We start from the raw sequence: 230686 nt of genomic DNA on the forward strand, positions 1-230686 counted from the left end.
ATCTTAATAAACTACAAGATATAGTAAAAAACAGGTTTCTAACTTGCCTCGATATCACTGCATCTGGCACTGTATCCGGTTAACACGCTGCCACCGTTATGTACCTCAAAAGCCTCACCCTCCACGGTTTCAAGTCCTTTGCGGACAAGACGCACTTTGAGTTTCACAAGGGGGTGACGGGAATCGTCGGGCCGAACGGGTGTGGCAAGTCAAATGTAGTGGATGCGATCCGCTGGGTGCTGGGGGAGACTTCGGCGAAGGCGCTGCGCGGGGAGGAGATGGCGGATGTTATTTTCAATGGCACGGACAAACGCAAACCGGTGGGTCTGGCTGAGGTGGTACTGACCATGGCTGACTGCGAGCAGACGCTCGGCGTGGAATACAATGAGGTGGCGATTTGCCGCCGGGTATTCCGCGATGGTCGCAGCGAATACCGGCTCAACAACACCGTCTGCCGGCTCAAGGACATCAATGACTTGTTCTCCGGTACCGGCATTGGCCGCCAGGCCTACTCCATCATGGCCCAGGGCCAGATTGACATGCTGCTCAGCTCCAAACCGGAAGACCGGCGCATGGTCTTCGAAGAGGCAGCGGGCATCACCAAGTTCAAAGGCCAGAAGAAAGAGGCGCTGCGCAAGCTGGAATATACTGAGGCCAACCTGCTGCGCGTGGCAGACGTCATTGCGGAGGTGAAGCGGCAGATGGGCACCCTCCAGAGACAGGCGGCGAAGGCCCGCCGATATCAAACCCTGCTGGATGATGTGCGGATGTTTGACACTCACCTCGCCCACCGTCATTACAGCGAATACAGCGCGGAGAAGGCGGAGTCCGAAAATCATGTGCGGATGATGACAGAGCAGCTTGAGCAGTTGCAGGTCCGGCTTCAGACCACCGAAGTGGAAGCCGCCGAAACCCGCGAGGCCTACCACTCGGTGGAATCCCAGATCAACCAGCTCCGCCAGCAGGCGCAGGAGCTGCGCAGCCAGGTGCAGAGCGCCGAGGGCCGCATCGGGTTTAACAATGAGCGTAACGAAGAGCTCACCGGCCGCATACGCCAGAATGAGGAGCACATCCAGCAGGGCCAGCAGCACCTTGAGCAGCAGCGCATGGAGATGATCAGCGCCGATGAGCAGCTCATCAGCATCCGCGAAAACATTGAGACCCGGCAGATGGCCCTGAACGAGCATCTGTCCGTTCATAACGCCATCATGCCTGACCGCAGCCGGCTGGACACCGACCGCCGCTCCGTGCGTGAAGCCATCCGGCAGTTCGAAGGGCAGATCGCCGCCGCCGATGCCCGCGCCCAGTCCCTGACCAATCAGATCGCCGCTGACCGCCAGCGTCATGAAACCCTGTCCCACGACAGACAGGTATCCGCTGAGGCCAAGGAGACCAGCCAGATCGAATTCGACAATCTTCAAAAGGAGATCCAGGACCTCGAAGAAACCCGCAACGAACTGGATGAAAAGGCCAAGCACTGCGCCCGTGAGATCATTGAAAAACGCGCCCAGCGCGATTCCCTCAACGAAGAGCTGACCGAGCTTCAGCGCGCCGTCACCCAGCGCCGGTCCCGTATCGAGATCATTGAGCAGCTTTTGCAAAAGGGCGAAGGCCTGGCCGAAGGCACCCAGCAGGTGCTCAAGGGCCTGGACAATCCCGAAGTCTATTCCGTCGGCGTTCGCGGTCTGCTTGCCTCAGCCATTGAAGTGGAGCCGCAGTTCATCGCCGCCATCGAGGCCGCTTTACGCGACCACTTGCAGGCTGTTCTGCTGACTGATAGCGAGCTTGCCTCCCAGATCCTGGACCGCCTGTCTAACAAACAGTTGGGCAAAGCCGCTCTGCTTCCTCACGATTTCGCCACCATGCGTGCGGTGCCTGACCGCCAGCTTGTACCGGAAGGCGGCATCGCCTGGGCCATTGACAAAGTGAAGGCCCGCCAGGGCGTGCAGGAGCTGACCGACCGCCTGCTGAACAACGTCCTCATCGTGGATGACCTGCACACCGCGCTGCGCCTCAAGAAGCAGCTTCGCGATGTCGCCATTGCGACGCTCCAAGGCGAGTTCATCGCCGCGGATGGCGTCATCCATGGCGGTGCCACCAAAGAGGAAGCCGCCTCCATGCTCCGCCGCGAGGCCGAGGTGCGCACCCTCAAGGAGGAGCTGGAAGGTTATGAATACCAGGTCATGGAAAAAGAGGATGCCGTGGCACAGCTACGCGCCCAGGTGGAAGACATGCAGAGGGAGGAACTGACCCTGCGCGAGCAGAGCCAGCGTGCCCGCGAAGGCTTCTCCACGCTCACCGGCAAGCTCTCCGTGGTCCAGCGCTCACTTCAGCAGGCCACCACCAAACTGGAGAGTGTGGAGTGGGACCAGAACCAGATCACCAGCCGCATCCAGGCTGCCGAGGCTCAGATCGCCTGGCAGAAAGAGGAGTCCTCTGTGGCCCAGGAGCAGCTCGAAGGCGCCCGCATTCATGAGGGCGAACTCGAGATCGAGATGGAGGCCTTCCTGCGTCGTGAACTCGAATCCAGCGAGCGCCTTAACGAACTCCGCACCGCGCTCGCCCTGGAGCAGAGCGCCCTTCAGTCCATCGAGCGCCAAAAGGCCCCCATGGCCACCCGCCTTCATGAACTGGAAGCAGCGATCCAGCGTTTCGATCTCGAGATCAACACCTGGCGCAGCCGCATTGAGCAGAGCATCGCCGAGAACGCCCGCTTCGCTGAGCAAGTCGAGTCCCAGCGCGGTGCCATTGAGGCCATTGACGAGCACCTTCAGAACAAGACCGAAGAACGCGCCTCCGCCTTTGAGCGGGTGACTGAACTGGAGAACCAGCTCGTGCAACTCCGCCAGCAGACCAACGGCCTGAACGATTCCCGCAACCGCATCGAGGTGCAGCTCACCCGTGTGGACCTGCGATTGGAGAACCTCATCAACCAGGTCCAGGAACGATACGCCTTCCACATCTCCGCCTTTGAGCCAGATTACCACGCGCTGATGTACAGCATCAGCGAGCAGAAGAAATCCCGTGGCCGGGGAGGCGACAAGCGCAAGAATACCCTGGCCATCAGCGAAGCTGAATCTGCCGAACCCGAGGCCGAATCAGAATCTGCGGCCTACACGGAATCCAGCGAGGAAGCCGATAGCGAACCCACGCCTATACCCGTCGTGGATGCGGATGAGGTGGACCTGGATGCCATTGAGATTCCCGGAGAGGAAGGCCACCCTGATTGGGACTTCGTCAGCGAAGTCGTTGGCGAGCTGCGCCAGAAGCTGGAGAGCATCGGCGCGGTCAATCTGGATGCCATCCAGGAATTTGAAGAACTGGAGGAGCGCCACAACTTCCTCGATACCCAGCATAACGATCTGGTGAACTCCAAGGAGGAGCTGTTGCAGGTCATCGCCAAGATCAACGAGACCACCAAGATCATGTTCTCGGAGACCTTTGAGCTTGTGCGCGGCTTCTTCCATAACAACTTCCGCGAACTCTTCGGCCCCACCGCCAAGGCCGACCTCATGCTCACGGATGACACGGATCCGCTTGAGTCCGGCATTGAGATCATCGCCAAACCGCCGGGCAAGAAGCTGCAGACCATCTCCCTGCTTTCAGGCGGAGAGCGCAGCATGACAGCGGTCGCTTTGCTCTTCTCCATCTATCAGGTGAAACCTAGCCCCTTCTGCGTGCTGGACGAGCTGGATGCGCCTTTGGATGAATCCAATATTTCCCGCTTCCTGAAGATGCTGGACAATTTCATTGATAACTCCCAGTTCATCATCGTCACGCATAACAAGCGCACCATGAGCCGGGCAGATGTCATCTATGGCGTGTCCATGCAGGAGTTTGGCGTCAGCAAGCCCATCGGCGTGCGGATGACCACGGAGGATACCAAGCCATCCAAGCAGGAAGAGCTGCGCCTGGAGGCCGAGGTGGAAGCTGAAGAGGCCCATCATGAACCTGCTACAGAAGCGCCGCCGGAGCCTGTAGAAGAACCCGTGCTCGCCTGCTGACACCTCGTTACCACAGCCTCCTTACTGCTTGTAAATGACTACCACACTGGTGCTCGGGCCGGAGGGGGCGGAGTCATGGCCGAAGCCGATGGTTTGCAGGCTGGCGGCTTCCACGCCGTTTTCAATCAGGTACTGCCGCACGGCCTGGGCACGTCTTTCGGAAAGGCTGCGTGCATAATCCCCAGGCAGTTCCGGCGGAGTATAACCAGCGATGAGATAACGTAGCTTCGTCTCCTTCCAGTCAGCGGCCAGGCCTTGCAGGGTTTTCTTCTGCCCGCCATTCAGGGCAAAGCTGGTGCCGGGGAATTCCAGGGCCGGACAGGCAGGCTTCAACGGGGCGGCCATTGGGCTGGTGAAGCCTTCTTTGGGCCCCAGGGCAAAAACGATGTCGGCCTCCTGCTCCTGAAGCAGGGCCGGAGGAGTGGTGCAACTGCACAGGCCGAGGGCGAACGCAGAGTATAAAAGAAAAAATCTCATCGCATCCAGCGGGGTTCGGAAATGGTGCCGTATTGGGTGAGTACAGCCCGGCGCTGGGATGTGCGCAGGTCATGCACATACAGGGTGCCATGCTGTGAGTAGCATAGATAGCGCCCGTTCGGGCTCCAGGAGGGATGCTGGGCGCCATCGGCCTGGATCACCTGCGCCGCGCCTTGCGGATAGTCGCGTATCACCACAGAAGTTTCTTTACCTGTCCGCGCGGTGAAGGCCACCTTGCGGCCATCGGGGGAGAATTCAGGGTCGGTGCAAAAGCTATAGCCGGACCGCCACAGGAAGAGCCGCGCCTCGGTTTTCTCTTTTTCAGGCACTTCGGCGACGTATAACCTCGGTCCCTTGCCGCGGTCATCGGCAAAGATGACCTGCTTGCCATCCGGATGCCAGGACGGACCGCTGGGTGCCCCCACCGTGTCGCTAATGCAGCCAGCCGTGTTCGTACTCAGGTCCGTCACAAAGATCTCCGGATTGCCCAGGAAACTCATCACCAGGGCTAGCTTTTGTCCATCAGGGGAAAAAGCCGCGCCAAAGCTGGTGCCTGGCGTATCCGTCACGGTGCGCTCCCAGCCGAGGCCCAGATCCAGGATCAGCACGATGGGAAAGCCGGCACGGTAGGTGGTATAGGCCACCGCCGCCCCGTCCGGCGAAAGCGTGGGCGAGACCGCCCCCAGAGGATGCCGGGTGATCTGCTGGATCTCCTTGCCGTTCACATCGCACATGTAGATCTGCCGCGTGCCAGAACGGTCGCTCACAAACACCAGCCGGCTGGCGGACAGGCCCGGCCGGCCCGTGGCAGCCAGGATGACATCGTCTGAAAAGACCTGCAGGTTTTCATCCAGGCCGGGGGCCGCATAAGTGCGCTCAAAAAGGACCTTGCCGTCCGCCCGCGTCAGCCTGCCCGTCACCCGGCCGCCAACGGAGCTGCCGGTAACAATGAAATCCGCCGCCTCATCCGTCAGCAAAAATTCACGTGAGGTGGTCAGTTCCTTCGCCAGCGCCAATTTGGCACTGCCACCCGTCCCACCTGTAAAGTCTCCCACGCGGAGCGTCCGGGAGGGCAGTTTAACAGGCTCCTGCTTCTTCACCCCTGGCCCTTTCAGCCAGGACGGCAGGGTGACGGCCTCCGCCACTGGCTGGAAAAGCAGTAACAGAGTGATAAGGAAGATGCGCTGGCCGGTCATTACTCGATGTGGAAGTTTACCTCCACAGTGTAGCGGTCTTTCGGAAAACTTGAAGGGAGAGACTGCGAAATCTTTTTCAGCGATGCTCCCGCCTGGGTGACCGTCTCATCCAGGACCGCAGATCCGGAGGTTTTGACCATCTTCGTTTCGGCAATTCCTCCATCGCGGCTGATGACGATCCTCAGCTTCGCGTCACGTTGCAGGACCGGTACATCGCTCAGAGACGGAGCATTCCACGTCTCCATCAGGGCCTCCTCCAGCGCCTTTAGCACGGGGTCCATGTCCGCACCTCCCGCCGCCTTTTTTTCCACCTCCTCCAGCTTCTCCTGCTTGAGCATGTCCATCATGGTCACGGGAGGCCGGGTGGATTTCACCAGGGGCACTTCTTTGCCTTCCACATCCAGCACCGGGGAAAGTGTGATGATCTTGCTGGTGGGGCGCACCACCGCAGACTGCGGGGCCGGGGCGGGCTGCACGGGATTATCGGCCAACGTGCCCGGAGACTTCTTTGCCTCGCCCACAACCTTTGGCTTTGCTTCTGGCGGTGGCTTTGAGACATCAGCCGTGTTAGCCGCATCGACAGGTGCATTTTCGGGCAGAGCGGGCGCAACCACACCTTCGCGTTTGTAATCTGCCGGGGCAAACCAATAGCGGCCTTCCATGTCGTCCGTATCGCCCTTCTGGCCGGGAAGCGCAGGCTTCCACAGCGGCAGCAGGCCCCAGATCACACCGCCTGCCAGGAAATGGAGCAATGCCACCCCGATAAAGGCGGCCGCCATCGGCTCCAGTGGGGTTTTAGGGGAGGCGGATCGCATGTGAGGAGTCAAGGCTTGGAACTTTCCACCACCTCGACAGCCGTGTGCCGGACTCCCGCGCGGTTCATCTCTTCCATCAATCTGGCCAACGAACCGGCGGCAAAGTTGGACGGCATTTTTACCAGCACGCCGCTGTCCGGCCGGGTAGCGAGCTGCTTCTTGATCTCCGGCATCAGTTGCTCCCCCGTCACCGTTTTCCCTTCTAGTACGATCTTTTGATCCCGCTGGATCACCAGGAGGATGCGTTCCTTCGGTACTGAATCCCTTTTCGGCAGTTCCTCAGGCAGGACCAGCGGCACGGTCTCCACCACCTTCTCCCGGCGCAGGAAAGGAACCGCGACAATGAAAACCAGCAGCAACACCAGCACCAGGTCCAGCAGGGCTGTGATGTTCACCTGGTTCACATAAACCGGCAGATGACGCTGGGAAGCACGCTTCATGCGGTGGTCAGTTTGCTTCCGGGTGCCAGGGACTGGGTGGGCGGGTTGCTGAAGCCGGGCATCGTCGGAGCACCCATCTCGCCCAGGCTCGGCAGGCTTTCATCCGGGCTGCGATGATCCACAAACTGTCGGTCCAGGACGCCGCTCAGTTCATTGGCAAAATTGTCCAGCCGCACAATCAGCCCCCGGATTTTGGACACCAGGTAGTTGTAGGCGATCAGGCTGGGCAGCGTCACAAACAGCGCCAGCAGAGTCGTCAGCAGGGCCGAGCAGACGCCCGGGGCCAGGGCCGCCATACCAGCCTCCCCTTCCGTCTGCGCCAGGAGGGCAAAGACGTCCAGCATCCCCCACACAGTGCCTAGCAGTCCCAGGAAAGGCGCCGCCGCCAGTATTGTGGCCAGGATGCCCAGCTTCCCCTCCGCCTTTGTCGCCGCCGTCACCACCGCCCGCTCCATGGCATTCTGGACCGCGCCCATCTGGGAGGACGTGATGCGCCCCGCCCCCTGCAGCCGGCTGTTAAAGCTGCGCCCAGGCTCTTCCTCCCCCACCAGGTAAAAGGCCAGCTCCCGGCACGCCTCATGATACACATGATACATGGGCGACACCGCCTCCCGCTCCCGGGTCAGGTAAAGGGCCAGCGGATGCGCGCTCTCGCGGAACTTGCCCATGAAGACATTGTTCGCCGCCCGCGCCCGCCCGAGCAGGTGCCACTTCACCATCAGGACCGTCCAGCTGATGATGGACAGGCCCGCCAGCAGTCCCGCAATGACGAGGCTGGGCAGAGAGAGATTTTCCAGCCCGAACTGAAGGCCGGACACCGCAGCGAGTGGAGTCAAATGCATCGGAAACAAAGTTGCATAGTTAAACGATCTTGAATGTCTGCCGTCAACACAAGATTCAACCCTCGTTCCGCGTGCCGGGCGGCTGCCAGTGAATGATAAGGTGAAGGAATCTTCCACCACTTGCACTCCCCTGCCCTTCACGGCATAGCTCACTTGTGCGCCTGGACGTCATCACTCTGTTTCCTGAACTCATCACTGTTCCGATGGGCACAAGCATCATGGGTCGGGCCCAGGAGAAGGGGGCGGTGGAGGTACATGTGCATGATCTGCGGGAGCATGGGCTGGGCCGGCACAAACAGGTGGATGATACGCCGTATGGCGGGGGGCAAGGGATGCTGCTGAGGCCGGAGCCGCTGTTCGCGGCGCTGGAGAAGGTGCATACGGAGAAGGCGCGGGTGATTTTGATGTCGCCTGCGGGGAGGCGTTTTGACCAGGCGGCGGCGCAGCGGCTGGCTGGGGAGGAGCATCTGATTTTCCTGTCCGGACACTATGAGGGCATGGACCAGCGGGTGGTGGACCACTGGGTGGATGAGGAGCTGAGCCTGGGTGACTATGTGCTGACGAACGGGGCCATCGCGGCGGTGGTGGTGATGGACGCGATTGTGCGGCTGCTGCCGGGGGTGCTGGGGGATGACCTGAGCGCGGTGGAGGAGTCCTTTGGCGCAAGCGGGCTGCTGGAAGCACCGCACTACACGAAGCCGGCGGAGTTTGAGGGACTGCGGGTGCCGGATATTTTACTCAGCGGGAACCATGGGAGGATCGCGGAGTGGCGGCGAGAGCAGGCGCTGGAGAGGACGCGGAGGATGCGGCCGGATTTGTTGGGGGAGGCGGGGGAAGGAGGGTAAAAAGATTATTTTTGGTGAGCGAGGACCGGAGACGGGTGTACTGGAGCGCGGGCGTCCCGCCTGCTGTTTTCTGCGTCTCGCGGAAAACCGTGATTGGAGTGGCGAGGAGGCGATGGATGAGCGCAGGAGGAAGGATGCCTGGGGGCGGACGCAAGGAGTGAGGGCATCCTGCCCTCAATATGAGGCCAGGATGGCCTCACTCCTTGGCCGGGCGTCACAGGACGAGGGGAATCGCTTAGCTTGTCGGGGATCTAGGGACGGTCTTCTGCGGGACGCAGAAGACGGCAGGCGGGACGCCCGCGCTCCATGTTACAGGGTGGCTTTTTTGACTTTGTTGAAGGTGCTGCCGAGGAAGCGTTTGGCGAGAGCTTCGGCCTGCTCGGCGAGGTCGGTGAGGTAGATGTCGAGAGTGGGTTTTTCGCCGGGGAGGCGGAGGAGGTTTTGTGCCTCAAGCAGGGTTTTCACGTGGGCGGCGCAGGTGCTGGCGCTGTCCACGAGGCGCAGTTGGTCGCCGAGCATTTTTTTCAACAGGGGGACGAGGAGAGGATAGTGGGTGCAGCCGAGGACGAGGGTGTCCACGCCTTTGTCCAGGAGGGGAGTCAAATACTCGTGGAGGACGGACTCAAGGGCGGGATGGTCAGTCCAGCCTTCTTCGACGAAGGGGACGAGGAGGGGGGTTGGGATGGCGTGGATCTGAAGGCCGGGCTTGCGCATGGCGAGTGCGTACTGATACGCACTGCTGCGGATGGTGCCGGCGGTGCCGATGATGCCGACGCGCTCGCAGTTTGGATCTGACAGGGTGGCCTCGACGCCGGGCTCCAAGACGCCGATGACAGGAACGCGGAAGGTGGACTGCAGGAGCGGCAGGGCGTGGGCGGTGGCGGTGTTGCAGGCGACGATGACGGCCTTGACCCCATGGCCGACGAGGAACTGGGTGTCCTCCACAGAAAAGCGGCGGATGGTGTCGGGGGATTTGGAGCCATAAGGCACACGGGCGGTATCGCCGAGGTAGATGATGGACTCATCCGGCAGGAGCTCCCGCAGGGCGCGGACGACGGTGAGGCCACCGACGCCGGAATCAAAGACACCGAGGGGGGCGGAGGAATCAGGAGCGGTCATGGAGGTGGGCAGGCACGATGAGATAGTACAGATTCACACGATTTGGCGCATGAACAGGATTGATTTCGGATTAGCATGGCCTCTGGTCAAACGCCTTTAAGAAGCTGCCCCCATGCTTACCCCCCTCGATCTCAAGCTGCTGCGCGATGTGAATCGCATGAAAGGGCAGATTGTGGCGGTGTCCCTGGTGATGGCCTGCGGGCTGGCGATGATGATCATGACGCGGAGCCTGATCCTGACGCTGGAGAGCACGCGGGATGCGTATTACCAGAGCTACCGGATGTCCGATGTTTTTGGGTCGCTAAAACGGGCGCCGATGTCCATGAAGGACCGGCTGGCGGAGATCCCGGGGGTGACGGCGATCGAGGCACGGGTGGTGTTGGATGCGGTGCTGGATCTTCCGGGGGTGCTGGAGCCCTGCACCGCACACATTGTGTCCCTGCCTGAGGACCGGGATCCGCTTTTGAACCAGATCTTTCTGCGCAAGGGCCGCTTCCCCCGGCAGGATGCGCGTGGGGAGGCGGTGGTGAGCGAGGCGTTTGCGCTGGCGAACAAGCTGAGCCTGGGGGACAGCGTTTATGCAATCATCAACGGCCGGCGGGACCGGATTACAGTGACGGGGATCGGGCTGTCGCCAGAATTTGTGTTTGAGGCGCGGGCCGGTGAGACGCTGCCGGATAACAAAAGGTTTGGCGTGTTTTGGATGAACTACCGGTCCATCGCGGTGGCGTACAACATGGACGGGGCGTTTAATGACTTTGTCATTGATCTAGCCCCAGGAGTTGAGGCGGGGACAGTGATCGCGGATGCGGACCGGCTGCTGATGAGCTATGGGGCGGTGGGGGCCTATACACGGCGGGACCACGGCAGCGCGGCGCGGCTGGAGGATGAGCTGCGGGTGCTAAATGCGCTGTCTTACGCGTATCCGGTGGTGTTTCTGAGTGTGGCGGCCTTCATGGTGAATGCGGTGCTGGCGCGGCTGGTGCGGCTGCAGCGGGAGCAGATCGCGCAGCTGAAGGCCCTGGGGTATTCGTCCTGGCAGGTGGGACGGCATTACCTGGGATTTGCCATGGTGATCGTGGTCATCGGGTCCATCCTGGGAGGAATAGCAGGACGGTATATGGGCAGTGGGCTGCTGGGAATGTACGAGATGTTTTTCCGCTTCCCGGAGCTGCGTTTTAAAATGGATTACAGTGCGCTTGGCGTCGCCCTGGCAGTGAGTGCGGGTGCCTCCTTCCTGGGGGTGCTCAGCGTGGTGTGGATGGCGGTGAAGCTGCCGCCTGCTGAGGCGATGCGGCCGGAGCCGCCGGCGGATTTTAAACCGAGTGTCATGGAACGGATCGGCCTAACCAAAGGTACGGGACCGGCCTTTCGCATGGCGCTGCGAAACATCGAGCGGCGGCCGTGGCAGTCGGCTTTTACTGTGCTGGGGCTGTCTTTGGCCACAGGGCTGATGGTTTTGCCGGGGAGCATGGAGGACAGCATTGATTACATGCTGACCTACCAATGGAACGATGTGCAGCGGCAGGACGTCATCAGCTTTCTCATCGAGCCGGGCAGCGCGCGAGCCCTGCATGATCTGGAGCATCTGCCGGGCGTCATCCGGGCGGAGCCGCTGCGGGTGGTGCAGGCGCGGCTGCGCTACGGCCACCACTCGCGCAAGCTGTCCATCACGGGGCTGCCGAAGGGATCCGATTTGAACCGGCTGCTGGATGCTGAAGGGCATGTGCTGGAACTGCCGGATGAGGGCATCGTGATGTCGGCGAAGCTGGCGGAAATTCTCGGGGCTAAAGTGGGCGATGAGATCGAGGTGGTGGTGCTGGAGGGCCGACGCCCGATTCTCCGAGTGCCGATCAGCGGCCTGAGGGAAGACTTTGCGGGGGTGGCTGCCTATATGGACAAGCAGGCGCTGCACCGTCTGATGCAAGAGGGGGATTCCATCAGCGGAGCGTATATGACCGTGGACCAGACGCGCTGGACGGAATTCATGACTCAGGTCAAAGAGACACCGTTTATCGCCGCCACGCTGGTGAAAAAAGAGCAGCTCGCTGCCTTCCGCAGCACCACGGGGGAGAGCATTGGCATCCTGCGCAAGTTATACCTCACGCTCGCCGTCATTGTGGCGTTTGGGGTGGTGTATAATAGTGCTCGCATTGCCCTGTCAGAGCGCGGGCGTGACCTGGCGACCCTCCGCGTGGTCGGTTTTACGCAGCGAGAAGTGGGCAGCGTGCTCCTGGGGGAACTGACAATCCTGGTGCTGACTGCACTGCCCATCGGGCTGCTCTTCGGCCGAGGCCTGGCCACATTCATCATTGCGGCGGTCAGTACGGAGACGATCCGCATGCCGCTGCTCATCAGCTACAAGACGTACAGCATCGCCCTGCTTGTCGTCCTCTTTGCCGCGGGGTCATGCTTCTGGGTGGTGGGCCGCATGGTGACGAAGCTGGACATGGTGGGGGTGCTGAAGGCACGTGAGTGATTGGGTAAAAGGATTTTGGTAGAAAGAGTTATTTTTTGGGTTCTGAAAATCTTTTACCCGCCATTTTTTACCTTTGTCTCAGACTCCGCTTTGAGGGCCGGAGCCGGGGCCTTGACGGTGTCCGGCTTTGACCACAGCGGCGATGAGGACCCCCACCCCGAGGATCATCATTCCAATGCCCACTGGAGCCAGCACCAGGGTCACGAAGAGCACCGCGCCGATCAATAAAAGTAATATGCCGGCCACCATCCATGACCAGTTAAGGGTGCCTGAGGTCGAATTTTCAGAAGGAAGTTTCATAGCGATCAATAGGTTTATAAAGACTTCGTTTCCATCCTTCGATGTGGATGGATTGAACGCACTTCGGGTCCCGGCCTCGTGATGTGGAACATGCTTTGCCTCCACCCGCCAAGCTCACCAAAGCCACTTTGACCCTCCAGACTCATCATAAATAAAGCTGGTTACATCCCCTTGCCTACTGCTTAAACTTTGCCTGAACTGGTGACTCATGCCTGCCATGAACCGCCGACGTTTGTTGATGAATGCCCTCTCGTGGTCACCTGCGTTGTTAGCGGGATGTGCCCTGCCGAGGCTGAGTGAGGTGAACCGGACGGGGCTCGTGTTTGCGCCAGCGGGAGGCGGAACGCCACTGTTATCGGGCGGGGCTAGGAAGACGCTGGCGATGCGGGAGTATCAGCAGACGTTTTTGGTATCCGGGGCGTCTTTTCGCTGTGCGCCGAAACCGGCGTTTGGGCTGGTCTGGACGGAGCGGCATGAGCGTGTGTATGCCAGCAACAAGAAGGATCCACGCATTGGCTATGCGGTGAAGAATCTGGCCACCGGCAGCTATCTGGCGGAGCACCAGGCGGACATCATCATGAACGGCTGCTCCATGCCGAAACCTGCACTTTCCGCCGTATTGCTGGAGGCCCGTGGAGGACGTCTGACGCGGGAGGAATTTCAGCATATTGTCAATGTTTGCGACTTGAGCATCAATGCTTCCTGGTTTGCCATCCTGGCGCGGCTTTCGGATGCGAATGAGCAGGCTTTTGAGGCCAAATACAATCTGCCGGATGTGCCCCTGCGGGCCAACGGGCAGTCGCCGCGCTACTATGCGGAGTTTTTTGAGCGCTGTGTGAACTACCGGCTGGACCACGGCTGCGAGCTGCTGCTGGAGGCCATGCGGCGCAACCAGTACGGGATCGGCCACAAGCACCTGCCGGCGGAGATCACGTATCTGGGCGGCAAGACGGGCAACTATGGCGACTACCAGCATGAGGGGCTGTTTTTTTACTACCGCAACACGCCCTATGCCATCGTTCTCTATACCGGCGGCCGTTTCGCCCTGGATGGTCATTACGGGCGCATTGGGGCAATGTTTGGCGGTCTGTTCCGGGAGCATATTGCGTAGATCCCCACCGCAGCATCCTTCTTCCGGCCTCATTTCCTGCTTCCCTCGGTGTCGCTCTTATGATTGCCTGGGGCATGTTTCGCCTAATGGCCCTGCTGGCTTTCCTTTCTCCCTGCATCGCGCAAGCTGAAGACCTGCTTGGACAAGCCCCGCATCAGTATCGGGTGGTGCCTGGCTGGGCGGCGAAAGCGCTAATTGCCGCCCCCATCAAAAATGGGCACGGACTGGCCCTGGATGCTCAAGGACGCCTGTTTGTGCTGACGGACAATCCGCAGAACAACATCCTCATTTTAGATCCCGAAACGGGTGCCCTTATTAACCAATGGACGGCCCGGATGCCGGGTGCGCATGGCCTGGCCCTCGTCAAGGAGGGCGATGCGGAGGTCCTTTTCATCACGGATACTGTCCTGCACGAGGTGCGCAAACTCAGCCTGGATGGCAAGGAACTGGCTCGTTTTCCTTGGCCTGAAAAGAGCGGCCTTTATGCCAAGGAAAGCGAATACCGCCCCTCCAAAACGCTGCATCATCCCAACGGCGACTTCTGGGTGCTGGACGGCTACGGCAAGGACTATGTACATCATTACGACCAGGAAGGCAGCCTGCTGAAATCCTGGGGCGGAAACCTGGGCGAGGGGGAGAACCAACTTCTGCATTGGGGTCCCCATGGCGGCACACTGGACTTGCGGGACGCGGCCCAGCCGCTCTTCCTCATTGCGATGAGCGACCGGCTGGAGATTAAACGTTTCACCCTGAATGGCCAGTTTGTGGACAAGATCCCCTTCCCTGGCGGCAATCCCCGCGATGTGGTCCTGTGGGGTGATCTGGCGCTTATCCCGCATCTGGGCGACCAGTGGCCGCAGGACAAGGACTCCCCTGGATTCATCAGCATCGTGGACCGCCAGTTTCGTGTCCTTTCCAACATCGGCGCTCCGCCCGCCCTTTACGAACAGGGCGTTCTCCAGCCGATGAAGAGTGATGGCCGCACCTTCATCCATCCCCATGCCGTAGCCGTGGATGCGGTGGGAAATGTCTTCGTCGCCCAGTTCGCGTCCAAGGCCGCTCCGCTGGTGAAACTCGAACCTGTCACGCGATGACGGCCCAAACTTGGCCCCAGTCTTGCTAATTCCTCTTTTCAGCCAACCAAACCAGGCCCCAACCCTCATGCTTTTCGACAACTACCAGCCGGAGAACTTCTTCGATGAGATGTTCACTGCCGACGGCACCATCCGTCCGCATTATCGCAGCGTCGCCGCCGCTTTTAACGATGTGGACGCCAACGAGTTCCGTAACAAACAGACCGCCGTGGAGGCGTCCTTCATGCGAGGCGGTGTGACGTTCACCGTTTATAGCGATTCCCAGGGCACCGAGCGCATCTTCCCCTTTGACTGCGTGCCCCGTGTCATCTCGGCGGAGGAATGGGAGATCGTCGAAAAAGGCCTCATCCAGCGCCTCACCGCGCTGAATCTCTTCCTGCATGACATCTACCATGATCAAAAAATCATCAAGGACCGCGTCATCCCACCCCAGTATGTCCTGAGCGCCAAGCACTTCCGCCGCGAGTTCATGCACTTCGAGGTGCCGAAGGACATCTACGTCCACATCTGCGGCAGTGACCTCATCCGCGACCGTAACGGCCAGTATATGGTCCTTGAGGATAACCTCCGCTGCCCTTCCGGCGCCAGTTACATGCTGGAAAATCGCGCCGCCCTTAAGCGTACCTTCCCGGAGCTCTTCAAGGCCAGCGGAGTCCACTCCGTCTCCAATTATCCAGCGGAACTGCTAAAGGTGATGCAATACTGCGCCCCGGCCAATTTCAGGGCCAATGACGCGCCAAACTGCGTACTCCTCACCCCTGGTGTTTTTAACAGCGCCTACTTTGAGCACGCCTTCCTGGCCCGCCAGATGGGCATCCCCATTGTCGAAGGCCGCGACCTCGTGGTCCGTGATTTCAAAGTGTACATGCGCACCACCGCTGGTCTTGTGAAGGTGGATGTCATCTACCGCCGCATTGACGATGACTTCCTGGACCCCTCCGTTTTCCGGGCAGACTCTTTGTTAGGCGTACCTGGCCTGGTCAATGCCTACCGCGCTGGCAATGTCAGCCTGGCCAACAGCATCGGCACCGGCGTGGCGGATGACAAGGTGGTTTATTACTTTGTCCCGCACATGATCAAATACTACCTCGGTGAGGACCCCATCCTGCCGAACGTGGACACCTTCCTGGCCTCGGAACCTGCCGACTGCTCACACATCCTGGCCAACCTGGACAAACTCGTCGTCAAATCTGCAAACGAGGCCGGCGGTTACGGCATGCTCATGGGTCCCTGGGCCTCCAAGGCTGAGATCGAGGAATTCCGCAAATTGATCGAGGACAATCCGCGCAACTTCATCGCCCAGGACCCCATCTCCCTCAGCCGCCACCCCACCTGGACAGAGGAGTATGGTTTTGAAGGCCGCCACATTGATCTTCGTCCCTACATCCTCTACGGCGAAAAAATCGTTGTTACCCCCGGTGGCCTCACCCGTGTGGCCCTCAAGAAAGGCTCCCTTGTCGTCAACAGCTCCCAGGGCGGCGGCTCCAAGGACACCTGGGTACTGCGCGATTCCGTCCCGGAATGAGTTTGAAGAAATCCGCCTACAGTATCCCCCTGATTTAAATTTCCCCATCTCGCCCCCGGCCAACCAACCACCCAGGCCCAACCATTTTCCTTCGCATGTCCAAGTCTCCCCCGACCCAAGAAGAAGTCGCCCGGCACAAGCAGACCAACGTCATGCTGTCCCGCGTTGCCGGCAGCCTTTATTGGATGAGCCGCTACCTTGAGCGCGCCGAAAACCTCGCCCGTCTCATGGACGTCAACCTGCAGATCCTGCTGGATTTCGGCCAGGTCTCCGAAGACATCCTCAAGGAGCACTGGCTGCCCATCCTCCGCTCCACCGGGGATGAAGACCTGTTTTTTGAACTCTATGAAGTCGCCGACAGCGAGAGCGTGATGGAGTTCCTGACGTTCCGGCTGGAGAATCCGAATTCCCTGCTCTCCTGCATTTCCAACGCCCGTGAAAACGGCCGCCAGGTGCGCGACCAGATCTCCAGTGAGATGTGGGAGGTCCTCAACGACGCCTATCATTATCTCAAGGCCACGGACAAAGAAAACCTCTGGGACGGTGGGGCCAGCGCCTTCTTTGACCAGATCAAATGCTACTCCCATTTGTTCCAGGGCATCACGGTTTCCACCTTTTCCCGCAATGAGGGTTTTGAGTTCATCCAGTTCGGCAAATACCTGGAGCGTGCTGACAAGATGACGCGCCTGCTGGACATGAAGTACCACATCCTGCTGCCCAAAGTCACAGATGTGGGCGGTGCTGTGGATGCCGCCCAGTGGCAGGCCGTTCTCCGCTCCGCCAGTGCGGTGGAGCCCTACCGCCGCTTTTACGTCGCGGACATCCTCTTCGCCAAAGTCATCGAGTTCCTCATCTTCGAGGACACCTTCCCACGCTCCCTAATGTTCTGCCTGGAGCAGATGGATGACTTCGCCCACCTCATCGCGGACACCCCGGCGGGTGAATACCGCAGCGATGGCGAACGCCGTTTCGGCAAGTTCCTCAACAACCTCCACTTCACCACCGCCAAGGACATCATCAATCGCGGCCTCCACGAATTCCTCACCGAGGTCCAGATCGAGATCAGTGCCTTTGGCGGTCACCTCTATGACACCTTCATGTACCACCCGCCGGTGGACATGCAGGCGGAGATCCGCTTCCACCAGCAGCAGGAGCAGCAGCAGCAGCACCGCCGGTAAAAAAACGGCACCTCCTCACCAGGGCTTACGTCCGGGATTGCATACGCTTCCTTGACGCAAGCCCCTCTTTGCTTACCGAAACACCCTTCCCGTCACTCACTTTCCCTGCCAGCCCCCGCCCATCCACCTCCCTGCGCCCCGCCAGCTCCTGCTCCGCCCCACCGCCTGATGGATTTCCCCCCTCCACAAATCTCCTCCTCCACCGGCATGCGCCTCCGCGTACGCCACCTCACGCGTTTCCATTACGATGGTCCCGTGCTGGACAGCTTCAATGACGCCCGCCTCTGCCCCGTTTCAGATCCCCTTCAGCGCTGTGCCGCCTTTGACCTCCGGCTGAATCCTGACGTCCCTGTCCACACCCACCACGACTTTTACCTGAACCGTGTGGACCACTTCGAGCTCCATCAGCCTCACGAGACCCTGGAGGTCGAGTCCACCTCCGTCGTCGAGACCCGCCTCGATGCGCGCGGCCTCCCACCCACCGGACTCACCCTGGATTCCCTCCACGCCCCCGGCGTCAACGAGAACTACTTCGACTTCGTCGCCGAATCCAAATTCATCTCCCAAAACGTCACCATCTGGCGCGAGGCCGTGGACGTCATCGGCCAGAACGTCAGCGACCTCTGGGCAGATTCCCTCCGCCTCGGCCAGCATGTCCACTCCATGTTCGCCTATGATCCGGACTGGACCCACGTCCACACCAACGCGGCAGAGGCCATTAAAGACCGTCGAGGAGTCTGCCAGGACTATGCCCATGTCATGATTGCCCTCTGCCGCAGTCAGGGCATCCCCGCCCGCTACGTCAGCGGCTATTTTTTCAATGGCAAGACCGGCACCGAAAACGAAGCCTCCCACGCCTGGATGGAAGTCTTTCTCCCCGGTTACGGCTGGAAAGCCTGGGACCCCACCCACGGCCGGGAAGCCGATACCCGCTACATCAAGCTGGCCATCGGCCGCGATTACGACGACGCCAAACCCGTCTCCGGCCGCTTCCGCGGCAAAGGCCGCCAGCACATGGAAGTGCATGTGCAGATCCGGCAGACGGAGTGACCTGGAGCGCAATGACCCGGCGGTGTGTGGTCTCCCCCATTCGCCATTCATCATTTTCCCATTCTCCATTACCTCCCGTCCATTCCCTTCCCCCCGACCGAATCCAGGTAACCCTTTACCCGTTACCCCCATGGATTCCATCAACGCCAACCAGCCCGAAGACAACCACCAGGACCTCACCGCCACCGACGCGGTCGAAAAAATCAAATCGCTCGTCAAAAAGGCCAGCACCTGCTTCTTCTGCACCCTTGTCTCCTCCAGCAGCCCCATCCACGCCCGGCCCATGGCCGTCCAGCAGGTGGACGACGCCGGCAACCTCTGGTTCCTCAGCGCCGACGACAGCCACAAAAACCAGGAGCTCGCCACCGATCATTCCGTCGCCCTCTTCTTCCAGGGTTCCGCCCATTCCGATTTCCTCCAGCTCAATGGCACCGCCAGTATCTCCAGAGATCGCGCCAAAATTGAGGAACTCTGGGAGCCCATCATCAAAACCTGGTTCACCGGCGGCATTGACGATCCCCGCATCACCGTCATCAAAGTCACCCCCAACGACGGTTACTATTGGGACACCAAACATGGCAACGCCGTCGCCGGCATCAAAATGGCCATCGGTGCCATGCTCGGCAAAACCATGGACGACTCCATTGAAGGGCGGTTGAAAGTTTAATTAGGATGTCCTCTATCCGGACTGTTTTGCCTGCAAGAGTATTCGTTGCCGCATGCAGGCTCATTCCACATTCCAAATCCAAAGAGCGGCCAAACACTCCAGCGCCACCGGGATCCTCTTCTTCGCCACCGCCATCGTCGGGACGGTGGCATTGAGGGCAAAGGGGAAATTCCGTCCGTCTTTTTCCACCCAGCCCACCCACCAGCCGACTTGCTGGCCTGTGCTCCCGGACCAGCCCGTCTTGGCATAGATCGTTGCCCCTCCTTGGCTTTCATAGAGGGTAATCTCCTTCACGGACTCCAGTGTCCTTTTCTTGAGCGGGATCTCTCCGCCCGTCAGACGGCGCAGGAAATCCACCTGTTGCAACGCTGAAATCGCCATCGGTCCCTCCAGCCAGTATCGCCTGCCCACATCATCGCCCGTCTGCTGGTTTCCATAGTCAAACAGGCGCAGACACTCCTGCATCCGGTCCATGCCCACGCGCCGGGCCACCTGATGAAAAATGGCGACATTGGACAGCTTCATGGCCTCTTTCAGGTTCATGTCGCGCTCCCAGTCCTTCAGCCATTCCTTCGTCCCCCCATACGGGATGACCTCGTCCACATCCTTCACCGTTCCCGTATCCAGCCCCATCAGCGCCATGGGGATCTTGAAGGTGGAAGCTGGCAGGAATCCCCTTGCCGCGCGGGCCGGGTTATAGACATGAAGAATGCTGGTGACCGGATTCAAAACCACAAAACACCCCTCCAGACCATGTTTTTCAAAGACTGCTCCCAGCTCTTTTTCCTCTGTCTGCTTCTGAGCTACCACCTGCCCCGCAAGAAAGAGAAGGCTAAACACATGAAAAAGGAAATGGCTCATCCAATCAGCTTATCCCATGTCCATGCCCAGGCAAAGCCGCACCTTTCTTCGTTAGGCGGAAATTAGGGCGCGCAAATCTCCAAGGGGGATTTTCAGATCATAAAAATCCTCCATTGGAATACAATCCAGGTACGTGTCTCGTATCCTTACCATGCCCCAACCTGTCTTGCGTTTTCTCCTGAGCTTCTTTTTGATCGCCACCGTCGCGGCACCGCTGCGGGTCGAGGCCCAGTTTGATCTGACCCCGAACTCAGCGGAGGCCCCTGCCGCCATAGTGACCGCCACCCTGGTGCCTGAAGTCCTCAGCGCAGCACCGGGCGAGTCCTTCCGCATCGCGGTGAAGCTGGTTCATGCGGAGGAATGGCATACTTATGGCAAGGTGCTCCCCGCAGATGTCATCGGCAAACCGACCTCACTGAACTGGACGCTACCGGAGGGCTGGACCCTTGAGGAACTGCCCTGGCCGGAAACGCATGAAGTACCCTCCACCGATGGCAAGACGAGCCAGGGATACGACGGCACCGTTTATCTGCCCGCCCGTGTGACGCCTAACGGCAAGGTGGGCGACAGTGTGCAGATCTCCGTCAAGGTGGATGCCCTGGCCTGCGACCCGAAGAACTGCATGCCCGTCAAACCGGAGGCCAGCCTGACTTTCAGCCTGACGGAAAAAACAGTGCCGGATCCGGCCATGCTGGTGGTCTTTGGTGAGCGTGAAGGTGAGGCCAGCAGCGCTGACTCCGCCAGCAACACCGCCAATCCGGATCAAAAAAGCTTCGGCGGATTCCTTCTCTTTGCCTTCATCGGCGGGCTCATCCTCAACATCATGCCCTGCGTCTTTCCGGTGCTGGGCATCAAAATCATGAGCGTGGTGCAGCAGTCAGGAAAAGACAAACGCATGGTCCTGCTCCACGGTCTGGCCTATACCCTGGGTGTGCTCATTTGCTTTTGGGCGCTGGGGGCGCTGGTCATTTCGTTGGGAAAGGCCTGGGGCTTCCAGTTGCAATCCCCCGGCTTTGTTTATGGGCTGTGTGCCTTCTTCCTCATCTTTGGGCTCAACATGGCGGGGGTGTTTGAGATCGGCGCATCGGCGGTCGGGGTGGGCGCCAATTTGCAGTCGAAGCATGGCCTTAGCGGTTCCTTTTTCTCCGGCCTGCTGGCGACCATCGTTGCCACGCCCTGTTCGGCTCCGTTTCTTGGTAGCGCCCTCGGTTATACCGTCACCCTGCCTGCCTTCCAGGCCATGCTGATGTTCAGCATGATCGGCCTGGGTCTGGCCAGCCCGTTCCTGGTGCTGTCCATGATGCCAAAGCTGGTCTCAGCCCTGCCGCGTCCAGGCGCGTGGATGGAAAGTTTTAAACAAGGCATGTCCTTCCTGCTCTTCGGCACCGTCGCCTTCCTGGCCTGGGTGCTCACGGGCATGGTGCAGGGCCAGCCGATGCTCTTCACACTGTTCGGCCTGGTCATCATCGCCCTTGGTTGCTGGATTTACGGCCGCTGGTCCCTGCCCCATAAGCCGGCGCGAACCCGCGCTGTTGCAGTGATCCTCACACTTCTGTCCATTGGCGGAGGACTGGCTTTTGGCTGGCCGCAGATCGAGAAAAAATGGGAGACCTGGTCTCCTGAACTGGTGGCGGAACTGCGTGCGGAAGGCAAGCCTGTGTATATTGATTACACCGCCCAGTGGTGCTTCACCTGCCAGGTGAACAAGCGTGTCTATCAGGATGAAGGTCTCATGAAGCTCATCGCGGACAAGAAGGTGGTGCTGCTGAAAGCTGACTGGACCAATGAAGATCCGCGTATCACCAAAGCCCTTTCCGCATTGGGCAAGGCCGCCGTGCCAGTGAATGTCCTCTATGCCCCCGGCAAAGATGAACCCGTCATCCTGCCGGAACTGCTGACGGTGGACAATGTCTCCGCAGCCATCAAAGACCTTTAAAGACCAGGGCAACTGTGGCAAAGGACTCCATGAATGACGGAGATGAAATCGTGAAGGAAACAGGATTGACCAGTTTCCATCTTGACCAACACGGTTTATCTCCTGCATTCTCCGTTACCTTCTGTCACTCCGCTCTGGAATGAACCTGCGCGAACAACTTCGAAACATCCTCCCGGACATCCTGCCAGATGATCCGGAAGAGGCCATTAAAGGCACTGAGCTTATCCGCCTGGTGCGCTTGCGGTTAGGCGATGACTACAGCGATGCCACACTGCGGTATCACTTTTCCATCCTCAGCTATGACTCCACCTCCCCCATCGCCAAGGTGGACCAGGGCCAGGGCTATTATCAGCGCCTGAGCAAACCGGCCTACTCCAACGGCACGGGCCGCTTTCTCTTTGGCGGAGAGGCTGAGGGAGATGCCATGCAGTCCCGCTTCCTGCGGCTGCTGACCATTTATGAGCGCCTGTGCCTGCTGCGCTCCCATTACCCCTTCCGCCTCAATGGCCGTACGGTTGCGCCTTTGGATGAACGCGGATTGTGGGACATCCCGGACCTCATCACCGCTGAGTGGGACCTGGAAACCGGGGCGGATGAAATCACCCGCTTTGATTCCAGCATGCTGGACCTGCGCCGCCATCTGGGCGGGCCGGAGGTCGGCCTGACCGGCGTGCAGCTCAAAACCGGGCTGACGCTGGACAATTACACGGGCGAGTTTTTCCAGGCCCTCAGCGCCACCCGCTGGGCCTTGCAGAGCGAGCTGGTCATTGCCGAGCCTCTGAATGATGAAGCCCTGGTGGATGCCCTTCGCAGTCTGGGCAACCAGTTTGGCGTGGGTATTAGCAGTCTGGGCATCAGTACCGCCCAGCTTGATGACCTGCCCAGCGCCACCGACCTGCGGAGCATGAGCGCAGCGGAGTTTGAAGTGGTTCAGGGAAAGCTGCGCATCCAGAAGATCACCGTACCGGCTCCGCGCCAGCGCATTGACTGGACGGCCCTGTCCGCCCTGCGCAAGAAACATGAGTCCGTCTCTGAACTGGTGCGATGGCTGAGCGAGTGCTTGGTCAACCGGCAGCCGGAGTGGAAATGATGGGTGAGAAAGTGGCCCGCTCAGTCCCTTGAGCGGAAAGCCGCATCGAAGCCCCGACACCGGCCAAACATCCCAGCAGCCAGCAAAGCACTTTGAGTTATTCCGCCCCGGAGACCCAGCGTTCCCGCACTGAAGACAGTGCAGACCACTTTATTCCAGACCCTGGGTATCGTTAAGCTTGGCTCCTGTCAGGATGATGCGGGTTTGCAGGGAATTGGTCAGGTCGGCGGCGATGAGGTCGGCATCGGTGAAATCCGCGTGGCTGAGATTGCAGCCGACCATTCGGGCTCCTGAGAGGTCCGCGCCGGTGAGATTGGCACCGGAAAGGTTGGCTCCGCTGAGTGTGACGCCGCCGAGATCGGCACCGCGCAGATCGGCCCCGGAAAGGTCCGCGCCTTCAAAGGTGGCTCCGCTGAAGTCTGCACCGGAGAAGTCGGTGCCGACCAGATCCGCGCCATCAAAAACAGTGCCGACGAACTGTCCGCGCGAAAGGTTCAGACCTGCCAGATCGGCGCCACTGAGATCCAGTCCGGTCTCATCCACCTGGCTGCCTTCGGTGCCGCCGGACTGGAGCCAGAGTTGATGGGCTTCGACTTCTTGAGGTGTGATGGAGGCCATGATCAGATTGGGAGCGGGAATGAAGGACGAATGCAACCGACATTTATGCCAGGATGCTTTTCACAATGTCGCCATGAACATCCGTGAGCCGGAAGTCACGGCCCTGATAACGGAAGGTCAGGCGCTCGTGATCCAGGCCGAGCAGATGCAGGAGAGTGGCATTCAAATCATGAATGTGGACGCCATTTTCGATGACGTTGAAACCCATCTCATCCGTGCGGCCATGGGTGACGCCGCCTTTGACACCACCGCCGGCCATCCACATGGTGTAGGCGTCCTTGTGGTGGTCGCGCCCGCCGCTGATGGCCTGGCCGTTGCCATTGGTACCCTGGCGCAGAGGGGTGCGGCCGAACTCGCCGCCCCAGACAACCAGCGTTTCATCCAGCAGGCCGCGCTGCTTGAGGTCGCGCACGAGGGCGGCCATGCCCTGGTCCACATCCTTGGTCTTGGCGCGCAGGCGTTTGTCCAGACCGCCATGATGGTCCCAGTCGGAATCGTAAAGCTGCACCATGCGCACGCCGCGCTCAACAAGGCGGCGGGCTAACAAACAGTTGTTGGCAAAGGAGGCCTTGCCGGGCTGCGCGCCATACATGTCCAGAGTGGCCTGGGATTCCTGAGAAATGTCCATGAGCTCCGGCACGCTGGCCTGCATGCGGTAGGCCATTTCATACTGGCTGATGCGGGTGGAGATCTCCGGATCCCCGACGATGCCGAGCTGGTGCTCATTCAGCGCACGCACCGCATCCAGCACCTGGCGGCGGTCCTTGCGGTCATGGCCTTCGGGATTGTTCAGGAACAGCACAGGCTCCCCGGTGCCACGGAACTGTACGCCCTGATAGACACTGGGCAGGAAGCCGGTGCTCCACAATGTGGTGCCTGCGCCGCCGGGAGGGCCGGACAGCAGGACGACGTAAGAGGGCATGTCACGGTTGTCGCTGCCCAGACCATACGTCACCCAGGCCCCCATGCTGGGACGGCCGCCCTGGCCGAATCCGGTGTGCAGAAACATCTGCGCCGGGGCGTGGTTGATCTCATTGGTATGCATGCCTTTGAGAAGGCAGATTTCATCCGCCACCGTGGCGAGATGCGGAAGCAACTCGGACAGTTCCTGACCGCTCTGGCCATGTTTGTTAAACTTATAGGGACTGCCTGCCAGGGTCATCTCTCCACCGATGAAGGCGAAACGTTTTCCCTTCAGCAGCTCCTCCGGGCACTTCTGGCCATCATGCTTCTGCAGCACAGGTTTGTAGTCAAAGAGGTCCAGTTGTGAAGGTGCGCCGATCATGTGCAGGTAAATGACCTGCTTGGCCTTGGGGGCAAAGTGGGGACCCGGCTGGTGGCCTATGAGGCTGGCCTGCCCGGCCGCAGGCAAATCCCGCGCCAGGAGGGAGCCCAATGCCGCAGAGCCAAGGGCCATGCCTGACTGGTTGAAGAACTGGCGGCGGGAGACGTTGAGAAAGTCTGGCGTCATGATGCCCTTATAACGCCGACACCGGCACTGGCTTGCAGTGGAAAACAGCCAGGGCCATGTCAGATCCTGCGGTCACTTTTTCACCGGGCGCGCGATGGCGATGCCAAGCGCGACGGTGGGTTCACGGTCATCAGCCATGGGCCAATCCGAAATCTCCCCCCCTTCACCAATCAGATTGGTGCCAACGGAATAAAGCAGTCCTCTCGCAGGGTCGTATTGCAGTTGCTCGCCGGAAAACGGATCCTGGGGGATGGAACTTAGATATTTTGGGCTCAGGTCGTTAAGCCGTGCGGGCAGAGTCCGTCGATCCGCCACATATCTACGGATGGCAAAAAGACACCGGACCAGTCCATGCCGGGCCTGCGCCAGACTGTGATCTTGAGGAAGGTTAAGATGAGGTTCAATGCGGTCGCGGAAGTATTCCTCCCCGTTGGAGTTGGGGTGGTAGAAACGTGAGGAGGCGAAACGTGCCCGTGTGGCGGGCGCGGGAGTGACCGAAAGCCGCGTATAAGGAGGGCGGGTGATCTCATCCCGCAGATCACGGAAAGCGGAGGCGAAGAGGCTGAGGGTCTCGTTGGTCTTGAAAAAGAGGCGGGCTGGGCGCTGGTGCAGGCGGCCACCCGGCATGGTATCCAGAAGCTCGCCGCTGGCGGAGCCGAGCAGACGCTTTTTTTCGTTCAGGTAATAAGCGGCACAAGCCTGGCGCATGAGGTTATCATCAGGCCTGCATTGGATAAATTCCTGCTGAAAACGGCCCAGGGTGATGCTGTCGAGACGGGTGGATTTAAGCAGTTCCGCCAGGATCTGAACGGAGGCGGTCTGGAGCTCCAATGCCCGCTGCAGGTAGCCTCGCCAGGCCCAGATTTCCTGAAGCCGACGGCTCATTTCAGCCAGGTCAATGGCTGCTACAAAGGCAGGTTCTTCATCCCCCCGGCGTGCCAGATAGGCCGCCTGGGCCTGCAAAAGGGTGGTCGCGTGCCCCCATGAGGGGTGGGTACTGGCATCCGTCAGATACCAGCTGGAGTGATGCGGATGCCAGTCGTAATCCTCAAGCAGATCGCGCAAGTTATCCAAAGCGGTACCATTGAGACGGATGAATGCGGCAAGCGAAGGCGTATCCCAGGTCCAGGCAGGCTGACTGCTCAGAGCTGTATTTTCCACCGGAATGATGGAATCCAGGAAAGTGCGCAGCTTGACCGGAGCCTGGGTGGTGGGTGTCTGGTCCACCGCAGCCACAGGGCGAAGATCTTCATCTGATTCCCGCTGTGTATCGTGCAGATAAATCCATGCCAGCAGGGTGAACCCCAACGTCCCCAGGCTGAGAGAAACGAGGCTGCCCCAGGAAATATGGTTGGAGCGACGGGGAATTCTCGGCAGCGGACGCGGAGACTTGGTTTCTGAGGCAGGTTGGGTGACGGATGCTTTTTTGGACGGAGAGGGTGGTGGTTCCGGACGCTCAGCGATAAGTGGTTTTTCAGGAACAGGCGGGGTGCTGGCCGGATGGACGATGGCCGAAGGACGCAGATTTACCGCCTCCTTGGCCGCTAAAGAAGACGGGACAGGAGCAGCGGCAGCGGGAGCCACCGGAGTGGTTTTGATTTCCGCTTCATCCTGCTCAAAATGCAGGAGCACACCGTGGGGGGTGACTTCAGGAATGAAACTTGACGGGGCTGGAGCAGCAGGCTCTTCGGGAGGCGTTTTGCCAGCAAGCTCTGTTTTACCGGCTGAAACTGCAGCAGGCGGGGTCCATTCATTTTCAAAACTCCAGGGTGAGTTCCAATCATCGTCAGGAATATGCCAGGACATGGCCCCCAGAACAGCGCGGGCGTTGGAATGTCGGCGTTCCGTTTTCATGCGGCGGCGGTTAATTTCAACTTTCAGGCGGACTCAGTTCCAGGCCAAAGAAATCCCAAAAGACCTGTCGGTAAACGGTGCGTTTAAACTTGGGCACCCAGTTCATCTGAAACTCCTGCGGCCTGATCCAGCGCCAATGGCTGAATTCCTGATGGGTGGCGGCCAGGTTCACATCACGGTCCTCTCCAAGAAAACGGCAGCGAAAGTAGCTCTGCTCCTGGCCCCCGTAGATGCCGTATTTGAGCCGCCCTTTCGCAAAGGCATAGCGGTATCCGTCACGTCGCTCCAGCAACTGGACTTTGTCGCGTGTCACTCCGATCTCTTCCGCCATCTCCCGGTACATGGCGGTTTCCGCATCTTCACCATCGTCTATGCCGCCCTGGGGAAACTGCCACGCGCCAGGAATGTTGATGCGCTCAGCCACGAAAATCTCATCCTTCGCATTGGTGAGGATGATGCCGACGTTTGGACGGTACAGAATGGGGATGGTGATGGGCAAGGCGGAGCTTTCGGACATGCGATATGGATTGAAGGTTACGCCACCATCATGCGGCTGTCACCTGCGGGATGGTCCGGTCTGAGCATCCAGCCGATGACGCCAGGCACCCGCCGGACGGACACTGGATGGATCATCAGCCAGCGTCGTCAAAACCTGGGCGATGCTTGCCACAAAACCAGGCAGATGCAATCCAGGCCGGATCTCCGCAAGCGGCTGCAATACAAACCGGCGAAGGTGCAGGCGGGGGTGCGGCACGGTGAGGACAGGATCCGCACTCTGATAATCGCCTGCATAAAGAAGGTCCAGATCCAGTGTCCGGGGAGCATTGCGCTCCCGCTCCTGCGGTCGCCCGGCCAAAAATTCCACAGCCACAAGATGATCATGCATTTCCTGAGGCGTCAGGGCGGCCTCAAGCTCGATAACCGTGTTCAAAAATGCCTGGCTGCCCGGAGCACAGTCCACAGGCTCCGTCTCATACAGAGAAGCTGCGGCAGCCAGCCGCGCCGCCGGAATGCGCATAAGCAGGGCATCCACGGCGTTTTCCAGATGCACCCGGCGGTCGCCCAGGTTGGACCCAAGAGCGATGCCAAAAGCAAGGGGGGCAGGCATCTGAGGGAGGAGTCCAGTTACTTGAGGCCCAATACATCCTGCATATCATACAGGCCGGCAGGTTTACCGGCCAGCCAGCGGGCGGCACGGACGGCACCGCCAGCGAAGGTATCCCGGCTGCTGGCCTTGTGCGTCAGCTCCACCCGCTCGCCCACATTGGCAAAAACAACAGTGTGGTCGCCAACGACATCACCACCCCGGAGAGCGTGAACGCCAATCTCCTTCGGAGTCCGCGCCCCCACATCCCCAAACCGGCCATGCCGGCAGTCCTGATCGTATTCAAGACCCCGAACATCCGCGAGGATCTCCACAAGAGTGCGGGCCGTACCGCTTGGCGCGTCCTTTTTCATGCGATGATGCATCTCAATGACTTCCAGGTCAAAATCAGGCCCCAGCAGCTCCGCAGCCTTGCGGGTCAGCCAGAAAAGCGTATTCACGCCAACACTGAAGTTAGAGGCAAAGACAATCGGCAGCGTCTTTGCTGCCTCTTTGATCCGGGCCAGTTCTTCACTGGTGTGGCCCGTGGTGCCGATGACAAGGCTTTTTTGAAGGCTCAGGGATTCGGCAACCAGTTCATCAGTGAAGTGATGGGAGGAAAAATCAATGGTGCAGTCACACAGCGCCAGGGCCTCCGCCAGGGAATCCCCCACGTCAATGCCAGCTCCCACCGTCACACCCTGGGCCTCCGCTGCACTGATGACAGCCTGGCCCATCCGGCCTTTGCAGCCCGTCACAAGAAGTTTGAAATCGCTCATAAGAGCCGTGGAGATAGCCAGTTCTCAGTTCAATGCAACTGGCAGTGCAAATGCGGCCAAAACAGCCTTGGCAACCGCCGAATTCACATTATAAGAACTCCGTGACATTTACCGAGCTGAAGAACCTGATTGCTGAGTCCAATGAAGATGGCATTGATAGCTAGTAAAGGCTTGAATTCGCAATCTCCGGGTTTTCGTCACACATTATCTCCAAATTGCTGGCATGTCAGTTGCAGGAAGCAGGCGCGATGAGTATGTACTTCATTTGAACCATGAGCCGACTCGATCCGACTCGTTTATGCAATCCACCCTGAAAGAATATCCTGATGTGCCGGAAAACTTGCTTAGCAAAGCAACCTTGATCCGCGAGGTTGAGGATGCATTTCTTAGACTTTTCACTGAGGGTAAAATCCATGGCACAGTGCATACATGTGTGGGGCAAGAATTCAGTGCGCTTGCCTTCGCTGGTCAGCTTAAAGACGGAGATGTGGTATTTTCAAACCATCGTGGTCATGGACATTTCCTGGCTTTTACAGATGATGTGGAAGGATTGATCGCGGAATTGATGGGAAAGAGAAGTGGTGTGTGTTCAGGAATTGGTTCCAGCCAGCATCTTTGCGCCAAAGGCTTTTTTACAAATGGAATTCAAGGGGGAATTGTTCCATGCGCGGCGGGACATGCATTTGCGCAACAATTGCAAGGATACACGAACCGGGTTGGCGTGGTGTATATTGGCGATGGCACACTGGGTGAAGGAGTCGTTTACGAAACATTCAATCTCATTTCCCTGCTCAATATTCCGCTGCTGGTTGTCTGTGAAGACAATGGTGTCGCTCAAAGTACTCCACGCACACGTTCTCTGGCTGGCAGCATCACTGAAAGAGCTGCGGCTTTTGGAATTCAAGTTTGGAGCGGTTCTACACAAATTCCTTCGGATCTATACGCCATCGCATCAGAAGCCATCGAGCATGTAAGATCCCGGCAAAAGCCAGGCTTTTTTCATGTCATTACAGAGCGTTTGAATTCGCACTCAAAAGGTGACGATGAACGCTCTTCAATGCTGGTGGCAAAAATTCGTGATGAAGACTACCTTAACCGTCAGGCTACTAAAAACCCTCCTCTGATAAAGCAGCTGAGGCTAGAAGCACAAAATCGGATCAATGCAGCGGTCGAACGGGCGGAAAACCATTCGGCCCTCCGAATTGAAGAGTACCTGGCTTTTTCAAAGCCCGGACACTGTAACTATACCTGGGAAGCGATGAATTTTCCTTCGGACGATGTCCGTATGGTGACCTATATGCAGGATGCCTGGAATGCAGTCATGTCTGAATTTCCGAAGGTAGTGATGATTGGTGAAGATATTCTTTCCCCATATGGAGGTGCGTTCAAGGTCACCAAAGGGCTTTCTGACAAATATCCAGACAGGATCATCAGCACACCGATAAGTGAAGCCGCAATTACGGGTCTAGCCAATGGACTTGCATTAGCGGGAATGATTCCTGTCGTTGAAATTATGTTTGGAGACTTCATCACGCTGTCTCTAGACCAGCTCATCAACCATGCTGCCAAATTTCGGCACATGTATTCAGGAAATGCCACCTGCCCTCTGATTTTGCGCACTCCCATGGGAGGGGGACGAGGATATGGCCCTACCCATTCCCAATCATTGGAAAAACTGGTCGCTGGCATTGATACGGTCATTACAGTGGCTCCAAATGTCCTTCAGTCGCCAGAAAAACTAATACGCAGCGCGGTGGAATCAGACAATCCCGTGGTCATCATTGAAAACAAACTGGACTATGGCCGCCGAATAGTTCGTCCAAATCTCCCGGGTTATGACGCGGAAACCAATGATGCGCCGTTTCCATCCATCCGACTGACACCCCATGGAACCCGTGCAGAATTGACCATTGCAACTTATGGCGGGATGGTGACGACAGCCATCGAAACGACAAGACTGCTGTTTGCCGAGCATGAGATACTTGCAGACATCATCATTCTGACCCAAATAGGTCCTATCGATGTGCAACCGATCATCACTTCGATTGAGGTCACTGGCAAACTTGTCACCATTGAAGAAGGCTCTCCAACCTGCGGTGTAGGAGCGGAGATTATTGCTCAGACCCTTGACAAGGTGCCTCACACCAAAACTCTGCGCCAAGGAGCGCTGCCAGTTCCCATCCCGTCACCCCCAGCCCTGGAAGCGCAAGTGCTTCCCAGCGTCCAAGAACTTGTGCTTCAAATTGCCTCTTTTTTCCATGCCTGATTTTACCCCAGTTCCAGTACCTCAGGAGATCGCCAATGACGACACGGTGCGCATTGTCACACTGCCCGTTGCTGAAGGAACGCACATCAAAGCCGGGGACCGCCTTGCCGAGATTGAAACCTCCAAATCAAGCATGGAAATTACATCACCCGTTGACGGATGGGTGGAACTCAAATGCAAATGTGGCGAAGATGTCCCTGTAGGAGAAGCGATAGCCCGTGTCCATGAAAGCCAAAGCGCTTACTTATCTGCGGTTAAACCTACAGTGAAGAGCACTGCTCCGGCTGCATCGGAGGCTCACACAACTGTTTTTTCATTGGCCGCTCAGCTTGAGACAGAGAAAAACGGGCTTGATCCGGCAAAGTTTAAGTACCTTGCATTTGTCAGGAAGCAAGACATAGAAGCAGCCATCTCAAATGCTCAGACTGATGAGCAGACGCCAACCGGGTCACAGGAGATCGTTGAACTGAATCCCCCTTTGCAGCAAACTTTTGGTGATGAAATGACATTCCTGGAGCTTCTGAGAGCGGATGCCTACAGAATTAATGGCCGGGATGATTTTGGAGAACTCTTCCGGCAGTGGAGAACTAATCCGGCCTTCCAATATTTAATATGGTTTAGAATGGCACAAGCAGCCAGGAAAAGTCCTCTCCTGAAATTCTTCGTCTATCCAGTCGCTGTCTGGCGCATGGTGCAATGTCATTATCAATCTGGAATACGCATTCCACTAAGCGTCAAAGCGGGACCTGGACTTTTGATTGGCCATTGGGGCGGGATCTGGATCAATCCAAACTGCACATTTGGCTCCAATTGCAGTTTAAATAATGACATAAACATGGGAGAAGCAGGAGGATCCGGACTCCGGGGAGTTCCTCAACTCGGTGACAATGTCTATATAGGACCGGGCGCTCGACTCGCCGGAGCCATAACGTTATACCAGGAATCTTCAGTGATGGCCAATACTGTAGTCACTTCAGATCTGCCCCCTGGAGCCATTGCGCTGGGAGTTCCTCATAAAATCACCGGCCATCAAAAAATTAACCGCTTTGTCTCGAACCGCTGGAATTCAAACATATCCAAAATGGAGTGAACAATGGCGCTTCACCATCTTGGTAGTGAACCTCTTTAGCGATCATGAAACCTAAAGTCACATTTGAAGTTTTTCATCTCCTGGTTAAGAAAACCTACCGGATCACAGGCCTTGGTTCCCCAAATGGAGGGCCTAAGGTTTGTTGCACTGACTGCGGTTTTTCTTGGTTATTCCGACTTTTCCGTGTGATCGGTAATGTGCAATAATGGTTAGCCCAAGAGTTCTTCCGGTGCAAAACCATGAAGAATGGCTATAAAGATGTATTGACACTAATGCATGGGAGAAACTGCTGGGAATCAAAGCACCGTGGAGCGTGGCGGAAATGGCGGTGGATGTCGAGAATAAGGAAGTCATCGTTCGGGTCAGATGCGACCGCACGGCCTGGTTCAATGAGCAGCACCAGCTGCATGTGCATGGATGGGAAAAACGTTGCTGGCGGCACCTGGACCTGTGGCAATACCGCACCATCATTGAAGCGGAAGTACCGCGTCTGCGCGACCCGGCCACCGGAGCCACAGAAACCGCGCAGTGCCCTGGGCCGAGGGGCTGAGCCGCTGGCCCCTTCAGTTTGAAGCCTGGGCCATCGATGTGCTGCAGCACACGCGCAGCATCAGCGACGGAAGCCTACCGCTGAGGCTGGGCTGGGACGCGTGCGACCGGATCATGAAACGGGGCGTGGAACGAGGTCTGCAAAGGCTTGTAACTGTGCAAGTGAGGCTGGTGGGCATTGATGAGAAAAGCTTTGGCAAAATCCATGACTACATCGCCATGATGAACGATCTACAAGAAGCGCGGGTGCTTGAAGTTGTTGAAGGAGCCGGGGCAAAGGAAATAGAAGCCTTCTGGGAAACGCTGCCTGATGAGCTGCGGGAAAGGTGGCGGCCGTGGCCATGGACCGGGGCAAAGCCATGATCTCAGGCACCCGCAAAGCCGTCCCGCAGGCAGCCATCGTGCATGACCGCTTCCACATCAGTGCCGAACAGAACAAAGCGGTGGACGAGGTGCGCAGAGCCGATAACAAAAAGCTCATGAGCGAGGGGGACCAGAGGCTCAAAGGCACCAAATACCAGTGGTTGAGCAGGCTGGAGAGGCTGGGGGAGAATGCCTTGAAAAGCTCTGCGAGCCTGGTGCAGATCAACCTCAAAACCAGCCGTGCCTGGGAGCTGAAGACGATTTTTGAGGGGTTCTGGGGGCAGCCTGACAAAGAGAGCGGGAGCGCCTTTTTCAAGAAGTGGAAGAACCGAGCGGTCAGATCGCGGCTGCCGCATTTTTGGCAAGCTGGCCAGGAGCCTGAAGTCAAGTTTGGAGGAACTGCTTAACTACTTGGACTGGCGCATCAGCAATGCGATGAGTGAAGGATTCAACAGCCTGATCCAGCAGCTCAAGGCTGCCGCAAGAGGCTTCCGAAGTCTTGCTAGCTACCGAGCACGCATCCTGTTTTTTGCGGCAAACTTGATCTCAAACCCACTTAGTGACCACACGCTAATCTCGGAAGAACCAAAAAAATGATTCGAGAAGCCGAGATGAGCGTGAATTGATAAATTCAGCTTACTGGAGTGGGGGGGGCTTCCTTCTTGACGCTTGCGGGGGTGTAATAGTAGCTGGCGTAGTTGTAGTATGTGTACTCCTTCAGGCTGGTGGAGGCGCGGTTGAGGATGACGCCGCCGACATTAACCTGGCGCTCATAAAGGGAATCCAGAGCTTTGCTGCTGAGACGGGCGATGGTGGAGGACATGCGGACGACGAAGAGGACGGTATCCAGCTTAGGGGCAAAGCTTCCAGTGTCATCTGCAACAAGCACAGGGGCGCTGTCGAAGACGACATAATCGTATTCGGCACCCATTTCATGAAGGACTTCCTCGGCCTTTTTGGACAGGAGCATCTCAGAGGTCTGATCGTAAACTTCTCCACGAGGAAGAAGGTGCAGGTTGCGGGTGCCGGTCTCCTGAACGGCATCACGCCAGTGCAGGCTGCCACGCAGGACCTCGGTCAGACCAGGAGTGTTGGGAAGATTGAAAAGCTCGCTCACACCGCCACGGCGGAGATCGCAGTCTGCCAGCAGGACGCGGGATCCGCCAAGCGCAAGAGTGATGGCCAGATTGGAAGTAACGGTGGTTTTTCCCTCGTTAGGCACAGCACTGGTGACGAGGATGGTTTTGGGCGGTTTGCCATTCCAGTTTTTGAAGAGGATGGAGGACCGTATATTGCGGAAAGCTTCGGCGTAGAGGTGGCGATCGTCGTTGGGCTGGAGAAGCTGCACGTCGCCACGCTGGCGCTGGTCTGGCACCTGGCCGAGAACAGATTCATTGGGGAAGAGGGCCTGAAACTCGCTGAATGAATTCATGCGGTCATCCAGGTGATCGAAGATGAGCAGGATGAGAACACCCGCTCCGAGCCCCAGAATAAACCCGATGGTGAGAGGCTGAATCCATTCCGGATCTGCTTTCAGGGCAAGTGAAGCATGCTCCTGGATGGCGACGTAATCCGTCTGGATATTCTGCAACTGCTGAAATTCCTGTACGCGCTCAAACATACGGTCATGGGCCAGCTTGGTGGCCTTGAACTCTTCCTCAAGGCGTTCATGCTCAGCGAGTTTGGATCCGAGTTCGAGAGCTTCTTTTTCCTGGGCGATGAGCTGCTGGTCGAGACCGCGGATGCGGCGCTCAAGATCGGCTTGCTGGCCGCGAAGCTCTTTGATGATTTCCTCCTGAAAGTTAGCAAGCAGAGCTTTTTCGAACTCGATCTGCTCATCCACTTCAACGACCGAAGGATGCTGTGCCTTAAAGGATTTCAGAAGTTTGAGGCGCTCATTCTCGAGCCGGATAATGCCTTTGCGAGTCTCAAGATAGTCACGCTCAACGGAACTGAGCCCCACATTCTGGGCTGTCTCAACTTTTGGGGCGCTAGCGTCAGCCCCTAAATCTGAGGGTGTGCTGCCCAGGGCTGGCCCCTGCATGCCTCGCTCGCGGTTGATCATGGCGTTATCCACATCTGCGAGCGCGAGATTGATGTCATTGAGATTGGTTTCCAGCGCCTGTTTCTGGATTTTGAGATTGATCAGGAAGGCTGCGGATTCGTTACGTCCGTTGGTAAGAGTAACCACGTTATTGGCCTTGCGGAAGGCTTCCAGCCGCGCCCCTCGCTCTTCGAGTTCTTTGCTTTTGCGAACCACAGTTTCGGTAAAAGTGATGAGGGCGCGCTCAAGCCCCTGCTCGCGGATGGCCTGCCTGGAGTTAACAAACTCCTCCAGAAGAGCTTCAAGAAAAAGCTGGGTATATTTCTGCTCGGCTCCGATGGCGAACACGTTAAAGATGGCAGAACCCCGAGTCTGGTTGACTTTGATTTCAACCTCAGAATCCTTCATTTCGGGATAGAGCCCCTGGACACGGCTGAGAGCGCGTTTCTTGAGGTCGGCACTTTCCAGGGTCTCAATGATGGTCCCATAAAAGTCCTGCATCGTCTCCTGCCAGTTGAGATCACCTTGGGCAACCATCCGTCCACCGGCAACAAGCTTTGCCAGGGAGGTATAATTCACCGGCTGATTCATAATGTTCAGCGCGGCAATGCAGACACCGATGCTGGCAGTCAGCAACAGGAACCACCAGCGGCGGGCGAGGAGAATTTTATATCGCTGAACCTTGGCCGAAGTCTCATGAATCCGGTGGAGATTGTTGGACGGGTTCTGGCCAGGAAGGGCCAGGGTGGGGTCCATGGGGAAAGGGGGCGGATTATTCACGGCAAAAGGCGGGATTGGAACGCGGCTAAGTTCAAGAGGGCTGTCAGGATGCCATGTTTCAGCGCGTCGCGCACTGGAAAAATCAACTGACAGACTGCTTCAGAGACCTCCACACCCGCACCTGCTCAAAAATTCACTTTTTTCTCGTCCACGATCAGCACATCGTTGTTACGGATGTAAACATCATATTCGAGATTTCCCTGACGCATGATGCTGTCTAGATTGACAAGAATGGTCTTGTTTCCCTGGGGAGTTTTGCGAACGAGCTTGACTTTTTGAGGATTGGCAAACTGGGCAAAACCGCCCGCACGCAGGATGGCCTGGCTGATGGTGATGTCCTCATCCTGGGGAAGTTCGTATTTGCCCTGGCGAAGCACCTGGCCGTAAACCGTAAAGAAATCAATATCGCGGCTGTCAATACGGATCCGTGCATTCGGATCGTCCTGACGTTTGAGGTCAATGGCCACCACAACAGTCGCCGAATTATAATAATTTTGCTCAAGACGGCGTTTAACCTCAAACGCAAGCTGCCTGCAGGTACGTCCCGAGGCTTTGACAAGGCCTATGTGGGGAGCATTAACCTCCCCTGTGGCACCGACTCTCATCTGCTGGGGAGCCCCCCGGTCTTCAACAACACGCATGCTGATCAGGTCGCCAGATTCGATGATCTGGGTATCATCCAGAACGTCCATGGAATTCAGGACTGCCGCAGAGCGGGCAACATCACCTGTCGGAACCGGAGCTGGGGCGGCCGTACGACGCTCATCGTATTCACGGTATCCAGGGTCTTGAGCTAATGAAATCGCAACTGAGGAAAACAACAGGATAGCACAATTGCGGAAGGCAGACATAGTCGGAAAAGTGAACAATATAGGGAACGGTTGCCAATGCCTGATTGGACTTAGAAATTGTAGTTGAAACCGAGGATGAAACGATTCTGCTCAAAGTCCTGGCTGTCTGAGATATCAAGCCCCGTTCGCACATCGGTCAGGAAGAAACGATAACCCAGAACCATGTTAGCTTTGGCTGAAAGGGCATACGTGACATCAAAATTGAGTGCATGTTGGTCAAAGTTCCCCGCTGTGGCAAAATCACCTGCTGCGTCAGTATCGGTGCGGCCAAAATGGTAACCCGCTCCGAGGGTCACTTTGGAGTTGAGACGATGAGAGACGTAAAAGTCCAAGCCATACTGACTCAGATCCTGGGCATAGGCACCGCCAGATCCGTCCGCCTGCTCATAATAGCCGCTGACCGAAATGCGGCTGCCTTTCCAGGCGATGATGGAAAGACCATAGTTGACGTAATCGGAGGTAATGTAGTTGGAAGTGACGTTGAGTGAGGACTCGTGGCCGAAGGAAAGAGACTGGCTGACGCGGGAATTCAGCTGGTTGCTGATAGTGACACCGTAGTAAAAGTCGCTGAGGTCAGAATTGTCTTCGTTGGTCAGAGGAATGTCAGTGGCATACCCACCCCCGGTAGGACGGCGGAAGAATTGCCGGGCAGGGTTGCCTGTGGTACGGATGTCCTTGAAATCGAAGTTCTGGTAACCTGCAGCCAGACGGATGTACGTTTTGTCGCCAACAGGGAGGACGAAGAATGCACCGAGATTGCTGAGTGTGCCGTCATTGTTAAATCCGCCTGCGTATTGAAGACTGGTGATGCCTCCTTCAAGCCCCGCCACCCAGGTGCCGCTGGGGCTGAAGGTCAGAGATCCATGGATGGAATCTGTGGTGCGACCGAAATTGGAGGTGTTGTTAGCAGGGTCGGCACCTTGATTGTTGTCTGTGCCGAGAGGGTCTGCATAGGAATGCATGTAGTTCATGGACAGGGTCCACGCGGAATTGATGCGCCAGTTGGCAGCCACACCTGTGTCGTTTTGCAGAACGCCGAAGACCTGATTACGGGTCAGGGCAAAGTCATTTTGAGCCGCAGGCCGCACTGAAGTGCGGTTGTAAACGGTGATGAATACGGGACCGGCTTTGATGTCAAAAGCCAGGGTGCTACCAGGAAGAACGTTGAGGACGAACCCATTGTTGCCGTAAGGGGCGAGGTCCGGATTGTTGAAGTAATGGTCAAACCCGATGGCGGTGGTGAGGGAGAGACGGTTGTTCTGAGTGATCTGGTAGTTGGCATCAATGTTCAGCAATGTGGTGCTGATGACATCGTCCTGGGGATTCGTTCCAGAGCGGTTGATGTTGTCATTGTATTCGAAGCCCTGGTAGAGGCCAAATCCAATGTTGATGGGACCTACACGCACGTTGCGGCGGCCATTCAAAAAAGGATCGGAGATGTAGGTGGGAGCGAAGAAGCCTGTCGGCGAGGCGTATTGGCCGGCGTAGTTCGTGTAATCACCAACGGTTCGGGCGGCGAAGGCACTGCTGCCGCTGCGAACGGAGGGACGGCTTACTTCACGGGCAGATTCATAGTCGGTCGTGCGCTGGCCCATGGCGGTATCCGTGCTGCGATACATACCGCTATCATAGTCATAGGTGACATCACCATCGCGGGTGCCAGTGCTGGATGTCGCTGCACTTTCAGCTTTCTGACGGCTGCGCAGGTCATCAAAGAACAATCCAGTCTGAGTGGGAGATGCGCCATACTGGGCCTGCACGGATGAGATTCCGATCAATTGCACCACGCCTAAGGCAATGGCAATCAACGTAGAACGGTATGGGATTGGGGGGCGTGCAGACATACGTAAAGGGAGCATGGCGGAGATTGGGGGATAAATTCCGATTCGCTAAAAAGTGATAAAAGCAACTGTGATGCCGCTTGTCTATCCTAAAAACAGTCTTTTAACTCCGGGCAACGTGCAAAATGTCACTTTTCTACCATTTCATGCTGATTTTCAGCCTGTTTTGGCCTTTTAAAGGATTTTATCGTTAATGACAATCGGCTGAGATTCAAGGAGCTAGAGAAGACTCCATAGCGGTCATATCAAGCCATTTTTGGCGGTTGAGAGCAGACCGCGGATCTCCAAAATCGAGTTCGAGCTGGATGTCTCCCTGACGGCTTGAAAGCAAATCCCGACGGCGTACGTAGGGGGTGCCGTCAGCATGGATGACGTGCTTGAGATGACGAAAGAGACGGGACATTTTGGTCTGGCGTTGTTGATTCATGGCAAGTGAAGGTGGAGCGGTCATTTAGTTCAAGTGAACAGCTTTTGCAACACTCATTTGAACAGCAGTCACATTTGTTCCAAATTTTGTCTTCTTCGTTGACGATTTCAGCCCGTAAGACTCTGTCTTGCCATGCCAAATGTAAAAAACCGTCTCACCATTCCCGAATACGCGATGGCCCTGGCCCATGTGGCGAGCCTGCGATCCGAAGATCCGTACCGGAAGGTGGGGGCAGTGGCGATTGATTTTGACAACCGGGTGATCGGCACGGCCTACAACGGACTGGCACCTGGGTACATCGCGGAACCGGACTTTTGGAGTGACCGGGATGACCGGCGCAAGTACATGCTGCATGCCGAGGTGAATCTGTGCAGCCTTTTCACCCGTGGGAATGTGAAGCTGGTGGCGTGCACGACGAAACCATGCACGAGCTGCATGCAGATGCTGTGCGCTTATGGCATCAAGGAGGTCTATTATCGAGATGACTATCCGGAATCAGAAGCGGATGCGATTGCGAAGAGATACAGCATCCAGCTCGTGCAGATCACGGATTACCCGCAGATTGTGTCGCCCTTTGATCCGCCGGCGGTCTAATTCACAAAAACGGGCTCAAAAAGCCAGGGTGCCGCTGGCAGAGACCCATTTGCCTTTGGTGACGATGCGGTCCCACCGGACGCCCAGCGTGGTGGCGACGGCAAGGCAGGGCTCGGCCTGGGATTTCAGGATGCCGGAAACCATGAGAGTGCCGCCGGGACGGATGGCACGGCAGATTTGGGGAAACCCTGCCTCCAGGATGTCATAGAAGATATTGGCAATGACGATGTCGTACTGCTCCCGGGCTTTCCATTTGAGAATGTCCGTTTCGGTAAACTTGATGTCGGGGGTGCCGTTGCGGACGGCGTTTTCCTGAGAGACCTCGACGGCTTTGGGATCAAAATCGCAGCCCCAGACCTTGGAGGCGCCCAGCTTGGCGGCGGCTATGGCAAGAATGCCGCTGCCGCAGCCGAGATCGGCCATTTTCCATGGGCGGTCCTGATGGGGTGCGGCGGCATCCACCAGCATGCGCAGGACGGTGGCCGTGGTGGCGTGATGACCGGTGCCGAAGGCCATGTCGGCTGGAATGGCGATGATTTGCCTGCCTGGATGCAGGGCTTGGGCTTTTTTGAGGTCCGCTGCATTGCGGGCGCTGCAGACGACGAGCTTGCCGCGCACCTGGATGGGGGGAAGCGGCTCAGATGAAAGGGCTGCCCAGTTGCGGCTTTTGACCTCCCGGACGCTGCCGCCAAACATTTTGTGGATGGCGGTGACGGTGCTGCGTTTTTCGGCATAGGCTTCCACGCGGATGGTGGTGCGGCCGGGGACGGCAGTGATGACGAGGCTGAGGTCAGGATTTCCAGCGAAGCGTTCCTCCCAGGCATCGCTCCATTTTTCAGACGACAGCTTGGACCAGACAAACATGAAAATGAGGGAAATTGGCTGAGGGTGCCTTCCAGTTCTTTGTTGTTAGAACTGGAGCGGGTGACGCGATTCGAACGCGCGACATCTTCCTTGGCAAGGAAGTGCTCTACCACTGAGCTACACCCGCTTTTTGGTGGGCCGTGATTCTGGATCAGGATCAGAAAGCTGCAAGCGCAAAGTTGAAGTTTTTGCGCTTTTTTTACCGATCCGAATCCAAAATCAGGCAAACCGCGAAGTCAGGTGAATATTCTCACTGGCACGCAGCCTGAGAGCCGCCATCATGAAACGACATGCCCCCCCGTAAAGAAGTCACCCTCTCGCTGCTCGCGTTCATTATCCTGGTCATCCTGGCGACCGGACTGGCTGCCTCGTACCGTTTTCCGAGTTTGGAACTGCGGCCCATGCATACGGATGAGGCGATCCTGGGGATGAAGCTGGGGGAGTATTGGAACACCGGGCATTTTGAATATGACCCGAAGGATTTTCATGGACCGGCCCTGCACCAGACGAGCATTCTGTGGGGAAGCCTGGCCGGCTGGGATGCCCCGGAGACGTGGACAGAAGCCAACCTGCGTGTAGTGGCGGCTTTGTGCGGTCTGGGTCTGCTTTTGACGACGCTGCTGTTTGTGGATGCCCTGGGGAAGTACGGGTCGGCGCTGGCGATGCTGCTGACGGCAGTCTCGCCCATGATGGTTTTCTACAGCCGGTATTTCATTATGGAGATGCAACTGGTGCTGCTGATCTCCCTGACTCTGGGTTGCTTCTGGCGTTATTCACAGGGTGGGACGCGACTTTGGTTGGTGCTTGGCGGCTGCGCCCTGGGCTTTCAACATGCGACGAAGGAAACCTTTATCCTGAATGTGGGAGCTGCCGTGGTGGGATGGGTGGTGGCGCGATCTTTGATCGGGGACTTTGAACCCCGGCGGGGGAACAGTTTCAAAGTGGGGCCTTCCCGCACGCTGGGCCGGGCCGCACGTCCGTGGCTTTGGGTGCTGATCCCGGCGGCGGTGATTTCGGTGGCATCGTTTTCCAATGGATTCCGTGACTGGGGAGCGGTGGCAGACAGCTTTCTGACGTATTTGAATTATCTGGAGCGCAGCGGGGGCAGCGGTCATGAGAAGCCTTGGCATTATTACCTGACGCTGCTGGTATGGAGGAAGGATACTCTGGTCTGGACAGAGGCGCTGATCGTGGGTCTGGCGCTGGTGGGGATGGCCTTTTCTCTGTTGGGGGATTTCCAGAAGAACCCTGGGAGGCAGGCCTTTCTGGTCTTCCTCTCCGTCTATACCCTGGTGCTGCTGGCCGGGTATTCGGTGCTGAGCTATAAGACACCCTGGTCTATCCTGAGCGCCCAGCACGCGCTGACTTTGCTGGCAGGAGCGGGCGCCCACGCCCTCTGGGCGCATGTGATGCCGGGAAAAGTGATGCGCTGGGGATTCAACCTGCTGCTGACGGCGGGCATCTGGCACCTGTGTGACCAGTCCATCCGGCTGACAGGCACGCATAGCAATCCGCAGTTCGACTACTCGGCAGATGCGCGCAATCCATACGTCTATTCGCACACACAAAAGAGCCTGCTGAAGATGATCAAGGAGGTGAACGATTATGTGGGGGACAAGGCGGAGGAAATGAAAATCCAGGTGATCACCCCGGATTCCGGCTGGCCGATGCCTTGGTACTGGCGGACTTGGAAGAATGTGGGCTATCAGGAAACGGTGCCCGCCTCGCTGGATGCGGACGTGATCGTGGCCGATGCTGAATTTTACGATTTGGTGAAGGCCAAACTACCGCCGGATGCTTACACGGAAAATTATCCCTATGGGCTGCGGCCGGGGATCATTCTGACCCTGTTTTTGAAAAAACCGGAAGTGGAGCCCCCTGCCCCGGCGCCCCCATCTGCGCAGGAAGAGGAGGCTCGTTTTCAAGGGCCGCCGCCACCTCCGCCGGAGGGGACACTGTCCGCCCCGCCCATATTCTCCCCTGCCCTGCCAGCGCTCCCTGGCAGCACGCTGGTGCCTATTCCCCAGCCATGACGGAATACCACCGGTTCAGCCATGAGGCGATGGCCACTTCCTTTGAGGTGATCATTGCGCAGGACGACGTGGATGCCACGTATGCCTCCCAGGCGGCGGTGGCGGTGTTTAGCGAGATTGACCGGCTGGAGGATGAGCTGAGCCGCTTCCGTCCAACGAGTGAGATCGCCCGGCTGAACCGTCTGCGGGCAGGTGAAAGCCTGGCGGTGACGCTGGCCGCCTGGGACTGCCTGAGCCTGGCGAAAAGTGTGCATGCCGAAACGGGCGGGGCTTTTGACATCACCATCGGACCGCTGATGCACCTGTGGCGGACCCCTGACGGCCAACTGCTGGAGCCTGAAGAAGCGCGGCTGGCCCTGGCGAGGCAGAGCGTGGGCAGCGAGCTTTTCGAACTGGAGGAAGACGGCTGCCGGGTGCGCGTGCTGGCGGACCACATGGTCTTTGACCTGGGGGCGGTGGGCAAGGGCTATGCGCTGGACCAGGCGGTACAGGTGCTGCAGGACTGGAGCATCACCAGGGCTTTTTTAAATGCCGGGGACAGCACGCTGCTGGCGCTGGACGGCCCCTCCGGTGAAGAAGCCTGGCCGGTAACGCTGGCGGAGGGGAGCCAGGAAAAATGGCTGACCCAGCAGGCACTGAGCGGCAGCGGATTCATGGTGCAAGGAGCGCACCTGATGAATCCGCGCACGCTGAGACCGTTGCCATTGCAGGACAAACGCAGCTACGCCATCGCCCCGACGGCGGCGCTGTCAGATGCGCTTTCTACGGCATTCATGATCATGAGCGCGGAGGAGATCGCGGAATTATGCGCCAAGTATCCGGGAGTGGAGTGGCTGGAGATTTAACCTGAACTCCGCGATGGATCCGGGTCATCGGGGAGCATACGGGCGGCACCTGCAGGGTTGTGACGCAGCAACGGTCATTTTGCGGCAGTGACGCCGGGGATGGGGACGGGGAAGAGTTCGTTCTCAGCGACTTCTTTTTTCAACAGAGCCACGGCTTGCTGGATGACTTCGGGATGGGCGGCGGAGATGTCGTTTTCCTCGGCGATGTCCTTGGAGAGATCATAGAGCTCCCACTTGCCGGGGGTTTTGGTTTTCTGATTTTGCAGCACGGCTTTCAGGTCGCCCATGCGAACGGCGACCTGGCCGCCGTATTCCGGGAAGACCCAGAGCATGGGGGCGGTGCGCTCCTGCTTTTTGCCACTGGTGAGGGCGGGCCAGAGGCTTTGACCGTCGAGACCTGAAGGAGCTTCAAGGCTGGCGGCATCGCAGAGGGTTTTGAACCAGTCGGCAAAGAAGCCGGGGGTTTCATTGACAGCATTGGCAGGGATGCGACCTGGCAGGCGGGCGATCATGGGGATGCGAATGCCACCTTCATAGACGCTGCCTTTGTAGCCACGCAGGCCAGCAGTACTGTTGAAGAACTTGCCGTCCACACCGCCGACATGGAAATGAGTGGTGGGTGAGCGCGGATGCGTGGTGCCGTTGTCACTGGTGAAAACGACGAGGGTGTTGTCCACGACGCCGGCTTTTTCCAGGGCTGCCAGCACGCGCCCGACATAACCGTCGAGGTCGGAGATCATCGCTGCATAACCGGCGCGCGGACGCGGATGGGGGACGTATCCGTTCTGGCCACGGTAGGGTTCGTCATCCCATTCCTCGGGGAATTTTTCCACAGACTCGCGCGGCGGATGCATGGAGACATGCGGCTCGATGAAGGCGAGGTAGAGGAAGAAGGGCTTGGCGGCATTGCCTTCGATGAACTTTTCTGCCTCGGCGATCATGAGTTTGGGCGCGTAAGTTTCGCCGATCCAGTCGTCCATCTTTACTTCGCCTTGGGGCTGCTTGGCATGGCCGGGAACAGGCTTTTCATTGATAATGATCTTCTCCGTGTTGCGCCAAAGGTGCGGGGGATAAAAGCTGTGGGCGACGCCCTGGCAGTTGTAGCCGAAGAAAAGATCGAAACCCTTTTTGTTAGGCTCGCCCGTGCTGCCGACTGGGCCCAGGCCCCACTTGCCCATCGCCCCGGTGGCGTAGCCGGCCTTTTGGAATACCTGGGCGACGGTCACGGCCTGTTCCGAGATGGGATACTGGCCTTCATCGAATTCCGGGAAATATTTCTGCACCTTCAGGTTGCCGCGAATTTCTGCATGCCCGGCGTGCTTGCCGGTCATCAGCATGCAGCGTGCGGGGGCGCAGACCGGGGCGCCCGTGTAGTGCTGGGTGAAGCGTGAGCCTTCCTTGGCCAGGCGGTCCAGATGCGGGGTGGGGATCTTTTTCTGGCCGTAGCTGCCAAGCTCCCCCCAGCCGAGGTCATCGGCGAGGATGAAGACCACATTCAGCGGTTTTTCGGCAGCCGTCAGGCCGGCAGTGGCGAGGCCTAAAAAGCCCACGATCAGGAAAAGGGAACGCAGCGGTTTCATCCTTTTCTGAACGTGGGGCCGGAGCCAAATCACACGTAAAGTTTACCGTAGGACTCCTTGATTTTGGCCAGCCATTCATCCTGATCCATGGACCAGTAGAGGTTGGAAAAAATCTCGACCTCGCGATGCCCCTGGAAGCCGGTGGCATCCACCCAGTCGGAGATCTGGCGGATGGGGATGCAGCCTTCCCCCATGAGGCCACGGTCATTCAGCAGATCGGCGGTGGGAGTTTTCCAATCACAGATATGAAAGGCAAAGAGGCGCTTTTGGGCGGCGGTCAACTCAATCTGATGCTTCAACTCCGGGTCCCACCAGATGTGATAGACATCGGCGGCGATGCCCACCAGTTCCGGGGAGCCGAGGGCATCGCAGATGTCATTGGCCTGGCGCATGGTGTTCACGGCGCTGCGGTCATCCGCATACATAGGGTGCAGCGGCTCGATGCCCAGCTTCACGCCCGCCGCTTCGGCATCCGGCAGGACGGCGGCGATGCCATCGGTGATTTGTTTTCTCGATTCTTCCAGCGGTTGGCCGGGGACGGCTCCACACACCAGGACGATGAGCGGGGCTTCCAGCTCATGCGCCTGCTCAATGCAGCGGCGGTTGTCATCAATGGCTTTCTGGCGGGCCTCAGCCGTGGAACCGGGAAAAAATCCGCCCCGGCAGAGACTGACCACATCCAGGCCGGATTCACGGGCATGCCGCCCGACGGCGGCAGCATCGCGGCCTTCCAGATTGTATCTCCAGAAGGTGATGCCCTGAACGTCAGCCGCAGAGTACTTTTGGATGCATTCTTCCGTGCTCCAGTGCTTGGTGGTGATGGTGTGGACGCAGAGGCGGTGCATAGCCACGATAAAGCCTGGGAAGGGACGTTTTGTCCAGTAAATGGTTGGCGATCCGCGTCCAGCCCTTACAGGGTTAGGTAGCGCCCTCAGAGCCTGACCTGTCAACCGTTGGCATTGGTATGCTGAAAGGCCTCAATGGCCTGTCTGGCTTCCATTTGAATTGGGGGAGGCAGATTAAATACGATACAGGTTCCACCATCGGTGCAGACCTGTAGATGGCCGCGGCGGATGCTGCGAACTTCAGACCATAAAATGTGGGTGACCAAATGACCGTCACGGAAAAGTGAAATCCCGTCTGATGCAACCACGTAGCGGCGACCGAATATTCGTGCAATCCCATAAAGCCACAAGATCGCAAGCATAATGGCCGAAGAAGCAATTGAAACGGCAAGCGCCTCCTGCCAGCCTCTTCCGCCAATAAGTGCAGCCAGAAAGAAGGAAGCAAACGCAAAGGCGGTCACACGGAGGAAACAAACCTTCACGCTGGCGGTATCGGTGCGAAACTCGCAGATAAATGTCGGAGGTGCGCTCATAAGGCGACACAACTTTCCAAAGCACAGACTTTGTGATTAGCGGGCTGCCCACACCTTGGCATTTTTCCCAGCGCGGACGAAATCAGGACTGTGGGGAACCTGTATCTGTGCCGGCAATCTTGGTGCGCATGTCGGTATCGGCGGAGATGTTTTTGTAACGGGCGAAGTCCATGATGCCGAGGTTGCCGTTGCGGAAGGCTTCGGCCATGGCCATGGGGATCTGAGCTTCGGCCTCGACGACGCGGGCGCGCATTTCCTGGGTGCGGGCGGACATTTCCTGCTCCACCGCGACGGCGGCGGCACGGCGGACTTCGGCATTGGCCTGGGCGATCTTTTTGTCCGTCTCGGCCTGCTCGGCCTGGAGCTTGGCACCGACGTTTTCGCCCACGTCAATGTCGGCGATGTCAATGGAGAGGATCTCGAAGGCGGTGCCTGCATCCACGCCTTTGGTGAGGACCAGCTTGGAGATGCTGTCGGGATTTTCGAGCACGGATTTATAGGAAGGGGCGGAGCCGATGCTGCTGACGATGCCTTCACCCACACGGGCGACGACGGTTTCTTCCGTGGCACCGCCAATAAAGCGGTCCAGGTTGGTGCGGACAGTCACACGGGCACGGACTCGGAGGGAGATGCCGTCTTTGGCCACGGCATCAATCTTGCCGCCACGGCCCATGTCGTTGCTGGGGCAGTCAATCACCTTGGGGTTGATGCTGGTGCGCACGGCTTCCAGCACGGTTTTGGTGGTGCCTTTGCAAGCGAGGTCAATGGCACAGGCACGTTTGAAATCCAGAGGGATGCCGGCCTTGTCCGCCGCGATGAGAGAGAGTACGACGTGGGTCACCTCGCCACCGGAGAGGTAGTGGGCTTCAAGCTGGTCCGTGCTGATGTTGAGCCCGGCCTTGGCGGCGGTGATGCGGGTATCCACAATCAGCGCATTGGGAATGCCGCGCAGATACATGGCCAGGAGATTGACAATGCTGACCGGCGCATTGGAGATGCGGGCACGCAGCCAGAGGTTGAAAAACTTGGCGACGATCAAAAACAGGATGATTGCGACGATAATTGCGCCGCCGACGAGGAGGAGTTGGAAGTTGGGCATAGTGTTGGGTTAGGTTACGAGGGATTTGGAATGAGTCGAACAACAAGATTGCCAGGTTCGCTGCCAGTAATCCGGACACGGGCTCCTTGGGGAGCAAAGCCGTCTTCGCAGCGCACTTCGCGCCGGTTGCCATTGAAGTCCACCCGTCCAAGAGGGCGCAGTTCAGTCAGTGTGGTGCCTTCGGTCCCATTGGCCAGCAGCATCGGTTGATCAGGGGATGGGATGGTCTCCTGCAAAGTGAAAGAATTGTGCCAGAACTTGATGGCAAAAAAGCGCAGCCACACCAGTTGCAGCACCACGGTGCCCACGACAATGCCGCAGGCCAGCGCACTGCGACCCCAGGCCGGCCAGTGGGAAAAATCGTCGGACCACAAAACCAGAATGACTCCGGTAAGAACGCAGAGGGCACCAATCGAACCGGCGATCATGCCGGGCACGAAAGTCTCCAAAATCATCAGGAGAATTCCCAGGATCACGATGATGGCGACGGTGATGACCATGTGTAAAATCATCATGGCGGTTATCCATGGCAGCGTCAAGGTACACTGGTGGTGGAAGCCCGAACACAGTTTTAAAACTTCATCCTTGTTTTGATGAAGAGCCGGGAACACTCAATCCCACACGATGAGGCTGCGGGCAACCTCGCCGCGCTCCAGGGATTCGTAGGCTTCATTGATCTGCTCCAGGGGATAGGTGCGGGTGAGCAGTTCATCCAGCATCAGATGGCCGGACTGATGCAGGCCGATGAGGTGAGTGAGGTCCACGCGAGGGCGGGCGCTGCCGTAGAGGGTGCCTTTGAGGGTCTTTTCCGCATAGACGAGCTGGTTCACGTTGATGCCAGCGCGGGCATCCGCCCGGCAGATGCCTGAGACCACGCAGGTGCCGCCTTTTTTCACGCTGTCGAAGGCCTGTTCGATGGGCTTTGGCAGACCGATGGCTTCAAAGGCATAGTCCACGCCTTTTCCACCCGTCAGGTCCTTGACCGCTTGCACGGGATCGCCCTGGGAGGAGTTTATGAAATGGGTGGCTCCCATCTGGCAGGCCCAAGTTTCTTTAGAAGCAACGGAATCCACGGCGATGATCTGCGCCGCGCTGACCATGCGGGCACCCTGGATGATGTTGAGGCCGATGCCACCGCAGCCAAAAACGGCGACGGTGGCACCGGGCCGCACCTGGGCGGCATACGTGACGGCCCCCACGCCGGTGATGACGCCGCAGCCAATGAGGGCGGCCTTCCAGAGGGGAAAGTCCGGGTCAATTTTAACCACCGCCGCCTCCGGCATGGTGGACAGGCTGCTGAAGGTGGAGACACCGGCGTAATGGCGGATGCTGTCGCCACGGGCATTGCGAAAACGGGTCTGCCCGTCAGGCATGGTGCCGGTGAAGCGCATGGCGGTGCCCATGTCACAGAGGGCGGGTTTGCCATTCATACAGTATTCACAGCGGCCGCAGGAAGCCCGCCAGATGGGGATGACATGGTCGCCTTCCTGCACACTCGTCACGCCTGGACCTACGGCCTCCACGACGCCTGCGCCCTCATGCCCGAGGATGATGGGGCAGGGCATGGGGAGGTCGCCTTTGATGACATGCAGATCACTGTGGCAGACGCCAGCGGCTTTCATCCGCACCATCACCTCCCCGGCCTGGGGCGGGAGCACGGTGACCTCCTCAATAACCATGGGGCGGTTGGATTCATAAAGGACGGCGGCTAGGGCGGTGGACATGAGGCCACTACGCTAGCGCAGATGATCGTCTGACATCCAGCGGCAAGTCAGGTGAAAGCAAATTTGGGCTTCAGCGTTCAACCTTCTTCTCATGATCTTGCGAACCCTTCTTGCCCTCAGCCTTTCTTTCTCTGCCTGTCTTCAGGCAGCCAAGCCGGTGACCCACATTTATAAAAAGGTGGCGGATCGTGAATTGAAGCTCACGATTGTGAATCCGCCGGACTGGAAGGCCACGGACAAGGGCCCGGCGATGGTCTTTTTTCATGGCGGAAGCTGGACGGGCGGACTGCCCAAGCAGTTTACTGAACACAGTGACTATCTTTCCACGCGCGGGCTGGTCTGCATCCAGGTGCAATATCGCCTGCTGAAAGGTCTGCCGCCGGAGACGCCGCCGACGATCTGTGTGCAGGATGCGAAATCGGCCATGCGCTGGGTGCGCAGCCATGCAGCGGAGCTGGGGATTGATCCGCAGCGCATCGGCGCAGGAGGCGGTTCCGCAGGCGGTCATCTGGCAGCCTTTGTCGGCATGGTGGACGGGCTGGACGATCCCCAGGATGACCTGTCTGTCTCCGCCAAGGCCAATGCGCTGGCGCTTTTTAATCCGGTTTTTGACAACGGGCCAGAGAATGGCTGGGGCACAGCCCGGGTGAAGGACCGTTATCCAGAATTCTCCCCTGCGCACAACATTACTTCCGATGATCCGCCTGCCATCATCTTTCTGGGCACGAAGGACAACCTGATCCCGGTGAGCGTGGTGGAGCGCTTCCAGGCCAACATGAAAAAGGCCGGCGTGCGGTGCGAGGTGCGCCTGTATGAGGGGCAGCCCCATGGCTTTTTCAATGCGGGCAAGAAAACTCAAAAATACTTCCACCAAACCCTGCTGGCCACGGACGAGTTCCTCACATCCCTGGGATGGCTGAAGGGCGAGCCGACGCTGAAGGTGGAAAAGTGAGGATTTGAACCCTCAGTATCCTCATCTGAACAAGCCTCTTGCCTCTGGCGTGTGCATGGCTACCATCTTGGGAACCTCTCCCAGGTTGGGGGCGGCCTGATTTTCTGCACCCCTCTCATTTTTGTGAACCTCGCGCTCGTTTCCGGCTGTTGTTTGTGGCTCGGCGGGCTGGCGTTGCTGGCACCGGCGATGGCCGCGCCTGGAGCCGAAGCTGATTCGAGGCGCGTCCTGGATCTCAGCCGGCTGACTTTTCAGCGGAGCATTCTCGAAAAGAGCCTTGAGCCGCTGAAAAAGCACCTTTCCGAGCTGATGCTCCTGGAGAAAAGCCGGGCCCAGGCACGTGACTATGCGGGCGCGATCGAGGCACGCGACTTGCGCAAGCGCCTGGAGACGGAACTGGAACGGCTGGACAAGGAACTCCTGCTTTTACAGACCCGGGAAATGTCCATTCAGGCCAGTATGCTGCCTGACCGGATCCGCCTGCCATTGGACAAGGCAGAGCTGAAGGACGTAAGGCGTGAGGGAGGAACGCTGACGGGGTGGTCCAAACCCGGTGCACAAGCGGTGTGGAAACTGGACAAGCTGCCCCCTGGTGGCTACGAGGTAATCCTGCGCTACCGGTGCAGTCCGCTGGAAGGCGGCTCGCTGGCGGTGCAGGAGTCCCGTTTTAGCCTGATGGCGGATGTGGAAACCACCCTGAAGGGGCCCCAGGACAAAAACCTGGGGACACTCAAGATCACAGACGGTACCGGTCCGCTGAAGATCACGGCGCGGACGGTCTTGAAGGACAATCTGATGCACTTGTTATCCGTAGAACTGATACCTGCCAGCAAATGATGAACAGGGTCCTTTCCAGATTCCATTTTCTCCTCCGCCCCGTAACAGCGGCTCTTGGGCTTGTGGTGACGGGCGGCCTTTTGGCCCAGACTCCGGATCCGGCACCGCTCGCGGTGGCACGGGCAGGTTTTCTGCGGCTGATCATGGCGGACTCACAGACGCTGACGGAGCAATACGAAAGGGCACTGGCCAAGATCGAGCAGGAGCTTGCTGAAGCCTCCGACTATGAAGAGGCGAGGCTGGTGCAGCAGCGCCGCACGGAGCTCAAGGCGCTCTACCTCACCAGTGATACGGCCATGGCCCAAAGCCTGCCATCTCCACTCCTGCCTGCTCAGGCGCGGTTCATCGGGTCCACAGAGGCGAGGGGAGACCTTATCTCCGGCTGGCGTACCAACAACAGCGGCGTGGAATGGTCGAACTTGCGGTTATCCCCGGGCAAATATTATCTGGAGCTGGAGGCCAATCTGGTGGAGCTGCCGTCACTCCCCGGCACGCTGGTCCCCGGACGCTCAAGGCCGCAGGACAGCGCCGTGTTTGATTTTTATGAAGTGACCCTCCTGCCGGGCGCGGCAGAAAACCGGCGCTCCTTCGAGGTGAAGCTAAGCCAGGATGAAACCACGTTTGGACAGCTCAAGATCGGCCCGGTCAACTTTACCCGCAGTCCCGTGACCCTGCGCCTGATGGCCTCAAGCGGTTATCCAGGCAACCTGCTGCGGCTGCGCAACCTGCGGCTGGTACCAGTCACGGAGGAAGTGCCCACCATTACCAGCCCGGCACCCCGGGGACCGTCGCTGGATGATCTAAAAAAGTCCATGAATGAAGCCCTCACAGAGGTGCAAAAACCCATCCTGGAAAGCTATCTGGATTCTCTACGCCTGATGGGGGCAGAAAATGCCGCTCTGAAAGATGCGGCGGATGCGGAAGCCAAGCGGCTGCTGAAGCTGATGGAAAACAGCCGCGGCCAGACGACGGGGCCGCTGCGCATCCTGGGCAACAATGGCGGGCTGAACGGCTTTGAAGATCTGGATGGGGCACGTTTTGTGGCAGATGCCGGCAACCGGGGGGACCGGTTTATGATTGAGCACGAAGGCCGCAAACAAAGCATCCGTCTGTTGTGGCTTCTGTGTGCGCCGCTTGATGCTGGGGACGAGGCTGCGAGCCGTGCCTTCAGCCGGCACTTCGGGCTGGGAGAAAGTGATGTAACGCCGCTGGGACGTACGGCGCAGGAGTTCACCGCCGGCTATCTGGACGGCAAAGAACTGCGCGTGCTGCTGCGCCCTGGCCGGGACAAGGATGGCACGGCCAATGCCCTGGTGTTCCTGCCTGAAATCGGCCTGTTTCAAAACGTGCTGGTGGACCAGGGACTGGCGGCAGTCATCGCCCCCAAGGACCGTCGCGGCATGATGGAGAATGGATTGTTCGATTCTTTGTTAGACCGTGAAAAGGCTGCCAAAAGGCAGGATCCACCCCCAGGCGCCTGGGGTCTCAGCGTTTCCTCTCCCAAATGAACCTGCGTCTATTTTTATGCAGTTTTGCGTTCGCCCTTCCCTCCCTGGGAACGGCCCAGGTAACGCTGCCCGTGAACTCGGCCCCGGTATCTGCCAGTGGTGAAAACTCACGGCTCCGGCAGATGGAAACCATCTACCAGCTTCAACTGCGGGCGAAGCACATCCCGCTGCTGAGCAAATACATCACCGATCTGCAAGCCCTGGCGGAGCAGGCCCCGGACCCGATGCCCTATCAGCAGGAAATAGAGCGTATCCAGGGCATCATCAGCCGTGGAGGTGTGGTGGACCTCGCGGCAGCCGTGCAGTCACTCAAGACCCCGGCTGAAGCCCCGATCACGCAGCCCTTGCCTGCGCCCATGGGCAACAGGCGTGCGTTCATCGCCCTCACCCCTGCCCTGGCCCGCAGCATCAGCCCCACTCCGGATGGCAGCGCCAGCCCGGAAGCGGCTGCGATTGGCGAGATTGACTGGCGGATTGATTCCCTTCCAGCAGGCACCTATGACATCGTCCTGAACTATGCCTGCCCGAAACTGGACATGCCGCTGCAGGTCCGGCTAACCCTGGGCCGGGAAAAAGTGGAGGCGGTCATGGATGCCAGCAACCTGACCCCCACGGCCGATACTTTCGGCCTTGTGAAGCTGGGCCAGATCACCCTCGCCACAGAATTGCGCGGAGAAAGCCTGAAACTGAGCGCGGGAGACAAGACAGGCAATGCACTGCTCATCCGGCAGCTCGTCATCACCCGGACACGGGCGGCAGCGAACTGAACGACGGCAGAACAGTGCGCCATTTCAGTACTCCCTTCAGCCTTCAATGTCAGGCTTGCGCTTAGCGGCCCACTTCAAAATCGCATCCAAAACAGGGCACAGAGACTGTCCCCAGGGGGTCAATGAATACTCCACCTTGGGCGGAACCACCGGATAGACCTCGCGGTGGACGATACCGTCTTTTTCGAGCTGGCGGAGCTGCTGGGCCAGCATCTTTTGAGTGACGGCAGGGATCGCCCGTTCCAGATCGGAAAACCGTTTCACCTGGCCGCCAAAGAGCTGAAAGAGGATCAAAAACTTCCAACGTCCTTCCAGCATCCGCAGCGCCTGCTCCACACCTTCCGCCGCTGTGACAGGGGTCCAGCGCACAGTTTTTTGCACTTTTTTGACACTTACTTTTTTGTGGGTTCTTGTCATTTTGTAAGGTTGTGAGTCAATAGAAAGCAGTCTCAATCTGACTGTCAAAACCTAGTTCAACCAACCATGAATTCATCAACTCCACAGGTCCTTTCGGACTACTTTTCCGCCGCCAATGACGGCCGCATTGATGACACGGCAAGCTGCTTTGCTGCGGATGCCCTGGTCCATGATGAAAATCAGGACCGCCTTGGCCTGGATGCCATCCGCACCTGGATCGAACACACGACGCGTGAGTATCAGCCGAAGACTGATGTGGCCAGCATTGAGGCCGTCGAAGATACCTTCGTCGCAGTTGCCACGGTCTCGGGCACGTTTCCTGGAAGCCCGATACAGCTCACCTACACTTTCACTGTCCAGAACGAAAAGATCACCGGCCTGTCCATCCGCTAAATGCTCCGCATATGAATCCATTCCGCACCCGCCTGGTTATTCTTGTTTCATTCGTTTCCCTCATCTCGAGCTGCACGCTTCCTCAACGAACTGGCCCATCAGCCACAGACATCCACCAGATCGGCCTGGTGTGGCTGAAGAATGCAGGCAGCCAGGAGGACCGGCAAAAGGTCGTTGAAGCGGTGCATTCCTTTGGCGCAGACATCCCTGAAGTGAAGCAAGCCGTGGTCGGACGCACCGATGGGATCGGCGGCCCGTTCTCGGATGCATCGTATGATGTTGGTTTCATCCTGACTTTCAAAGATGAAGCGGCACGCCAGCGTTACAATGAGCATCCGGTGCATCAGAAGGCGGCGACCGAGGTTTTCCTGCCTTTGTCGAAGAAGCTGCTGTTTTATCGTTTCGTTGCGGAATGACGCAGACGGGCACTTGGCAAGTGCCTCTCCTTGTTTACAGATCCACCAGGCGTTGAAGACGGGTGAAGAGGAGGCTGCAGCGGACGGCGGATTCGGGGACACCGGTGAGGCGGGAGATGGCCTGGCGATAGAGGGCTATCTGAGGAGCGTAACCGGCGAGCTTTTCCTGGAGAGAGAGATCGTCGGGGGCGACATCCGTTTTGAAGTCCACAATCCAGGCGCTGAGGCAGTGGCCTTCGTCATCCTGGTCCAGGATGACGCGGTCAAAGGTGCCTGAGATCCATTCGCCATCCAGCACAAGATCAAACGCGCGCTCACGCCAGACGGTGGCGTGAGGGCCAGGGCGGGCAAAGGCAGGGGCACAAGCGGGGGCCTCCAGAACGCTGCGGACCATGGCCAGGGCATTGGCGGCCGGGCCTTCGGTGGCGCTGAAGTCATCCGGCAAAAGCAGGCCTTTGGCCAGCCAACGTTGTTCGAGTGAGGGGATATCGGGGGTCCATTCGATCTCGGCAAAGAGTTCATGCACCAGTGTGCCGAGGCGGCGTCCAGGCTCGCGGCCTTCGCCGAAAAGGATGCTGCCTTTGATCTTGAAGCTCTCCTCGCCGGAAGGCGTACGGCGGCGGGGGAGAGGCTGGGTTTCGCGGAGCAATGCGCCTAACGGAGAGTGTAATAAAACAGGAGCGGGTACGGGAGCGGGGACAAATGGGTGGGCTTTGAACCAAAATTCGTCACCGGTTTCCCATTCCACGATACCAAGGCTTTCTTCGGTCAAAGGACGGCTGCTGTCGCGGCCCAGTGTCTCGCGCAGGAGCCTGGATTCTTTGAGGGCCTTGCCGGATTTAGGCGGGAGTTCAGTGATAAAATAGAGGCCGCGTTTGGCCCGTGTCATGGCCACGTAGAGGCGGCAGAGGGATTCAAAGGCGGTGCGGCGTTTGGTCTCTTGAAGGCCTGCGCGGAGGGTGGGGTCCAGTTGTGAATAGACTTTTGGCGGGGTCTCCAGCACCCAGTTGACGCCTTCAACACTGCGACTGACGAGGTATTCCTCCCGCCGGGGGGTATCCATGGCAGTACCGTCCAGGCTGGGGAGGATGACGATATCAAACTCGAGCCCCTTTGAGGCATGAATGGTCATGACCTGGACGGCCCGTGCGCCGCCACGGATGCGCAGCGGATACTCATGGGCAAATTCGATGAAGGCATCCACATCACGGTTGCCGAGGGCATCGAATTCGGTGGCGATATCAGCCATCTGGGACAGGCGGCGGGCGTGGAAGGCATCCATCTGCGGATGCACCTGCCAAAGGCGTGGCGTCCATTCTTCCATGAACGCGGCGAAGCCTTTTTCATAAACCAAGCTCTGGACCTTGGCGATGGTTAAAGAGCTGGATTCCGTGGCGGTCTCGATCTGCGGCCAGAGCGGCGTCATGCGCAAATGTTCCAGGGCCTGTTTGTCCCCCGGATGAGCGGCGAGGGTAAGCAGAGAAAGCAGGGCCAATGTAAGCGCATTGTCCGTGCAGGGATGCTGGTCGGATTCACAGACGACCTCCATACCGGTGCTGGCGCGGAGGGCTTCGGTGATCAGGCGGGCCTCGGCATTGGACCGCACCAGGATGGCGCAGGAGAGACCGCGCTGGAGAGGCTGGAGGTGGTTTAAGAGTTCCCCCGCCAAGTGGGCGGTGGGGTCGTCGGAATCCAGTTCGGCGGCGGGTGAAATGAGGGCGGCGTGGCCGGTGAGCTGCGCTTGGGCAGCGGTGTGGGGTTCGAAAGCGAAGCCTTTGAGCGTGCCTTCAGGGAGGAGAGTTTCCAGGGCGATGCGGTCGCCAAAGACGGCATTGACGGCATCCAGCACAGGCTGAGCGCTGCGGAAGGACTGGCTGAGCTGGCCGGTGTTCAGGCCGCGTGCGCCGCTGGCGGGATAAGCGCGCAGGATGTCATCAAAGAGGTCCGGCTCGGCCTGGCGCCAGAGGTAAATAGACTGCTTGGGGTCCCCCACGGAAAAGAAGCTGCGCGCGCCGCTGTCATCCTGGATGGCCTCATCCACCAGGCCGCCGATGACCCGCCACTGCACACGGCTGGTGTCCTGAAATTCATCCAGCAGCCAATGGTGATTCCGCCCGTCCAGCCGGAACCACAGATCCCCTGCCCCAGCAGCCCAGGAGGCGTCTTTTTGGGCAGAGAGACAAAGCAGCCGCTGGACATCCGCAAAGGACAGCCGCCCCCGGGCACGCACGCGCTGGGCATACTCATCTGCAAGCATTGAAATGACGGCAGCCAGACCGCGAGTGCGGCCGGCACGGACGATGAATTCACGCGCCATGAGGGTTCGGACCAGGTTCACCAATGCCCTGGCGGCTGCGCCGCTGACGGGGGTCCTTTTGCGCATCCACATCAGTTCGGCATCGCCCGCGAGGAGGTCGGACCATTTTTCCTGGGCCTTTTCCAGCAACTCTTTCACGCGCTTCGGCAGGGCCATACCGGGCACCGTTTCCAGCGTGGCGGTGAGAGTTTCTTCAAGCAAGTCTGCCCCCGCGTCACTGAGGGGAACAAAAGTGGTGCGGACAGCAGCAATGGCATCCGGCAGCGATTCCATTTCCAGGCGCTGCGACCAAATTTGTGCAATGTCCCCCCATCCCCGAAGGTCGTTTTCAGGTCGAATAGCAGAGTCCTCCCAGAGGGTGAGTCCATCCGTCAGCCAGTCCTGCAGGGCACTGTCCACTGTCTTTTCTTCAGCACCAAAGGTGGCCTGCTTGTAGGCCTCCATGAGGGTCTTTTGGGCGGCACCGTCTTCTTCGAGGTAAAGGCGCTCCAGCAGGCTGTCCAGGGCCTCGCGCCGGGCCTGGCGGGTCTCATCTTCATCCATGACGCGGGCACCCGCGGGCAGGCCCAGTTCCATGGGAAAACAGGCGGCCACTTTGGCAAAAAAGCTGTCCATGGTGCCCAGTTGCAGGCGGTGCATGCGCCGGGTGATGCGCCGGAGCATGAGGCTATAGTCCTGCTCTTCCGGCACGGGAGGCTGGCTGTCTTTAAAGAATTCGGCGGCTTTCTCAGGATGCTCCGCCATCTCCGCGAGGCGTTGAAGGATGCGGCTGAAGAACTCCCCGGCGGCCTTGCGAGTGAAGGTCATGGCGGCGATTCCTTCCGCCTCCTGGTCTAAGGCGAGCAGGTGCAAATACCGGCGGACCAGTTGATACGTTTTCCCCGAGCCAGCCGAAGCGGAGATGAGCAGGTGCTGAAGGGGGGCGGGCATGGGGAAGTTCAGTCGGCAGTTTTCAGTATTCGGTTTCCAGTATTCAGATGTGAGAGGTGGCTATTGTATGGGAATGACAGCGGGAAATGAAGCATTCAAGTATCATCACGAGACTTTTGCTTGGCGCATCGTTTCATTTCCGCTAAATCCTTGGAGCGTTTCAGGTCTGAATCCTGAACACTGATTACTGAACACTTTAAACTCACAGCCATGCCCCACGTCAGCACTAACGGAATCCAGATGTATTATGAAGAACGCGGCAGCGGCGAACCGCTGGTCTGCATCATGGGGGTCACGGCTCCGGGCGGGGTGTGGGAGGCGCATGCGGCAGAGTGGTCCAAGCATTTCCGCTGCATTCTGGGTGACAACCGGGGCGTGGGCCTGACGGACAAGCCGGAGGGACCTTATTCCTCCGCGATGATGGCGGATGATTACGCGGGGCTGATGGACCAGCTTGGCATCAAGCAAGCACGCATTGTCGGTTGTTCGCTGGGGTCCGTGATTGCCCAGCAGCTGGCCATCCGGCATCCGGAGAAGGTGAAGAGCATGATCCTCATGTGCACGTGGGCACGGCAGGACCGGTTTGGCATTTATACATGGCAGCACATGATGAAGTGCAAAGCGACGATGCGCCCGGAGGACTTCATGCACTATGTGCAGATGCTCATCTTCACGAAGCCGTGGTTCGACAACGATGACTGCTGGAGCAATATGCAGCAGGGGCTGAAAGACGCGGCGAACAATCCTGCCCCGCAGCCCGTGCATGCCATGGAGGCGCAGGCCGCTGCGGCCATGACTCACAACACCATCAGCGACCTGAAGAATGTCAAGTGCCCGACTCTGGTCATCGGCGGTAAGGACGACGTATTCACGCCGAAGTGGATGGGCGAAGAAGTGGCCGCCACCATTCCCGGCGCTGAACTGCATCTTTATGACAATGCCGGCCATGCCTTCCATTGGGAATGCCTGGCTGATTTCAATCCGCGCACGACGGAGTGGCTGTTGAAGCATTGATCCAGCCTCGCGGGGGGCATGATTGCATCGCAGGTGCCAGCACACATGGTACCTGCGCATCGTGTAACAAATTCCTCAAAACTGTGTAGGTACCCATAGGCATCCCCTTAACGGAGGGGATGCCTTATTCGATTGCCATGAAACGCGCCTTTTTTCTTGTCTCCGGTATTGCCGCCCTGATCTGCCTCACCCACCAGACTGGCCATGCCGCAGATGAAATGAAGGGACGTGAGGTGGGAGACGTGCTCAAACACCTGACGGACAAGGAGCTTATCAAGTTGAGAAGCGGCCGGGGGGAGGGTGTCGATGAAGCGACGGCCAAGCTCAAGGCTGCTGAAGTCTCCAAGGACACGGCTTTTGTGCTCAAAGTGGGCAAGATGGAAGAGTGGGACTTCCCCAACCAGGGCAATGTGGAAGGCTGGAGGACCAAGGGCATTCCCGAGCGCCTGCGCGCTGCCGGGCTATACATCGAGACCAACATGATCCTTTACATCAAAAAGGAGGCCCTGACCCAGGAGGGGCTGGACATCGTGAAGAAGCACCGATCCGGAAACAAGCTGCTGCTGGCAGGGCGCGTAAGCCGGTGTATCATCATCCAGACCAATGCTGGCCAGACAGAACTCCACATTGATCTGCAGGTCAGCTCCATCAGCGAAGCACGCTGAACCTGCCGGTGCATTGCCCGCTTTTGTTTGCAAGCTGAGGCCAAACGCTTCCCTATAATATTCGTGATTGCCAAGCTGCCAGATATTGGGATGCTGGGCGGACCCCGGGCAAGAAGGTCCGGGGGCCGTTTTCAACGATTATTCACCCTTTTCCCTGCCAACTATCATGGGCCTCATGGATTACCTCAAAGGACAGTTCCTGGAAATCATCCAGTGGACAGATGACTCACGCGACACGCTCTCCTGGCGCTTTCCAGATGAGGACAAGGAGATCAAGCACGGCGCGCAGCTCATTGTGCGGGAGTCACAAATCGCCCAGTTTGTTTACCTGGGGCAGTTTGGCGATACGTTCATGCCCGGAAAGCATGACCTCGTCACGGATAACATTCCAATTCTTTCCACGCTGAAGGGCTGGAAGTATGGTTTTGAATCGCCCTTCAAGGCGGATGTTTATTACGTCACCACCCGCCTCTTCACGGGCAACAAATGGGGCACGAGCAACCCCATCATGATGCGGGACCAGGACTTTGGCATCGTGCGTGTGCGGGCCTTTGGCACCTTTGATTTCCGCATCATTGATCCGAAGATCTTCCTCAAGGAAGTGGCGGGCTCCGACCATCATTTCCGTTTGGATGAATTTGCCGATACGATGCGCAGCCGCATTGTGAGTGTGTTTTCTGATGCCCTGGCCACGGCCAAGGTGCCGGTGCTGGACCTGGCCACGCGCTACAGCGAAATGGGCGATGCACTGCTGCCGCTGATCAATCCGGCGATGATGGGCAAGTATGGCATCGAGATCACGAGCTTCCTGCTGGAAAACGCCAGCGTACCGCCCGAGGTGGAAGCGGCCATCGACAAGCGCAGCAGCATGAGCGCGATCGGCAATCTGAACGATTACGTGAAATTTCAGATGGCCGAGGGCATGGCCAAAGGCGGCGGAGGCCCTGCTGGAGCGGCAGCGGAGATCGCGATGGGCTTCGGCATGGCTAACCAAATGTTTGCCCAGGGCGCTTTCAATCCAAACCAGCCACAGGGCACACCAGGAGTCGGCACACCGCCTCCCCTTCCCAACACCGCCCCAGCAGCAGCGGTGGCCCATGCGGGCATCCTGACCCCCACGCAGGTGGCGGAAGTGCTGGGCGTGAGCGAGGGCGATGTCATCGCCAGCATCGAATCCGGCGACATCAAGGGCAAGAAGATCGGCACGCAGTATCGCATCACCCAGGCGGCCCTGGATGAGTTTTTGGCGCATTGACCGGAAGTTCAAACCCGTATAGCCGTATCAATCCCAGTGGAGCCGGACCGAGTGTCCGGCTTCCTTTTATCCACCTTCCTATTTTCCGCATGAACACCCGCCGTCATTTCATCCACACTCTGCTGGGCTCCAGCGTTGCCACAGGCTTCCTGGCGGCTCAGGACACCAAACTGAGCTACAAAGGGGAGAACATTCAATACGGTCTGGTGACGTACATGTGGGGCGCAGACTGGGATCTGCCGACGCTGATCGCCAACTGCACGGAGGCGGATGTGCTGGGCGTAGAACTTCGCATCGAGCACGCCCACAAAGTGGAGCCGGTGCTGACTGCCGGCCAGCGTCAGCAAGTACGCGCCCAGTTTGAGGACTCCAAAGTCAAGGTGCTGGGCATGGGCACAAACGCCATGTTTCACAGCCCCGATGCGGCGGAACTGAAGAAGCAGATCGAAAACGCCAAGGCCTACATCAAGCTGAGCCACGACATCGGCGGCAGCGGCGTAAAGGTGAAGCCGGACAAGCTGCCCAAGGAAGTGGCCAAGGAGAAGACGCTGGAACAGATCGGCAAAGCGCTGGCTGAACTGGGCGACTACGCGCTGGGGTTTGGCCAGGAGATCCGGCTGGAAGTGCATGGCGAGGTCACCGACCTGGGCGATGTGAAGACTGTGATGGAAGTGGCGGACCGGGACAATGTGCGCGTGTGCTGGAACTCCAATCCCCGCGATCTGGAGGGAGAAGGCATCGAGGCCAACTTCGCCAAAGTACAGCCTTTCCTGGGACAGACCCTGCATGTCCGCGAGCTCAATGATGCCAAATACCCTTTTGAAAAGCTGGTCAGCCTGCTGGTGAACGCCGACTACGAAGGCTGGATGTTGATTGAGGCCACCACGAAACCCGCCGACCGCGTGGCCGCCCTGGCTGAGCAAAAAAGGCTGTTCACAAGCCTTGTTACCGCGGCAAGAAAGACGGCGGCATAAAGCAGCCGGTTCATGGCATGAAGGGAGGCCGGGACAATTATTTGAAATAGGCGCGCCCGTAGCGGCTTACTCTTGGACCAGGCTTGCCCAACTGCTTTGCTAAGCAGGTCAGCATCCGCTGCTACCATGAAATCCGCCCCCCTTTTTCTTTTGCTCTCCCTGGCCTCTTTGCTTCAAGCGGAGGTTCCCAAACTGGACACTCTTTTCCCGGCGGGAGGACAGATTGGCTCCACTTTTACCCTCACCGCAGGCGGCAAGCTGGATGAAAAAGTGAAGCTGTGGACCGAGGCTGAGGGCGTTCATTTTGTGCCTACGGGCAAAAAAGGCGTCTGGCAGGCCACGGTGACGGCCCAGGCGCAGCCGGGCATTCATCTGGTGTATGCCTGCAATGAGGAAGGTGCTTCTGAGCCACGGCGCTTCAGCGTTGGCAAATATCCGGAAATGGAAGAAGCGGAGCCTAACAATGAGGTTGGCAAAGCACAGATGATTTCCAAACTGCCCGTCTGCATCAATGCAAAACTTGGCGAGCGCGGAGATGTGGACGGATACAGCGTGAAGCTGAAGGCAGGACAGACGCTAGTGGCACTGGTGGAGGCGTATGCGCTGGGCTCACCCCTGGATATGCTAGCGCACATCGTGGACCCGCAGGGAATACGGGTCAGGACATTCAGCGACGGGCGCAACCTGGACCCCTTCATTGCCTATACGGCCGAAAAGGACGGGCTTTACACCGTACAACTTGCGGGCTTCATCCATCCACCGGCTGCGGATATCAAATTCAACGGCGGCAGCAGCTCCATCTACCGCCTGCACCTGAGCACGGGGCCGGTGGTCACGCAGGTTTATCCCGCTACGATTGCCCAGAAAGGCAAATCAGAGGTGGGTCTCATCGGATACAATTTGGATCCTAAAAAACTACGCTTGCCTCTGGATGAAACCGCGTTGCTCCACCGCGGTGGCGATGTCCTGGTGAATCCGCCGGACTGCATTCAGCCGGTTCAAGTCATCCTGACGGAGAAAGCGGCCACGCTTGAAAAGGAGCCTAACAACAAGGTGGAAGAGGCCACTCCGATACCGGCAGGTGCGGGCGCGGTGGGAGGGCTGATCAGCGACCGCACGGATGTGGATCGCTTTGTCCTGACGATGAAGAAGGGTGAGAAGATGCAAGCCAGGGTGAAGTCCAAAGCCCTGGGCCTGCCGTTGGATGCGACCCTGCGGGTGGAAGGACCGGATGGCAAGGTAGTCGCCACCGGCATTGACCAGGGCACTGACCCTGACCCGAATGTGAGCTGGACGACAGCGGCAGAGGGGGCTTATCAGCTCATCGTGGAGGACCAGTTTCACCGGGGCGGGCCAGAGCATTATTATGTGCTGGAGACCGGGCTTCCTGCGCCGACCTATGCGGTGACGCTGCCGGAGAGAAAACCGGTGGTCATCGAGCGCGGCAAGAGCCTGAGTGTGAAGATCAACATCAAGCTGCTGAACGGATACAAGGAGCCGCTCATCGCCCGTGTTTCAGGCTTGCCCGCAGGCGTTCATGCGGCGGATGTCACGGTGCCCGAAAAAGGCGGCGACGTAGAGCTGAAGCTGGCGGCCGCCAGCAATGCACCACCGGCTACCGTGCCAATCACCTTTCAGGTCTGGACAACGAAGGAACCAGCCAGCCAGATCACGGCGGACTATCCGCTGCGCAGCGAGGACGTGCGCGGGACCACGCTACGCGACCGGGCATCGTGGTTCTGGCTGACCGTCCGTTGATACAACGGGCGAATCCGGCATCGCAGCGCCGCTTTTCAAACGTTTCTCTTTCCACAGCCCTGCCGGTCTTCTAACCTGAACACTGCCCCATGTCCCTGATTTCCCTTTCCCACATTTCCAAATCCTACAATGAACCTGGCAGTGGCAACGTGGTGCCAGTGCTGAGGGATGTCTCCCTGACCATTGAGGCCGGTGAATCCGTGGCCATCGTCGGCCCTTCTGGCTGTGGCAAGAGCACGCTGCTCAACATCCTGGGCACGCTGGATGTGCCGGACCAGGGGGATTATATCTTTGATGGCAGCAGCATTGGCGGCAACACGCCGGAACAGCTGGCGGCACTGCGCAGCGAAAAGGTGGGTTTCATTTTCCAGCTTCATCACCTCATGCCCCAGTGCACGGTGCTGGAAAATGTGCTGCTGCCCACGCTGGCCCTTAAAGCAAAACCGGATGCCGCCAGCCTGCAACAGCGGGCAGAGTCGCTGCTAAAATCCGTGGGACTGCAAGATCGCCTGAACTGGAAACCGGCCCAACTCTCCGGTGGTGAGCGACAGCGCGTGGCCGTAGTGCGAGCGCTGATCAACCAACCCAAAGTCATCCTGGCCGATGAACCCACCGGTGCCCTGGATGAAAAGAATGCTGAATCCCTCACCTCTCTCCTTTTAGAGCTCCAGCAAACCACTGGCACCACCCTTGTGATGGTGACCCATCATCCCGCCCAGGCGGCACGCATGGGCCGGACCCTGAAGCTGCATGAGGGCATGCTGGTCGGATAGGAAGAGGTGCCGTTTACAGTTTTCTGTGTGCAGTTTTCAGGGATCAGAAGTTCGGAGTTCCGCATTCATGCGGCTCTGGCAAGAACTTCGAACCTCCCAGCATCCCGAATTCATGCGGTACTCCAAACTTCTGATCAAGCTTAACAAGTTCGATTGATTATTCGAATATGGCATTGCTGATCGATTCATTGAGTGAAGAATCTGCAATGCCTCGCTTAAATCTGGTAGTGATACGTGCCCGCAATGCGGCCCGCCTGGCGGAATTCTATACTGTCCTTGGACTCAGTTTTGCACTCCATCGGCATGGAACAGGTCCTGAGCACTTCTCCGCCGAGAATGAGAGCGGCGTGTTCGAGATCTATCCAGTGAAGGGAGATGAGGAGCCCACTAGAAACTTGCGTCTGGGCTTTGAGGTGAAGGGTGTCAAAGCCACGGTTTCTGATCTCGTGAAAGCGGGGGCAAAAATGGTCCAGTCGCCGATGGATTCCCCTTGGGGTCTAAGGGCTGTGATCCAGGATCTAGAAGGCCACAAGGTGGAGATCACCGAGGCACGCGATCCATTGACTTGATCAATGGAGGTTTGTGTAAATGTACCGCGCCAGATTTCGATCAGATGGTCTTGCGCTTGCGCTTCAGATGAAGCTGGGCAGTGCTGCGCTGAATCATGGCCATGACGGCGGCGACTTCTTCCTGATGCTCGCCTGGCTTGAGATTTTCCAGAGATTTTTTGGCACGCTCCAGGGCCTCCTCGACGGACTTCTCGTCAATTTCATCGGTATTTACCGCCATGTCGGTGAGGACACGGGTGGTGCTGCCGGTGACTTCAACCAGGCCCTCGCCAACAGCGAGTTCGGTGGTTTTGCCAGCTTTGGTATAACGAAGCTCGCCCACCTGGAGAGTGGTCACCAGCGGGGCGTGAGCCGGCAGAACGCCGATCTCACCATCGTAGCCAGGGAGCACGACTGAATCCACTTCATCTGAAAAGATGCTGGCTTCAGGAGTGACGATTTCGAGTTTGATGGGCATGGAGGGACGAATTTATGATTTACGATTTATGATTTATGATTTGGCACCTGGCCATTGAATCACGATCAGGAAATCGTAAATCAAGAATCATAAATCATAAATGACTTAGGCCTTCGGCACGGTGTCAATGCCGCCCTTCATGTAGAAGTTGGCTTCTGGCACATCGTCGTGCTTGCCATCGAGGATCTCGGCGAAGCCTTTGACGGTGTCTTTGACGGAAACGTATTCACCTTTGGTGCCGGTGAAGATTTCGGCCACGTGGAAAGGCTGGCTGAGGAAGCGCTGAAGCTTACGTGCACGGAACACGATGAGCTTGTCTTCATCGGACAGTTCGTCCATCCCGAGAATGGCGATGATGTCCTGAAGGTCTTTGTAACGCTGAAGCACGCGCTGGACGCCACGGGCGACGCGGTAGTGCTCTTCACCGACGATGTCCGGGGCGAGAGCCTTGGACACGGAGGAAAGAGGATCCACAGCCGGGTAGATGCCGAGCTCTGCCAGGGAACGCTCAAGCACGACGGTGGAGTCAAGGTGAGCAAAGGTGTTGGCCGGGGCGGGGTCGGTCAAGTCATCCGCAGGAACGTAAACGGCCTGGAAGGAGGTGATGGAACCGCTCTTGGTGGAGGTGATGCGCTCCTGCATGGCACCCATTTCAGCGGCCAGCGTCGGCTGGTAACCCACGGCGGAAGGCGTGCGTCCCAGAAGGGCGGACACTTCAGAACCGGCCTGGGAGAAACGGAAAACGTTGTCCACGAAGAGAAGCACGTCCTGGTTCTTCTCGTCACGGAAATATTCAGCCATGGAGAGGGCAGAAAGGGCAACGCGAAGACGGGCACCTGGAGGCTCATTCATCTGGCCATAAACGAGGGCCACCTTGGAGCCGGGCTCGCTGATGTAACCGCCCTGAGGATTGCGGGCGATGTCGTGACCGCTCTTCTTCACCTTGATAACGTCGGACTCGATCATTTCATGGTAAAGGTCATTCCCTTCACGGGTACGCTCACCCACACCGGCGAACACGGAGTAACCACCGTGGCCTTTGGCGATGTTGTTGATGAGCTCCATGATGACCACCGTCTTGCCCACACCAGCGCCCCCGAAGGCACCGACTTTACCGCCCTTGGTGAAGGGGCAGATGAGGTCAATCACCTTGATGCCGGTTTCGAGAATCTGGGCGGAAGGGTTCTGGTCCACCAGGGCAGGTGCCGGGCGGTGAATGGGATAACGCTTGGTGGTGACCGGTGCAGGCTGGTCATCGATGGCGTCGCCAGTGACGTTGAAGATACGACCGAGGACTTCTTCTCCCACGGGAACCGTGATGGGAGCGCCGGTATCGGTAACATCAATGCCACGCTTCAGACCTTCCGTGGAAGACATGGCAACGGACCGGACCCAGCCATCACCCAGGTGGCTCTGCACTTCACAGGTAAGTTTGCTGCTTTTGCCGCCGAGATCAAAAGTGATCTCAAGGGCGTTATAAATCTCAGGCAGCTTTCCTGAGGCGGAGAAATCTACGTCCACCACGGGACCGATGACTTGAACGATTTTGCCGATGTTGCTCATGGGTTGATTTGAAATAGAAGATTGAAAGAGGTGAGATTACTCAAGAGCCATCTTGGCGGTGGTGATTTCGAGAAGTTCGTTGGTGATCGCGGCCTGGCGCAGTTTGTTGTATTCGAGGCTGAGATCTTTGAGCATCTGCTTGGCGTTGTCGGTGGCATTTTTCATGGCCACCATCCGGCTGCTGTGCTCGGAAGCGCGGGCTTCCAGGACCATCTGGAAGACGGTGCCGTTTACATATTGAGGAAGCACGGTTTCAAAAACTGTGGCTGCATCCGGCTCAAAAGTGTAGTCCGGGATATTGTCAGGATTGATCTCCTTGGAGGTCTCATCGAAGTTCCGCTTGCCGCCCAGGGTCACAGGATTCACTGGCAGGATCTGCTCAATCGAAGGCACCTGGGTGACGACGTTGATGAAGTTGTTGAACGCCACAAGCACCCTGGCATATTCGCCGGAAAGGAACTTTTCCTGGAGGAACTTGGCGACACTGCGGACCTCGGCGAAACGGGCAGGATCCTTGATCGGGAAATCAGCGAGGATGGTCTTGCGGAGGCGGCCCAGCCCCATGGTCGCCTTGCGGCCAATGGTGACGTATTCCACCTCTCCTTCAATAGGGGTATTGACCAGCTTTTTAATCAGGTTGGTATTCAATGCACCGCACAGTCCTTTGTCTGTCGCAATCACCAATACCAGCGTCTTGCTGCCGCCGCCTTCCGTGAAGTAAGGGTGGGAACCTTCTTCAGCGCTCGTTTTGAGGCTGACCAGGATCTTGTTCATCAGCTCCGCATAGGCGCGGCCGTTGGCGGCCTGATCCTGGGCTTTCTTCATCTTCGCAGCCGCGACGAGCTGCATGGCCTTGGTGATCTGGGCCGTGTTTTTGACCGATTTGATTCGGCGGCGGATGTCGCGGGTGGAAGGCATGGGAGAAGAAAGCTAAGAGCGTGTGGCGGGAGCCGGTGAAATTACTTCCAGGAGGCTTTGAAATCGTCGAGGGCGGTCTTGATGTCGGCTTCGACATTGTCGAGAGCCTTCTCATTGGCCAGCTTGGCGACCAGATCGGACTTGCGGTCGGTGAGGTAGGTTTCCAGTTTGGCCTGGAATTCTTTGACGCGGTCCACAGACACGCTGTCGAAGTAACCCTTCTGCATGGCGTAAAGAGTGATGACCATGATAGGCAGGCTCTTCGGCTGATACTGCTGCTGCTTGAAGAGCTCCACAATGCGGGCACCACGGTCAAGTTTGGCCTTGGTGGCGGCGTCGAGGTCGGAACCGAACTGGGCGAAAGCGGCGAGCTCGCGGAACTGGGCGAGGTCCAGCTTTGTGGTGCCGGAGACCTTTTTGATGGCCTTGGTCTGGGCGGCAGAACCCACACGTGACACCGAGAGACCCACGGAGATGGCGGGACGGATACCCTGGTAGAAGAGGTCGGTTTCCAGGAAGATCTGACCGTCGGTGATGGAGATCACGTTGGTCGGGATGTAGGCGGAAACGTCGCCAGCCTGGGTTTCGATGATGGGCAGAGCGGTCAGGGAACCACCACCGTAATTCTCGTTCACGCGGGCGGAACGCTCAAGCAACCGTGAGTGGAGATAGAACACGTCACCCGGATAGGCTTCACGACCGGAAGGGCGCTTCAGCACGAGGGAAACCTGACGATAAGCAACAGCCTGCTTGGAAAGGTCATCAAAGACGATGAGAGCGTCCTGGCCCTGGTCCATGAACCACTCACCAATGGAGCAGCCTGTATAAGGGGCGAGATACTGGTTCACCGCGCTGTCCGATGCAGAAGCATTAACGATGACGGTGTATTCCATGGCACCGGCGTCTTCGAGCGTCTTGACGACGCGGGCGACGTTTGACTGCTTCTGGCCGATGGCGACGTAGATGCAATAAAGGGGCTTGTGGCCGGCCAGCTTGCCCTGCTCGGCAGCTTTGTTCTGCTGAGCCTGGGAGATGATGGTGTCCACCGCGATGGTGGTCTTGCCGGTGGAGCGGTCACCAATGATGAGCTCACGCTGGCCGCGGCCGATCGGGATCATGGCGTCAATGGACATGATGCCGGTCTGCACCGGGACGGACACTGACTTACGGGTAATGATGCCAGGAGCGAGTTTTTCGACAGGATACTGGGCGTCTGCCTTGATGGGGCCCTTGCCATCCAGAGGCTCACCGAGGGTGCTGACAACGCGGCCCAGGAGACCTTTGCCGACAGGAACGGAAAGGAGACGGCCCGTGGTCTTGACTTCGTCGCCAGCCTTGATGCCTTCAGAGGAACCGAGAAGCACGCAGCCGACTTCGGTTTCTTCCAGGTTCAGAGCGAGGCCGAACTGACCGTTCGAGAACTCAATCATTTCGTTGAGCATCACATCGCTCAAGCCTTCAATCTTGGCTGCGCCGTCACCGATCTCGCGGACTACGCCGACATTGGACTTGGTGACCGCCGTCTTGAGTCCGGCGATTTGGGATTCGATCTCCTGGAGGATGTTGCTCATGGTAACTGCTGGTTTTGAAAGGGGAAAGGTGGAGGCGGAAAGGATGCCGGGCGGGGACGGTTAGGAAAGGGAGGCTTTGAGGGCTTCGAGACGGGCTTTGACTGAGCCATCCCAGACATCGCTGCCGACCTTGACGCGAATGCCGCCAAGGAGCTCAGGCTTGATGTGATATTCAAGGGCCAGCTCGCGACCATATTTCTGCGAGAGGCTGGTGTTCAGGCCGGACTGGATGTCTGCGGTGAGAGGCGTGGCGCTTTCCACCACGGCGCGCTGGCTTTCGATCTCGTTGCGCACCTGGGCGGCAAGGGAATCCAGCAGGCCGTGATAACCGCGAGGCTTGGTGGCGATGATTTTGTCCACGATCATGCGCACGCGGGACTCGTCCAGCTTACCATTCACCATGCAGAGGCGAAAAAGCTGGCGGGATGTGCGGCGGACTTCCTTGCTGATTTTCATGATCGTGGTGGCGAGGAAAAGGGATTACCGGCTGACCTGGGCGGAGGTTTCTTGATTGATGCGGGCCTGGTCGTCGGTGTTGAGGACCTTGCCAGTGACGCGGGTGGTCGCATCCGTAACCATGCGGCCGAATTCGGCTTTCAGCTGGGCCATGACCTGCTCGTGCTCCATCTTGGCGGCCTCACGGGCTTTGACGAGGATCTGGCCGGCTTCCTGGATGGCTTCCTGCTGGCGTTTTTCAGCGAGGGACTTGGCGCTGTCACCAGCTTCTTTGACCATGCGGTTGGCGTCGTCGTTGGCTTTGTCAACAATGGCCTGGGCATTCTTCTCAGCCTCAGCGAGGTCGCGGGCGATTTTTTCAAGCTTGGACTCACCGTCAGCGATGCGCATGCGGCGCTGCTCCAGCATGCCCATGATGGGACCAAAAGCCTTGGTCTTGAGCACATAAAACACGACAAGGAAAATGATGACCTGCGCGATCAATTTTGGCAGTTCGAGGCCAAACTGGTCTGCAATGTCGGAGGCTGCAAGGAAGGTCGTGGTCATGACAAGATCAAATAAATAAGCGGGGGTGGAGATGGCGACCTTATGCAGACCGCCATCTCCGGGGGAGGATTAACGGCCCTGGAACGCGATGATCAGAGCGTAAATGGCGACGGCTTCTGCCAGCGCCATGCCGATGATTGCCAGAGTCTGGATGCTGCCAGCAGCGCCAGGGTTACGACCGACAGCTTCCACTGCCTTGCCACCGATCAGACCGATGCCGATAGCGGCACCAGCACCAGCGAGACCCAGGGTAAGGGAACCGGAGATACCCTGTGCAGCAGCGGCAGCAGCAGGAGCAGCCTCGGCTGCCATAGACATGATTTCCATCATCATAGTGTTATTCTTCTTTCTGTATTTGGTTGTTCTGGCCGCCGCCCACACTCATAGGCATGGTCCCGACGGTCAAAGTTTTCAATGGTGATCGTGACCATGCTCTTCACCATGATGCTCGTCATGCGTGGTGGAAAGCTGGATATAAACGGCGCAAAGGAGGGTGAAAACAGCAGCCTGCAGCAGGCCAACGAGCAACTCCATGAAGTAAAAGGGAATCGGAGCAATGGTGGCGATGATGAATTTTCCAACGGCACCCAAACCAAACATGTCACCCAAGGTCATCATGGTATGAAGCAGCGTTTCACCGGCGTAAATGTTCCCGAAAAGACGCAGGGAAAGAGATCCCGGACGGAACATGATGGAGACGATTTCAATGGCACCCACCAGGAGGAAGACAAGGGCAATGAAGATTCCCATGATGCCCGTGGCACCACCCTTGGCACCGAACGTGTGCTTGATGAAACCCCAGACGCCAAGCTCACGAATGGTGAGATAGAACCAGACAAGCATGAAGCAGAGGGCCATGCCCAAGGTCATGTTCAAATCCGCCGTAGCAGGGCGCAGAAGCGGCTCGGTAATGTGCGTCATGGAAAGCACACCATATCCATGACCCCAACCAATGGTACCTACACCCGGAAGCAGACCGAAGTAGTTGGAGACCAGAATGAAGATGAACAGAGTGGCCAGCAGAGGAAAGGCGCGAGGAGCCTGCTTGGGACCAACGATGGCCTCCACCTGATTATAGACCGCCTCAATGATGGACTCGAAAAAGTTCTGCCACGGATGTGGAATAAGCGTCATTTTAGACGTGGCCTTGTTGGCCATCCAGATGATGACACCCGTAACGATGGCAGCGACAAGGCAAGAATTGGTGACGAAAGCCCAGAAGCTTTCACGTTCTCCCCCGCCAAGCAATGACACGGCCTTGCGGCTCACTTCAGCGAGCAGAAGGGCGGATGAGGGAAAGGTAAAACTTACGTCCATAGCAAATAGCGGGCCGGGTCGGCTAAGAGTGTTTAGCAGCGGGCCAGATAGAGGCAAGACTTATTTGTGAAATTTTTCACAAAGTCATCCGTGCCCTTATTTTAAAGGGTTCCGACGACTTTTCAGGTTTTCGGGACCGCCGTCCGAAATGACTTCACCAGGCGGTCCATCCGCCATCCACCGGCAGGTCAATTCCGGTAATGTAGCTTGCCGCATCGCTGAGTAAAAAGCTTACCGCGCCAGCGATCTCAACCGGCGCTCCGACCCGTCCCAACGGAACCTTTTGCGACAGCCTCGCGATAAACTCCGGCTGAGCTTCCTGGATGCCCGGATTGGGAAAGGGTCCGGGAGAGATCGTATTGCAGCGCACCCCGCATGCCCCGTAGTGAACCGCCAGATAGCGGGCCATCTGCCGCATCCCGGCCTTATTAACCCCGTATTCTATCGGATTGGTATTCATGGGTGACTCGTATATGCGGGGATCCGGGGCAACGCCGCCATACATGCTTGAAAACAGGACCAGGCTCCCCTGCCCTGCAGCCGCCATGAGATCCGCAACGGCGCGCGTCAGGATGAAAGTGCTGGTCAGATTGCCATGGTTCACTTCATCAAAATCCTCGGCGGTTAGCTCTGCCAGACGTTTCGGGGTGGCGGCATAGGTCAGGTTCACCAGCCCATGGGGCACGCCATGAGCGGATTGATGTTTTTCCACAAAGGGCAGCAAGGCATCCGTGTCGTGGGCATCCAGATCCACCGGGGTGATATCCCCGGCGAAGCTGGCTTTATCCAAAAAAGCGGCACTGCGGCCAGGCAAATCGGCACACAAGACACTTGCCCCCATTTCTGCCAGCGTCAGCACCGTGGACTGGCCCAACCATCCCGCCCCCCCTATGACCCAGATGCGCTGGCCAGTAAGATCAAAAGGTGATGGGGCAGGATTCATGGCGAACATACGCAATGATGCAGAGCAAGTTTTCGGCCCGATGAAGAAAGACGGCGTGGCTCTGTAAAAAGGTCGCGAATCCCGTCATCATGTTAGCTTTCCCCAGGCATGAAGCCTCATCCTTTCGGCCCCGCCATTCACTTTCGCGGACTGCCAATCTTGTTGTTAAACTGGATCATCGAACCGGCACCACCGGAAAAAGCGCCCCCTAAACGCGGAGGAACGTCTGTTTCCGGAAGGATCCATGCGTGCATGAGCTTCTGATCAGCCCGGTAGCGCAAAGCAGTGCGGAGGGCGAAGGCCAGTCCGGTCATCAACAGCACGCAGGCCACACTGGCACCTGCTGAAGCCATCAAGCCCCAATGACTGACAACGGGCTCAGCAACACTGACTGGCAAGGGGGACCCTGCGGCCACTTCATGAAGAACACCCTGGCCGTCCTGCTGATCAAGGGAGGCGGGCAGTGCCTTTTCCGACCAGAACAACCGTGTCGAAAGCCGGACAGCGAAGCGCTGCAACTGCTGCTCCGCCTCCTGCACCTGCATGGCGTCTTTGATGCAATCATCCGCCATTTCCGACATGGCAGCCAGAGAACTGAACTGGCTGATGACCGGGCTGACCATAAAACGCGCACGCCATGGCTCCCCCAGCGGATAAATGGCCAGGCAGACCTCCCCTTCACCCTTGAGCCGGGCAATCAGAGGCGCGAGCGAAGCTGTCGAATCCAGAGCCTGGTCCCTGTCCAAGACGAACAAGTAAAGACGGATTCGGGACTCGGAAGCATGAAATTGCAAGAGACGCTCCACATCCATGGCAGGCAGCTCTGTCACCAGGGCCTGGGGATCAATGAGATATTCGTTGACCGGCACCTGCGCCAGTCCTTCCAGCACTGAGACAGGCACGTTCCGCAAAGCAACTTCCGGGGTAGGCGCTGGAATCGCCGTGACCGGTGCCTGTCCGGCACCCAAAAGGCCGCCACGCAAAAAAAGCGACAGGTCATGAGGCTCTAGACCCGGTTCATCCAGGAAAAGCGGAGGTGAAACCATCATTCCGGGTGAGCCCAGAAAAAAAGTGTCCTGATTTTCCAGGCGATTGTTTTCAGGCAGCAAATTGGAGAAATGACTTCCTGGGGGGAGATGCCTGGTTTCTGCACTGTCCCATGTGGGCAGAGGTGGCTCATCCGAAGCTGGGGCGGATACAGCGCATAGAAGGAGGAAAGCAGTTCGCCACAGCACCCAGACTATTCGCTCCTGTTTTAAAGCCGTCATGGGGAAACATTCAATTCAGACATTGCTGCCGGTCTGAGCAGGCCTGTGGGCCGCACGAAGAGTTTGCAAACCCATGCTGCCCAGGTCGGAGCCGGCCATCTTGGCGGGGACTTCGGGAAGCGAACGTGTGCCTGCTTGCGCGAGCTTTTTGCCAAGAAGTTTTACCACGCGCTCCACGGCCTGACCGTAACGACGGCGATCCAGCAGACTGCTTACCTGGTTTAAAATATGCCGCGCATCGGCATCCCTGACATGTGCCTCCAGAGCATAGCCGAGCGTCAAAGCGGCATTTTGGTGCAGACAGTCAATGACCAGTGCAACTCCAAAGTCGTTCCGTTTGGATATCTGATGCGTGTGAAAAGCCCCATGGTTTACCAACCAGAAGCCCAGATCCCGCGAGGTCAACGCGAGAGGAACGGCCCCCAGGAAAACCACAAAAAAACACTGTGGAAACATTCGTTCAAATGCATCAAAAATGACCTCGAGATGGCGTTGCTCTTTCAGGCTGAGGCAGTTATGGTTGTCTGTGATCCTTTCCAGGCGCACCCATTCAGAACCCAGCAATCCACGAACTGTCGCCACACTGAATTCACAATATCCGCATTTGCCAGTACCGGAAGCCAAAGCCGCTGAGCAATGAGGGCATATCATATTTTCAATAATAACTAAAATATCAACCTCTAGCAACATTAAATCTGTGCCAAGCAAGAAATGACAGAGATTGGGTGTTTACGAAAAAAGTGTTTACACCCTCTCTGCATTGTGGTTCAAATCTCTACATCACTTGGTCTGGAAAATGCATTGGTTTTCTCCGACCCCCCACCCCTTCAGCATCGCCCATCATGAGACACAAATATTTATTCACTCTGGTAGCACTTGCTTCCCTGACCATCCAAGCCCAGGCCAAATGGAGCAAACTGCCTGCTGTGGATGAAAAACCAGTGAGCATTGCGACTGTTTTTTCCGGCACGTCCATCCACGAATCCAAAGGCTTCAATCCTGCTAACGCCCTGCTGATGGGAGATCCGGTGAAACCGGTGAATCTCGCTTCAGGTAAAAGTGAAGCCATTTTGAAGTTTGCCAAGCAGTCGATCATCAAGAGCGTGTCTTTTGTGAATGACGGCATTGAGGGCAAGGTGGCCCTTTCCACCAGCACGGACGGCAGCGCGTGGAGTCCTGTTGATAACAAAGTGTTCTCCCCGTCCGACCGGCTCATTCAACTCAATGGCGGTGCCTCCCAGGGCCGTTTTCTGCGGATGCAGTTTGATCTGGTCCGCGGCGGTGTGATCCGCAGCTTCCAGGCCATTGGCTCCAGCACGGATGCCAACTACACTGTCACCCAGAACGCCGATGGCACCGGCGCACCAGTCAACTTTGCTGCGGGCATGGGCGGAGGCCGTCTGCTCTACATCAGCCCTGAGCTTTATGGATCCCGGAATGATGCCGTGAAAAGCAACAAACTGGAGTTCCCTGAGTCGGATGAAAAATACCGCACGGCGGTTTACGATCTGGGCCAGGTGCGCACGCTTAACGAATTCGGTTCCATTCATTCGCCCCGTCCAGTCCGCTTCTCCGTGTATGCGTTTGATAACCTTCCTGAAAAGGAAGACTGGCGCGGACGGCTGGCCTTTGACCCCACCGTGTTTGATTCCTCAGAGCCAGTGGCCAAAGCAGAAGACACCACCGGCTCAGGCTTTCTCAAAGCCAAGCCAGGCAAGACTGTCAAGTCCCGTTACATCGCCCTGCGTTGGGAGCCTGACTTCAACCCCCCTGCCTTCAATGCTTATTCTGTCTCCATCACCGGTGCAGCCAGTGTCACCTATTCCGGCAACGGCGTGACTGTGACCACCGAAACCGATGCCGAGGGCAACTCTGTGAGCACGGTATCTGTAAATGGTCAGACCAATCTGGTCATTACGGTGGACGCCAACGGTAACGTGACGGTGACGGGTAGCGATGCAGGCCCAGGCGCTGACGGACCTTCCGTAGATGTCAACGGCACAGAAACCGGTCAAAGCGGCGAAGCTGCCACCATCAATGGGGTGACCATTGGCGCACCCAGTGCCAGCGGCGCGGGTCTAGCGGGACCAGAGCAACAACCTGCACCAACGCCGCCACCTGACGATACCGGAAGTCCGGAATAAGCCGCTTAAAGATCAGTGTTTTCCAGATGCGAGGCCAAACGGCCTCGCATTTTTTTTGTTTCAAATGCATGCAGTCACTCTTCTCAAACCACGCCGCCCACCTTGCAGCCGCTTGCAGTGATACTGAACTGCACAAAGACTGATTATCTATGCTCTTGGCAAATGTCTGAGACGTTCTTTACTCAGACCTACCATGAGTGCTTCCGTTTACGACTCCCCTGTGTTTCATATGGCCTGTCATCAGTTTGATCTGGTGGCGGATTTCCTCGATATTCCAGACAGCCTTCGCGACCGTCTCAAGATGCCACGGCGGGCGCTCACAGTCTCCATCCCTGTGCGGCGGGATGACGGCAGCACGACGGTCTTCACGGGGTATCGGGTGCAGCATCATTTGTCTCTGGGCCCCACCAAGGGCGGCATCCGGTTTCACCCTGACGTCACCATGGGTGAGGTGGCTGCCCTGGCCATGTGGATGAGCTGGAAATGTGCGCTGACCGGCCTCCCATATGGCGGAGCCAAGGGCGGGGTCTGCTGCGATCCCAGCCAGCTTTCAATCGGAGAGCTGGAGCGCCTGACCCGGCGCTATACCCAGGAGCTGATTCCCTTCATCGGCCCTCAACTGGATGTCCCTGCGCCGGACATGGGCACGAACGAGCAGGTCATGGCCTGGATGATGGACACATACTCTCTCCAGATTGGCCACTGCGTCCCCGGAGTCGTCACGGGCAAGCCGGTGGGCTTGGGCGGCTCCCTTGGCCGGCGCGAATCCACCGGCCGCGGGGTCGCCTATCTCGTCTCACGGGCCATGGATACGCTGGGCATCCGCGCAGAAGGGGCCACAGCGGTGATCCAAGGGTTTGGCAATGTCGGCTCCGTCGCCGCCATGTCTCTGGCCAAACAAGGCGTCAAAATTATCGCCGTCAGTGATGCGTACGGAGGCATTCACAATGCCGCCGGCTTGGAACTGAATGCCCTGAACGATTACGTCAGCCAGACCAAAAGTGTCGTGGGCTTTCCAGAGTCGGAACCCATCAGCAATGCAGAATTGCTCCTCCTCCCCTGTGACATCCTCATCCCGGCAGCCATGGAGCGGCAGATTGACGCCACCAACGCTGCCAAAATCCAGTGCCGCATTCTGGCGGAGGGTGCCAACGGACCCGTCACCCCGGATGCGGATTTAATCCTCCAACAACGCCCGGAGATCTTCATCATTCCGGACATCCTCTGCAACAGCGGCGGCGTCATTGTCTCCTACTTCGAATGGGTGCAGGATCTGCAGAGCTTCTTCTGGGGTGAAGGCGAGGTATTGGACAAACTGTTCCGAATCCTTGAGCAGGCCTTTAACCAGACGCTGCAAGTGCACCGCAAACAGAAGGTTTCCATGCGCTTTGCCGCACTCAGCCTGGGCATCAAAAGGGTGTGGGAAGCCAAGCAGACTCGCGGCCTTTATCCCTAAAAGAAACCGGGCCTGCCAGCGGCTGAAAAGGCTGCTGGCAGGTTATGAAAACGATTTGCGCAGGTGGCTGGGCAGGATGCCCAGAGCCTCGCGGTATTTCGCGACCGTGCGGCGCGCCACTTTGATGCCCTGCTTGTCCAGCAGCTTGGCCAGCTTGTCATCGCTGAGGGGCTTGGCCTTGGTTTCGGTCTTGATTAGGTCAGCAATGGCATTTTTGACACTGGTGTTGCTGAGGTCTTCACCGGAATCTGTTTTGACCCCGTGGCTGAAGAAAAACTTCAGCTCGTACACGCCATGCGGCGTGGCCATGTATTTGCCTGAGATGGCACGGCTCACCGTGGTCTCGTGCACGCCCACTTCATCGGCCACTTGCGCCATGTTCAGCGGCCGCAGGAAGCTCGTTCCCTTTTCCAGGAATTCCTGCTGATGCGCCAGGATCTGAATGGCGATCTTGTGGATGGTCTGCTGACGCTGATGGATGGAACGGATCAGGAATTTGCCGCTGCGGATCTTGTCCCGGATGTAGTTGCGCACCTCCCCGCTGCTGCTGGCCTGGCCCAGGAGGTCCTTGTAGGCATTGCTCAGGCGCAGGTTGGGAAGGTCGTCATTGTTCATCACCGGCACCCACTCCCCACCCAGCCTTTCCACGATGATGTCAGGGCTGACATAATTGTTGCTGCTCGGGTTAAAGCGCGATGCAGGCCGGGGATCCAGGGTGCTGATGAAATCGGCCGCACGGGAAACCTGTTCCAGCGGCACCCCCAGCTTGCGGGCCAGGATCGGGTAGCGTTTGTTGGCCAGGTCTTCCAGATACTGGTCCACCAGGCGATGGGCCAGGCTGTGTTTTTTACCCAGCCGCTCAAGCTGCACCAGCAGGCACTCGCGCAGGTCATCTGATCCCACCCCGACAGGGTCAAAAGACATCAGGACGGCTTTGGCGGCATGCAAGTCATCAATGGGGATGCTTTGATGAAGGCTCATGTCCTCCACAGAAGCATTCAGGAAACCCCGGTCATCCAGGCTGCCGATGAGAAATTCCACATTTCTGACCAGCAACGGGTCATTGATCTCCGCCGTGCGCAACTGCGTCACCAAGTGCTCCTGCAGGGTCGTCGGAGCCACAATGGAATCCATCAGGAACTGCCAGCGCTCCTGGTCTTCCGCACTGCGGTTGGTCGTCTGCATGCGGCTCTGAGCCCAGTACTCCCGCCATTCTTCATCCATCTGGGAAATGACATCGAGCTCATCGCGGTCACCTCCGTCCCGGTCATCCGGATCATCGGGCACGGCATCATCCAGAGACACATCCGGAGATTCAAGCTCCAGCACAGGATTGATTTCAATCTCCTGCTGGATGATCTGCCTCAGCTCAAGAGTGGGGGCCTGCAGGATCTGCAAGCTCTGCTGCATCTGGGGGCCGATGGCAAGCTTTTGAGTCTGGGTCTGGTATAGTCCTTGGTCTGCCATTGGTGGTTGGCCACACCCCTTTCATTGGTGTCACAGACAAGCAAGCAATAAGCGGGCCAAAATCGCATTTTGGTGATAAAATCGGACGAAAGTAAAAGCTGGCATGGGACTTTATTTAGGCTCTGGGCGCTTTTTACCAAGTCACTGTCATCGTTTCACACCACCGCCCGGGAATACTGCACCGGTGACAGCACCTTCGCAATCCAGGATGACAACCCCGACCTCACCCGCCGCCCCCAGCCGGTGCTGGAGCAATAGCCGGGCCACGTGGGTACTGCCCCATTCCACCTCGCGCTCAAAGTAACGCCCCAATGGCGTTTCCTGAGAGACTAGCGCCAGACACTCCACCGATTCATCAGCACTGGCATGCAAGCGGAATCCAAGCTGGCCGGAGCGGCTGTCCGCAGGCAAATCCAGCGCATGGCTGCGCCGCAACACCACGTGAAACCACGAGGGCTGTTCAGACTTCTGATCAAGAAAACCGGCCAGACGCCGCTCATGTGTCTCGCCAAAAAGCGGCCAGTCCAGCAGGAAGCCGCCGCCTTCCTGGGGCACCAGACGCAGGAGCGCACCGGCATCCGGATTGGCATCTGTCAGCACCAGGAAGAGCGGCACCTCTTCCTGTCCAGGCAGCGTGCGGGGCATCTCTGCAGCCAGTTTAAGCAATTTGAGCTTCGGCTTTTTGCGCTCAAAAAAACCTTCCACCTCCACCTGGTACTCATCTGCTTGCGATATCACCGCCGACCTTTCTGCCGCTGTTTCCGCTTTAAACAGTGATTGCAAAAGTGCTTCCGCTTCTTCATTGGCACGGACCAAATCCAGACCGGCAGAAGCAGCAGGCTGCATCCGCAGATCTCCCTCGGAGGGCACTCCCGCCCTGCGGATCTCAGGTTCCATGACTTCGGGTTGAGGCACCGCAGAGACCGGTTCAGAGACTGCTTCATCTTTCGTTTCCATTGCGACCTGCGGCAAAGGCGCGGGCGCGGGGGCGGGCTCTAGCGGAATGACGGAATCGTTTTCACCGGGGAGTTTCCCGACGTCCGTGTGGGGTGCTTCAAATTCCACCGCCAGGGGTCCTTTCAGATGCCCCCACAGCACCCAGCCGCCAAAGCCCAGAACCAGGAGCAGAAAGATGCCCAGGGGGACATTGCGTTCCTCGCGCTGCGGCCGCCAGGATGGGGCAGGATGATATTCTACCTCCCAGGACCCGATGCCGCCTGCGGAGTCATGCCGTGGGGCGAACTGCATGCTGGGCACATAGGCAGGCGGAGTGGGTGAATACGGCACAGCCTGACTTCCGGCCTCTGCCGCAGACGGCAAATGCGACGGAACGATGCCGAAGGGCGACTGGCCGGAAGGCATCATCGGCTGCCAGGTGGCCGGGGCCGCCGGTGCAGGCGGAAACAAGGACGGGGGGTGTGGGCTGTAGAGCGGTGCCTGCTCAGGAGCCGGCGGCCAGACAGGCAAAGACTGCGGAAGAGCGGAGGGCGGTGAGGCGGAGAATGATGGAGCCGCAGGCTCCGTAGGCGGACGGCTCGGCTGGACCCGCCTTTGAATCGGCAGGCTGGTCACCGGATGCAGGAAGGGCCCGGATGCCGCAGGGTAAGATTCCCTCGGAGCACTGCGGGCGCAATGCGGGCATGTCACCATTGCCCCCTGCTGCTGGGGCAGCGAAAGGAACGGACGCGAACACGCAGGGCAGCGCAGGCTGACAACACCATTGACCATGGAAACGGACTATCGCCTCATTTACGCATCCCGCCAGTCCTCGGTTTTGTCTTCATCACAAAAGGGTAAGTGCGCCCGCCCGGATTCGAACCGAGAACCAAGGGATTATGAGTCCCCTGCTCTAACCGTTGAGCTACAAGCGCCTTTTCCTGGCTCTCATGAGGGTTTAAGCCATGGCTCCATCCGGTGCAAATTGCTTTTTCAGGACGCTGTTGCAATGGCCGTGACGAAGAGGTGCAGCGCAATCAGATTCCTCAGCTTGGATCTGTAGCAAGCTTGTCCGCCATCCAGAGGGCAAAGAGGTGGGCGTCCCAGATCATGGTGGGCCAGCCGTGTTTTTTGCCGGGGCGGATGAGGAGTTCGACGGTCTTGCCCATCTCCGTGGCGCGCTTTTGGAAACGCTGGGACTGCTCGAGAGGGACCAAGATATCGGCATCGCCATGAACGATGAAGACGGGTGGCAGCCGGGCTGTGACGTGGAAGATGGGTGAGACGCCCTGGCCAATGACTTTCCATTTTTCCAGATCGGCGGCATCGGGGCCGAAGGAGTTGCGGTAGCTTTTGGGCGGGCCGCCATCGTGCAGGTTCTGGGTGGAGGGGCCGAGGTTGAGCAGATCCGTGACGGGATAGAAAACAGTGGCTGCCTGGACGGAGCTGTCTTCACGGTCAATAGGGTCAGGCGAAGCGGGATCGCCGGGGCCGCCACGGGTGGCGAGCATGAGGCTCAAATGGCCGCCGGAGCTGCCGCCGATGACGCCGAGGCGCTTGGGATCAATGCAGTAATCCTTGGCATGATGGCGGACAAAACGGGTGGCGCGGTTCACGTCGTCCACGATCTCCATGATCGTGGCTTGCGGCTGGGAAAGATGAGATACGGCGATGACGGTCAGCCCCTGGCGCAGGAATGAGGCCGCCATCCAGGGCTGGAACTTATCAGGGGCCGACTTCCATGAGCCGCTGACCATCATGAGCACCCCTGCCCCGTTCGGTTTTTCCGGACGGATGACGTTGAGAGTCAGGTCTGTGCCATGCCTCTGAGCATAGACGATGCCGCGTGTCTCCGTGTAAGCCGGGGTAAAATACCACCAGGCCAGACCGACCACAAGGACCAGTAATAACACCCCCAGCAGGACGCACCTGATGGCAGCACGAATGTACCGGCGGGAGCGGCTCATGAACACAAATCAGCAACCGCGCGTGTCGCGTAGCTAAGTGACAAAGAAACAAGCCAGGGCCGTTACGGCTTGCGAGAGGTTGGCGCGGGCTTCGGCTTTTCCTTCTTCGGCTTCTTGACTTCCTTTTTGTGAGCGTTGTTGCCTTTGGCCATATGCGTAAAGTGTTGTTAAACCGACGTCCATAGATAAGGCAACGCGCGGCAGCCTGCAAGGGACGGTAAAGAGAAATTTAACGGTCACCCTCTTTTACTTTAGAGGCACCTTGACCGCCTTCTTCGGCTGCCGCCACACCTGGGCATAATGATGCGCCAGCCGGAGCTTTTGGGCGACTTTCACCGGGATGACAAAAGGATACAGTTCCGACTCTCCAATGCTGTTGGAAACCTCATTCAGCACGCTGGAAAGGCAGATCCAGCGCTGAAGCCAGGCCAGAAAGGCATCATTGGCCACAGGGTCATGTTTGAGAATGGTGGGTAGAAAGCCAGCCTCCACTGGCAGGATCACCAGCGGCAGGGCCATGTGCTGCACCTGGATGCCCAGGCTTTCACAGGTCTCCAGGCCATCGGTGATTTGCAGATAATGCGCCCACGTCTCTGCCCAGTCTTCCCAGGGATGGGAGGCGGCATAACCGGTGATGTAATCGGTCTCCCAGCCCGCCGGTGGCCCCTGCTGATAATGGTTTCCCAGGGCGATGGCATAATCCTGCCATTCGTCGCCAAAACGCTCGCGAAAGGCCATCCGCAGCGGGTCTTCCCAAGTGAGGTCTGAAAGGAAACGCTGCCAGAGATAATGGGCGCTTTCATGGCGAAAGTGCCCCAACAAGGTGCGGCTGTTTTCGCCCAGCTGCTGGCGGTTGATCTGGCGGTAGGTATCGTCCGCTTCTTCCAGATTTACCGTGATGACGCCATTGAGATGGCCCGTGGTGACGGTGGGATTCGACAGCGTGCTGACGATGTCAAAGGAAAGTCCCGTCTTGGGGTTCATCGCCTTGGATTGCAGCGTGATGCCGAGTTGCAACAGGGTATAAATGAGCCGCCTTTTGGCCATCTCCGTGCGTCCCCAGAGCATCAGATTACGCCCCCATTTGAGATCAGGAATGGTGCGGTTCATCCGGCAAGCCAGGCACAGCTTTTCCGGGCTGCCCGCAGAGAGCAGCCAGTTGCATACAGCGTGCTCGGAACCGTTTTCACAGCGCTTCATCCCGCCGCCCGGCTCCAGTCGCAGCATTTTGCCCGCCTCCGGATCATAGCCCACGTCGCGATCGCACTTCAGGCAGTGGGTACTGCCGAAGAAGAGGATGTTGCCGCAGTCGCAGGTAAATCGTTGCATGAGAAAAAGGTGTCAACGCCATGAATGACAGCGGCATATGACCCTTAGCCCCATTTGACGCGTTTGTCACCCAATGCTTGGAACCTGCCTTCAATATCAAGCGATCACTTCCTGGATGACTTTGCCGTAGCTGATGGGGACGGGGCGGTTGGCGACGTCATGGACTTCGGTGTCGTGGCGGATGCCTAACAAATGATACATCGTGGCCGCCAGGTCGTCGGGCTTCACGGGTTTTTCAGCAGGGTATTCGCCGTTTTTATCCGAGGCACCGTGGACGAAACCGCGCTTCACGCCGCCACCGGCGAGGAGGGCGGTGTAGCACTGGGGCCAGTGATCGCGGCTGATGTTTTTATTGATCTTCGGCGTGCGTCCGAATTCCCCCACCCAGACAACGAGAGTTTCATCCAGCAGGCCACGATCATCCATGTCATTGAGGAAGGTGGGCAGGGTCTGCTCCGTCATGGGCATGTGGTAGGCATCAATGATGGGGAACATGCGGGTGTCATTGAACCCGTGCGTATCCCATCCGCCGGCCGTCGTGCTCTGGCCGCCGATGCTGGGAGCGAAGTTGACGGTGACAAATTTCACCCCGGCTTCCACCAAGCGGCGGGCCATGAGACAGCTTTGACCATAGGCAGTGCGGCCATAGGCATCGCGGACCTTGTCCGGCTCCTGGGAGAGATCGAAGGCGGCGCGCAGCTTTTCACTATGCAGCATGGAGAGGGCCTTTTCATAATAGCCCTCAATGCCCTGCGCTTCGGCAGAGTGATCCATGAGCCGGGTCTGGGCATCCACCAGCTTTTGCAGCTCGCGCCGGGCAGTCAGGCGCTCATAGCTGATGCCAGGCGGGAGGCTCAGCTCCGGCAGGGCAAAGTCGGGTGCGCTGGGATCGCGCAGGACGAAGAAAGGATCATGCTGTTTTCCCAAAAAGCTGGCGCGCTGGCCGGGGGTGAAAGAGCCATCGCTGACCGTCCAGGGGAAGCTGGCGGCGGTGGGGATCTCTCCCCGGCCCGGAGCCAGGCGATCCACCACGGAAGCATAGGAAGGGAAAAGGTCCGGCGAATCCTTCAGGCGCTGGTCATCGCTCGGCGGGGCATGGCCGCTGAGCGCGTAATAACCGGCGCTGTTGTGATTCTTCATCGTGTGATGCATGGACCGGATCAAAGTGACCTTGTCCATGATCTTGGCCGTCTTCGGCAGGCGGTCGGAAACGTAGATACCATCGGCACTGGATTTGATGGGCTTGTGAAACCCCCGGATACCCTCGGGCGCGTCCGGCTTCATGTCAAAAGTCTCCAGGTGGCTGGGACCGCCCCACTGGAACAAGAAGACCACCGACTTGGCCTTGGCGATCATCTTCTCCGTCACGCCCACCTCACTGGCGCGGAGGATGCGCGGCATCGTCAGCCCCAGCATGCCCAGACCACCCGCCGACAGCAAACGGCGGCGCGACCAGGGCGCAGGAGAGCAGGAACCGATGAGATCAGAAGGCATGGCGAAGATACGGGGAGAGAGGGCGCTTTGTTGCGTGGGCGGCGAGGCAAAAACATCGCTAATTTAGCCGCCCCTCAATGCCCCCGCTGGGCGGCAATGATGATCTCTTTGGCGGCGCCTTCGAGCATGTCGGTCCAGAGTTTTTCGCGGCTGGCGAGTTTGTCCGGCGACCAGCGGTTGCCGATGCTGGTGGCATCCAGCAGGACGATGATTTCGGCCTCGCGCTGATGGGTGATGAGGGACTGGTGGAGGTCCTGAACGAGGCGGCGCTGCACTTCCTGCTCAGGCGTGGTGGCCAGATTAAAAATGATCACCACCTTGGAGCTGGTGGGCTTCCAGGCGGCGACAAAATCATCTTCATCCCCTAACGGGATGTGAATCATCTCGGGCTCGATCATGGCACCGAAACGCTCGCGCACGCCACGTGCCCAGACATCCCGATGCATGGGGGTGGCATCGGTGGCGTGAATGAGGATGGTGATGACCTCCTGCCCGCCTTCCACGGCGCGCAGGGTGCGCTTCAGATAGGTGCGCCAGCCGAGCTTGCGCAGTCTTCTACGCAGAACCATCCGGGCGCGTAAGAGGGTAAGCCCTGCCAGTCCGCAGCGGGGAACGATGATGAAGAGAAACAGCGTGCCCGCATAGAGATGGATCCAAGGCAGCGCGGGTGCAGGCGCGGCGGTCTGGCCCTGGGTGCGGTGCATCTGAGGCAGATCCGCCAGGGGCAGATCCAGATTCAGGACTTTGGCCGCCGGACCAAACAAAGCACCGAAAAACTTCTGCGCGCCAGCTTCAGAGAGCAGCGTGCTTTCCCACACAGCCCGGTATTCCTGCGACCAGCCACGGGCATACAGGCCCGTGATGCTGCCCAGGGCCAGCAAGGCCGCTCCAATGTGCATCCAGGCTCGAAGGCGGCGCTGCAGGCGCTCCATGGCCGGCGGCCCGGCCAGCATGGCAAAACGCTGGTCCACCGTCAGCCCGGTCAAGGTTTCCCCGTCCGAAGGACGCTCTGTGGTGATGGGGGAAACACGCTGCGCCAGCCACTCCAGCATGCTGCTGCCCCGGCTGGCCTGGGGCGCTGGCCATAGCTCCCAGGTGAGGGACAGTACCATCACCACGGCATTCCAGAGCAGCACACCCACCAGCGGCAGTGCCAGCAGATTGAATTCCGATTCCTGCCCAAGACCGGAGAGGCCATATCCGGCCGCCAGGGCTGCTGTCCAGCCGATCAAGGCCCATGACCAGCGCCCCTGCACGGTATGCAGGCGGTCCATGATGCGCACCAAGGAACCGCTCCAGCCGATGACCTCCCTCTCCAGCCACTGGGAGCGTTTATGCAGAAACGACGCCTCCCGGTCCGTGAGCGGATCTCCCTTCACATCATCTGCCGTCAAGCCCCCGCGCGTGCGGCCTGTGGCCTCGCGACGCCGGTCCTCAGAGAGGATGGCACCATCAGCATCACCCTCTTCAAGGGCGCGCCAGCGCAGGATGCTCTGCCAGTCATTCCAGTCCATGCGCGTTCAGTTCAGCCATGCTTCAGCCTTACGTCCTTGATGCCGGAGTTCTTCAGCTTCTCCTGCAGCCTTTTCAAGATGCGCGGGCGCTCCATGGCCAGCACATGGTGGACGGTCGGCTGCAAAACCCGCACCATCAAAACACCGCGCTGGATGGAATCCGGCCGCGAGCTTTGATATAAAAAATCACCCACAATCTCCCGCCAGGCAGCCAGCACTTCTTCCAGCTTCATGCGGTCGCCAATGCCGGCCTGGGCCACGATGGGACCAACGAGGTCCGCCACGGAAAGCGTGGGCACCTTCAGCGGAGGCCCGTCTTCCATCCTGCGCCACGCCGTGATGAGGGCGTGCCTGCGGCGCTGGGCAGCGGTGGGAAGGCGATTGGACATGCAGGACAAAGATTGCCGCGAGATGGCAGAATGCCAGAGAAATCACCACGATGGTGATTCGCGACCGCTGCTCATTTTAAATTCGACCCGGCGCGTGCAATTGGTTGCCCCAGATTTCCACCTTAAGGCACTTCAAAGACCTTTTGCGTGGTCGGATCCAGGGCCAGCGAACCGCTGCTAAGTCCCGTCACATCCAGTTCCTGATAGGGAGGATAAGGGCTGATGACACGCCCTTCTTTGCTCGCCCGCTTGCCTTTCAGGAAAGCGCCGTTGTTACCGGCAGTGCTGCCTGTGGAAGGCTTGCTGGAAGAGGAGGATGATGTGGAAGGTTTGGCAGCGTCCGTCTTTGGCTTTGCACCTGGGAGCGGATAAAATTCCGTCTGCTCTGCCGCTGCGGTTTCCTTTTTGCTGGGTGCAGGCGGGGGCATCTCTTCCACGACCGGGCTGGTTTTTTTCGTGATCGTTGGCGGGATGTATTTCTTCGGCGGAGACTGGGTGGTCTTAGGGGCCGGTGCAGGCGCTGGCTTCACCGAGGTCCGGGGTGGAGGCGTGCTGCCCATACGGCTGCCCGGCTGGGAAGCTGACGGGGGGACCGCCTGACGCTGGGGTGGAGGAGACTGATACTGGGGTACTCCAGGCTGGGCATAACCAGGCTGTGCGAATCCCTGTTGCTGAGGATAGCCTGGGGCCTGCTGGTAACGAGGATCGATAATGCCCGTGCGCGGCTGCTGGCCATAATGGCTCTCATAGGCAGGGGGCGCGGAGTCCAGGCTGCGCCCGGATCCCGGCATGGGATAGCCGTGGGGAGAATAACCGGGTGCCGGCTGCGAATCCCCATAAAACACGCGCCGGAACATGTCTCCAAACTTGCGCCCAAAGGTCGGCAGGAACTCCATGGGGCTGACGTATTCCGTCTCGTATTGGGGCTGAGCATAACCCTGCTGCGGATACGCCGGAGCCTGGGAGGGATACTGGGGCGCTGCGGGCTGGCTGTAGCCTGGAGGGGGTGGATAACTGTATTGCTGCCCCTGAGCGGAAACCGCCAGGCAGGACAGTGCCAGCACCCCTATGAGCGGGCCTGTTCCATGCGTTATGAGAAGGCGTGTTTTCATATCTTTAAGGTTTCTTAAATTTTATCCCGAATCAAGAGGTTTCTTTGGCCTGCGGACGCAGCCAAAACGTGGCCGCCACCTCAGCAGCGACCCTCTTCTTTTTCTCTGACGGAGGGGTGGTCTGAATTGTTCAGCACCATTAGTGCTATTTTCGCCTCAGCCGGGCCAACCAGGAACGCGCCATGAAACTGAGCAGGATCCAGATCTTGCGCAGGGGGTGCAGGCGGCAGCGTTTTTCAAAAACCGGATACCTCTCCTTGTGGAGCTTTTCCAGAATCTCAAAGTACACCTGGCCCATCATGCGCGCCGGCAGCAGGGCATCCCGGTCCTGCGCGGGAAGCAGGCTTGCGGCCTGATCATACATCTGACGCGCACGCTGGTATTCAAAGTCCATGAGCTGGATGAACCTTTGGTTATGCCGCCCCTCCAGGATCTCTTTTTCACTCACGCCAAAGCGTTTCAAATCCTCCACTGGCAGGTAGATCCGGCCTGTCTCCCGGGCGTCCTGGCCGACGTCGCGGATAATGTTGGTCAATTGCAGGGCGTAACCAAGCTGGATGGCGTATTCACGCGACTGGGGCTGGGTGGCACCGAATATCTCGGTGCTCACGAGACCGACGACGGAGGCGACTTTGTAACAATAGCCAAGCAACTCGTCATAGGTCTCATAGCGCATGTGAATGATATCACTGGCCACGCCATCAATGATCTCCACCAGCCATGCGCGGGGGAAGCCGTATTTGCGAGGCAGAGGCACCACCTCATCGAGGACCAGATGACCCGGGGCGAAACCCTCGCTCACACAACGCCGCCAGTGGGCCAGTTCCCGCTCCTTCTCCTCTTCACCCATTACGGTGCTGTCGGCGATGTCATCCACCACCCTGCAGAAGGCATAAAAGGAAATCATATCTTTCCGTCGCTCCTCCGGCAGACAGGCCAGTGCGAGGGCCAGATTGGACTTCGCCCGCTGGGCGATCTCGGCTGAAGTGAGGGCAGGGTCAGTCATGATGGCGCATCAATTCCCCGCCTCCTCTGGAGCGGCAGCTTTTAAACCATGACGAATAAGGGCGAGCACAAGAGCTAGAAATAGCCAACTGCGCACTGTGGCAAGCACCAATGCGATCAAGATGCGAATCAATCCCGGCCACAGGCCAGATTCCGGCAGCAAAGCGTACAGGCTGCGCATGGAAAAATGCACCAGCATCAGCAGCACAGTGGCCGTGATGGCAAAGCCAAGAAGTGGCAGGATCGTCCGGCCAAAAACATGCGCCAGAACTTCCACCATCGGACTCCAGCCCATGCGGAAACGGGCGATCACCACCGGCACCACCGCAAAGACCAGTGAGGCCTCCACGACCAGCCATGGCGAGAGGCCGTGTCCGGGCACAGCCAGGGTGCGCCAGGCCAGCAGCCACAGCAGATCCAGCGCCGCCAGCACCAGGATGCCTTGCCAGTGGGAGAGGCTCCGCTCCAGCGCCAGCCACAGGTCTTTTTCATCACTCGGCTCCACAGGTTCATCCCAGCCCATCACCATCCGGATCATAAAAACTTGCAGGCCCGCCATCATCCAGGCCTCCGCCAGCCAGCGCAGAAACAGGCGCAGCGTTTCCATCCATTCAGGCATCAGCTTGAGGCTGCTCATCACCTCCAGCGCCAGCCAGCACCAAGAAAGGAGAACCGTTAACACGAGTGCCCAAAACACACCGGGACGCTTGCGCCGTGAATGATAACGGTAAGGGAACTTCTTCACCCGCCAGAGCAGCAGCGGCAGCAGAAAGGGCACTGCCAGCGCTGCCGGCCAGGGAGGAAAGAATCCATGCGTCAGGGCAGCCACTTCCATGGCAGCCGCAGGCAGCATGGCAAGCATTCCCCGCCAGGCAGTCAGCGCTCCCACCATCCCTTCCATCGGGATCGCCCATGGAGCCAGGGAGCCTGACCTGAGTTGCAGCGCAGCCATCATCGGCACCAGCCATCCAAAGGATTGCAGCATGTCCCATGCATCTGAAAAACAGTCCCTCAGCGGATGCCATTTTAAATGCAGCATCAGTCCGGCACCCAGCGCTGCCAGGACCGCAAAGGTCTGGAGCCAGAGAGTGTGCGAGGGGTCTGTCATGCGAGGGTAGCGTATCCCTGCTGCAAAGTGGGCTTGCTGCCAAGAAGGGGTTTCAAGAAGCATGCCAGGAATCACTTTCACACAGCTTCCCACAGCCTATTCACAGCTTATTCACCAGTTGTGCAGAGATGGTTAAGGAGTGGGTATGATAATTTTTAACATGCCGCCGCCGGAAAGCAGGAAAGTTTAAAATTAAGCTCAAGATTTGCTTGTGGAGCGTGTCGTTTTCGACATACACAAGAGTAGATTTTAAAAACAAATGACGGCGCTGCATTCCCCCCCGAATCAGCGCCGCCTTTGTCCCTTCCCGAACTTTCCCGACCCGCATCAACCACCTATGGAGACCGACCATGAAGAACACCCCGCCCCCCCCTCCATATCCGGCCAAGAAAATGATGTGCCGTCACACCTGCATCTCCAGCCCACCGCCTGGGACCAGATCTGCACCATCCTGCTGAAGAAGCTTGGCCAGGACAACTTCCAGCGTTGCTTTTCAGGCACCACCGCGCGCATCGCTGACGGGCATCGTTTCATCGTCAATGTGCCGAACCCGATCCATCAGCTCTGGATCGAAAGCAACTTCGCCGGCACATTGGCAGATGCGGCAGCAGAGGTGCTTGGCACCGCTGCCACCATTGAATACAGCATCGCCAATGACACCCAGCCCGGCTTTCCGGTCGCGACCCAGCCACAGCTCAAGGCCGCGCGCGTCATCAGCACCCGGCAAGACGGTGACCGCCCTCTGGCCAGCCCGCATGTCACGGCCGAGGTCAGTTCCTCCCGCTCCTTTGCGGATGCCGGCCTGAATCTCAAATTCAACTTCGACAGCTTCGTCGTTGGTACCAATTGCAGCTACTCCGCCGCCGTCGCACGCGCTGTGTCTGAAAAGCCGGGCCGTATTTACAACCCGCTGTTCTTCTACGGGGCTACCGGTCTTGGCAAAACCCACCTCATGCAGGCTATCGGCCAGGAGGTGCTGATGCGCAAAAAGAAGGCCATCGTGCGTTATGTCACGTCAGAGCAGTTCACGAATGAGTTCGTCGAGGCCATCAAGAAACACAGCTTCACCCAGTTCCGTCAAAAATACCGTAAGGTGGACGTCCTGCTGATTGACGATGTACATTTCTTTGAAGGCAAGGACAGCACCCAGGAGGAGTTCTTCCACACCTTCAACGAGCTGTTCAACAACGCCAAGCAGATTGTCCTGGCCAGCGACCGACCGCCGAGTGAAATCAAGAATCTCGAAAGCCGTCTCGTCTCCCGTTTTGAATGGGGTCTCACCACCCAGATCCAGACGCCGGACTTCGAAACCCGCGTGGCCATCCTGCGCCGCAAGATGAGCGACTTCAATGTCTCGCTGGACCCGTGGATTCTTGAGTTCATCGCCCAGCGCGTCCGCACGAACGTGCGCCGCCTGGAAGGTGCTCTCATGCGGGTTGCGGCCCATGTCTCCCTGGAAGGCAGCATGCAGAATGAGTCCACCCTGGCCGCCTTCCTTCATGACGTCATTGATGAAGAGCCCACGAAGTCCATCACTGTGGACCGCGTGCAACGCGCCGTGGCCAACCAGTATGACCTCCGGGTCAGCGACCTCACCGGCCCGCGCCGCCCCAAGAACATTGCCGAGGCACGCCAGGTGGCCATGTACCTGACACGTCACATGATCAAGCTGCCGCTCATTCAGATCGGCGAAGAATTCGGTGGTCGCGACCACGGCACCGTCATTCATGCCTGCAAAGTCATCACCCAGCGAATGAGCGAAACCCATGACTTCCGCGCCATGGTGGACCGCCTGAGCGCCAAGCTGAAAGAGGCATAAACATTGGCCAGAAGATGGCGAAGTGAAGCGTATTGAGTCTCCTCCATGACTCGTGCTTTTCTCTTCGCCATTTTTGTGTCCACCGCGGGCGCTGCCGACCCGCTATGGGAATCCATCGTCCCCTCTTTCCAGCCGCCTTTAGAATACGCCGGCAAGATGGGAGAATACCCTTCCCCTTTGAAGTTTAAAGACGGTCGCGAGGTCAAAACACCCGCCGAATGGCAGCAGCGCCGCCGGGAGATCCGCCAGGAGTGGCATGCCATCATGGGGGAATGGCCTGCCATGGTGGAGAAGCCCAAGCTTGAGATCCTTGAAACCACAAAGCGCGAGAACTTCACCCAGCACCGCATCCGCCTGCAAATCGCCACCGAGCAGACCGGCGATGGTTATCTCCTCATCCCTGAGGGCAAGGGTCCATTCCCTGCTGTCTTTGTTCCCTTTTATGATCCCGAGACCAGTATCGGCCTGTCCGGCAAGCCCTTGCGAGACTTCGCCTATCAGCTCACCAAGCGCGGATTTGTCACCCTTTCCATCGGCTCCCCCGGTGGCGATGCCCGCCTGCCGGTGCTGACCGCCGGGGCCAAATGCCAGCCGCTGAGCTACCTAGGTTACGTCTCCGCCAATGCCTGGACCGCCCTCTCCCAACGCCCGGAAGTGGATGCCAAGCGCATCGGCATCATGGGCCATTCTTACGGAGGCAAGTGGGCCATGTTCGGTGCCTGCCTGTGGGACAAATATGCCTGCGGAGTCTGGTCAGATCCCGGCATCGTCTTTGATGAAACCCGCCAGAGCATCAACTACCAGGAGCCCTGGTATCTCGGCTACGATCCCGCCGTGACCCGGAAGAGGGGTCTCATCAGCGCGGACAGCCCACGCACGGGTGCTTATAAAACCCTCATCGAACGCGGACATGACCTTGTGGAATTTCAGGCCCTCATGGCCCCCCGTCCCTTCCTCGTCTCCGGCGGTGCCGAAGATCCCCCCAAGCGCTGGATGCCGCTGAACCACATCATCCAAGTGAATCATTTGTTAGGCCAAAAACACGGCGTCGCCATGACTAACAGGCCGGACCATTCCCCCACTCCCGAATCCAACCAGCACGTTTACCGCTTTTTGGAGTGGGCGCTGAGGCCCCGGTAAGCGCATTCCTCCCTACCCCCACCCTTGGCAACCCGCCAAAACTGTGCCACAACCATCCCATGTCTCTCTGCCTGTCCTTCCCCAAAACCGGCAACCCTGCCGATGTCCTTGAACTCATCGACCGCCCCCTTGCCCCTCTCACCGGTCACGACGTGCGCGTACACATGCGCTACGCTCCCATCAACCCCGCGGATCTGAACTACATCGAGGGCACCTATGGTCGCGCCGCCCACCCTCCTGCGGTCCCCGGCCACGAGGCCTGTGGCGAGGTGGAAGAAGTCGGCCCCCTGGTCACCTCTCTGGAAAAAGGCGATGTCGTCATCCCCCTCCTCGGTGTCGGCTGCTGGAGCCAGCACCTCACCGCTGCGGAACTCCACTTCGCCAAACTGCCTCCAGGCATTGACCGAGTTCAAGCCGCAATGCTGCGCGTCAACCCGGTCACTGCCTGGCATCTCCTGAAGAAGTTTGTGGACCTTCCAGAAGGCGGCTGGGTGGCCCAAAACGCCGCCAATTCCGGCGTTGGTCGCGCATTCATTCAGATCGCCAAGAGCCTCGGCCTTCGCACGGTCAATTTCGTCCGTCGTGCGGAGCTCATTCCTGAGCTGCTCACCCTGGGTGCAGACTTTGTTTTCCTGGATGATGAAGGTGGCCTGGCCGCTGCCAAACAGATGCTGAAGGATGAAAAGGTCAGCCTCGCCACCAATGCCGTTGGCGGCGACAGCGCCATCCGGCTCATGGACCTGCTGTCCCCCGGTGGCACCCTGGTCACCTACGGAGCCATGAGCCGCCTCAGCCTGAAGGTGCCTAACAAATTTTTGATCTTCAAAAATCTCAAGCTCGAAGGTCTGTGGATCAGCCGCTGGTTTGAGGAGTCCGGCAGTGCCGAGCTGGCCGAAGTGCTGGAACCGCTGGCCAGGATGGTAGCGCATGGAGAGATCGTCACCGCTGTGGATGAGATCTTCCCCCTCACCGACTTCCGCAAGGCCATCCTCCGTGCCCAGGAAGGCGGCCGCTCCGGCAAGATCATTCTCGACCTGGCCTAATGACTTTTTCCAAATCATTGGCTATGCCATCCCGTCGCGCATTTCTTCATCAGGGTTCCCTCTGCCTGGCCGGGCTCGGTACGGGCCGCGTTCTCGCTGCTGATTCCTCTGTCAAGCCCACGCTCCGTGTCGGCCTGATGACCGACCTGCACTACGCAGACAAGGACTCCACCAAAACCCGCTTCTACCGTGAAGCCCTGGGCAAGCTGGATGAAGCCGTCGCCTTCATGAACCAGGAAAAACCCGCCTGCGTCATCGAGCTGGGGGACTTCATTGACCAGGCTCCCAGTGTGGAACAGGAGCTGGAATGGCTGAAAACCATGGAGCAGCACTACGCCCGCCTGACCATGCCCCGCCATTATGTGCTCGGCAACCACTGCGTGGGCACCCTGACGAAAGCCGAATTTGCCGCGCACACCGGAGCCGCGCTTTCCGGTTACAGCTCCTTTGAGCAAAACGGCATCCGCTTCATCCTGCTGGACGCCTGTTTTCGTGAAGACGGCATCGCCTATGGCCGCAGTAATTTTCACTGGAAAGACTGCCACATCCCCGCGCAGGAGCAGGCCTGGCTGAAGGATGAGCTCGCCCGCGCCACCGGCCCTGTCATCATCCTGGCCCATCAGCGTCTGGACCTGGACGCCGCGCATGCCGTCAAGAATGCCGCCGAAGTGCGCGCTCTTTTGGAGAAGTCCAAAAAGGTCCTCGCCGTCTTCCAGGGTCATTCCCACAAAAACGACCTCCAGGAGATCAACGGTATACCTTACTGCACCCTCGCCGCCATGATCGAGGGCACAGGCCCGGAAAACAACAGCTACACCCTGCTGGATATCCTGCCCGACAGCTCCCTGCGGCTCAACGGTTTCCGCAAGCAGACCAGCCGCACCCTCAAAGCTGAAAAAGCATGATGCTCCGCCGGGCCATGTTCAACCTGTTGCCGGTGTTTGTTTGCACCAGCCTAATCGCAGCCGATAAAACCAAGGAGGACGTCCCGCTCATCACCACCGGCACCTGGAAGCATGAAGAGCTGAAACGTTTCCAAGCCCCCGAGGCCAACCAGGGCGTGGCTGCGGATGATGAGCATATCTACGTCATCACCAACCGCGCCTTGGGCAAGTATCGCAAAGACACCCTGGAGCGTGTCAACGGCTGGAAAGACGAAGAGGGTGGCCCTTTCATCCACATGAATGCCGGCATCATCCATGACGGAAAGCTCCTGTGCGCCCACTCCAATTTTCCCGGCACTCCGATGACCAGTTCCATCGAGATCTTTGATCCCCAAACGATGACCCACATCGGCAGCCTCAGCCTCGGCATCGATTCCGGCTCCCTCACCTGGATCACCTGGTACGACGGACATTGGTATGCCTGCTTCGCCCATTACGCCAAAAGCCAGCCCGCGACCGGCCGCGACCCCGCCTGGACAGAGCTCGTTCGTTTCGATACCGAATGGCGGCGCACCGGCGGCTGGGTGTTCCCCAAACGCATCATCGAGATCTTCGGCAGTTCCAGCAGCTCCGGCGGCAGCATCGCCCCGGACGGCACCCTCTTTATCACCGGCCATGACGCCCGCCAGCTCTTTGTCCTGCGCTTCCCCAAAGCTGGCTCCGTCCTGGAATGGACCGACACCATCCCCATCACCGCCGCCGGCCAGGCCTTCGCCTGGGACCCCGTGCAGCCCGGCGTCTTCTACAGCATCCTCCGCAGCAGCAAGGAGGTAGTCGTCTCGCGGATCGTACAGTACGCATCACTCTCCGAGTGATGAGTTGTCCGACCTCGAAATTCACTCAATCACCAAACTTCCTTCCACTGCCTTCTCAAAATTCTGAAGGCAAAGCACCCGCTGGATGCATCGCATCACTCGGAGAGTGATGACTACTGTACCTCACTGGCCGCCTTCAGCGCTTCCAGCTCCTCCCACCGCGCATACAGACGCGCGACTCGCGCCTTGGTGATCTCCAGCTCCTTCATCAGCCCTTCCGCCTCCGTCGAGCGCGTCACATAAAACGCAGGATCGTTCAGCGTCGCATCCAGCTCCTCCACCTTGCCTTCCGCCTCCAGGATCACCTGCTCGATCTCCTCAAGCTCACGCACTTCTTTGAAACTTAGCTTGCGCGGTTTGACCTGGTTCTTCGCCGCCGCAGCCTTCTCGGCCTTCGCGGGTGCGGCCCACAGCTTGTCCCGCGCTTCGCGCTCCTTGCGTTTCTCCAGATAGTAGCTGTAGTTGCCCACCTGCACATGCACGCCGCTTTCTTCAAAGGCGATGATCTGGTCGCAAACACGGTCCAGGAAATAACGGTCATGGCTCACCACAATGGACGTGCCGGGGAAGTTGCTCAGCGCTTCTTCCAGGATGCGCAAGCTTTGCAGGTCCAGGTCGTTGGTCGGCTCATCCAGGACGATCACGTTGCCGCCACGCTTCAGCACCTTGGCCAGCATCAGCCGGGCCCGTTCACCTCCGGAAAGACGGTCCACCCGCTCATTCGTGCGGTCATCATTAAACAAGAACCGCCGCAAATAGGCGCGCGCGCTCATCTTCTGCTGGCCGAAGAACACCACATCATCCTGGTCCGCCACTTCGGCCAGCACGGTGCCGTCGCCCGTGAGCTGCATGCGGGTCTGGTCAATGTAGTTAAACACCACCTTCTTGCCCACCGTCGCCTTGCCCACATCCGGATCCCGCTGGCCCATGCAGATGCGAAGCAGGGTGGTTTTGCCGGCGCCATTGCGGCCCACAATGCCGGTGCACTGCCCTGGCCGGAAGACCACATCCAGGTTTTTAAACAGCCAGCGTTCACCAGCATCGGTTTCCACCATCCCACCGACGTTTTCCAGGTTCACCGCGATGTCTCCCATCTCCGCCGGGGGCGGCAACAGCAGATCCATCTCCCGCTCTTCCTGAGGGGCTTCCTGGCCTTCGATGGCGTAGAAGGCATCCAGGCGGCTGCGCTGCTTGGTGCCACGCGCCTTCACCCCCGCACGCACCCATTCCAGTTCGGTGCGCAGGAAGCGCTGACGGCGGCGCTCCGCCTGCTCGTTGATGGCCTGGCGGGCCGCTTTGCTTTCCAAAAATGCCGTGTAGTTGCCCGGATGCGAGTAGCAGCGCCCGTCGGAAAGTTCAATGATCCGCGTGGCGATCACGTCCAGGAAATAGCGGTCATGCGTGACAAAAATCGTCGCTCCGGGAAACCCGCGCAGACAGTCTTCCAGCCAGCGGATGGAGTCCGCATCCAGATGGTTGGTCGGCTCGTCCAGCAGCAGCAGATCAGGCTGCGCCACCAGCGCCCGGCACAGGGCCACACGGCGTTTTTCACCGCCTGAAAGCGGTGCCACAATGGCATCCAGAGGGGGCGATGACAAAGCCGTGGCTGTGGCACGGATGCGTGCATCCAGGTTCCAGCCGTCCGCCGCCTCAATCTGGTGCAGCATCTCCGCCAGTTCCGCCTCGCTGCCGTCACCCGCTTCGTAACGGTTGATCCAGCTCACCAGATCCGCCGCCCCGGCCTGGATGTTTTCCATCACCGTGCGGTCCATATCCAGCTCAAACTCCTGCGGCAGATAGCCCATGCGCAGACCACGCCGGATGGAGAGCTCGCCCGAGTCCGGCCTCTCCACACCCGACAGGATCTTCAGCAGGCTGGTCTTGCCACAGCCATTGCGGCCCACCAAGCCCACCTTTTCTCCGGCGGCCACAGCCAGGGTCACCTCTTCCAAAAGGCGTTGATTGCCATAGGAGAGGGCCAGTTCATTGGCAGAAAGGAGGGCGGCGGTCGGTGGTGGCATGGCAGGAGGGGGATGGAAGACATACCCCGCTGAAGTTCGCTTGCCAGAACGAATGCAGGCTCGACACCGGATATCTTCTGCATCATGAAAGGGGCGAATCACGTTTTCCCACCATGAAAATCTTCCTCCTCACCCTCGCCACCACCCTCCTGCTCATGACCACCGCCCCCGCAACCGAAGGCCAGTACCGACATGTCGTCTTTTTCAAATTCAAAGACACCGCCACCCCTGAGCAAGTCCAGGGCATCGAAAAAGCCTTCATCGAGCTCACCAAAAAAGTGGATACCGTCGAAGCCTTCGAATGGGGCACTAACGTCAGCCCGGAGAACCTCAACGATGGTTTCACCCATTGTTTCCTCGTCACCTTCGCCAACAAAGCCGGCCTCGAAACCTACCTGCCCCATCCGGAGCATGAAGCCTTTGTCGGCCAGCTCAAGCCGCTTTTGGACAAAGTCTGTGTGCTTGATTACGTGGCCAAATAAGTCCCTTCCCCATTCTCCAGTGAGCACGGCCCCTGTTGTGAAATATCATTTCGCCTCGGACAATACCTCCGGTGTCTGTCCTGAGGCCTGGCAGGCCATGGCCACCGCCAATGCCGGATACCAGCCCAGCTACGGGGCCGATGCTCTCACCCGCGAAGCTTGCGAAGGCTTCCGCCGTTTCTTCGAGACCGATTGCGAAGTCTTCTTTGTCTTCAACGGCACCGCCGCGAATTCCCTCTCCCTGGCCTCCCTCTGCCAGAGCTATAACAGCGTCATATGCAGCGATGTTTCCCATGTGGAAACCGACGAATGCGGCGCTCCCGAATTCTTCTCCAACGGCTCCAAACTTCTTTTGGCGAAAAGTTCGTTAGGCAAGCTGGACCCGGCGGATGTGGAGAGGCTCATCACCCACCGCACCGACCTGCACTACCCCCGGCCGCGCGCGCTCAGCCTCAGCCAGAGCACGGAACTGGGTACCACCTACCGCCGGGAGGAGATCACCCCTCTTTGTCAGGTCGCCAAAAAACACGGACTGCATGTCCACATGGACGGCGCCCGTTTTTTCAACGCGCTGGCCGCCTTGGGGACTACGCCTGCCGACATCACATGGAAAGCCGGAGTGGATGTGCTCTGCTGCGGCGGCACCAAGCTCGGCATGGCCGTGACGGAAGCCGTCGTCTTTTTCAATCGCGACCTGGCCCGCGACTTTGAATACCGCTGCAAACAGGCAGGCCAGCTCTGCTCTAAGATGCGCTTCATCTCCGCCCAGTGGCTGCAAATACTGGAAGTAGACACCTGGCGTCAGCACGCGGCGCACGGCAACCGCATGGCCCGCCAGCTTGCCGATGGCCTCAACGAATTGCCCGGAGTGGACATCCTTTACCCCGTGGATGCCAATGCTGTCTTTGCCCGTCTTCCAGAGTCTGTCAAAGCCGCGCTTAAAGAACGCGGCTGGATGTTTTACAGTTTCATCGGTGGCGGCTCCCGCCTCATGTGCTCTTGGGCCACCACTGTGGCAGATGTGCAGGATTTTCTCCGCGATGCCAGCCAGGCCGCCGCTCAATAGTTCACCGCGCTGACCGCATCCAGATCAAAACCGGAGCTCGAATGGCCGCTCAACGAGTTGTTTTCATCCGTGTGCCGCACCACCTTGCCAGCTGCATCCCGCATTGCTTCATCGCCCGTGGAGGTCAGGCGGATGAAGCGGAACCATTGCAAATCCTGACGGCCTAATGCCGCAAGGTCAAAGCTGTCCCCGCCGCTGCTTGATGGATTGGTGGGGTCCTCCCCGGTCGTGGCATTCACCCCGGCGAAACCCTGGGCATAGTAGGCCGGCTGGAAAAGGTCCACCGTGCCGTCCGCCGCCACATTCACGCGGATGGGAAACCTGTGCCACTGCCCCTCGAACAGAGCCACCTCCACCGTCGCCGGTTCCATGAACCGTTGATTGGGATCATTGTTTTTGAAAAACACATTTTCAAAGACCGTGAAGTCCTGCCCGCTACCCGCCTCAATGATGTTGTCCGTAAACTCCAGCACGATGCTGCCGCCCCCGCCCGTTGTCGCATGCAGTGACAATACTTCGTTAGGCAGGTGTGCCGGTGTAAAGGTACTGCGGCCATCCGGCGGCCCTGTGACGTTAGAAGGCAGGCTGGCCGAACCGTAGCCGCCTGGCGACAAAGGATCAAACTGCACCACGCGGTCCGCATAAGCATCACCCGATACCCCCGGCTGGCCCCGCTGACGGCTCATCGGCAGGATGTTGGCCACCGCTGCCGCATACGGCAGCCAGCGCCCGTCTGCCGTGACGGCCGTCAGCTCATAGGAATAGGAAGCTCCCGTCACCAGGTTCCGGTCCACCATATTGGTCCCCTGCCCCCGGTAGATCTCCGTGCCGTTCCTCGTTAAAACCACCCCGGATACAGGTGCGCCCAGCGCCGCGCTCATGCTCTCATACTGCCAGGCCAGCCCGGCTTTTTCACGGGAGGCAATCACCAGGAGCCCCTGGCTGACTGTCAGTTGGAAACCTTTCTCAAACGTCTGTCCCGCTGCATCCTCCACCCTCACCTGAAAATCAAAACGCGCCTCTCCTTCCGGTGCCGTCCCCGTCATCTCCCCCTCTGGCGTCAACGACCAACCCGGCGGAAGCTGGCCTGTTTCCATGCTCCAAACATAAGGCTCTACGCCGCCTGCGGCTTCGAACCTGCCGCTGTAAAACGCCCCCGGAGCCGCAGGTGCCAGCGGGGAGCTTGTTACAATGGTCAGCCCTCCTTCCGTCCCCACCACAAAGGTCTTTTCCACCTGGCTGATCGTATCACTCAGGACCACCCGCAGCGAATGCTCTCCCGCTGAATCCAGGCTTCCGGAAATCATCCCTGTGCTCTCATCGCATACCCACCCCTTCGGTCCCCCTGCCAGGCTCCAGACGTAGGGCTGTGCACCGCCCGCGCCTATCAGTTGAGCCGTGTAAACCTGCCCAGGAACAGCCTCCGGCAGCATGTCCGTGACGATCATCAAAGGCTCTTCAGAGGCGATGATCACATTCGTCGCCACCGATGCCTGGGTGCCTTCTGCATCCGTCACAAACACATTCATGGCCAGTGTCATTGGCTCCTCCGACATGCCTGAAAAATCGCCCGTGTTAGAATCCAGGGTGAAACTAGATTCACCCTCGATTTGAAGACTCCAGGCATAAGGCGGCAGTCCGCCCACGGCCGTGAAGCGGTGCTTGAGCCATTCGTTTACCCGGCCCGGATTCGGATGCGAATCCACAATCATCAATGGCACCTGGTTGATCGCCACCTGTCCAGCTTCGGGGTTTTCCAGATCCTTCACGCCAGACAGATCAAAGACTGGAAACCAAAGGCCGTGGGAGCGGACCTGACGCTGCAACCCCCGCCCCCCACGACCGCTGATTTCCGTAACGCCCGCCGGCAGCAGCTCATCCAGCGCATCCATTTCGCCTTGTTGGAGAAACTTCTCCAACGCGGCATTCAGCCCGTCTTGCGCACCATTTGCTCCAAGCGCAGGCAGACTGCCTTTGGCAGATTCTGATGAATGAGCCACTGTTACTCCCGCACTTTCATAGCCCAGCCAGACGCCCCCGAGCGTCATTGCCACCAGGAAAACCAGGGCGATGACTTTCAGGGGGAAACGCTGGCCGAAAAGGATCATGAGTCTTCCAGACGTTCAAAGAACACCGCTCCCGCACGGCTCACGCCGGCAGCGCCTGTGGGCAGAATGAAAAAGCCAAATCCTTCCGCATCAAAGGGGTTCTCTGTGGCGGCATCGGGCACCAGCAGTCCCTGGAACTTCACCACCTTGCGGGCCGATCCTTCACCCAGCGTCACGGAGCCGCTCATCGCTCCCGTCTTGCTGGCCACCTTGATCTTCTGCGGCGCTTCCACCACTAGCTTGGTGGCGCTCAGGACGTGCACTCCAAAGGTCTTCGGATTGTCGGTGCTACCGGCAGCCTCAATGCCTCCGTCTTGCAGAACCAGCAGCGCATTGTCTTCGTCGGAAGGTGTTGCATCCAGCGGCAGGGTGGCACCAGCCGGTGCGCGGTATTTGCCACCCAGCGCCGTGAGCGCCAGTGGAGTTTCCCAGCCGTCTCTGTAAAGCGGTCCTTTGGCCTGCGCAGGCTTGCTCCAGGTCAGAGTTCCTGTGATGGCATGAGCCAGATTGTCCGCCAGTGTCACCGTCCCCGTGAAGGTCCCCGGTGTCTTATAAAGCGCCTGATAAATCGTTACGCTGCCATCAATCCCCAGCGGACTGCTCGCAGTGAATTTAGACCCATCCGCCATTTTCCCCACCACCTTCGCCCCCGCCTTGGTGGAGAGCTTTAAGGACCCGAACGAGGCCCCCTGCGGCACATCATCCGCAGGATCTGCCTCAGCGGCACGGAAGTTATAGATGCCCGTCCGGTCCGTCGTCGTCTGACCACGCCAACCTGCCAGCACCCCGCCACCTTGCAGAGCACCCACCAGAGCACCCGTTGCCGGATCGATCTCAAACTCCAGCTCCTGCGCCGCCGCCGTCTTCAATACCGCCGCCCCTTCCGCATTGCCGCTGCCTGCATCCAGCAGCCCTTTGATCGCATAAGTCTTCTTTCCGATGAGCACTTTGCCCGTATAGGAAGATTTGGACGTCGTCGTCAGCGTCACCCGTGCGCCCAGGCCATCGGTCGCGGTTCCAGAACGGGTCACCAGTCCGGTGAAGGTCCCCACGGCACCTGCCGGGAAAGGCTCCACATTCAAGAGGAAGGTCGCCGAAGTGCTGACCCCAAATTCATTCGTTGCCGTTATGACCACCTGGTCATATTCCCCGGCCTTTGTTGGTGTCCCAGTGATTGTTCCGTCTGCATTGATCTTCATCCCAGGAGGAAGTCCCTTGGCCGACCAACGGGTGGCTGTCCCGCCCACCGTGACGATTCCATGCTCAAAGGTGGATCCCACGCGCAGCGTGGCAAAATTTTGTTCGGCTACAACGCGGGCCCTGTCATCATTGTCCTGGATGGTCAATACAAATCTCCCCGTGGCTGGCAGGCCCAGACCCAGTTCATGAGCAGGCAGGGTGCCAAAATCAATGATCACCGTTTCATCACTCTCGCGCTCTGTCGCATCATCCAGCACTACGATGTTAAAAGTCTTGGTGCTGTCTGTGGGTTCAATGACCAGTTCCGTCACCGTGGTGTAGTCTTCGCCATTCGTAGCCGTACCACTGATCACCAGAGGCACCGTCTCCGTCTGTGTCACAGGCGGGCTGATGTTTACCGTCACACTCACCGTTCCGGCCGATTCGTTGACGGTCTGTGCAGGAATGGCAAACCCAATGATCGGCAGCGGTTCATTATTATCCTCAATGGTCAGGATATAAGACTCCGAATCCATCGGTCCCAGACCGGCCAGCCCAGCTTCTTCCGGCTCGCCCAGCTTCACAATGATCGTTTCATTGCCCTCTCCCTTCAGGGAATCGTCCACCACAGTGATATCAAAGGTCTTCACCGTCTCTCCGGCTTCAAAAACGACGCTGGATTCCAGCGTCGTGGTATAGTCGCTGCCCTCGGTCGCAGTTCCCTGGATCTCCACCGGTACCGTTACAGAGGCGGCCGCAGCCGGTGTCATCTGCACGGTCACGGTAACCGTGTCCTCATCTTCTTCATTCGTCATCGAAGAGGCAGTCGTGATCTGCACATCTCGCACTACCAGCTCAGCCACCGGCTTATAGCCCAAAACCAAGTCCGAATTGGCCGAATAGAACCCGTCATTGGCCAGGAAGCTCACATAGTCCACCGCATCCCTCGTGAATACCTTGGGTGAATAGTTCGGCGGACCGAAGGCCCCTGCCAGCGGCGTATGGTCAGGCACAAACCGCCGGTTGGCGCCCGTCAGCGGATCATAGGCCTGCAGATGGCTGATCTGATAACCACCCACCCAGATGCGTCCTGCAGCATCCACCGTCATCGCTCCCGAGGCATCCGCCGTGAAGACCAGCTCCGCTTCCGCCCGTGTCAATGGCATCGGATTTTCCGCGATCAAGGCCGCCACCGCCGCATCCATCTGAGTTGCCGTAAACTTGATGATCTGGTTGTTTTCCACCGATCCGGTAAACCCGGCCAGGCTCACAAAAACATTGCCCGCATCATCCGTGGCGACACTGCCGCTGAAGCTGCTAAGCGTTCCCGTCACACTCCCCATGACCGCACCGTCGGTGGAGATGAAGGTGAGGTCACTTGCTCCATTATCGCCATTGGCCCCGCTGACCAGCCAGCCTTCGAGGCCTGATGTGGGATGCTTCCAAAAAATGCCCGAATAGTTCTGCAACGTCGCCAGCGGCGGCGTCAACAATGATGTGGCAGGAGCTGAAGGGTCAAAAAGATACACCCCGGACGGCCCGGTGAACCCGCCAGCCCCCACCAGTGCCTGCGTGCCAGACCGCACCGCCATGAAGGCGGGGTCCATCAGCACGTCTTCGCTGTTCTCCAGAGCTGTCGCTGCAGCCGCACCATAGCTGTTCTGGATAAAAACCTGCCCCACTGTTCCAAAGAGGAAACGCCCGTCCGGCAGATGGGCATGACTGAAGGAAAAATTGACGAGCTCCCCCACTTTGAAGCTGGTCCATTCCTGAGAATACGCTGCGGGGCTCGCGACGGCAAGGGCCGACGCGCAGATGACCGCAGCCCGTTTAAAGAGACTGATGTGCATTGGCTTGGATATGAATGTGTCTTTGGCGTTCAAGGCGAGAGACGAGCCACCCAACCCCAAGGGCCTTCGGATCACATCTCCCACTCTTCATTGTTCGATGAAGTTTTTCCCATCCTTCCTGTTAGGCAGAAAGATGAAAGTGAGCATTCCCAGCGAGATATTCGGACTCCGGGTTTGTGGGACTTGAAATACAAGCCCCGCCTTTCTCACTCGCCTTCACCGGAGGTTGCCCGCCGATTGACTTTGCCCGGCCGTCATCACTGACCGCCGCGTTGTAAAAAAGTGACCCGATACCGCAGCGACACTGTGACCGGTTCTAACGGTCTTCCCTGCATCTGCGAATGGCTGCCGCCGTCATCATCATGACAGCGGGCTTGATAAAGAAAACGGGCATCGTGCTGCTGCAGAGACCCGCCATGCTTTGCTCATAGATGCCTCTGGCACCCTGCGCAATGCGAAACATTCACCTTCCGCCAGGCCGGCTGAAAATGGAGGGCAGCCGCCTCGGCTCATCTTTCGTAGGCGGCGGATTGTCTCCAGCGATCCTCTCCGCATCCCGCAGAGCTTCCGCACTCGGCGGGGCGCGCTCCTCCGTCTTCCGGTTCCCGCTCAGCAGTTGGGACTTCCATTGGGTGTCACTGATGGAGCCAGTGCCATGGTATTCCAGCAGCTCGCTGAAAGGCCGCAAAACCAGCCCCGGCAGCCCCCTCACCCGCACTTGCGCGCTCAGGTCCACCGCATCCCGAATGAAGTCCACGCGCCCGTCCAGGGCGATCTTGAACACACTCGTCAGCGCTTCAAAGTTTTTGCTGATCACAAACCCGTCCGCCACTTCAAAGGTGCAGTTCGCCTCCTTCGCCACGTTATATCCTTTGATCTGTCCCGGCAGCAGGCTCCCCAGCAGCGGCGTCAGCGGTCCCAGGATCGGCACCTCATACAGGTTCCCGTTCAGGATGATGCCCACTCCCCCGCCTTTCAGCGCCATCCAGTCATTCATTCTCCCTGCAAACTTAAAATGTCCCGTGATGTCCCCCTCCGTTTCATTGGTCTTGGAATAGATTTGCACAAAGCGCGGAAAGCTCACGCCATCCACCCTCAGCTCCCCTTCATACGGTTGTGGATTGGACCTTTCATTCACCATTCCCTTCAGTGAAAACGCACCGCCCAAAAGGGACGAACGGATGTCAAAGGAAGTGTCGCTGCCCCGGCTGGACACGTCTGCTGTCACCTGGTCAAACGGCACCTTCTTGCCAAACAGCTCGTATGGAAACTGCCCCGCCTTCACCTGCACCGTAAAGTCATTCGTCCCCGGCTCCAGATCCACATTTCCCTTCGCGCTCATCGCCTTGCCGAACAATGTCCCCCGGATGTCAAAACTCATGTCAAAGCCTTTGAACGCCAGGTCTCCCTGCGGAGCAGAGATCAGGTAATCTTCATCCCACAATACATACCTGCCCGTACCAGACGGATGCCGGAATTTCACCGTGAAGTCACTCCGCTTCGGATCCTTGTGATAGATCACCCCGTCCATCTCCACCTCCGTCGTGACCGGCAGCCGGTACTTGGCGATGATTGCCGCCGTCTTCGGCGCAAAGCAGCTCGTCACCTCCACCGGATTCAGCTTCGTCTTTACGCCGTCCAGCTTTACCCATTTTTCCTCATCATTCACCTCCACATGGGCGACCTCTCCAACTCCTTCCGCCCGTTGCAGCTTCGCGTTCCGAAAATGCTGCACCCGGCCCTGAAATTCAACATCTGACTGAATTCTCACCATCTCCACGCCCCGGTAGCTGAAGTTGCGCAGATCTCCCCTTCCCCGGTTCAGGCATTGTTGCAAATCTGCCTCCGGTCCGGCTCCCTCCAGTTCAAAATAGATGCTGGACTTCGGGTTGAACTGAAACCGGCTGATGATCTCCCGCGTCTGCTGCATCTTCGCAAACGGCAGGAACGCATTTGGATCCATCCTCAGCACCGCCTTGTAGCGGAATCCCTTCTCATCATGAGACATCGCTTGGGCAGAAAGCGTCCCCGTCTCATGCTTCAGAACCAGGTCCCGCACATACACACCTTCCGGTGCCACGCCGATGTTCGCCTCCAGCCCGTTGAAAACGGCCCCACGGGTACTGAAACGACCGCAGTCCAGGCTGCCCGTGGCCAATACCGGCCGCTTTCCTTGGGCCAGAGGCCCATCCACATACCACACCCCGTTCATCGCCAGGTGCGGCGTCCCGTAGAACACCACCTCCCGCAGATTGTCATTGTTTAAAAAGGCCTGCGCCAGGCCCGGCAGGTCCGCGCTGGAGGTCATCTGGAAGCGCAGTTCCGGTGTGCCCATCTGCCAGGTGGCGCTCGCATTCACCTGCCCAGTCGGGTCCTTCACCAACAGTCGCGTCAGGTCAATCAGTCCCGCCTTGTACTCCGCCTCCGCCAGCAGTTCCTCGCATACATAGCTCCCATAGCGCAGACCGGAAGCTTCAAAAAACAGTCTGGCAGACAGCTCCTGCGGCCGTTCCAGCTCACCGTTTACCTCCAGCCTGATCTCAGGCGGCCTGGCAAACTGGAACCGGTTCAGCCAGTCCACCCCGCGCTGAATCCGCCGGTGATGTGCGTTGAGCAGCTTGATCTGCTCCGTCACAGACAGGCTGTTCAGCTTCGGTTTCGACGGTTCATTGGGGTCACGCCCCGGCAGCGTCAGCAGGCCCGTCACACTGAGATGAATCCCGGACAGAGTCCACTCCGCCTGCCTCACCTCCAGCACCCCGTCCCGCAGAAAGGCCCGTGCGCTCAGGTCCTCCAGCTGGATCAGCGTTTGCATTCCATCCGGATCCTGCACCGGCAGGGACACGCTCGCATGACTGAGCTCCAGGCCGTCCACCACGAACATCTTGTCCAGCAGCTTGCCGTAATCAAAATCCAGGTTCAGCCGGTCCACCGTCGCCAGTACATGCTGCCGGTCCTCCCCCGTATAGACCCGCACCTCCCGTGCGATCAGTCCGCCAAAAGGATTCAGCATCAGCCTTTCCAGGTCCAGATGCAGCCCGCGATCTGCCAGCTGCCCCATAATAAACTCCCGCCACTGCCGGGAAAACGACTCCGACCCTGCATACAGCAGCCCGCCCAGCATGGCACTGGCCAGGCAGAGCTTGAACACGCGTCGCAGCATCCTCTTCATCAATGCCCAAGCTAACCTCCATCCGGCCCATGACAAGGCCCAGGAATCAAGCGAAAACCTGATTCCTCCTTTTTCGCACAGTCTGTGTATTCTGCAGTTGCGCCTTTTCCCCGTTGCCGCGCCCGCTCTCTTCATGGAGCTTTCCGGCCCGAATGCGAGAGTCCACCTACATCCATGCTTCCCGCGCCAGCCGTGTCATCACCCGCTGGCGGGGCTTGGGAGCCATCCTCGCCGTCGCCTTTTACAGCCTCTTTTTTGCCGCGCATCAGCAGCTTCAGGACACCCCTGTTTACCTGCGTGATTCCGTTCTTTTCGCCGCCAAAACCCAGACCGTCTTCAACAGTCTCACGGCCTCCCGCACGGAAGACCACCGTGGCATTGGCGCGGAGCATCCCGCCTTTACCCTGCTCCACCATGCCCCGGCCCAGGCCCTCATCCGGGGCTGGCAGTTCTTGGGAAAGGACCCAGTGCGCGCCCGCAAGCACGGCATCGCCCTGCTCACCAGCCTAGCCGGGGCGCTCATCGTCGTCATGGTTTACCATGCCCTGCTATGGAGCAGCGTCGCCTCCCTCCGGTCTATCCTCCTCGCCACCGCCTGCGGGGCTGGCACCTGCCTGTGGATCACCGCACCTCTGCCGGAGGTCTGGATCTTCGCCGGGCTCGGTGTGGCAGCGCTCGCGGCCGTCACCGCCCGGGGCACACTCTCTCCCTGGTGGCTGCACCTCATCGTTGCTGTTTATGCCATCAGTTGTTTCATTGGCAATGTCATCCCCGTTCTCCTGCTCGCCATCGCCCGCTGTGCCCAGGAGAGCACGCTGCACCAGCGATTCACCCCGCAGCCCCTGCTCATCGCCCTCGCCGCCCTTCCTCTCACCTTCGGACTGGCCAACCTTCAGCGCGTCATTTATCCCCTCTCCCCACCCCTGCCTGCCAGCCTGCTCACCTGGAAGATTCCGGACGCCTCCTGGTCCCCCATTATGGAAAACGCCGGCCTCGCCTCCCGTGAGGTTTTCCTGTCCAATCTCGTCGCGCCCCGCGCCGTCGCCACTGAGCCTGACCCCACCTTTGGCAACCGCCGCCGGGTGGTCCTGTCCGAGGCCTCCTGGTCACGGCTGGACGTCCAAAAAGGCATCGGCGCCGCCTGGCTGCTCCTTCTCTCGCTCGCCTTCGCAGGCCTCGTCTGGCGCGCCCAGCTGGATCCCTACGCTCTGGGCATCATCGCCATTATCGTCTGGTTTCTCGCCGCCCTGCCCTGGTATGGCCATCCTGACCGCCTGCTCCTGCTCGCCTGCCTGTGGACCCCCGCCGTCGTCATCGCCACCGGCCTCGGCCTTGAGCGCAGCCTGGAGCACTGGCCGAAAATCAAGCTTCCCATCACCCTCCTCCTCATCGCCTTTGTCACCGCGCAGCTCACCAAAAACTGGCGCTTCATCCAGGAAGCTATCACCCAGGTGCGCCTTTAACCGCTGTGAAATTTCGAAATCTCTCCCCCGTCCAAATCATAAATCACAAGTCATAAATCATAAATACTAACCCCTTGCATCCCCGGTCTCCCCGTCCAAATCCACCCTCACACTTTTCATGAGCGGATTCACAGGCACTCTTAACCCCCAGCAGCGCGAAGCGGCGACACATATCCACGGCCCCCTCCTCATCCTGGCCGGGGCCGGGACCGGGAAAACGCGCGTGGTCACCGCGCGCATCGCCCACATGGTCAATGAGGGCATCAAGCCGGAAAACATCCTGTCCGTCACCTTCACCAACAAGGCCGCCGCTGAAATGCGCGAGCGTGTGAAGGACATGGTCCGCGGCTCCGCCGGGAAAAAGGTCGTTCTCGGCACCTTCCACGCCTTTTGTGCCAAGCTCCTGCGCGAGTTTGCCGAATACGTGGGCTATAAAAAGAACTTCGTCATCTATTCCCAGGGCGACCAAATCAGCCTCATGAAGCGGGTCCTCAAGGGCCTGCTCATCAAGGAGGAAAACATGGATCCGCAGGTAGCCCTTTCCCGCATCAGCAAGGCCAAAAACAACGACGAAGACCTGGGCGATCCCACCAAGGACCTCATCCCAGCCGTCGCTGAAAAGTACGCCGAGGAGATGCGCGCACTGAATGCCATGGACTTCGACGACCTCCTCTGCCTGGGGGTCAAGCTGCTGGAGGACAATGCCGAGGTGCGCGAGATCCTGCATCAGCGCCACAAGTACATCATGGTGGATGAGTTTCAGGACACCAACTCCCTGCAGATGCGCCTCCTCCGCGCCCTAACCCCGCCCCCATACAACGTCTGCGTTGTGGGCGATGACGACCAGTCCATCTATGGCTGGCGCGGTGCCGAGATCACCAACATCACCGAGTTCGAAAACTTCTTTCCCAACCCCACCGTCGTCAAGCTGGAGGAAAACTACCGCTCCACCACCCCCATCCTCCATACCGCCAACAGCCTCATCACCAACAACATTGGCCGCCGGGTCAAGACCCTGTGGAGCCGCAACAAAGGCAACGACCTCGTCCGCCTCATCGCCACCGAGGAAGACCTGGAGGAGGCCGAGATGATTTCCAAGGAGGTCGAGACCGCCTATTACTCCAACAAAGAACCCTGGGAATCCTTCGCGGTCCTTTTCCGCACCAACGACCAGAGCCGCATCCTCGAGCAGGCTTTCCGCAAACGCAAAATCCCCTACCGCGTCGTCGGCGCCCGCAGTTTCTTCGACCGGCGCGAAATCAAGGACACGCTCAGCTACCTCACCGTCCTGCATAACCCGCACGATGACATCGCCCTGCTGCGCATCTTGAACACCCCTTCACGCGGCATTGGCAATACCACCGCCGAGCTGGCCCGCGACCGCAGCATGGAAAAGCAGTACAGCATCTGGGTGGCCCTGTGTGATCCCGACTTCCTGCGCCAGCTTCCTGAAAAAGCCCGCACCGCCGTCCGCACCTTCACCGACATCATTTCCAAATACTCCGCCTCCGCTTCCACCACTGGCAGCCAGGGCACCGATCTCGTCACCATGACCGAGGCCCTCCTCAAGGAAGTGGAGTACATGGAGTATCTGCAAAAGCTCTCCAAAAAGCCTGAGGAGTTTCATGCCTGGGAGCACGGCCTGGCCGAATTCCTGACCCAGATGAGCAACTATCAGGAGCGCAACCGCAAGGACGGACTGGCCGGTTTCCTGGATGAAATCTCCCTCAATGACGAGCGGGAGGACAAGGATGACATCGAAAAGAAAAAGGGCGTCTGCCTCATCACCCTGCATGCCAGCAAAGGCCTCGAATTTCCCATCGTTTACCTTCCCGGCCTGGAAAAAGGCATCCTGCCGCACAAGCGCAGCTACGATGAAAACCGCGTGGATGAAGAGCGCCGTCTTTTTTACGTCGGCATCACCCGCGCCCGCCTCCGCCTAACAATAAGTTACGTAAGATACCGCACCAAATGGGGCCAGCGCCAGGCCGAGCTGCCCAGTCCCTTCCTGGACGAGCTGGACCGCACCTACGTGGACGAGATGGACTACACCAAGCACATGAAAGAGGCACCCTCAGTCGAAGAAACCACCAACCTCTTCGCCGGCCTCAAAGCGATGCTAAAGCAGGAATAGACTGTACTCATCACTGTCCCAGTGATGGGATCCCGTCTCTGCCTTCCGCCACCCACCCACATCACAAAACATCCACCACCCATCCCCTCCTACAACCCGTAATCCCCTTCCGCCATGACCGTATGCTTGACCATCCGCTTCATGGACGGCGGACTGAGGTGAAAGTGGCAGACATCCACCTCATCCTTTTTGACCCCAGGAACATCCGCCCAACGCGAATCCTGGGGAAAGCTCATGAGGGAAAGCAGCACCGCAGGCGGCCCCGGCAAGGTGATTTTCTTCCGCACCAAAGCTCCCACCATCGCCTCCAGTTCCCCATCATCAGCTTCCGTGGAAAAAGCTTCCAGCAGTGACCACCAGGTCAGTCCCTGGCGGCTTTTGGGAGTCAGCCAGAGATAGGAGCTCAGCGTGCCTTCAGCATCCACCACTCCCACAAACTGATGCTGCCGGGAGGGCGATGCGCCATACCAGCGCAGCCCCTCCGGTGTGATCCATTTTTCCAGCCTGTCCTCCCACTGCCACGCGCGCACCAGGCGCTTCACCTCATGCACATCCGTCGTGATGCGTCGGCCCGCAGGCAGACGCGGCCAGGGGCGGCCTTTCACCCTGGCCAGTGCCCTGCCCGCCAGCCCCATCGGCACAAGCACACGGCGGGCCTTCAATTCCCCATGCCAGCCCACGCGTGTGATGATGGCCTGCACCTCAGCACTCGGTGTCGTATCCAGCAGCAAATAAGTTTTGGCCAGCCTTTGCAAATGCATGGCCATGGGCACCGCCGCATTGCGATGTTCCGGGGCGATGACCCAGCTCGTCGCAATCAACGCCGGCATTCTTTCTCCCTGACTGGCATAGTCTGCCGGAATGATGCCCAGAAATCCGGCCAGCCCATTCTCATGGCGCAGGACCCAGCCCTGATGCGGGATGTCACTCACAGAAGGATTTTGATCCCACCAGTGCGCCATCCGCTGCGGCCAGTATGCCGACCGTGGATCATCAGCAAACTGCCCTCGGAGAAACAGGATCAGCTCTTCCCTGGCACTCGGGCTGTCCACATAAGGCTCGACTCGGCATGGCATTCCATAAGGTATGCCAGCCGGAAGCGTCTTGGCAAATACTCAAGCATTACGATCAAGCGCTGGCCGCCAGTTTTTCCAAGTCCGCCCTTGTGGTTTCATAGGTCGTTGCAAAGTCCAGCGCCGCCGGGTCCGGCCGGAGGCCCTGCCTTTCACAGAAGCTCTGATACAGGCCCGGCCACCAGTTTCGATGTGTCGTCTTCCCCTCCTCCTTCCACGCGCTCCAGTTGCTCAGCACCTTGCTCCAGCAGGCACTGCCAAAGTCGATGGCCTCCTTCTGATCGCCAAAGGCGCTGACATACCAGTCCCGGCCGATGCGGGCATGCAGCACCTCATCCGCCCAGTCGTAGTCCTGGAACAGCTTGCTCAGCGCATCGCCGGAATCCGCCCCCACCTCCCATTCAAAGCGCTTGCCCGTCTTGGTCATAAGCCCCTGCTCGATGAAATAAAGCACCGCATGCCGCTCCCAGGGCTGAAGCTGGGTGTTCAGCCCCAGTGACCAGGTGAAGTTCACCATCACATGCTTGGGCCAGTCAATGCCCAGCTTCACAAACCCCACCTCGCCCATCATGGCGTGCCGGGCTTCGTCCCAGAGCTGCCGGGTCATGTCTTTGTAATATCCCCAGGGCTTCTGAGGCGTCTCCGTCAGGATCGTTGCCATCATCTCCGGCACATCAATCTCGCGCAGCCGCTTGTAATACATCATCAGCGTCTTATCCCGGCTCTGGAAACGCGGGTCATACAGGAACTCTTCTGCATGGACGCCCATGTTATACGGGTCAGGAAAACGCTCATCACGCTTCGGCACCTTGTCATGGACAAAGGCTTGGCCGCTGTATCTGAAGATGTCCTCATCCTTCAACGGCATCCGCTCTTGAGAGCCGTCCAAATCCCCCGCCGCATCCAGCAGCGCCTGCAGCAGACTGGTCCAGTCCGCCATGACCTGCTTCTGCCCGGCATCCACCAGGCACCCAACCGCTTTCTTCCCATATTCCACCACCTCTTCCATTTCCACAGTTGCAAAGCGGCAGATGCGCAGGCTCGGGTGGTCGCTCAGAGGATTCGTCTGCTGGACATGCCGCTTCAGTCCCCTTAGCAGCGCCGGGAAGGCATATTCATAGATTCCGGTCAGCAATTCCTCGGTGGTGGGTGCATTCTGGATTTCATTAAAAAAGGTTTCCAAATGCGGATCCGGGATCTTTTCCAGTCCCAGAGGCGGCGTTCGCATCTCCGCCACCCTCTCCCGCATGGCCGTGCAGTGCTCCGCGCAGTAATGACTGTGCAGGCTAAATGCCATCTTCAGCTCATACACCGGCTCTGCCGTCAGCCGGGCCTGAAGGATCTGCATCAGGCGTTTGAGGGCAAAGTGATAACGCTTGATGCGGTCCACACTCTCATCCACACCCAGCCCAGGCTGGGCGGCCTCTTCAAACGAAGCCAGGCCCGCCAGCGGAGGCAGGTTGCGATAGGGGGAATAAGAAAAATCGCTCATGATTGCATTTTCGCCTCGCAACCCGGCTTGGCACAAGCACAAGTCAAAAACCACGAACAAGCAGGCAATTTTCACCAATCCCAACTTGCCAGGCGGGCCACACGTCTTTCATCTCCTGCAAATCCAATGAAAATCGTTGTGATTAGTATATTAATTTTGAAATTTATGGAATGAGTGTCTAAATTTCAAAAAGTTATAACGCATGCCCCTTCCAGCCCTGCCAGATCTTACAGCTCCTACCAACGACCTTCAGGCCGTCCGGGCGCGGCTGCTTGCCGTCCGGGCCTCTCTGCAAAAGGCCTGCCAGGAATTGGATGCCCAGATCCAGGCTCTGGAGGAGATGAGCCTCCCAGCGCAGCATGTAGAGACCCAGCCGAAGCCAAATCTTTTTGAAAGCGAACCGGTGCCTCCCGTGACGGCGGACACCGCCCCCGCCAAGCAGGCTTGGCAAAACCAGCCGCCCACCAGCATCGTCATGGAAGCCACCTCACCAGTGGCCCTGGCCCCGGAGCTGGAGCAGGCCACATTGGAAGAGCTCAACAACGCCCTCTCCAAAGCCTTTGCGCAAATTTCTGGGCGTCATCATTGGGCCGGTTGATACACCTTTTCGCAACTAAGGCGTGAAATGTCCGGACATCTCTTCCGTTGAGTCTCCTCCATGAAACGCTCCAGCTTTCTCATCGCCCTCACCGCCTCCATCCTCTGCCTCCAGACCGCCGGTGCGGCAGACAAACCGCGTGTGCTGATCCTCGGTGATTCAATCTCCATCGGCTATACTCCTTTTGTGCAAACGACGCTGGCAGAGGAAATGAGCGTTATGCGCCCTATGCGGGGTGAAAAGGCGGAAAACTGTAGCAGCACCACCGCAGGCGTAGAGAACATAGACCGCTGGCTGGCCATTGATGGCGGCAAATGGGACGTTATCCACTTTAACTGGGGGCTGCATGACCTCAAGCACGTTAAGGCCGATGGCAAAACTGTCTCCGACCAGGCCGGTGACCCGCCGCTGAATGCCGTGGAAATCTATGAAAAGAACCTCCGCGAGATCGTCGCCAAGCTCAAGGCGACCGGAGCCAAACTCATCTTCGCAACCACCACCCCGGTGCCGAATGAACCCATGAAGGTTTATCGCAAAAACTCCAACGTCATCCTTTACAATGAAGCCGCCCTGCGGGTGATGAAAGACAATGGAATCGCGGTCAATGACCTTTACGCCTTTGCCCTTCCCAAGCTCAAAGACATTCAGATCCAGCCCGCCAATGTCCATTTTACTCCGGAAGGTTCCGCCGTTCTCGGTGCCGAGGTGGTGAAAGCCATCCGTACCGCCTTGAAGTAGCGATTTTCGATGCTGCCGGGAAAAAGTGAAGCTTTTTTGACTTCGCATACCTCCAGCCGTGGGCCGGGGCACGAAATGACTTCACCAGCAGACTTTCTTGAACATTCCATACCTTTCAGGTGTATAGTGGTACGTGATGATACGCACCACTGCTGCCCTGTTGTTGCTGACAGGCCTCGCCCTGGGTGAGGCCAATGTTCAGAAGCCTGCCAAAGACCAGAATGCGAAGACGGTCACCGTCGAGCCCGCAACCTCTGCTGAGCAGAAGATCGAAATCTCCGTGGCCAAAAAGCCGGCGGAGAAGGTGAAGCCGGACCCGCTTGAGAAAATCAAGGCCGAAACTGCCAAGCTCGTCGCTGAGAGGGAAAAGATCGCCGCGCAGATAGCACTGGAACAGGTCAAGCTGGATGAAAAGCTGGCTGAACGGAAACGCGCCCTGGCTGAAATCCAGGTGCGGATTGAGGAGATGAAGGCCAAATCGGACCTCGCCGATGCTGAGCAGCGCTCCAAAGACTACGAATCCCTCAGTGAGCTGCGCCGTCAGGCTGAACTGGCCATGATGGAAGCAAGCATCGCCAAAAACAAGGTGGATACCGAGGGCTACGAGATGAGGCAGGAGGAAAATGCCATCCGCCGCAAGACCACGGCACTGGTCCTGGCCATGGAACTCCAGCAGAAGGAGGCGGAATCACGCACCTATGCAGGCAAAGAACCCACCTACCTGAAAGACCCGGTACAGGGAAACAAGCTGATCCTTTCCGACCGCACCATCGCCCTCAATGGCGTCATCACGACCAAAACGGCAGACAGCATTGCTGAGAGGATTGCCTATTATAACAACCGCGATGCGGAGGCACCGGTCTTCATTGTCATTGATGACAGCCCGGGCGGCAGCGTCATGGCAGGGTACAAGATCCTGAAGGCCATGCACGGCTCCAAAGCCCCCGTTTACACGGTGGTGAAGTCCTTTGCCGGCAGCATGGCCGCCTGCATCACCACCCTTTCCAAACGGTCCTTTGCTTATCCAAATGCCGTCATCCTGCATCACCAACTCTCCGCCGGTGTCATGGGAAACCTGACTCAGCATCGGGAAAGCGTGAAGGAACTGGAGGAATGGTGGAAGCGCCTGGCGGATCCTGTAGCCACGAAAATGGGTCTGACCCGGGACGAGTTTATCTCTGCCATGTACAAAAAGTCCTCTACCGGTGACTGGAATGAATTTGCCGACAATGCCCAGAAGCTGAAGTGGGTGGACACCATTGTGGAAGAAATTGAGGAGACTGCCCTGCTACGGCATCCGGACAGCACCCAGCCGGCCCAAACTGGCAGCACCTCCGTCCGCATCACACCGCCCGGACACAGCCTGGAAAGCGGCGTCATCGAAGGCAGTGACGAACGCGGCAAACCTGTGGGCCTCCTGCCCCGGCTAAATCCGCTGGATGCCTACTGGATGTATAACCCGGACGGCTACTACCGGATGCAGTAAGCAGTTGAGCATCCGCCGATTCATGGCTTAGCAGAGGTTGGGCAGCGGTCACAGGATCCCACTGTCCAACCTCTTTTTTATCCCCTATGGCCCAGCCCCCCCTTTCTCCCTTGGAAACCACGAATCCCTGGACCACCCTCAGCAGCCGCGAGGGGTATTCAAATCCGTGGATCCGTGTCCGCGAGGACCAGGTCATCAATCCTGGCGGGGGCCGGGGGATCTACGGGGTGGTGGAATACAAGAACCGGGCGGTCGGTGTGGTGCCGATTGATGAGGAGGGCCATACTTGGCTGGTGGGCCAGTGGCGCTACTGTCATGAGCAGTATGAGTGGGAAATCCCCGAAGGCGGCTGCCCGCCCGGCGAGGATCCTGCTGAGTGCGCCCGGCGCGAACTTCTGGAAGAAACCGGGCTGCGGGCCACGACCATCGAGCCCCTGCTCCTGGGCATCCAGCTTTCCAATTCCACCACCAATGAAGTGTGTGATGTCTTCGTGGCCAAAGGCCTCAGACAGGGTGAGGCCGCCCCGGAGGAAACCGAGCAGCTCGACGTTAAAAAATTGCCCCTGACCGAAGCCATCCAGATGGCTCTGGATGGACGCATTCGCGACAGCGTCAGCGTCCTGGCGTTGCTGCGGCTGGCGTTGCAAGGTTAATCGCACCTGGCTTCAAAAGCGGCATCGCATAACGGTTTCCTGCGGGACGCAGAAAACGGCAGGCGGGACGCCCGCGCTCCAGTTAAGGCCCCTTCGGCGTGTCTTTCCGCTTTCAAGTTGAGTGATTCTGCCTTCCTTCTATGCATGGCTGAAGTTCCTTCCACACGCATTCTTCCTCTTGGCAGCACGGCTCCTGAAATCGAACTGCCGGATGCGGCGGGAAATGTTTTCACGCTGGATGATGTGCGGGGTCCGCAGGGCCTGCTGGTGATGTTTGTCTGCAACCACTGCCCGTTTGTCATTCATCTGGCAGAGGCACTGAGCGGCTTTGCCAAAGAACTGGATGCTCAGGGCGTGGGCGTGGTGGCGATCAACTCCAACGATGTGGAAAAGTACCCGGCAGATGCACCGGAGAAGATGCTGGAATTTGCCGCCAAATATGACTGGAAGCTGCCCTATCTCTACGATGCTGACCAGAGCGTTGCCCATGCCTATGTGGCCGCCTGCACGCCGGATTTTTACCTGTTCGATGGGGAACTGAAGCTGGTTTACTGCGGGCAGTTTGATGGCTCACGGCCCAAGAACAGCACGCCAGTGACCGGCGAGGATCTACGGGAAGCCGTGCGCGGGATGCTGGCAGGAGAAAGCCCCCTGCCCTCCCAGCGCCCCAGCACGGGCTGCAACATCAAGTGGAAGACCGGGAATGAGCCGGAGCATTTTGGGAAGTAAAGGCAAACCCATTTGGCTCAATCTGTCTCTCTGTGTAATCACATTCTCGCGCAACCTTCAAGGATGGGGAGCGTTGTAAGGGATAACACATGGCACCGACTTCCCTTTCTGATGTCCTTTTTCAATCGGCGAGCCTGGCGGGCTGCCGGGATCAACTGCGGCTGCGGCATGCGCTGGAGGAGGCGACGGACAAGCGGCTGCCGCTGATTGATGCGGTGCTGGATGCGAATGTGGTGGATGAGGAAAGCTTTTTTTCCAGTCTGGCGGGTCAACTGAGCCTGCCCTATGCCAATGAGGAATCAGAGGAGCAGGAAGGCCTGCACAACCGCTTTCCGGCGAAGCTGGCGCTGCGGCATCGCATCTTCCCGAAGCAGGTGAGCGGGGTGGAGGCGACGGTGCTGACTTACAACCCCTTTGACCTGAGCGCACGCCAGGCGGTGGGGCAGGAACTGCAAAAGCGGGTGCACTGGCAGATCGCCAGCCGGCATCGCATCCTGGAGGCGCTGCACCAGGGCTACGGCGTGGGGGCGGAGAACTTCGAGGAACTGCTGGAAGGCCGCGAGGGCGGTGACCAGGACGATGACATGAAGCAGGAGGTCAACGTGCTGGACGAGGCGGATGAGGAGGCCACGGTGATGAACTTTGTGAACCAGGTCTTCCGCGAGGCGCTCAAGGAACGGGCGACGGACATCCATGTGGAGCCGCTGGAGCGGGACCTGCGCATCCGCTACCGCGTGGACGGCAAGCTGATCGAGGTGCCGGTGCCGCCCAACATGCGCGTGCTGCAAAATTCGCTGATTTCACGACTGAAGATCATGGCGCACCTGGACATCGCGGAGCGCCGCATGCCGCAGGACGGACGCATCAACCTGGAGCTGGACGGCGAGCCCATTGACGTCCGTGTCGCGACCATCCCGAGCGTCAATGGTGAGTCGGTGGCCCTGCGTTTGCTGACGCGGAAAAAATTCGACATGAACGCCATCGGCCTGGATCCGGAGACGGAGGCGAAGTTCCGCAAATTGCTCGCCGCACCCAACGGGATCATCCTCATCACCGGCCCGACGGGGTCCGGGAAAAGCACGACGCTTTACACGCTGCTGAAGGAGCTGAACACCAAGGACCGGCGCATTGTGACCATCGAAGACCCGGTGGAAAACAAGCTGGACGGCATCATCCAGATCGCCGTGAAGCCGGAGATTGACCTGACCTTTGCCGCCGGTCTGCGCAGTATCCTGCGCGGTGACCCGAACGTGATCATGGTGGGGGAAATGCGTGACCAGGAGACGGTGGAAATCGCCATCCGTGGCGCGCTGACGGGTCACTTGGTGTTCTCCACCTTGCACACGAATGATGCGGTGGGCGGCATTTCACGCCTTTTGGACATGGGGATTGAGCCGTTCATGGTCTCATCCTCGGTCCGTGCTTTCCAGGCCCAGCGGCTGGTGCGCACCCTGTGCCCGCATTGCAAGGCCCCGGCGCATCATGAGGACAGCTTTCTCAAGGCCTGCGGATTTCCTCTGGAGTGGAAGGACAAGCTCTTCACCCCGGTGGGCTGCCGCTCCTGCCGCAACACCGGTTTCACTGGACGGCTGGCCATCATGGAGATCTGCCTCATGACGGAGACGCTTCAGGAGAAGATCAACCAGCGGGCGACGAGCATGGAATTGAAAGCGCAGGCCCTGAAGGATGGCATGATCCCGATGCGCCAGTATGGATTCCGCAAAGCCTTCCAGGGTATCACGACGCTGGAAGAAGTGATGACCGTGACGGCCGCGAGCGAGTGAGGTGCGTAGCTGCCCTCGCCAGAGGGTGGTCTTTGCACCCTGCCAAAAATGAGTCTATGGAAGGACCATGGCAGGTCATTCCCCCCTCGAACTCGGCAAAAAATTCCTCACTGAAAACGCCACCCAGCCGGGTGTCATCACCACGGCCAGCGGCCTGCAATACCTGGTGCTCCAGGAAGGCAGCGGCAAAAGCCCAACGCTGAAAGACACAGTCGTCGTTCACTACCGGGGGACGCTGATCAACGGCGCGGAATTTGACAGCTCCTACAAGCGGGATGAACCGGCTGAGTTCCCCCTGAAACGGGTCATCAAGGGCTGGAAGGAAGGCGTGCAGCTGATGAAAGAAGGGGCGAAATACCGCTTCTTTGTGCCGCCGAAACTTGGCTATGGAACACGCGGGTCCGGCATTGAGATCGCTCCGAATGAGACGCTCATTTTTGAAGTTGAGCTGCTGAAGGTGTGGGAGGATTGATTTAGCGCAATCTTGGGGTGGCGGGTTTCGTTTCAGCATTTCTATGATGCGCCGAATCCTTTTTTCCTGCCTTTGTCTGACCAGTGCGGCCTTTGCCGATCTCGCCGGGAGCAAGCCGAACATCCTGTTCATTCTGACGGATGACCAGGGCTACGGAGACCTCTCCGCGCATGGCAATCCGGTGCTGAAGACGCCGCATCTGGACAGGCTGCGGGAGGAGAGCGTGCGCTTCACGGACTTCATGGTCAGCCCGACTTGTGCACCGACGCGTAGCGCAATTCAGACGGGCCGACATGAGTTCCGCAACGGGGTGACGCATACCATTCTGGAACGCGAACGCATGGATCCCAAGGCCACGACCATCGCCCAGGTGCTGAAGGATGCGGGCTACAAGACTGGCATCTTTGGCAAATGGCATCTGGGGGATGAAAAAGAGTACCGGCCCACGGCACGCGGTTTTGATGAGCAGTTCATCCATGGCGGCGGGGGCATCGGCCAGAGCTACCCTGGAAGCTGCGGAGATGCGCCGGGGAATGAATACTTCAATCCGGCGATCCTGCATAACGACAAGTTTGTCAAAACGGAAGGCTATTGCACGGATGTCTTTTTTGCCCAGGCGACGAAGTGGCTGGAGTCGGTGAAGGGTGGGGAGCCTTTTTACTGCCACATTGCAACGAACGCGCCGCACGGGCCATACATCGCCAAACCGGAGGACCGGGCGCTGTATGACGGCAAGGTGCCGGATGAGGCGGTGGCGAACTTTTTTGGAATGATCCATAACATTGATGAAAATGTAGGCCGGCTGATGGCGAAGCTGGAGGAGTGGGGCATCGCCAAAAACACGCTGGTGGTTTTTATGAACGACAACGGCGGCACGGCAGGGGTGAAGGTGTACAATGCGGACATGCGCGGCTCCAAAGGCAGTCCCTGGATCGGCGGCACACGGGCGATGTCCTTCTGGCGCTGGCCGGGCACGCTGGTGCCTGCAGACTGCGGGGCGCTTACGGCGCACGTGGATGTCTTCCGCACCTGGGCCGGGCTGGCGGGTGCCACGCTGAGCGCCGGGGCTGAAAAGCAGGCGGAAGGCCGCAATCTGCTGCCGCTGCTGGAAAAGCCGGACAGCGCCTGGGAGGACCGCGCTCTCTTCAGCCATGTGGGCCGCTGGCCGAAGGGCACGGATCATGAAGCAGCCAAGGCACGCAATGCCAGCATCCGCACGACGCAATATCAACTTGTCAGCGAGGGCGCACGCCGCCAGCCCTCCAAGGTCAAAGCCAAGGCTCAGCCATCTGCCGAAGCACCCGGCTGGCAGCTTTTTGATGTCAAAGCCGATCCTTCACAGACAAAGAACATTGCGGCGGAAAAGCCTGAGGTGGTGAAGTCCATGCTGGCGACGTATGACCAGTGGTGGGATTCGCTGGGCGGCCAGATCGTCCTGAATGAATCCGCCAAGGGACCGAAGCTGAACCCGTTTGCGGAAGAATACTGGGCCCAGTTTGGCGGCGGTCCGACGGACCAAGACCGGGCGAGAATGGACCCGGAGAAGGCCTGGAGCTTCGAGGCGGGCCGGGCGAAGAAAAAATGACCCGGACACGGGCCCCAAAGTTAGGCTGCCTGTTTTAGCAGGTAAGGAGTTTGTAAAGGAGCATCACGACTATTGATTCTATAATCTGAGACGCTAAAATGGGCTTATTATCATCTTTGATAGTAAGCGGCTCATTTTTATGGCTTCTCTTCGTTCCATCTTCTTCTTGATCGCAGTCCTTTTGATAGGGGCTACCGCTGGTCTGGCAGTCAATCCGGTAAGGCTGATGGTGGATCTCTCCCCGGAGCCAGACGGTGTGATGCTAAGCGCCTTTGATCTTTGCATCGTGGATGCGCAGGCAAAGGTAAACCTGGAGGCGCAGCAGGCGCTGGGAAACAAGATGCTGGCGCGGGTGAATGTCTTCGAGGTACCGCAGGACTCTCCTGCCGCAGAAGCCGCACGGTCTGTCGGTGTGCCGCTGCTGGAGGCGACCCGGAAAGGCTGTGTGCGGCTGGATGCCACGCATCCGCATTGGGTAGCGGTCGTGGTTTACCAGCTGGTGCAAGGGGCCGCTGAGCGCGGTTTTGACGGATTTGTCCTCACCGGCCTGGAGACGCTGAGCCAGGATGCAGAAAGAGCGGCCTGTTTGAGGGTGATCGCTGAGGTGGACAAGGCCTACCCGGACAAGCAACTCATGATTGAAGGCGGGCTGGACCTGGTTCCGGAGGCACGCCGCTGGCTGGAAGGCGCGCTGTTTTTGGGTGATGCTGCACGTTCCCCCGCCCGTGACCGGCAGATCCGCGAGGTCAAAAGGCTGGGGGTGCGGCCGCTGGTGGTGGACTCTCTGGCAGCGGACGTGAGCCAGGAGGAAATTGAAAGCCGGGCGCAGCATTACCGGGCCATGGGGGCGGTACCGTTTTTTACCACGCCGACCATGGACGGGACGCACCTGGGACCGCTGCGGGAAGTGACCCGGCGTGTGCTGGTGATCCACTCCGGTCCGGCACGGGAGACCTTCACGGCGAAGCTGCTGCACGGGAGCCTGGAGTGGATGGGCTACCAGGTGCGGTATGTGGATGCAGGAGTCTCGGCCAGACCGGACTGGGAGAGTGAGCTTTCCCGCATCAACGGAGTGATTTTAGATGCACGTCTGGCTCCGCTGCCGGAGCAGCAGGCGGCTTTGCTCGGGCTGGTGGACCACTTGAAAGCTCATGAAGTGCCGCTGCTGATCACCGGGGCCATGTGGGGGAATGCGGAAGAATTTGCAGAGTGGGCAAAAAGGCTCGGCCTGCGCGGGAGCGGGAAATCTCTGGCAGTAGGGACCGACTGCCGGGTGAACTGCATCGAAAACGCTTGGCTTCAGGAAGACGGGGCCGTGCGCGCGCGGAGCCGGGGATTTCGGGATTTGCAGGCACCGGCAGGGGCGAGAGTGGTGAGTTCATTTGAATCCGGGGAGGGAAAGAAGGCGGTACGGTTTGACCCGGTGTTTCTAGCGTCCTGGGGCGGTTTCTGGCTGGATGAGGCGGCCATGGAGCTTGGGCCGCAACTGCAGCCGCTGCCGTTTATTGAAAATTGGTTAGGCCAGCAGTCATTGCTGCCGGTAGCGGACGTGGCCAGCCAGAACGGGCGACGTCTGATGGTGCCGCACATCAGCAGCGAGGGTTTCGCTGCCGGCACCAGCCTGCAAGGCCTGCCCATCGCTGCGGAGGTGATGACGGAGAGGATTCTGTCCCGCTATTCCCTGCCCTTCACCGTGGCGGTGTGTGAAGGCGATGTGCGCGGGATCAATCCCGGACATGAGGCGCGGGACGCGCTGCGGTATGAGACGGCGGCGCGCGCGTTGTTTGCCCTGCCCCAGGTCAGGGCAGCCTCCGCCAGCCTCAGCCGCCCTCAGGACTGGAGCAGATGTGAGACGATGCCGCGTGAGGTGGCGGGGTCCATGGCCTACATTCACCGGCAGCTCCTGCCCGCAGGTCGGCGGGTGGAGCTGATGCTCTGGCCCCATGGTTCACCGCCAACCGCAGAGGGAGTGGCCTTCAGCAAAAGGATGGGCGTGGACAATGTGCAGCCCCAGCTCCTCGACAACGCCACGGGACGCCTGCCACCGCCTGCGGCCATGACATGGGGCAGAAAGGATTCTTTCCAGTCGCTGGCACCTGGCCTGCGGCGCAAAGGGCCTCTGGATGCGACTTCGTTCATCAGTCTGGCGGAGGCTCAGGGACGGGGCCGGTGGATGGCACCGGTGCATGTGGGACTGAATTTTCACGATGCCACCAGTGAGGAATCGCTGTGGGAGGTGGAGCGGGTGCTGGACTGGTGCGCCAGCCAGCCGCTGCAAGCCATGAGCCTGACGGACCACGCCAAAATGGTCCGCGACGCTGCGGAAACACGGTTTTTCATCCAGGGACCCGGACACTGGATCATCGTCAATGCAGGGCACGCACGCACTTTGAGGGTTCCGGTGAGCGCCGGTGTGCCTGACCTGGACCGGAGCATCGGCATCGCCGGGTATGTGCAGCGGGGCGGAGACCTGTATATCCATACCCTGGGCCGGCGGCGCACGGAACTGGTGCTGAGCCCGAAAGGCAGCCCCGGACATCTGCGGCTGGCCAGCAGCAGCGGGGCCGTGCGTTACATGGAGGCAGGGCATCAAATGGCCCTGCTGCAAGTGGCTGATCTGCGGCCGGTAGAACTGGTTTTTGCAGGCATCCAGCCAGGAGCGATGTGCCAGATTTATACCAGTGAGCAGCCGCAGTTCATCCTCGCGGATGCCAAGGGACAGGTGGAGGTGACCGTGCCCGCCCAGACCCTGATGCGCCTGCAAGTGCTGCCGGCCCAGCAGGCGGCCATGAGATAAATCCCCGTCATTTCTCCACTCTCCCGACTATGAAATTCCGCTCGCGCACTGCTGTTTTGCTGATTCTTCTCTACGGTATTCTGGCCCTGGCATGGAACCATCGCCTGGCACAGAAAGAGGACGATGGGCAGGCAGGCAGGCGCCTGGAAAGGCAGGAGCACATTGCGCTGTATCTGGCCAAGACTCCTGAAGGCAACGTGACGCCGGCGCTGATGGGGCTGGTCTCCCTGCCGGATGAGCAGTTGCAGGCGCTTTCCGAATGGGTGGACCTTCCGCCGTTGACCCAGATCCGGCAGCTGACGGTGCAAGAAGGCCGGGTGGCGGCACTGGGACCTGAATGGGGCGAATTTTTGTTGGATACCTGGTTAGCCCATGACCGGCCTGCGGATCTCATTGAAGTCCACCTGATGATCGCCGCCGCAGGTGACCGGCTCAGCGATGAGGCGCGACGGGCCGCGCTGGAGTATCTGGCGCACGTGGCCATGCGGAGAGGGGATACGGCAGATGCGGTGACCATCCTCGGGAGGGCGAATGAACTTCCCGGTGCCACCTGGGAGACCCTGCAACAGCTCGCTACCGCCTGCCGCAGCGCGCAGAACACCGCCCCAGCGCTGCGTGCCATCACCCTCTGGTTGAACCGGCACGAGAGCCAGTCGGGTCATCCCGCATTGGAAGAGGCACGGGATCTGGAGCTGGCACTGATGATGGAAGCCGGCCGCACGCCGGAAGCGCTGTCTTTGCAACTGAGCCAGCTCACCGGCTACGCACCCTACCCGGAGCGCACGCTGGACCGTGCCTGCCTGGCCGCCCGCAAGGCCCACCAGGGTTCCAGCATGCTGCCGGTCTTGGAGCGCCACCTGGAGACTTTCCCTGAGCATGCGCTGTCCTTGGAAAAACTGAGCCACCAGGTGCCCGTGAATGCAGACTACCTGCGCTGGCTCACCTGGCATGCGGCCATCAGTGATGATGAGCAGCCTGGACCAGCGGCCTTTGCCTCCTACCGGCGGCTGGCGGCGGCGCGCGTCTCCCAGGCCCTGCCCAGGCTGTGTGCGCTGGCCAGCAATGAGGCCATGAAGAAGGAATTGCAGGAAGCACTTTCCCAGGGTCTGGACCGCGCGGAAATGCAGCTCACCGCCCTGCAACTGGCCCAGCATGATCCTGTGGCCCAAAAGGTGCTTTCTGACCGGCTGCGGGCGGAACCAAAGAATCGTGACCTGCACTTCGCCGCGACGCTGGCGGCGGCAGCAGCGCAGCACAGCGGGTCCACCGGCATTTTGTGGCAGGAGTTTTTACGCCGGTTTCCCGGTGACCAGGCGGCCCGGCGGCGGCTGGTGCAGGCCTACATCCACGAGCAGCAGCCCGGCATGGCGCTGCGCACCTATGCGGAGTTCCCAGCCGGAGAGCTGACGGCGGAAGACCGCCAGCACCGGGAGCTTTTGAAGCAGCTTTAATCTCTGATCGCCACCGCAGGGCCGTAAAATTTGGGTTCGGTCTGCAGCAGAGTGACATCCAGCGCAGCATTGACACGGGCCAGGTACTCCCGCAGATGCGTGGCCAGGCCAAAGGTGCGGGAGACATCTTCGGCATTGAAGCCTGTGGCCTCCAGCCCATGCTGCCGGGCCAGGAAAACGGCGCGCTCATTATGGAAGCGCTGGGAGACGATGATGAAGCGGCTCTGGCCAAAGATTTCTTTGGCACGCACCACCGAGTCCAAGGTACGGAAGCCGGCATAATCGCAGTAGATGCGGTCAGCGGGCACTCCGGCGGCGACGAGGGATTCCTTCATAGCGGTGGGTTCATCGTATAGATGGGTACTGTTGTCACCGCTGACGATCAGGGCCCGGACCTTCCCTGAATGGTAAAGCGCGGCAGCGGCCTCCATGCGGTATTGGTAGAAGAGATTGGGCCGGCTGCCGATGCTCGGGGAGCAGCCGAGAACGAGGGCGACGGGCGTCCCCGGGAGATAGGAAACATCATCCGTGCATCTGCCCTCAGCGGCCAGTTTCACCCACCCATGGCTGCCACCGAGAACCAATGCGCAGGCAGCAAGGCCGAGGATGAGGACGATGAAGATGCGTTTCAGGCTGAGGCGTTTCATGGTTCATTGCGGGGGTTGCGGGCGCATCAGGACCACGTGCTGAAGCAGCAGGCGGTAATTGTCAATCCAGCGGCTGGTGCCGTCCTCGTTCATGGCCTTGGCCTGGCTGGCCCAAAGGTAGGCTTCTTCAGCCTTGGCAAACTGGCCTTGCCGGTGCCAGTGCACGGCCAGGGCCATGCGGGACTCTTCATGAAGCGGTGACTGGTAGATGGCATTGCGGATCTGCGCCAGGGCCTCATTATGGCGCCCCTGGGCGTCATAGGCATCCGCAAGGGCCAGGGCATACAGATAATGGTGGCCGTTCAAGGCGACAACTTTTTCAAGATCTGCCGTGGCCCGTTTGAGGACGGGATGATCGGGGGTGCGCTGGTCAGCCGTCAGCTTTTCCAGCAACGCCAGGGCACGCTGGTAACGGGGGACCGGATTGGCGGGATCCGCCTCGACAGCCGCATTCAGAAACTGCTGGCGGGAGAAGCCATCGTTTTGTGCACCGGCGATCTGCGCACGGGCCAGATAATAATCCCCCCACCCATGCAGCCAGGGGCCGGCCAGCAAAAGCAGCGAGGCCGAGGCAAGCAGCACTTTGGCCAGGGGCCGGGCCAAAGGCAGGCGCAGCGGTGTGTGGCCCTCGCCCTCCTGGCCTGGATTGGCCAGAAGACCGAGCAGCAGGGCCAGCGTCAGGGCCGGTGCGGCGACGTGAAACTGAAACTCAAAGAGCGCATGAACAAGCATGGCGACCAAGGCGGACAAGGCCCCGAGGCAGAGCGCCAGATTGTTGCTCAGGACACGTCCGGTTTGCAAAAAACGATGCCCGGCAAACCACGCGAGAAAGCGCAGCCCGTTCACCGCATGTACGATCACCACCAGGGCCAGCAGCAGCAGCCCCGCCCAGCCATAGTCCGCCAGCATTTGCAGATACTCATTGTGGGCGAAGAGCGCCTCGCCGGAATAGGAAGGCAGAGCCTCCGAACGGTAGCGGATGCTGCCATCATAAAACATCCGTGCCCCGACGCCGGTCCACGGTGACTGCGCATGCTGGGCCAGGGCCGCCTGCCAGATCTCCAGCCGCACATCATTGGCCATGGGGCTGGCGATTTCGCGGCCCCGCAGGTATTCTTCATTCACCTTCCAAAGGATGGATCCGCCCACCATCACAAGAAAGAGCCCGCCGCCCAGCAGGCTCCAGAACAGATGCCGCTGAGTCTGCCACACCATGATGAGGGCCAGCAGTGAGAAAATGACGGCCCCGGTGGCCAGGCCAGTCAAAGCTCCACGGCTGGCCGTGAGAGCCACGCCCAGAGCCATGGCCACCATGAGGAAGCCCAGGCACATCTTGATCATGGCCCCTCCCCGGCCAAAGCACAGAAGGCCGCACGCCAGGAAGAAGACCATGGAGAAAAAGGCCCCGAGATGATTCGGGTTGGCATAAAAACCACCGATGCGCCCGGCCGCAGCGGAGCGGAAGAAATGGGGCACAACGTGAAAGTCCCACTGCCCTGACAGATGGATGAAACCCACGGCGAGATTTCCCGCCACCAAGGCCAGCAGGACACCAAAGACTGCCAGCCGCCAGCGGGGATGGCTGGCGGCAGTGGCGGTGAGCATATAGGCCACCCAGGCAGCGGCGAGAATAAACAGATCCTCCCGTGCATAAGCAGCCACGGGGGAGAGCCAGGCCCGTGCGGCGATGTAGCCGGTGAACAGGGCCATAACGCCCAGGCAGACATCACTGGGTGAGAAGAAGACTTTCAGCCGCCAGCGCAGGGTGGCCACCAGACCTGCCAGTCCTAAAAGGGCCGCGCCAGGCCAGAAAAACAGCAGGCGGGTCTCCGTCCCCAGCACTCCGGCAATGAACAGGCCCAGCAAGAACAGAATGAGTGCGGCGAATTGCATAGAGGGGGCTTCTTTTTTGCCGCTGAATGTTCCGGGATGCAATGCCGCTATGCAAGGAGGCGCTTTACCAAAATCCCCACTGGCGTGTGGCCATGACATAGCCACCCAGAAGAAGATTCGCCACCGCATGCATGACAATGCAGGCACCAAGGCTGCGGGTGCGCACTGCCAGGAAATAAACCAGTGAACCCCAGATGAAGGCAGCGGCATAGTCCGCAGGATGGTGCGCCAGCATCACCAGAAAGGTCACCAGCCCATACACGGGCCAGGAGTGCTCACCAAACGGCACCTGCTTCCAGTCGCGGTCCCCTGCCCCGATGTAACGCATCAGAAAGCCGCGCCAGAAGATCTCCTCCACCAAGGGAACAATGATGACGAGACGGATGAAACGCATGCCGATGGAAAGGCCCTGCCAGAACGGCCAGGCGCTGAGCACTTCTGGATTGAAGCCGTCCGTCCGGGCCTCAAAACCCAGCCATCCAGCCCAAGTCGGCACCTCCACACCGGATGTCACCCAATGCTGATGGAGGTAGGCCGGCAGGATCCAGAAAAAGATGCCGGCAGTGCCCAGCAGCACCGCCAGCCACAGCCCACGCCACGGCCCAAAGCGGTAGTGCCGGGAAAAAAACAAAAGCAGCGCCCCTGTCACGACCGTCTGCAGCGGATACAGCCAGTGCTCCGGCGCACGCTGGTACCAGGGCAGTTCAGGATTCTCGATCCGCAGCCAGCCCGGTACACCCGTCAATAACATAAAAACCGCCAGCGGCAGCACATAGGCTGCGGTGGCGGATTCTTGCAGTCGGCGGAGACGGTCAGACATGGATGAGCCAGACGGAGTCGCACTGGTGCATCATCATGCAAGCGCGGTCTTCATGGGAAGTCCGCGCCTGCGGGAGGCAGAACTACCTGCGCTTCTTTTTACCACGACCATGCAGGATGGCGCGGGCCTTGTCCTCTTCATCCAGGACGGTGGTGTATTTGTAGCTGAAGCCTTCCAGCTTTTTACGCTCGATCTTCTGATTGATGAGGCGCTCGATGCTGGCGACGTAAGGCAGCTCCTCCGCGCTGAACATGGTGTAGGCATCGCCCTCTTTCTGGGCACGGCCGGTGCGGCCGATTCGGTGGACATAGTCTTCAGAGTTTTCCGGCACCATGTAGTTGATGACGTGGGTGACACCGCTGATGTCCAGGCCACGGGCGGCAAGGTCGGTGGCGACGATGACTTCAAACTCGCCATCGCGGAAGCCTTTGAGGGCGCGCTCACGCTCGCTCTGGCGGATGTCTGAATGCATCACGGCGACTTTGTATTCACCTTCCTGCTGGAGGGCTGCATAGAGCTGGTCTGCCTGCGCCTTGGTACGGGTGAAGATCATCAGGCTGGCGAAGTGGGTCTTCTTCAGGATGGCCAGCAGCAGTTCCTGGCGCTGGTCGCTGGCCACGGGATACATGTAATGGCTGACCGTCTCCGCTGGAGAGAAGCGGATGCCGATCTCGATGCTGGTGGGGTCCTTCAGCGCAAACTCGGCCAGCGTCTTGATCTGCGGCGGCATGGTCGCCGAGAAGAACAGGGTCTGGCGTGACTTCGGGGTACGCTCAACAATGCGCCTGACGTCCGGCAGGAAACCCATGTCCAGCATACGGTCCACCTCATCCAGGATGAGCACTTCCAGGTTCTCGAGGTTGGCGGTGCCGTCCTGCATAAAGTCAAGGAGACGGCCAGGCGTGGCGACAACCACGTCCACGCCCTGTTGCAGGCCTTTGCGCTGCTTTTCATAACCGACACCGCCGTGAACGAGGAGCACACGGAGACCGGTATGCGCGCCGTATTTTTCAAACTGCTCCACCACCTGGGCAGCCAGTTCGCGGGTCGGTTCAAGGACAAGGCAGCGGAATTTCCCGGGGGCGCCCAGACGGCTCAGAGTGGGCAGGGCGAATGCGGCAGTCTTGCCAGTGCCGGTCTGGGAAGCACCGATGACATCGCGGCCTTCCATGACCACAGGTATGGCCTGGGCCTGGATCTGCGTGGGCTTTTCATAGCCCGTTTCCCTGACGGCGGCGAGAACGCCGTGGCTGAGACCGAGGATTTCAAAAGCTTCCGGGAAAGGGCCTTCAGGAGCCTGGGGGGCGGGAGGAGGCGGCAGGGCCTCGTAGTTTTCACGAGGCTTGGAATCGCCGGAATCCCGCTCACGGGCAGGGCGCTCACCGCGACGCGGACGGCCATCGGGACGGTCGCCGCGCGGTTCACGGGCAGGGCGGTCTCCGCGTGGTTCACGCGGTGGACGGTCGCCGCGGGGCTCACGCGGTTCACGAGGGGGCCTGTCACCACGGGGTTCACGCGGCGCGCGCGGCTCACGCATAGGCTGGTCACCGCGGGGTTCGCGTGGCGGACGGTCCCCCCGCTCACGGCGTGGACCATCACGATCCCGGCGGCGCTCTCCAGCCGGCGTGGCAGGAGCCGGTGCTTCGTCAGGGAACATGGATGCAGGATTGCGGGCTTCAGCCTTGGTCCCTGCTTTGGATTTCTTTTCGCCCAGGCCAATTGCTTTTTTAATGCCTGTCTTCAGGCGGCTCATCAGGGACGCTTTTTTCTTGGGCTCGGAATGTCTCGGTTCGCTCACAATGATATTGGTTAGGTAGTCGGTCAGGTCCTATCGGCCACACAGCACCACAATGCAAATAGAGGGGTGATGCAAATGCATACGGCGGATTGGTTCAGTACCTTTTGGGGCTTGTTAATATGCCACCTTTTTGGTGGAGCATAGCGGGTTCGAACCGCTGACCTCCTGCATGCCATGCAGGCGCTCTACCAACTGAGCTAATGCCCCGGAAATAAAAAAACCGGCTCCCCTTTTCTGGGGAGCCGGAGATTAGCGTCGGCACTTGTTTTGACAAGTGATTTCTGCTCTTTTTTTGAATTACTTTTTCGCTGGAGCCGCAGGCTTGGCAGGAGCGGCCGCAGCGGGGGTGGTCTTCTTGCTGTCGTAGATTTTCTTGGCTTCGGCGATCTGGGCGGCGGTCATTTTGGCCTTCAACTCATCACGATATTTGACGGCCAGCTCAGCGCTGTTGGAAGCGTCCACAGCCAGGTCGGCATAGGCCAGGGAGCGGGCGAGGTCGGGTTCATTTTTGGCTGTCGCAAGACCACGCTCATACAGGCTGGCAAGGCGCAACATGGCGAGGGGTTCCCCCTGCTCTGCAGCATTGCTGTATTGAAGAGCAGCTGCGGTGGCATCGACAGAACCGCCGGCACCCGTTTCATACATCTGGCCAAGAGCCACCTGGCTGGCGGCAAAATTGCGTGAGGCAGCGCGCTGATACCAGCCCATGGCTGCAACGACGTCCTGGGCGACACCGGTGCCGTTCTGATATAGGCCGGCGAGGCGGTGCTGGGCCTGCGGAAGACCGGAATTGGCCGCGCGCAGATGGAAGGTGAAGGCCTTGGCAGGATCTTTGTCCACCACGGTGCCGGTTTCATAATAAACACCGACATTGTAGAAGGCCTCTGCGGAACCGTTCTGAGCGGCCAGGCGATAAAGGTCGAGAGCGCTTTTGGCATTCTGGACCACGATGGCTTCGGCGTCCGCAGCGTCGCTGGCTTTAAGGCCGGATTCAAAGTAGTTACCGAGGCGGAAAAGGGCCTGGGCATCGTTGGCGTTGGCGGCCTTGGTGTAATATTCCACGGCTTTCTTGAGGTCCTTGGGCTGACCGCCGAGGCCGTTTTCATAAATGGCACCCAGAAGGCGGTTGGCGGCGGCAAAGCCTTTAGCAGCGGCATCTTCAAACATTTTGATGGCAGCTGCAGGGTCTTTTTTGACGAGCTGCTTGCTGCCTTCAGCCGGCGGATCACCATCAAAAAGGCGGGCTGCATAGGTGCTCATGGCCACGGCATTTTCCTGCTTGGTGGCTTCAATGAGGTAGTCCAGAGATTTCTGCTCGTCCTTCGGTAGTCCGGGAACGCCGGCTGCGTAGAGCTGGCTCAGACCCAGAGTGGATTCACCATCGCCTTCAGCACTGCCCTTTTCCAGGAGTGCACGGGCTTTGTCCACGCTCTTTTCAATGCCGCCTGCACCGGCAAGGTGCAGATTGGCAAGGAGACGGCGGGCGACCTTGTTGTTGGCGGCTTCGGCTTCCTGGATGAGCTTGACGGCTTCCTGCACACGCTCAGCGTCCTGAGGGAAGGCCTGAAGAAGGACCTGGGCCAGCTCCACCTTGGCCAGGACCTGGCCCTGGGCGGCGGCTTTGCGGAAGAGCTCAACGATCTCGTTGACGTTGCTGTTGCTGAGAACACCCCAGTGACCGAGGGCATACTGGGCATCTTTGTCACCGTTCTTGGCGAGTTCATTGACCTTGGCCAGTGCTGCATTGAAGGAGGCGTTGACATCAGGCCCTTTCCCAGGCTGGTCTGCGGCAGCTTTTTGATCGGCGGCAAGCTGTGTCAGGATGGCTTCCAGGGCCGGACTCACGTTCGGCATTTCGGCGGTGTCAAGACCGGCGACTGCGACCATGGAGGCAAGATTAACTTTTAGGGCTGTGAGTAACATATGGGGTTGGTTTTTAAAGAACTCGGTTTTAGACCCGCCACGGCGGGAAGCGCTCATTTTTTCCGATTTTGTGCAAACAAATCAAGACTTTACCGCTTATTTGAGAAAATACTGCGAAAGAACCGGCGATGGAGTGTCAGAGGGCGATGACAGACACCTTTTTTTGGACGCACTCAGCGACCATTTCCTCCTTGCCTAACAACAAGGTCATGCCGGCTTCCACGGCTATGACATCCACCCCCGCGGCTGCGGCGTTGCGAATGGTGTCCGGACCGATGACAGGAACATCAAAACGCATGTCCTGTCCAGGCTTGGAGACCTTGGCCATCGTGGCCCCGCCCCGCCCCAATGCACCGCCGCGTTTGACCGCTTCATTGGTTCCTTCAAAGGCTTCGACGGCCAGGACGGTACCGTTTTTCACCACGACGGTCTGGCCGATGTCCAAGCGGCTGCTTTCCTTGGCAATTTTAAAGCCGTACTCGGCATCCTCCCAACGGCGTTTCTTGATGACCGGCCCTGCGACATGACCGGGCACCGGCATGAGCTCTTCCAGAAACGTGGTGGCGGGAAGCAGGGTGATACCGTCCTTGGCCAGTTCATCGCTGATGGCCCCAAAAAGCGTCTCGGCATTCCGCTGTTTCAGCCTGGCCAGCATCATGAGCAGACGAAGATCCGGCCGGAGATCGAACAGATTGTTAGGCGCGATCTGGCCCACCATCACCACCTGCCTAACTTCTTGTTTGACAAAGAAGGCGATCATCTTGCTGAGCTGGCCCACACGAAACCATTCGATGGCATCCACCCTGTCCGCCAGTTCAGGCCTGGTTTCATTGACAAAAGCGGCCGCCACCAGACGCCGGACACCGGCCTTGCGCGCAGCCTGGACAAAGGTTTCCGGATAGATGCCGTTCCCGGCAATCAATGCAATGTTGGAGAGGTCTGGGGACATGGGTCAACGGGCGGCCATGATATAACCGAGCAGCATCACAGCCAGTACAATGGCTGCCACCCAGCGCCAGAAAATTTCTTTGGATGCAGTTTTGCGCGACGAGCCGCTGCCGAACTCACGTTCGGCAAATTCGTCATAATCGAAGTCTTCATCCGGGAGGTCCAGGCCGTCATACCGGCTGTTGTCTTTTTTCCAGCCCGACTGGGCGCAGGCACCGCAGTCATCACAGGCCTCCTGTCCACGCGGCACCCACTCACCGCATGCAGGGCACTGACCTGGAGGCTTGAATGACATGGGGAAAACGGCTGGCAGAAGTTGCAGGTCTGCCAGCCGTGCAGGGGTTAGAGCTTGGCCAGGCTGTCATCCAGGGCGGCGATGACGGTGCCGATCGTTTCATCGGTTTCATCACCCATGTTGGAGATGCGGAAGGTCTTGCCCTTCAGCTTTCCGTAACCCCCGTCAATGATGAAGCTGTGGTTCTTCTTCAAAAGACCGATGAAGGCGGCAACGTCAATGTTGCGGTTGTTGGCCACGCAGGTCAGCGATTTGGATCGGTAACCTTCCGGGGCGAAGAACTCGAAGCCGTTTTTCCGCACCCATTCATGGACCATGCCGTTGAGCCGGGCATGGCGCGCATAGCGGTTTTCCAGACCTTCGGCAAACATGGCCTGGAGCTGATGACGGAGACCGTAGATGAGGCTGATGCAAGGGGTGCTCGGCGTCATGCTTTTTTCGCCATTGGACTTGAACTCAAGGAAATCGAAGTAATAACCCCGGTCATTGATCGTGGCTGCGCGGGCCATGGCGGCTTCTGAGGCGGCAAAAAGGGCCAGACCTGGAGGCAGTGCAAAGGCCTTCTGGCTGCCGGTCAGGAGGACATCAATGCCCAGTTCATCAAAGTTCACCGGCACCGTAGTAAAACCGGAGACGGAATCGGTGATGAACATCACATCAGGATATTTCTTCTTCAGCGCAGCAATTTCAGCCAGGGGGCTGAGCACGCCGGTGGAGGTTTCATTGTGAATGAAAGTGACGGCGTCAAACTCACCGGTGGCGAGGCGTTTGTCCATCTCCTCAGCGAGGATGGGCTGTCCCCACTCCACCTGATAAGCCTCGGCTTCCTTGCCGCAGCGGCGGGAGACATCCAGCCACTTGTCCGAAAAGGCGCCGTTGCAGCAGTTGAGGACCTTTTTCTTCACCAGGTTGCGGATGGAGCCTTCCATGACGCCCCAGGCGGAGGAGGTGGAAAGAAAGACCTGCTGTTTCGTTCCAAAAAGCGTCTGGAGCTGCGGCTGGATCTCTGCATACAGATCCTGGAAGCCTTTGCCACGATGCCCCATCATGGGCTGGGACATGGCCGCGAAGGTGGCGGGACTGACTTCGACGGGACCGGGGATATAGAGTTTGACGTGAGTGCTCATGGAATGGTTGGGCCTGCAGCAGGCAGATAAAATGGGCCGGGAAGGTAGAACCAACGCGCCTGCGTGCAACTGCGGATGCAAGGCAAGTGATACCCGCGGCGGACGGCGCTTACTCCTCCTTGAAAACCGGCTGGAGAACTTCCAACAGCGCGGTGCGGGTGATGTAAAAAACATCCGGCCCATTATCCACCTGGCCAAAATACAGGGCGGTGGATTCCATGCCCTCCTGGGTGGGGGCGAAATTCAGGGTGATGTCCCGTGTCGGTCCGGTATTTGTGCCAGGCTCGCCAAGGGTCACCACGATCCGCAGCGCGGGCTTTTGGAGGGCGGTGATGGCATTGGTCGCATCGGCAGACCAGTCCTGCACATTCATCCGGGCCAGCAGGCCGGCCAGGCGGTCGGCTTTCACACGGTCAATCTGGGGCGTGATGTCCCGCTGGGCACGTTCACCTGTCCACTGGGCGGTGGCGGGATCATAATTCAGGATGAGGGGAGGATTGCTGCCGAGTGAAAGGCTGATCCTGCGGAGGGCAAACTGGGTGAAACGCAGCACGCCCAGCCCTTTCCATTTGATGCCCTCCTGCGGGATGCTGGGCAGAAGGGAGGCGTCAATCTGGTAAACGCTTGGCTCCGTTTCATACTTGGCAAAGAACTCGGTGCGCTCCGCATTGGCACCGAAGAGGATTTTGAATGATCGTGCCTGTTCATCCGCCAGTGTCAGGGTGAGGAAAGGCTTGTCGAGCCCGTAGAGGCTGAGATTGGCCGCTGAATCAGAGGCATAACTGCGAACGGCATGGCTGTTTAACGCTTCAAAGAGGCGGGAAACGCGGTCGCCATTGGCCGGCTCCACGCGCTCATTGCGCAACAGGAACCAGGAGCCCGATTTCTTGGCCAGGACAACAGTGGGGAAGATGACGGAATCAATGCGAATGCCAGCCATTTTTTCTTCATCAATGCGGGTCAGCATGCGGTCGCGAAGGTCATTTGGCTGGGCCCAGAGGTCCTTCAAGGATTTGGAAACAACCGTGAAAACCGGGCGCCGGTGACTGGACGTGGCCTTGGTTTCCATTGCATCTGCCAGGGGTTTGGTGAGGGTGATTTCCACCGGTTTCGACTCCTCCCCCTCGGCAGCTGCTGAGGTGATGGTGACCTTCAGCGTCTGCGCATTGAGATCCGCATTGCTTGTACCTGGTTCAGGAGCGGCGGGAGAAGCCCCGCCGGAAGCTTCGACAGCATCTTTGATTTCAAGATTGAGCAGAGTGGACAAAAGCTCGCCAATTCTTTCCTTGCTGCCGCGCGTTTGGAGAGGTTTGACGAGAATCCAGTCGCCATCCTTGTTGACGCGCTGCAGTTCGATCTGGCCACCTTCCTGGACCAGTTTGACTCCGGTGACATTTTCGGCGGGCACCCTGACGAGCTTGTTGTCACGCCAGTCTTTGGGAGCGGGGTTCAGCAGTTCCGGCAGGGTGGTCTTCACCACATAATAAGCCTCTTTATCAGTGTCATTGGATTTCTGAACGCCCAGATAATGGCTTCCTTCCAATGCGGACGGTGCTCCCAGCCAGATCTCCAGCACTTCTTTGCTGCCCGCCATCAGGCGGAGCTTGTGCCGGGGCTGGTCCAGGGCGGTCTTGGCCCAGCCGGCACTGTCAAATTCGTCCCGGTGCACTCTTTCGATCCATCCGATGGCCTGGAGCTCTGTGAACAGCTTGCTGACTTTTTCAGAATCGGCGTGATCATTAAACGGACGCCGCACCCACCAGGTCTTGCCTTCGCTGGCCAGCGTGACTCCATCCCCGCCGCTGGAATCAATTTCAAACTGGGTGATTTCCGACTTGTTGAACTTGACGGGGCCGCGCTTCATCTCCTGAAGTTCACGTGTGGAGGGAAGATAGCGTTCAATGCCAAGAATGACGGCTCCCAGCCCGACGGCAAGAAGCAGCAAAAGAACCGTGGTGCGCAAATGCATGATGATAGAGGTCAGGCGGCCCTGCGGGATGCCCAGACGAGAAGGCCGAGCACAAGCACCAGGCCGGGCATGGTGATGGAGGTGATCCAGAAAATCAGTTCGTTCTGACGGGGGCTGAGCTGAATGCGGTAGCTGTGCTTAAGCTTCGAAGGAATGCCGCTGACCCGGTCACGGTTGACAATCCAGTTAAGGCTGGCTGCAACAAAATCCCGGTTAACCGCAAGGGCCGTTTTTTTGTCCAGCAAAGAGGCATTTCCCACCACCACCATGCGGCAGCCGTCCACGCTCAGGCGGACATCCGCCACGATGCCGCGCTCCACAGAAGCGGCCAGATAAACAGGCTGCCTGGTATCCTCGTCATCCACCACCGGGAGATCTTCGAGGTAGTTTTTCTCCCCCCAGTAGCGGTCGGTAGCAGCAATCAGAGGGTGCACCGTGATGTTTTGGTTTTGCAGATACTCGTCTGAAAAACGCACATCCAGGGACTGGGACTGGCCCGGCAGGCTTACGGTGGAAGAGGAAAGCGGTCCCGTGATGGTGGATTCATTGTCGAAAATGGCCTGGACAGAGAACTCTTTGCGTGTGCCAGAGCCGGTGCTTTCGGCATAGAGCACACGGTCTTCACGGGGCATCACCCCGTTCAACCCCAGAAAAGCATGCAGACGCGAAGTCTCGCCTCCCGGATCCAGCATGACCATCAGGCCCGCACGCCGCCCTTCCCAATAGGCCTTCAGCATCGCGATTTCGCGCTCGGAAAGATCATAGCGGATGCCTGCCAGAATCAGCCCGTCCGCATCCTCCGGGATCTGGGTGATTTCGGCCAGGTTCAACGGCAGGAGCTGGAAATTCTGCTGCCGTCCCAGTTCGCCCAGTGCGGCCATGACATCGGTGAGCGCCCCTTCGGTGCGTGAGCCCTTGCCCACCACCAGGTAAAATTTCCGCTCCCCGCCTTCCACGAGGTTCATCAGCGCGGAGGTCACGGCATCTTCGCCACGAAACTCCTTGATGGCCCGGGTGGTCGCCGTGCCTGTCTCGCGGATGATCATTTCTTCCTCACGGATAAAGCGGGTGCGGCCGCCAGCCCGGATAACGATTCCGCTTTGGTCCAGAGGCAGACCGGTTTCCGCCTTCAGCTCCTCGGCACGCTCCAGGTCCCGCAGAGGATCAATAGACCGGAGCTTGATGCGTCCTTTACCATGAATGCGGTATTCCTCCAGCAGTGCCTGCACATCTGGGAAGATCTTGGCATCACGGGCGAAGACGTTGGCGATCAGCACATCTTTGGGCAGCTTGCTGACATAGTTCTGGGTCAGCGAGCTGAGCGTGTAACTTTGCTGCGGGCTCAGGTCCCAGCGCGCGTGGTAGCGGTAGCTGATGCGGTTCACCCCAAAAAAAATGGCCAGCACCAAAAGGACCTGCAAGGCCACGTTCATGCCAATGCCCCATCGTTGGGGGATGGAAGCAGCGGCGGGCTTGGGAGTTTCAGGTGTGGGATCGGGCATCGCGGCGAAGGCAGGAAAAATCAGCTTTGAAAAGAAACGGCCAGGTCAGGACCTCCAGCGGCGATACTCCACCACCTGATGGGTCAGGGCCAGAAAGAGCAGCGCCAGACTGGTGTAATACACCAGCGGACGCGTATCAATGAGGCCGCTGGTGAAGGTGCGGATGTGCTCCCGGCTGGCAAAGTAGTTGGTGATGTCCACAAAGGTTTCGTTCACTTGACGGCCAATGACACTGATAAAAAGGCCCACCAGGAAATGCAACAGGCTGGCGGTGAAGGAGATGATGGCGGCGATGATCTGGTTGGATGTCATGGCGGAGGCCAGGCAGCCCATGGCCAAATTAAAGAGCCCCATGGCAAACAGAATCAGGTAGCTGCCCTTCATGGCTCCTTCAGGCATCTCAATCTGCCCCACGGTGATCCAGTCCAGGATCTGGAAGTTGAGGTAGCTTGGCACCCACAGCACACAGTAAATCACCACCGAGGCGATGTATTTGGCCCAGACCACCTGCCACGCGCGGACCGGGGCGGTGAAGAGTGTTTCAAAGGTGCCCATCTTTTTCTCCTCGGCAAAGAGGCGCATGGTCAGCAGCGGGAAGACGAAGAAATAGGAGAGCCAGAACCAGATGGCATCAAAAGTCCAGGTGACGATGGAACCCTCGCTCGGAGCGCTTTCCAACAGGGAAAGGGCGGCCCGCAGGCAGAAGCCATTCAGCACCATGATCAGCGCCAGGACAATGTATGCCATGGGCGACACGAAAAAGGCGCGCATTTCTTTTTTGAGCAGGACCCAGAAAATTCTCATCGTGTGTCAGTCAGTATCAGGATTTCACCGGTTCAGAGGCGGCCAGCTCCACAAAAACATCTTCCAGGCTGGGCAGTTGCCAGTGCAGCTCCCGCAGCTTCCAGCCTTTGGCGGCTGCCGACTGCATCACGGCTTCGCGCACATCATGTCCAGGCTCCACCCGCAGCACTAAGCGCGTCCAGACACCGTCTTTGGATTCCTCCATGACTTTGCGGACCTTGGGGAGGGCTTCAAAGGCGGAAATGAAGTCCCCCTGCCCTTCCACTTCCACAACAACCTGGGTCAGCGCACGCAGCTTGCGCGTCAGGTTGGCAGGGGTGTCATAGGCCAGCAGGCGGCCATGATGGATCACCAGGACGCGATCGCAAATCTGCTCCACCTCCTGCATGATATGGGTGGAAAGCAGGATGGTGTGTTTGGGCCGCAGGCTGGCCAGCAGCTCGCGCACCTGGCGGATCTGCACGGGGTCCAGGCCGCTTGTCGGCTCATCCAGGATGAGCAGCGGTGGCTCATGCAAAAGCGCATCCGCCAGGGCCACCCGCTGGCGGTAGCCTTTGGAAAGATTGCCAATCAGCCGGCGCCGCACATCCGTCACGGAGCACAGGTCCATGACCTCCCCCACGCGGTGGCGCATTTGCCGCCCACGCAGCCCTTTCAGCTCCCCACGGAAGCGCAGATACTCTTTCACCTTCATGTCGGTATAAAGAGGGGCCATTTCCGGCATGTACCCTACGGAACGCTTCACTTCCAGAGACTCACGAAACACATCAAACCCGTTCACCCGCACACTCCCGGAGGAAGGCGGCAGGTAGCCGGTGAGCACTCTCATGGTGGTGGACTTCCCGGCACCGTTGGGGCCCAAGAAACCGACGATCTCACCCGGCTCCACCTCAAAGGAGATGTGGTCCACCGCCATGCGTCCTGCATACTGCTTGGTGAGGTCTTGTACGGAAATCATTATCAAAGAAAAAGAATGCGCGAGAAGATGTTTTTTGAGCGGATTTGAAATAAAGACCACATAACGGACGATGACAACACCGGAACGGACTTTCCCCCAAATCGTCCGCCCTCGTGCAACCCGGCCACCCACGTGGAGAAAAGGCCGCCCTTGCACCCTGTCCGTTTTAACCTTATTATCCGACAATCATGAACACTTCCCATCTCTTTGCTGCTTTTGGCCCTCTCGGCACGCCTGAGCTGATCATCATCGCCGTTCTCGTCCTGGTTCTTTTCGGAGCCAAGAAGCTTCCAACGTTCGCCCGCAGCCTGGGCAAGAGCATGGGGGAATTCAAGAAAGCCCGTGAGGAGTTCGAGCATGAGCTGACCCGCTCCCAGGAAGAGGCTGAGCGCCCGACCCCTGCTCCGGTCATCCCTGCCACTGCTGAAAAGCGCCAGCCGGTCACTTCCGCCAAAGACATCTAATTCCTGTCGGCTGCCCCATGCACGCCGGTCATGCTTTTTTTCAACGGCGGGGATTCGTCCCCGCCGTTTTCTTTTGCCTGCTGCTTCCCTGGCTGCCTGCCGGGGCCCAGGAAAGGCCTGAAGCGGTTGTCTTCTGCTCTTACAATGTCAAAAACTGGCTGCTGATGCAGCGCTCCTTTGGTGACAAGGACGCCCCGCCCGCCTCCAAACCCGAAAAGGAAAAGGCGAAAGTGGTGGAGTTTCTCGCCGACATCCGGCCGGATATCCTGGGATTGTGCGAGATTGGCAGCGTCGCGGACTTGAAGGAGATCCAGTCGCGCCTTCAATCGGAGGGAATTGACCTGCCGCATCTGGAGCATTGCGCTGGCGCAGATCCCACCCGCAGCCTGGGGCTGCTGTCCCGCTACCCGATCATGGGGCGAAATTCTCAAAACAGGCTCTATTACCAGATGGGAGCCGCCTCCTTCCCCATGCAGCGAGGCATCCTGGATGCGACAGTCAGTATCACCACGGATTTCCAGGTGCGTTTTCTGGGGGTGCATTTGAAATCCAAACGGGCGATTCCTGAAGCCGACGAAACCCTTATGCGCCGCAATGAAGCGCATCTGTTGCGGTTGCACATGGACAGGCTCTTTGTGCAGGAACCCGGAGCCCAGGTCGTCTGCTATGGCGACTTCAACGAGCATCGCAATGAACCCGCCATCAGTGCCATCATCGGCTCCCGCGCCAGCCCCGGCTACATGACGGACCTGCATCTGCAGGATGCGCACGGGCTGGTTTGGACCCATTTTTGGGATGACGCGGATGTTTATGGCAGGCTGGACTACTTATTTGTCAGCCGCAGCCTTCGGCCCCGAGTGGACATGAAAGGCTCCTATATCCATACCGCCGCCGATTTTGACAAAGCCAGCGACCACCGCCCCATCGTCATGACGATCAAGCCGGGGCGCAACTCTTCACGCGCTCAGCAGTGAGCGGGCACGGGTCACATCGGTGCGGATCTGGGTCAGGAGTTCTTCGACACCGCTGAATTTTTTCTCGGGGCGCAGGAAGGTTCCCATACGCACCTCCACGTCCTGGCCGTAGAGGTCCCCTTCCCAGTCAAAAACATGTATTTCCAGGGCTGGCGCCACGACATCTGACTCCACGGTCGGGCGGATGCCGAGATTGGCGATGCCGGGCCGCCAGTCGTCCGCAATGCGGGCCTGCACGGCATAGACACCAAAGGGTGGCAGCACCTCCGCCTCGGGGCGGACATTGGCGGTGGGAAAACCGAGCTGGCGGGCGAGCTGGCGGCCTGCGATGACCTGGCCCAGCAAGGAGTAGGGCCGGCCCAGCAGGGCTCCGGCACGGACAAGGTCACCGACGGTCACGGCATCGCGGATCAGCGTGCTGCTGACCACCTCCCCATCCAGGCGGATGGGCGGCACCCCATAGACGGCAAAGTCATGCTGCTGGCCCAGGTCCATGAGGGAGTGAATGTTGCCGCTCCGGTTCTTCCCGAAACTCCAGGTGTAGCCGACTGAAATGCACCCGAGCGGGCGGCAGGCAGCCACCAGGGAGCGGACAAATTCTTCGGCCGAGGTCTCCGCCACCTCGCAGGTGAAGGGACAAAGCAAAGTGCCCGCCACACCCATCTCCGCCAGCAGCCGAGCCCGCAGTTTTTCCCCGCACAGCCGCTTCGGCATCATGTCCGGCCGCAGCACGCTGAGGGGATGCGGGTCAAAGCTCATGACCACCGCCTGCCCATGATGCTGCACCGCATGCTCCTGCGCCGCCCGGATGACCTCCTGATGCCCCAGATGCACGCCATCAAAGACACCAATGGCCAGGGAAACAGGGCCGGGAATCTGGGAAAGCTCGTGGATGGAACGCAATTGCAGCATGACGTCCCTTCCATACGCCCAGGAGATGCGGTTTGGCAAAGGCTGGATGACGGCTACAGCCGGAGAATGTGAGGGCGATGGGGCAAGGCGGCCCGTCGGGGAACGCTGCTTGCAGAGGAGTCTAACGAAATTTGCATAATGCCACACCCCCTCGGAAAACCTTTATCCATTAGATCATAAATGTTGAACAAATCGGGCAAATAGACGGTCTAAAACAGCAAGAAAGGAACATCAACCATGAACCCCAATTTGAATCCATCCTCCCCCGGATGGATGCGGAATGCGGAAGATCCGGGGATGGCAGGCGGCGGTGCGGCAACACCCGCTCCAGGGCAGCCACGCATCGGCCTGGCACTGTCTGGCGGCGGGGCACGCGGGCTGGCCCATGTCGGCGTTTTGCAAGTTTTGGAGGAGCATCAAATCCCTCTGGCAGCCGTCGCAGGCACCAGCATGGGAGCCTACGTCGGCGCGCTTCACGCCTCGGGGTTTAACACCCAGGACCTGGAATCGCTGGCGCGCGAAATCAAGGACCGCCGCACTTTGCTGCGGCTGATGGACCCCATTTTTCCGCCCACCACCGGGCTGATCCGCGGCATGAAGATCCGCCGCCATCTGGAGCGGTCGCTCGGGGCGCGCACCTTTGAGGAGCTGGACATCCCGCTGCTCATCGTGGCCACGGATCTGGACACGATGGCGGCTCATGTCTTCGACAGCGGTCCGCTGGGGCCTGCGGTGCATGCCAGCGCCGCCATCCCGGGTGTGTGTGCCCCGGTGCACATTGACGGACGCCGTTTTACCGATGGCGGAGCTGCCGAGCCGCTGCCTGTGGGCCTGCTGCGGGAGCGCTTCAAACTGGATGCTGTGATCGCGGTGAATGTGCTGCCCAACAGCCAGGATGTGCTGCACTGCAAGGACCTGGCCTTTGTACCCCCGAAGGTGCATAAAAACATCTTCATCCGCACGGTGAACTACCTGCTGCGGCCGGTAAACCTGCTGGCCCATGGCAACGTGATGGACACCTTTCGCCGCGCGCTCATGTGCGCCCAGCTCGGCCTGGCGGAAAAGGAATGCCGGAGCGCGGATGTGGTGATCCATCCCTTCTTTTGTGAAAGCACCTGGTTCGATTTTGAAAACTTCGACCGCTATATCCGCGCGGGCCGCCGCGCGGCAGAAGAGGCCCTGCCGCAGATCTATGCGCTGCTGGGCCAGTCCACCCCTAACAAGGAATACAACCATGAAAATTCTCTCCTCGAACCCTCCAGCGTGGGATTCTGCGCCGCCTGAGGTCTGGCACGACTGGCAGTTCCGCCGGCTGCGCGACTACCTCAGCCACCGGGTGCTGCCTTTCAGCGCCCACTACAACCGTCTCTTCAAAGAGCACGGCCTGGAAGTCGGTGACCTCAAGTCCTACGACGACTGGTCCGACGCGCCCTTCACCACCAAGGCGGACCTGACGGTGCCGCGTGAGCAGCAGCGGGAGTTTATCCTGATGCCGGAGGAGGCCGCCCTGCGCAAGGAATGGGGTGTCATCCTGAATGCCGTGCTGCATGGTCGTGCTGCGGCCAAAGGGGCGCTGGAGGATGAATTCCGCCCGGTGATGCTGACCAGCACCACGGGCCGGTCCTCTGACCCGGTGCCCTTCCTTTTCACCAAGCATGACCTGGCGAATCTGGACACCGCAGGCCGCAGGCTGATGGAGTGCGGGCAGTCGCAGCGGGAGTTCCGCCATGTGAATGCCTTCCCCTTTGCGCCGCATCTGGCCTTCTGGCAGACGCACCATGCGGGGATGAGCTTTGGCACTTTCATGGTCAGCACCGGCGGCGGCAAGTCGCTAGGCACGGAGGGGAACATGAACCTCATTGACCGCATCCAGCCGGATGTACTCATCGGCATGCCCACCTTCATGTATCACCTGATGCGGCAGGCGGTGGAAAACGGCAAACACTGGCCTAACATCAAGCGTGTTGTCCTGGGCGGTGAAAAGGTGGCCGAAGGGCTGCGGGCCCGCCTGGTGGACCTGGTCCATGAGCTGGGCGGGGATGAAGTGAGCGTCATCAGCACCTATGGCTTTACCGAGGCGAAGATGGCCTTTTCCGAATGCCCGGCGGAATCCGGCGCCAGCGGCTTTCACATCAGCCCGGACCTGGCTTTCATTGAGCTGGTGGACCCGCGCACCGGGCGGCCCGTGGCCCCTGGTCATCCCGGGGAGATCGTCTTCACGCCGCTGGATGCGCGGGGCACCGTGGTGCTGCGCTACCGCACGGGTGACATTGCCGAAGGCGGCATGACCTGGCAGCGCTGCCCGCACTGCGGCCGCACCTGCCCGCGCCTGCTCGGCCCCATCAGCCGCGTCAGCGAGGTGCGCGAGCTGCACCTGGACAAGGTCAAAGGCACGCTGGTGAATTTTAACATCCTGGAGCATCTCCTGGATGACCAGAAAGGCGTGGCCGCCTGGCAGATCGAGCTGACCAAACGCGATAACGACCCGCTGGAGGTGGACGAGCTGATCCTGCACGTGGCCCCTGAACCGGGCATGAACGCCCGCGACCTGGAGCAGCGCATCGAGCGGCGCTTCTCTGAAGTCACCGAAATCCACCCCAACGCCATCCATTTTCACGACCTCCCCGACCTGCGCGAACGCCTGGGCGTGGGCAAGCTGCTCAAGGAGGTCAAGCTGTTAGACAGACGCAACCAACCCATCAAGGCCGAATCCTTAGTGAACCAGAAATGAGCCTCCGGGCCCGGGTTCGCTTCACCGGCTTCCATCCCCTTTAAGCCATGAAACCTCTTTATATTGTCTCCGCCATCCGCACGCCCTTTACCCGCGCGGGCAGCAGCCTTTCCGGGCTGGATGCGGTGGATCTCGGCAAGGCTGCCGTGTCCGCCCTGCTCTCCCGCACCGGTCTGGATCCCCAGGCAGTGGATGAAACCATTTTCGGATGTGTCGGCCAGCCGGCCGATGCGCAAAACATCGCCCGTGTCATCGCCCTGCGCGCTGGGCTGCCGGAAGCCAAGCCTGCCATGACGGTGCACCGCAACTGTGCCTCCGGCCTGGAAGCGCTGACCACGGCCCATGCCAAAATGTGCGCGGGCCAGGGTGATGTCTTCATCGTCGGCGGCACCGAGAGCATGTCCAACATGCCGCTGTATTTCTCCCAGCGCGCCGCCGGTAAATTTGGCAGCCTGGGCAAGGCCCGCAGTTTTGGCCAGAAGATGGGGGCGATGACCTCTTTCCGGCTCTCGGATTTTGCCCCGGTCATCGGCTTGAAGCTCGGCCTGACCGACCCGGTCGTGGAAATGAACATGGGGGAGACGGCGGAGCTGCTGGCGCGTGAATTTAAAATCACGCGTGAACGCCAGGACGCCTTTGCCCTGCGCAGCCATCAGCGTGCCGCCACGGCCGCCGCCGCTTTGCAAAAAGAAACGGCACCGCTTTATCTCCTGGGCCGGTCCGTGGAACCGGTGCTGGCGGACAACGGTGTGCGTAACGATTCCACCCTGGAAAAACTGGGCCGCCTGAAACCCCTGTTTGAGCGTCATCACGGCAGTGTCACGGCGGGAAATTCCAGCCAGCTCACCGACGGTGCAGTGGCCATGCTGGTGGCCAGTGAAGAGGCCGTGGCACGCCATGGCTGGCAGCCGCTGGGCCGCTTGGTGGACTATGCCTACACCGGCTGTGACCCGCGCCGCATGGGCCTGGGACCTGTCCGTGCCATGGATGCCCTGCTGCACCGCACGCCGGACACCCTGGCTGACATGGACGTGGTGGAGATCAATGAAGCCTTCGCCGCCCAGGTCCTGGCCGTGCTGGAGTGCCTCAAAGACTCAGGCTGCGCCCGCCGTGCGGGCCTGGAAGCGCCTTTGGGAGAAATAGACGAAGAGCGGCTGAACCCGCGCGGCGGTGCCATCGCCCTCGGTCATCCGGTGGGAGCCACGGGCGCCCGCCTGGTGCTCACCGCGCTGGACCAGCTACGTGAAACCGGCGGCCGCAAGGCCCTGGTCAGCCTCTGCATCGGCGGAGGCCAGGGCGGTGCAGCCCTGCTCGAAAGAGCCTGACCCTTTTAATCATACAACCTCATACTCTTAACTATCATGAACTCACATCTGCTCGATAAAATCGTGGCGGAGAAAGACAGCTTCGTTCCCCGTCCTCCCACCCCTGCAACACGCATCCAGTCGCTGAGACATTTCCGTCTGATCATGGACGAAAATGACACCGCCTGGATCACCTTCGACATGGCAGGCAGCGCCGCCAATGTCTGGAATGAAACGACTCTCCGCGAATTTGACCTCTGCCTGGATGCGCTCAGCCGCCAGGGATCTGTCAAGGCGCTGATCCTCAGCAGCGCGAAGGACAAAATCTTCGTGGCCGGGGCCGATCTCAAGGCTGTGCGCAGCGCGCCGGTGCGCAGGGTGGAGACGCTGATCGAACGTGGCCAGGCCGTCTTTAACCGGCTGGCTGCCCTGCCCTGCCCCAAGATCGCGCTCATCCATGGAGCCTGCCTGGGCGGTGGCCTGGAGGTGACGCTGGCCTGCAATGCCCGCATCGCCAGCGACAGCAGCCACACGCGCCTGGGCCTGCCGGAGACGCAGCTCGGCCTCATCCCGGCCTGGGGCGGCTCCACCCGTCTGCCGCGCCTGCTCGGCCTGCCTGCCGCGCTGGATCTCATCGTCAGCGGACGCCAGCTCAAGCCACGCCAGGCGCTGTGGCGCGGACTCGTGGACAAGGTCGTGCCGCGTGAGCATCTGGAAGCGGCCGCCCGCCACATGGTGGCCCATGGCCTGCCCGACCGGGTACAGCCGCTGAGCCACACTTTTTGGAAGCTGCCCGGCATCCGCCAGGCGCTGGCGCATCATGTCCGGGGCCAGGTCATGGCCAAAACGCGCGGCCTTTACCAGGCTCCGCTGCGGGCCATCGAGGTGGCTGTGAATGCCTCCGTCCTGCCAATGAACAAAGCGCTGGAACAGGAGCGCCATGCCATTCTGGACCTGGCCCTGACTCCGCAGACCGAGCACCTCATTGATGTCTTCTTCCGCAAAGAGGAGGCGTCGAAAAAACCGCATCCGCGCGGTGTGTCGCTGACCATTCATGATGTGGCCGTGATCGGCGCCGGAGTGATGGGATCGGGCATTGCCCACTGGATCGCCAGCAAGGGAAATCATGTGCTGATGCAGGATGTCAGCACACAGTCCCTGGGGAGCGGTCTGAACCGCGTAAACCAGCTTTTGAAAGAGGGCGTGAAGCGCCGGGCCATCACCCAGAAGGACCTCCGGGACAGCCTGGACCGCATCACACCGGAGCATGAGCCGGTGCCGCTGACCCGCTATCCGCTGATCATCGAAGCGGCCACGGAGGACATGGTGCTGAAGAAAAAAATCTTCGCCAACCTGGCCGAACGCGCGGGGCCGGATGCCATCCTGGCCACCAATACCTCCGCCCTGTCCGTGACGGAGCTGGCGCGCAGCCTGCCGCATCCGGAGCGGGTCATCGGCCTGCACTTTTTCAATCCGGTGCACCGCATGCCGCTGGTGGAAATCATTGTGACGGAAGACACCTCCGACGATGTCATCGCCACCGCCGTGACCTTTGTGCAGAGGCTTGGCAAGACGCCGGTGGTGGTGAAGGACAGTCCTGGATTCGTCGTCAACCGCATCCTGATGCCTTACCTGATGGAGGCCGTGCGCCTGCATGAAAGCGGCATCTCTGCAGACATCATTGATGAGGCCATGCTGGAGTTTGGCATGCCCATGGGACCCATGCGCCTGCTGGATGAGATCGGCCTGGATGTGGCGGCCCACGTGGCCAGCACCCTGTGCGTCGCCTATCCGGACCGGATGGCCCCGTCTGACCTGCTCAACCTCATGGTGGCCGAGGGCAAACTGGGCAAGAAATCCGGTGAGGGTTTCTACAAACATGGCCAGTCCAAGCTCCCGAGGAAGCGGGACAAAATCAAGGACCACACGCAGGTGGAACAGGTGCAGCACCGGCTGGCGCTGCTGATCAGCAACGAGGCCGCCCGCTGTGCCGATGAAGGCCTGACCCGCGACCCGGCGGACATTGACCTGGCCATGATCCTGGGCACTGGCTATCCGCCATCACGCGGCGGGCCGCTGAGCTGGATCCACGAATACGGCGCCGACAATGCCAGCGTGGAGCTGCGCCTGCTCGCTTCTTCCACCCCGCCCCCACATTCCTTTGAACCTGCACGGTTCCACGAGGTCTAACGAATGATGTTATCAACCCGTCCTCCTCCCATCCTACCTTTATGAAAACAGAACTCGCCCCGCCACCTGCAGCCATGATTGACATGTCAAAAATGTCCCCCGGCCAGAAAGCCGCCCTGGAGATGGCGGAAGCGGCGCGGGACGAGCGTAACAACGCCGGCCTGGCCGCCGGGCTGTTTTTCGGCACGCCGAATTTTGACCAGATCCTGCCTTTCCCCGCCCAGTCGGTGGAGGACCGGGACCAGGGAGATGCCTTCCTTTCCCGCCTGCGCGGCGTGCTGGACCATGCCGATCCGGATGAGATCGACCGTACGGGAGAGATCCCGGACGCGCTGCTGGAAGAGCTGGCCGCGCTGGGTGCCTTCGGCATCAAGATTCCCCGCCAATACAAAGGCCTGGGCCTGTCACAGACCAACTATTCCCGCGCCGCCATGCTGCTGGGCGGTGAGTGCGGAAACCTGGCCGCGCTGCTGTCCGCGCACCAGTCCATCGGTGCGCCGCAGCCGCTCATTTTGTTTGGCACGGAGGAGCAGAAGGCCAAGTATCTGCCGCGCTGTGCCCAGGGTGAGATCAGCGCCTTTGCCCTGACCGAAAATGACGTCGGCAGCGACCCTGCCCGCATGACCACCATGGCCGTGCCGGACGGGCCGGACCACTTCATCATCAATGGGGAAAAGCTGTGGTGCACGAACAGCCTCAAGGCCGGGCTCATCGTCGTGATGGCGCGCACGCCCACACGGGACAAGCCGCACGCCACCTCCGCATTCATCGTGGAGACCTCCTGGCCGGGCGTGGAGATCATCCATCGCTGCCGATTCATGGGCCTGCGGGCGCTTTACAACGGCGTCGTCCGTTTTGAAAACGTGCGCGTGCCGCGTGAGAATATCCTCGGCGGTGAAGGCCGTGGCCTCAAGGTCGCCCTCACCACATTGAACACCGGCCGCATCACCCTGCCCGCCGCCTGCACCGGCATGGCCAAGCGCTGTGTGGAAATCTCCACCCGCTGGGCCGCTGATCGTGTCCAGTGGGGCCAGCCCGTGGGCAAACATGCGGCGGTGGCGGACAAGATCGCCCGCATGGGGGCGGACGCCTTTGCCATGGAGGCCATGGTGCGATATGTCTCCGCGCTGGTGGACCGCGACAAGCATGCCGATGTGCGCCTCGAGGCAGCCATTGCCAAGCTCTGGGGCAGCGAGCGCGCCTGGCAGATCGTGGATGACACGATGCAGATCCGCGGTGGCCGCGGGTATGAAACGGCGGACTCCCTGCGTGCCCGTGGCGAGACGGCGGACCCTGTGGAGCGGCTCTTCCGCGACTGCCGCATCAACACGATCTTTGAGGGCAGCAGCGAGATCATGCGCCTCTTCATCGCCCGTGAAATCCTGGACCCGCATTTGAAAATCGGGGCCGATGTGGTTAACTCCACCCTGCCCCTGACGCGGCGTGCCAAAGCCGTCTTCCGCGCAGGCCGCACCTACTCCACCTGGTATCCCCGGATGTGGCTGCCCGCCAGCACCGGCCTGGCTGGCAAAAACCTGCATCCAGATCTGCAAAAGGATCTCCAGTTCATCGCCGGCCAGAGCCGCAAGCTGGCCCGCACGCTCTTCCATGCCATGGCTCTCAACGGCCCGGCTCTTGAGCGTCGGCAAATTTTGTTAGGCAGCCTGGTGGACATCGGAGCCGAGCTTTTCGTCTGGTCCACCACCCTGTCCTATGCGGAATCCCGCATCACGGATTCGTCCGTCAATTCCGGTGAGATTGACAGGCTGGTGCGCAAGGTCCACTACTTTGGCAAACTGACCCGCCAGCGCCTGCGGCAGCACTATGAGAAGCTGGACGACACGCTGGAAAAAGAAGCTCGTGAGGTGAGCCGGGATTTGATGAGCTAAATGAATGGTCTTCCTGTAGCCAGCACATGATTTAACGCCTCCTTTCCCTTTGGGATTTGGAGGCGTTATGCTAAATACCTGAGGAATCTATTTTACCGAATGGAGGTGCCTAACTGCAACATTTCTGCTAAAAAAGGATTATATACTTAGATGGGTGGCTTCTGCTCGCTGATTCCGTCGGTCCGTTGCATAATGATAAAAGAGCTTTGGCTGCCTGCTTGACGCCTCATTAACCTAACAAAGTGACCCGAGACTTATGGATGTTCCACCTCCCACGCCAACGCCACATTCCACGCCGCCACCAATGCCCACGCCCATGCCCACGGGCGCTCCAGCAGCCATGGAGGCTGCCGTAGATCCTGCACTGGCCTCCATCTGGATCCGGCTTGCCTCCCACATCATTGATATGATTGCGGCCATCATCTGCGTGGTCATTCTCCAATTCATCACTGGTGCGCTTCCCCCTATTGTTTTTAGCCTCCTCTTCGCGGCCGTGCTGGTGGGGATCAACTGGACCTTTCTTCAGCAGGGACAGACCTTGGGTAAAAAGTTGCTGAACCTGAAGATCGTCCGCAGAGACGGCAGACCGGCCGACCGGATGCACATCATTACCAAGCGGTTGCTGCCGGTCTGGCTGGTCGGCGCCATTCCTTATCTTGGAGCCTTGGTGCTGCTGGCAGATGCGCTTTGCATCTTCCGCCCTGGCCGCAACACGCTTCACGATGACCTCGCCGAGACCAAGGTCATCCAGCTTTGATTCAGACCCTGCGGTTCAGTCTTTGATTGCCTGACCTCAGCCCCTGGCGAAACTGGGGGCTGAATGTCCGACCATCCTCTGCTCCGCCTCCTGCCGAAATCGCCTGGCTGCTCCAACGATGAGCTGCTCGGGCAGTTTTTGGAATATGTGGCGGAGAAAAACCTGGAGCTTTACCCCGCGCAGGAGGAGGCCATCCTGGAGCTGTTCGAGGATAAAAACGTCATCCTCAACACGCCCACCGGCTCGGGCAAATCCCTTGTGGCCACGGCGCTGCATTTCCGATCGCTGGCCAAAGGGCGGCGCTCGGTTTACACCTGCCCGATCAAGGCGCTGGTGAATGAAAAATTCCTGGCCCTGTGCCGGGATTTCGGCCCGGAGAATGTCGGCATGGCCACGGGGGATGCGACGGTGAACCGCAACGCGCCCATCCTCTGCTGCACGGCGGAGATCCTGGCCAACTATGCGCTGCGCGATGGCGAGAACGCCCCGTTCCATGAGGTCATCATGGACGAGTTCCACTACTACTCGGATCATGAGCGCGGTGTGGCCTGGCAGGTGCCGCTGCTCACCATGCGGAAGTCGCGCTTCCTGCTCATCTCCGCCACGCTGGGGGCGACGGATTTTTTCCAGCGCGAGCTGGCCCGGCTGACGCAGGCGGAGAGTGTCATCATCTCCTCCCAGACGCGGCCGGTGCCGCTGGAGTTCAACTATGCCACCACGTCTGTGGACGTGACGCTGCAGGAGCTGGTGGAGGCGAAGAAAACGCCGGTTTATCTGGTGCACTTCACCCAGAACGATGCCGCCCAGGCCGCGCAGGATCTGATGAGCCTGAACTTCTGCTCCACCGCCGAAAAGACGGCCATCAAAGAGTGCCTGGAGGGGGCCAAATTCACCAGTCCGTATGGCAAGGAAGTGAAGAAGTATTTGCATCATGGCGTGGGCATTCACCATGCGGGTCTGCTGCCCAAATATCGCATGCTGGTGGAAAAGCTGGCGCAGCGTGGGCTGCTGAAAGTCATCTGCGGCACGGACACGCTGGGCGTCGGCGTGAATGTGCCCATCCGCACGGTACTGCTGACCCGCCTGAGCAAATACGGCGGCCAGAAAGTGGCCACGCTGACCGCGCGTGATTTCCACCAGATCACCGGGCGTGCCGGGCGGCGCGGGTTTGATGACATCGGCTTCGTCGTGGCCCAGGCCCCGGAGCACATCATCGAAAACGCCAAGATGGAGGCCAAGGCCGCTGGCGATGTGAAGAAGATGCGCAAGATGGTGAAAAAGAAAGCGCCGGAGGGCTTCGTGGGCTGGAGTGAGGACACTTTTAAAAAGCTGCAAACCGCTGCGCCGGAGCCGCTGGTGTCCCGATTCCAGGTCTCCCACGGCATGCTGCTGCAGGTGCTGAGCCGCGAGGGCGACGGCTGCGCCGCCATGCGGGATCTCATCGCCGATTCCCACGAAACGGCCACGGCGAAAAAGCAGCACCAGGACCGCGCCTGGCAGCTCTTTCGATCCCTGGTGGAGCGCAAGATCATATCCATCATCCCGCCGCGCGAGCGCCAGAGCCCGGCGCAAAAACTGCGGCTGAATGTGGAGCTGCAGGATGACTTTTCCCTGAACCACACGCTGTCGCTCTACCTCATTGATACATTGGCGGTCATTGATCCCGCCTCGCCCAATTACGCGGCGGATGTGCTGACGCTGTGCGAGTCCATCTTGGAGAACCCGGACCTGATTCTCCGCCGCCAGCTCAGCAAGGTGAAGGATGAAGCCATGGCCGCCATGAAGGAAGAAGGCGTTCCCTATGAGGAGCGCATCGCCCGGCTGGAGGAGCTGGAGTATCCCAAGCCCTGCCGCGATTTCATCTACAACACCTTCAATGAATTTTCCGCGCTGCATCCCTGGGTTGGCCAAGAAAACATCCGCCCGAAAAGCATCGTGCGCGAGATGTTTGAGAACTTCCGCAACTTCACCGATTACATCCAGGACTACGACCTGCACCGCACCGAAGGCGTCCTGCTGCGGCATCTCTCCTCCGTTTACAAAGTGCTGTCCCAGACCGTGCCGGACACTTTTAAAACCGAGCCCGTGCAGGAGATGGAAGCCTGGCTGGCCGGCCTGCTGCGGGGCACGGACTCCAGCCTGATGGATGAATGGGAGCGCCTGCGCAACCCCGAGTGGCAGCCCGCCGAGGAGAAGGCGGAAGAAGCTCCTGACATCACCCGCAACCGGCGCGAGTTCACCGCCCTCATCCGCACGGAGATCTTCCGTTTCCTGCGTGGCCTCGTCATTGGCGACTATCGCAGCGCCCTCGCCTCCCTCGGCCCGCAGCCCGCTCCTGTGTTGTGGACCGCCGAAACGCTGGCCTCCACCATGGAGCCGTATTACGACGAGCACGACCGCCTGCTGCTGGACAACGAAGCCCGCAACGGCCGCTACACCTTTGTCGAACCGGCTGAAGACCACAAGACCTGGAAAGTTTCCCAAGTCCTCGTGGATCTCGATGCCCTTAACGACTGGCAGGCCGTCTTCACCGTGGATCTGGCCAAGGCGAAGGAAGAGGGAAAACCGGCCTTGGTTTTAGTGAGTTTGGGGCCGGTGGTTGGGGGGTGAAGTGGGTTGAGTGGCGAGCGTCTTGGGGTTGAGGGGAGATGAGTGGATAAGGCGGAGTCCACAGACCAGAATGGCGAGTAGCATCGCTTCGCTCAGCATACACGCGCTCCGGGAAAGGCACCTCGCATGAAGCGCGAGTCTTTTACTCGCCTAACTTTCCTCTGATCTCGCAGAGCGGGAGAGGTGGGGGCGTGGGTGATGCGGAAGTCGGGTGCGGGAAGCTCCTCTTCGGTCTTTCAGCAACCTGGCAGCCTTCTGCCTCCTGGCGGACTTTCTCAGAAAACATCTTGCTCCGTGCTAAGAAATTGGTAACTTCGTTCGTTGTGGCATCCAGATACGGATTCTTTTTCGAATCCTGAGCAGCACGACGTTGCTCATTCCCCACAATTTTTTCTTTCGCATGATTTGTTTGAGCCTTTCCTTACCGCGCCCGCATGACCGGGTGAAGGAAAGCCCGTCCATGCGTCAGACAGCCCCCACGGTGCGATATGTTTGAGATGATCCGTGGAGCGATTAACCCATTTTCACGGGGCGTATTGTGCCCTTTGAACCGAACACAACTGGAGGTCAGCCATTAGCAATCCATTCAATAATTTGAGCGCCGGCCAATTCGGCGCGCGTCCTAACGCCAATCCACCCCCTGCGCAACCTGCTGCCGGGGCCACATCCCCTGCCGCCGGCACACCCAGCGCCCCTGTGAACCGTCCCGCCCCTGGCGGCTACCAGCCTCGTACCGGCGGGGGGCCTCCCTTTAACCGGCCCGGTGGTGGCCGACCCCAGCGCAACAACAGCCGCTATGCGGACCAGACCCGGGTGAACGAGCGCATCCGTGCGCCGAAGGTGCGCGTGGTGGACGGCATCACCAACCAGCAGTACGGCGTGCTGCCGACCCAGCAGGCCCTGCGCATGGCCAAGGAGCGCGGGCTGGACCTGGTTGAGGTGGCCTCCAATGCGGAGCCGCCGGTGTGCAAAATCGTTGACTACGGCAAGTACAAGTACATCCAGGAGAAGCACAAAAAAGAGGCTCACAAGCACCAGAAAGGCGGCAAGCTGAAAGAGCTTAAATTCCGCATCGGCATTGATCCGCATGATTATCTCATCAAGATCGTCCATGCGGAAGACTTTCTGGCGGAAGGTCACAAAGTGCGCATCCAGCTCCAGTTCCGCGGCCGCCAGATGGCCCACCAGGAACTGGGCCATGCCCTGGCGGCCAAGATCAAAGCCGACCTGCTGACCATGGGCCATGCGGACCAGGAGCCGAAGATGGCCGGCCGTAACATCAACATGCAGATGAGCCCGCTGCCTGAACGTCAGCGTCATCGTAAGTTCAAGACCCACCTGAAGGGCGTGACGGACGAAAAAGACATGCACCAGGGTGATCATGACCCGCGTGAGGACAAGCATGAGGAACATGATGACCACCATGATGATCATCATGCCGACGCTCCTGCGGCTGAAGCGGCCGAGGCCCCAAAGGCGCCTCCTGCACAAAGTTAAGACCCCTCTTTGAGGTTTTTCAAAGGTTGGCCGTGGTTTTCCCCAAACCACGGCCAATATGTTTTGGCCTATCTCCCCCACTGATTTCCATGCCCCGACTCCTGCTTTTTGACATTGATGGAACCCTTCTCGATACCGGCGGTGCCGGCGGCGCCTCGCTGCTGGATGCGGTTGAAGAGGTGCTGGGGGTGGCGCGTGAAAAACTGCCGCCGCTGGATCTGGCGGGCGCGACGGATGGCGGCGTGATCCGCAAGCTGTTCGGCCAGACGGGCCATGAGGTGACGGACACACTGGTGCGCCAGTATCTGGAGTGCTACCTGCAGCGTCTCCAGGCGCGGTTAAACCACAGCTCCTTCGCCGGACAGACGCTGCCGGGCGTGCTGTCCCTGCTACCCCTGCTGATGAACCGCGCGGACGTGGACGTGGGCCTGCTGACGGGCAATGTCCGCGCCGGGGCGGAGGCGAAGCTTCAGCGCTTTCAGCTGCACCCCTATTTCCTGGACGGCGCTTTTGGCGATGATGCAGAGGACCGGAATCTGCTGGGGCCGGTGGCGCTGCGCCGGATGCAGGCCATGACGGGCCGCGCTTATACTGCGGACCAGGTCATCGTCATCGGGGACACGCCGAAGGACATCGCCTGCGCCCATGCCATAGGGGCACGCTGCCTGGCCGTGGGCACCGGCCACTTTGCGGCCTCTGCCCTGGCGGCTCATGCCCCCTGGCAGGTCCGGGAAAGCCTGGCGGAGGCGGAGGAAGTCTGCGAACTGCTGCTGTCATAAAAGTATCTGATTACCGCCCTCCTCTCATGAGCCTGCTGAATGAAGCCTGGATGCGCCAGGAATGCGCCGCGCTGGACCTGCCCTGGCAGGTGCGCGTGGTGGATGAGATCCCTTCCACCAGCGATGCACTGCGCACGGCTGCGCTCCAGGGCGAAGGTCATGGCAGCGTCCTTTTTGCCGAATCCCAAACGGCCGGACGCGGGCGGCGTGACAACCGCTGGACCGCCCCGCGCGGCCTGGACCTGATGTTTTCCATCCTGCTGCGGCCGGAGGAGCCCGTGGCCCTGTGGCCGCGCTTCACCACGCTGGCGGCGCTGGCCCTGTGCCGGGCGGTTGAGGAGGAGCTGCCGCTGGAACCGCAGATCAAATGGCCTAACGACATTTACGTCAACGGACGCAAGGCCTCCGGCCTGCTGGCGGAGGCCGTCACCACGCCGCAGGGCATGGCGCTGGTGCTGGGCATCGGCCTGAATGTGAACGCCCGCGAGTTTCCCCCAGAACTGGCGGAGACGGCCACCTCCCTGTTTCTCTCCCTGCCCGCCGGCATCCAGGTGCGTGAGCTGGACCGCGGCCCGCTGGCCCTCCGCCTGCTAAAGGAGCTGGCGTTTCAGTTCCGGCATCTCAGCACCGGGTATGATGAAGCGGTGGCCGCCGTGCGCCGGCGGAGCTGGCTCATCGGCAGGCAGATCCGGGCCACGGTGGAAGGCCGGGAGATCTATGGCCGCGCCCTGGACATCAACCAGGAAGGCCATCTCATCCTGGCCATGACAGACGGCAGCCTGCGCACCCTAACCAGTGCTGAAGGTGTGCGCCAGGTGGTCTCATCATGAAAAAAACCGAAAACCGCTCACAGTTTCAGAGGCCAGAATAACGGCACCAGCAGCAGTATCACCGTCAAGCTGATCACCATCAGGCCGCTTCCCACCTTGATAAAATCACTGAACCTGTACTTGCCCGGACCATACACAAGAATGGAACTGGGCTCAAAGGGAGTCAGCACGGAAATGCTGGCACTAAGCATGATCGCAATCCCAAAAGTACGCGGGTTGGCCCCCATGCTGTCTGCCGCTTCCAGGGCGATCGGGAGCACCACCAGCGCAGCGGCTGCATTGGTCATGGGCTGGGTGAGCAGGAACGTCAGAACGCAGAATCCAGCCAATACACTCATCGCTCCATAGGGATTGAGCAAATGCGTCACCACTCCTGCCACCAGCTTGTCTGCACCTGAAGCAGCCATGGCTGTGCCAAAGGCCGTCATGCCGCCGATCAAGATCAGCAGCCGCCAGTCAATGTTCTCATAAGCTGTGTTCAGACTGATGCAGCGGGTGGCCAAAGCCAGTAACGCCGTCATCAAAAAAGCCACGGAGGCCGGCACCAGTCCATAACTGCTGGCCGTCACCGCCAGGGCAAAGGCAATCAGCAGCGCCACCCCCCGCTTCCGGGCTGAGACACTGTAGCTATGCTCCGTGATGACCACCATCTCGGCCTCTTGCTCAAATTTCTGGAAGCGGTCATACGGCCCCTGCAGAAGCAACAGATCCCCTGCATGCAGAACCACATCCGCCATATGGTCATTCAGCGTGCGGTCTCCACGGAGAAGCGCCAGGACCGACAACCCCGTACGACGGCGAAAATTGCTCCCGCGCAGGGTCTGGCCGACCAGGCCTGAACGCGGCGTGAGTACGACTTCCGCCACACTCGCATCGGTCATGTCCACCCCGGAGCGCCGCAGTTGCACATCCTCACGGATATCAATCCCTTCAATCTTCTTCACCTTGATGAGGTTCCGCACCTTCCCGGCCACCAACACAACGTCACCTTCCTCAAAAAGCGTTTGGGGTCCGAGCAGCAAATCAGACTCACCCCGCCGCACCTTGACGACCTGGAACTCCAAAACAGAGAAATCCGAATTGAATGCCACCTGTCCGATCAACGGCGAGTCCGGCAAGATCACCACCTCAGAAAGATATTCCCGGATCTGTCCACCATCGTCATCATGCGCTGCCCGGTCACGTTCCGGCACCCACCGCATGCCAACTGTCAGCAAGTAAACGAGCCCGCATCCAAACAGGATCAGGCCGATTGGCGTGATCTCAAACATGCCGATCTCCCCCAGCCCGCGCGTCTTCATCGCCCCGCTTACCGCCACATTGGTGGAGGTGCCAATGAGCGTACATGTCCCGCCCAAAATCGAGGCAAATGACAGCGGCATCAGGAGCCGCGAAGGGGAGATCTTCAACCGCCGCGCCATGCCGATGACCGGTCCCAGGAACATGGCTGTCACCGTCGTATTGTTCATGAAGGCCGAGATGCCTCCCACACTCAACATCATCCCCGCTGCCACCCGTTCGGGCTTGCCTCCCGACGTTTTGGCCAGCAAACTTCCCAGACTGTCTAAAACTCCGGTGTCCCGCAAAGCTGCGCCAATGATGAAAATGGAGCCCAGCATCACAATGATCTCATTGCCAAAGCCCGCGAAGGCCTCCTGCACATTCAGCACGCCAAAGATCACCAGCAGGCTAAGCAGGCCCAGCGTGACCAGGTCCACAGAGATCTTCTCCGAGGCAAAAAGGATGACGGCCCCCACTAGCAGGCCAATAACAAGATAGGGTTCCATGAACGAGCGCCGATGATGGGCGGGAACCGCCCGCTGACGAGTGAATTAATCGAACGATAGGCAGAGATTTTCGTCCGGTTCAGGGCGCACGGCCTTCTTCCACGTCCATGAGGTCAAAGAACGTCACGATGTCCTCGCGGTCGCCCAGGCCCGCCTCCGCGCGCTGCTGGATGAGCCCTGGCGTGGCGGCATCCCGCCAGCCGCGTTTCATCATGAAGCCGTTGAAGAGCTCGATGTGCTCCTTGTCCGGCGTGCGCCCGTTTTCAAAGCACCATTCCAGCACTTCCTCATCCGTGCCGCCTTCCAGCGTGCGCTGGCTCAGCGCGGCGAAATCCACGCCCAGCAGGCAGCAGATGCGGTCATCAAAGGTGCGGCTGCCGGGGATCACATCCAGGTGATAACCCGGCGGCAGGCTGCCTTCCCGGGCATTCAGCCGGATCTTGTCCAGAATCCGGCCAAAAACCATGATGCCGCCAACCATGTCGCGAGGGGAACGAAGAGGAAATGCCATGCTCATCCTTAGCGCACGTTTCCCCCGCTGGTCAATGCTGCCGCAGCGCCTAAAAATGACCTTTCCTGAGCGGTTTTCCAGAGCCAGTCCCGGTCTGGCCACGTCGTAGGAGAACCCTTTGACACTGCGATGATGTCCAATCCCAGTCTCTCACGTGGGAGGCAACTCCGAACTTAGAGAATCTGCTGACTCCAGTTCTCCAGCGTCAGACCAGGCATGCGCTCAAAGTGACGGGTGTTTCCTGTGATGACAATGGCATTGTGCGCGCGGGCGATGGAACCAATCATCATGTCGGCATCGGCCAGACCTCGACCTATCTTTTCAATGTCCGCTTTAAACAACCCGAAAAACTGCGCCGCGTGCTGGTCCATGCCCAGCACGCGGAGAGTTTTCAAGAAGGCATCCACGGCACGTTTGTTTTCCAGCGGTTTGGCGGATTTCGCCGCGCCGTAATAAAGCTCGCAGGCGGTGATGATGGTGGTGGCCACTTCATCGTAAATACTTCGCCGCTTGCGGATAATTTCCTCACGGCCGCGCAGGATCTCGATGCAGTGGTCGGTATCCAGAATCCTCATAGGGTGATCTCGCGGCCAGGGGTGCGTGCCGCATAGAGGGCCTCAATTTCCGCCTCCACACTGACATCGGATTCCCAGGTGCCTGCGAGTTTGTCCCAGGCATCGGCTTGTTCATTCACGCGGTATTCATCCCAGTTTTCGATTTTCATAGGGGTGGCTGGTTTGTCGAATGAACGCTCAAGGCGGTGGATGATCTCTTTATTAAGGCTGCGGTGCGCACGCTCAGCCGCACTGCGAAGGCTCTCAATGAGCGTTTCAGGCAAGGATTTTAGCGTGAATGCTGTCATGGTTCCATTATGCAACCATTTTGATTTGGAGCAAGGATTATTTCAAGCTCAGGCTCTTGATGTACTGCACCAAGCTCTCTATCTGCGATTCATTGAGGATGCCGGCGTAGATGGGCATGCCGGTGTCGAATTTTTCAAAGCCCTTCACCACCTTGGCATTCGGGTCCGTGATGGATTCGCGGAGGTAGGCTTCATCGGCGAGGGCGGACTTGCCGCCTTTGCCGAGAATGCGCTCAGTGCCGCAGATGCCTTTCCAACTGGGGCCGACTTTGCCGACGGTGCTGCCGTCAATGCTGTGGCAGGCCATGCAGCCGATCATCTGGTAGAGCTTGGCCCCTTCTTCGATGATGGGCTTGACCAGGGAGATTCAGGTGCGGGGAGCCGCACTTGGCGCTGCGCTGGTAGCTCCAGCGCTCGGCGCTGGCAGGGTCGCTGGCCAGCTTCGCGTTAAAGCGCAGCAGCAGGCCCTTGTCCATGGGTGTCATTTCCTTCAACAGCACGCGCGGCTGGTCGGTGTAGCGCAGGCGGACGAGGCCGCTGAGCTTCTTCGCCGTCGTGCCCCAGACCTGGAAACCGACGACGTAAAGCTGGCCGTCGGCGGGATTCACTTGGGCATTGAGCGAGCCGAAATCGAAGTCGCGCTCAAAGCTCATGACGGTGGCCTGGGGGCGTGTAAATCGGTCGTTCATCAGCACGCGGAAAAGCTCGGGCCGGTTGTAACCGACGTGGATGAGCTCGTCATTGAGCGGGCCCATTTTGGCCCCGATGAGCCAGGTCTGGGTGGCACCGCTGGGGTTCACCGGATGCGGCAACCATACCATCGGCTCCGCAATCGTGGCGGGGTAAACTTCCTCCGGGGCGATGGTGGGCAGGTGACCGTAAAATTGGTTATTCCCGATGATCTGGATGGGCGTGGACGGGACGTAATTGCCCTGCTGGTCACTGGCGGTGACGAGGCCGGCTTTCGGGTTCACCCCGATCTCGGCTGTCTGGGCGAAGAGATTACAGAACATTTCATAACGGTCGGCCTCCTTGTCGCCATTGGTATCCACCAGTTTCCAGATGCCGCTGCGGTCATAGACAAACAGTTTGTCCTTTCGGGACACGATGCTCATCGGCTCATGCAGGCCGGAGGCGAAGCGCTTCCATGTCACCTTTTCCAGGTCGCCCTTCAGGCCGGAGATGAGCCAGACATCACCGTCGAAGGTGACGCCTGCGGCATCGCCCTGGTCATTGAGAAAGGTGATGTCGGCAAGGCGGACATTGCGCTTCCAGGGATTCGGGACGGACAGGGGGATTTCGTCGAGAACGTAGGCGTCCGGGGATTTGGAAAGGATGGCCTGGGTGGCGACGGTCTCGGGCCAGTGGACGAGAGAAAACGGATGTGTCTGACTCGCCGGATCATCAACGGATGACGGTGAGCCGCTGTAAGTGATCGTTAAAGAGGCATTTGTTTCGGAAGGCTCGATTTCGACATACTGAACATCTCCGCTCGTTTCTGGCGTGATTCGGGCCGGTGCATTTTTGTCTTTGTTCCACGCAAAACAGAGGTGTGAAGGCCATTTACAGGGGTGCCCAGCACGAGCATGACGTGTTTCGAGTGCGGCGGAAGCTGAATGTATCTCTGAACAGAAGGCTCTTTTTTCCCGTTGGTGATAAAATACCTGATCCCCCAGCTTTCATACCGCTAAAACTACTGCCCGATAGACCGCCACGCCCCACCTCATCCAGGCTGGGGCCGGGCTCGAGGGGGTCGGTGAAACTCGGCTTTTCGCCGATTTGCCAGCCAGGGTAAATGCCGGTGGTCAGCCACACATTGCCCACCGGTTTCGGCAGGTATTCCTGGCCGTCTTTGGTCTTTTGGCCGGCGATGTGGTAGGAGCCGGGGGCGAGGGCATCGGGGGTGAGGAGGGCTTTGTCTTCTTCACCTTCCCATATGGCGGAGATGCGAAGGAGGTCGGTATCGAAGCATGTCCAGAAATTATGGCCGATATTAAGAATCAGACCGCAGGGGGTGATGTTGATTTTTGGGGATGCCTTCGCCGAGATGGCGACAGTCGAGCAAGCTGTGCATCATGAATCATATAGCACACTGGAAACGTCGGGGGAGTTTGGCTGACATAAAGGATTGCCTTCAAGCCTATTAAAGATTTGCATCTTTTTGAACTGCCTGTAGTTTTGAGGCGCGCCCCTTTTTCAGTCGTACTCGTTAATATTTAACCTTAGAATGAAATTGTGATATTTAAAGATATTTGCGATAAATACTTATTCCAAAAATTAAGAGACCGAGGTTGGATGAGTTATCCCAAATCGACACCTTCAGTGGAGGCATTCAACGCAGCACTTGCCAACCTCAAGAGATCATTGAGTCCGAATCTAGCAGGAAAGACTCCGCCTTCTTCGAAGGATTATTATGCTCGTCTTCAAGCGATTCCTCTTCTGATCTGGTGGGGGGAGCGGAAGCTGGCAAACGCGTACGCGCAAGACATATTTACCAAAGAGACGGAGTCTGGGTGGCCCAAAGGAGATGAATTGCTAGAACTTGAGTTGACCCATCGTTTTCTGACCGCTGAGGATCTAATGCTGGATGATGTCGTGGAACGTCTACTCGTCCGAATTGAGGCTGAGGTAGCCGAGCTTCAGTCGCCACGGCCTAATGCTCAGGAAGTCTCCTCGCACTTGAAGACTCGCTGGCTTGCAGGGCAACTCAGTTCCTATGAACTGGGTAGAGGCGGGAAGGCCCTACTTGGAAGAGGAGAGCATGAGCTGGCGGGAGGTCTTCTGAAAATGGCGGCTCAAGAGCAGCGCGAAGACGGGACTTACCCTAGCCTTCACCAGTCCGGGCACACCTGCCTAAAAGGCCTGTTAGAGATGGCCTCTGCATGGTTTAGGGCCGGGGATCTGGTAGCCGGGGAACGGGCCTTTGGGGCCTTTTTGAAGAGTTTCGGAAAGGGCCAGTTTTTTTCGTCACCCACCTCCCCGTATGCGGGGCCAGAGGCGCTGATTCATGCAACAACGTTTTTAGAAACGTTGAGGGACCGTGTCACCTGCACCTTCGAGGCGACGGCAATGCGGTTTCCCAAGAGCATCGCCAGTGATGACGGTCGTTTCAAAATTGTAGATGAACTGGTAGCAAAACACCGGCCTAAAGTGGTGGCGGATATCGGTTGTGGAAAAGGACGCTTTATCAGGCTGCTAAAGGAAAGATATCCGGAGATCAATGCGATTGCCGTGGATCTCTCCACCACGATGCTGGAGGAGTTGCCTTCCGAAATCACCGCCCGTCAAGGGACTTTGCTCAACACCAGTCTGGCCACTGGTTCTGTGGATCTGGTGTTTTGTGTGGAGGCACTCGAGCACGCGCTAAACACTCGTGCGGGCGTTCAAGAGCTTGCCCGGATCACTGCTCCGTCAGGCGTTCTTGTCATCATCGACAAGGATGTAAAGAAACTGGGAACCCTGCAGATTTGCGACTGGGAACAATGGTTTGACCGCGAAGTGCTGTCAGGCTGGATGAAGGAAGAAGGCTTTCGAGTGACCGTGCTGGATCGGATTGATCATGGTGGAATCTCCGGAGAAGACAGACTATTCCTGGCCTGGGTGGGTGAAAATTCCCAAAACACAGAATCTCAACGCACATTGACAGAGTAATATGCAGACCTTTAGATATGCAGCCAGGATCCTCCACAAAAAAAGCCATCGCTGGGGCGCGACGTGGGAGGCGCAACGGGAAATGATGCGAGAGCGGATCTTTGGGGTGTCCCAGGATCCGGGACCAGAAAAGGCGGTGGAGGCCTGCCTAGAGTGGCTCCTCCAAGCTCAGGAAAAATCTGCATCCGGTGATGGCGGAGTGGCCCGGCATTACAGTCTGGTCAGCGGTTGGGGAGCCTCATATCCTGAAACAACGGGTTACATCATACCGACCATTCTGGACCATGCGCACCGACGTCAATGTTCCAGACTGAAGGCCGCCGCCGCCCGCATGTTGGAATGGCTGGTTTCCATTCAAATGCCCAACGGGGCCTTCCGTGGCAGCCACATGCATTCACCTGTGGAAGCACCCGTCGTGTTCGACACAGGGCAGATCCTTATTGGCCTCTCGGTCGGAATGAAAAATTTTGGGTTGTCTTATGAGGATCCTGTAAAACGCGCCTCACGCTGGCTAATAGAGGTGCAGGATGCGGATGGTGCCTGGCGCCATCCCAACCCTTTTGTCGCAGGTGGAGATCACGTCTGGGAGACTCACGTCGCCTGGGGTTTGCTGGAGGCTTCAAGGTCCACTGGCGTGGCAGCTTATGGTGAGGCCGGGTTGCGAAACATGCGTTGGGCCGTTTCTCGGCAACTTCCCAATGGTTGGTATCAAGACTGTGGCATGGGGGATGATAACGACAATCCGCTGACGCACACCCTGGCCTATACCCTCAGGGGTATACTGGAAGGTTATCGGTTCTCCGGTGATCCGGCCCTCCTTGCGGCCGCTGTCCAGACGGCAGACGGGCTTCTTTCCGCTCGTGACAAGGACGGAGCTCTGCCGGGCCAATTGGACAAAAATTGGAAAGGCACCGTTCGCTGGATCTGCCTGACCGGACTTTCCCAGACCGCGATTTGCTGGTTGATGCTTTATCAAGATACGGGTCGCGAGGACTACCTCAATGCGGCGTTTACAGCCAACCGCTATGTTCGAAGCACTCTCCGACTTGAAGGCCCCTCCGAGCTGAGAGGAGGTGTCAAAGGCTCCTTGCCGGTCAACGGAGAATACTGTCGTTTCCAGTTTATAAACTGGGCGTGCAAATTTCTGATTGATGCTTGCACGCTCGAAATGGATATCCGAGCTGCTCGCTCCGCCCTTCCCCGGGGGTAGTTTAAAATTGCCAGCTGAGGTGCGCCAAAATCTTGGACCACGAAAATAAGGCCCCACTCAAATTGAGCACCGTGATCCGAAAACGTTATAGCACTGACTTAAAGCCCTGGCCCTGGAGCTGGTCAGCCTTGGCAATACCGTCCCTCAGGTGGCCCAGGAGCTGAGCATCAGCACCAGCTCTTTTACCGCTGGGCCCAACCCCAAGGCCAGTCGGCGCAGCTCGGGATCGCAGCCTCTCTTACCCCGCCGGGGCGGGGCGAAGCGGACGAGCTGCGCCGACTACGACCTCCTACACATTGAGTGCGACATTAAAAAAAGCCTCAGCCATCCTCGGCACACAAACCCTGCCCACATCCTTAGGAACATCCTACAACTTCACCCCCAGACAGGGGCAGCATCCGCCAGATCTGCCAGGAACTGGGCCTGCCCCTCAGCAGCTTTTACCACGCCGCCATCGTTATCAGACACCCGACAGTTTGAAACCCAAGCCCAAATCCAGACCCATAACCAATCTATAAATTAAGCGACACGGGTCAAGAAATGCGCTGCACTTCATTGTCAGTGGATTCGAGTGTTATGACATTCATTTTGACCCAAATAGCAGGCCATTTTTGTGTCAAAAACCAGATCCATTGTTACTGAAATATTCACCTCCTGAAGTCACAAAAAATACCTGGTTTTGATGATTGATGGCCCAAGCTTCCCCGAAGGCACCTCAATACAAATCCTCCACCTCGGAGGTGGCGGGGGCGGTTTCAGATTCATCGCCGGAATCGGGGGCCTGCCAGAGGCCGGGCTCCACGTGGCCGAAGACGCGGGGGAGAGTGGCGGTGAGGTGGGTGAGCTGGCGCTCGAGCTCGCGCACGAAGGCTTCGATGGCGGGGCCGAACTGGCCTTTGGCCAGGGAGCCGGAGGCGGCGGTGAGGCAGACTTCCAGGCTGAGCTCGCTGAGGAGGGGCTCCAGGCCGTAGCCGATCATGGTCACGGCGCGCCGGCGCGGGGTGTCCAGGAGCAGGAGGACGCCGTGATTGTCCCCGGCCCGCTCGACGGCGCTGAAGAGGCTGGCGCGGTTAAACAGCCAGAAGGCCTGGATGGCCAGGGGCACCTGGGGGGGCACTTCCATGAGCACGGCGGCAAAGCTGAGCTGGGGGAAGCGCTGGTGCAGGGCATGGACGGTCTTCAGCACCTCCCGCCGCCGGCCGGCGGAAAGCGTCCGCGCGACATCTGCCAGGGGTGCGTCCAGCATGGGCGGAATGCCCATGACGGGGCCCAGGGCATCGAGGCTGAAGCCGCACTGGCCACAGGAGGCATCGTGCTCCAGTGCAGGGGTTCGGCAGGCAGGGCAGCGCATGGGTGAGTGTGACCGCTTCGTTCACCGCCTGCAAAAGCTTTCACCGCGCAGTTATATTTACGCAGGCTCTCCCACAACTGGCAGATACGGATCTTCATGCAGCACCGGTTTTTTGGAGCCGCTGAGAATCAGAATCCATTCCCGCAGACAGCCCAGGAAAATAATACTCACGGCAATCAGGAAAAAACCGGTCACCCAGGCATTTACCATTCCGTTGAACTTTAGATGCCCCCAGTTGGACAGTTCCGTCGCGGTGCCCCCCGCTGCGATCTTGGCGGCATAGAAATCAGCCTGAGCCAAGAAACCCATGCGGGGGTCTGCATCGAAGAGCTTGATGAAGCCCGCCGAAAAAGTCGCCGTCATCAGGAGTGCCAGAGGAGCCAACGTCACGGCGGTGTATCGGGCCTTGCCCATTTTGATCAGGATAGTGGTACCCAGACAGAAGGCGATCACGGCCAGCAACTGGTTGGCAATGCCAAACAGCGGCCACAGGGTATTGATACCGCCCAGCGGATCCACCACGCCCTGATAAAGGAAATAACCCCACATGGAAACCAGGAGGGCGCTGGCGAAGACGTTGGCTGGGAGGCTCTTGGTATTGCCCAGGGGCTTCCACATATTTCCCATGAAGTCCTGGAGAATGAAGCGCCCTACGCGGGTGCCGGCGTCAATGGTGGTCAGGATGAACAGCGCTTCAAACATGATGGCAAAGTGGTACCAGAAACCCATCCACTGGGCACCAAAGGCACGGGCAAACATCTGCGCCATGCCGACGGCAAAGGTGGGCGCACCGCCAGTGCGGCCAAACATGGTGGGTTCTTCCACATCAGCGGCAAGCTTGTTCATGCCTTCCATCGTGACCGGGTAGCCTGCGGCATTGATCGTCGCAACGACCGCTTCAGGGGCCTGGCTGTTGTTGATGCCGGCATTGATGGCGAAGTATTCACCGGGCTGTAGGGCACAGGCGGCGATGAGGGCCATCAGGGCCACGAGCATCTCGGTGACCATGGCACCGTATGCGACGCTGCGGATGGAGTCTTCACGATCCAGCAACTTCGGCGTGGTGCCGCTGGAAATGAGCGCGTGGAAGCCGGAGATGGCGCCACAAGCAATGGTGATGAACACAAAGGGGAAAACTTTTCCAAAGAAGACCAGGCCCTCACCGCTGCTGGCAAAGGGAGTGATCTTGGGCATATGCAGTTCCGGAGCCACCCAGAGAACGGTCAGCGCCAGCACCGCCACAGTGCCGATTTTCATGAAGGTGCTCAGGTAGTCGCGCGGAGCCAGCAACATCCACACGGGCAGCACGGAGGCGGCGAAACCGTAGATCATGATGGCCCAGGCCATCCACTCGCCTTTTTGCAGGAAATAGCTCTCAATGCCCCAGGCATCGAGCTTGCTGCCTGCCCAGACGCTGACCAGCAGGCCGACGATGCCAAAGATGGTAATATCGCGGACGCTAACTTTAAAAATGGTGTGCGCCACGCCCATGATGAAGGCCAGCGGGATGGTCATGGCGATGGTGAACAGGCCCCAAGGGCTGTGGGCCAGGGCCTTCACGACCACGAGGCTCAGTACGGCCAGAAGGATGGTCATAATCACCAGCACGGAAACCATGGTCACAAAACCAACAACCGGATTCACCTCATCCTTCAGCATCTGGCCCAAGGACTTGCCCCCGCGGCGGATGGAGGCAAACATCACAATCGCATCATGCACCCCACCGCCCAGGGTGGCCCCGACCAGAATCCAGAGCATGCCTGGCAGGTAACCAAACTGCGCGGCCAGCACCGGGCCTACCAGCGGCCCCGGACCGGCGATGGCTGCAAAGTGGTGGCCAAAGACGACCCATTTGTTGGTAGGGACATAATCTTTACCGTCTTGCTTGGTGTGCGCAGGCGTGGCGCGTTCCTTGTCCAAAACCAAAACCTTCGTGATCAGCCACTTGCTGTAAAACCGGTAAGCCACGGCAAAGGAGCATGCACCTGCCACCACCAGCCACAAAGCATTGATCGGCTCATCATTATTTAAGGCAGAAACGGCAACACCGGCTGCGCCCAGCGCAGAGATGGCGGTCCATAGAAGAATGCGGAGAACTTTGGGCATAAATGGGCGGTCAGATTAAAGGGACACTGGCGGTGAGCAAGAAAGAAGGCACGACATTAACGCACTTGGACAGAAATTTTATGCTCTCCGGGGCAAAATGCGATCCTCACTCCGCCCTCCGCGTGCCGCCCGCTCCGCCTCCTTCACACGGACCGCTTCACCACCACCTGCTGCTGGCGGGTTTTGAGGATGCTGTCCGCAGGCAGCACGCCGCCGAAGCTGCTGAGCGGATAAACGATGCTGCGGCGGCCGATGAGGGTGCCTGGATTGATGACGCTGTTGCAGCCGATCTCCGCGTGGTCGCCGATGACAGCGCCAAATTTCCGCATGCCCGTCGGATAGGTCTTTTTGGCATCCGCCACGGTGACCTCGCCCCGGTCCAGGCGGACATTGGAAAGCACCACGCCCGCGCCCAGGTGGGCCTTGTAGCCGAGGATGGAATCTCCCACGTAGTTATAATGGGGCACCTCGCAGTGGTCAAAAATGACGCAGTTTTTAAATTCGCAAGAATTTCCCAGCACGCAGGCATTTCCCACGATGACGTTTTCACGGATGTAACAGCCGGCGCGGATCATGCAGTTTTTGCCGATCCAGGCGGGGCCTTTGATCACGGCACCGGGCTCAATGGTGGTGCCTTCATCAATGAAGACATCCTCGCCGATGTAGGCGCCCTGGGGGATGATGCAGCGCATTTCCCGCTGCAGGCGGAAGTCCAGGTAGGAGACAATCTTCGTCAGCGCGGCCCAGACGGGCTCATTGGCCGGAAAGAGGATGCCGTGTTGGGTGTGGTTGAGGTCCAGAAAATCAGCGGGAGCGTGCATGGGAAAGGAAAGCCGGGGGCAGTATTCTGTATTCGGCAGGCAGTTTTCGGTGTTCAGTTTTCTGGGTCCGGTATTCAGTATGGAGGGTGCATCATCCCGCCTCGCAGATTCCCGCAGGCCGGGATCATCCGGTATTCGTCATTCGTCATTCCTTCCTGCCCCCTTACACGGTGAGGACTTCTTTTTCCTTGGAGGCCATGTGGGCCTCCAGATCGGCGATCTTGCTGTCCGTGAGGGCCTGGACTTCTTTTTCCAGCCGGTGCAGGTCGTCCTCGGTGATGATGCTTTCCTTTTCGCCTTTTTTCAGTTCTTCGATGGCATTCCGGCGGGCGGAGCGGACGCGCACCTTGGCCTCTTCGCCCATCTGCTTGACCAACTTCACCATCTGCTCGCGCCGCTCCTGGGACAGGGCGGGGATGGGCAGGCGGATGACTTTGCCCTCGATGCTGCCATTCAGGCCCAGGCGGGATTCGCGGATGGCGCGGTCAATATCATGGAGGGTGGCGGAGTCAAACGGCTCAATGCGGATGAGGCGGGAATCCGGTGTGGTGATCATCGCGAGCTGCTTCAGCTTCATGTGGGAGCCGTAGCTGTGCACGTGAACATCCAGCCCCTCCACCAAGCCGGGGGAGGCTTTGCCCGTTCTCACAGCGGCAAATTCATGGATGGCGAATTCGACCGCCTTGGTCATCGCTTCTTCGCATTCCAGCATCGTCATTTCAGGGTCCATGGACATATCAGTATCAGGGTAAAAAGGTCAATTGAGGCTCACAGGATGCCCGCCACTGCCGCCCCTGTCCACTGCGGAGTTGCTCACTTCAGCATCCTCGCCACACGTGGAGCTAAGGGGATTCGAACCCCTGACCTTCTCATTGCGAACGAGACGCTCTACCAACTGAGCTATAGCCCCGGTACGCTTATGGGTCATGCCCGGATAACCAAAAGTCTAACAGATCACGGACGGCTGTCCAGCCGGATGTCAAAGTTTGCATCTCGCCCCACGCCCGACTTCCGCACCTCCAGCCTTCCCACCTCTCCCGCACTGCGAGGCCGGAGGAAAGCCAGCCGAGCAGAATGCTCGTGCTCCATGCGAGGCGCGCCAAGCCCGGCTCATCACGGGGATTTATATCCCTGTGAAATAAAAAGACCGGAACGTTTAATGTTCCGGTCTTTATGTTTGGATTCAGTTCTGGCTTGGCTTCCGCAGGGTCAATTGGCCGTCTTGTCTTCAGCCTTGGCCGTGGTTGGCCTCTTGGTGGTCAGATCAAGAAAGTCACGCATGATATTTACGGCTTCCAGTTTCATTGGCTCAAGACCATAGGGGAATTTGGCCAGCTCGGAAGCAGCGTCTTCGCCGTCTTCTTTGGCGGCCATTTTCATGCCAGTACTCTGCTCACGGGTGAATGCAGACTCAGGAACAAGTTCGGCGGCATCCACATTGTCCAGCGTCAGGTGATAGACCTTGAAGCCGTCGTCCTGGAGCTTTTCATTCAGCGCTTTCACACGCTCGGCGCGTTCAGCTTCTTGCTTCTCCCTGCGCGCTTTGGTTTCGGCTGTTTCCTTCTGGCGCTCCGCCAAGCTGAGGGAGGCCACATTGCGGTCAATACGCTCCTTCAGGCGCTGGGACTCATCCAGCACATACTGGAATTCGGGATTGTTTGCCAAGCGGCTGGTCAGGCGGTTGCGCAGCTCGTCCAGCGGGTAGGGCTTCTCATTGACCAGGCTGTAGCGGCGGGCAGGAATGGTGTCATACGGCAGCGGGTTGTCGGCAGAGCCTTCGCCGATGTCCAGCACGTCGCGGATGGAGGGCAGGACGAGGTCCGGCTCCACGCCTTTAAGCTGGGTGGACCCGCCGGCGATGCGGTAAAATTTCTGGATGGTGACCTTCAGATTCCCGGCACGCTCTTTGTTCGCAAAGAAGGGCATGAAGCGCTCGACCGGAAGAATGGTCTGGACGGTGCCTTTGCCAAAGGTGGACTTGTCACCCACGATGAGGGCACGGCGGTAGTCCTGCAAGGCGGCGGCGAGAATCTCCGAGGCGGAGGCGCTGGTCTTGTCGGTCAGCACGATCATCGGGCCGTCATAAAAGGCCTTCGGCGTCTCGCACTCGCGCCAGGAGATGTTGCCGCGCCAGTCTTTGGCCTGCACCACCGGGCCGGCCGGGACAAAGAGGCCGGTCAGGCGGATGGCTTCTTCCAAAGAGCCGCCACCATTGCCGCGCAGGTCCAGAACCAGGCCGTCGATTTTCTCCTTCATCAGCCGGGTAAGCAGGCGCTGCACGTCATCCGTGGTGCTGACGGTGCCGTCTTCCATGTCCGCATAAAAGGAGGACAGGTTGATCCAGCCCATCTTCAGCGGCGGACCCATCTCTGAGGGGGTGATGAGCAGCTCGGCATTGGCCAGCTTTTCCTTAAGCTCCACGGCACCACGGATGATGGTGATGATCTTGGTAGTGGAGGGCGCATCCGCAGGGTTCACCCGCAAGCGGACGATACTGCCATCATCCCCGCGGATCATGTCCACAATCTTCTGCAGCTTCATGTACTTCGTCTCCACAAAATCCGCATCCCCCTGGGCCACACCGGTAACCTTGTCATTCAGTTTCAGCTCACCCTGTTTGTCCGCCGGGCCGCCCACCACGATGCCCTGGATCTGGGCCACGTCATCGACCAGTCCTAGGAGGGCTCCAATGCCGACGAGCTTGTGCTTCATCTGGATGTTAAAATTCTCCGTCTCATTCACGCTCATGTACTCCGTGTGCGGATCATAGGCGGCGGACAGGCTGGACAAGAAAAAGTCCACCACGTCCTCCTGGTCGTTTTCCTCGATGCTCTCCAGCAGGCGCTCATAGTCCTTCAGCACGCGCTCCTCAGGCGTGGTGGGTTTTTCGGCGTCCTTGGCAGGCGTCTCGTTTTTGGCCACGGTCTTGTCAGCGGAGGGCTTCGCAGCATCAGCGCTACCATCCTTGCCTTCGACCTCTTTTTGGGCTTTTTCAGCCGCTTTCTCAGCCTTCTTCTTGGCGTCCTCGGCCTTGGCTTCGTCGCTCAGTTTTTCCTGCAACAGATTGTCCTCAAGGATGTCCAGCCACAGCTTGTCCTGCTCCGCCTTGTTCTTCGGATACGGGGCCTTGTCCCGCTTCAGTTCGATGGTGCGGCTGGAGTCGAAGGTGAACTTGTGGTTCTTGAGGGACTTTTTGGTGAACTCGATGCGCTCTTTGACGCGCTTCTTATACACATCATAGATCTCGATGGCCGGGCTGATGTTGCGCATCAGCACATGGTCATCCAGGGTGGTGTCATACTTGCTTTTGAAGCTGTCCACATCCTCCTGGGTGAAGAAGACATGGCGGAAATCCAGCATGTTCAGGTAGTTTTGCAGCAGCTTGGCCGAGATTGCATCATCAAAATCCTGATGCGAGTAATGCTGGCTCTGCAGCATGTAGGCCACGTGCATGGCCACCTGGCCATAATTGGTCTCAGACCGGGCCGGTGTGAAGGCCAGTGAGATGGCCGCCACACCGGCGGCCATGAAGGACAAAGGGTTTCGAGTCATGGGGGTTTGATCTCTAAATACGCGCACAAACGCCAAATATGGTCACTAAATTTGCCGTTTGCTGCTTGAAATGTCCACATCTTTCCTACATCAGCAGCAGGTTATGTTGGAACCCGAGACCTACACTGGCGGCATTGCCCAGACCAATGGCCACCTTTTGCGCCTTCAAGGCGGCACTTTGCTGGTGGACGCACCCGATGGCGTGGCCGCCTGGCTGGAGGGGAAAAACATCCGCGTGGACGCCCTCCTGCTCACCCACCAGCACTTTGACCACGTGCAGGACGCCGCTCTGGTGAAGCAGGCCCATGGCTGCCCCATTTACTCCTGGTCCCCTTACAGCCAGGACCTCACCCTGGAGCGGCTCTACGGCGCCGTCACCGGCAGCGCCTTTTCCGTGCCGCCCTATGCCGTGGACCACGTCCTCGAGGGAACCAGTGACTCTATCACCGTGGGCGGGGCAAGCTGGCAGCTCTTTCACATCCCGGGTCATTCCCCAGACAGCGTGTGTTTTTGGCAGCCGGAGGAAAACCTGCTCATGAGCGGCGACGTGATCTTCCTGGACAGTATTGGCCGCTGTGACTTCCCCGGCGGCTCCCTCCAGCAACTCGTTAGCGGCATCCGCGAAAAACTCGGCCCCCTGCCTGATGCCACCCGCGTCCACCCCGGCCACGGCCCCAGCACCACCCTGGGCCGCGAAAAGCGCGAGAACCCGTATTTGGACTGAGGGCGATGGGGCATTTCCCCCGGAGATCAGCGCGCCGCTCTCGTCAGAGCCCAGGATTTCTCCCACGCCCATCCCACATCAACAGACCTGGCCTTCCAAACCCTCCACGCCTCCCGGTTCATCTGAAGACCCTGGAGCTTTACCCCTGCTATCCGCACTGGACTCGCATCGCCGTACTGCACCAAGCTCGGGTTACTTGTCGTTTCTTGGCCGCCTGCATTCATGCCGCCAATCAAATGGGCTCACTCCGATCCGCAGCCAGGAGCGCCCTCCCAGCGGACGCCCTTCAGTACATCGCCGAGGAAAAGCCCGTCAAAACCACGATCGTACGCCTTCGCGGCAGGCGGCCAGAAGAGGCCGTCTCTCAGCCTGCGGACGACTTCGGCGGCGCAGGCGAGGGCGTGGTCGGTCCACTCATCGCTGAAGGTTTCCCAGGTCAGCACCTTCGTGTCTTGCACGCTTTTGGGCAGGGTGAAATAGCCCACCTGGTCCGGGCGCAGGCCGTGCAGGCGCAAGGCGGCGGCGTAGAGGGGGAGCTGCAGATCTTTCCATTGGAAGCGGGTGCCGTCGCGCAGGTCAAAGCACTTCCATTCATCCTGCGCGGCGATGAGGCTGCGGGCGCTGAGCTTTCGCACATGCGCGGCCTGAGGGTCGGTGATCTTGTCGGCGGTTTTAAAATCCAGCACGCGGATCTGGCCGGTCCGCTCATGGCGGTCAATGCGGTCCACTTTGCAGACGAGGCGGGCACCGTCAATGAGCAGAGGCGTCTCCAATGAAGGGGACCATTCCGCCGCATAAACCTGCCAGCCGTTTTCGCGTTCGGCGGCTTCGGTTTCAGCGGCATGTTTCAGGCGCTGCTTCAGGCTTTCGAGCTGCAGGTGGACGAGCGGCGCGGGCCGCCGGCCGTAGAGAAGATGCGCTTGCTCCAGGGCGGTGGCGATGAGGTAATCCTCGATCTCCTTCGCCTTTGTGCTGAGTTTGAGCTGCGGGTGCTCTGCCAGTCTTTGCAAGGCATGATGGGCCAGGGTACCAAATTCATTCGGGGCCAGCTCTCGCTTGCCGGCATCGGTGGCCTCCATGCGCAGTTCCTGGCTGAGGTAATCGCGGAACGGGCACTCCAGGTAGGAACGGATGCGGGAGGGGGAGATACGCTCCACTTTCGGCAGTTGAATGCGCGGTGTGAGCTGCCAGGCCAGGGTGCGCACAGGCTCCTGCGCCCGGTGGATGGCGGATTCATCTTTGGGGAATAGGTGTTTCACCCGCTGCGGCAGGGCGGCATCCTCACACAGGAAAAGCAGGCGCGAGGGCCGCAGGGCATCGCCGCGCTCGCTCCACTGACCACACAGCACATGCAAGGCTCCCTGGGGGGCCCTTTGCGCGGCCAAGGCGGCCAGGGTGTAGGCATCACGGGCATAGCGGGTGGCCTGGCTGGGCAGGCCGAGCTGATGCCTGACGGTGTCCGGCAGAAAGGGGTGCGAGATGAGGATGCCGGGCACATGCTCCTCATTCAGGCCGGCCACGACGAGGTTCGGCGCGGGCTCCCAGAGCAGTTCCAGCCAACCTTGCAGCACGAGGTCAACCTCCCCGCGCGGCTCCGACAGAGCGGTGCGCCCGAGAGCCTCCAGCGACAGGGCAAAGGCCTCCTCGGGTCTCGGGTTCAGGCCAAAGCGGGCGGCCTCCTCCTCAATCTCCCGGCAGCAGCCTAACCAAGAGTCCGCCAAAGAGGTGGTGAGCTGGTCCTGAGGCGCGTCCGGGGAGAATTCACGCTCGCCATACAGGCGGATCAGCAAAGCCCGCGCAGCCTGCGCAAGGGGCAGTTTTTGCAGATCGCCGATCATTGTCTGGGCCGCCTGGAGCACGGGAGGGAGCAACGCCCCATCCCCTGCCCCGGTGCATAGCTCCAGCGCATGGCGCAGCGTCACCGGCAGGTGCAGCATGGCGAAGTCGTCTGCCTCCTTGAGCAGCTTCAGGCCGTCCTTCCGCCGCCCCAGCCAGGCCGCACGCACCTCCGGCACGCGCAGGAGGATCGCGAAGGCCTTCCAGGACCCGCCGGCCAGCAGGCTGCGAATTTGCACCAGGACGTGCCATAGGCCCACCTCCGTGGGGGCCACGCCGCCGGGCTCAAAAACCTTCACTCCTTCCAGCGCCAGCTTTTCCTGCAACACCGCGCCCACTTCCGGATCCCCAACGCCCACGGCCACCCGCGCGGCGGGTGCCAGGTCCCGCAAAAGGTTGATGGCATGTTCCGCCTGCCCGAAGGCATCCGGATGCAGGTGGAGGCGATCTTCCGCCAGTGGAACCTGCACGTCCGCATCCTCCCCCCAGTACCCTGGATAAGGCCGGCCGATGTCATCAAAAGTGTGTGCCAGTTCAAGTGGGGCCTGCACGGCCACAGTCACCTCCGCCGCGCAGCCTTGCAGCCAGCGCTGAAACAGCGGCAGCAGGTCCGGTGCGGCCAGCACCCGGACGTGCCGCACGCCCTCCGGCAGTTCGGGGTTCAGAGCCGTGCGTAGCTTCATTGCCTGGGCATCTTCAAGACCGGCCAGGGACAGCTCGCACAGATAAGCCTCCTCAATGAGGGCCAGGTCATGCCAGCGGCCCGCATCATGCACTGCCTGGGAGGCGACATCAGCAAAGGTGAGGCCGCCAGCACCTAACAAAGAGTTTAGATCCGCCAGCACCCGCGCCAGCTCGATCTGCCAGGTCCAGCCGCGCTCCTCCGGTGGCACTGGAAAAAGCGCGCCCAGTTTTTCAACCGCCACCTTTTGCAGCGCCCCCTGCCAGGCCATCTGGGATTGCAGCCGCGTGGCCGCACTTTTGCGCTGGGCCACCGGCAGCAGCGCCTGCTCCGCCGTCCACACCCAGGGCACCAGGGCTCCTGCGGGATTCGCCCGCGCCAGCGCCTCCTTCAGCCGCCGGCCTGCCTCAGAGGTCGGCACAATGATCAACGTTTCAGCCAAATCCAGCGCCACGTGACCAGAGTGCCCGCGCATGAGAAAGCCCACCGCGTTGTCCAGCACAGGTGCGTCCCAGCCCCAGAAGTGGCGATTCAGGCTGGCCATGATGGAAAAGTTATTCCGTGGGTTGCGCCAGGTCCAGCAGCGTGGGCAGCCGCTGGAGGGGATCCTCCGCCGCTGCATCACCGGCCGGGGCCGCATTGGGGGCCACCTTGGGGGCGGAGCGAGAGGAAGCACGCGGTGGCGTTGTGCCAGCCGCTGCCCCTGCAGCAGGGGTGGGAGCAGGCACCACTTTTTCTGAGGATTTCAGGTAGCGGAGAAAATCGCTATCTGTGCTGAGGACCAGATTGGTATCGCGAGTGAGCACTTTTTTATAGGCTTCCATGGTCTTGGTGAATTCGAAGAGCTCCCGCGCCTCCTGGGTGCCATCGTAGGCCTTGGCATAGATCTCGGTGGCCTTGGCATCGGCCTCACCCTCGATCTCCTGCACCTTGCGGTACGCCTCGGATTCGATGAGCTTCAGGTCACGTTCACGCTGGCCCAGAATCTTGGCCGCTTCCCCTGCCCCTTCGGACTTGAAGCGCTCGGCGATCTGGGTGCGCTCGCTGACCATGCGCTGGTAGATGGTCTGGCTGACGGAGGTGTTGTAATTGATGCGCTTGAAGCGAACGTCCATCAGTTCAATGCCAAAAACCGCCACCTTCGGGGCCGCATTGGCAAAAACTTCCTTCTCCAGCTCAGCCCGGCCTTTGGTGATGGCCGGCAGGATGCCGATGCGGGCATCGGCGATGGAAGCGCCCATGTTGGCATCCCTCACCACCTTGCGGTCCTTTGTCGTGCGCACCGCCTCGATGAAGTCGTGCTTGGCGATGACGTTGCGCGTTTCGCTGCCCAGGATGTCCGTGAGGCGGGAGCTGGCGGTGTGCTCATCCCGCACGCTTTCATAATACATGCGCGGATTGGTGATGCGCCAGCGGGCGAAGCTGTTCACCACGATGTACACCTTGTCACGGGTTGGCATGTTGGCATCCGGGCCGTCCCATTTGAGGATGCGTTTTTCAAAGCGGTTCACCTTTTGGATAAATGGCACTTTCACATGCAGACCGGCATCGCTGACGGCCTCGCCGATGGGCTTGCCAAACTGGGTGATGATGACCTGCTCCGTCTCGCTGACGGTGTAAAGGCTGGCGGAGGCCAGGATGTATAGGGCAAAGCCGCCAATAAGGATCAAAAGGGAAAGAAAAGGTTTCATCGGATGGAGCGGGAAGGAACGGGGGTTGGGGCGGCGGCGGCAGGCAGCTTCTGCTGAAGGTTCATCAGCGGCAGGAACTGGGGCACACGGTCATCAATGATGACCTTGCCGGGGATGCTGGGCAGGACCTCGCCCAGGGTCTCCAAATAAATGCGTTTTTTGGTCACTTCGGGGGCTTTTTGATATTCCGCGAGCAGGGCCGTGAAGCGGGTGGCATCGCCCTCTGCCTGATTCACGCGCTGGGTAGCGTAGCCCTCAGCCTGGCTGATGCTCTGCTCGGCTTTGCCGCGGGCCTCCGGGATGACGCGGTTGTATTCGCCATTGGCCTGGTTGATGGAGGATTCCTTCTGCTGCTGGGCACGGTTCACTTCATCAAAGCTGTCCTTCACCTCCGCCGGCGGGTTCACATTGCCGAGCTGGATCTGGTCTATCTGGATGCCCATGGCCAGCGAGCTGACGATGGTCTGCAGACGCTCCAGCGCCTTGACCTCGATCTCCTGACGGCCGACGGTGAGCACTTCATCAATGGAGCGGTCACCGACGACCTCGCGCATCACGGCCTCCGAAAGGTCACGCAGAGTGGACTGAGGCTCGATGAAGTTGAAGACAAAGTTCCGCGCCTCATCAATTTTGAATTGCACCACCCACTCCACCACGGCGGCGTTCAGATCCCCCGTGACCATGTTTTTTTCCTTCTCCATTTCGGAGAAATCCTTATTGAACTGGAACTCATTGCTGGCCCCGCGCGTGCCGTAGCCAAACTCAAGCTTCAACTGCCGGCGGATCTCCACCTGCGTGACCTGGTCAATGCCAAAGGGCAGCTTGAAATTCAGCCCCGGCTGGGTCGTATCCAGATACTTGCCAAACCGCTGCACCACCCCCACCGAGTTTGCCGGGATCTGGTAAAAGCTGGAAAGCACCCCGATGCCGATGAGCAGGGCGAGAACGCCCAGCAGAATGCGCCCGGGATTGATCTTGAGATTGTCCGCATTGGGGAATGGGAGACTTGGAGGTCGTGAAGCAGCCATCCAACTACCTTAGCGAGAGGGGGGGCCAGGGCAAGCGATCAAGCATTATACAATGCGCCGCAGAGTGGAATGGACGACCAGGCGTGAGTTAACATTCACTGCCCCTCCTCCTTTTCTGCTTTTATCATTCTTCGGCTTTGCCGGGGTGTAAAACGGATAGATACTGCGGAAGCAGAGTTTGTGGTCCGGAGGGAGATCGCTCGCCGGACATATACGGCCTAAGGCGGCGGGCGGAGGCCGTTTGGTCACACCCAATGTTAGGCCATGGGGACGTCTTCAAAGAAAAGCGGCATCGGGCTCTGCGCTTCCTGCCGCACTCCGTGACGCTTCGCGACTCAAGCCGGTCTCCGGCCAGGGCTCGCTCATGGAAAATCTGGGCTATAATCGAACGTCTCCTTGCCGACCATTTCACTGCCTTCCCCCCGGGCGTCGCCCATGGGGGTGTAGGAGATCAAAGTTCTCAGGCCGGAGACCAGGGCTTCAGGCTTGACCAGGCCTGTCATCACGGAACCGACGGCCTTCAGCTCAATCGTCTTGCCCGGTTCAAGGATGACTTTTCTATTCGAAGTTTTGCTGTCATAAACAGGAAGCTTGAAAAGCTCAAACCCTTGGTGAAAGCCAATACGGATAATTCTGTTAAGCAGTAGAGGCCTCTTGCTCTGGCTGGTGATGCTGACGCGTAATTGAATTTGCGACATGGAGGGCAAGGCGTCGGTTTTGAGAAGGTCCCATTTCAAATGGATGTTTTCGATGCCGATCACCTCCGAGTGTGACACGGTGAAAAAACTGTCTGAGGGGGCCTCTTTCTTTTCCAACGCTCTGACCAACACGGGGGTCAACGAGATAACGGAGTATCCCAAACACAGGGCAACAGTTACAGCGATGATTTTCATAGGAGGATCTGAGCAGGCCATAGGCAGCGTATCCGTTTTTTATCCCGAGCGTCAAGGATGCAACCCAGGGAAATTCAAAAGCCCTGGAAACATGCTTTTAAATAAAAAAACTACCCCCTCCTCACTTCAAACTCCGCAAATATGCCACCAGATCCAGCAGCTCTTGCTCCGTCATTGTGGCGTCCAGGCCCATGGGCATCAGGCTGGTGGTGAGGACGGTGTTGGAGATGATGCGGTCATGGGGCAGACTGGTTTCTTGGCCGGCGAGATCCATGACCAGGAGCCCCTCGGCGGTGTGGCTGCGGATGACGCCCGTAACGGACTGGCCATCGGCCATCTCCAGCACGTGGGCCTCATAATCACGGGCCAGGGTATTGCTGGGGAAGAGGATGCTTTCCAGCAAATCCCGCTCGGTGCGGATGGCACCGATTTTGGAAAGGTCGGGGCCGAGCGCACGGCCAAAGTCGGCAATCTTGTGGCAGGCCATGCAGGTGCCTTTGCCGGCGCGGAAGTGGCTGGCCCCGGCCTCGACTTTTCCCTGTGTGGCGGCCTTTTCAGCCAGGAGGCCGAGTTGGCGTTTTTTGGCATCCAGGCCCTCTTCTGCACGTTGGCGGGCAGGTAGGATGAGGGTCTCAAAAATCTCCGGTGGCAGGTTGCTGAAAGCGGTGCGGTAAAGGCTCTCCTGCTGGCTGATGAGGGCGGGATTTTTCGCCATCTCCGTGGCCAGCGCGCGGCCCTGCTCCACCTCCCGCGTGCGGCGGATGAGCGGCAGCAGCTCCTTCATCTCCACCGGGCCGACGCTGGCGAGGGCGGGGGCCAGGGCCTGGATCTGTGCGGGCTGCAGCGGGGCGGCGGCGAGCATGGAGGCCGCCTGAATGCGGGCGGCGGAGGATGAATCCGCTGCGGTGAGGACGGTACGCAGAAGGTCAAAGGTGACATCCGTCATCTTGCGGCTCTTCATGGAATCCAGGGCCTTCAGCCGGAGGGACAGCGGCTGCTTTTCATCATCCGCCAGGGCCTGGAGAGAAGCGTCAAAGGGATGCGCCTTTAGCCGCTTTAGCGCGGCCAGCAGCAGGGGCAGCCTGCCACTTTCGCTCAGATTTTTTCCATCCCCTGGATCCAGGTGCGGCAGCCAGTCCGGACTGACCTCGGCGATGGCCCGGCTGGCAAGCACCCGCAAGGCAGCATCCCGCACCGGCAGAGATTTACTGCCCAGCATGGCGGTGATCAGTTTCTGTGTTTCCGGCTGGTCGACCAGTGCTTCGCAAAATTGCTCCAGTGCCCGCAGTCGTTGCGGCGTGGCCTCGGATTCGCCTAACCAGTTTTGCAATCCAGGAGCCACCCATTCATCCGCGTCCGGGTGCTGGATGACAATGCCCAGGGCCGTGCGCGCCAGGTCCGCATCCGCCGCGTCCAGATTTTCTGCTGCGATGCCCATATTGAGGTTCGCTTTCGCCGCGTCCTCCGGCTGCTGCTGCACGATGAGCATCAGCCGGCGCAGCAACACCGGGTCCGTGGTCGCCCGCACCTCATCCAGGCTGATCCACTGGCTTTCCCTCGTTGCGTTCAACACGGCATGTTCCAGCACTGGCTCCAGCGGCCTTGCCAGCAACTGCATCAGCACAGGCGACAGATCCGGCTCATGCTCTTTCCGCCTAGCCAGGGCTGTTAGTGCGTGGAGCACAGCGCAGGGATTTTTGCTCTGCAACTGCTGGGCGATGTCCTCTTTCGTGGTCAGCTTCCAGTCCGGTTTCCAATCTGGCACAGCAGAAGCGGCAACAGCCGGCGCGGGTTTTGGCCCGCGAATGCGGTAAACACTGCCTAGCATGTCCGGCTTGGCCATCAGGGAGGAAGGGCAGCCGATGCGAAACCAGCCGCCGGTATTCAGCACCAGCAGTGACCCGTCCCGGTCCACGATGACATCCGTGAGATGCACATCGGGATCATTGATTTTCAGAAACTCATTCTCCGTTGTTTTAAACGTGGCCCCGTCCGGAGTGAGGTCCATTCGCACCAGCCGCTGGGTGTTAAAATGGGTGACGTATAGCGCGCCATCGCGGCCCAGCTCGCAGCCGCTCACGGCCACATGGCCGAAGTTATGAATGATCGGCATTTTATCCAGCGTGCGTGGCAGGCCGGCGATGGCCTGCATCTGGTCCGCCCGCTCATACACGCCGCCATAGAGCCAGTGCATCAGCGTGTCCCCGCGCGGCTGGCTGTAGTACAGATTGCAGGTGCCGATGATATCGCCCTGTGGGGTAAAGGCCAGGCCAGTAGGATTATCCGCGCAGCCGAGTGAGTGCCACTGCACGTCGCTGCCATCGGGTTTACTCGTCCAGATGCCGCTGGACTTGCCCTCGTGCACGATCTTTCCCTCCTTGCCAATGACCGCCAGGCCCTTGCGCCCATGGCACCAGTAGAGCCTGCCGTTGGGATGCACCTTCGGCCCGTGCACATCCGCCGCATTGCCCGTGTAGTCAAAGCCGCTGACGATCATCTTCCTATCATCCGCCACGCCATCGCCATCCGTGTCCGTCAGCTTCCAGATCCCCGGCGGGCTGCCGACGTAAAGGCTGCCGTCCAGCCAGGCTGCGCCCTGGGGAAAGGTCATCCCGTCCGCAAAGACCGTGCTGCGGTCATAGGTGCCGTCCGCGTCCGTATCCTCCAGCATCAAAACCCGGTTCGGCGGATTTTTCTCCAGTTGCGCTTTGTTCCAGTTCACTCCCACCGCATCGCCGACAAAAAGCCGTCCCCGGTCATCCACACAGCCCATGATAGGATGCCGCACCAGCGGTGCCGCCGCCGCCGTGGTGAGGGTGTACCCTTTCGGCAGCGCATGTGCCGGAGCCGGTGCCGCAGGACCGGAAAGTGTGACGATCACTTCCCGCCTGGCGCTGGCAGGAATTTCGTCGCCTTTGTCAGGCGGCAGATCCGCTGCCGACAACGACACGGGCCCCAGGGCGGCGACACACAGGCATGGCAGGGCAAACAACAGTTCTTTGGTCAGCATGGGGTCATGACGAACGAAAACGCGGCTTTTTGTCAAAGCGGAGCGAGGAAATCACATCTGTACCGATATTGGCATCACGTGGCTGTGTGCCGAAAGCGGAGGCATTTTGAAGGTGAGGTCCGTGCTCCTGGCTCACAGAAGTATGTGATTGGGGCACGGGGGAGTGAATGAGGGTGAAAGGCGGGGGCGATGGGAAGGGTATTGATTTGACAAGGCTCTCCAGGTTTGGGAGCAATGACTCTCTTCTCATGAAAAAATACAACGTCGGCATCATTGGTTACGGTTGGGCAGCGACTGCGCATATTGACGCGATCAACGCCAGCAAGCAGGCCCAGGTCACAGCCATCTATTCCTCACGCCCGCTGGACAGCGCGGAGCTGAGCGCCAAGCATGGCGGTACGATCACCGCTTATCAGGATCTGGATGCGATGCTGGCCAGCCCGGACATCCACATTGTGGACATCACCAGCTATCCGAGCCAGCACCGGAACCAGGCGGTGGCGGCGGCGAATGCGGGGAAGCACATCATTCTGGAAAAGCCGATGGCGAACTCCCTGCAGGAGGTGCGTGACATTGTGGCGGCGGCAAATGCGAACGGGGTAAAAGGCTGCGTATGCTTTGAGTGCCGCTTCTCCGGCCAGTTCCAGTCCACCAAGGCGATCATTGATGAAGGCCTGCTGGGGGAGATCCACTACGGTGAAGTGGACTACTATCACGGCATCGGCCCGTGGTATGGCCAGTTCCGCTGGAACATTGGCAAGAAAGATGGCGGAAGTGCGCTGCTGACGGCGGGCTGCCATGCGCTGGATGCACTGCTGATGGTGATGCCAGGCGAGGTGGACAGCGTGACGAGCTTCAGCACGAAGTCGAAGAGCAAGATCTTTGAACCCTATGAGTATGACACGACGAGTGTGACGCTGGTGAAGTTCAAAAACGGTGCGGTGGGCAAGACGGCGGCGGTGGTGGACTGCCTGCAGCCATATTACTTCCACACGCACCTGGTGGGCAGCGAGGGGAGCCTTCTGGACAACAAGATCCACTCCAACAAGCTGAAGAGCGACAAGAAGGCGTGGGGCAACCTTTCCATGCATATGCTGGATTCCGGCGATGTGAACGACCATCCGTATCAGACGCAGTTCCAGCTTTTCTTTGACTCCCTGGACGAGGGCAAGGACATGCCGATGACGAGCTTTACGGAGGCGCTGCGGACCTTTGAGGTGGTGTTTGCCTCCGACAAAAGCGCAGAGCAGGGCGGCAAGCCCGTGACGATTGCGGACCTGGGCTGAGGCCGGGTGTGCGGTTGATTTTGGAAGGGGGCCAAGGGAGAAATCCTTTGGCCCCTTTTTGTTAGCTGAGCAGGTGCTCTTTCAAATGCGGACGAGGGCGTCCGCGCTCCGGTTTTCAGCGGCGGGCAACGCGTGGGGTCAGGAGGCCAACGAGGAGGCGTTCAAGAACGACTTTGTTATCAAGCTGGGTGGTGACGAGCTTGGCGTTGGCGTCAAGACAAGCGACGAGGGCGGCGTGGAGTTCCTCGAGAGTGAAGCGGCCGGCTTCGTTGAGGGCGAGGAAGAGGGGGTAGGCATTGAAGCCGCTGCCGTCTTTTTTGCGCGGGAGATGGGAGGTGGCCTCGCGGGGGAGGTTGTCGAGGCTGGCGGTAAAACCGCTGTAGTTGCTGCGGTTGACCTTGTATTTGGTGGCGAGCTCCTTGACGATGAGGAGGCTGCGGACACGGGGGACGATGGCTCCGAGGAGAATGCCGATGGCGTTCTGGCCCTGATAAAGCAGGACGCCGAGAAGCTCCAGCGCGCGCTGAAGGTCGCGGGCACCGATGGCATTGCCGATTTCCCAAATGACGCCTGAGCGGCTGAGGGAGACGAGGCCACGGACGGTGGCGATGCCGCAGCGGCGGCGCTCGCCAAGATAGAGGTCTATTTTTTCGATCTCATTCTCAAGCTGCCTGGTGTCGTCCCCGGCCATCTGGACGAGGAGGTCAAGGGCGCCGCTTTCAAAGGTAAGGCCGAGTTCGCGGGCCTTCTGGCCGGCCTGGGCCATGACGGCGCCTTCCCAGCCGGCCTTGCTGGTATCGGGCCTGTCGAAGACCTCGATGGCGGCGAGCTTGCCGAGGCGTTTGTAGGCGGTGCGACGCTTGTCAATGCTGTTGGCGCTCAGCACGAACTGGACGTCTGGACCGAGGCCGGCCTCGACGACATCCAGGATGTTTTCAAAACCCTGGACGGCGGCCTGCGATTTGCCGGTCTGGGTATCACCGAGGAAATTGGCGCCTTTGAGCCAGACGATTTTGGCCCCACCGAAGAAAGGCATGGTCTGGAGAGCAAGGATGACATTGGAGCAGATCTGGCCGGCATGCTCTGCATTGTCCGCATTGCCCTCGATGATCTCATTGGCGAATTCATCCGCACCAGGTGGGGTGAGCCGTTGGACGGTCTTCATGGCCATTTCCTTCACCCGCGCATCATCCGTGCCCAGGATGACGTGGACCTGGCTGCTGCTGGAGGCGGACTTTTTAGGCGGAGGCATGTGGAAGGGCGCGGACGGCGTGAGAAAAAGTGATGATCTGACTGGAAACCAAGCTGAACAAGTCATCAATAACGAATAAGGTTCAAGCAAGCACTTCCATCTTTCGTCTCCCCGCCCTAAAGTAACGTATGTCCGGCCCGTCCAAGCCCTCCTGGTGGCAGATTGCACGCAATCTGACGAAGCAGGGCCGCACCTGGCTGAGCGACAATCTGGCGGACACGGGGCTGGACCCGCTGCCGGTGCGGCGCTGGCTGACTGGCTATGGACCGAAAAAATTCAAAGCGGATCTGAAGGCGGGGACCTCGGTAGCGCTGCTGGACATTCCGCAGGGGATGGCCTACGCGGCGATCGCGGGTCTGCCGCTGCAATTTGGCACGACCTGCTCGGCGGTGGCGGGGATCGTGGGGGCGCTGTTTGTGAGCTCGCGCTACACGGTTCTGGGGCCGACGAATGCGACGGCCTTCATGATCTTTTCCTATTTTGCGGTGGACTCTCATCTGGACCGGATCGGGCTGATGCCTCTGCTGGTTTTCATGGTGGGGACGCTGCTGCTGATCGGCTCGTTTGTGAAGGTGGCGGAGCTGGCGCAATACATCAGCCGGGCGGTGATGGTGGCGTATGTGACCGGGGCGGCACTGCTGATCATGGCAAACCAGGCGGGGAATGTGCTGGGAATAGATACACGGATTGAAATGGAGGACGGGCAGATGATCCAGCCGAGGACGTTCCCGGGGATTGTGTGGCAACTGGTGAGCCGCCTGACGCAGGCGCACTGGGAAAGCGTGCTGGTGGCAGCCATCACCGCCGCTTTATACTGGGGTGTGCGGAGGCTGCGGCCAACGTGGCCGAGCCTGGCGATGGCGCTGGTGGCGGCGTCCCTGACGGGTCTGGGCATGCAGATGATGAAGCTGGATGTGCCGACCTTTCAGGATGCGCAGTTTACCTGGCTGGACCTGCTGCCCCCCTTCCCTGACTTTGCCTCGCCGAGGTTCCTTTCGGACTTCAGCAGCCTGTTTGGCCTGGCGATTGCGCTAGCCTTCCTGGCGACGCTGGAAAGCTCTTCCATGGGCAAGACGCTGGCGGGGCTGAAGGGGCAGAAGGTGGACCCGAACCAGGATATGTTTGGCCTGGGCATGGCGAACCTGAGTTGTGCCTATTTGAGCGGCATGCCGTGCTCGGGCTCGCTGACACGGAGTGCGCTAAACTTCGCCAGCGGAGCGCGGACGCCAGTGTCTGCGATGGTGAACGGGGTGATGTGCCTGGTCGGCGCCCTGACGTTGGGGAGTGCGGTGGCGCATGTGCCGAAGGCCTCCCTGGCGGTGCTGATCATCTGTGTGGCGGTGTCCATCATCAACCGGCGGCACATCCGCATCTGCCTGCAGGCGACGGGATCAGATGCGTTTACGTTTCTTTTCACTCTGGCGGCCACGCTGATGGTGCCGCTGCATGTGGCGATCTTTACCGGGGTGGGCATCTCGCTGATGCTGTATTTGAGGAAGGCCAGCCAGCCCTCGCTGGTGGAGTATGAATTTAACCAGGAAGGGATGCTGGCGGAGGCGGAGCAGACGGGGGTGAGACAGAACCCGGGCATCTCCATTGTGCATGTGGAAGGAGAGCTGTTCTTTGGGGCGGCGGAGCTGTTCCGCACGCAGGTGCAGCAAGCCTGCTCTGACCCGAACCTGCGCATCATCATCCTGAGGCTGAAGAATGCGCGGCACATGGATGCGACCTCGGTGATGGCGATGGAGGACTTGGTAAAGGCGCTGCGTGCTGACGGTCGTGACCTGATCATCAGCGGGGTGATGAAGGACATCTACCGGGTGCTGCGGGATGCCGGCATGGTGGAGGTGATCGGCAAGGATAACCTGTTCCTGGCCAGTCCGAGCAACCCGAACCTGGCCACAAGGAATGCGCTGAAGCGCGCCCAGCAGATCCTGGGCACGACGGAAGCGGAGGTGAAGATCTTTTTTGACCCGGGGAAAAAGAAGACGGAGGAGTAATGCAGCGGACGTAAAGTTTCCCATCAAGTATCCGCCTCAGCGCTTGTCGGATGCGGAGGGGCTGTGCTATGTGGCGCGAATGAACGTCAGCATTTTTGGACTGGGTTATGTGGGAGCCGTCACCTCCGGGTGCCTGGCGGAACTGGGTCATGGTATCATTGGTGCCGATGTGCAGCAGGCAAAGGTGGATGCGTTTAACCGGGGGTTCTCACCCATCATTGAACCAGAGCTGGATGATCTTCTGCAAAAGGCGAAGCGTGAGGGCCGTCTGTCAGCCACGACCAATGCGGCAGACGCGGTGGCGCAGAGCGATGCGAGCATCATCTGCGTGGGCACGCCCTCCCTGGAATCCGGCCGGCTGAACCTGGACTTTGTGAGAAAGGTGAGCGAGCAAATCTCCACCGTGCTGAGGGCAAGCGGCAAGAAGCATATCCTGCTTTTCCGCAGCACGATGCTGCCAGGCAGTACGCGGGCGATGGTGACGGATTTTTTCGAAGATCTGCGGGCGGCTGGCCAGGTGCGCATTTACTACTGCCCGGAGTTTTTACGTGAAGGCACGGCGGTGAAGGATTTTCGTGAGCCTTCCCTTGCGGTGGTGGGGACCCATGACGGAAAAGAACCGGAGAGCGACGAGGCGAAGCAACTGCTGGGCGGGTCTCCATCCGTGCTGGGATGGGAGGGGGCTGAGATGATCAAATACTCCTGCAATTACTTCCATGCGCTGAAGGTGGGATTTGCCAATGAGATCGGCCGGGTCTGCAAGTTCCTGGGGGAGGACGGGGCACGGGTGATGGATGTGGTGTGCTCGGACACGCGTCTGAATATTTCCCGATATTACATGAAGCCTGGGAATCCGTATGGGGGATCCTGCCTGCCAAAAGACGTGAGTGCACTGCTCTCCCTGGCCCGCCAGGAAGGAATCTCCCTGCCGTTGCTGGACAATACATTGGATACCAACCAAGCGCACCTGGACCTGCTGATCAAGCTGATCACGGGCAAGGGACGGCGGAAGATCGGCCTCCTGGGGCTGGCCTTCAAAGCAGATACGGATGACCTGCGCGGCAGCCCGATGGTGGCTGTGGCGGAGACTTTGTTAGGCCGGGGATACGAACTGCGGATCTATGACCCGAGCTTGAATCTGTCCCGGCTGATCGGGGCAAATGAGGCGGAAATCCAAAGACGAATGCCTCACCTGGCCTCGCTTTTGAAGCCAGGTGCGCGGGAGGTGATCGAGGACAGCGAGCTGATCGTGGCCTCGCAGAAATGCGTGGCCATGGAGGAACTTGGCACGTGGGTGAAGCCGGAGCAGGCGGTCATTGATGTCAACGGCTGGCGGGAGCTGAAGACACTGCCGTGGCAGTATGAGGGGCTGTGCTGGTAAGAGAAGGCATTTGCAAACGTCAATCAAACCAGCTGCGGATACGGTTGAAGAAACCAGAGCCTCTCGCACGGGGGGGCTCAAAACCGGGCGGTGGGCCGGCAATGACACCCTGGTGGGCACCACAATAGCCCTGAGGGACGAGATCGAAAGGGAGCTGCTCCTCATAGGCAGTGCCGCTGGCATGACAGGCGGGAGTGGCCAGCTGGCTGCTGAGGTGGCAGAGCTGCACGGTACCAAGCTGGGGCTCCACACGCTGACCGGCCGGGATGTAGCCGAGATCGGTGGCTTTTTTGACAACATCCGCCCAGATAGGGATGGCCAGGCGGCTACCGTATCCCTGGTCTACAATGGTTTGCGGTTTATCCAGTCCGACCCAGACGGCGCAGGTGACGCGGTCCGTATAACCGGCGAACCAGGCATCTTTGTAATCATTGGTGGTGCCAGTTTTGCCACCGGCGGGTTCTTTAAACTTATGCTCACTGCGGACGCTGGCGGCGGTGCCACGGTCCATGACCTGGCCAAGGATGCGGCGCATGAGATGGGCGACGCCGGGGCTGACGACATCGGATTCGAGCAGGCTGGTGCTGTAAAGGATGTTACCCGCTTTATCAGTGATCTTATCAATGAGAAAGGGGCGGCGGCGGATGCCGTCGTTGGGAAAGATGCTGAAGGCGCTGGTGAGATCGCGAGGCGTGCCGCCGAGGTTGCCAATGAAGACCTGGGGGGTGCGCTCGGCATGGTCACCGATACCGGCGTCCCCGATGAGATGGAGGACGCGGTCGAGTCCGGCGTAGTTCCCCACACGGATGGTCATGGTGTTGCGGCTCTGGACGAGGCCGGTCATGAGGGTCTGCTGGCCGGAGAATTTGCCATCGCTGTTTTGTGGCGACCACTTGGGATCCGCACCTTCGATCTCGCCGGGCTGGATGGGGGCGTCATCAATGTAAGTGCCGGGAAGAAAGCCGCTGGCGATGGCGGTCGCATAGACGAAGGGCTTGACGGTGGAGCCGATCTGGCGCTGGCCCTGGATGGCGCGGTTGTATTTGCTCTGACGGTAATCGCGCCCGCCGACGAGGGCCAGCAAGCCGCCCGTTTCATTATCCAGGATGGCCATGGCACCCTGGAGATAGGGCGTTGAGGGAACCTCCTGGGTGCCATTCCAAGTGGAGTCGAAGAAGGCTTTGGTGATGTGCTTGTAACCCGGCAGTTTTTCGACAGCGGCGAGCCGGGTTTCGACAGAATTTTCAGCCAGGGTTTGCAGTTCCTGATTGAGGGTGGTGTACACGATGAGGCCGCCATCCTCCGTTTCACTTTCCTCCAGGATGCGGTCCAGATCCCGACGGACGGCATCCAGGGCATAACCACCCTGACTTTGGAAAGCGGGCTGGGCGCTGACGGCAATGTCCGCATAACGGGCGGCAAGTTCTTCTTCCTGAGTGATGACCTTGGTGAGGAGCATGCGCTTGAGCACGTCGTCACGCTCCTTGAGCGAGCTGTCGAAATTGCGGAAGGGTGAAAAGCGCACCGGGCTGCGGATGATGCCGGCAATGACGGCTGCCTCGCTCAGGTTGAGCTGGCTGGCGTGCTTGCCAAAATACACCTGGCTGGCGCGCTGGATACCGTAGAGGTTGGTGCCAAAAAAAATGCGGTTGACGTAATGCTCCAGGATCTGCTCCTTGGTCCAGTATCGCTCAATGCGGCGCGCCAGCATCATTTCCACCAGTTTCCTATGGAAACTACGGTCATTGAGGTCAGGGTAGCTGTTGCGGGCCAGCTGCATGGTGATCGTGCTAGCCCCCTGGACGACTTTGCCGTCTTTGATATTCCTCACGGCAGCCCGGATGACGCCTTTGTAATCAATGCCGGAATGATTGTAAAAACGGGCGTCTTCGCGGGCTAGCAGCGCCTTAATAAAGAAAGGCGAGACCTGGCTGAGGGGGACAACGATGCGGTTTTCCCCGTGCATGCGGCCCAGTATCTCTCCCGTGGCATCCAGGACGACGGTGCGCTCCGGCATTTCACCGAGCTTGCTGAGATCATACTGGCCGGCGAGGTGAGAATAATAAGCAAGCGTGGAGGCCATGGCGAGGGTGACCAACAGACTGAGCGCCATGCAGCAGATCAGAAAAAGACGGCTCCACCTGCGCCAGCGCGACTGAGGGACCGGCGGACGATGGGGAGCTGGGGACTGGCTTTTCATGAAGAGCTATGGACGCAACCAATGACCAAAGTATTCCGTAAGATACGAAAACAAGCCAGGAACGGCCTCGTTTCCGAGTGCTATGAAAGACTGGCTTGATTCTGGCTGATGAATTAAGGAGAGTTTTGGCGTTCTTGCACGTTAGAATTGAGTCGTTATGAGATACGGTTTCCTTCTTGGGCTCCTGGGGCTGATGTTTCATCTGCCTGAGACTGGCATTGCCGCAGAGGCGGGAGGGCCGAAGGTTTTTCTGGAACTGCAGGAGAAGGTGCAAACGCTGCTGCCAAAGGTGCGGCCGGCCGTGGTGGCCATCCTGACGGGGGACGGCACGGCCAGCGGAGTGATCATGAACAAAGAGGGCCTGGTGCTGACGGCAGCGCATGTGGCCGAAAGACCCGGACGGGAGCTGCGCGTGGTGATGGAAAACGGGGAGGTGGTACGTGCCACGACCCTGGGGCTGGACAAGACGACCGATGCTGCCCTGATGCAAATGAACGACACGGACCGCCAGTGGCCGCACATCCAGGTATCCCGGAAGGTCATCGAAGCGCAGCCCGGAGAGTGGTGCTTCGCGCTGGGGCATCCGGGGGGTTACGATGAAGAACGGGGCGTGGTGCTGCGGGTGGGGAGGATCGTCAAACAAACGGCGAACTCGCTGCAAACGGACTGTGTTTTGATGGGAGGCGACTCCGGAGGACCGCTGTTTAATCTCAAAGGTGAAGTCATCGGCATCCACAGCCTGATCTGGGAGGGGCGGGATGAGAACATGCATGTCTCCATGGCGCCATTTTTGCGATCCTGGAACGCCATGAAAAGCAGTGTGGTGATCCGCACCTGGGGCATCGGCAGCGGTGGCTACCTGGGGCTGGCCACGGAAATGAACACCCAGGGGGCGCTGGAGGTGGTGGAAGTCATCGCCGGATCACCGTCTGAAAAAGCTGGAGTCAAAACGGGGGATATCATCCTGGCGCTCAATGGCGAGTCAGTGACGGATCTCCCCCAGTTTACCCACGCTGTGCGTGTGAGGCCGGCAGGAGAGGAAGTGCAGTTGAAGCTGCGCCATTCCGATGGTGAACGCGATGTGAAAATCAAACTGGGCACGCGCCCGACATTTTGAAAACGAGGCTCATGAAAACACCCTTTATTCATCTATGGGCAGCCGCTTTGCTAGCCGGCACCGCGCCTCTTCAGGCCGAATGGCGTGCCCCGTTGGAGGACAAAGAGTTGACCAATGGCGACCAGACCCTGGCTCCTCTGGCAGACCTGGAGGGTCAGGTGCAGAAATGCACGGCGCTCCTGATGGACAAAAAAGGCAAAGCCGTGGCCACGGCCACCTGGGTGGGCAAAGAGGGATATTTCATCACCAAGGCCAGCGAGGTGCCACGCCTGGAAGAATGCACCCTGAAACGGGCATCTGCCCCGGAGGCCAGCATCCGCGAGATCCGCCGGGATACCCAGCATGATCTGGTGCTGGCGCAGGCCATCCAGGTGCAGGGGGTGACTCCGGTGCGGTTTGACTCCTCCAAAGAGCTGACCTTTGGACAGTGGCTGGCGAGCCCGTCCCTGGCCAAAGATTTGAAAATCGGCGTGGTGAGTGCTCAGCGGCGGACGATCAAGGGATTTGGCGCGGCGATCGGCATCCGGATGGAAGACAAAGTGCCCGGAGAGGCGGGTGGTGTGCGCATCATCGGCGTGGCGGAGGACAGCCCTGCCGCGTCCGCCGGACTGAAGACCAATGACATCATGCTGGAGCTGGCCGGGGAAACCGTCAGCGAATTTCGCCGGGTGAATGAGATCATCTCCAAACGCCAGCCGGGTGAGGAGATCGTGGTGAAATTCAAGCGGGGGAACAAGGAAGACCAGTTGCATGTGCGCCTGGCCAGCCGGACGAAAGTGCTGGCCAACTGGGACGGGGAGGACTTTGCCAACGGTGGCATCTCCATCCGCACGGATAACTTTACCGAGGTGCTGCAGCACGATGTACCGCTGAGCCCGGCAGACATGGGCGGACCGCTGGTGGATCTGAACGGACGTGCCGTAGGCATCAACATCGCCCGGGTGGACCGGGTGACGACCTTTGCTCTGCCCGGCGAGCTTTTCTGGCCTATGGTGCAAAAATGGATCAAAGCGGACCGCAATCCACCCAAAGCGGTGCCTGCGAAAATGGTAAAATCTGCCAGTCCTGAAAGTGGAAAGAATGAAGCTGCGCGGAAGCCACGAGGGTAAATTTTCCGCCATCATCACTGACTTTGCAGTTCCCTGCTTCTAAGCCAGGCATGCTGTGACATGTCTTAATTCCACATTGACGGCATCGCTGAGGGATATACTCTAAGCGCGACGCATCAACGCATCATCATTCGTCCATATAAAACAAACAGCATCATGTCACGCTCTTATATTTTCTCTTCTGAGTCCGTCGGCGAAGGCCATCCAGACAAAGTCAGCGACACCATCTCCGATGCCATCCTCGACGCCTGCCTGACGGTGGACCCGAAGAGCCGCGTCGCCTGTGAAACCTTCGTCAAGAGCAACATCGTGGTCGTCGGTGGTGAAATCACCATCCCCAAGCTCCAGGACAAAAAGAAGGGCACGACCAAGCCGATTGATGAAGTGATCAACGTGGGCAAGGTCATCCGTGATGCAGTGCGCGGCATTGGTTATACCAACGAGGACGATGTGTTCCACGCCGACCAGATTTTCATCAACAACTACCTCACCATCCAGAGCCCGGACATCGCCCAGGGTGTGGATGATAAGGCGGCTGAAGGCAAGAAGCACGCCGAGCAGGGCGCGGGTGACCAGGGCATCATGTTTGGTTATGCCTGCGATGAAACGGAAGAGCTGATGCCAGCCCCGATCATGTATGCCCACCGCCTGGGCCGTGAGCTGACCAAGATCCGCAAGGCCGGCAAGACCGCCAAGTGGCTGCGCCCGGACGCCAAAAGCCAGGTCTCCGTGGAATACGTGGACGGCAAGCCGACCCGCATCGTCAACGTCGTCATCTCCACCCAGCACGCCGCCAGCGTGGAGCACGCTGAGATCGAAAAATTCTGCATCGAGCAGATCATCAAAAAGGTGCTTCCAAAAAGCATGCTGACCAAGGACACGGAGTATCTCATCAACCCGACCGGCAAGTTCGTCGTCGGCGGTCCTCAGGGCGACAGCGGTCTGACCGGCCGTAAGATCATCGTGGACACCTACGGCGGCATGGGCCGTCACGGTGGCGGTGCCTTCTCTGGCAAGGACCCCTCTAAAGTGGACCGCAGCGCCGCCTACATGGGCCGCTGGGTGGCCAAGAACGTCGTCGCCGCCGGCCTGGCCTCCAAGTGCGAAATCCAGTTCGCCTACGCCATCGGCCACCCGCTGCCAGTCAGCGTGCACATTGACAGCTTCGGCACCGGCACCATCAGCGATGACGCCATCCTGGACGCCGTCCTGAAGACCTTCTCCTTCAAGCCTGCGGACATCGTCAAGCAGCTCGACCTTCTTCGCCCCATCTATTCCAAGTCCACCAACTACGGTCACTTCGGCAAGATCGGCGATCCTGACCTGACCTGGGAAATCACCAGCAAGGCCGAGGCGCTGAAGAAGGCGGCGAAGTAAGATACACTTCCTGTTAGGCTAATACCTTTCACATGAAACCGCGCCGGGTCCGCCCTGCGCGGTTTTTTGTGCCTTGTAGCTGCCCGCGCAAGCGGGAGGGGGGATGACGTACCCCTTGGACCAAACGGCCACGCTCTGGCGAGCGCGGCTACGGCGCTTACAGACGATAATCCAGGCTGACGAAGTCCAGCACCTCCAGCCACAGGACCTGCCAGATGCGGAGGGTATCGCCATGAATGCGGGCGGTGCCGGTCATACCGGGGCGCAGGCTGGCGTCTGCGTTGGGCAGGGAGACGAGGACACCATACGTGACCTCCAACGGCATAAGATTGCCGTCGGCATCGGGCTGGGCCGCGACATCTCCGCCGAGGGTGGCGATGAGGTTGGGCGGCAGCTCGGTGGCAGGGGCGGTTTTCAGATCTTCGGTGACCTGGCCTTCATAGGTTCGCGTGGACCGCGCAGGGACACGCAGTTCCACCTTTTGCCCAGCGCGGATGTGGCGGGCGTGGCGTTCATTGAGCGGGATAAAAAGCTGGAGCGGCTGCAGCGGGGCGATCTCGCAGAGGGCATCGCCAGGGCGCATGCTGCCAGCCATGAGGCGCTCCAAATCCGGTGTCAGGACGATGCCGGTTTCCGTGGCCCGGAGGGTGAGCTTAGCGGCCAGGCGCTCCGACTCAGCCAGGGCCACTTCTTGCTCGGCGAGGGCGGCTTTGGCCTGCTGGTAATAAGCGGGGGCATCGGCACCAAGAGTCATGTCAAGCTGGCGGCGGGCGCGCTCGACCAGGAGGCGGCTCTTTTCCACCTCGCTGGTCAATTGGACATTGGACAGGACGGCCACGACATCACCTGCCGCGACGGTTTGTCCAGCGACCACTTTGATCTCCACCATCCGGCCAGGAACTTCAGCGCGAATCCATTCAGCCCGTACGGGACGGAGCACGGCGGGGCGTTCCACCTTGATCTGCCAGGGGCAGAACAGGAGGCCGGCAATGATCACCGCCAGCAGGCCAAAGGCACGCAGCGGCCGCCGCCAGGCACCCGGGGTGGAGGCGGACTGGGCGAACTGTTTTTTGAAGAAGCTGCTCACGGGCACGATTAACATGGAGACCACCGCCCCAGCACCGATGGCATCCCCCAGCCAGCTCAGGCCATAAGGCTCCAGCAGGAAATGGAAGATCATCGCAATGCCGAGGGTGATCTGCAGCAGGTAGAGCTGGGCGGTGATGCTATACAAGACGAACCATCCACGATTTTTCCGTGGCAGCAGCCTTTCCACCGCCGGGGGCGTGCCGCCGCCGAAGAAGACCCGGCGAAAAAGGTCGCTGACGCACATCTGCGCCTTCGCACGCAGATTCGGCACGCCGAGGATGTCGGTGAGCATGTAATAGCCGTCGAACTTCATCAGCGGGTTCGCATTAAAAAGGATGGTCCACACACTGGTGATGAGCATGAGGTTAAACAGAAGCTGCTGTGTGGGACCTGGCTGCGAGACCGCCCAAAGAAGGGTGGCAATGGCCGCGATGATGAGCTCAATGTAGATGCCTGCCGCAGCGACAAGAATACGATGCCGCCGTTTGGGGAACAAGTAGCTGTCGGTGACATCGGCATACAGAAAAGGGCTGAAGACAAGGAGCATGGCCCCCATTTCATGGACCTCGCCGCCGTAGTGCTTGCACGTGAGGCCGTGACCAAATTCATGGATAACCTTGACCAGAATGGTGAGCACCCAGACGAGGGCCAGATTCGGCAGGCTGAGGAAGTCATTCAGAGACGGGGCGATGCGTGGAAAATTCACCGCAAACACGGCGATACCCGCCAGCAGAATGATCATGCTGAGAGCGAAGCCTCCCCAGCTCCATATCCAGCGCATGTGGCGCTCCATGCGGATGAGCAGCACATCTGGATCCCACAACGGGATCTTCAAAAACAGCGCCTTCATGAACAGGCCCCACGGGGTCAAGGGCTTGTGGCGCAGGCGCTTCAGCTCAAGCTGGCGGCGGGCACCGGCAGCGGTGGCTTCTAGAAATCCTGCGGTGAGAAGTTCCGTGGCAAAAGCAACGATGCGCTGCGTGAGTGCATCCTCATTTTGAGCCAGACCGGTGTGCGGATGGCTGCGGGAAAAGGTCTCGCGGATCTGGCGGACGGAGCGCCTGCCGTCGAAGAGGGCGGCCAGCGCATAATCCTCCGCAGGCAGACGGAAGTATTTGAGCGAGAGCGGATCCTTAATGATGGCGAAAGCGCGGCCTTCGAAAAGTTGATGGCTGATGGCCAGGTCTGACCTGAGGGCCGATGGCACGATGTCATCCGTGGATGAGGGGGCCTCCCCGACGACCTCAGTGATGGACAGTGCCGCTGTCATGTTCCACTTATGGTTTGGCGAAATCTGCCTCCACCCTCATGCCGGCCTTGAGGCGGAGGTCCGCATTGTCCACGCGCAGCTTGACCCGGTAGAGGCCGCTTTCCGCATCCAGCCGGGGATCGAGGAAAACGACTTCGCCAGTGATCTCGCCCGGCTCGGGCAAAGAGGGGACCAGGAGCTTTTTTTGATCTCCCATTTTCAAATTCAGCGCCTGGGCGGGCTCCAGATAAAACTGCGCTTCCACCTGGCGAATGTGGACGATTTGCAGCAGCACTTCATGAAGCTGCACGGCCTCACCCGGCTCCTTGCCCCGGCTGACGACGACGCCTTGCAGCGGGGCGGTAAGCGTCTTTTGCTTCACCCTCACGACGGCGGCATCCCGCTGGATGCGGGCCAGGTCATGCTCAATGCTTTTGCGCAGCGCTTCCTCGCGGGTGCCGATGTTTTCCTTGAGCAGCTTTTGCGCGGCTTCGTGATCAAACTTGGCTTTCTCCAACACCTTTTCCGCGCGCTCGACATCCAGCTTTTCCAAGTCATCAACGAGATGGACGAGGGGCTGGCCGGACTCGACGGTATCGCCTTCATCCACCAGGATCTCACGGACCAGGCCTTCCACCGGAGTGCCAACTTTGACCTCATGCAGGGGCAGAATGAGACCAGGCACCACACCGGCCTGGACAACTGTGGCAAGCATTACCAGCGGCAGACAGATGCGGAGTGTGGAGAAGAAAAGACGCATTTGTGACAATAAGATACGCGACAGTGTCCCGATATGCATGCGTCTTGCACGTGTAAAATGGAGATGGATTTGGCAATCGCCAAAGCTCGTCTAAGATCGCCGCATGAAACCCGCTCCTCCCGTGACATCTCCTGTGCTGCTCGGCATCGAGGGCGGCGGCACGCGGACAACGGTGCGGCTGGTGGATGGAACAGGCAGCACGTTGAAAGCCTTTCAGGCGCAGCCGGCGGTGCTCTCCCTGATGACCGACCGGGAACTGCGCTGGCACTTGCGGGACATCGCGGGGCGGCTGCCGCTCAAGCCCGAGGCCATCGGCATCGGACTCGCCGGAGCGCGGACGGCGGCGGACCAGGAGCGTCTGCGGCGGGCCACGGTGAGGGTGTGGCCGGGGATCCCCTGCGTGGCCACGAATGACCTGGAGACGGCGCTGGCAGCGGCTCCTGCACCAACCCAGGAGATACCGAGAGTGCTGGTGCTCAGCGGTACGGGTTCCTGCTGTTTTGGCCGGACACCGGATGGCCGCACGGCCAAAGTGGGCGGGCGCGGGCACATCATCGGAGACCGGGGCAGCGCCTGTGACATCGGCCTGCGTGCGCTGCGGGCGGTGATGGCAGACCTGGACCACCGGGGGCGCATGGGTCCGCTGGGGGCAGCGATGCTGAATGCGCTGATGTTTAATGATCCCGACCAGCTCATCCCCTGGTCAGTCCATGCACCCAAGACGGAGATCGCCCAGCTTGCCATCACAGTCTTTGCCGTGGCGGAACAAAAGGATGCACTGGCCAAAAAGATCCTCAGTGATTCCGCTGCGATGCTGGCGGAGGATGCCTGTGCCTGCGCCAGCCAGCTTATGGAAGTGGGTGGGCCGATGGAGTTTATCCTCAATGGCGGCGTGATGCTGAGGAATCCTGGCTTCATGAAGGATGTGACGCGGCGTATCCGGGCCTGCTGGCCAAAAGCACAAGTGAGCCCGCTCAAAGGGCCGTCTGTCTTTGGCGCAGTGAACCTGGCGAGGGCGGCGTTTTCGAATGCCTCCCCTGCCCCGAGGCGCGTGACGCGAGAGATCAAGGTAACTTCATCATCGTTGGAGCTTCCCGCTTCCATCGCAGACCTGGCGGTGCTGAAGGAATCCCCCACAGAGAAGCGCAATCCACGCTCCATGAAGCTGGATCGCTTGGGCATCGTCAAGGGCATCGAACTGATGCTAAGTGAGGATGCCCTGATCCCTGATGCCATCCTCAAAGAGAAGCGGGCGATCAGCCAGGTGGTGGCGCAGGTGGTGCGGGCATTTGAAAACGGAGGCCGTCTTTTTTATGCCGGTGCAGGCACCAGCGGCAGGCTGGGGGTGCTGGATGCGAGCGAGATCCCGCCCACCTTCCGTGCGCCCAGGGAGCAGGTCCAAGGGATCATTGCAGGCGGGCGGCAGGCATTGTGGAGTGCTGTGGAAGGCGCGGAAGATGATGCGCAGGCCGGGGCCACGGCGATGAAGCATCGCCAGCTAGGCCGGGACGATGTGCTTCTTGGCATCGCGGCCAGCGGCCGGACGCCCTTTGTGTGGGGAGCCATTCATGAGGCCAATGAGCGTGGCGCTTTCACGGCCCTGCTTTGTTTTAACCCGGCCATCCGCACAGCGACAAAGAAGATCCCTCACGACGCCTGGAAACCGAAGGTGCTCATCATCCCCAATGTGGGTCCGGAAGTACTCACCGGCTCCACCCGGCTGAAATCCGGCACCGCGACGAAACTGGTGCTCAACCTCATCACCACCCTGGCCATGACCCAGGTGGGCAAGGTGATCAGCAACCTGATGGTGGACCTAAACCCTTCGAATGTGAAGTTGCGTGACCGTGCCCTGCGCATCCTGGCGGAGCTGACGGGATGCAGCCAGGACGAGTCAAGGGCGGCGCTGCAAGCAACGGGCTGGCAGGTGAAGGAGGCTTATGAGAGGCTGAAGTGATGCGGGCACTCTTGCCTGCAATTCTTTGATGCCCCTGGCTGTTCCTGATCTGCAAACACCTTTTTATTCCGGGCTGAACCTCAAGGTGTGTTTATCTCCATTGGCCTTCGTTGCAGGCAGGAGTGCCCGCATCACTTCGCTGCCACATCCCGGTTGTTCGGTGTGTAGTATTCAAAGTAGCCGATCATCATTTCATCATAGGTCTGCTGGCCCCAGCGGACGTTTTTGGTGGGATCGGGGTTGGCGGGGTTGTTTTCGCTGTTGTCAAAAACGGCGGTGATTTTCACCTTGCTGCCTTTGGCCAGAAACTTGGGCACGGCGCAGTCATATCGTAGCTGCCAGTTGAAGTCATAACGGGGTATGTCCAGCAGGACTTCTCTCTCGCCGCCAGGAGGGGTGACCTCAAACTTGAAGGCTTTACCGCGCACATGCATGTGGGCCATGAAGGCCATGACGTTCATGTCACGGGGCACCGTCTGCTCTTTCACCTCGATATGATTGCCCTCGCCAGCGGGGATGTTTAAACGTGGATGGGCGACAGCAGCAGTATGGACCACGTAACGTGGTTCCGCATTGGCAAAGACGAGGCCCATGCGGAGCTGGTCCTGAGTCTTTTTGCCATTGGGGGTGTAATGAATCTGAAAACTCACCGTGGCACCGGCGGGCAGCTTTTTGGCAAAGCCATCCGGCCAGACACGGGCGGCATTTCCAGGTACATAGGCAGCCCAGTAACCTTCCGCTCCTTCACCCCGGTCGCGCACGTTGCTGCCTTTGGGATGCACCTGGACGATGACGTGGTGGACCACACTTCGGTCCGTGGGCATGATCTCGTATCCCTGCACCCAGCGGTCCTCCTCCAGGGTGGTGGTGGTGGTGACGAACTGATAAGGCATGACACCTTCGGCCTTGATGCTGACGGGTTTCGGGAGTTGCACAATCAGGTCCGGCTGGCCGATGGACCATTCTTCAGGAAACTGACGCGGCTTCGGCGCATCGGCGGGATTGCCCAGGGGACGGTCGCTGGCCAGCCAGGTGAGCAGATCCGTTTTATCCTGAGGAGAAAGAGAGACGTCATTCAGCCACGGGGAGTGCTGGCCGTCCGGCGGCGCGGCGGCGAACCAGGGTGGCATGACCCCGCGCTCCACCTGCTTGCGGATCATGCCTGCATTCTCAATAACATCCTCATAGCTCTCCAGGCTGAAAGGGCCAACGGCATCCTTGCGATGACACTCCACGCAGTTGGCCTGCAGGATTCGGGAGATCTGGTGATGATAAGTGACGGAGGTCTGGGCGATAGCGGCCTCTTTTTTGAAGTCCAGTTCGCAACCTGGTGCGGTGGTGGCGGCGATGGCCGGGACCTCGTTGCGCAGCATGGCGGCGATGGCATCGCGAAGATACGTCTTGTTAGGCTTGTCCTTGGAATAACCCAGTCCGTACTGGTCATTGACGGCACCACGATAGACGAGCGTGCGGGCGGCATCGAGAAGAAAGACCTCCGTGGTGGTGGTGGCGGCCAGTGTGGCGGTCAGCCGGCCCTCCGCATCATGGATGACGGGGGACTTCAGGCTGTGGACAGCGGTGAATTTTTGAATGTCCTCAATCGTTTCCGTGGCGACGGGACAGACGAGAAGCATGCGGATCTTTTTGGCGGCGGCATCCTTTTCCAAGCGCGCCAGTTCCGGCCCCAGCTTGCCACTGATGGGACAGGTGGCGCCGAAAAAGGCGAGGATGATGCCCTGCCCTTCCGCCAGATGCTGGCTGAATGGTTGCTCTTTGCCGCTGCTGTCTTTCAGCGTGAGATCCGGGACGAGGTGGCCCACGCCATGCTCGGAGCCTTTTAAAATGACTGGTGCTTCCGTCAGGGCGGGATCTTCGCTGGCTGGTTTCACCGGGGTGGTGTCGGGCACGGGCTCGCCTTTTTTGCGCAGTTTCAGCATGGCCTCAGTCGCCTCCGCCAGGGTGACGCTGCCGTTGCCGTCCTGGTCCAGAAAGCGCATCCAGCGGGGATTCGTCACCTCATCCGCCGTCAGCAGGCCGTCTTCGTTTTTATCCAGGTTGTCGAAAGCCGCGATGCCGGTTTTAGCGGCAGCCGGCTGGCCGAGGAAATTTCCCGAGACAAGGAGGGCTAAGAACAGAGGAGCGCGTTTCATGCAATGCTGCTGGGTGACGGGAGCGCAGGAATTGTATGACAGGGGCGGATGTTTTTTGTTTATTTAGCTGGCGCGTTTTTAAAGCAATACATCATCCCGTCATCCGCACCAAAGAGCACATAGTCCCCCGCCACAGCGGGCGATGTTTTCACCGAGGCGCCGATTTCATACTGCCACAGCTCCTTGCCCTCCTTGAGATCCAGCGCATACACATAACCGTCATCGCTGCCAAACAAGGCCGCTTTCCCCGCGCAAATCACCGCGCTGCTGTCCACACGCCCGCGGCAGCGGTATTCCCACAGCATGGTTCCCTTCACCCGGTCAATGGCATGGAAACGACGGTCGCGCCCGCCGACAAACACCCCGTTTTCCCAGATCGCCGGCCCGGCATAAAATTCAAATTCCCGCTGCCCGTATTCCCAGATGAGCGCCCCGTCTTCCAGGTTATACGCCCCCACGCGGCTGCCATAATGGGAAACATACACGACTCCGTCAGCAATGGCCACGTTGTTGCCAATGTAGGAGCCCACCTCGATCTGCCGCTTCTCCTCACCGGTCATCACATCATGCACGTGCAGCACGCTGTCACAGCCGCCAAAGACCACCACCCCATCCCCCACCGCCGCACCGCCATTGATGTAATAACCCGTCTCCGCCGCCCATTCCTTTTTCCCCGTCTTCGCATCCAGGCAATAGACGTTGTAGTCATAGCTGCCGATGAGGATTTTCTGCACCCCGGTTTTTGGATCGGTCCAGGTATTGGAGGCCGCATGGATCTCCGCATCCGTTTCGTACTTCCACACCTCCGCTCCAGTTTCCGCATTCCAGGCATAGACAAAACCATCCTGGCAGCCTGCCACCACCAGATCTCCTGCAAACGAGGCCGCACCATCAAAACCACCTTTGGCCGTCACCTCCCACTTCTTTTCACCCGTCGCCAGATCAAGAGCATAAAACTTGCCGTCTTTGCACCCAGCATAAACTTTGGCATTACGCACCACCGCACTGCTAACCAGCATTTCCGCCTGCCCTTTGGGCTTCTCCTGCATCTTGAACTGCCAGGCCAGTTCCAGTGGATAACGCAATTCCACTGCCGAGACCCCCGTCATCGCCTCATTGCCACGCGAATGGACCCAATCTCCCGCCGTCTGCCCTTTGATCTCAGCGCTCGAAAAGAAGGCAAACAGGGCGAAGGCACACAAGGGATGGAGAAGGAGCTTCATCGAAGACAAAAGAGGGCGCATAGGAATGAATACGAGTAAACGGCCATGTCCGGCCGGATGTTCCAGGAACGTCCGTTCAAATGTCGGTTGGCAGAACATAGACAGACCTGTCTTTATATCCAACATTTATTGACCGCCACCTTCTTTGCAGGTGTACTCCCGACATGAAACTTGGCTTCCTGTTATCCCTCAGCCTCAGCGCCTCGATGTTTGCCGCAGAGCCGCTGGTTGAAAACTTCATCAAACATGGAAAGGCTAACTCCGCAGGCACTGTCGCCTACAGTTACGATGCCTCGGTTTATTCACCGGATGCTGACCTCAAAGACCTGCCCATCGGCGTCTTCGATTCCGGCATCGGCGGACTCACCGTTTTGGAAGCGATCCTGACATTGGATGCCTATCACAATGACACGCTAAACCCCGGCGCGGATGGACGGCCTGATTTCGAGAATGAGCGCTTCATCTACTTTGGCGATCAGGCCAACATGCCCTACGGCAACTACTCCAGCGCTGGCAAAACCGACTACCTCCGGGAGCTGATTCTCAAAGACGCCACCTTTCTGCTGGGCCGCCGATGGTTCGACCCGAAGAGCCAGACCTTCCGCCAGGACAAGCCGCCGGTAAAAGCCGTGGTCATCGCGTGCAACACCGCCACAGCCTATGGAATCGAAGACATTAGGGCCATTTTTCAAGCCTGGAAGGTCCCGGTCAAAGTCGTCGGCGTGGTCGAAGCTGGAGCCCGTGGCGTGCAAGAATCCAGACCCGCAGCCTCCGGCAGCATCGGTGTGCTGGCCACCGTCGGCACCTGTGCCAGCGGAGCCTATCCGCGCGTCATCGGCCAGACACTGGGCCTCGCAGGCAGACCCGTTCCCTCCATCACCCAGCAGGGCAGCATCGCCCTGGCTGGGGTCATTGAGGGCGATCCCGTCTTCACGCAATCCGTCGGCGACTGCGCCTATGATGACATCCGCGCCCTGCTGGAGGCTCATCGCAAAACGGCCAATCCCCTTCCCCTCAGCACCCTGGTTCTCGGCTGCACCCATTTCCCCTTGGCCAAAGCCGAGCTCACCGCCGCACTGACCGCCCATCGCATGGACCCCGCCTTCAGCAGCCTCATCGCCCCCGAGGTCACTTTTGTGGATCCCGCCGAATGGACCGCCCGTGAGCTCTTCCGCACCCTCGCCTCCGCCCGCCTGCGTCGCCGCCCCCCGCCCACAGAACCCGATTTGTTCTACCTCTCCTTCCCCAACCCGCTCAGAAAAAACCTCCCCCTCACCCCGGAAGGCGGTCTGGAAAAAGACTTCAAATACGGTCGCGAGACCGGTGCCCTGGATCGCGAAGACACCGTCAATGCCCCCCTCCGTCGCGATGACCTCCCCGCCGTCGGCCGCAAGCTCGTCGAAGGCCGCCTGCCCGCCGTCTGGAAAAGCATGGGCAGCCGTTAGTTTTTAGCCCGCTCGAGATTCAGCAACTGCCGCCGAAACTCATTGTTTTGAGCGACCAGCGCCTCCAGCAAATCCACCATCAGTTCCTGCCGGTCACGCTGACGTTGCCAGCCTTCTCCAAGGAAATAGAAAATAGCCATTCCCATCCAAAAATAAACATTCCATCCTAGGCGACCTTCAACCGCCATGAAAATGGAAGCAATGGCAACGCTCGTGATTCCCGGAATGACATAGCGCCATCTTACTTCGCGTGGTGGTCTTTTAACGCGCATCAAAAGATCCGTGGCACGTGGAACGACGATTTCCACATCCGCAACATTATCCAGATCCAAGATCGTATGGGAAGATTTTGTCATAGCGACGATCAGCATCGCTAAGGGACAACAGAATGAAAAGCAAAAATCCGGCAGAGCAAACTCCGCCGGATTTCCAAATGAAGCCTCTGTAATCTTAATGCCCCACTTCAGCCGGAGCATCCAGATCCTTCGGTGGCCAGAAGGCGAACAGAAGCAGCACGGCAGCAGCCAGTGACATTCCCGTCGGCCAGAGGAAAAGCTCGCGGTAATTCACCACCCCGTCCGTGGTCAGGCTGCCTTGCAGCGGAATGAAAATCCATTTTGCTGCCAGGTCTCCCAGACCAAGCACCAGCAGGTTGAAGAGTCCCTGCGCACTGGACCGCACGTCTTTGGGGAATGCCGCATCAATGAAAATGTACAGCGTGGCAAAGAAGAAGGCATAGCAGATGCCATGCAGCACCTGCACCAGGATAATCATCGTCTGGTTTTCCGGCATGAAGGCAAACACCGCAAACCGCGCCGCGTGGCCCAACACCCCTAGGATCATCGTCGTTTTCCAGCCCATTCGGGAAAGGAACCAGCCCAGCATGGCCATCGTAATGATTTCCGCAATCTGGCCAATGCTCATCACCGGCATGATCCACTGCGCGTCAATGCCCACCGTGGAGCTGCCCAGGAACCCGCCAGCCATCAGGAAGTACCCGTTGTGAATGGTGGAATCAATGAAGGTGACAATGAACAGCACCAGGAGAAACGGCTTCTTCAAAAACTTCACCGCATGCAGCCAGGCAAAACCGCTTTCTCCTGCCTTGGCGGGTTTTGGCGGTGTGTGGGGCAGGCTCAGGCTGAATACCGCCAACACCAGGGAGGAGATGCCGGAAACCAGGAAAATATTGCGGCTGGCCGACACCGCCTCAGCCCCCGCCTTGCCTTCCAGCACAAAATAAAGTGGCCACGCTGCCAGCATCCAGCCGATGGTTCCACCCATGCGCACCAGGCCAAACTCCTTCTGCGCATCCTTCAAATGCGTGAAGGCAATGGAATTGGACACGGAAATCGTCGGCACATAAAGCATCGAGTGCACCAGCATCAGCCCAAAGAAGGTGGGGAAATCTTTCGCCCAATACATGCCCATGATCGCCAGACCGCCGACAAGGTGGCTGAATGACATGAACTTTTCCGCCGCGAAATTCCGGTCGGCAAACTGGTTGCTGAAAAAGATTCCCAGGATGGAGGAGATGGCGAACGCACTGCCCACCCAGGTGATCTGCGCATCTGTAAAATTTAGCCCGTCCTTTCCCATATACCCCCAGATCAGCGGCAGCCACGCCCCCCAGATAAAAAACTCCAGGACCATCATGACGAACAGCTTTTTGGCAGCAGGGGATTTCATAGATCGGGAATAAGGCGGCGAGAATAGGGAGCGTAACCAACGCTGGCAAGACAGGATTCCTGACAGGGCTCTTTGCTTTTCGTTCACGACCCGTTTGGACCGGCTTTGGCCAAGAGCACGCCGTCCTTGTCATTCGCGGCCAGCGCGCTAAGAATGCATCCCCGCATGGCGTGTTTGGATGTAGCCATGCTATCCGACCCTTTCCTTCACATGACCGCCGACACCCTCCCCATCGAACACACCGAAGAAACCAACGCCCGCATTCTGGCGGTGAGCGAGGACCGTGTGAAGGGCTTCCACCAGCATCCTTTCCAGTTCATCGCCGAAGAGAGCGGTCTGCCGTTTGAGACTGTGGTGGAGCGCATCCGCGCCATGGTTCAGGGCGGAGTCATCCGCCGGGTGCGCCAGACCCTGCTGGCCAACAAGCTGGCCGAAGGTGCCCTCGTCGCCTGGAAGATTCCGAATGACAAGCTTGATGCCGCCTTTGAATTTATGTTCAAAGAGGACCCCTTCAGCGGCCACGTCGTCCTGCGCTCCACCGACCGCGAAGTCAGCGGCAGTGAATACAAGCTCTGGACCACGCTCAAAGTCCCCCAGGGCACAGACATGACCGAGCACGCCGACGTGCTGAAGCGCCTCACCGGTGCTGAGGAATACCTGCTCATGCCCGCCCACGGCATCTTTGCCCTCGGCGTCGGCCACGTCCGCCGCAAGACGATGGAGCCTGGTGAAAAGGCCGACGTCCCCGCCAAGATGATGACCACCAACATCGCCGATCTGGACGAGGAAGAATGGAACGTCCTGCTGCATCTGAAGGGCGAGCTTTCCGTGGACGAGATCGGCCCGGAGCCCTGGGCAGGCCGCGCGGAAGCTGCCGGCACCACGCTGGAGCGCTTCTGTGAAGTGGCGAAGAACTTGGACAAAAAGGGCGTCATTGGCCGCTTCTCCACCTTCCTGGAGCATGTGAAGCCCAGCCAGACCGGAGTGCGTGTTACTCGCTTCAACGGCCTCTTCCATTGGAAAGTACCTGAGGGCTTGCAGGAGCGCGGTGGCAGCGAAGTGGGCCGTCACACCATCATGACCCACTGCTACTGGCGTGAAGGCGGCCCCCGCTTTGGCAATGTCAACATCATGGGCGTGGTGCACGGCACCGACAAAGACCTCATCATGAAACACAAGGCCGCCATTGATGAGCACCTGGCCTCCATCGGAATCCCGGTCGAATACACCAATGTCTTCTGGGGTGGCCGCAGCGAGATCAAGCCCAGCGAGATCAGCCCCATCATCTATCGTGAGTGGCACAAAAAATGGGCGGGTGTGGAAGGTCCGGTGATTTGATTTTTGCCGGGTGATGGGCGAAGCAAGGCGGTCAATACACCGCCTTGCGATGAAACAAAAAGCTCTCCAGCAGCAATACTCCGAGCAGCCCCCAAATTAGGACGCGCGAGAGATTGCCCAGGCCGCTGGAGCCGGTGATCTTTGGCAGAGACGATGCAGCCGTATTCGCTTCTGCTTTTTTAGCGGGAACATTCGTTTCCATGGCGGAGGCCAGCACACTGGCCCCTGCCCTGCCATCCGCCGTCTGCCATGAGCCGATGCGCTGGATGGCCAGCAGGCCTGCCGGGATGGATTCGGACGTCTCGACAAACTGAGTTCCGTTCCATTCCGTCCATTGGAGCAGACCAGATTCCTCCAAAAGATCCCCCGGATGCTGCACCCGGAGGCCGGAAGTCGCATCGTTGTTCTCCGCGCACCAGTAGAGCGCATTGCCCAGCATCAGGGGGAAGGCCGGAAGTAGCGCCAATTGCTCTGACCGCGCCGGTGAAAAGGCACTCACCACGACCCTCTGGCCATTGACCTCCCCTGTCGCCAGCACGGGCTCCGTTCCTGCCATCCACAAGGGTTCAAAGGAACTTCCCAGGTCCAGGACGCCTGTTTGCGTGATGGCCAGGCGGCTGGCGGAGACACGAAACAGCACCGGATGATCCGGTGCCACACTGCGTACGCTGTCATGCGGAAGCCCCAGTCCCTGAAGGCGCTTCATCTGCACCGGTCCAGCCGTTTTGACCGGGTTCAGCGCGATGACTGGCCGATCCGTGGGCCATTCCTCCGGCAGCCATTGCTCAAAGACATACACATCCGGCTTGTCCTTCATCGGCCAGGCGGCGGGTGTGCCTTTGAGCATCTCGATCCGCCCCGCCTCAATCATGGAAGTCATCGCCAGTTCCGTGAACGGATCCGGCTGATCCGCTACCCAGGCCACCACCAGCGGCCTGGCGTTCGGCAGTGGAGCCGCCACAGCATCATCCCAGCTCAGGCAGTCTCCCGCCGCCTTCAGCCGCAGTTCCACACGCTGACCGCGCACGCCTTCCAGCGGCAGGATCAGCGCACTTGCCTCCCCAGGCTCCAGTTCCAGCTCCCGCAATTGCGCCAGCCTGCCGCCAAGGTTGATCTCCAGGGTCGCCGTCACCTTGCCCGGATTCGCCGCCGCAGCCGTCACTTGTACGAATCCCTCATACCGGTCGCGGGCCAGCGGTGCCGGCCGAATCTGAAAACCCGTGATTCCCACATTCGTAAGGCTCGGCAGGGCCACGCTGGTGAAGTCATAAGCCAGCCCGTCCGTATCCAGCCACGCCTCATCGCCCACATGCCAGACCTGCGATCCCGTTTCCAGTTCAGCCAATCGCTGTGCCACGGTCCTGGCCGCATCCGGACGGCCCTCCATCGGCAGGGGGGTGATCTCATCCAGCAGCCGCAGGCACTCGCGCCGGTTGCTGTTGCGGGAAAGCAGCACCTGGGCTTTGGCATCGTAAGCCACCAGTGAAACCACCACCTGGTCAGGCAGGCGGCTCAGCCGGTCGCGCATCACCCGCCGCGCCTCCTCCACCCGCGTGCGTCCAGCCATATCCTTAGCCGCCATCGAGGCCGAGCGGTCCACCACCACAATCACCGCGCCCGGCGAATCCTTGCCCGCATCCCCAACCGGCCGCGCCAGCGCCAGGACGGCAAACAGGATCACCAGCAGTGTCAGCAGCAACGACAGCCATTTTTTAATTCGCCGCAGCCACGCCGACTCCTGATGCTCCCGCGAAAGTGAACGGAAAAATAGCAACGTCGAAACCGGCACCCGCCGAGCTTTCTTCCTGAACAGGTACAAAGCCAGCGGAATCAGCGCCAGCCAGGCCAGATGCAGAAGATGAGGGGTTAGGAAATGCATCGGATTAGAATTGGATCCGGTTCAAGTCCCGGGAAGAATGAATAATTCGGACAACTTCGATTCCATCTTTAATCTGGCGATAGAACAGGCAATATTTGCCCACAGGATACAACGTAATGCCACACATCACGCAGATCTTCAATCGCGATAGGCGAATAGATAATCTCCGCCATACGCCTTAGTCAGACTTGGCTGTCGAGCGCTCTTGATGCATCCGCTGAACAAAAGCATCCCAGTCAAAGTTTGCAATGCCTTCTCCACGGTTCAGCGGTTCCAGCCCTGCCTGAATGTCATTTCTCAGCATGTGTAATTTCTGTCTCTCCTCCGGATTCAGCACGTCTTCGTCTAATGATGCGAGTTCCTCTTCTTCCATTGCTTTGTACAAAGCATTGACGACAAATTCACCTTCATCGGAATAGCGCCCTGAACGGACAGCCTCCGTCACAAACGACTGAAGATCGTCCGGCAGTGAAATGGCAATCTGAGACATGAAAAGATTATAACGCTCGATGGTCCCAGGTCAATCCTACACCCCGCCTGCCAGTGCTGTGCCTCGGTTCAGCAGATCCAGGAAGCGTTCCTCAAACGGTTCCTCTGCACCACACTGCATGAAGTCAATGCGGTGGGCCGCACACTCGCGGGAGAGGTTCTCGCAGAAAGCATCGAAGCTGTCCACATACCGCTGCACATCGCGGCGGGTCAGCCAGAAGCGGCGTTTTTCACCGGTCTCCACTTCGGCCAGCTCCACCTCGCCTTCGAGGGTAGGCTGTCTTTCTTCCGGATGCAGGATCTGCACAAAATGGCACTCGCCGGGCCAGGCGGCAGCACGCTTCACGGCCTCGGCGGCCGTATTGACATCCCGGCCAAAGAAATCCGAGATCACAAAGATCACGCCATACCTTTGCCGGGTGGGATGAAAGTCCGTAAAGCCTCTCTCCAGGTCCGTAAAGCCGCCATACTTCAACCGTGTGGCCGTCTGGATGATCTTCTCAATGTTCCCCTGCCCTCGCAGTGGCGGCAGTTCCTGGCGCACGGTGTCGTTCAGCGAATACAGGCTGACCCGCTGCTGCCCGGCCAGCCCCAGATAGGCCAAGGCCACGGCGAAGCGCAGAGCCTGGCGGCGCTTTTCCCCATGCGGCTCCGCCATGGAGCCGCTGGTATCCACCAGGATGTGCAGGTTCAGCTCCTGCGTCTCCTCATAAAGCCGCACAAAAAGCTTGTCCAGACGCGCATACAGCCGCCAGTCAATCGCCCGGTAATCCTCCCGTGGCGTATATTGCCGGTAGTCCTTGAACTCACGCGTAAAGCCCGTTGCCGGGCTGGATTGTGAACCCCGCCGCATCAGGGACCGCCGCTTCCGCAGGCGCACCGCCAGGGATCTCAACCGGTCCAGAAAGGCCGCATCAAAGAGATCATCGCGGGCAAGGGGTTCGTTGGACATCAGGCGCAGAGTGTTCGGGGTGTATAGACCAGGGGGTATTCATGAGCAACCGGCAAGCAACGCTTATACACACGGTCTGAATGCCCAGCCCTTTCACCCATCGGCCTTATTCAAAAAACGCCAGCCTCTCATCGTCCAGACTCAGCCGGTACATCACCTGGTTATAATCATACCTCGGGGTCGCCACCGGATTCCCGGAAAAGGTCTCCGTATAGGTGCCCTCAAAATAAATGACCCGTCCTCCATCCTGGTCAAAGAACGCATGATGCCGGGGATTGTAAAAGCTGTACTTGGGATGACTGGCCACTTTGACCGCCTTCCTCCACGGGCCCTCTGGAGCTGGAGCCTCCGAATACCACACCTCTCCCAGCATGGAGCCCTCGCCCATATTCTGATTGGCGATCATGATCCAGCGCTTGCGATATTCATTCCATTGGATGCTGCACCGATGCACCAGTACATCCTTGCCTGTGGCTGCATCCTTGATTTGTAGTCGAGCCTTGTCCGCAGGCATCTTTCCGTCGCGGATCATTTTGGCCTCGCTCCCTTGGGTCACCGGCGGCTTGTCCTTCTGCCAGACATATTCGCCTTTTTCCTCAGACCAGGCCAACGCCTCATAAGCCGCCGGGTTTAAAACACTCCCATATTCCGCCGCCACCCGCGTCACCGCAAAGCTCTGGCTGAAGTATAAATAATCTCCTTCCTCACCGCTGACCCGCACCGCATTCCCCTCAGGATGCTGCCAGTCAAATTCATCCCCCAGTTGCAGAACCGGCACAAAATGGCCCCGCGTCTCATCAAACTCCACCAGACCATGCTCCACCCGTTTATCCAGGCGTTCAAACCGGCCATAATGACCTAACAACTTTTCATTTTCCTCCGGCCCGGTCACCGTCAGCAGCCCGAAAACCCACACCACCCCCGGCTCCTGCATCGGCACCATTTTGCGCAGCTCACCTTTACCCTCCGTCAAGTATTCCAAAGACAGTCCCTCATCCGGCTCCAGCCCACCCTTCGCCGGGTGGTCGGACCACGCACAGGTACAATGAAAGTTCCCCAACGGATAGCTGGCCCGGTTGGTATCCCCCCAGAGCCAGAACAGTCGCCCCTTCCAAGGCAGGGCCTGTACACTGTCCTGCCCCATCACACCCGCATTCAGATTTGGCCTGGGCAGCGGGCTTTCCAGTCCCAGCAGGGCCGTATCCCGGTAGATCCCCTGCCCTGTGACCCGGTACATTCGCTCCGCAATGTTATGCCGCATCACCTTCACCTCAATGCGCTCACCCGCCTTCGGTTTGATTCGCACCCCCGCATAACCGAATCCGTCTTTGGGCATCGAATACCCCGGCCCGCTGACGTGGAAAAACACTTCCTCATTCATCAGCCCAGGTTCCTGGAAGGCGATCCAGCCCGCACTGTCGCTTACAAAGGTCTGGTGATTCGTCGTCGTCAGGCTGATCAACGGTACACCGCGCCCCGTCTGCGCATCCACCACCTGAATGCCAAACCAGTCCTCCGGGGCGGACCAGACCGTGAAGGGAAGGAGGAAACAGGCACATAAAAGACGCATGACGGCATCATTATCAGCCTGTTTGCCTGCGTAAAAGCACGAATCAGTCATCAAACAGCGAAGTTCAGCAGCGAACGGCTTGTATCCTGCCCATTTCCAGGCTACATGCCCGGTTCATGTTTGTCGATCAAATCAAAGTCTATGCCCGTGCCGGTAAAGGTGGGGATGGCAGTATGCATTTTCACCGGGGCAAGTTCCGCCCCAAAGGCGGTCCGGATGGCGGTGACGGAGGCCGGGGAGGCGATATCGTCCTTCTGGTGGATTCCAGCACCAACAGCCTGCGCCAGTACTTTTTTAATGCCAAGCTCGTCGCCAAAGACGGGAACAAGGGCAGTGGCAACATGTGTTCAGGAATCTCGGCCGATGAAGTCGTGTATAAAGTCCCTAGCGGAACTGTGGTTTCCAGGGTCATCGAGGAGGAAGATCCTGAAACTGGGGAGAAGACCGTCCGTTACGAACCCGTGGCCGACCTCACCGAGGTGGGCGAACGTTTTGTCCTTTGCAAAGGCGGCAAGGGCGGCAAGGGCAATGTCCATTTTAAAACCAGCACCCATCAGGCTCCGCGTGAGTTCACTCCGGGTGAAGATGGAGAAGAAGGCTATTTCCACTTTGAGCTGCGCAGCATTGCCGATGCCGGCTTCGTCGGTTTCCCAAATGCTGGCAAGTCCACCATGCTCTCCAAGCTGAGCGCGGCCAGACCCAAGATCGCCAACTACCCGTTCACCACCCTGCAGCCCATGGTGGGCGTAATCCACTTTGGCGACCACCGCCGGGGGACCCTGGCAGACATTCCCGGACTCATCGAAGGCGCGCATCAGAACGTCGGCCTCGGCCATGACTTCCTCCGCCACATCATGCGCTGCCGCATCCTCCTCTTCGTCGTGGATGCCGCAGGAACTGAAGGCCGCGACCCGGTGGCAGACCTGGAAACCGTGCGCAAAGAAGTCTCTCTCTACTCCAAGGAGCTTTCCAAACGCCCCTGGCACATCCTGGCCAACAAGATTGATGTCGAAGGAGCCGATGCCAATGTGGAGCGGCTCAAAGAACGCTTCAAACGCGTGAAAATCTTCCCTGTCTCAGCAGAATCCGGCCTTGGCCTGGACAAGCTGCGTGACTTCCTGGACAAGAAAATCGGCCAGCGTTTTGAAGTGCTGAAATAGCTCTCGCAGGCCAGATTCTAAAATGCAAAAAGGGCAGGGTTCGACAAGAACTCTGCCCTTTTTACAAACAGTCAGAAGTCAGTCCAGCTGGCGCTTCGGTGCAGCAATGCGCACGGGCTCCGGATCACCCGGTTTTCTTGGCCTGTTGCCAGGAGGCAGTGCATAACGTTGCACTTCATACCCGGTCACATTGATGTTTAGATCCAGCTTGCTCAAGAATTCCCACGTCGCTGGTACACCGATGTCATCGGTGATCTTGCGTGCCTCCAGGTAGGTGCTGTAGGCATCGTTCATCACCTGGAACACCGCCACACCTTTTGGGTCAGATGCAATCTGGCGCATCACACGCTGATAGTTGGAAACATCCACCCGGATTTGCTCCACAGTCTCCCCTCCGCCAGCTTTCGGCGTCATGGCCAACACGACGGTCGTGCTCCCGGGACGGATGGTTGGCGTGATGGTATAGGACCCGCTCAGCAAAGGGTTCGAAGCTGCCCTCTCCAGAATCGCCCGTATGGCAAAGGCGTCGTAGATCACTTTGCTGCGGGACTTGTTTTTGATACTGTCCAGCCCGGCCAGATCCTTGACGAAATAGCTCAATACACTTTTTGCGTCTAGTTTCACCTCTTCGGGTTTTGCCGATCCATATCCGAAGGTGATCTTGCCGCCAGACATGGTGGCTTTGATCGTCGGTTTCGTTGGATCCCTGGACGGATCAAGAGCTGTCCACTTGGCCAGGTCGCCCTTGGTCGCCGCCACTACCGCACTGGCCACGGCAGGAAGGGTAGATCTGATCGTGATGGCGATGTCGCCCAGAGAAGTCAAAACGGAGGTATTCGGCTGGAGACCGGCAGCGGCCAGTTCCTTGTACGCCATCGCCACCTGGTCCATTTGAAAGCTGCCTGCCAGAGGGCCTATCTCCGGCCACGCCTTCTGCGCTTCCGGTGCCGTACCAAATACCTCTGTCAGCATCGGCAGAAAGGGGTCAATCTTGACGTCCTTTTCCTTGTAAACGATCTGGCTTTTGACTTTGTCCAGACCATCCAGGATGGGTTTGATAAACGTCGCTTCATTCAGCACAATGACCCCTTTGTTCGCCACCATGATGCGCGTTTCATTTGCCTCTTCAGGATAGGCGCGCGGATTTGGCAGGCGCACATACGTTGGCGGCGGCGGCTCATACACAGGGGTCTCGTCCAGCAGTGCCTTCAGCCGCTCCACTTCGGTCAGCAGCTTGTCCATTTCCGCTTTCTCCTTTTCCCGCAATACCTTGGCATCTTCCAGCTTCTTGCGGAAGCTGTCCAGGTCCATGAACTTCATCTGGCTGGCCACCTGGCTGGTATCCACCGTTTTGAGCTGCTCCACAGCCTTTTTCATGTCCTGTTCCGCCTTGAGCTTGTCCTCCTCGATCTTTTTCGGGTCTGCTGGAGGGGGCGGCAGCGCTTTGACCTGCGCCACCATTTCCTGGTGCTGCTCTTCAGTCACGGGCGGCAGGTCAGAAAGGATTTTCTGCACCATCTGGGCCGTGTTCAAGGCCATCATCACAAGCACAATCATCAGCACGCCCACCACGTTGGTGACGGCGTCCATCAGGGAGTCGAGGTTCAGCTCGCCTCCTCCATCGGATCTTCTTTTGGCCATAAGACTGAAGGTGTTAAACGTTTAAGGTTTGGCGGGAGGCTCAGGGGCCGCCGCACCAGGCGTCGGGGCAGGGATTTTGCCTCGATATTTGGCGAAGAGGTTCAGATCCAACTGGCCTCTCCCAGGAATCGGCAGCTTGCCGATACGGATCTTGTAATCGTTCTGGGCACGCCCTGCACCGGTGTTGAAAGCGGCCTGCCCGTCATCACGGATCAGAAAAAGAACGAGCGAGTTCTTGTCCTTGGCCACCTCGGACAAAAAGTGATTAAAGCTCACATCCGCCACCACCACACTGGCCGTGGATGCCAGGCGGTAATCCTCACCCCACGCACCCATGATTTTCAGCGAACCTGAGCTGCACTCGACAAAGTAAACCTTCGTCTCATCTGACATGCCCGAACCGGATGGCTGGACCACCACCGGCGGCACCTTCTTCTCTGGCGGCACCTGACGCTCCTTGATTTCGGCCAGCAGCTTTTTGATTTCCTCCTGCGTCAGGCCCTGCTGGCGCTTGATCCCTTCCACTTCTGTCAAAAGATCATCCAGCTCTTTCTGTAGCTTCTGGCTGATCTCTTTGTTCTGCTCCTGCACTTCTTTGGAGGAATCCAGAATCTTGCGCAGCTTGATGTAACGCTGCTCAGTCTCCTCTGCCTCTTTTTGCAGCTTCTCCAGTTCAGCCAGCTTCTCCTTCAAGATGACATCCAGCTTCTTCCGCTCCTCAATCTCACGCTGCATTTTCTGGTAGTCCTGCGCCATGCGGATCTCATCCGGCGTGCGCCCCTCCGCCTTTCCCGCCTGTGCCACCACGAGCACAACGATGATGAGCACCAGCGCGCCAATGAGGCACGCCAGAATGCTCAGGAAAGGGAAAAGTGAAACCTCTTCGCCGGATGACGCACGTCTCTGGGCCATAGCAGAATGAGTTGAGAAAGGAACTGTAGATTACTCGCGGCTGAACCAGCCTTTTTTCTTCACCTGATGAATGATGACCTGCTTGCCGCCAAGCTCAGTCAGAACATTGTTCAGGCCCTGAATACCGGAGGAAAGAGCACGGGTGTATTCGGAAGTTGTCTTGACACTGTCCTTGACCGCATTGGTCAGGTCTTCACGCATCCGGTTCAGCGTCATGGTAAATTCAGCATCCACACGCTCCTGGTGTGCCGTCGCACGTTTGTCCAGGTTGGCAGCCTGCTCATTGATGCGGGCAGACAGAGCGTTCAGGTCCACCAGGAATTCCTTCTGGGCATTCGCCACCGCCTTCACCAGCACATCCATCATGCCGTTGGTGTCACCACCGGCGATACCTCCACCGTCATTCAGGCGGGGCATCAGGATTTCATTGCAGAAAGCGTCAATGTTGTTCAGGTTGTCATCCTCAGCCTTCGCCAGAGTGTTCATCGGGAAGTTCAGGAACATCGCCAGAACCAGACCCAGAAGCGTCGTATCGAACGCCGTGCCCAGACCGCTGGTCACGTTGCCGATGGAGGCCATGATCTTGTCCATATCAGAAACATTCGTCAGGTCCATGGATCCAATGGCCTGGGACAGACCCAGCACCGTTCCGATGAATCCGAGAATCGGAATCGCCCAAAGAAACACCTTCACCAGCGCGTAGCTGCCGCCGATTCGCGCACTGTCAATGTCACTCTGCGCGCTCATCATCCCGCTCACCTCGCCATTGTTCTGGCGCACTTCGAAGAGCTCCAGCCCCTTGCGGATACGGTTCACCATCATGCTGTCACGAAGGCGTGCTGGCAGGCCATACAAATGGTCTACAAACTGGCCCACATTCTGGGCATTCACTTCCTGGCTGATATCTGTCGGCAGAACGTCCAGGAACATCGCATCCTTCTGGTGGCGCAGCTTCTTCATCTTCAGCCAGAGTATGCTCATGGCCACAAAGAAGAAAAAGCTCTCCACGTAGTTCACCCACGTGCGCTCATAGAAAAGGTCATGGATGTAGTCCATCGTATTGACCGCCGGAGCACCGGGTGCACCCATCCCAAACGGAAACAGAATGCCATACCAGGCCAGCGTGGCCACCACACCGATTCCCAGCGCCATCAGGATGCTCGGGTTGGCAGGATCTGACTCCTCCCAGCCTCCACGGCCCTGTTGTTGCTGCTCGTAGTACGCCTGCTGCTGCTCCGGTGCCTGCTCATGACCGGCATCCGAGGACTCATAATGACCCTGCTCTTCACCGCCTTCAGGCGGTGGCGTCATCCCGGTTGGGGCGGGCAGGCCGGAGGGTGGGGGCAGACCTCCAAGGGTCGCCGGGATCGAAAGCTTGCTGTTACAGCCTGGGCAGCGGACGACTTTTCCGGCCATGTCTGGCTCGGCCTTCAACTGCATGTCACATGACGGGCACTTAAATTTCACAGTGAGTTTCTCCTTCGTTCCTGATTGATATTATGGGGTGGGCAAGTGGGAATCGTATCAAAGCGGTTGTCGGCTCATCAACAAGTTCTTTTCGTTTCAAAGAACCTCCTTTTCAACCTTTTACACCTCTTTGGTCATTTCCAGCCTGCATCCGGTACTAAAATCATCCTCCCCCAGGCTGGCAGAGGATGTTCAAGCGGGCACCTCAAATAGGACAGGCCTCTGCCTCAGACGTTCGATTTCGGCCGCACCTTCTGGGCGATTTTGTGCAGGATGCCGTTCACAAACGATCCTGACTCCCCTGCCCCCAGCGACTTCGCCAGCTCGATCGCCTCATTGATCACCACCGGCGCGGGCACTTCCGGCACATGCACCAGTTCGTAAACCGCCAGCCTCAAAATATTGCGGTCCACGGCCGCCAGGCGCTGGATGCGGAAATTCTCCAGCACCGGCTCGATCAGCGCGTCCAGCTCCACCGTCCGCGCCAGCACCCCTTGGATCAGCGTCTCCGCATAGCTGCGCACAGAGCTCTTCGCATTGTGCACCGTCCAGAAAGCCTCCTGCTCCTCCGGGCTATGTTCCCCGTGCAGTTCATTGGCAAACAAAAATTGGACGGCGGCTTCCCGTCCCTCGCGGCGTTTTCCCATGGTCAGGCGGCCTCCAGTTCAGGTTTCCCGGCAAAACTGGCCCGCATTTTCCGAAACAGCGCGATCATGTTCACCGCCACCTGCGCCGCCTCCGTGCCCCGGTTGATCTTCACCCCCAGGCACCTCTCTTCCGCCTGCTCCTCAGAGCTCACCAGCAGCACCTCATGGATCACCGGCACCGTATGCCGCACCGCCATCTGCTGCAGCGCATCCGTCACAGACGCACCCACCAGGTCCGCATGCTCCGTGGATCCCCGGATGATCACGCCAAAGGCGATCACCACATCCGGCTTGGTATTCTTGATCACCAGCTCCGCACACACAGGGATCTCAAAAGCCCCCGGCACCCGGTAAACCGTGATCACCGCATTCGGGGCCAGCTCTTCCAGCTCCTCCCGGCCCGCATCCAGCAGACCCTGGACAAACTGGTTGTTGTAGAGGCTGGCCACGATCGCGATGGAAACGCGATCCTGCACCGGCAGTGGACGACTTGGACCGTATTGTGACATGATGGATTGAAAAGAATTTCTCAGCGCCTGGATGCCGTCTTCTTCACAGCTTGTGACCCAGTTTTTTCTTCTTGGTGGCCAGGTATTTTTCGTTGTGCGGATTCGGTTCAGAGATCACCGGCACCTGCTCCGTGATCTCCAGTTTGTGCCCTTCCAGGCCCACCACCTTGCGCGGATTGTTGGTCATCAGGCGGATCTTCCGCACCCCCAGGTCGGAGATGATCTGGGCACCGATGCCGTAGTCCCGCAGGTCCATCGCAAAGCCCAGCTGCAAATTCGCCTCCACCGTGTCCAGCCCCTGCTCCTGCAACTTGTAGGCCATGATCTTGCCATGCAGGCCGATCCCCCTCCCCTCATGCCCGCGCATGTAGATGATGATGCCGCGCCCCGCCTCCGCCACCTTGCTCATCGCCGCATGCAGCTGGCTGCCGCAATCACAGCGGCGGGAGGCGAAAATGTCACCCGTCAGGCACTCGCTGTGCACTCTCACCAGCGTCGGCGTTTCGGCATCAATGTCCCCCATCACCAGCGCCACATGGTGCACCCCGTCCAGGCTGCTTTTATAAAGGTGCAGTTTAAAGACGCCATAGTCCGTCGGCATATCCACCTCCTCGATCCTCTCCACCAGCTTCTCACTCCGGCGGCGGAAGGCGATCAGATCCGCAATGGACCCGATCTTCAGCTTGTGCTTCTTCGCAAATTTCTTCAGGTCCGGCATCCGCGCCATCGTCCCGTCCGGGTTCATGATCTCGATCAGCACCCCGGCCTCCCGCAGCCCGGCCAGCCGGCACAGGTCCACCGCAGCCTCCGTATGCCCCGCCCGCCGCAGCACTCCGCCCGGCTTGGCCACCAGAGGATTGATGTGCCCCGGCTGCACAAAATCGGCAATCGTGCTCTTCGCTCCCGCCAGCAGCCGGATCGTCCGCGCCCGGTCGGCTGAGCTGATCCCCGTCGTGATTCCCTCCGCCGCATCCACCGTCACGGTGAAATCCGTGCGGAAAGCTTCCCGGTTCTCCGGCACCATGCTTTCCAGGTTCAGCTGCTGCGCGATCTGCAGCGAGACCGGCACACACAGCATGCCGCCGCCTTCCCGCACCATAAAGGTCACCATCTCCGGCGTGATCGCCTCCGCAGCACAGATCAGGTCGCCTTCGTTCTCCCGGTCCTCATCATCGGTGACGATCACCATGCGCCCGGCACGGATGTCCGCAATGACGGATTCGACAGAGTCGCACACGTGAGTCTTTTTACTGGGCATAGGGAGATTGGAAAGAGCCGCGCCACTGACCGGTCGTCAGCCGCTGGGGGAACACGATTCTAGCCGCTCGGCGGCTCTATTCCAGTGCCTATTTCTACTTTTAGCCGGATTCCTCGATTCAGCTCGATGTCACACTTTGCAGTCGCTGGCCGCCATCAATCGCGGTGGCCGGGTTTGGCCACCACATGCACCTCCACATGCCGGCTCCACACCTGCGCGATCCCCAGCCACAACACCGGCACCATGAGCACAAAATACCTCGGCAGGCAGGGGGCCAGGGTGCTTCCGCCCAGATAAAAAGCTGCAAACCCCATCAGCAGCCACACCTCCGCAGGCACCGTCCTCCAGAACCGCAGCCCCAGCAGCCCCGCCACCACCGCCATAAAAATCACCGGCCCGTTAAACAGGATCAGGGTGATCGTCCGCAGTTCCTCCGCCTGGTGCGATCTCGGAAAGCCAAAGGCCAGCCGCGTCAGATTGCAGGCCCAGTTGTAGGCCACCCGCGCCGGATTCTCCTTAAAATTGGCCACCGCCGCCTCCTTGAACATCTTCTCCCGCTCCAGGATGGAATGCGAATGCACCTCCTTGTAAAACTCACTGTGCAAGGGGGCCACCTCCGGCAGGCTGTGCACATCCGCCTTGCCAAACCAATGACCGTTTTCCCCCTCATGATGGCTGCTCATCCAGTACAGCAGTTCCCCGCTGTTGGTGGACCAGCATAGAAACTGCCCCGTCTTCGCCTGCGTATAGGCCAGATACGGCGTGCAGAAGAGGAACGCCCCGCCCAAAATCACCAGGGCACGGGCCAGCTTCTGCCGCCACGGCGGGATCATCATCAGGACCAGGCACAGCACTGCAGTCGCCATCAGCACATGGCCAAAGAACACGCGCGTCAGAATCAGCCAGCCCAAAAAGAAAGCCGCTGCCGCCGTCCATCTCCGGCCCCGGTCCCGTAACGCATGGGTAAAGCTCCACATAAATCCCGTCAGCAAAAACATGGACAGCGGCTCGCTCATCAGCGCAAAGCCCATCCACACCAGCGTGGGATGAAAGGCCGTCAGAGCCGCCCCGGCAAAAGCCCACCCTGCCCCCGCATACCGGCGCACCGTCAGCCAGACAAAGAAAGTGGCTCCCCCCATAAAAAAAGCGTTCAGCAGCCGCGCCCCCAACACCGCTGCGGGGCTCCCTGTAAATGGCATCAGCACCACCGGATACCCCGGCCCGTTCACAAAATTCGGCTCCTGGTCCGTCACGTAGAAACCCTTCGTGAAGTTCATCGCATACTCCAGATACCGCGCCTCATCCCAGATGGGCTCCTCCGAATGCCTCATGACCGCCAGGACCCCATAGATCAAAATCACCCCCACCATCAAAAACAGACCGGGCCGGTTGGAGGATAAAGGAACTTCGTGGGTGGATGCCATCCAGATACAGAAACGGCACTTACGAAAGAGCGCCAGCAAAGTTTTCAATTCATATCCTCAGATTCAACCTCATCCCCCTCCACGTCCATAATCCCCACTTGCCGGGATCATTCGTCACCCGTCATTCGTCACCCGTCATTCGTCATTCGTCATTCGTCATTCGTCATTCCTCATTCGCCATCCGTCATCCTTTCCCCATTCAGCATACTGCATTCTGCATTCTTCCGCACCCCAAGAGTGCCCAACATACATCCCAAAATGACCACCTGGGGCATTCGGTGTCGGCTGGCCAGATATCTGCTCGTTTGATGCTTGAGCTTCAATCGCCCCCCTAAGCACTGATGAATGACACCCCCCTTCCCTGGTCCATTTTGCGGTCCGCCTTTGCCGCTGTCACAAGCCTTGCCTGTCCCCTCTTTTTAACCTGCCTGCCAGCTTCTGCAGCCACCGTTTATTGGGACATCAATGGCAGCGCTGCAGGAGCAGGTGGAGCCTCCCCTTCCGGCACCTGGAGTTCAGTGACCGAGTTTTGGAATTCGCTCGCCGATGGCACCGGCGTTCCCGCCGCATGGACTCCGGGCAATATCGCCGCCTTCTCCGCTGGCCTGGATGCCACCGGCCCCTTTACGGTTACCGTGGATGGCGTTCAGAGCATCTCCGGCCTGCGTTTTGAACGAGGCCAGGTCACCTTGTCTGAGGGCACACTCTCACTCGCTGCCGATTCAGATGCCTTTGTCGCCAGCTCAGTCCAGGCTACCCTCAACTCCTTGCTGACGGGTAGCACCCGCTTCACCAAAACCGGTGAGGGCTCCCTCACCCTCACGGGTCAGAGTTCTGGCTTCACCGGTGCCATGGTCCTTCAAGAAGGAACCCTTCGTGCCATAGGCCCGAACACACACACCCTGGGCCAGGGCACACTGGAACTCAACGGCGGCACACTTCACCTGATGAATAACGGTAACATCACCTTGGGCCGCAATACCACGCTTAACGGCGCGGCGTCTATCATTGCGGACGGTCTCGGCACAGGAACAGCCGTGGACACCACATTCACCTTTGGGACTCTGAATGTCGCCACTGCCAGCTCTCTCAGCGTCACGCGCGGCAGCAGCATCACTGGCTCCCTTTATGGACGCGCGACCTTCGGAGCCACGACTTTGGCTGAAAATTTAACGGTCAATCTGGGTGAACGGGCTATCACCACCCTAGGGGCGATCACCGAATCTGGCGGTTCGCGCACCCTGGTTTACAACGGTGTCTCTTCATCTTCATCCATTCTCATCCTGAATGGTGCCAGCACCCACACCGGCGGCATTATCATCAATTCCGGAAGGGTCTATGCCAACGTGGCCAATTCGCTGGGGGCCGTCGGAACGCAGACTCAGGTCAATGCCGGAACATTGGATTTGCGCAACGCAAACTCGGCTGTTGACCGCCATCTCATATACAACGGCACGGCCACCCTTAACCTCATCAACAACGGCACCGTCATTTGGAATGTCGGCAGCCTCACTCACACGGCCGGTAACCTTACGATCAGTTCTGGCCCCTCCTCATCCACCAATGTGACCCCTCGCGTTCACACCTTGAGCGCAGATGTCGCCCTCAACGGCAACCTGACTTTGGCTTCTGCCGTCATCACCACCTTCATTATGAAAGGGGCCGTCTCCGAGGTCGGCGGCATCAGCAGAAACGTCATTAAAAGCGGCCTCGGATTGGTCCGGCTCGATAACATTTTCAGTCACTCCGGCACCACCACCATCAGCAATGGCATCCTCCAGCTTGGCGTGGACAATGCCCTGCCTTCCGGAGCCATGAAAGGCAACGTCTCCATGAACCCTGGGAATGCTCTCACCGCCGTTCTCGATCTCAACGGCTTTGACCAGACCCTGAATGGCATCTCCAACTCAGGCCTCGGCACCAGCCGCATTGACAATACCGCCGCCGAGGCCGTCACACTGACCTTGGGTGCAGGAGATGCCAGCGGCCTTTTCACCGGTGCCATCCAAAACACCGGAGGTGCCCTCACCCTCATCAAGACTGGCAGCGGAGTCCAGGCGCTGATGGGAACAAACACTTATACAGGCGGCACCTTCGTCAATGGCGGGGTGCTGGTGTATGGCAATCTGCTGGCGCAGCCCGCCACCGGCACCACGGAAGTGGCCGCAGCGGGCACCCTCGGCCTGGGTGTGGGCGGCACCGGCTTTTATTCCTCCGCTGATGTGGATGCGCTCTTTGCCAATACCCTGGCCAATGTCAATATGGCCGCCGGAGCCAGCGTCGGCATTGACACCACCGCAGGTGATTTTGAATACACCACCAGCCAGTCCGCCGCACGCGGCCTGGCCAAGACCGGCCCCAATGTGCTGACCCTCAGCGGCAATAACACTTATACCGGGGACACCCTCCTGGCTGGGGGCACCCTGTCCATTTCCTCGGACAGCAGCCTGGGGGCAGCGACCGGGGCACTGACCATGTTTTCCGGCACCACCCTGCGGATCACCGGCAGCAACAATCCCACCAGCACCCGCAACATCACCCTGCAAGGCGCGGCCACCTTTGAAGTGACCGAGGCAGATAACACTGTCACTCTGACTTCCGGTTTGAACCCCTCCGGCATTTTCACCAAGGCAGGGCCCGGCACGCTCCGCCTCACCGGTAACGTCACCAACACCGGCAACAGTATCCTCAGCGGCGGCATGCTGATTCCTGCCGGGATTTTTAACACAGGTGCCGGCACCACCACCGTGGGTTCTGCGGGCAGCCCCGGCACCCTTCTGCTGGGCCCAGGCTCCGAATACACCACCACCACCCTGGCCATCGGTACGGCGGTCAATTCCCTCGGCAGCGTGATCATCCGTGGAGGGGATGTGGATATCACCACAGAGGCGACTTCATCTGGCGTCGGTCTCGGTTCAACGGGCTATGGCGGTCTGTTCATGTCAGCAGGCAGCCTGACCACCAATCGTGTGGACTCGCTGGACGGGACCACTCCAGGTGCCGTTTCCGTCATTCAAATCACCGGCGGCACCCTCAACACCCGGCGGTACATCATGTTCCGCAACGAGCATTGGGAGTTCACCGTGAAAGGCGGTGAAGTGCTCAGGACGGGGGAACACATCGCACTGGGATTCCGCGGCAGTGCCACCGCCAGCGGGGCCATGACCGTCGCCGGAGGCCTGGTGGACAACAGCGGATTCCTGGTGACATTTGGCCAGCAAAACAACACCACCGCCCTTGCCACCACTCACCTCAACTTGAACGGCGGCACTCTCATCACCGGCCAGTTGCTTCACTATAACAACACCGGAACCAACACCACCTCCGCAGTCAATTTCAATGGCGGCCTTTTGAAGGCATCCGTCGCAACCAGCCTCTTTCTGGGTACCACCGGCAGCGGCGGCACAAGCACTCTGAAAGCCTATGTCAACGGAGCCTTTGGCAGCTTCGCCGGCGGAGCCAGGATTGATACCAACGGGGTCAATGTCACCATTCCCACACCACTCGTCGCCCCCACAGGCAACGGCGTGGCCAGCATCCCGGTCACGGCGGGCGGCAGCGGTTACATCGGGGCGCCTTATGTGGAAATCACGGGTGGTGGCGGCACGGGCGCAACGGCCTCCGCTGTGGTGGACATGGATCCTGCCAGCCTCACCTATGGCCAGTTGCTCAGCATCGTTGTCACCAATCCGGGCATCGGTTACACCTCTGAACCCACCATTACCCTCATCGGTGGCGGCGGCAGCGGCACCGTTCTCGGCACCGCCACCACCGCTGTCAATACCTCCGGTGGCCTCACGAAAACAGGTGAAGGCACGCTGACCCTCTCCGGGGCCAGCACCTATACCGGCGGGACTTTTATTAACGAAGGAACCCTCGCCCTCGGTATTAACAACGCCCTATTTGCTTCTGGCAGCGTGACCCTGGACGGCGGGGTGTTTGACCTGGTGGACTTTTCAAACAGCGTGGCCGGTGTGACTCTGCTGGACGGAGGCATCACCGGTGTCACAGGCGTCCTCACCTCGACCTCCGATTATGATCTTCGCCAGGGCAGCGTATCCGCCAATCTGGGCGGCAGTGTCGGATTAAACAAGACCACCGCTGGCACCGTCGCTCTCAGCGCCGCCAGTTCCTTCACCGGGCCCGTCAATGTAACCGGAGGCACCCTTGCCTTTGCTGCTGCTGACAACCTGGGCAGCGGTGGAGTTGGCAATACGATCTCGGTCAATGCCGCCACCCTTTCCTACTCGGGCAGCGGCAGCATGGAAGTGGGTGGCAACCGCGTACTCACCATCGGTGCAGGCGGTGCCGCCTTGGCAGCCAGCGATGCGGCTGGCGTCGTGATTTATTCAGCAGGTGTCACGACAGTAGGTTCCGGCCCGCTCACCAAGTCCGGACCTGGAACGGTCGTCCTTGCCGGGACCACCGACCTCAATGGTGGTTCCCTCATGGTGACGGAAGGGCGGCTCAGTGCAGGCTTCGGCACGGACGGCATCGCCAGCCTAACCGTCGGCTCCGCTGGTAACATGGATTTCAGCAACGGAGCCACCCAGACGCTCTCAGGTCTTATCGGCCTGACGCTTCAGGATGGGGCACGCCTGGGCTTTGAACTGGATGCCGGTTTCAATGATAGCCTCAATGCCCTGGTCGCAGCCTCTGTGACCGGGACCATCAACCTGGATTTCTTCAATACCGGCAGCGGTGTCTCCGCCACCACATACTCGTTGATCTCCGCCCCCGGCGGACTTCTGGGCGGCAGCTTTGTCGTCGGACAGGGCATCACCGGTTGGAATCTCACCCTCAACGCCACCGATACCCTGGTCAGCATCACCGCCAGCCAGCTCCAGCAGCAATACTGGCGCGGCGGGCATAACAGCTCCTGGGCCGCTCTCGGCTCCGGCCCTGTCAACTGGACCACCGACGCAGCCGGACTCGTCGCGGCCTCTCAGATACCATCCACTGGAGAAATCGTCGCCTTCAGCGCCGCCAATGCCCCCTTTACCAGCGGCTCGGAAATCACCACCACCCTGGATGCAGCCTTCACGCTCGGTGGCCTCATCTTTGACAGTGCCCCAGCAGGCATCAGCGCCGTGACACTCAATCCTGGCACCGGCGGCACCCTCACCCTTGCCCCCCAGTCCAGCCTAACGGGCCTGGATGTCCTGGACAATGCCGGAGCCGTCACCATCTCCGCACCGCTCATCGCGATGTCCAACCAGACCTGGCTCATCTCCGGCACGGGGGCATCACTGGCCATCACCGGCAGCGTCGAGTTTAACCAGGAAGTCATCAAAAAGGGTGCAGGCACCCTGACCCTCAGCGGACCTGGCACAGGGAGTGGCGGCATTCGGATGGATGAGGGCACGCTGAATCTGAACTCCCCCACCGCAGCTGGCAGCGGCACACTCATTTTCGCCACAGGCACCTCCGTTGGCAATACCTCCGCCGGCCCGGTCACCCTCACCACCAACAATCCTCAGGTCTGGAATGAATCACTCACCTTCACAGGCTCCCAGTCTCTGAACATGGGCGCCGGGGCTGTCTCGCTGAGAAGCAACATCACTCTTTCGGCCGTCACCGAAACTTTCACCATCGGTGGCATCATCTCCGATGCTGGCAATGGTTTTGGACTGACCAAAACAGGTCCCGGCACTCTCGCTCTCGGTGGTCTCAACAGCTACGGCGGAGCCACGGTTCTGAACGAAGGCACCCTCGTATTCGCAGCGAATCAAAACCTCACCGCCGCTACGAATACCCTCACCCTCGGGTCCGAGCCTGGCAGCACTTCAGCCTTCGCCCTGAATCTTACCACCGGCAGCGCCACCTTTGGCGGTCCAGTTCTGGTTCAAACCAACAACACAGTGGCCAATACGGTATCCATCGGTGCCGGGCAGACATTGCAGTTCAACAGCTCGCTCACCATCGGGTATAACTCCGAGCTGGCCTCCCGCACCCGCCTCACCCTCTCCGGCGATGGCACTTTCAAAATCGGCGATGTCGGATCACCCACCAATGCACCCGTGCAGGTGGGCAATGGCATGACCACCAGCATCAGCAATGCCGGGCTTCTCGACATGAGCGGACTGGCCACCTTTTACGCCAACCTCGGCACCGGCATCTTTCGCGTGGGTGATACTGTCAACGGTGGCGGTGGCGCAGGCGCTGGCGGGGGCGGTTCCACCGTCATCCTGGCGGCCAACAGCACCCTCATCGCCAGCATGATTTCCACCGACAGCCAGACTCTGGCCCCCCAGACCATCAGCCTCGGCTCCGGCACCAACTCCCTCTTTGCCAATACCCACCGGGTGGGCGGTGCTGCGGCACGTGGCAATGGCATTCTGAATTTCCACACCAGCACCGGCACGGTCCTCATCCGTAACTCTGCTGGCAATGACCGCGCCGTGATGACCGTCATGTCCGCCACGGCGGCTACCGCCGGAGCCCTCTTCGGCACGCTCGACTTTGCCGGTCACTATGCCGACATTTTGCTGAGCAGCCTCTCGGTGGGTACACGCAGCGCGGGATCCACCGGTGCAGGTACCGGCACCTTCACCTTTGACACCGGCATCCTGGATGCCACCACCGTGATCCTCGGCTCACGCACCGGCACCACCATGACGTCAGCCCTCATCACCGGCACCATGAACTTGGGAGGCACCACTGCCGGCACGGAAGTTATCTTCGGCAGCCTGACCATGGGCACCAACACGGTCAGCAGCGCCACTTCCACTGGAAATACCGTCTCCACTCTCAACATCAGCGGCATCGGCAGCACCGATATCGGCACGCTGACGATGGGAAACCTCAGCGTCACCGGTTCCGCTGTCATCAGCAGTGTCCTCCGGGCCAGCGGCATTACGGCCACCGTCAATATCAGCGGCAGTACCACCACCCTTGGCAGCCTCAGCATGGCGGTCAATTCCTCAAACTCCGCCATCGCCACCACAGCCGCCTCCGCCCTCAATATCAGCGGTGGCAGTGTCTCCGTCACCGGCGGCATCCACATGGGTGCCACCAGTGTGAATGAACTGAACATCATCAACAATGAAATCAACATCACCGGCACCGGGAGCCTGACGGTGGGCGGGGACATCACCTACACCAACGGCATCGGCACGGAGAACATCAGCGTCACCCTGGATGGCGGCAGCCTGGACATGGGCGGCTTTGGCATCGGCTCTGCCAGTGCTCCAGTCGTCTTCAATGCCGGGTCCGGCTCTCTGCAAAACCTGGCCGCCTTGAATGACGGAGCCGGTCTTGTCAAGACCACCTCCGGCAGTCTCATCGTCGCCGGAGTCAATGCCTATGCCGGCCCCACCACGGTGTCTGACGGCGTCTTTCAGCTTGGCAATGGCACCTCTGGTTCCCTCACCGGCACCGGACTGGTGACCGTGGTCAAAACCGGCACGGACCTTTCTGCCGCCCCCGTTTTTTCCGGCGGCTCCAATGGAGTACTTGGTGCCGGAGTCATCGCCGGTTCTGTCCTCATCGGCGACCTCGACGTGGCAGGCAACCGGGGCATCCTTGCCCCCGGTCTTGGCAACACTGCCACCAGCAACCAGACGCTCATCATTCAAGGCGAAAGTGGCCTGACCGTCGCTGGCGGCTCCCAGCTTCAGCTTTCCATCACCCTGCCCACCCTCAACGACAGCGACCTGCTCGCCGCCCTGAGTTCAGGCACCCAGGCCAGCGTCCTCGCCTATATCCTGGATGCCTCCCCCACCTGGGTCACCGGTGCGCCGGATGCCTTTGGCGATCACGACTACATCCAGATGACCACAGGCCCGCTTTATCTTGGCAGCCGGGACGGTGGGCTGGGCAACGGCACGGTATCCATTCTCGACCATGGTTATTCCTCCGTCGCCGAAGCTGGCGATGTCTTCAACTTGCTGGATTGGACCGGCCTGATGGGCGGCAGCTTCAACGCCAACGGCACCCAGTATTCCATCGGCGGCATTCATGGTGACTTTGACCTGCCCTCCCTTCCTGGAAACCTGGCTTGGGACACCAGCGCCTTTACCAGCCACGGCGTGCTGGCCGTCATCATCGTGCCTGAGCCCGGCCACATGCAACTGCTCCTGCTGGGCCTGTTTGGCATCCTTCACCATCGCCGCCGTCCTGCACGCAGGCAGCCTTGAATGACCAGGTCTCAAGGCGGGCCTGGAACCTCTCCTGCGCCTGCTCACACCTTTGAACAAAAGCGGACTGGCTCATCCCCAAGGCCTTTAAACAGGCCCGGTGATCCCACGCCACCACGCGAGTGGTCAGCGCATGAATCAGCCGGAACTGGCAGGCCCATACATACCGGCCCACCGGTGTGAACGCGGCCAGCCGCTCCCCCAGAAACTGCCGCTGAAACTCCAGATGTTTCATCTCATCTTTCAAGATCTGGCGGCACGAATTCCTTACGGCTTCATCCGGCACACGAAGAAACAAAGTCCCATAGTAAACCTCCGCAATCAGCTCCGCCGTAAGCAGCACTTGAATCGCAAATTCCAGGTTCACCAGGAACCGCAGGCGGCGGAACACGGAGTTCGTCCATTGCTTCTGCAACAGCTTGCCACCCAAGTGCTGCACCAGGCGGCCTAACAAACGCGAATGCGCCTGCTCTTCACAAACGAACAAATCTATCGCCCGCTGATAACCCCTGAAATTCTCCAAAGGTGCCACCTCCCGCGCATACCGTCGCAAGCGCGAGCCAGTGCCCGATTCGCCAAGCTGAAAGATGGCCAGCGAGTGAGCCAGAGGCTCCTTGATCTCATCCGGCAAGGTACAGGTCAGATCTTCAAAGCGGATCTGGTCATGAACGCTGGCGTTTGTTTGAAAATGATGGATCCAAAATTGTGTGTTCATATAGGTTTATATTTTTAAATATTGATAGTGTTTTGCATTGTTTGATTACTGCTTTGACAGAAATTGAAGCCGGTCCATTACAGAGCGTACCGTCTCGTCCAGGGTGGACGTGCCTGCCGTGACGCCGACATGGTTCACACCCCGGAACCAGTCTGGCCTCAAATCCTCCGCAGTCTCGACTTGCTGCACCTTAACGCCCAAGGCC

185 protein-coding genes, 4 tRNA genes and 1 pseudogene (1 of these 190 cut by a window edge) are annotated in these 230686 nt (G+C 59.2%); 80 read left to right on the forward strand and 110 right to left on the reverse strand.

The window, feature by feature from the left end:
• Positions 1 to 98 precede the first annotated feature (98 nt).
• Positions 99 to 4004, forward strand: a complete 3906-nt coding sequence (gene smc, locus WJU23_RS08380; RefSeq protein WP_346332101.1) for a chromosome segregation protein SMC — start codon at positions 99 to 101, stop codon at positions 4002 to 4004.
• Positions 4005 to 4025: 21 nt separating this feature from the next.
• Here smc and WJU23_RS08385 read toward each other — a convergent pair whose 3' ends face one another.
• Genes WJU23_RS08385 through WJU23_RS08405 form a run of 5 tightly spaced genes read right to left on the reverse strand, consistent with a single transcriptional unit; the run spans position 4026 to position 7774 of the window.
• A complete protein-coding gene (locus WJU23_RS08385) occupies positions 4026 to 4481 on the reverse strand; it encodes an OmpA family protein (RefSeq protein ID WP_346332102.1) in 456 nt (151 codons plus the stop codon).
• Positions 4478 to 5677, reverse strand: a complete 1200-nt coding sequence (locus WJU23_RS08390; RefSeq protein WP_346332103.1) for a hypothetical protein — start codon at positions 5675 to 5677, stop codon at positions 4478 to 4480. Before WJU23_RS08390 ends, WJU23_RS08385 begins: the two co-directional genes overlap by 4 nt.
• On the reverse strand, positions 5677 to 6492 hold the full coding sequence (locus WJU23_RS08395) for a TonB C-terminal domain-containing protein (protein ID WP_346332104.1): 816 nt from the start codon (positions 6490 to 6492) through the stop codon (positions 5677 to 5679). Before WJU23_RS08395 ends, WJU23_RS08390 begins: the two co-directional genes overlap by 1 nt.
• Before the next feature lie 8 nt (positions 6493 to 6500).
• The gene (locus WJU23_RS08400; RefSeq protein ID WP_346332105.1) at positions 6501 to 6932 is read right to left on the reverse strand and encodes a biopolymer transporter ExbD; all 432 of its coding nucleotides are present in this window, start codon (positions 6930 to 6932) and stop codon (positions 6501 to 6503) included.
• The gene (locus WJU23_RS08405) at positions 6929 to 7774 is read right to left on the reverse strand and encodes a MotA/TolQ/ExbB proton channel family protein (RefSeq protein WP_346332106.1); all 846 of its coding nucleotides are present in this window, start codon (positions 7772 to 7774) and stop codon (positions 6929 to 6931) included. The genes WJU23_RS08400 and WJU23_RS08405 overlap by 4 nt, the downstream gene beginning before the upstream one ends.
• A 155-nt stretch (positions 7775 to 7929) precedes the next feature.
• Between WJU23_RS08405 and trmD the strand changes: the two genes are divergently transcribed.
• Positions 7930 to 8619: a tRNA (guanosine(37)-N1)-methyltransferase TrmD gene (gene trmD, locus WJU23_RS08410; RefSeq protein WP_346332107.1), complete on the forward strand. Its 690-nt coding sequence runs from the start codon at positions 7930 to 7932 to the stop codon at positions 8617 to 8619.
• A 309-nt stretch (positions 8620 to 8928) separates the two neighbouring features.
• Here trmD and murI read toward each other — a convergent pair whose 3' ends face one another.
• Positions 8929 to 9738 carry a glutamate racemase gene (murI, locus tag WJU23_RS08415; RefSeq protein ID WP_346332108.1) on the reverse strand — a complete coding sequence of 270 codons (810 nt, stop codon included), beginning with the start codon at positions 9736 to 9738 and terminating at the stop codon, positions 8929 to 8931.
• Positions 9739 to 9850: 112 nt separating this feature from the next.
• Between murI and WJU23_RS08420 the strand changes: the two genes are divergently transcribed.
• Positions 9851 to 12217: an FtsX-like permease family protein gene (locus WJU23_RS08420; protein WP_346332109.1), complete on the forward strand. Its 2367-nt coding sequence runs from the start codon at positions 9851 to 9853 to the stop codon at positions 12215 to 12217.
• A gap of 78 nt (positions 12218 to 12295) precedes the next feature.
• Here WJU23_RS08420 and WJU23_RS08425 read toward each other — a convergent pair whose 3' ends face one another.
• Complete coding sequence (locus WJU23_RS08425) at positions 12296 to 12517, reverse strand: hypothetical protein (protein WP_346332110.1); 222 nt, start codon at positions 12515 to 12517, stop codon at positions 12296 to 12298.
• 217 nt (positions 12518 to 12734) lie between these two features.
• On the opposite strand from WJU23_RS08425, the gene WJU23_RS08430 reads away from it, so the two are divergent.
• The 6 genes from WJU23_RS08430 (at position 12735) to WJU23_RS08455 (ending at position 19142) form a co-directional block, all read left to right on the forward strand.
• Complete coding sequence (locus tag WJU23_RS08430; protein ID WP_346332111.1) at positions 12735 to 13628, forward strand: hypothetical protein; 894 nt, start codon at positions 12735 to 12737, stop codon at positions 13626 to 13628.
• A gap of 74 nt (positions 13629 to 13702) precedes the next feature.
• Entirely contained in the window at positions 13703 to 14722 is a 1020-nt protein-coding gene (locus WJU23_RS08435; protein ID WP_346332112.1) for a hypothetical protein, read from the forward strand.
• A 67-nt stretch (positions 14723 to 14789) separates the two neighbouring features.
• Positions 14790 to 16247 (forward strand): circularly permuted type 2 ATP-grasp protein, encoded by a 1458-nt coding sequence (locus WJU23_RS08440; protein WP_346332113.1) that lies wholly within the window; start codon positions 14790 to 14792, stop codon positions 16245 to 16247.
• A 95-nt stretch (positions 16248 to 16342) separates the two neighbouring features.
• Entirely contained in the window at positions 16343 to 17425 is a 1083-nt protein-coding gene (locus WJU23_RS08445) for an alpha-E domain-containing protein (protein ID WP_346332114.1), read from the forward strand.
• 168 nt (positions 17426 to 17593) lie between these two features.
• Complete coding sequence (locus WJU23_RS08450) at positions 17594 to 18475, forward strand: transglutaminase family protein (protein ID WP_346332115.1); 882 nt, start codon at positions 17594 to 17596, stop codon at positions 18473 to 18475.
• Between the two features lie 130 nt (positions 18476 to 18605).
• Positions 18606 to 19142: a pyridoxamine 5'-phosphate oxidase family protein gene (locus WJU23_RS08455; RefSeq protein ID WP_346332116.1), complete on the forward strand. Its 537-nt coding sequence runs from the start codon at positions 18606 to 18608 to the stop codon at positions 19140 to 19142.
• Between the two features lie 60 nt (positions 19143 to 19202).
• Here the strand turns inward: WJU23_RS08455 and WJU23_RS08460 are convergent, their stop codons facing one another.
• On the reverse strand, positions 19203 to 20003 hold the full coding sequence (locus tag WJU23_RS08460) for a penicillin-binding transpeptidase domain-containing protein (protein ID WP_346332117.1): 801 nt from the start codon (positions 20001 to 20003) through the stop codon (positions 19203 to 19205).
• Positions 20004 to 20154: 151 nt separating this feature from the next.
• Between WJU23_RS08460 and WJU23_RS08465 the strand changes: the two genes are divergently transcribed.
• Positions 20155 to 21939, forward strand: a complete 1785-nt coding sequence (locus tag WJU23_RS08465; RefSeq protein WP_346332118.1) for a thioredoxin family protein — start codon at positions 20155 to 20157, stop codon at positions 21937 to 21939.
• 139 nt (positions 21940 to 22078) lie between these two features.
• The gene (locus tag WJU23_RS08470) at positions 22079 to 23029 is read left to right on the forward strand and encodes a hypothetical protein (RefSeq protein ID WP_346332119.1); all 951 of its coding nucleotides are present in this window, start codon (positions 22079 to 22081) and stop codon (positions 23027 to 23029) included.
• 150 nt (positions 23030 to 23179) lie between these two features.
• Here the strand turns inward: WJU23_RS08470 and WJU23_RS08475 are convergent, their stop codons facing one another.
• The 6 genes from WJU23_RS08475 to dapB form a co-directional block, all read right to left on the reverse strand.
• Positions 23180 to 23647 carry a pentapeptide repeat-containing protein gene (locus WJU23_RS08475; RefSeq protein ID WP_346332120.1) on the reverse strand — a complete coding sequence of 156 codons (468 nt, stop codon included), beginning with the start codon at positions 23645 to 23647 and terminating at the stop codon, positions 23180 to 23182.
• Between the two features lie 43 nt (positions 23648 to 23690).
• Entirely contained in the window at positions 23691 to 25118 is a 1428-nt protein-coding gene (locus tag WJU23_RS08480; protein WP_346332121.1) for a DUF1501 domain-containing protein, read from the reverse strand.
• A 72-nt stretch (positions 25119 to 25190) separates the two neighbouring features.
• Positions 25191 to 26972, reverse strand: coding sequence for a hypothetical protein (locus tag WJU23_RS08485; protein ID WP_346332122.1), 1782 nt, complete (start codon positions 26970 to 26972; stop codon positions 25191 to 25193).
• A 16-nt stretch (positions 26973 to 26988) separates the two neighbouring features.
• Positions 26989 to 27489 (reverse strand): RNA pyrophosphohydrolase, encoded by a 501-nt coding sequence (locus WJU23_RS08490; protein WP_346332123.1) that lies wholly within the window; start codon positions 27487 to 27489, stop codon positions 26989 to 26991.
• Between the two features lie 39 nt (positions 27490 to 27528).
• Positions 27529 to 28080, reverse strand: a complete 552-nt coding sequence (gene folK, locus WJU23_RS08495; RefSeq protein ID WP_346332124.1) for a 2-amino-4-hydroxy-6-hydroxymethyldihydropteridine diphosphokinase — start codon at positions 28078 to 28080, stop codon at positions 27529 to 27531.
• A 17-nt stretch (positions 28081 to 28097) separates the two neighbouring features.
• Positions 28098 to 28835, reverse strand: coding sequence for a 4-hydroxy-tetrahydrodipicolinate reductase (gene dapB / locus WJU23_RS08500; protein WP_346332125.1), 738 nt, complete (start codon positions 28833 to 28835; stop codon positions 28098 to 28100).
• A 298-nt stretch (positions 28836 to 29133) separates the two neighbouring features.
• Between dapB and WJU23_RS08505 the strand changes: the two genes are divergently transcribed.
• The 5 genes and pseudogenes from WJU23_RS08505 to WJU23_RS08525 all read left to right on the forward strand — a co-directional run bounded on the left by WJU23_RS08505 (position 29134) and on the right by WJU23_RS08525 (position 33700).
• A complete protein-coding gene (locus WJU23_RS08505; protein ID WP_346332126.1) occupies positions 29134 to 31101 on the forward strand; it encodes a thiamine pyrophosphate-dependent enzyme in 1968 nt (655 codons plus the stop codon).
• Positions 31094 to 32191: a biotin/lipoyl-containing protein gene (locus WJU23_RS08510; RefSeq protein ID WP_346332127.1), complete on the forward strand. Its 1098-nt coding sequence runs from the start codon at positions 31094 to 31096 to the stop codon at positions 32189 to 32191. Before WJU23_RS08505 ends, WJU23_RS08510 begins: the two co-directional genes overlap by 8 nt.
• 322 nt (positions 32192 to 32513) lie before the next feature.
• Complete coding sequence (locus WJU23_RS08515) at positions 32514 to 32741, forward strand: transposase family protein (protein WP_346332128.1); 228 nt, start codon at positions 32514 to 32516, stop codon at positions 32739 to 32741.
• A gap of 221 nt (positions 32742 to 32962) precedes the next feature.
• Positions 32963 to 33510, forward strand: a pseudogene (locus tag WJU23_RS08520) (transposase).
• The gene (locus WJU23_RS08525; RefSeq protein ID WP_346332129.1) at positions 33494 to 33700 is read left to right on the forward strand and encodes a transposase; all 207 of its coding nucleotides are present in this window, start codon (positions 33494 to 33496) and stop codon (positions 33698 to 33700) included. The pseudogene WJU23_RS08520 and the gene WJU23_RS08525 overlap by 17 nt, the downstream one beginning before the upstream one ends.
• Positions 33701 to 33734: 34 nt before the next feature.
• Here the strand turns inward: WJU23_RS08525 and WJU23_RS08530 are convergent, their stop codons facing one another.
• The 4 genes from WJU23_RS08530 to WJU23_RS08545 all read right to left on the reverse strand — a co-directional run bounded on the left by WJU23_RS08530 (position 33735) and on the right by WJU23_RS08545 (position 39046).
• A complete protein-coding gene (locus WJU23_RS08530; RefSeq protein WP_346332130.1) occupies positions 33735 to 35903 on the reverse strand; it encodes a polysaccharide biosynthesis tyrosine autokinase in 2169 nt (722 codons plus the stop codon).
• A gap of 149 nt (positions 35904 to 36052) precedes the next feature.
• Positions 36053 to 36778, reverse strand: a complete 726-nt coding sequence (locus WJU23_RS08535) for a polysaccharide biosynthesis/export family protein (protein ID WP_346332131.1) — start codon at positions 36776 to 36778, stop codon at positions 36053 to 36055.
• Positions 36779 to 36828: 50 nt separating this feature from the next.
• Entirely contained in the window at positions 36829 to 38586 is a 1758-nt protein-coding gene (locus tag WJU23_RS08540; RefSeq protein WP_346332132.1) for a hypothetical protein, read from the reverse strand.
• Positions 38587 to 38830: 244 nt separating this feature from the next.
• Complete coding sequence (locus WJU23_RS08545; protein ID WP_346332133.1) at positions 38831 to 39046, reverse strand: hypothetical protein; 216 nt, start codon at positions 39044 to 39046, stop codon at positions 38831 to 38833.
• A gap of 132 nt (positions 39047 to 39178) precedes the next feature.
• Here WJU23_RS08545 and WJU23_RS08550 point away from each other — a divergent pair, with 132 nt between their 5' ends.
• Positions 39179 to 39640: a deoxycytidylate deaminase gene (locus tag WJU23_RS08550; RefSeq protein WP_346332134.1), complete on the forward strand. Its 462-nt coding sequence runs from the start codon at positions 39179 to 39181 to the stop codon at positions 39638 to 39640.
• Between the two features lie 15 nt (positions 39641 to 39655).
• Here the strand turns inward: WJU23_RS08550 and WJU23_RS08555 are convergent, their stop codons facing one another.
• Positions 39656 to 40504: a 50S ribosomal protein L11 methyltransferase gene (locus WJU23_RS08555; RefSeq protein ID WP_346332135.1), complete on the reverse strand. Its 849-nt coding sequence runs from the start codon at positions 40502 to 40504 to the stop codon at positions 39656 to 39658.
• Positions 40505 to 40556: 52 nt separating this feature from the next.
• Positions 40557 to 40631 (reverse strand) — tRNA-Gly (locus WJU23_RS08560).
• A 163-nt stretch (positions 40632 to 40794) separates the two neighbouring features.
• Here WJU23_RS08560 and WJU23_RS08565 point away from each other — a divergent pair.
• Positions 40795 to 42537 (forward strand): phospholipid carrier-dependent glycosyltransferase, encoded by a 1743-nt coding sequence (locus WJU23_RS08565; protein ID WP_346332136.1) that lies wholly within the window; start codon positions 40795 to 40797, stop codon positions 42535 to 42537.
• Positions 42534 to 43382: an FAD:protein FMN transferase gene (locus tag WJU23_RS08570; protein WP_346332137.1), complete on the forward strand. Its 849-nt coding sequence runs from the start codon at positions 42534 to 42536 to the stop codon at positions 43380 to 43382. Before WJU23_RS08565 ends, WJU23_RS08570 begins: the two co-directional genes overlap by 4 nt.
• Before the next feature lie 74 nt (positions 43383 to 43456).
• Here the strand turns inward: WJU23_RS08570 and WJU23_RS08575 are convergent, their stop codons facing one another.
• From WJU23_RS08575 to WJU23_RS08600, 6 genes are all read right to left on the reverse strand, one after another.
• The gene (locus tag WJU23_RS08575; protein WP_346332138.1) at positions 43457 to 44962 is read right to left on the reverse strand and encodes an arylsulfatase; all 1506 of its coding nucleotides are present in this window, start codon (positions 44960 to 44962) and stop codon (positions 43457 to 43459) included.
• Between the two features lie 29 nt (positions 44963 to 44991).
• Positions 44992 to 45807 carry a sugar phosphate isomerase/epimerase family protein gene (locus WJU23_RS08580; protein ID WP_346332139.1) on the reverse strand — a complete coding sequence of 272 codons (816 nt, stop codon included), beginning with the start codon at positions 45805 to 45807 and terminating at the stop codon, positions 44992 to 44994.
• 101 nt (positions 45808 to 45908) lie between these two features.
• Positions 45909 to 46340 (reverse strand): hypothetical protein, encoded by a 432-nt coding sequence (locus tag WJU23_RS08585; protein WP_346332140.1) that lies wholly within the window; start codon positions 46338 to 46340, stop codon positions 45909 to 45911.
• Between the two features lie 82 nt (positions 46341 to 46422).
• A complete protein-coding gene (gene floA, locus WJU23_RS08590) occupies positions 46423 to 47439 on the reverse strand; it encodes a flotillin-like protein FloA (protein ID WP_346332141.1) in 1017 nt (338 codons plus the stop codon).
• Between the two features lie 14 nt (positions 47440 to 47453).
• Positions 47454 to 47954, reverse strand: coding sequence for an NfeD family protein (locus WJU23_RS08595; protein WP_346332142.1), 501 nt, complete (start codon positions 47952 to 47954; stop codon positions 47454 to 47456).
• A gap of 96 nt (positions 47955 to 48050) precedes the next feature.
• Positions 48051 to 49163: a Zn-dependent alcohol dehydrogenase gene (locus WJU23_RS08600; RefSeq protein ID WP_346332143.1), complete on the reverse strand. Its 1113-nt coding sequence runs from the start codon at positions 49161 to 49163 to the stop codon at positions 48051 to 48053.
• Positions 49164 to 49254: 91 nt separating this feature from the next.
• Here WJU23_RS08600 and WJU23_RS08605 point away from each other — a divergent pair, with 91 nt between their 5' ends.
• From WJU23_RS08605 to WJU23_RS08620, 4 genes are all read left to right on the forward strand, one after another.
• On the forward strand, positions 49255 to 50115 hold the full coding sequence (locus tag WJU23_RS08605) for an alpha/beta hydrolase fold domain-containing protein (protein WP_346332144.1): 861 nt from the start codon (positions 49255 to 49257) through the stop codon (positions 50113 to 50115).
• A 123-nt stretch (positions 50116 to 50238) separates the two neighbouring features.
• The gene (locus WJU23_RS08610) at positions 50239 to 50952 is read left to right on the forward strand and encodes a hypothetical protein (RefSeq protein ID WP_346332145.1); all 714 of its coding nucleotides are present in this window, start codon (positions 50239 to 50241) and stop codon (positions 50950 to 50952) included.
• Positions 50949 to 52460, forward strand: coding sequence for a hypothetical protein (locus tag WJU23_RS08615; RefSeq protein ID WP_346332146.1), 1512 nt, complete (start codon positions 50949 to 50951; stop codon positions 52458 to 52460). Before WJU23_RS08610 ends, WJU23_RS08615 begins: the two co-directional genes overlap by 4 nt.
• Positions 52457 to 53227, forward strand: a complete 771-nt coding sequence (locus tag WJU23_RS08620) for a hypothetical protein (RefSeq protein WP_346332147.1) — start codon at positions 52457 to 52459, stop codon at positions 53225 to 53227. The genes WJU23_RS08615 and WJU23_RS08620 overlap by 4 nt, the downstream gene beginning before the upstream one ends.
• A 36-nt stretch (positions 53228 to 53263) precedes the next feature.
• Here WJU23_RS08620 and WJU23_RS08625 read toward each other — a convergent pair whose 3' ends face one another.
• On the reverse strand, positions 53264 to 53644 hold the full coding sequence (locus WJU23_RS08625) for a helix-turn-helix domain-containing protein (RefSeq protein ID WP_346332148.1): 381 nt from the start codon (positions 53642 to 53644) through the stop codon (positions 53264 to 53266).
• 66 nt (positions 53645 to 53710) lie between these two features.
• Between WJU23_RS08625 and WJU23_RS08630 the strand changes: the two genes are divergently transcribed.
• The gene (locus WJU23_RS08630; protein WP_346332149.1) at positions 53711 to 54037 is read left to right on the forward strand and encodes a nuclear transport factor 2 family protein; all 327 of its coding nucleotides are present in this window, start codon (positions 53711 to 53713) and stop codon (positions 54035 to 54037) included.
• Between the two features lie 11 nt (positions 54038 to 54048).
• Positions 54049 to 54453, forward strand: a complete 405-nt coding sequence (locus WJU23_RS08635) for a Dabb family protein (protein WP_346332150.1) — start codon at positions 54049 to 54051, stop codon at positions 54451 to 54453.
• A gap of 34 nt (positions 54454 to 54487) precedes the next feature.
• Here WJU23_RS08635 and WJU23_RS08640 read toward each other — a convergent pair whose 3' ends face one another.
• The gene (locus WJU23_RS08640) at positions 54488 to 57700 is read right to left on the reverse strand and encodes a UvrD-helicase domain-containing protein (protein ID WP_346332151.1); all 3213 of its coding nucleotides are present in this window, start codon (positions 57698 to 57700) and stop codon (positions 54488 to 54490) included.
• A 210-nt stretch (positions 57701 to 57910) separates the two neighbouring features.
• On the opposite strand from WJU23_RS08640, the gene WJU23_RS08645 reads away from it, so the two are divergent.
• The 7 genes from WJU23_RS08645 (at position 57911) to WJU23_RS08675 (ending at position 64708) form a co-directional block, all read left to right on the forward strand.
• Positions 57911 to 58714, forward strand: coding sequence for an alpha/beta hydrolase (locus tag WJU23_RS08645; RefSeq protein WP_346332152.1), 804 nt, complete (start codon positions 57911 to 57913; stop codon positions 58712 to 58714).
• A 137-nt stretch (positions 58715 to 58851) separates the two neighbouring features.
• Positions 58852 to 59379 carry a hypothetical protein gene (locus WJU23_RS08650; RefSeq protein ID WP_346332153.1) on the forward strand — a complete coding sequence of 176 codons (528 nt, stop codon included), beginning with the start codon at positions 58852 to 58854 and terminating at the stop codon, positions 59377 to 59379.
• A gap of 166 nt (positions 59380 to 59545) precedes the next feature.
• The gene (locus WJU23_RS08655; protein WP_346332154.1) at positions 59546 to 60634 is read left to right on the forward strand and encodes an SPFH and helix-turn-helix domain-containing protein; all 1089 of its coding nucleotides are present in this window, start codon (positions 59546 to 59548) and stop codon (positions 60632 to 60634) included.
• A gap of 89 nt (positions 60635 to 60723) precedes the next feature.
• Positions 60724 to 61608 carry a TIM barrel protein gene (locus tag WJU23_RS08660; RefSeq protein WP_346332155.1) on the forward strand — a complete coding sequence of 295 codons (885 nt, stop codon included), beginning with the start codon at positions 60724 to 60726 and terminating at the stop codon, positions 61606 to 61608.
• A 126-nt stretch (positions 61609 to 61734) separates the two neighbouring features.
• A complete protein-coding gene (locus tag WJU23_RS08665) occupies positions 61735 to 63366 on the forward strand; it encodes a hypothetical protein (RefSeq protein WP_346332156.1) in 1632 nt (543 codons plus the stop codon).
• Positions 63367 to 63455: 89 nt separating this feature from the next.
• A complete protein-coding gene (locus WJU23_RS08670; RefSeq protein WP_346332157.1) occupies positions 63456 to 64139 on the forward strand; it encodes an ABC transporter ATP-binding protein in 684 nt (227 codons plus the stop codon).
• 167 nt (positions 64140 to 64306) lie between these two features.
• Positions 64307 to 64708 (forward strand): VOC family protein, encoded by a 402-nt coding sequence (locus tag WJU23_RS08675; RefSeq protein WP_346332158.1) that lies wholly within the window; start codon positions 64307 to 64309, stop codon positions 64706 to 64708.
• Positions 64709 to 64748: 40 nt separating this feature from the next.
• Here WJU23_RS08675 and atpC read toward each other — a convergent pair whose 3' ends face one another.
• From atpC to WJU23_RS08730, 11 genes are all read right to left on the reverse strand, one after another.
• Positions 64749 to 65165 carry an ATP synthase F1 subunit epsilon gene (gene atpC, locus WJU23_RS08680; RefSeq protein WP_346332159.1) on the reverse strand — a complete coding sequence of 139 codons (417 nt, stop codon included), beginning with the start codon at positions 65163 to 65165 and terminating at the stop codon, positions 64749 to 64751.
• A gap of 105 nt (positions 65166 to 65270) precedes the next feature.
• Positions 65271 to 66728 (reverse strand): F0F1 ATP synthase subunit beta, encoded by a 1458-nt coding sequence (gene atpD, locus WJU23_RS08685; protein ID WP_346332160.1) that lies wholly within the window; start codon positions 66726 to 66728, stop codon positions 65271 to 65273.
• 36 nt (positions 66729 to 66764) lie between these two features.
• Complete coding sequence (gene atpG / locus WJU23_RS08690) at positions 66765 to 67646, reverse strand: ATP synthase F1 subunit gamma (protein ID WP_346332161.1); 882 nt, start codon at positions 67644 to 67646, stop codon at positions 66765 to 66767.
• Positions 67647 to 67687: 41 nt separating this feature from the next.
• Positions 67688 to 69217, reverse strand: a complete 1530-nt coding sequence (gene atpA / locus WJU23_RS08695; protein WP_346332162.1) for a F0F1 ATP synthase subunit alpha — start codon at positions 69215 to 69217, stop codon at positions 67688 to 67690.
• A gap of 60 nt (positions 69218 to 69277) precedes the next feature.
• Positions 69278 to 69673: a F0F1 ATP synthase subunit delta gene (locus tag WJU23_RS08700; protein WP_346332163.1), complete on the reverse strand. Its 396-nt coding sequence runs from the start codon at positions 69671 to 69673 to the stop codon at positions 69278 to 69280.
• A gap of 24 nt (positions 69674 to 69697) precedes the next feature.
• Positions 69698 to 70219 (reverse strand): ATP synthase F0 subunit B, encoded by a 522-nt coding sequence (locus WJU23_RS08705; RefSeq protein WP_346332164.1) that lies wholly within the window; start codon positions 70217 to 70219, stop codon positions 69698 to 69700.
• Positions 70220 to 70288: 69 nt separating this feature from the next.
• Entirely contained in the window at positions 70289 to 70537 is a 249-nt protein-coding gene (gene atpE / locus WJU23_RS08710) for an ATP synthase F0 subunit C (RefSeq protein ID WP_346332165.1), read from the reverse strand.
• A 93-nt stretch (positions 70538 to 70630) separates the two neighbouring features.
• On the reverse strand, positions 70631 to 71536 hold the full coding sequence (gene atpB, locus WJU23_RS08715) for a F0F1 ATP synthase subunit A (RefSeq protein ID WP_346332166.1): 906 nt from the start codon (positions 71534 to 71536) through the stop codon (positions 70631 to 70633).
• A 154-nt stretch (positions 71537 to 71690) separates the two neighbouring features.
• Positions 71691 to 72479 (reverse strand): SDR family oxidoreductase, encoded by a 789-nt coding sequence (locus WJU23_RS08720; RefSeq protein ID WP_346332167.1) that lies wholly within the window; start codon positions 72477 to 72479, stop codon positions 71691 to 71693.
• Positions 72480 to 72616: 137 nt separating this feature from the next.
• Positions 72617 to 73528: a hypothetical protein gene (locus WJU23_RS08725; RefSeq protein ID WP_346332168.1), complete on the reverse strand. Its 912-nt coding sequence runs from the start codon at positions 73526 to 73528 to the stop codon at positions 72617 to 72619.
• A 234-nt stretch (positions 73529 to 73762) separates the two neighbouring features.
• Positions 73763 to 74455: a hypothetical protein gene (locus WJU23_RS08730; RefSeq protein ID WP_346332169.1), complete on the reverse strand. Its 693-nt coding sequence runs from the start codon at positions 74453 to 74455 to the stop codon at positions 73763 to 73765.
• Positions 74456 to 74589: 134 nt separating this feature from the next.
• On the opposite strand from WJU23_RS08730, the gene WJU23_RS08735 reads away from it, so the two are divergent.
• Both WJU23_RS08735 and WJU23_RS08740 read left to right on the forward strand, forming a co-directional pair.
• Complete coding sequence (locus tag WJU23_RS08735; RefSeq protein WP_346332170.1) at positions 74590 to 75891, forward strand: hypothetical protein; 1302 nt, start codon at positions 74590 to 74592, stop codon at positions 75889 to 75891.
• A 193-nt stretch (positions 75892 to 76084) separates the two neighbouring features.
• Positions 76085 to 77347 carry a Glu/Leu/Phe/Val dehydrogenase gene (locus WJU23_RS08740; protein ID WP_346332171.1) on the forward strand — a complete coding sequence of 421 codons (1263 nt, stop codon included), beginning with the start codon at positions 76085 to 76087 and terminating at the stop codon, positions 77345 to 77347.
• Positions 77348 to 77389: 42 nt separating this feature from the next.
• On the opposite strand, the gene rpoN is transcribed toward WJU23_RS08740, so the two are convergent.
• From rpoN to WJU23_RS08800, 12 genes are all read right to left on the reverse strand, one after another.
• Positions 77390 to 78814: an RNA polymerase factor sigma-54 gene (rpoN, locus tag WJU23_RS08745; protein ID WP_346332172.1), complete on the reverse strand. Its 1425-nt coding sequence runs from the start codon at positions 78812 to 78814 to the stop codon at positions 77390 to 77392.
• A gap of 147 nt (positions 78815 to 78961) precedes the next feature.
• Positions 78962 to 80221, reverse strand: coding sequence for a hypothetical protein (locus WJU23_RS08750; protein ID WP_346332173.1), 1260 nt, complete (start codon positions 80219 to 80221; stop codon positions 78962 to 78964).
• A 34-nt stretch (positions 80222 to 80255) separates the two neighbouring features.
• A complete protein-coding gene (locus WJU23_RS08755; protein ID WP_346332174.1) occupies positions 80256 to 80456 on the reverse strand; it encodes a hypothetical protein in 201 nt (66 codons plus the stop codon).
• Between the two features lie 156 nt (positions 80457 to 80612).
• A tRNA-Ile gene (locus tag WJU23_RS08760) sits at positions 80613 to 80685 on the reverse strand.
• Between the two features lie 111 nt (positions 80686 to 80796).
• On the reverse strand, positions 80797 to 81717 hold the full coding sequence (locus WJU23_RS08765; RefSeq protein WP_346332175.1) for an alpha/beta hydrolase: 921 nt from the start codon (positions 81715 to 81717) through the stop codon (positions 80797 to 80799).
• Positions 81718 to 81963: 246 nt separating this feature from the next.
• A complete protein-coding gene (locus WJU23_RS08770) occupies positions 81964 to 83046 on the reverse strand; it encodes a putative zinc-binding metallopeptidase (RefSeq protein WP_346332176.1) in 1083 nt (360 codons plus the stop codon).
• A 96-nt stretch (positions 83047 to 83142) separates the two neighbouring features.
• Positions 83143 to 84540 carry a DUF1501 domain-containing protein gene (locus WJU23_RS08775; RefSeq protein ID WP_346332177.1) on the reverse strand — a complete coding sequence of 466 codons (1398 nt, stop codon included), beginning with the start codon at positions 84538 to 84540 and terminating at the stop codon, positions 83143 to 83145.
• Positions 84541 to 84614: 74 nt separating this feature from the next.
• On the reverse strand, positions 84615 to 86054 hold the full coding sequence (locus WJU23_RS08780; protein WP_346332178.1) for a DUF2868 domain-containing protein: 1440 nt from the start codon (positions 86052 to 86054) through the stop codon (positions 84615 to 84617).
• 11 nt (positions 86055 to 86065) lie between these two features.
• The gene (locus WJU23_RS08785) at positions 86066 to 86443 is read right to left on the reverse strand and encodes a DUF721 domain-containing protein (RefSeq protein ID WP_346332179.1); all 378 of its coding nucleotides are present in this window, start codon (positions 86441 to 86443) and stop codon (positions 86066 to 86068) included.
• 122 nt (positions 86444 to 86565) lie between these two features.
• Positions 86566 to 87555 (reverse strand): hypothetical protein, encoded by a 990-nt coding sequence (locus WJU23_RS08790; RefSeq protein ID WP_346332180.1) that lies wholly within the window; start codon positions 87553 to 87555, stop codon positions 86566 to 86568.
• A 145-nt stretch (positions 87556 to 87700) separates the two neighbouring features.
• On the reverse strand, positions 87701 to 88561 hold the full coding sequence (locus WJU23_RS08795) for a squalene/phytoene synthase family protein (protein WP_346332181.1): 861 nt from the start codon (positions 88559 to 88561) through the stop codon (positions 87701 to 87703).
• A gap of 9 nt (positions 88562 to 88570) precedes the next feature.
• Positions 88571 to 89668: a hypothetical protein gene (locus tag WJU23_RS08800; RefSeq protein ID WP_346332182.1), complete on the reverse strand. Its 1098-nt coding sequence runs from the start codon at positions 89666 to 89668 to the stop codon at positions 88571 to 88573.
• 397 nt (positions 89669 to 90065) lie between these two features.
• On the opposite strand from WJU23_RS08800, the gene dnaA reads away from it, so the two are divergent.
• The 5 genes from dnaA to WJU23_RS08825 are packed head-to-tail and all read left to right on the forward strand — an operon-like array spanning position 90066 to position 95429.
• The gene (gene dnaA / locus WJU23_RS08805) at positions 90066 to 91487 is read left to right on the forward strand and encodes a chromosomal replication initiator protein DnaA (RefSeq protein WP_346332183.1); all 1422 of its coding nucleotides are present in this window, start codon (positions 90066 to 90068) and stop codon (positions 91485 to 91487) included.
• Between the two features lie 45 nt (positions 91488 to 91532).
• Complete coding sequence (locus WJU23_RS08810; RefSeq protein WP_346332184.1) at positions 91533 to 92627, forward strand: prolyl oligopeptidase family serine peptidase; 1095 nt, start codon at positions 91533 to 91535, stop codon at positions 92625 to 92627.
• Between the two features lie 59 nt (positions 92628 to 92686).
• Positions 92687 to 93670, forward strand: coding sequence for a 2-enoyl thioester reductase domain-containing protein (locus tag WJU23_RS08815; protein WP_346332185.1), 984 nt, complete (start codon positions 92687 to 92689; stop codon positions 93668 to 93670).
• Positions 93671 to 93693: 23 nt separating this feature from the next.
• Positions 93694 to 94575, forward strand: coding sequence for a metallophosphoesterase (locus tag WJU23_RS08820; protein ID WP_346332186.1), 882 nt, complete (start codon positions 93694 to 93696; stop codon positions 94573 to 94575).
• Positions 94572 to 95429 (forward strand): hypothetical protein, encoded by an 858-nt coding sequence (locus tag WJU23_RS08825; protein ID WP_346332187.1) that lies wholly within the window; start codon positions 94572 to 94574, stop codon positions 95427 to 95429. Before WJU23_RS08820 ends, WJU23_RS08825 begins: the two co-directional genes overlap by 4 nt.
• Before the next feature lie 113 nt (positions 95430 to 95542).
• On the opposite strand, the gene WJU23_RS08830 is transcribed toward WJU23_RS08825, so the two are convergent.
• The gene (locus WJU23_RS08830; RefSeq protein ID WP_346332188.1) at positions 95543 to 97450 is read right to left on the reverse strand and encodes an ABC-F family ATP-binding cassette domain-containing protein; all 1908 of its coding nucleotides are present in this window, start codon (positions 97448 to 97450) and stop codon (positions 95543 to 95545) included.
• A 113-nt stretch (positions 97451 to 97563) separates the two neighbouring features.
• On the opposite strand from WJU23_RS08830, the gene WJU23_RS08835 reads away from it, so the two are divergent.
• Together WJU23_RS08835 and WJU23_RS08840 are read left to right on the forward strand one after the other, a co-directional pair.
• A complete protein-coding gene (locus WJU23_RS08835; protein WP_346332189.1) occupies positions 97564 to 97932 on the forward strand; it encodes a Dabb family protein in 369 nt (122 codons plus the stop codon).
• A gap of 37 nt (positions 97933 to 97969) precedes the next feature.
• Entirely contained in the window at positions 97970 to 98998 is a 1029-nt protein-coding gene (locus WJU23_RS08840) for a low specificity L-threonine aldolase (RefSeq protein WP_346332190.1), read from the forward strand.
• On the opposite strand, the gene WJU23_RS08845 is transcribed toward WJU23_RS08840, so the two are convergent.
• The 3 genes from WJU23_RS08845 to WJU23_RS08855 all read right to left on the reverse strand — a co-directional run bounded on the left by WJU23_RS08845 (position 98992) and on the right by WJU23_RS08855 (position 107298).
• Entirely contained in the window at positions 98992 to 101106 is a 2115-nt protein-coding gene (locus tag WJU23_RS08845) for a putative Ig domain-containing protein (RefSeq protein ID WP_346332191.1), read from the reverse strand. The genes WJU23_RS08840 and WJU23_RS08845 overlap by 7 nt on opposite strands.
• Positions 101103 to 104135, reverse strand: a complete 3033-nt coding sequence (locus tag WJU23_RS08850) for a Calx-beta domain-containing protein (RefSeq protein ID WP_346332192.1) — start codon at positions 104133 to 104135, stop codon at positions 101103 to 101105. Before WJU23_RS08850 ends, WJU23_RS08845 begins: the two co-directional genes overlap by 4 nt.
• Positions 104136 to 104598: 463 nt before the next feature.
• Entirely contained in the window at positions 104599 to 107298 is a 2700-nt protein-coding gene (locus WJU23_RS08855) for an AsmA-like C-terminal region-containing protein (protein WP_346332193.1), read from the reverse strand.
• Between the two features lie 161 nt (positions 107299 to 107459).
• Between WJU23_RS08855 and WJU23_RS08860 the strand changes: the two genes are divergently transcribed.
• Together WJU23_RS08860 and WJU23_RS08865 are read left to right on the forward strand one after the other, a co-directional pair.
• A complete protein-coding gene (locus WJU23_RS08860; protein ID WP_346332194.1) occupies positions 107460 to 108770 on the forward strand; it encodes a hypothetical protein in 1311 nt (436 codons plus the stop codon).
• Positions 108771 to 108888: 118 nt separating this feature from the next.
• Positions 108889 to 110904, forward strand: a complete 2016-nt coding sequence (locus tag WJU23_RS08865) for a UvrD-helicase domain-containing protein (protein ID WP_346332195.1) — start codon at positions 108889 to 108891, stop codon at positions 110902 to 110904.
• An 89-nt stretch (positions 110905 to 110993) separates the two neighbouring features.
• Here the strand turns inward: WJU23_RS08865 and WJU23_RS08870 are convergent, their stop codons facing one another.
• A complete protein-coding gene (locus WJU23_RS08870; protein WP_346332196.1) occupies positions 110994 to 111836 on the reverse strand; it encodes a hypothetical protein in 843 nt (280 codons plus the stop codon).
• 196 nt (positions 111837 to 112032) lie between these two features.
• On the reverse strand, positions 112033 to 113469 hold the full coding sequence (locus WJU23_RS08875; RefSeq protein ID WP_346332197.1) for a hypothetical protein: 1437 nt from the start codon (positions 113467 to 113469) through the stop codon (positions 112033 to 112035).
• Positions 113470 to 113671: 202 nt separating this feature from the next.
• Between WJU23_RS08875 and WJU23_RS08880 the strand changes: the two genes are divergently transcribed.
• The 10 genes from WJU23_RS08880 (at position 113672) to WJU23_RS08925 (ending at position 125762) form a co-directional block, all read left to right on the forward strand.
• Complete coding sequence (locus WJU23_RS08880; protein ID WP_346332198.1) at positions 113672 to 114067, forward strand: hypothetical protein; 396 nt, start codon at positions 113672 to 113674, stop codon at positions 114065 to 114067.
• Between the two features lie 60 nt (positions 114068 to 114127).
• Positions 114128 to 114805 (forward strand): SGNH/GDSL hydrolase family protein, encoded by a 678-nt coding sequence (locus WJU23_RS08885; protein ID WP_346332199.1) that lies wholly within the window; start codon positions 114128 to 114130, stop codon positions 114803 to 114805.
• 136 nt (positions 114806 to 114941) lie between these two features.
• On the forward strand, positions 114942 to 116291 hold the full coding sequence (locus WJU23_RS08890) for an ATP-dependent Clp protease proteolytic subunit (protein WP_346332200.1): 1350 nt from the start codon (positions 114942 to 114944) through the stop codon (positions 116289 to 116291).
• An 86-nt stretch (positions 116292 to 116377) separates the two neighbouring features.
• Entirely contained in the window at positions 116378 to 116944 is a 567-nt protein-coding gene (locus WJU23_RS08895; protein WP_346332201.1) for an NUDIX hydrolase, read from the forward strand.
• 144 nt (positions 116945 to 117088) lie between these two features.
• Positions 117089 to 117673, forward strand: coding sequence for a thioredoxin family protein (locus WJU23_RS08900; protein ID WP_346332202.1), 585 nt, complete (start codon positions 117089 to 117091; stop codon positions 117671 to 117673).
• 89 nt (positions 117674 to 117762) lie between these two features.
• Positions 117763 to 119457: an ATPase, T2SS/T4P/T4SS family gene (locus WJU23_RS08905; protein ID WP_346332203.1), complete on the forward strand. Its 1695-nt coding sequence runs from the start codon at positions 117763 to 117765 to the stop codon at positions 119455 to 119457.
• Positions 119458 to 119524: 67 nt separating this feature from the next.
• Positions 119525 to 119929 (forward strand): FKBP-type peptidyl-prolyl cis-trans isomerase, encoded by a 405-nt coding sequence (locus WJU23_RS08910; protein WP_346332204.1) that lies wholly within the window; start codon positions 119525 to 119527, stop codon positions 119927 to 119929.
• Between the two features lie 43 nt (positions 119930 to 119972).
• Complete coding sequence (locus WJU23_RS08915) at positions 119973 to 121514, forward strand: arylsulfatase (RefSeq protein WP_346332205.1); 1542 nt, start codon at positions 119973 to 119975, stop codon at positions 121512 to 121514.
• Between the two features lie 139 nt (positions 121515 to 121653).
• Positions 121654 to 124311: a hypothetical protein gene (locus WJU23_RS08920; RefSeq protein WP_346332206.1), complete on the forward strand. Its 2658-nt coding sequence runs from the start codon at positions 121654 to 121656 to the stop codon at positions 124309 to 124311.
• Positions 124312 to 124340: 29 nt separating this feature from the next.
• On the forward strand, positions 124341 to 125762 hold the full coding sequence (locus WJU23_RS08925; RefSeq protein WP_346332207.1) for a hypothetical protein: 1422 nt from the start codon (positions 124341 to 124343) through the stop codon (positions 125760 to 125762).
• Here WJU23_RS08925 and WJU23_RS08930 read toward each other — a convergent pair.
• The 13 genes from WJU23_RS08930 to WJU23_RS08990 all read right to left on the reverse strand — a co-directional run bounded on the left by WJU23_RS08930 (position 125759) and on the right by WJU23_RS08990 (position 140446).
• A complete protein-coding gene (locus WJU23_RS08930; protein WP_346332208.1) occupies positions 125759 to 126409 on the reverse strand; it encodes an ElyC/SanA/YdcF family protein in 651 nt (216 codons plus the stop codon). The genes WJU23_RS08925 and WJU23_RS08930 overlap by 4 nt on opposite strands.
• A 3-nt stretch (positions 126410 to 126412) precedes the next feature.
• Entirely contained in the window at positions 126413 to 128302 is a 1890-nt protein-coding gene (locus tag WJU23_RS08935) for an O-antigen ligase family protein (RefSeq protein WP_346332209.1), read from the reverse strand.
• Positions 128303 to 128366: 64 nt separating this feature from the next.
• Positions 128367 to 129122: a CAAX prenyl protease-related protein gene (locus WJU23_RS08940; protein ID WP_346332210.1), complete on the reverse strand. Its 756-nt coding sequence runs from the start codon at positions 129120 to 129122 to the stop codon at positions 128367 to 128369.
• 82 nt (positions 129123 to 129204) lie between these two features.
• Positions 129205 to 130779, reverse strand: coding sequence for a DEAD/DEAH box helicase (locus WJU23_RS08945; RefSeq protein WP_346332211.1), 1575 nt, complete (start codon positions 130777 to 130779; stop codon positions 129205 to 129207).
• 272 nt (positions 130780 to 131051) lie between these two features.
• Positions 131052 to 131127 (reverse strand) — tRNA-Ala (locus tag WJU23_RS08950).
• Between the two features lie 90 nt (positions 131128 to 131217).
• Positions 131218 to 132807, reverse strand: coding sequence for a tetratricopeptide repeat protein (locus WJU23_RS08955; protein ID WP_346332212.1), 1590 nt, complete (start codon positions 132805 to 132807; stop codon positions 131218 to 131220).
• 172 nt (positions 132808 to 132979) lie between these two features.
• A complete protein-coding gene (gene lpxI / locus WJU23_RS08960) occupies positions 132980 to 133792 on the reverse strand; it encodes a UDP-2,3-diacylglucosamine diphosphatase LpxI (RefSeq protein WP_346332213.1) in 813 nt (270 codons plus the stop codon).
• 3 nt (positions 133793 to 133795) lie between these two features.
• The gene (locus WJU23_RS08965) at positions 133796 to 134086 is read right to left on the reverse strand and encodes a hypothetical protein (protein WP_346332214.1); all 291 of its coding nucleotides are present in this window, start codon (positions 134084 to 134086) and stop codon (positions 133796 to 133798) included.
• 47 nt (positions 134087 to 134133) lie between these two features.
• Positions 134134 to 135213, reverse strand: coding sequence for an alanine--glyoxylate aminotransferase family protein (locus tag WJU23_RS08970; protein WP_346332215.1), 1080 nt, complete (start codon positions 135211 to 135213; stop codon positions 134134 to 134136).
• Positions 135214 to 135322: 109 nt separating this feature from the next.
• Complete coding sequence (locus tag WJU23_RS08975) at positions 135323 to 137182, reverse strand: DUF4340 domain-containing protein (protein ID WP_346332216.1); 1860 nt, start codon at positions 137180 to 137182, stop codon at positions 135323 to 135325.
• Positions 137183 to 137193: 11 nt separating this feature from the next.
• On the reverse strand, positions 137194 to 138684 hold the full coding sequence (locus WJU23_RS08980; protein WP_346332217.1) for a GldG family protein: 1491 nt from the start codon (positions 138682 to 138684) through the stop codon (positions 137194 to 137196).
• Between the two features lie 45 nt (positions 138685 to 138729).
• A complete protein-coding gene (locus WJU23_RS08985) occupies positions 138730 to 139488 on the reverse strand; it encodes an ABC transporter permease (protein WP_346332218.1) in 759 nt (252 codons plus the stop codon).
• Between the two features lie 16 nt (positions 139489 to 139504).
• Entirely contained in the window at positions 139505 to 140446 is a 942-nt protein-coding gene (locus WJU23_RS08990; RefSeq protein ID WP_346332219.1) for an ATP-binding cassette domain-containing protein, read from the reverse strand.
• 188 nt (positions 140447 to 140634) lie between these two features.
• Here WJU23_RS08990 and WJU23_RS08995 point away from each other — a divergent pair, with 188 nt between their 5' ends.
• Both WJU23_RS08995 and WJU23_RS09000 read left to right on the forward strand, forming a co-directional pair.
• On the forward strand, positions 140635 to 140910 hold the full coding sequence (locus WJU23_RS08995) for a twin-arginine translocase TatA/TatE family subunit (RefSeq protein ID WP_346332220.1): 276 nt from the start codon (positions 140635 to 140637) through the stop codon (positions 140908 to 140910).
• A gap of 17 nt (positions 140911 to 140927) precedes the next feature.
• Entirely contained in the window at positions 140928 to 141884 is a 957-nt protein-coding gene (locus WJU23_RS09000; RefSeq protein ID WP_346332221.1) for an endonuclease/exonuclease/phosphatase family protein, read from the forward strand.
• Here WJU23_RS09000 and WJU23_RS09005 read toward each other — a convergent pair.
• A complete protein-coding gene (locus WJU23_RS09005; protein ID WP_346332222.1) occupies positions 141867 to 142796 on the reverse strand; it encodes a bifunctional riboflavin kinase/FAD synthetase in 930 nt (309 codons plus the stop codon). The two genes, WJU23_RS09000 and WJU23_RS09005, sit on opposite strands and share 18 nt — an antisense overlap.
• A 237-nt stretch (positions 142797 to 143033) precedes the next feature.
• Between WJU23_RS09005 and WJU23_RS09010 the strand changes: the two genes are divergently transcribed.
• The 10 genes from WJU23_RS09010 (at position 143034) to WJU23_RS09055 (ending at position 157383) form a co-directional block, all read left to right on the forward strand.
• Entirely contained in the window at positions 143034 to 144080 is a 1047-nt protein-coding gene (locus WJU23_RS09010; protein WP_346332223.1) for a patatin-like phospholipase family protein, read from the forward strand.
• Complete coding sequence (locus WJU23_RS09015; RefSeq protein ID WP_346332224.1) at positions 144031 to 145527, forward strand: AMP-binding protein; 1497 nt, start codon at positions 144031 to 144033, stop codon at positions 145525 to 145527. Before WJU23_RS09010 ends, WJU23_RS09015 begins: the two co-directional genes overlap by 50 nt.
• 47 nt (positions 145528 to 145574) lie before the next feature.
• Positions 145575 to 146852 carry a thiolase family protein gene (locus WJU23_RS09020; RefSeq protein ID WP_346332225.1) on the forward strand — a complete coding sequence of 426 codons (1278 nt, stop codon included), beginning with the start codon at positions 145575 to 145577 and terminating at the stop codon, positions 146850 to 146852.
• Positions 146853 to 146888: 36 nt separating this feature from the next.
• On the forward strand, positions 146889 to 149021 hold the full coding sequence (locus WJU23_RS09025; RefSeq protein ID WP_346332226.1) for a 3-hydroxyacyl-CoA dehydrogenase NAD-binding domain-containing protein: 2133 nt from the start codon (positions 146889 to 146891) through the stop codon (positions 149019 to 149021).
• A 41-nt stretch (positions 149022 to 149062) separates the two neighbouring features.
• Complete coding sequence (locus WJU23_RS09030; RefSeq protein ID WP_346332227.1) at positions 149063 to 150910, forward strand: acyl-CoA dehydrogenase family protein; 1848 nt, start codon at positions 149063 to 149065, stop codon at positions 150908 to 150910.
• 304 nt (positions 150911 to 151214) lie between these two features.
• Positions 151215 to 151667, forward strand: a complete 453-nt coding sequence (locus WJU23_RS09035) for an RDD family protein (protein ID WP_346332228.1) — start codon at positions 151215 to 151217, stop codon at positions 151665 to 151667.
• 63 nt (positions 151668 to 151730) lie between these two features.
• A complete protein-coding gene (locus WJU23_RS09040) occupies positions 151731 to 154277 on the forward strand; it encodes a DUF3516 domain-containing protein (RefSeq protein ID WP_346332229.1) in 2547 nt (848 codons plus the stop codon).
• A gap of 696 nt (positions 154278 to 154973) precedes the next feature.
• Positions 154974 to 155774, forward strand: a complete 801-nt coding sequence (gene infC, locus WJU23_RS09045; protein WP_346332230.1) for a translation initiation factor IF-3 — start codon at positions 154974 to 154976, stop codon at positions 155772 to 155774.
• Between the two features lie 89 nt (positions 155775 to 155863).
• Positions 155864 to 156553, forward strand: coding sequence for an HAD hydrolase-like protein (locus WJU23_RS09050; protein WP_346332231.1), 690 nt, complete (start codon positions 155864 to 155866; stop codon positions 156551 to 156553).
• Between the two features lie 26 nt (positions 156554 to 156579).
• Positions 156580 to 157383, forward strand: coding sequence for a biotin--[acetyl-CoA-carboxylase] ligase (locus WJU23_RS09055; RefSeq protein ID WP_346332232.1), 804 nt, complete (start codon positions 156580 to 156582; stop codon positions 157381 to 157383).
• Between the two features lie 17 nt (positions 157384 to 157400).
• Here the strand turns inward: WJU23_RS09055 and WJU23_RS09060 are convergent, their stop codons facing one another.
• From WJU23_RS09060 to WJU23_RS09085, 6 genes are all read right to left on the reverse strand, one after another.
• Positions 157401 to 159170, reverse strand: a complete 1770-nt coding sequence (locus WJU23_RS09060; protein ID WP_346332233.1) for an SLC13 family permease — start codon at positions 159168 to 159170, stop codon at positions 157401 to 157403.
• A gap of 79 nt (positions 159171 to 159249) precedes the next feature.
• Positions 159250 to 159681: a DUF5069 domain-containing protein gene (locus tag WJU23_RS09065; protein ID WP_346332234.1), complete on the reverse strand. Its 432-nt coding sequence runs from the start codon at positions 159679 to 159681 to the stop codon at positions 159250 to 159252.
• Positions 159682 to 159854: 173 nt separating this feature from the next.
• Positions 159855 to 160256, reverse strand: a complete 402-nt coding sequence (locus WJU23_RS09070; RefSeq protein ID WP_346332235.1) for a type II toxin-antitoxin system VapC family toxin — start codon at positions 160254 to 160256, stop codon at positions 159855 to 159857.
• Positions 160253 to 160543 carry an Arc family DNA-binding protein gene (locus WJU23_RS09075; protein ID WP_346332236.1) on the reverse strand — a complete coding sequence of 97 codons (291 nt, stop codon included), beginning with the start codon at positions 160541 to 160543 and terminating at the stop codon, positions 160253 to 160255. Before WJU23_RS09075 ends, WJU23_RS09070 begins: the two co-directional genes overlap by 4 nt.
• A 37-nt stretch (positions 160544 to 160580) precedes the next feature.
• Positions 160581 to 160850 (reverse strand): c-type cytochrome, encoded by a 270-nt coding sequence (locus WJU23_RS09080; RefSeq protein WP_346332237.1) that lies wholly within the window; start codon positions 160848 to 160850, stop codon positions 160581 to 160583.
• Complete coding sequence (locus tag WJU23_RS09085; RefSeq protein ID WP_346332238.1) at positions 160831 to 161658, reverse strand: hypothetical protein; 828 nt, start codon at positions 161656 to 161658, stop codon at positions 160831 to 160833. The genes WJU23_RS09080 and WJU23_RS09085 overlap by 20 nt, the downstream gene beginning before the upstream one ends.
• 6 nt (positions 161659 to 161664) lie before the next feature.
• On the opposite strand from WJU23_RS09085, the gene WJU23_RS09090 reads away from it, so the two are divergent.
• On the forward strand, positions 161665 to 161958 hold the full coding sequence (locus WJU23_RS09090) for a hypothetical protein (protein WP_346332239.1): 294 nt from the start codon (positions 161665 to 161667) through the stop codon (positions 161956 to 161958).
• Positions 161959 to 162106: 148 nt separating this feature from the next.
• Here the strand turns inward: WJU23_RS09090 and WJU23_RS09095 are convergent, their stop codons facing one another.
• Positions 162107 to 162592 (reverse strand): DUF6797 domain-containing protein, encoded by a 486-nt coding sequence (locus WJU23_RS09095; RefSeq protein WP_346332291.1) that lies wholly within the window; start codon positions 162590 to 162592, stop codon positions 162107 to 162109.
• Between the two features lie 246 nt (positions 162593 to 162838).
• On the opposite strand from WJU23_RS09095, the gene WJU23_RS09100 reads away from it, so the two are divergent.
• Together WJU23_RS09100 and WJU23_RS09105 are read left to right on the forward strand one after the other, a co-directional pair.
• Positions 162839 to 164194 carry a class I SAM-dependent methyltransferase gene (locus WJU23_RS09100; protein ID WP_346332240.1) on the forward strand — a complete coding sequence of 452 codons (1356 nt, stop codon included), beginning with the start codon at positions 162839 to 162841 and terminating at the stop codon, positions 164192 to 164194.
• 1 nt (position 164195) lies between these two features.
• The gene (locus tag WJU23_RS09105; protein WP_346332241.1) at positions 164196 to 165404 is read left to right on the forward strand and encodes a hypothetical protein; all 1209 of its coding nucleotides are present in this window, start codon (positions 164196 to 164198) and stop codon (positions 165402 to 165404) included.
• Positions 165405 to 166119: 715 nt separating this feature from the next.
• Here WJU23_RS09105 and WJU23_RS09110 read toward each other — a convergent pair.
• The 6 genes from WJU23_RS09110 to WJU23_RS09135 all read right to left on the reverse strand — a co-directional run bounded on the left by WJU23_RS09110 (position 166120) and on the right by WJU23_RS09135 (position 173234).
• Positions 166120 to 166755 carry a hypothetical protein gene (locus WJU23_RS09110; protein ID WP_346332242.1) on the reverse strand — a complete coding sequence of 212 codons (636 nt, stop codon included), beginning with the start codon at positions 166753 to 166755 and terminating at the stop codon, positions 166120 to 166122.
• A 57-nt stretch (positions 166756 to 166812) separates the two neighbouring features.
• The gene (locus WJU23_RS09115; RefSeq protein ID WP_346332243.1) at positions 166813 to 168861 is read right to left on the reverse strand and encodes a carbon starvation CstA family protein; all 2049 of its coding nucleotides are present in this window, start codon (positions 168859 to 168861) and stop codon (positions 166813 to 166815) included.
• A 143-nt stretch (positions 168862 to 169004) separates the two neighbouring features.
• Positions 169005 to 169682 (reverse strand): UDP-N-acetylglucosamine diphosphorylase, encoded by a 678-nt coding sequence (locus tag WJU23_RS09120; protein ID WP_346332244.1) that lies wholly within the window; start codon positions 169680 to 169682, stop codon positions 169005 to 169007.
• A 163-nt stretch (positions 169683 to 169845) separates the two neighbouring features.
• Positions 169846 to 170418 (reverse strand): ribosome recycling factor, encoded by a 573-nt coding sequence (frr, locus tag WJU23_RS09125; protein WP_346332245.1) that lies wholly within the window; start codon positions 170416 to 170418, stop codon positions 169846 to 169848.
• 101 nt (positions 170419 to 170519) lie between these two features.
• A tRNA-Ala gene (locus tag WJU23_RS09130) sits at positions 170520 to 170592 on the reverse strand.
• A gap of 299 nt (positions 170593 to 170891) precedes the next feature.
• Positions 170892 to 173234, reverse strand: coding sequence for a carboxy terminal-processing peptidase (locus tag WJU23_RS09135; protein ID WP_346332246.1), 2343 nt, complete (start codon positions 173232 to 173234; stop codon positions 170892 to 170894).
• Between the two features lie 70 nt (positions 173235 to 173304).
• Between WJU23_RS09135 and WJU23_RS09140 the strand changes: the two genes are divergently transcribed.
• A complete protein-coding gene (locus WJU23_RS09140; protein WP_346332247.1) occupies positions 173305 to 173958 on the forward strand; it encodes an MBL fold metallo-hydrolase in 654 nt (217 codons plus the stop codon).
• A 242-nt stretch (positions 173959 to 174200) separates the two neighbouring features.
• On the opposite strand, the gene WJU23_RS09145 is transcribed toward WJU23_RS09140, so the two are convergent.
• From WJU23_RS09145 to WJU23_RS09165, 5 genes are all read right to left on the reverse strand, one after another.
• A complete protein-coding gene (locus WJU23_RS09145) occupies positions 174201 to 177020 on the reverse strand; it encodes a PD-(D/E)XK nuclease family protein (protein ID WP_346332248.1) in 2820 nt (939 codons plus the stop codon).
• Between the two features lie 10 nt (positions 177021 to 177030).
• Positions 177031 to 178167, reverse strand: coding sequence for a protease modulator HflC (gene hflC / locus WJU23_RS09150; RefSeq protein ID WP_346332249.1), 1137 nt, complete (start codon positions 178165 to 178167; stop codon positions 177031 to 177033).
• On the reverse strand, positions 178164 to 179195 hold the full coding sequence (hflK, locus tag WJU23_RS09155) for an FtsH protease activity modulator HflK (RefSeq protein WP_346332250.1): 1032 nt from the start codon (positions 179193 to 179195) through the stop codon (positions 178164 to 178166). Before hflK ends, hflC begins: the two co-directional genes overlap by 4 nt.
• Positions 179196 to 179557: 362 nt before the next feature.
• Positions 179558 to 180088, reverse strand: a complete 531-nt coding sequence (locus tag WJU23_RS09160; RefSeq protein ID WP_346332251.1) for a hypothetical protein — start codon at positions 180086 to 180088, stop codon at positions 179558 to 179560.
• A 121-nt stretch (positions 180089 to 180209) separates the two neighbouring features.
• Entirely contained in the window at positions 180210 to 183098 is a 2889-nt protein-coding gene (locus WJU23_RS09165) for a PVC-type heme-binding CxxCH protein (protein WP_346332252.1), read from the reverse strand.
• 248 nt (positions 183099 to 183346) lie between these two features.
• Between WJU23_RS09165 and WJU23_RS09170 the strand changes: the two genes are divergently transcribed.
• Positions 183347 to 184384: a Gfo/Idh/MocA family oxidoreductase gene (locus tag WJU23_RS09170; RefSeq protein WP_346332253.1), complete on the forward strand. Its 1038-nt coding sequence runs from the start codon at positions 183347 to 183349 to the stop codon at positions 184382 to 184384.
• 115 nt (positions 184385 to 184499) lie between these two features.
• Here WJU23_RS09170 and holA read toward each other — a convergent pair whose 3' ends face one another.
• Positions 184500 to 185636, reverse strand: coding sequence for a DNA polymerase III subunit delta (holA, locus tag WJU23_RS09175; protein ID WP_346332254.1), 1137 nt, complete (start codon positions 185634 to 185636; stop codon positions 184500 to 184502).
• Between the two features lie 128 nt (positions 185637 to 185764).
• Here holA and WJU23_RS09180 point away from each other — a divergent pair, with 128 nt between their 5' ends.
• Together WJU23_RS09180 and WJU23_RS09185 are read left to right on the forward strand one after the other, a co-directional pair.
• Positions 185765 to 187636, forward strand: a complete 1872-nt coding sequence (locus WJU23_RS09180; RefSeq protein ID WP_346332255.1) for a SulP family inorganic anion transporter — start codon at positions 185765 to 185767, stop codon at positions 187634 to 187636.
• 79 nt (positions 187637 to 187715) lie between these two features.
• Complete coding sequence (locus tag WJU23_RS09185) at positions 187716 to 189017, forward strand: nucleotide sugar dehydrogenase (protein WP_346332256.1); 1302 nt, start codon at positions 187716 to 187718, stop codon at positions 189015 to 189017.
• 19 nt (positions 189018 to 189036) lie between these two features.
• On the opposite strand, the gene WJU23_RS09190 is transcribed toward WJU23_RS09185, so the two are convergent.
• Positions 189037 to 191100 carry a PBP1A family penicillin-binding protein gene (locus WJU23_RS09190; RefSeq protein ID WP_346332257.1) on the reverse strand — a complete coding sequence of 688 codons (2064 nt, stop codon included), beginning with the start codon at positions 191098 to 191100 and terminating at the stop codon, positions 189037 to 189039.
• Between the two features lie 274 nt (positions 191101 to 191374).
• Between WJU23_RS09190 and WJU23_RS09195 the strand changes: the two genes are divergently transcribed.
• The 3 genes from WJU23_RS09195 (at position 191375) to metK (ending at position 194820) form a co-directional block, all read left to right on the forward strand.
• The gene (locus WJU23_RS09195) at positions 191375 to 192334 is read left to right on the forward strand and encodes a trypsin-like peptidase domain-containing protein (protein WP_346332258.1); all 960 of its coding nucleotides are present in this window, start codon (positions 191375 to 191377) and stop codon (positions 192332 to 192334) included.
• 11 nt (positions 192335 to 192345) lie between these two features.
• Positions 192346 to 193443 carry a PDZ domain-containing protein gene (locus tag WJU23_RS09200; protein WP_346332259.1) on the forward strand — a complete coding sequence of 366 codons (1098 nt, stop codon included), beginning with the start codon at positions 192346 to 192348 and terminating at the stop codon, positions 193441 to 193443.
• Between the two features lie 156 nt (positions 193444 to 193599).
• Complete coding sequence (gene metK / locus WJU23_RS09205; protein ID WP_346332260.1) at positions 193600 to 194820, forward strand: methionine adenosyltransferase; 1221 nt, start codon at positions 193600 to 193602, stop codon at positions 194818 to 194820.
• Positions 194821 to 194977: 157 nt separating this feature from the next.
• On the opposite strand, the gene WJU23_RS09210 is transcribed toward metK, so the two are convergent.
• Positions 194978 to 197179, reverse strand: coding sequence for an efflux RND transporter periplasmic adaptor subunit (locus WJU23_RS09210; protein ID WP_346332261.1), 2202 nt, complete (start codon positions 197177 to 197179; stop codon positions 194978 to 194980).
• A 7-nt stretch (positions 197180 to 197186) separates the two neighbouring features.
• Entirely contained in the window at positions 197187 to 197918 is a 732-nt protein-coding gene (locus tag WJU23_RS09215) for an efflux RND transporter periplasmic adaptor subunit (RefSeq protein WP_346332262.1), read from the reverse strand.
• Between the two features lie 103 nt (positions 197919 to 198021).
• Between WJU23_RS09215 and WJU23_RS09220 the strand changes: the two genes are divergently transcribed.
• Entirely contained in the window at positions 198022 to 199875 is a 1854-nt protein-coding gene (locus WJU23_RS09220; protein WP_346332263.1) for an N-acetylmuramic acid 6-phosphate etherase, read from the forward strand.
• Between the two features lie 131 nt (positions 199876 to 200006).
• Here WJU23_RS09220 and WJU23_RS09225 read toward each other — a convergent pair whose 3' ends face one another.
• Together WJU23_RS09225 and WJU23_RS09230 are read right to left on the reverse strand one after the other, a co-directional pair.
• Positions 200007 to 202025, reverse strand: a complete 2019-nt coding sequence (locus tag WJU23_RS09225; protein WP_346332264.1) for a redoxin domain-containing protein — start codon at positions 202023 to 202025, stop codon at positions 200007 to 200009.
• 59 nt (positions 202026 to 202084) lie between these two features.
• Positions 202085 to 203248, reverse strand: a complete 1164-nt coding sequence (locus WJU23_RS09230; RefSeq protein WP_346332265.1) for a PQQ-binding-like beta-propeller repeat protein — start codon at positions 203246 to 203248, stop codon at positions 202085 to 202087.
• Between the two features lie 164 nt (positions 203249 to 203412).
• Between WJU23_RS09230 and WJU23_RS09235 the strand changes: the two genes are divergently transcribed.
• Positions 203413 to 204693 (forward strand): aspartate/glutamate racemase family protein, encoded by a 1281-nt coding sequence (locus WJU23_RS09235; protein WP_346332266.1) that lies wholly within the window; start codon positions 203413 to 203415, stop codon positions 204691 to 204693.
• Here the strand turns inward: WJU23_RS09235 and WJU23_RS09240 are convergent.
• Positions 204690 to 205169, reverse strand: coding sequence for a hypothetical protein (locus WJU23_RS09240; protein ID WP_346332267.1), 480 nt, complete (start codon positions 205167 to 205169; stop codon positions 204690 to 204692). The genes WJU23_RS09235 and WJU23_RS09240 overlap by 4 nt on opposite strands.
• Positions 205144 to 206382, reverse strand: coding sequence for a nucleoside permease (locus WJU23_RS09245; RefSeq protein ID WP_346332268.1), 1239 nt, complete (start codon positions 206380 to 206382; stop codon positions 205144 to 205146). Before WJU23_RS09245 ends, WJU23_RS09240 begins: the two co-directional genes overlap by 26 nt.
• A gap of 210 nt (positions 206383 to 206592) precedes the next feature.
• On the opposite strand from WJU23_RS09245, the gene WJU23_RS09250 reads away from it, so the two are divergent.
• Entirely contained in the window at positions 206593 to 207720 is a 1128-nt protein-coding gene (locus WJU23_RS09250; protein ID WP_346332269.1) for an Lrp/AsnC family transcriptional regulator, read from the forward strand.
• 31 nt (positions 207721 to 207751) lie between these two features.
• On the opposite strand, the gene WJU23_RS09255 is transcribed toward WJU23_RS09250, so the two are convergent.
• From WJU23_RS09255 to WJU23_RS09270, 4 genes are all read right to left on the reverse strand, one after another.
• Entirely contained in the window at positions 207752 to 209599 is a 1848-nt protein-coding gene (locus WJU23_RS09255; protein WP_346332270.1) for a VWA domain-containing protein, read from the reverse strand.
• A gap of 178 nt (positions 209600 to 209777) precedes the next feature.
• A complete protein-coding gene (locus tag WJU23_RS09260; RefSeq protein ID WP_346332271.1) occupies positions 209778 to 210089 on the reverse strand; it encodes a hypothetical protein in 312 nt (103 codons plus the stop codon).
• Between the two features lie 36 nt (positions 210090 to 210125).
• The gene (locus WJU23_RS09265; protein ID WP_346332272.1) at positions 210126 to 211040 is read right to left on the reverse strand and encodes a DUF58 domain-containing protein; all 915 of its coding nucleotides are present in this window, start codon (positions 211038 to 211040) and stop codon (positions 210126 to 210128) included.
• A 106-nt stretch (positions 211041 to 211146) separates the two neighbouring features.
• Positions 211147 to 212610 carry a hypothetical protein gene (locus WJU23_RS09270; protein WP_346332273.1) on the reverse strand — a complete coding sequence of 488 codons (1464 nt, stop codon included), beginning with the start codon at positions 212608 to 212610 and terminating at the stop codon, positions 211147 to 211149.
• A 116-nt stretch (positions 212611 to 212726) separates the two neighbouring features.
• Between WJU23_RS09270 and obgE the strand changes: the two genes are divergently transcribed.
• The gene (gene obgE, locus WJU23_RS09275) at positions 212727 to 213770 is read left to right on the forward strand and encodes a GTPase ObgE (protein ID WP_346332274.1); all 1044 of its coding nucleotides are present in this window, start codon (positions 212727 to 212729) and stop codon (positions 213768 to 213770) included.
• A gap of 78 nt (positions 213771 to 213848) precedes the next feature.
• On the opposite strand, the gene WJU23_RS09280 is transcribed toward obgE, so the two are convergent.
• The 7 genes from WJU23_RS09280 to WJU23_RS09310 all read right to left on the reverse strand — a co-directional run bounded on the left by WJU23_RS09280 (position 213849) and on the right by WJU23_RS09310 (position 221628).
• Positions 213849 to 215411 (reverse strand): hypothetical protein, encoded by a 1563-nt coding sequence (locus WJU23_RS09280; RefSeq protein ID WP_346332275.1) that lies wholly within the window; start codon positions 215409 to 215411, stop codon positions 213849 to 213851.
• A gap of 21 nt (positions 215412 to 215432) precedes the next feature.
• Complete coding sequence (locus tag WJU23_RS09285) at positions 215433 to 216323, reverse strand: hypothetical protein (RefSeq protein WP_346332276.1); 891 nt, start codon at positions 216321 to 216323, stop codon at positions 215433 to 215435.
• A gap of 30 nt (positions 216324 to 216353) precedes the next feature.
• Entirely contained in the window at positions 216354 to 217634 is a 1281-nt protein-coding gene (locus tag WJU23_RS09290) for a MotA/TolQ/ExbB proton channel family protein (RefSeq protein WP_346332277.1), read from the reverse strand.
• Between the two features lie 383 nt (positions 217635 to 218017).
• Positions 218018 to 218437, reverse strand: coding sequence for a transcription antitermination factor NusB (gene nusB, locus WJU23_RS09295; protein WP_346332278.1), 420 nt, complete (start codon positions 218435 to 218437; stop codon positions 218018 to 218020).
• 2 nt (positions 218438 to 218439) lie between these two features.
• Positions 218440 to 218946 carry a 6,7-dimethyl-8-ribityllumazine synthase gene (gene ribH, locus WJU23_RS09300; RefSeq protein ID WP_346332279.1) on the reverse strand — a complete coding sequence of 169 codons (507 nt, stop codon included), beginning with the start codon at positions 218944 to 218946 and terminating at the stop codon, positions 218440 to 218442.
• A gap of 43 nt (positions 218947 to 218989) precedes the next feature.
• Positions 218990 to 220183, reverse strand: a complete 1194-nt coding sequence (locus WJU23_RS09305) for a bifunctional 3,4-dihydroxy-2-butanone-4-phosphate synthase/GTP cyclohydrolase II (RefSeq protein ID WP_346332280.1) — start codon at positions 220181 to 220183, stop codon at positions 218990 to 218992.
• Between the two features lie 176 nt (positions 220184 to 220359).
• The gene (locus WJU23_RS09310) at positions 220360 to 221628 is read right to left on the reverse strand and encodes a glycosyltransferase family 39 protein (RefSeq protein ID WP_346332281.1); all 1269 of its coding nucleotides are present in this window, start codon (positions 221626 to 221628) and stop codon (positions 220360 to 220362) included.
• A gap of 341 nt (positions 221629 to 221969) precedes the next feature.
• Here WJU23_RS09310 and WJU23_RS09315 point away from each other — a divergent pair, with 341 nt between their 5' ends.
• A complete protein-coding gene (locus WJU23_RS09315; protein WP_346332282.1) occupies positions 221970 to 229766 on the forward strand; it encodes an autotransporter-associated beta strand repeat-containing protein in 7797 nt (2598 codons plus the stop codon).
• Here WJU23_RS09315 and WJU23_RS09320 read toward each other — a convergent pair.
• Together WJU23_RS09320 and ispH are read right to left on the reverse strand one after the other, a co-directional pair.
• Positions 229672 to 230481, reverse strand: a complete 810-nt coding sequence (locus WJU23_RS09320; RefSeq protein WP_346332283.1) for a ferritin-like domain-containing protein — start codon at positions 230479 to 230481, stop codon at positions 229672 to 229674. The two genes, WJU23_RS09315 and WJU23_RS09320, sit on opposite strands and share 95 nt — an antisense overlap.
• Positions 230482 to 230526: 45 nt before the next feature.
• A protein-coding gene (gene ispH / locus WJU23_RS09325) for a 4-hydroxy-3-methylbut-2-enyl diphosphate reductase (RefSeq protein ID WP_346332284.1) crosses the window boundary here: on the reverse strand, positions 230527 to 230686 show its final stretch. Its footprint extends 686 nt past the window's final position; 160 of the gene's 846 nt are visible here — the last part of the coding sequence; its start codon lies off the right edge, out of view; it ends in the stop codon at positions 230527 to 230529.

Origin of the sequence: Prosthecobacter sp. SYSU 5D2, from assembly GCF_039655865.1 — a bacterium.
Taxonomy (GTDB): domain Bacteria; phylum Verrucomicrobiota; class Verrucomicrobiia; order Verrucomicrobiales; family Verrucomicrobiaceae; genus Prosthecobacter.

Excerpts from the sequence above, each read along its gene's own strand:
- smc (WP_346332101.1), top strand. The coding sequence starts at position 99 with ATGTACCTCAAAAGCCTCACCCTCCACGGTTTCAAGTCCTTTGCGGAC.
- WJU23_RS08385 (WP_346332102.1), bottom strand. The coding sequence starts at position 4,481 with ATGAGATTTTTTCTTTTATACTCTGCGTTCGCCCTCGGCCTGTGCAGT.
- WJU23_RS08390 (WP_346332103.1), bottom strand. The coding sequence starts at position 5,677 with ATGACCGGCCAGCGCATCTTCCTTATCACTCTGTTACTGCTTTTCCAG.
- WJU23_RS08395 (WP_346332104.1), bottom strand. The coding sequence starts at position 6,492 with ATGCGATCCGCCTCCCCTAAAACCCCACTGGAGCCGATGGCGGCCGCC.
- WJU23_RS08400 (WP_346332105.1), bottom strand. The coding sequence starts at position 6,932 with ATGAAGCGTGCTTCCCAGCGTCATCTGCCGGTTTATGTGAACCAGGTG.
- WJU23_RS08405 (WP_346332106.1), bottom strand. The coding sequence starts at position 7,774 with ATGCATTTGACTCCACTCGCTGCGGTGTCCGGCCTTCAGTTCGGGCTG.
- murI (WP_346332108.1), bottom strand. The coding sequence starts at position 9,738 with ATGACCGCTCCTGATTCCTCCGCCCCCCTCGGTGTCTTTGATTCCGGC.
- WJU23_RS08420 (WP_346332109.1), top strand. The coding sequence starts at position 9,851 with ATGCTTACCCCCCTCGATCTCAAGCTGCTGCGCGATGTGAATCGCATG.
- WJU23_RS08425 (WP_346332110.1), bottom strand. The coding sequence starts at position 12,517 with ATGAAACTTCCTTCTGAAAATTCGACCTCAGGCACCCTTAACTGGTCA.
- WJU23_RS08430 (WP_346332111.1), top strand. The coding sequence starts at position 12,735 with ATGAACCGCCGACGTTTGTTGATGAATGCCCTCTCGTGGTCACCTGCG.
- WJU23_RS08435 (WP_346332112.1), top strand. The coding sequence starts at position 13,703 with ATGTTTCGCCTAATGGCCCTGCTGGCTTTCCTTTCTCCCTGCATCGCG.
- WJU23_RS08440 (WP_346332113.1), top strand. The coding sequence starts at position 14,790 with ATGCTTTTCGACAACTACCAGCCGGAGAACTTCTTCGATGAGATGTTC.
- WJU23_RS08445 (WP_346332114.1), top strand. The coding sequence starts at position 16,343 with ATGTCCAAGTCTCCCCCGACCCAAGAAGAAGTCGCCCGGCACAAGCAG.
- WJU23_RS08450 (WP_346332115.1), top strand. The coding sequence starts at position 17,594 with ATGGATTTCCCCCCTCCACAAATCTCCTCCTCCACCGGCATGCGCCTC.
- WJU23_RS08455 (WP_346332116.1), top strand. The coding sequence starts at position 18,606 with ATGGATTCCATCAACGCCAACCAGCCCGAAGACAACCACCAGGACCTC.
- WJU23_RS08460 (WP_346332117.1), bottom strand. The coding sequence starts at position 20,003 with ATGAGCCATTTCCTTTTTCATGTGTTTAGCCTTCTCTTTCTTGCGGGG.
- WJU23_RS08465 (WP_346332118.1), top strand. The coding sequence starts at position 20,155 with ATGCCCCAACCTGTCTTGCGTTTTCTCCTGAGCTTCTTTTTGATCGCC.
- WJU23_RS08470 (WP_346332119.1), top strand. The coding sequence starts at position 22,079 with ATGAACCTGCGCGAACAACTTCGAAACATCCTCCCGGACATCCTGCCA.
- WJU23_RS08475 (WP_346332120.1), bottom strand. The coding sequence starts at position 23,647 with ATGGCCTCCATCACACCTCAAGAAGTCGAAGCCCATCAACTCTGGCTC.
- WJU23_RS08480 (WP_346332121.1), bottom strand. The coding sequence starts at position 25,118 with ATGACGCCAGACTTTCTCAACGTCTCCCGCCGCCAGTTCTTCAACCAG.
- WJU23_RS08485 (WP_346332122.1), bottom strand. The coding sequence starts at position 26,972 with ATGAAAACGGAACGCCGACATTCCAACGCCCGCGCTGTTCTGGGGGCC.
- WJU23_RS08490 (WP_346332123.1), bottom strand. The coding sequence starts at position 27,489 with ATGTCCGAAAGCTCCGCCTTGCCCATCACCATCCCCATTCTGTACCGT.
- folK (WP_346332124.1), bottom strand. The coding sequence starts at position 28,080 with ATGCCTGCCCCCCTTGCTTTTGGCATCGCTCTTGGGTCCAACCTGGGC.
- dapB (WP_346332125.1), bottom strand. The coding sequence starts at position 28,835 with ATGAGCGATTTCAAACTTCTTGTGACGGGCTGCAAAGGCCGGATGGGC.
- WJU23_RS08505 (WP_346332126.1), top strand. The coding sequence starts at position 29,134 with ATGCAATCCACCCTGAAAGAATATCCTGATGTGCCGGAAAACTTGCTT.
- WJU23_RS08510 (WP_346332127.1), top strand. The coding sequence starts at position 31,094 with ATGCCTGATTTTACCCCAGTTCCAGTACCTCAGGAGATCGCCAATGAC.
- WJU23_RS08515 (WP_346332128.1), top strand. The coding sequence starts at position 32,514 with ATGGCGGTGGATGTCGAGAATAAGGAAGTCATCGTTCGGGTCAGATGC.
- WJU23_RS08530 (WP_346332130.1), bottom strand. The coding sequence starts at position 35,903 with ATGGACCCCACCCTGGCCCTTCCTGGCCAGAACCCGTCCAACAATCTC.
- WJU23_RS08535 (WP_346332131.1), bottom strand. The coding sequence starts at position 36,778 with ATGTCTGCCTTCCGCAATTGTGCTATCCTGTTGTTTTCCTCAGTTGCG.
- WJU23_RS08545 (WP_346332133.1), bottom strand. The coding sequence starts at position 39,046 with ATGAATCAACAACGCCAGACCAAAATGTCCCGTCTCTTTCGTCATCTC.
- WJU23_RS08550 (WP_346332134.1), top strand. The coding sequence starts at position 39,179 with ATGCCAAATGTAAAAAACCGTCTCACCATTCCCGAATACGCGATGGCC.
- WJU23_RS08555 (WP_346332135.1), bottom strand. The coding sequence starts at position 40,504 with ATGTTTGTCTGGTCCAAGCTGTCGTCTGAAAAATGGAGCGATGCCTGG.
- WJU23_RS08565 (WP_346332136.1), top strand. The coding sequence starts at position 40,795 with ATGCCCCCCCGTAAAGAAGTCACCCTCTCGCTGCTCGCGTTCATTATC.
- WJU23_RS08570 (WP_346332137.1), top strand. The coding sequence starts at position 42,534 with ATGACGGAATACCACCGGTTCAGCCATGAGGCGATGGCCACTTCCTTT.
- WJU23_RS08575 (WP_346332138.1), bottom strand. The coding sequence starts at position 44,962 with ATGAAACCGCTGCGTTCCCTTTTCCTGATCGTGGGCTTTTTAGGCCTC.
- WJU23_RS08580 (WP_346332139.1), bottom strand. The coding sequence starts at position 45,807 with ATGCACCGCCTCTGCGTCCACACCATCACCACCAAGCACTGGAGCACG.
- WJU23_RS08585 (WP_346332140.1), bottom strand. The coding sequence starts at position 46,340 with ATGAGCGCACCTCCGACATTTATCTGCGAGTTTCGCACCGATACCGCC.
- floA (WP_346332141.1), bottom strand. The coding sequence starts at position 47,439 with ATGCCCAACTTCCAACTCCTCCTCGTCGGCGGCGCAATTATCGTCGCA.
- WJU23_RS08595 (WP_346332142.1), bottom strand. The coding sequence starts at position 47,954 with ATGATGATTTTACACATGGTCATCACCGTCGCCATCATCGTGATCCTG.
- WJU23_RS08600 (WP_346332143.1), bottom strand. The coding sequence starts at position 49,163 with ATGTCCACCGCCCTAGCCGCCGTCCTTTATGAATCCAACCGCCCCATG.
- WJU23_RS08605 (WP_346332144.1), top strand. The coding sequence starts at position 49,255 with ATGATCTTGCGAACCCTTCTTGCCCTCAGCCTTTCTTTCTCTGCCTGT.
- WJU23_RS08615 (WP_346332146.1), top strand. The coding sequence starts at position 50,949 with ATGATGAACAGGGTCCTTTCCAGATTCCATTTTCTCCTCCGCCCCGTA.
- WJU23_RS08620 (WP_346332147.1), top strand. The coding sequence starts at position 52,457 with ATGAACCTGCGTCTATTTTTATGCAGTTTTGCGTTCGCCCTTCCCTCC.
- WJU23_RS08625 (WP_346332148.1), bottom strand. The coding sequence starts at position 53,644 with ATGACAAGAACCCACAAAAAAGTAAGTGTCAAAAAAGTGCAAAAAACT.
- WJU23_RS08630 (WP_346332149.1), top strand. The coding sequence starts at position 53,711 with ATGAATTCATCAACTCCACAGGTCCTTTCGGACTACTTTTCCGCCGCC.
- WJU23_RS08635 (WP_346332150.1), top strand. The coding sequence starts at position 54,049 with ATGAATCCATTCCGCACCCGCCTGGTTATTCTTGTTTCATTCGTTTCC.
- WJU23_RS08640 (WP_346332151.1), bottom strand. The coding sequence starts at position 57,700 with ATGCCCGCCCCCCTTCAGCACCTGCTCATCTCCGCTTCGGCTGGCTCG.
- WJU23_RS08645 (WP_346332152.1), top strand. The coding sequence starts at position 57,911 with ATGCCCCACGTCAGCACTAACGGAATCCAGATGTATTATGAAGAACGC.
- WJU23_RS08650 (WP_346332153.1), top strand. The coding sequence starts at position 58,852 with ATGAAACGCGCCTTTTTTCTTGTCTCCGGTATTGCCGCCCTGATCTGC.
- WJU23_RS08655 (WP_346332154.1), top strand. The coding sequence starts at position 59,546 with ATGGGCCTCATGGATTACCTCAAAGGACAGTTCCTGGAAATCATCCAG.
- WJU23_RS08660 (WP_346332155.1), top strand. The coding sequence starts at position 60,724 with ATGAACACCCGCCGTCATTTCATCCACACTCTGCTGGGCTCCAGCGTT.
- WJU23_RS08665 (WP_346332156.1), top strand. The coding sequence starts at position 61,735 with ATGAAATCCGCCCCCCTTTTTCTTTTGCTCTCCCTGGCCTCTTTGCTT.
- WJU23_RS08670 (WP_346332157.1), top strand. The coding sequence starts at position 63,456 with ATGTCCCTGATTTCCCTTTCCCACATTTCCAAATCCTACAATGAACCT.
- WJU23_RS08675 (WP_346332158.1), top strand. The coding sequence starts at position 64,307 with ATGGCATTGCTGATCGATTCATTGAGTGAAGAATCTGCAATGCCTCGC.
- atpC (WP_346332159.1), bottom strand. The coding sequence starts at position 65,165 with ATGCCCATCAAACTCGAAATCGTCACTCCTGAAGCCAGCATCTTTTCA.
- atpD (WP_346332160.1), bottom strand. The coding sequence starts at position 66,728 with ATGAGCAACATCGGCAAAATCGTTCAAGTCATCGGTCCCGTGGTGGAC.
- atpG (WP_346332161.1), bottom strand. The coding sequence starts at position 67,646 with ATGCCTTCCACCCGCGACATCCGCCGCCGAATCAAATCGGTCAAAAAC.
- atpA (WP_346332162.1), bottom strand. The coding sequence starts at position 69,217 with ATGAGCAACATCCTCCAGGAGATCGAATCCCAAATCGCCGGACTCAAG.
- WJU23_RS08700 (WP_346332163.1), bottom strand. The coding sequence starts at position 69,673 with ATGAAAATCAGCAAGGAAGTCCGCCGCACATCCCGCCAGCTTTTTCGC.
- WJU23_RS08705 (WP_346332164.1), bottom strand. The coding sequence starts at position 70,219 with ATGACCACGACCTTCCTTGCAGCCTCCGACATTGCAGACCAGTTTGGC.
- atpE (WP_346332165.1), bottom strand. The coding sequence starts at position 70,537 with ATGTCTATGGCAGCCGAGGCTGCTCCTGCTGCTGCCGCTGCTGCACAG.
- atpB (WP_346332166.1), bottom strand. The coding sequence starts at position 71,536 with ATGGACGTAAGTTTTACCTTTCCCTCATCCGCCCTTCTGCTCGCTGAA.
- WJU23_RS08720 (WP_346332167.1), bottom strand. The coding sequence starts at position 72,479 with ATGAATCCTGCCCCATCACCTTTTGATCTTACTGGCCAGCGCATCTGG.
- WJU23_RS08725 (WP_346332168.1), bottom strand. The coding sequence starts at position 73,528 with ATGATGGTTTCACCTCCGCTTTTCCTGGATGAACCGGGTCTAGAGCCT.
- WJU23_RS08735 (WP_346332170.1), top strand. The coding sequence starts at position 74,590 with ATGAGACACAAATATTTATTCACTCTGGTAGCACTTGCTTCCCTGACC.
- WJU23_RS08740 (WP_346332171.1), top strand. The coding sequence starts at position 76,085 with ATGAGTGCTTCCGTTTACGACTCCCCTGTGTTTCATATGGCCTGTCAT.
- rpoN (WP_346332172.1), bottom strand. The coding sequence starts at position 78,814 with ATGGCAGACCAAGGACTATACCAGACCCAGACTCAAAAGCTTGCCATC.
- WJU23_RS08755 (WP_346332174.1), bottom strand. The coding sequence starts at position 80,456 with ATGCCCGCATTGCGCCCGCAGTGCTCCGAGGGAATCTTACCCTGCGGC.
- WJU23_RS08765 (WP_346332175.1), bottom strand. The coding sequence starts at position 81,717 with ATGAGCCGCTCCCGCCGGTACATTCGTGCTGCCATCAGGTGCGTCCTG.
- WJU23_RS08770 (WP_346332176.1), bottom strand. The coding sequence starts at position 83,046 with ATGCAACGATTTACCTGCGACTGCGGCAACATCCTCTTCTTCGGCAGT.
- WJU23_RS08775 (WP_346332177.1), bottom strand. The coding sequence starts at position 84,540 with ATGCCTTCTGATCTCATCGGTTCCTGCTCTCCTGCGCCCTGGTCGCGC.
- WJU23_RS08780 (WP_346332178.1), bottom strand. The coding sequence starts at position 86,054 with ATGGACTGGAATGACTGGCAGAGCATCCTGCGCTGGCGCGCCCTTGAA.
- WJU23_RS08785 (WP_346332179.1), bottom strand. The coding sequence starts at position 86,443 with ATGTCCAATCGCCTTCCCACCGCTGCCCAGCGCCGCAGGCACGCCCTC.
- WJU23_RS08790 (WP_346332180.1), bottom strand. The coding sequence starts at position 87,555 with ATGAAAACACGCCTTCTCATAACGCATGGAACAGGCCCGCTCATAGGG.
- WJU23_RS08795 (WP_346332181.1), bottom strand. The coding sequence starts at position 88,561 with ATGACTGACCCTGCCCTCACTTCAGCCGAGATCGCCCAGCGGGCGAAG.
- WJU23_RS08800 (WP_346332182.1), bottom strand. The coding sequence starts at position 89,668 with ATGACAGACCCCTCGCACACTCTCTGGCTCCAGACCTTTGCGGTCCTG.
- WJU23_RS08810 (WP_346332184.1), top strand. The coding sequence starts at position 91,533 with ATGACTCGTGCTTTTCTCTTCGCCATTTTTGTGTCCACCGCGGGCGCT.
- WJU23_RS08815 (WP_346332185.1), top strand. The coding sequence starts at position 92,687 with ATGTCTCTCTGCCTGTCCTTCCCCAAAACCGGCAACCCTGCCGATGTC.
- WJU23_RS08820 (WP_346332186.1), top strand. The coding sequence starts at position 93,694 with ATGCCATCCCGTCGCGCATTTCTTCATCAGGGTTCCCTCTGCCTGGCC.
- WJU23_RS08825 (WP_346332187.1), top strand. The coding sequence starts at position 94,572 with ATGATGCTCCGCCGGGCCATGTTCAACCTGTTGCCGGTGTTTGTTTGC.
- WJU23_RS08830 (WP_346332188.1), bottom strand. The coding sequence starts at position 97,450 with ATGCCACCACCGACCGCCGCCCTCCTTTCTGCCAATGAACTGGCCCTC.
- WJU23_RS08835 (WP_346332189.1), top strand. The coding sequence starts at position 97,564 with ATGAAAATCTTCCTCCTCACCCTCGCCACCACCCTCCTGCTCATGACC.
- WJU23_RS08845 (WP_346332191.1), bottom strand. The coding sequence starts at position 101,106 with ATGATCCTTTTCGGCCAGCGTTTCCCCCTGAAAGTCATCGCCCTGGTT.
- WJU23_RS08850 (WP_346332192.1), bottom strand. The coding sequence starts at position 104,135 with ATGCACATCAGTCTCTTTAAACGGGCTGCGGTCATCTGCGCGTCGGCC.
- WJU23_RS08855 (WP_346332193.1), bottom strand. The coding sequence starts at position 107,298 with ATGCTGCGACGCGTGTTCAAGCTCTGCCTGGCCAGTGCCATGCTGGGC.
- WJU23_RS08860 (WP_346332194.1), top strand. The coding sequence starts at position 107,460 with ATGCGAGAGTCCACCTACATCCATGCTTCCCGCGCCAGCCGTGTCATC.
- WJU23_RS08865 (WP_346332195.1), top strand. The coding sequence starts at position 108,889 with ATGAGCGGATTCACAGGCACTCTTAACCCCCAGCAGCGCGAAGCGGCG.
- WJU23_RS08875 (WP_346332197.1), bottom strand. The coding sequence starts at position 113,469 with ATGAGCGATTTTTCTTATTCCCCCTATCGCAACCTGCCTCCGCTGGCG.
- WJU23_RS08880 (WP_346332198.1), top strand. The coding sequence starts at position 113,672 with ATGCCCCTTCCAGCCCTGCCAGATCTTACAGCTCCTACCAACGACCTT.
- WJU23_RS08885 (WP_346332199.1), top strand. The coding sequence starts at position 114,128 with ATGAAACGCTCCAGCTTTCTCATCGCCCTCACCGCCTCCATCCTCTGC.
- WJU23_RS08890 (WP_346332200.1), top strand. The coding sequence starts at position 114,942 with ATGATACGCACCACTGCTGCCCTGTTGTTGCTGACAGGCCTCGCCCTG.
- WJU23_RS08895 (WP_346332201.1), top strand. The coding sequence starts at position 116,378 with ATGGCCCAGCCCCCCCTTTCTCCCTTGGAAACCACGAATCCCTGGACC.
- WJU23_RS08900 (WP_346332202.1), top strand. The coding sequence starts at position 117,089 with ATGGCTGAAGTTCCTTCCACACGCATTCTTCCTCTTGGCAGCACGGCT.
- WJU23_RS08905 (WP_346332203.1), top strand. The coding sequence starts at position 117,763 with ATGGCACCGACTTCCCTTTCTGATGTCCTTTTTCAATCGGCGAGCCTG.
- WJU23_RS08910 (WP_346332204.1), top strand. The coding sequence starts at position 119,525 with ATGGCAGGTCATTCCCCCCTCGAACTCGGCAAAAAATTCCTCACTGAA.
- WJU23_RS08915 (WP_346332205.1), top strand. The coding sequence starts at position 119,973 with ATGATGCGCCGAATCCTTTTTTCCTGCCTTTGTCTGACCAGTGCGGCC.
- WJU23_RS08920 (WP_346332206.1), top strand. The coding sequence starts at position 121,654 with ATGGCTTCTCTTCGTTCCATCTTCTTCTTGATCGCAGTCCTTTTGATA.
- WJU23_RS08925 (WP_346332207.1), top strand. The coding sequence starts at position 124,341 with ATGAAATTCCGCTCGCGCACTGCTGTTTTGCTGATTCTTCTCTACGGT.
- WJU23_RS08930 (WP_346332208.1), bottom strand. The coding sequence starts at position 126,409 with ATGAAACGCCTCAGCCTGAAACGCATCTTCATCGTCCTCATCCTCGGC.
- WJU23_RS08935 (WP_346332209.1), bottom strand. The coding sequence starts at position 128,302 with ATGCAATTCGCCGCACTCATTCTGTTCTTGCTGGGCCTGTTCATTGCC.
- WJU23_RS08940 (WP_346332210.1), bottom strand. The coding sequence starts at position 129,122 with ATGTCTGACCGTCTCCGCCGACTGCAAGAATCCGCCACCGCAGCCTAT.
- WJU23_RS08945 (WP_346332211.1), bottom strand. The coding sequence starts at position 130,779 with ATGTTCCCTGACGAAGCACCGGCTCCTGCCACGCCGGCTGGAGAGCGC.
- WJU23_RS08955 (WP_346332212.1), bottom strand. The coding sequence starts at position 132,807 with ATGGTCGCAGTCGCCGGTCTTGACACCGCCGAAATGCCGAACGTGAGT.
- lpxI (WP_346332213.1), bottom strand. The coding sequence starts at position 133,792 with ATGTCCCCAGACCTCTCCAACATTGCATTGATTGCCGGGAACGGCATC.
- WJU23_RS08965 (WP_346332214.1), bottom strand. The coding sequence starts at position 134,086 with ATGTCATTCAAGCCTCCAGGTCAGTGCCCTGCATGCGGTGAGTGGGTG.
- WJU23_RS08970 (WP_346332215.1), bottom strand. The coding sequence starts at position 135,213 with ATGAGCACTCACGTCAAACTCTATATCCCCGGTCCCGTCGAAGTCAGT.
- WJU23_RS08975 (WP_346332216.1), bottom strand. The coding sequence starts at position 137,182 with ATGCATTTGCGCACCACGGTTCTTTTGCTGCTTCTTGCCGTCGGGCTG.
- WJU23_RS08980 (WP_346332217.1), bottom strand. The coding sequence starts at position 138,684 with ATGCCCGATCCCACACCTGAAACTCCCAAGCCCGCCGCTGCTTCCATC.
- WJU23_RS08985 (WP_346332218.1), bottom strand. The coding sequence starts at position 139,488 with ATGAGAATTTTCTGGGTCCTGCTCAAAAAAGAAATGCGCGCCTTTTTC.
- WJU23_RS08990 (WP_346332219.1), bottom strand. The coding sequence starts at position 140,446 with ATGATTTCCGTACAAGACCTCACCAAGCAGTATGCAGGACGCATGGCG.
- WJU23_RS08995 (WP_346332220.1), top strand. The coding sequence starts at position 140,635 with ATGAACACTTCCCATCTCTTTGCTGCTTTTGGCCCTCTCGGCACGCCT.
- WJU23_RS09000 (WP_346332221.1), top strand. The coding sequence starts at position 140,928 with ATGCACGCCGGTCATGCTTTTTTTCAACGGCGGGGATTCGTCCCCGCC.
- WJU23_RS09005 (WP_346332222.1), bottom strand. The coding sequence starts at position 142,796 with ATGCTGCAATTGCGTTCCATCCACGAGCTTTCCCAGATTCCCGGCCCT.
- WJU23_RS09010 (WP_346332223.1), top strand. The coding sequence starts at position 143,034 with ATGAACCCCAATTTGAATCCATCCTCCCCCGGATGGATGCGGAATGCG.
- WJU23_RS09015 (WP_346332224.1), top strand. The coding sequence starts at position 144,031 with ATGAAAATTCTCTCCTCGAACCCTCCAGCGTGGGATTCTGCGCCGCCT.
- WJU23_RS09020 (WP_346332225.1), top strand. The coding sequence starts at position 145,575 with ATGAAACCTCTTTATATTGTCTCCGCCATCCGCACGCCCTTTACCCGC.
- WJU23_RS09025 (WP_346332226.1), top strand. The coding sequence starts at position 146,889 with ATGAACTCACATCTGCTCGATAAAATCGTGGCGGAGAAAGACAGCTTC.
- WJU23_RS09030 (WP_346332227.1), top strand. The coding sequence starts at position 149,063 with ATGAAAACAGAACTCGCCCCGCCACCTGCAGCCATGATTGACATGTCA.
- WJU23_RS09035 (WP_346332228.1), top strand. The coding sequence starts at position 151,215 with ATGCCCACGCCCATGCCCACGGGCGCTCCAGCAGCCATGGAGGCTGCC.
- WJU23_RS09040 (WP_346332229.1), top strand. The coding sequence starts at position 151,731 with ATGTCCGACCATCCTCTGCTCCGCCTCCTGCCGAAATCGCCTGGCTGC.
- WJU23_RS09050 (WP_346332231.1), top strand. The coding sequence starts at position 155,864 with ATGCCCCGACTCCTGCTTTTTGACATTGATGGAACCCTTCTCGATACC.
- WJU23_RS09055 (WP_346332232.1), top strand. The coding sequence starts at position 156,580 with ATGAGCCTGCTGAATGAAGCCTGGATGCGCCAGGAATGCGCCGCGCTG.
- WJU23_RS09060 (WP_346332233.1), bottom strand. The coding sequence starts at position 159,170 with ATGGAACCCTATCTTGTTATTGGCCTGCTAGTGGGGGCCGTCATCCTT.
- WJU23_RS09065 (WP_346332234.1), bottom strand. The coding sequence starts at position 159,681 with ATGGCATTTCCTCTTCGTTCCCCTCGCGACATGGTTGGCGGCATCATG.
- WJU23_RS09070 (WP_346332235.1), bottom strand. The coding sequence starts at position 160,256 with ATGAGGATTCTGGATACCGACCACTGCATCGAGATCCTGCGCGGCCGT.
- WJU23_RS09075 (WP_346332236.1), bottom strand. The coding sequence starts at position 160,543 with ATGACAGCATTCACGCTAAAATCCTTGCCTGAAACGCTCATTGAGAGC.
- WJU23_RS09080 (WP_346332237.1), bottom strand. The coding sequence starts at position 160,850 with ATGGCCTGCCACAGCATTGACGGCAGCACCGTCGGCAAAGTCGGCCCC.
- WJU23_RS09085 (WP_346332238.1), bottom strand. The coding sequence starts at position 161,658 with ATGAGCATCGTGTCCCGAAAGGACAAACTGTTTGTCTATGACCGCAGC.
- WJU23_RS09090 (WP_346332239.1), top strand. The coding sequence starts at position 161,665 with ATGCAGGCCGGAGGCGAAGCGCTTCCATGTCACCTTTTCCAGGTCGCC.
- WJU23_RS09100 (WP_346332240.1), top strand. The coding sequence starts at position 162,839 with ATGAGTTATCCCAAATCGACACCTTCAGTGGAGGCATTCAACGCAGCA.
- WJU23_RS09105 (WP_346332241.1), top strand. The coding sequence starts at position 164,196 with ATGCAGACCTTTAGATATGCAGCCAGGATCCTCCACAAAAAAAGCCAT.
- WJU23_RS09110 (WP_346332242.1), bottom strand. The coding sequence starts at position 166,755 with ATGCGCTGCCCTGCCTGCCGAACCCCTGCACTGGAGCACGATGCCTCC.
- WJU23_RS09115 (WP_346332243.1), bottom strand. The coding sequence starts at position 168,861 with ATGCCCAAAGTTCTCCGCATTCTTCTATGGACCGCCATCTCTGCGCTG.
- WJU23_RS09120 (WP_346332244.1), bottom strand. The coding sequence starts at position 169,682 with ATGCACGCTCCCGCTGATTTTCTGGACCTCAACCACACCCAACACGGC.
- frr (WP_346332245.1), bottom strand. The coding sequence starts at position 170,418 with ATGTCCATGGACCCTGAAATGACGATGCTGGAATGCGAAGAAGCGATG.
- WJU23_RS09135 (WP_346332246.1), bottom strand. The coding sequence starts at position 173,234 with ATGACTCGAAACCCTTTGTCCTTCATGGCCGCCGGTGTGGCGGCCATC.
- WJU23_RS09140 (WP_346332247.1), top strand. The coding sequence starts at position 173,305 with ATGTCCACATCTTTCCTACATCAGCAGCAGGTTATGTTGGAACCCGAG.
- WJU23_RS09145 (WP_346332248.1), bottom strand. The coding sequence starts at position 177,020 with ATGGCCAGCCTGAATCGCCACTTCTGGGGCTGGGACGCACCTGTGCTG.
- hflC (WP_346332249.1), bottom strand. The coding sequence starts at position 178,167 with ATGAAACCTTTTCTTTCCCTTTTGATCCTTATTGGCGGCTTTGCCCTA.
- hflK (WP_346332250.1), bottom strand. The coding sequence starts at position 179,195 with ATGGCTGCTTCACGACCTCCAAGTCTCCCATTCCCCAATGCGGACAAT.
- WJU23_RS09160 (WP_346332251.1), bottom strand. The coding sequence starts at position 180,088 with ATGAAAATCATCGCTGTAACTGTTGCCCTGTGTTTGGGATACTCCGTT.
- WJU23_RS09165 (WP_346332252.1), bottom strand. The coding sequence starts at position 183,098 with ATGCTGACCAAAGAACTGTTGTTTGCCCTGCCATGCCTGTGTGTCGCC.
- WJU23_RS09170 (WP_346332253.1), top strand. The coding sequence starts at position 183,347 with ATGAAAAAATACAACGTCGGCATCATTGGTTACGGTTGGGCAGCGACT.
- holA (WP_346332254.1), bottom strand. The coding sequence starts at position 185,636 with ATGCCTCCGCCTAAAAAGTCCGCCTCCAGCAGCAGCCAGGTCCACGTC.
- WJU23_RS09180 (WP_346332255.1), top strand. The coding sequence starts at position 185,765 with ATGTCCGGCCCGTCCAAGCCCTCCTGGTGGCAGATTGCACGCAATCTG.
- WJU23_RS09185 (WP_346332256.1), top strand. The coding sequence starts at position 187,716 with ATGAACGTCAGCATTTTTGGACTGGGTTATGTGGGAGCCGTCACCTCC.
- WJU23_RS09190 (WP_346332257.1), bottom strand. The coding sequence starts at position 191,100 with ATGGCCTCCACGCTTGCTTATTATTCTCACCTCGCCGGCCAGTATGAT.
- WJU23_RS09195 (WP_346332258.1), top strand. The coding sequence starts at position 191,375 with ATGAGATACGGTTTCCTTCTTGGGCTCCTGGGGCTGATGTTTCATCTG.
- WJU23_RS09200 (WP_346332259.1), top strand. The coding sequence starts at position 192,346 with ATGAAAACACCCTTTATTCATCTATGGGCAGCCGCTTTGCTAGCCGGC.
- metK (WP_346332260.1), top strand. The coding sequence starts at position 193,600 with ATGTCACGCTCTTATATTTTCTCTTCTGAGTCCGTCGGCGAAGGCCAT.
- WJU23_RS09210 (WP_346332261.1), bottom strand. The coding sequence starts at position 197,179 with ATGACAGCGGCACTGTCCATCACTGAGGTCGTCGGGGAGGCCCCCTCA.
- WJU23_RS09215 (WP_346332262.1), bottom strand. The coding sequence starts at position 197,918 with ATGCGTCTTTTCTTCTCCACACTCCGCATCTGTCTGCCGCTGGTAATG.
- WJU23_RS09220 (WP_346332263.1), top strand. The coding sequence starts at position 198,022 with ATGAAACCCGCTCCTCCCGTGACATCTCCTGTGCTGCTCGGCATCGAG.
- WJU23_RS09225 (WP_346332264.1), bottom strand. The coding sequence starts at position 202,025 with ATGAAACGCGCTCCTCTGTTCTTAGCCCTCCTTGTCTCGGGAAATTTC.
- WJU23_RS09230 (WP_346332265.1), bottom strand. The coding sequence starts at position 203,248 with ATGAAGCTCCTTCTCCATCCCTTGTGTGCCTTCGCCCTGTTTGCCTTC.
- WJU23_RS09235 (WP_346332266.1), top strand. The coding sequence starts at position 203,413 with ATGAAACTTGGCTTCCTGTTATCCCTCAGCCTCAGCGCCTCGATGTTT.
- WJU23_RS09240 (WP_346332267.1), bottom strand. The coding sequence starts at position 205,169 with ATGCTCCGGCTGAAGTGGGGCATTAAGATTACAGAGGCTTCATTTGGA.
- WJU23_RS09245 (WP_346332268.1), bottom strand. The coding sequence starts at position 206,382 with ATGAAATCCCCTGCTGCCAAAAAGCTGTTCGTCATGATGGTCCTGGAG.
- WJU23_RS09250 (WP_346332269.1), top strand. The coding sequence starts at position 206,593 with ATGACCGCCGACACCCTCCCCATCGAACACACCGAAGAAACCAACGCC.
- WJU23_RS09255 (WP_346332270.1), bottom strand. The coding sequence starts at position 209,599 with ATGCATTTCCTAACCCCTCATCTTCTGCATCTGGCCTGGCTGGCGCTG.
- WJU23_RS09260 (WP_346332271.1), bottom strand. The coding sequence starts at position 210,089 with ATGTCTCAGATTGCCATTTCACTGCCGGACGATCTTCAGTCGTTTGTG.
- WJU23_RS09265 (WP_346332272.1), bottom strand. The coding sequence starts at position 211,040 with ATGTCCAACGAACCCCTTGCCCGCGATGATCTCTTTGATGCGGCCTTT.
- WJU23_RS09270 (WP_346332273.1), bottom strand. The coding sequence starts at position 212,610 with ATGCGTCTTTTATGTGCCTGTTTCCTCCTTCCCTTCACGGTCTGGTCC.
- obgE (WP_346332274.1), top strand. The coding sequence starts at position 212,727 with ATGTTTGTCGATCAAATCAAAGTCTATGCCCGTGCCGGTAAAGGTGGG.
- WJU23_RS09280 (WP_346332275.1), bottom strand. The coding sequence starts at position 215,411 with ATGGCCAAAAGAAGATCCGATGGAGGAGGCGAGCTGAACCTCGACTCC.
- WJU23_RS09285 (WP_346332276.1), bottom strand. The coding sequence starts at position 216,323 with ATGGCCCAGAGACGTGCGTCATCCGGCGAAGAGGTTTCACTTTTCCCT.
- WJU23_RS09290 (WP_346332277.1), bottom strand. The coding sequence starts at position 217,634 with ATGACGCCACCGCCTGAAGGCGGTGAAGAGCAGGGTCATTATGAGTCC.
- nusB (WP_346332278.1), bottom strand. The coding sequence starts at position 218,437 with ATGGGAAAACGCCGCGAGGGACGGGAAGCCGCCGTCCAATTTTTGTTT.
- ribH (WP_346332279.1), bottom strand. The coding sequence starts at position 218,946 with ATGTCACAATACGGTCCAAGTCGTCCACTGCCGGTGCAGGATCGCGTT.
- WJU23_RS09310 (WP_346332281.1), bottom strand. The coding sequence starts at position 221,628 with ATGGCATCCACCCACGAAGTTCCTTTATCCTCCAACCGGCCCGGTCTG.
- WJU23_RS09315 (WP_346332282.1), top strand. The coding sequence starts at position 221,970 with ATGAATGACACCCCCCTTCCCTGGTCCATTTTGCGGTCCGCCTTTGCC.
- WJU23_RS09320 (WP_346332283.1), bottom strand. The coding sequence starts at position 230,481 with ATGAACACACAATTTTGGATCCATCATTTTCAAACAAACGCCAGCGTT.